The organism is Streptomyces sp. NPDC104226 (assembly GCF_055584085.1).
Genome location: NZ_JBVJMS010000003.1, coordinates 334571 through 563086 on the forward strand (window position 1 = coordinate 334571; position 228516 = coordinate 563086).

Below are 228516 nucleotides of genomic sequence, written 5' to 3' on the forward strand. Positions count from 1 at the left end.
GGGCACCGGGCAGGACGGCGAGGGCTCCGGTGACGGCGCAGGCGTCGAAGCGCGGGTCGGTCAGCGCGAGCCGCAGTGCGTGCACGTGTCCGACGAACTCGCCGTCCACGACGGCCACCCGCTGGTCGGCGGGTACGAGCGCCAGCGCGGCGGCGGCCTCCGACGGGGTGGCCGCGGCGTGCACGTCGAAGCCGAGGGAGCGCAGCTCGCCGGCGAGCGCTGATCCGGGCACCGGCAGGCCGGTAAGGATGACGGTCGGCAGACGAACTCACTCCTTGCACACACACGGGTTGACGGGCGCCGGGTGGGCCGGTCGCACGTCGGCAGAGGCTATCGGATGAACGGAAGCGGGGGTTCACCGCATGTTTACGCTCCGACAAGCCGAAAAACACGGGCCTGTCAGTCCTGTGCCGATCATCATTGACGATCTGCGGGAGCGATCACAAACCGTCGAGGGGGCCCTTGCTGTTAAGGTTGTCGCAGACGCGTACGAATTTCGCGAAAGCGTCCCAATCGCCCGAATGTCACACGACAAGTGACGAAAGAAAGAGAAAGAGGTGGGGTTGATGACCGTCGCAGGCGTCGCCGCCCAGCGCAGCGCACTCCGGTACATCCCCCTCTCCTTCCGGGCGTCCGGCCGGGCCTGATCACACCGATCGTCCCCGTCGGCCGGAGCCCCCTTTCCAAGGGTTCACGTTGACCGACCACACCGGTAACACCAGCAACACCCACACCACCGACTTCAGCACCCAGGGCGACCTCTTCTTCGAGGCGTTCATGGAGCTGCACCGCGGCCTGCCCCGGCAGTCCCCTGGTTCCGAGGCCACCACCCGCCACCTGCTGTCCCTGTGCGGACCGCTGCCCGAGCGGCCGCGCGCCCTGGACCTGGGCTGCGGTCCCGGCGCGAGCGCCCTGCTGCTCGCCGCGGAGGCGGGCGGCCACGGGGCCGACGTCACCGCCGTCGACCTCCAGGACGGCTTCCTCGACGAGCTCCGCACGACCGCCGCGGCCCGCGGGCTCGGCGACCGCGTCCGGACCCTCAAGGCGGACATCGGCGACCTCGCGGCACAGCCGGACGGTTCCTTCGACCTCCTGTGGGCCGAGGGCTCCGCCTACACCATCGGTTTCGCCACCGCGCTCGCCCGGTGGAAGCGCCTGCTCGCCCCCGGCGGCACCCTGGTGCTGAGCGAGTGCGAATGGACCGTCGACGAACCGTCCGCCGGGGTCCGCGCCTTCTGGGACCCGCACTACGCACTGCGCTCCACCGCCCGCAACCTGGCCTCGATCCAGGCGGCCGGCTACCGGGTGCTGGCGATCCACCGGCAGCCCGACTCCGACTGGGCCGCCTACTACGGGCCGCTCGGCGAGCGGGCCGCCGCGGCCGCGGAACCCTCGGGTCCCGAAGCCGCGGCCGCGCTGGGCTTCGTACGCGAGGAGATCGACGTACGGGAGCGGTACGGGCACGAGTACGGGTACACCGCCTACGTCCTGCAGCCGGTGACGGCCGGGGACGGCGGCCACTGGCCCGTCCGCCCGGAGGCGGCCGGGGACGCGGCCGCCGTGCACGCGGTGAACTCCACCGCGTTCGGGACCCCGGCCGAGGCCGACCTCGTGGACGCGCTGCGCGCCGACGGTTCCTGGCTGCCCGGCCTCTCCTACGTGGCCGAAGGCCCGGACGGGTCGGTCGCGGCGCACGCCCTGCTGACGCGGTGCACGGTCGACGGGGCGCCGGCGCTCGCGCTCGCCCCGGTGGCCGCCGCTCCCGCGCTCCAGCGCTCGGGCGCGGGCAGCGCGGTCGTACGGGCCCTGCTCGCGGCGGCCGCGGAGCGCGGGGAGAGCCTCGTCCTGGTCCTCGGACATCCCGAGTACTACGCGCGGTTCGGGTTCGTGCCGGCTTCGCGCTTCGGGATCAGGGCCCCGTTCAAGGTGCCCGACGAGGCCATGATGGCGCTGGTGCTCGACGATTCGGTGCCGGTGCCCACGGGCACGATCAAGTACCCGGTCCCCTTCGGGGTTTGATGCCGGGTCCGGCCCGCGGCCGGACGGACTGACCGATCCGCACGTTCCGCCCCCCGCCGCATATCACGTGGCGGGGGGCGGACATGCGCGGATCACCGAAGTGGGGGGAATCCCCATTTGTACGGCAGACTGAAAGCCGAAGTCCGAAGCGAAGGATGGGTATGCCGACCACACCAGCCACCGCCGCGAACAGCGCGACCACCGGCACCGGCGCTCAAGAACCGATCATGCTCGAACTGGTCGACGAGTCCGGCAACACCATCGGTACGGCGGAAAAGCTCTCCGCTCACCAGGCGCCCGGTCAGCTGCACCGGGCCTTCTCGGTGTTCCTCTTCGACGAGCAGGGCCGGATGCTGCTCCAGCAGCGCGCCCTCGGGAAGTACCACTCCCCCGGTGTCTGGTCGAACACGTGCTGCGGCCACCCCTACCCCGGGGAGTCGCCCTTCGCGGCCGCGGCCCGGCGGACCCACGAGGAGCTGGGGCTGTCGCCCTCGCTGCTCGCGGAGGCGGGCACGGTCCGCTACAACCATCCGGACCCGGCGTCGGGACTGGTGGAGCAGGAGTACAACCACCTGTTCGTGGGACTCGCGCAGCGGTCGGTGCGGCCCGATCCCGAGGAGATCGCGGACACCGCCTTCGTGACCGCGGAGGAACTCGCGAAGCGGCACGCAGAGGTACCGTTCTCGGCCTGGTTCATGACCGTACTGGACGCGGCCCGGCCGGCGATCCGCGAGCTGACGGGCGACACGGCGGGCTGGTAGCAGCGGGCCGCCGGCGGCCGGCCCCGGTCGGGCAGGCCGGTGGCGGCCCCGGTCGGGCAGGCCGGTGGCGGCCGGACCCGGCGCCGCGCGGGCGGTCAGACCGCCGAGGCCGGCGCGGCCGCGGGGGTGGCGGGGGCCGTGGTGAGCGGCAGCGCCGCCCAGATCACCTTGCCGCCCGTGGAGGTGTGCTCCACGTCGCAGACCCCGCCGGCCTCCAGTGTGATCTCCCGGACGAGCAGGAGGCCGCGGCCGCCGGTCTGGCCGAAATCGGCCTCCAGCGCCTTGGGGCGGTACGGGTGGTTGTCCTCGACGGCCACCCGCACCCACTCCCGGCCGATGGCGACCTCCACCGCGACCTCCGGCGAGAGCAGGGCCGCGTGCCGGACCGAGTTCGTCACCAGCTCGGAGACGATCAGCAGCAGGGAGTAGACCAGGTCCCGGTCGGCCGGCACCTCCTGTCGGCCGAGCAGGTCACGGACCGCCCGGCGGGCCTGCGGAACGGATTCTTCTACTGCGGGCGCCGTGAATCGCCACACTCCCTCGTACGCGAGGGGGGCGGCCGCGACCTCCGGCTCCTCCCCCTTGACTGGCGGGACGCTCCCGCTCACATCCATCTCCCGGCCCCCGTCTTCACGCTCGATCGTCTGCACACGTCAAGAGTGGGGACCGGACCGCTCCGCGCCGGACCGCTGACCAGAAGTCAGCATCAATCGGACACTTTCTGACCGCTGGCGTATGACAGAGTCAGTTGTTCGACCGTTCCTGATCTTCTGGGGGCCGCTTCTCGGCCGCCTCCTGCGCCTCGGGCGCCGCCACTCCCGCCCCTGCGGGCGTCACAGGAACCTCGTCGTCCCTGACCAAGCCCAGGATGCGGCGGGCTCCCATGCCCACGGCGATCAGGCTGAGACCGTCGAACAGCAGCGCGAGGGAGAAGAACGCTCCGATCACGTACAGGCTGCTGCCGGGCCAGTTAGCGAGGATCAGCAGGCCCAGCAGGATGCCGAAGGCACCCTGCACCAGCGTCAGCCCCAGGTGCGCCCCGCGCACCACCACGGCCCCGGCCAGCCGGAACACCCCGCCGGTGAGGAACAGCAGCGCGGCGAACATGGTGAGCGCCTCCGCGCTCGCCTCCGGGCGGCGCAGGATCACGAAGCCCGCCGCGATGTTGATCGCGGCGACGATGACGGCGAGCCAGAAGTAGTTGCTCTTGCGGGACTGGATCGCCTGGAACAGGCCCACCACGCCACCGAACAGCAGCAGCCAGCCGAAGAGGAACATCGTGGTCAGGGTGGCGAAACCGGTGTAGACGAGGCCCACCAGCCCGGCCACCACCAGGAGCGCCCCGAGCAGGGCCATCCACGCGAAACTGCGGCTGACCTTCTTCTTGTCGGCCTTCATGTCCTGTGGACCCGTACGGTTCGCACGGTCTGCGGCCATGGCGCCACCTCTCAGCTGCCCCCGACGGACCCTCGGACCCCGCGACTGCCTGCCGGTCCGCCGAGCTGCCGGTGACCGGTCTCTTGATCATAGGTTTGACCGCCCGGGATAGCATCCGGCGCATGGACGCCGCCCTGCTCTCCTCCGTCGCCGACGGGGTCGCCACCGTCGTGATCTCGCACCCCGCCAAGCGCAACGCCATGACCGCCGCGATGTGGCGCGGGCTGCCGGAGCTGCTGGCCGGGCTCGCGGCGGATCCCGCCGTACGGGTCCTGGTCCTGACGGGGGCCGGCGAGACCTTCTGCGCGGGAGCCGACATCTCCTCGCTGACCGGGGACGAGGACCCGCAGGCCCTGGCCGTGGCGGCGGAGGAGGCCCTCGCCGCCTTCCCCAAGCCCACGCTGGCCGCGATCCGCGGGTTCTGCGTGGGCGGCGGCAGCCAGCTGGCCGCCGCCTGCGATCTGCGCTTCGCCGAGGAGGGGGCGTCCTTCGGGGTGACGCCGGCGAGACTGGGCATCGTCTACCCGGCCTCCTCCACCCGGCGCCTCGCCTCCCTGGTGGGCCCGTCGGCCGCCAAGTACCTCCTCTTCTCCGCCGAGTTGATCGACGCGGAGCGGGCACTGCGCACCGGGCTGCTCGACGAACTGCTGCCGGCGGGCCATCTGGCCAAGAGGGTCGCGGAGTTCGCCCGGATCCTGGCCACGCGCTCGCGGCTCACGCAGACTTCGGCGAAGGAGTTCGTGGACGGCCGCACGGACCGGGACGGGTACTGGTCGGCGCAGGCCGCCGGAAGCGGCGACACCGCCGAGGGTGTCGCCGCCTTCCTGGAGCGGCGCGCCCCCGCCTTTACCTGGACTCCGCCGAAGGCCTGAACGCACGCAGCCGCGCGACGATGTCGGCGGGGGCCTTCTCCGGAGAACCGGCGTCGTAGGGCGGCTGCGGGTCGTACTCGGTCATCAGCTGGACCGTCTGCGCGTACTCGTCCCCCGCGATGCGGCCGAGCAGCGTGAGCCCCATGTCGATGCCCGAGGACACCCCGGCGGCCGTCACGTACTTCCCGTCGAAGACCACCCGCTCCCCGGTGGGCTCCGCCCCGAAGCGGGTCAGCTGGTCGGTGTACAGCCAGTGGCTGGTGGCCCGCCGTCCATCGAGCAGGCCTGCGGCGGCGAGCAGGATCGAGCCGGTGCAGACGGAGGTGGTCCAGGTCGTGGTGGCGTCGACGGCCCGCAGCCAGTCCAGGACCACGGGATTCTTCGCCTCCACCTCGGGGGCCGGCCCACCGGGCACGACGACGATGTCCGGCCGCGTCACCTCGCCGAGTGCCCTGTCGGCGACGAGTGCGAGCGATCCGTTGTCGGTGCGTACGGGCCCTGGCCGCTCCGAGACGAAGACGGTCTCGGCACCGTCGAGCCGGCCGAGGGTGTCGAAGGGCCCGATGGCGTCGAGGGCGGTGAACCGGTCGTAGAGCAGTACGGCGATCTGCATGGCTCCTCCGGAGCGGTGGTCGGGCTCGGTGTCTTCGGTATCTGGGGGTCAGGCGTCGAGGGCCGGTGGCGGCGGGGTGCCGAAGCGGCGGCGGTACTCGGCCGGTGGCTGGCCCAGGGTCCTCACGAAGGCGCGGCGCAGGGCCTCGGGATTGCCGTAGCCGCAGGCCCGGGAGATCTGGGCGACGCCCTCGCCGCCCTCCTCCAGCAGCCGCCGCGCGTGCTCGACCCGTACCCGCTCCACGTACCGCGCCGGTGTCACCCCCGTCTCCGCCCGGAAGGACCGCGCGAAGTGGCGGGGCGACAGCGCGGCCCGCGCGGCGAGGGCCTCCACGCTCAGGTCCTCGCCGGGGTGCTCCGTGATCCAGTGCTGCACCTCCCGCAGCGGCTCCCGCGACGCCGTCTGCGCCGCCAGCTGCGCGCTGAACTGCGCCTGGTTGCCGGGGCGCCGCAGGAAGACCACCAGGTGCCGCGCGACGGACAGCGCCAGTTCCCGCCCATGGTCCTCCTCCACCAGCGCCAGCGCGAGGTCGATGCCCGCCGTGACACCGGCCGAGGTGGACACCCGCCCGTCGCGGACGTAGATCGGGTCGGGTTCCACGGTGACGGCCGGGTAGTCCCGGGCCATCCGCTCGGACACGCACCAGTGGGTCGTCGCGCGCCGTCCGTCCAGCAGCCCGGCCTCCGCGAGCAGCAGGCCCCCGGTGCACACCGACACCAGCCGCTGCGCGGAGCCGCCGTACGCGCGGAGCCAGTCCGTGATCTCCGGCGCGAAGTCCCCCGTGTACCGGCCTCCCGGCACCAGCAGGGTGGTCCCGGCGCCCGGGCGCTCGCTCTCCAGCTCCCCGTCCGGGACCAGCAGCAGTCCGCTGCTCGTGCGGACCGGGGCCCCGCCCGGTGAGACGGTGCGCAGCGCGTACCGCGCCGGTCCGGGGTGGCGGTCGGCGCCGGAGAAGACCTCCATCGGCCCCGTGACGTCCAGGCTCTGCACGCCGTCGTAGAGGACGACGAGCACGGTGCGCGGCGCGATGGACGGCACGGGCTCCTCGGGCGGGACGGGCTCCTTGGACGGCATGGCTCCATCGTGTGACACCCCGATCGATGGCCGCAATGACGCGCATCCCACCTATCCGGCCATCCGGATCCGAGTGCCGGTCCCGGTCCCGGTCCCGGTGTGGTCCCGTCCCGGAGCCGCCGCATGACGTGCCCCGGCCCGGCGGCCCGCCGCCGCGGCCCCGTAGGCTCTCCCCTTCTCCTCCCCCTCGCTCCGGAGCCCGTCCTGTACCCCGTCGCCGCCGCATGTCTGTCCGCCGCCCTCCTCCTCGGGGTGCTGGCCTTCGCCGTCCTGCGTCCGCGCGGGCTGCCGGAGGCCGCGGCCGCCGTGCCCGCCGCCGGTCTGCTCGTCGTGCTGGGCGTCGTACCGCCGGCCGACGCGTGGGCGCAGACCCGTGAGCTGCTGCCGGTGGTCGGGTTCCTCGCGGTGATCCTGGCGCTGGCCCGGCTCTGCGCCGACGAGGGGCTGTTCAAGGCCGCCGGCGCCGCGGTGGCCCGGCGGGCGGCCGGGCGGGGGCCCGTGGCGCTGCTCGGCGGGGTGTTCGCCGTGGCCTCGGTCGTCACCGCCGCGCTGAGCCTGGACGCGACCGTGGTGCTGCTGACCCCGGTGGTGCTCGCGACCGCCTCCCGGCTGGGGGCCCGGCCGCGCCCGCACGTCTACGCGACCGCGCACCTGGCGAACTCCGCCTCGCTCCTCCTGCCGGTCTCCAACCTCACCAATCTGCTCGCCTTCGCCGCGAGCGGGCTCTCCTTCACCCGGTTCGCCGCCCTGATGACCCTGCCCTGGCTGGCGGCGATCGGCGTGGAGTACGCGGTGTTCCGGCGCTTCTTCCGCGCGGATCTGGCGGCGCCCCCGGAGCACGTGCCCGAGGCCGTGGAAGAGGCGCCGCTGCCCCGGTTCGCCGCCGGGGTGCTCGCGCTGACGCTGGCCGGCTTCGCGCTCACCTCGTTCGCGGGGGCCAGCCCCGCCTGGGCGGCGCTGGCGGGCACCCTCGTCCTGGCCGTACGGGCCCTGCGGCGCCGGGAGACCACCCCGGCGGCGATCCTGGGCTCCACGGCTCCGGCCTTCTGCCTGTTCGTCCTGGCCCTGGGGGTGGTGGTGCGGGCGGTCGTGGACCACGGGCTCGGGGACGGGCTCGCGTGGGTGACCCCGGCCGGGGATTCGCTGCCGGCGCTGCTCGCGGTGGCGGCGGTGGCCGCCGTACTGGCCAACCTGATCAACAACCTGCCCGCGGTACTGGCCCTGCTCCCGGTGGCCTCGGCCGGCGGTGCGGGGCCGGTGCTGGCCGTGCTGATCGGCGTCAACATCGGGCCGAACCTGACCTACGCGGGGTCCCTCGCCACGCTGCTGTGGCGGCGGATCCTGCACACGGACGGGTACGACGGCGTCCGGCTCGGGGACTTCACCCGGCTCGGTGTACTGACCACCGTGCCCGCCCTCGCCGCCTCGGTGACGGCCCTGTGGGCGGGCCTCCGGCTCATCGGTGCCTGACCGGCCGGACCGGCCGCCGCTCCGCCCCGGCCCCGGGACCGGGGTGCTCGGGGCGCGGATAGGATCGGGGCATCATGACTGCAACCCTCGTCGCCAAGAAGCTCACCGCCGCGCACGGTGAGCGCACGCTCTTCGCCGATCTCGACCTCGTCGTCGCCCCCGGCGACGTCATCGGCCTCGTCGGCGTCAACGGCGCCGGGAAGTCCACCCTGCTGCGGATGCTCGCCGGACTGGTCGCCCCCGAGACCGGTGAGCTGCGGCTCTCGCCGCCCAGCGCCGCCGTCGGGCACCTCCCGCAGGAGCCGGAGCGGCGCCCCGGCGAGTCGATCCGCGAGTTCCTGTCCCGCCGTACCGGTGTGGCAGCGGCCCAGGCCGAGCTCGACGCGGCGACGCAGGGTCTCGTCGACAGCACGCCCGGCGCGGACGACGCGTACGCGGACGCCCTCGACCGGTGGCTGAACCTCGGCGGGGCCGACCTCGACGAGCGGGCCCTGCAGGTGGCCGACGAACTGGGGCTGTCGGTCGGCCTCGACCTGCCGATGACCGCACTGTCCGGCGGCCAGGCCGCCCGCGCCGGTCTCGCCTCGCTGCTGCTGTCCCGCTACGACGTCTTCCTGCTCGACGAGCCCACCAACGACCTGGACCTGGACGGTCTGGAGCGCCTGGAGCAGTTCGTGAAGGGGCTGCGCGCCGGCACCGTCGTCATCAGCCACGACCGCGAGTTCCTCACGCGCACCGTCACCAAGGTCCTCGAACTGGACCTGGCCCAGCAGCAGATCAACCTCTACGGCGGCGGCTACGACGCCTACCTGGCGGAGCGCGAGCGGGCCCGCAACCATGCCCGCGAGGAGTACGAGGAGTACGCCGACAAGCGCTCGGCCCTGGAGGACCGGGCCGCGATGCAGCGCGGCTGGATGGACAAGGGCGTCAAGAACGCCAAGCGCAAGTCCACCGACAACGACAAGGTCGCCAGGAAGTTCAGCGCCGACGCGAGCGAGAAGCAGGCCTCCAAGGCCCGCCAGACGCAGCGCGCGATCGAGCGGCTCGAAGTGGTCGACGAGCCGCGCAAGGAGTGGGAGCTACGCATGGAGATCGCGGCGGCCCCGCGCTCCGGCTCGGTGGTGGCCACCGTGCGCGAAGCGGTCGTCCAGCGGGGGGAGTTCGCCTTCGGTCCGGTGAGCCTGCAGATCGACTGGGCGGACCGGGTCGCCATCACCGGCGCCAACGGAGCGGGCAAGTCGACCCTGTTGGCCGTCCTCCTGGGCCGCCTCGCCCCGGACTCCGGCTCCGCCACCCTCGGCTCGGGCGTCCGGGTCGGCGAAGTCGACCAGGCCCGTGGCCTGTTCCTCGGCGACGAGTCGCTCATCGAGGCCTTCTGCGCAGCCGTGCCCGATACCGAGGCCTCCGAAGTCCGCACCCTGCTGGCCAAGTTCGGCCTGAAGGCGGCGCACGTGACCCGTCCGGCCGCCACCCTCTCCCCCGGCGAGCGCACCCGGGCGGCCCTGGCGCTGCTCCAGGGCCGCGGGGTGAACCTGCTGGTGCTGGACGAGCCGACGAACCACCTCGACCTTCCGGCGATCGAGCAGCTGGAGTCCGCCCTCGAGTCCTACGAGGGCACCCTGCTGCTGGTCACCCACGACCGCCGGATGCTCGACGCGGTCCAGGTGACCCGCCGCATGCACGTGGCGGACGGCAAGGTCACCGAGCTCTGAGAGGGCGCTGAGGCTCCCCGCCCGAGATGCCGACCGGCGCAAGCGCGACTAGCCTTTGTGGGTGAGAGCCGCAACCGCGGAGCACGCCCCCAAGTCGGCCGTTCCACGTCGCCGGGGCGGGAGAGACCTGTGCTTCCGCATGTTGGGCGGCCCTGCATCCGATTCCGCGCGGCCCGTCGCGTACGCGGCCCGCGGTTCCGTCCTCCACACCTCGGAGAGGTTCGGGGAGGATGGGAGGAAAGGGAAATTTCTCATGTCTGCACTGAGAGCGAAGCGCCTCTTCGTGGTCTCCGCCGCCGGGCTCCTGATGGCCGGCGGGGCCGCGCTCGGCACGGCGGGCACCGCCTCCGCGGCGACCCCGGCCCAGCACGTCAGCTACGTCGCCGGAGGCTGGGACCACGACGACGACAACGGCTGGCACCACGGCGGCTGGTGGGACGACGATGACGACTACGGCTACGGCGGCTACGGAGGTTACAACCACGGCGACTGCTGACCCGTTCCCCAACCCGGACGTGCGCGACCCTGCCACAGGGCCGCGCACCGGGGTGCGCCGACGCGGAGGTCACCTGCCGTCCCGCCGTCAGATCCCGTCCGGCCGCTCCGCCGGTGCCCGCCGCTTGCGGGCCATCTTCCGGGCCACGAAGGCCCGCGGAAGGTGGCGGACCGCCACGGCGTACGCGCGGTAGTGCCGGCCCGTGATGCTCACCGGGCGGCGCAGGGCCAGGTCCTTCAGCGCCTTGGCCACCACGTCGCGCGGCTCCAGCCACACCGCGTCGCGCAGGGCGGTGACGTCCATCCCGGCGCGCTCCTGGAACTCGGTGCGGGTGAATCCGGGCACCACCGCCAGCACGCGGACCCCGTAGGGCTCCATGTCCACGCGCAGCGACTCGCTGAAGGCCGTGATCCAGGCCTTCGCGGCGCCGTAGGTCCCGGTGGGCAGCAGTCCGGCGACCGAGGAGACGTTGAGCACCGCGCCGCGGCGGCGCTCGCGCAGGCCCGGGAGCACCGCGTGGGTGAGCCGCAGCGGCACCTTGACCAGCAGGTCGAGCATCCGCTCCTCGTCCTCGACCGGGTTGTACGGGAACGGCGCGGGGAGTCCGAAGCCGGCGTTGTTGACCAGGATGTCGACGGGCCGGTCCCGGTCGGCGAGCCGCTCGGCGACGGCTCCGAGACCGTCCGCGTCGAGCAGGTCGGCGGGGAGCACCTCGCAGACGGCGCCGAACTCCCGGGCGAGGTCCGCGGCGACGTCTTCGAGGCGGCCCTTGTCGCGGGCGACGAGGACGAGGTCGCAGCCCTTGGCGGCGAAGCCGCGGGCGAAGGCCGCGCCCAGTCCGGCGCTGGCCCCTGTGATCAGTACGGTGGTGGTCAAGAGACGTTCACTTCCTGGCTGTCGGGCGTGGTGCGTGGTGCGTGCTGCGTGTGTCGCGGATGTCTTACGCGGTGAAGCCGGCCGTGGCCGGTGAGGCGTAGGCCTGGGCCACGTCCACGAGGAAGCGTGCCTCGCCTTCCAGGTCCCCTCCCTCGGCCGAGGTCTGGAGGGCTGCGGGCAGCTCCAAGGCGTTCTCGTCGGACCGCTGTTGCGGGATCCCGGCCAGCTTCGCCTGTCGCGCTTCCTTCAGTACGCAGGCCAGCGCGGCGGCACTGGCCCGCTGTTCGGGCACTCCGCTGCCGGCCACGTGGCTGCGCGCGAGCTCGGGCAGGCCGGGGGCGACGTACTCCCCCAGGATCAGGATGGCGTCGCGGGTCTCGATGACCTTGCGGTACACGAGCAGGTTGCGCGGAACCGGAGGCCACAGCAGTTCCAGCACCCGGCCGGTGCGCGGCTCGTTGAGGGCGACGTGCGGGACGGCGTGGACCAGATCGCGCCAGAGCGGCCACAGCCGCCAGGCGGTGGCGGTGTCGGCGGCCGTGCGGCGGAAGGTGAAGAGCGTCGGGACGAGGATCGCGGCGGCGCGGAGGAGTCCGTGCACGTTCATCAGCAGCGGGTTGGCGGGCATCGCCCAGGTGAAGCCGAACAGCGCCTTGAGCAGGTACACGAACCAGAACACCCCGGCGAGCGCGGTGCCGAGGCCGAACAGCAGCAGTCCGGCGGCGAGGCCCCGGCTCTCCGCGCGGCGGCTGTAGCGCCAGCAGACGGACACGCAGACGGTGTTGGCGATCAGGTGGGCGGAGATCAGCACCAGCCAGTACGCGAGGGAGGGCACCGGGTCGCCGACGGGCGGGATCGTGTGCGTGCCGTGGTCGGGCGCGGCCGCGTCGAGGACGACGAGGACGGTCAGCCACAGGACCGTGCCGACGCCGGAGGCGATCTGGAGCCGGCGGCCGCGGGTGGCGGAGGCCACGAAGTACAGCACCGCGCCGGCCGAGAGGACCCCGATGAGGTTGCGCACGAGTCCGATGGTGTGCGCGTAGTCGGGGTCGCGGCCCATGGCGTAGGCGACGACGTCGGGGAGGTTCAGGGTCATCGCGGCCGCGGCGGTGGCGACGGCGAGCCACAGTCCGCGCTGGTGCGGGGCTCGCAGGGCGCCGGGCGCGCGGAGCAGGACGGCGATCCAGAGGCACACGACGCCGGGGACGGCGAGCGCGTCGCCGAAGGCGATCAGATCAGAGGTCACGGTGGACGGGCCCCCGTCCGCGCCGCTCGTAGCCCATCGCCGACTCCAGCCGGGCGAGGGTGTCGCGGCCCGCGGCGCCGTGGCCTAGGTGGGGGCCGCGGGTTCCGGTGCGGATGCGGATCATGCTGGCGAGCATCTCCGCCTCCCGCTCCTGGCGGGTGGTGTAGTTGGTGCGCCCGAGCACGGTGGGGACCGGTCCGTCCACCCCGCCGGCGCCCGGGGGGTCCTCGACGGGGGCTTCCAGCGAGTGGTGCCCGAAGAGGATGTGGCCGATCTCGTGGAGCACGATGTGCTCGCGGTGCAGCCGGGTGGTCTGGGCCTCGTAGAAGACGTAGTCCACGTCGGCGGTGCCGACCCACAGTCCGCACACCCCGGACTCCGCCGCCTCCTTGGGCAGCGGGTGGAGCCGGATGGGACGGCCCCGCTGTTCGGCTATCCGCTCGCACAGGCCGTCGAGCGAGAAGGGGTGCCGCAGGTCAAGACGGCTGAGAATCGCCTCGCACCGTTTGCGCAGACTGGGCTGAGGGTGGCGCATGTGTTCCCTCTTCGGACCCTTTCTCGGGCAACGATGGTAGGTGTGCGTGGGCAGGGGCATGACGTCCTTTGCCTTCAAGGCGACCTCGGGAGTGCGGTCCTGAGGGGGAAACGCGGAAGCCCGCTCGCCTGAAGACGAACGGGCGTTCCGTCATCCCTACAGATCATCCGGATGAGTTGGCAAGGTATGTCCCCATGTCGGGGGCTTTTTCAGCCAATCCGGCATGCACTGCCACGAGCGGTCAGCGCTTGCGGCCACCCCGCTCGTCGGGGCCGCTGAGCCCCGCGCGGCGCAGGGCGTCGGCCATCGCGCTGTTGGCGGGGGCCGGAGCGCCGCCGCCCTGACGCTGGCCGCCGCCTCCGTGACCGCCCTGGCCGCCCTGACCGCCCTGGCGGCGGCCCTTGCCGCCGTCGCGGGAGCCGCCCTGGCCGCCCTGGCCGCGGTCGCCGCCGCCCTGACCGCCCGGGCCGCGCTGCTGCGGGGGCCGGCCGCCGCCGCGCCGCTCGCCCCGCTCCTCGCGCTGCCTCGGCGCACCGCCGTCGGCGCCGCCGCGCTCCGCCTCGTCCTCCAGCCGCAGCGTCAGCGAGATCCGCTTGCGCGGGATGTCCACGTCCATGACCTTGACCCGGACGATGTCGCCCGGCTTCACCACGTCGCGCGGGTCCTTGACGAAGGTCTTCGACAGCGCCGAGACGTGCGCCAGCCCGTCCTGGTGGACGCCGATGTCGATGAAGGCGCCGAAGGCGGCCACGTTGGTGACCACGCCCTCCAGGATCATCCCGGGGGCCAGGTCGCCGATCTTCTCGACGCCCTCCTTGAAGGTCGCCGTCTTGAAGGCGGGCCGCGGGTCGCGGCCCGGCTTCTCCAGCTCGCGCAGGATGTCCGTGACCGTCGGCAGGCCGAAGGCCTCGGTGACGAACTGCTCCGGGCGCAGCGAGCGCAGCACACCGGTGTTGCCGATCAGGGCCGCCACCTCGCTGCCCGCCGTCTTGCCCATCGTACGGACCACCGGGTAGGCCTCCGGGTGCACGCTGGAGGCGTCCAGCGGGTCGTCCCCGCCGCGGATGCGCAGGAAGCCCGCGCACTGCTCGTACGCCTTCGGGCCGAGGCGGGCCACGTCCTTGAGCCCCTTGCGGCTGCGGAACGGGCCGTTGGCGTCACGGTGCGCCACGATGTTCTCGGCGAGTCCGCCGCTGATGCCCGACACGCGCGAAAGCAGCGGCGCGGAGGCGGTGTTGACGTCGACGCCGACGCCGTTCACACAGTCCTCTACCACGGCGTCGAGCGAGCGCGAGAGCTTCACCTCGGACAGGTCGTGCTGGTACTGGCCGACGCCGATCGACTTCGGGTCGATCTTCACCAGCTCGGCGAGCGGGTCCTGCAGGCGCCGGGCGATGGAGACGGCGCCGCGCAACGACACGTCCATGTCCGGGAGTTCCTGCGAGGCGAAGGCGGAAGCCGAGTACACGGAGGCGCCGGCCTCCGAGACCATCACCTTGGTGAGGTTCAGCTCGGGATTGCGGGCGATGAGGTCCGCGGCGAGCTTGTCGGTCTCCCGGGAGGCCGTGCCGTTGCCGATGGCGACGAGCTCGACCGCGTGCTCCTTGGCCAGGCGGGCCAGTTTGGCGAGCGCGTCGTCCCACTTGTTGGCGGGCACGTGCGGGTAGATCACCTCGGTGGCGACCACCTTGCCGGTGGCGTCCACCACGGCCACCTTCACACCGGTGCGGAAACCCGGGTCCAGCCCGAGGGTGGCGCGGGTGCCGGCGGGTGCGGCGAGCAGCAGGTCGCGCAGGTTGGACGCGAAGACCCGTACCGCCTCGTCCTCGGCGGCGGCGCGCAGCCGGGAGCGCAGGTCGATCCCGAGGTGCACCTGGATCTTCGTGCGCCAGGCCCAGCGGACGGTGTCGGCGAGCCACTTGTCGCCGGGCCGGCCGCGATCGTTGATGCCGAAGCGCCGCGCGACCATGCCCTCGTACGTGGAGGGGCCGGGCGTGTCGCTCGGCTCCTCCGGTTCCAGGGTGAGGTCGAGCACGTCCTCCTTCTCCCCGCGGAGCATGGCGAGCACGCGGTGCGAGGGGAGGGCGGTGAACGGCTCGGTGAAGTCGAAGTAGTCGGCGAACTTGGCGCCCGCCTCCTCCTTGCCCTCGCGGACCTTCGCGGCGAGCCGGCCGCGGCCCCACATCCGCTCGCGCAGTTCGCCGATGAGGTCGGCGTCCTCGCCGAACTTCTCGGTGAGGATGGCGCGGGCGCCCTCCAGGGCGGCGGCCGCGTCGGCCACGCCCTTGTCGGCGTCCACGAACGCCGCGGCCGCCACGGCCGGTTCCGCCGACGGGTCGGCCAGCAGCCCCTCGGCGAGCGGCGCGAGGCCGGCTTCGCGGGCGATCTGCGCCTTGGTGCGGCGCTTGGTCTTGAAGGGGAGGTAGATGTCCTCCAGCCGGGCCTTGGTGTCGGCCGCGTTGATCCGGGCCTCCAGCTCGGCGTCGAGCTTGCCCTGCTCCCGTACGGAGTCGAGGATCGCGGCGCGCCGGTCCTCCAGCTCGCGCAGGTAGCGCAGCCGTTCCTCCAGGGTGCGCAGCTGGGCGTCGTCGAGCATCTCGGTCGCTTCCTTGCGGTAGCGCGCGATGAACGGCACGGTCGAGCCGCCGTCGAGCAGCTCGACGGCGGCCTTGACCTGCCGTTCCCGTACGCCGAGCTCCTCGGCGATCCTGCCTTCGATGGACATCGTCACTGTGCGGTCCCGCCTGCCTTCGTACGTGTTCGTGCTGCTGGTCCGTGCTGCGCCGTGTGCGCAGCCCGCAGCGTGCTGCGTCGGAAGGGTGCCAATTGTGGCAGGTGGCGGCGGCGGACGTCGGGAGCCGGGCCCGGTCCGGGTCTCAGGCCTTGCCCATGAGGTCCCCGGGGAAGGCTCCGGCGACGAAGGCCTGCACGGTGAAACCACCGCCGATCTCCGCGAGCCGGGCGACTCCGGCCGCGCCGAGGTGCTCGTACGGAGCCTCGTCGAGGCGGTCGGTCTCCGTCTCCAGCGCTTCGCGCAGCGCCGCGCCCTCGGGCGTGAGCTCGCCCGCGGAGTCGAGCAGTCCGCGCTCGCGGAGCCGGTCCGCGGCGGCGTCCAGGTCGGCCTGCTCCCAGCCGCGGATGTACTTGAGGTACTTCGGGGTCATGCCGTGGCCGCTGGCCGTGTGGCTGACCAGGGCCTCGACCGGGTCCAGGCCGACGGTGAGCAGGGCGACCAGGTGTCCGTCGCCGCGGTGCTCGCGCAGCAGGGTGGTGGCGTGCCACAGCTTGAGGTGCGGTTCCTCGGGTACGGGGAGGTCCGCGTGGGCCGAGTAGAGCGTACGGGCGTGCCGGGTGCAGGCTTCGGCCGCGCGCATCGCCAGCCCTGCCGCCTCGGCGACCTCGGGGGAGGCGATCGTCTCCTCGCCGAGGAGCCGGCGCAGCGTGGTGTCCACGGCCCGCAGCCGGGCGGCCAGGACCTGCGCGGGGGTGGCGGTCTCCCAGACGGCGGGCAGGTGCCGGGTGACGAGGTCGTGGCGGTAGTTGTAGAAGGTGGCCGTCACCGTGCCCGCGCCGACCGCACCCATGGCCGCGGAGCGGGAGGCCAGGTTGACGGCGTTGCGGTCGGTGATCCCGAGGGCGGCGAACTCCTTGCCGAGGTCGGGCGAGAAGTACACGGTCGAGTGCAACGGGTTGATGGCCCCGTGCCAGCAGCTACGCGCAGCGCGCTCCGGAAGAGTCATGGCGCGCAGGCTAACGACTGCTTGGTATGGAGAGAAGAGCGGGGTGCCGCGGGAACCGTGGCCGCCGGAAGCGGGAGGGGGGCCTTCCGGCCCGCGGGCCCGTCCGGGGACCGCCGACGTCCCGCCGGTAGGCCCGGTCTCCCCCGGGGACCGGGCCCCGGCGGGGCCGCCGCGGACGCGGCTACTTCAGTTCGGCGCCGGTGGGGACGACCACGCCGTAGAGGTCGGTGATCGTGGCGAGGGCGGCCTGGTGGATCTGTTGCGCCGTCAGGGCGCCCGCCGGGCTTTCCAGTGCGCGCGTCGCCGAGGCGTCGGCGACGACCGTGGGAGCGTAGCCGTGCAGGAAGGCGCCCTCGGTGGTGAACAGGGTGCACATGTGGGTCATGAACCCGGCGATGATCAGGTTCTTCCGGCCGGTGGCTTCGATGATCCCGTGGAGGTCGGTGCCGTGGAAGCCGTTCGGGACGGACTTGGTGACGACGGCCTCGCCCTCCCGGGGGGCCACGGAGGCGTGCAGGGTGCCCGGCTCGGTGTCGATGCCGTAGCCGCCGTCGCGGATGTGGACGACGGGAGTGCCGAGCTCGCGGGCCCTGGCGAGGAGCCGGGAGGCGGAGGCGAGCGCCGGTTCCCAGCCGTCGAGTTCCATGACGCCGCCGGTGTAGGTGTTCTGGTAGTCGACCAGGACCAGGACCGCGTTCTCGAAGGTCGCGGGGGTCTCGTCGAAGCCGTTGAGCTGACGCAGGGTGGTGGTGGGCATGAGGGTGCCGTTCCGTTCTCACGAGAGTGGGGTGGGGTGGTGGCCCTGCGCGGGGCCACGGCGTCAACGCTAGGAGGCCGCGCAGCCGCGGGCAATGACGGCCGAGCCGCAGATCCGGACATCGGTCCGCGCAGGCCGGGGCCGGTGCGCGGGCCGTCGCCGCCGCCCGGACGGACGTGTTCCGCACGGGCGCTTTTCAGACGCATGGCGATCGTGTGACAGGAGGGGCCATGGACATGACGTGGGGTCCCGGGCGTGAATACGGTCGAACGGAAGCCACTCCCCTACCACTTGGAGTTCAAGGTGCACCGCAAAGTCATCGCCCCGAGCGTGCTCGCCGCCTCCCTTCTGCTGGTGATCCCGGCGTCGGCGGCGAGTTCCGTTCCGGGCGCCCCGGGTATCGGTGATCCCTACTACCCGGCCAGCGGCAACGGCGGGTACGAGGTCTCCCATTACGACCTGCGCCTCCAGTACCAGCCGAAGACCGACCTGCTGGAGGGCACCGCCACCCTGCTCACCACCGCCAAGCAGGACCTGTCCCGCTTCAACCTCGACTTCGGTCTGGACGTCAGCGAGATCCGGGTCAACGGGGTGAAGGCGAAGTTCGCCAAGTCCGGCGTCTCCGAGCTCGAGGTCACCCCGGCCTCCCCGCTCCCGAGGGGCAAGCAGTCGAGCGTGGTCGTCAAGTACGCGGGCAAGCCTTCGGAGTTCAAGGTCGACGGCTGGTCGGCCTGGCAGCGCACCCCGGACGGCGGCGTCGCCGCGCAGGAGCCCGACTCGGCCGCCTGGTGGTTCCCGAGCAACGACCACCCGCTCGACAAGGCCACCTTCGACGTGTCGGTGAACGTGCCCGACGGCACCCAGGCCATCAGCAACGGCGTGCTGCAGTCGCAGAGTTCCCGCCTGGGCTGGACCCGGTACAACTGGCGCTCGAACAAGCCGCAGGCCACGTACCTCGCCACCCTGGCCGTCGGCAAGTTCGACATCACCACCGACAAGACCGCGAGCGGCCTGCCGATCCTGAACGCCTACAGCCAGGACCTCGGCGACAACGCGGGCGCGGCGCGCGCCAGCATCGAGCGGACCGGCGAGGTCGCGGAGTGGCTGGAGGGCGTCTTCGGGCCGTACCCCTTCAACGCGCTCGGCGGGTACGTCCCGAACGTGCCCAGCGGATTCGCGCTGGAGACGCAGACCCGGCCGTTCTACAGCCCGCGGCAGTTCGCCAACGGCGCGAACGTGTCCGTGGTCGTGCACGAGCTGGCCCACCAGTGGTACGGGGACAGCGTGTCCGTCGACGGCTGGAAGGACATCTGGGTCAACGAGGGCTTCGCCCGCTACAGCCAGTGGCTGTGGTCGGAGAAGGAGGGCGAGGGCACCGCGCAGGAGCTCGCCGACTGGGCGTACGGGCTGCGGCCGGCCGAGGACCCGTTCTGGCAGGTCAAGCCGGGTGACCCGGGTCCGGAGAACCAGTTCCACGGAGCGGTCTACGACCGTGGCGCGATCGCCCTCCAGGCGCTGCGCAACACGATCGGCGACGAGAAGTTCTTCCGGATCCTGAAGGGGTGGCCGACCGAGCGCGCCTACGGCAACGCCAAGGTCGGCGACTTCGTCCGCTACGCGGAGAAGGTCTCCAACCAGCCGCTCGCGCAGCTCTTCGAGACCTGGCTGTACACCCCGGGCAAGCCGGACGCCTCCGCGCTGAACGCACCGAAGAAGCTGCCGGCCCCGGCTCCGGGCACCGGCACCCTGCGCGCCCCGGCCCCGAAGCCGTCCGCGAAGCCGGCTGCGGAGCCGAAGTCCTGGAAGAAGATCGCCGCGACGAACGAGGTGCACGACCGCCACTGACCCGCACCGGTACGGAGCTGCGCGCCGTCGCCCCTCAGCGGGCGGCGGCGCGCGCCCGCGCCCGGGCCGCGCGGGCGATCGGGAGGTAGCGCAGGCGCTCCGGCAGGAGGGGGACCAGGAGGCGCACGGCCGTGCTGAAGCGGCGCAGGCGGCGCTCCTGGGCCGGGGTCCATTCCAGGCCGATGGCGGCGCGCGCCTCGGGCGGCATGTACCCGGCGGTGACGAAGGCCCGGAAGTGCAGGAAGGCGGCCCGCAGGACGGGCCAGGCCAGGCGCAGCAGGAGCCGGACGGGCAGCGGGCCTCCGGCGGGGCGGGGCAGGGGTGCGTCGGTGGCGAGGAGTTCGCGGGCGACCTTGGTGGGCTCGATCTCCTCGGCCAGCATCCGGTGGTAGTAGGGCCAGTACTCCTCGATGCTCTGCGGCATGTCCCGGTCGTGCAGGCCGAGGATGCGGCCGACCTGGAGCCACTCGCGGTAGAGCTGCCGTTCCTGGGCCGGGGTGAAGGGGCGCAGCAGGTAGCGGCCGGCGTGGAGGTAGACCGGGAAGCCGGTGGCGTGCACCCAGGCGTAGCAGGCCGGGTCGAGGGAGTGGTAGCGGCGCCCCCGGGTGTCGGTGCCCTGGATCTCCTTGTGCAGGCGGCGCACCCGGCGCCCCTCGGCGGCGGCGTCGGCCCCGCCGTACACCCACAGCTGGACGGAGCGCAGCGAGCGCTCGCCGCGGCCCCAGGGGTCGGTGCGGAAGACGGAGTGCTCGTCGACCCCGGCGCCGATGGCCGGGTGGGCGACCTGCATGGTGAAGGCGGCGGGCAGCATGAGGAGCGCGCGGACGTCTCCGGCGATGGTCCACAGCACTCCCCCGGGCGGCGGGGGCTCGGGGTCGGTCCGGTCTCGGTCGGTCCGGTCGCCTGCGCCCCGCACGGGCCGTTCCGTCGTGCTCATCCGCGTGCCCCCAGGGTGTCCATCTGCCGTTCTCCCAGTATGCAGGGGGTCCGGGGGCTTGCGCCGGAGCCTGTGGACGACCGGGGTCCGGCCGCGGAAGCACCGAAGAAGTAGGACTGCGTCCAGAAACCCGTGTCATAGGTGTTACCGCGAAGTAACCCTGGCTGCTTGGATGGCGGAGCCGATCTTCCCCCACAGGAACGAGGGAGACCTCCATGCCCCAGATCCAGCCCCGCAGGGCCCGTGCCGCCGCCGCGGCCGTCGCCGCCGTCGCCGTCGGATCGCTCGTCGCCACCGCGGCTCCCGCCGCCACCGCCGCGGAGAGCGCCGCCACGCCGCGGCTCAGCGTCCTGTCGTACAACACGTTCCTGATGAGCAAGAACCTGTACCCCAACTGGGGCCAGGACCACCGGGCGGCGGAGATCCCCAAGGCCTCCTGGTACCAGGGCCACGACGTGGTCGTCCTCCAGGAGGCCTTCGACAACGGCGCCTCCGACGCGCTGAAGGCGAACTCCGCCGCGCAGTACCCGTACCAGACCCCCGTCGTGGGCCGCAGCAAGAGCGGCTGGGACGCCACGGGCGGCGCCTACTCCTCGACCACCCCGGAGGACGGCGGCGTCACGGTCCTCAGCAAGTGGCCGATCGTGCGCAAGGAGCAGGTGGTCTACAAGGACGCCTGCGGCGCCGACTGGTGGTCGAACAAGGGCTTCGCCTACGTCGTGCTGAACGTGAACGGCACCAAGGTCCACGTGGTCGGCACGCACGCCCAGTCCACCGACCCGGGCTGCGACGCGGGCGAGGCGGCGGAGATGCGCGCCCGCCAGTTCCGGAACATCGACGCGTTCCTGGACGGCAAGAACATCCCGGCGAGCGAGCAGGTCATCGTGGCGGGCGACATGAACGTCGACTCGCGCACCCCGGAGCTCGCCACCATGCTGGCCAACGCCGACCTGGCGGGCTCCGACACCCGCACGGGGCACACGTACTCCTTCGACACCGCGCTGAACTCGATAGCGAAGTACCGCTACCCGACCGACCCGCGCGAGGACCTGGACTACGTGCTCTACCGCAAGGGCAACGCCCGCCCGGCGAACTGGGAGAACAACGTCGTCCTGGAGCAGTCGGCGCCCTGGACGGTCTCCAGCTGGGGCACTTCCTACACCTACACGAACCTCTCCGACCACTACCCGCTGATCGGCCGCTGACCCGCTGCTGATCCGTCACACGGGAAGGGGGTGCCCGCCGCGATCCGGCGGGCACCCCCTTCCTGTCGCTTCCGGCCGTCAGCCGCCCGCCTTCGCCCGCTCCCATTCGCTCGCGTAGTCCTGGAAGATCTCCCGCAGGTGGTGGCCGATCTTCAGGTAGTCCAGGTCGTCGAGGTTGGCCAGCGAGACGCGCACGGACCACTGGGGGCCGTCGAAGCCGCCGCCGTTGAGGAGGACCACCGAGGTCTGTTCGGCGAGCCGGAACAGCGGGTCGACCGGCTCGTAGTTCTTCTCCAGGAAGTCCGCGAAGTCCTTGCCGTGGACCCGCTCCGCCTCGGCCAGCAGGTCGAGCTCGATGTAGTACCCGGCCCGCTTGTCGTCGTCGGAGATCTTCATCTGGGCGCCCTCCAGCAGCAGGTCGAGCCTGCGGTGGACGATCTGCCGGATGCGCTCCTTGTACGCCTGGCCCTCGCCCAGCATGTCGAAGAGCGAGAAGAGCACCATCATCGTCTGCTGCGGCAGCGAGAGGCCGGCCGTGTGGTTGAGGGCCACCGACCGGGAGTCCGCGACGAGCCGGTCGACGAAGCGGATCTTCTCCGGCTCCAGGCTGAGGGTGCCGTACCGCTTGGCCAGCCGGTCCTTCTGGTCCTGCGGGAAGCCCGCGATCATCTCGTCGATGACGTTGTCGTCGTGCAGGCCGATGACGCCGAGCCGCCAGCCCGTGCAGCCGTAGTGCTTGGAGTACGAGTACACGAGCAGGGTGTTGCGGGGCAGGTCGGCGGCGATCGAGCGGAAGCCGGGCACGAAGGTGCCGTACACGTCGTCCGTGACGATCAGCAGGTTCGGGTTGCTGGTGGCGACGATGTCCTTGATCTGGTTCGCCACCCGCTCGCTCAGTGCGAGCGAGGGCGGGTTGGAGGGGTTGACCAGGCAGACGAGCTTCACGGAGGGGTCGGCCAGCTTGGCGACCTCCTCCTCCGGGTAGCGCCACTGGCGGACGCCGGTCTCGGCGAAGAGGCTCGCGGAGACGTTGACCACCTCGAACTCGAAGGTGTCGAGCTCGGGGATCTCGATGTACGGGGTGAACACCGGGGTCATCAGGGCGATCTTGTCGCCCTTCTTCAGGATCCCGTTCTTCATCAGCGAGTCGAAGATGTAGCACATGGCCGCGGTGCCGCCCTCGGTGGCGAACAGCGACAGGTTGTTGCCCTCCGGCGGCTTCTTGCCGAACATCTCGTCGGCGACGTAGCCGCGGACGATGTGCTCCGCGTGGATCAGCATCCGGTCCGGGACCGGGTAGTTGTCGCCCGTGATGGCGTCGGTCAGCTCGTGCACGAAGGCGTCCTTGTCGAACGGCCAGCGCGACAGGGCGTACTGGACGCACGCGGACAGCATCTCCACGCCCGGCAGGTCCGGGTGGCGCCGGGTCCAGGACTCGAACCGCTCCCCGATGCCCTTCTTCTCCGGCATCCCGCCGAGGTTGTCCGCGGTCCACACCCGGCGGGACTCCTCCAGGGCGAAGTACCCCAGTGCGTAGAAGGCCTCGCGCGGTCCGGTGGCGATCCAGTTGGGGTTGCCGCGGCCCGCGTTGAGCATGGCGCGGGCGGTGGTGTCCTTCTGGCCGGGTTTGTCGGCCTGGGCGGCCGTCGCGAGCTGGATGAACTTGTCCTTCAGCTCGAACGGGCTGAGCTGGGCGAAGGACTGGATCTCCTCGCGGCTGAAGGTGGTCTCCGGCACGGTGGCTTCCTTAGGTTGGAGGGTTCGTTCAGTGGTTGAGGATGACGATCACGGCGCCCCAGATGGTCAGCAGCACGTTGCCGATCGCGTAGGGGATCGTGTAACCGAGCGTCGGGACCTGGGATCTGGACGCCTCGTTGACCGCGCCGATGGCTGCCGTCGTGGTCTGGCCACCTGCCAGGACGCCCATCAGGATCGGGAAGCGGATCTTCTGGACGTGGTGGCCCACGAGGAAGCCCACGATCAGCGGGATCAGAGTGGCGACGGCTCCGAAGACCAGCAGTCCCCAGCCGGCGGTGGACAGCCCGCTGGTGAAGCTGGGGCCGGCGTTGATGCCGACGACCGCGATGAACAGGCAGAGCCCCAGGGTGTCCATGAACCACTGCGCGCCGGGCGGGACGTTGCCGTACGTCGGGTACCTGCCCCGGATCCAGCCGAAGACCAGGCCCATGATCAGCGCGCCGCCCGAGGTGGACAGCGAGATCGGGACCCCGCCGGCGGTGAGCGCCGGGATGCCCAGGCAGCCGCCGAGGAAGATGCCGAGGCCCACCCAGATCATGTCGGTGGCGAAGCTGGTGGGCACCGGCTTGCCGATGACCTTGCCGGCCGGGTCCACCAGCCGCTTCGGGCCGGACAGGATCAGGGTGTCGCCGCGCTCCAGCGGCGTGGTGAGCCGGTAGGGGAACTCCGCGCCGGAGCGGTAGAGCTTGTCGATGTAGACGCCGACCATGAACGGCTCGGCGCGCAGTTCCGCGACGGTCTTGCCGAGCTGCTCCTTCTCGGAGGCGACCACGTGCAGCGTCTCGGTCTGGTAGCCGAGGAGTTCGACGTCGTCGGTCTCGGGGCCGATGTGGGTGCGGGCGTCGAATGCGACCAGGGATCCGCGCAGGGCGCTGACGGCGACGACGTCGCCTTCGAGCAGGGTGGTCTGCTGGGTGTGGTCGAGGATCTGCCCGTCCCGGCGGACCCGGGTGAGGTAGATGCGGTGGCCCAGTTCCTTCTGCTGGTTCTCGAAGTCGTCGATGGTCCGGCCGACGAGGTCGGGCCGCTGGATGGTGTAGGCCCGCAGGACGATCTCGTAGTACCCCTCGTGCAGGTCGGGGTTGTCGCTGGGCGCGTCCATCTCCTTGGCGATCTGGGCGCTCTCGGCCGCCAGGTTGCGCCGGTAGAGCCGGGGCAGCACGTTGGCCAGGAGCATCGCGCAGAGGATGGTGCCGAGCGGGTAGGTGACCGCGTAGCCGACGGCGACGAAGTCCTGCTGCTCCTTGATCTGGTCGGCCGAGAGGCCGGGCAGGTTGCCGATGGCGTCCTGGGCCACGCCGATGACGGCGGACTGGGTGAGCGCGCCGCCCAGCAGACCGGCGCTGAGCCCCGGTCCGTAGCCGAGCATGACGGCGAACCCCCAGGAGACCAGCAGGCCGGTGACGCAGACGACGACCGCGTTGACGACCTGCGGGAGGCCGTCCTTCTTCAGGCCGCGGAAGAACTGCGGGCCGACCTTGTAGCCGAGGGCGAAGAGGAACATCGTGAAGAAGAGGTTCTTCACGGTCCCGTCGACGGTGATCTTGAACTGGGCGCCGAAGACGAGTCCGACGATGAGGCAGCCGGTGACGGCGCCCAGCCCGATGGCCTTCCAGCGCAGCTTCCCGACGAGGAAGCCGAGGGCGACGACGATGAAGACCAGGAGCTCGGGATGCGGCTGGAAGATGTTCCGGTTGAGGAAGTCGATCATATGGGCGCCGTCCGAAGGGAGTTGGGGGCGGGGCGAAGGGGGATCAGGCCCCGAGGATCCCGACGAGGATCGGGCCGGTGAGTGGGAGCAGGAAGTTGGACAGCGCGTAGGTGATCGTGTAGCCGAGCATCGGCACCGAGCTCTGCGCCACCTGCGTGACCGAGGTGATGGCCGGTGTGGAGCACTGCTGTCCGGCGATGGCGCCGATCAGCAGCGGCTTCTCGATCTTCAGGAACTTGCGCCCGACGACCAGCGAGATCGTGGCCGGTACGAGGACCATGGCGATCCCGGCGAACGGCAGCAGGGCCCCGTACTCCTTGAGCAGCGGCCAGGCCTGCGGGCCCGAGGTCAGGCCGGTGCAGGCGATGAAGACCGCGAGCCCCATGTCCTTGATCGTGGTGGCGGCTTGCGGCGGGAAGGCGCCGAAGGTCTGCCGGCGGGAGCGGAACCAGCCGAAGAGCAGACCCGAGATGAGGCAGCCGCCGCCGGTGCCGAGCGAGAGCGGGACCCCGCCGAGGCGGACCACGATCTGCCCGATGAGCGAGCCGAGCGCGATGCCGAGACCGAGGTAGATGAAGTCGGTGGAGTCGTTCTTGGCCACCGTGCCGATCTTGGCGACGATCCGGTTCAGGCCCGAGCGGGCGCCCACGAGGGTGACGACGTCACCGCGTTCGACGACGGTGTCCGGGTTGGCGGGCAGGTGCTGCTCACCGCGGAGCACGTCGGTCACGTAGACCCCGCTACGGGCGAAGTCCGGGTGGGTGGAGCGGAGTTCGCCCAGGGACTTCCCCGCGATGGCCTTGTCGGTCATGGCCACCTGACGGGTGGCCAGCGGGGTGTCCACCCCGGGGATGCCCGGGGTCTCCGGGCCGATGGCCCGGCCCGCGGCGATGGCGTCGGACCGCCGGCCGACGACGAGGACGAGGTCGGAGAGGGTGAGTTCGAGGTCCGGGGCGGGGGTGAGGTCCTTGGAGCCGCGCCGGACGGCCTCCACGGTGACTCCGCCGCCGAAGGCCGCTTCCAGGTTCCCGACGGTGCGGCCGTCGGCGAGGGTGACCAGGTGGGTGCGCCCGACCAGGCCGGGCATCGACTCGCGCTCGTCGGGCTCCAGGCCGGCGCCGGAGCCGCCGCCGCGCATCTTCTCCCACAGGGAGCGCGAGGCGTCCGCGAGGTTGATGCGGAGCAGCATCGGCATGATCTGGCTGGTGTAGATGACGATGGTGACCAGGCCGAAGAGGTAGCAGACCGTGTACGCGGTGGCCACGTGGCCCTGGTACGTGGAGATCTGGTCCGGGGTCAGGTCGGGCAGTTTTCCGATCGCTTCGGTGGCGGTGCCGACCACGGCGGATTCGGTGGCCGCGCCGGCGAGGATGCCGGAGGCGGTGCCGACGTCGAGGCCGAAGGCCTTGGCCAGGAAGTAGGCGAGGCCGAGCACGCTGACGAGCTCGATGAAGCAGAGCGCGAAGAAGCGCATGCTCTTGCGGTTGAGGTTGGCGAAGAACTGCGGTCCGGCCATGTAGCCGAGGGCGAAGATGAAGAGCGCGAAGAAGATCGTCTTCACGTCCGCGTCGATCTCGATCTTGGCCCAGGCCCCGAGCAGCAGCGACACGATCAGCGTGCCGCAGATGCCGCCGAGGGTGATGGGGCCGACGCGCACCTTGCCGAGGAGGTATCCGGCCGCGAGGCAGAGGAACAGGGCGAGTTCGGGGTGGTCCTGCAGCACACCCATGGCGATCAGCCGCCCTTTCCGGGCGGCGTGGCGAGTTCAGGGCATATGCACATTCCCCCACCCTTGCCCGGTGAGTGATCTTCCGCCCACCGGGCAGGGCCATTCGTGTGACGGCTCCTTCTACGGGGCTTCGTCCGGATCCTGCACGTACGGCTCGGCGTACAGCCCCTCGATCAGCTCCGCGTACTTCTCCCGGACCACCCGGCGGCGCAGTTTCAGCGACGGGGTCAGCTCTCCCGACTCCGGACCCCACTCCCCGGTCAGCAGCCGGTAGCGCTTGATCTGCTCGGTGCGGTTGAGCCGGGCGTTGGCGGCCGCGACGGCCCGGGCGACCTCCTCCCGTACGGCCGGGTGCGCGGCAAGCTCGGCGGGCGTGGCGGCCGCGGCGTCGATGCCGTGGGCCTGCGCCCAGGCCGGGCCGAGCTCGGGATCCAGGACGAGGAGGGCGACGAGGTAGGAGCGGCCGTCGCCGTGCACCAGGGCCTGCCCGATCAGCGGGTGTTCCTTGACGGTGTTCTCCACCAGGGCGGGCGAGACGTTCTTCCCGTTCGAGGTGATGATCAGTTCCTTCTTGCGGTCGGTCAGCCAGAGGAACCCCGCCTCGTCGAGCCGCCCGATGTCCCCCGTCGGGAACCAGCCCTCCGCGTCGGAGGCGCTCTCCACCGAACCGTCCGGCAGCAGGTACCCGCCGAAGACCGTCTCCCCGCGCGTGAAGATCTCCCCGTCCTCGGCGATCCGCAGCTCCAGCCCCTCGATCGGGCGGCCCACCGAGCCCAGCCGGAAGCCGTCCGGGCTGTTGACCGTGCACACGCCGGAGGTTTCGGTCAGCCCCCACGCGTCCATGATGGTGATCCCCCAGCCCGCCCAGAAGCGGACCACGTCGATCGGCATCGGCGCGGTGGCGCTGGCCGTCCAGACCAGCCGGTCCATCCCGGCCAGCGTCAGCAGCGGGTCGAGCACCCGCTCCTTGGCCGCGGCGTACGAGGCTTCGAGCCCGGCCGGGACCTCCTCGCCGCGCTCCCGGTGCCCGGCCCGCTCCCGCGCCAGGTCGTTGGCGGCTTCGATGGCGGCGCGCTGCTCCTCGGGCAGCCGCCCGAGCACCGCCCGTACGGAGGCGGCCAGCTTCTCCCACACCCGGGGCACGCCGAAGAACTGCACCGGGTGCAGCTCGCGCACCGCGACCGACACGGCGGCCGGGTCGGCGCACAGGCGGACGTGGGCGGCCCGCAGGAGCGGGAGGTAGATGCCGAGGATCCGCTCGGCGATGTGGGCGAAGGGCAGGTAGCAGAGGTGCTCGGCGTGCTCGGGCAGCTCGACCTGCCGGTCGAGGCGGACGGACTGGAGCACGATGTTGCGGTGGGTCAGGCGCACCCCCTTGGGGTCGCCGGTGGTGCCCGAGGTGTACACGACGGTCAGCGGGTCCTCGGAACGGGACTCCCGCCAGGCCTTCTCGAAGGCTTCGGACCGGTGCAGGTGGACCCCGCCGGCGTACACCGACGCGTAGGTCGGGTGCGGGCCGGCCTCGGGGGCCTCGGCCACGACGAGCTTCTCCAGCGGGGTGCCGGGATCGCTCAGCAGCGGCTCCCACCGGGCCAGCTCCCGGGCGCCCTCGACCACGGCGAGCCGGGCCCGGCTGTGGCGGGCTATGTGGGCGATCTGCTCGGGCGCGGAGGTCCCGTACACGGTGACGGGGACGGCGCCGAGGTGGATCAGGGCGAGGTCGGTGAGCCAGTGCTCGGGGCGGTTGCCCATCATCAGCAGGACGTGCTCGCCGCGTTCGACGCCCAGGGAGGCGTAGCCGGCGGCGAGGACGGCCACCTTGCGGCGGACGTCCGACCAGCTGAGGGTGGTCCAGGCCGTGCCGTCGGTGCCCTCGGCGCCCTCGCGCCACGAGAGGGCGGGCAGGTCGCCGTGCTCGGCGGCGTTGCGCGCCAGCAGGGCGGGCAGGGTGAGCTCTTCGGGAGGTGCGGGCAGTCGCAGTTTCGTGGGCATGGGCAGCTCCTGGCCGTTTCACATCGTTGGTGCGACAGCAATACTGTTGAACACGAGCCGTTGCGAAGAGAAGCGCTGATCAGAGAGCAAGGCGGAAAGCCCATGACCACCCAGGCACCGGAGCCGGCGTCGCTGACCGTCGACGAACTGGCGGCCAGGGCGGGTGTGACCGTCCGCACCGTACGGTTCTACAGCACCCGCGGGCTTTTGCCCCCTCCCGTGATCGGACCCCGTCGGGTGGGCCGGTACGGCCCGGAGCACCTGTCCCGCCTCGCCCTCATCGAGGAGTTGCAGCACCAGGGCATGACCCTGTCCGCCATCGAGCGGTATCTCGACGCCCTGCCCGACGACCTGAGCGCCCACGACCTGGCCATCCACCGCGCGCTGGTGGCGACCTGGGCCCCGGACGCGGCGCTGGACTCCTCCCGCGCGGAGCTGGAGAAGCGGGCGGGGCGGGCGCTGACGGAGGCCGACATCCGGCGGCTGACGGCCATGAACGTGCTGAAGCCGACCCCCGAGGGCTTCCGGGTGGACGTGGGGCTGCTGCGGCTCGGGGTGGCGCTGCTCGACGTACCGATCGCCCACGAGACGATCCTGGTCGCGCGCGAGGTGCTGCTCGGGCACGCGCGGACGGCGGCGCACCAGCTGACCGCGCTGTTCCGGGACGAAGTGTGGGGGCCGTTCACGGAGGGCGAGAGCGATCCGGAGCGGGTGGAGTCGATGAAGGCGCTCTCCGCGCACATGCAGCCGATGGTGGTGCAGGCCCTGGTGACCGCGTTCCAGCGCTCGTTGAAGGAGGAGTTGAAGGCTGCTTTCGTCTCGGAGCCGGTAGGTTCAGGCCATGGCGATGATCTACAAGACCACCATGAAGCCCGGTAAGACGGAGCTTCTGACTGCCTGGCTTCCGACCCGGCCGTGGTACGCGGCCACCGGCCACGCCCCCGAGCTCGACCGCTCGGGCGGGTTCCGCCTCGACGACCCGGAGGGGGAGGTCGGCATCGAGTTCATGGTGCTCACCGACCGCTCGGGCGGCCGGGAAACCCCCTACCTCGTGCCGCTGACCTACCGCGGCGCCCCGCTCGAAGGCGCCGGAGCCGCCCTCGTGGGCACCTCCGAGCACGGGGTGCTCGGCACCCGCTGGATCTACGACGGCGCCCACGACCCGGTGCTCGCGGGCCAGTTGCTCGCTCTGATCCAGGGCCGCGCCGTGGCACAGGACCAGTGCGACAGCGGTGCGAGCGACCCCTCGGTCACCGCGTGGTGCGACGGATCCGGGCTCCCGGCCGCCCTCCAGGGGTGGCCGGAAGTCACCGACACCGCGCGGGGCACGGACGTGCGCCTGCCGGGCGCCGCGACGATCGCCCTGACGCGCGTCCTGATCCCCGGGGACGACGCGCGGGCGGAGCCCCGGGAGGCGGCCGGCCGGCTCACCGCCGGCTGGACCACCCCCGGCGGCGCGGCCCGCCGGGGCCTCTTCGCGGAGCTCCGCACGCACGTCACGCCCTGACCGGCTCGGTCAGGTCACCCGGTCACCCGGGTCACCCGGTCACCCGGGTCAGGCAGCTCCGTCGGCGTACCTCTCTCCCCGCTCGGCCCTCTCCACCAGGGAGGCGGGCGGGGTGAAGCGCTCGCCGTACTTCTCGGCCAGCTCGCGGGCGCGGGCGACGAACCCGGCCGGTCCGCCCTCGTAGCCGTTGATGTACTGGATCACCCCGCCGGTCCAGGCCGGGAAGCCGATGCCCATGATGGAGCCGATGTTGGCGTCGGCGTACGAGGTCAGCACCCCCTCGTCGAAGCAGCGGACGGTGTCCAGCGCCTCGGAGAAGAGCATCCGCTCCTTCATGTCCTCGAAGGGGATCTGGTACCCCTCCTTGGTGAAGTGCTCGCGCAGCCCCGGCCAGATCCCGGCGCGCTTGCCCGCCTCGTCGTACGCGTAGAAGCCGCCGCCCCCGCTGCGCCCGGGGCGCCCGAACTCGTCGACCATCCGGTCGATGACGGTGTCGGCGGGGTGCTCGGCCCACGCCCGGCCCTCGGCCTCGAAGGCCTTGCGGGTCTCGTTGCGGATCTTGCGGGGCAGCGTGAGGGTCAGCTCGTCCATCAGGGAGAGCACCTTGGCCGGGTAACCGGCCTGGGCCGCGGCCTGCTCGACGGACGCCGGCTCGATGCCCTCGCCGACCATGGCGACGCCCTCGTTGATGAACTGGCCGATGACCCGCGAGGTGAAGAAACCGCGCGAGTCGTTGACCACGATCGGGGTCTTGTTGATCTGCCGTACGAGGTCGAAGGCGCGGGCAATGGCCTCGTCGCCGGTGCGCTCGCCCTTGATGATCTCGACCAGCGGCATCTTGTCCACGGGCGAGAAGAAGTGCAGCCCGATGAAGTCGGCCGACCGTGAAACCCCTTCCGCGAGGCCCGTGATGGGCAGCGTGGAGGTGTTGGAGCAGAGCAGCGCGTCCGGGGTCAGGAACTCCTGGATCTCCTGGAACACCTTGTGCTTGAGGGCGGTGTCCTCGAAGACGGCCTCGATGACGGCGTCGCAGCCCGCCACGTCGGCGGCCTCGGCGGTCGGGGTGATCCGGGCGAGCAGCTCGGCACGCTTGGCCTCGGTGGTACGGCCCCGGGACAGGGCCTTGTCGAGCAGCTTCTCGGAGTACGCCTTGCCCTTGGCGGCGGCCTCGGGGGTGACGTCCTTCAGCACCACCTCGATGCCCGCGCGGGCACAGGAGTAGGCGATGCCGGCGCCCATCATGCCGGCGCCGAGCACGGCCACCTTGGCGACCTTGCGGGGTGCCACGCCCTGCGGGCGGCTGCGGCCGGCGTTGACGGCCCCGAGGTCGAAGAAGAACGCCTGGATCATGTTCTTGGCGGTCTGCCCGGTGACCAGCTCGGTGAAGTAGCGGGCCTCGATGGTCAGCGCGGTGTCGAAGTCCACCTGGGCACCTTCGACGGCGCAGGCCAGGATGTTGCGCGGAGCCGGGTACGGGGCCCCGTTCAGCTGCTTCTTCAAGTTGGCCGGGAAGGCCGGGAGGTTGGCGGCGAACCGCGGGTTGGACGGCGTACCGCCGGGGATCTTGTAGCCGGGGACGTCCCAGGGCTGCTTCGACTCCGGGTTCGCGTCGATGAAGGCGTGCGCCTTGGCGAGCATCTCCTCCGGCGTGGCGGCCAGTTCGTGGACCAGACCGTTGTCCAGGGCGCGCTGGGGGTTGTACTGGGTCCCCTGCAGCAGCACCTTGAGGAGTGCGTCGGCGATGCCCATCAGGCGCACGGTGCGGGTGACGCCGCCGCCGGCCGGGAGCAGACCGAGGGTGACCTCGGGCAGGCCGATCTTGGAGCCGGGCGCATCGAGGGCGACCCGGTGGTGGGAGGCCAGGCAGATCTCGTAACCGCCGCCGAGAGCGGCGCCGTTGATGGCGGCCACGACGGGCTTGCCGAGGGTCTCGATGCGGCGCAGCGAGGCCTTGATGGCGGTGCCGGTGTCGAAGGCCAGCTGCGCGTGCTCGGGACCGAGCCGGATCATGTCCTTGAGGTCGCCGCCGGCGAAGAAGGTCTTCTTGGCGGAGGTGAAGATGATGCCGCGGATGGAGTCCTTCTCGGCCTCGGCGCGGTCGGCGATCGCGGCGATGGAGTCCTTGAAGGCCTGGTTCATCGTGTTGGCGGACTGGTTGGGGTCGTCGAGGACCAGGGTGACGACGCCGGTCTCGTCCTGTTCCCAGCGGATCGTGGTGGACTCGCTCATGTTCGCAACTTCCGTGTCAGGGGTGGGATCAGGGATCTGGGATCGTTGATCGGGGATCAAAGATCGGGGATCAGGACGAGTCAGAGGCGTTCGACGATGGTGGCGACGCCCATGCCGCCGCCGACGCAGAGGGTGACGAGGCCGTAGCGCTTGTCCTGGCGCTCCAGTTCGTCGACGACGGTGCCGAGGATCATCGCGCCGGTGGCGCCGAGCGGGTGGCCGAGCGCGATGGCGCCGCCGTTGACGTTGACCTTGTCCAGCGAGACGCCCATGTCCTTGACGAAGCGCAGTACGACGCCGGCGAAGGCCTCGTTGATCTCGATCAGGTCGATGTCGTCGATGGTCAGGCCAGCCTTGGCGAGGGCCTTGCGGGTGGCCGGGGCGGGGCCGGTGAGCATGATGGTGGGCTCGGAGCCGGAGACGGCGGCCGAGACGATCCGCGCACGCGGGGTGAGGCCGTTGCGCTCGCCCGCCTCGCGGGAGCCGATCGCGACGAGGGAGGCGCCGTCGACGATGCCGGAGGAGTTGCCCGCGTGGTGGACGTGGTCGATCTTCTCGACCCAGTGGTACTTCTGCAGGGCGACGGCGTCGAAGCCGCCGAGTTCGCCGATGTCCGCGAAGGAGGGCTTCAGCCGGGCGAGGGTGTCGGCCGTGGTGCCGGGGCGGACGAACTCGTCGTGGTCCAGGACCACCAGGCCGTTGCGGTCGGTGACCGGCACGACCGACTTGGCGAAGCGGCCGTCCTTGATGGCGGCGGCGGCCCGCTCCTGGGACAGGGACGCGTACTCGTCCACGTCGCGCCGGGAGAAGCCCTCGATGGTGGCGATCAGGTCGGCGCCGATGCCCTGCGGAACGAAGTCGGTGCCCCAGCCGGTCATCGGGTCGTTGAACCAGGCGCCGCCGTCCGAGGCCATCGGCACGCGGGACATCGACTCCACGCCACCCGCGAGGACCAGGTCCTCCCAGCCCGAACGGACCTTGGCGGCAGCCATGTTGACGGCTTCGAGGCCCGAGGCGCAGAAGCGGTTCTCCTGGACGCCGGCGACGGTGTCCGGCAGCCCTGCGGCGATCGCCGCGATCCGGGCGATGTCGGAGCCCTGGTCGCCGACCGGGCTGACGACGCCGAGCACGATGTCGTCGATGGTGCCGGGGTCCAGGCCGGGGTTGCGCTCGCGCAGGGCGTGGATGAGGCCGACGACCAGGTCGATCGGCTTGGTGCCGTGCAGGGAGCCGTTGGCCTTGCCTCGGCCGCGCGGCGTGCGGATCGCGTCGTATACGTACGCTTCGGTGCTCACTGGTCAAGCCTTTCGGGGGTGCGGAGGCGTGGGGAGGGTCAAGGGAGGCGGGAGGCGGGGAACAGGGAGGGGAGGGAAGGAGGAAGGTCAGCCCAGCAGGGAACGGCCGATGATCTCCTTCATGATCTCGGTCGTGCCGCCGTAGATGGTCTGGATGCGGCCGTCGGTGAAGGCCCGTGCGACCCGGTACTCGGTCATGTATCCGTATCCGCCGTGCAGTTGCAGACAGCGGTCGGCGACCCGCTTCTGGAGTTCGGTGGCCCACCACTTCGCCATGGAGGCGTGGACGTGGTCCAGCTCCCCGTTGGAGTGGTCGGTGATGCAGCGGTCGAGGAAGGTGCGGGTGACCGCGCACTCGGTGGCCATCTCCGCGATCTCGAAGCGGATGTGCTGGAGCTTGGAGAGCGGCCGTCCGAAGGCCTCGCGCTCCTTCACGTACTGGGTGGTGATCTCCAGCAGGTACTCGGCTGCGGCGATGCCGGCCATCGCGATGCCCATCCGCTCCTGCGCGAGGTTGGTCATCAAGTGGAGGAAGGCGCCGTTGAGTTCGCCGAGCAGGTTCTCCTTGGGGACGCGGACGTCGTTGAAGAACAGCTCGGCGGTGTCCTGCGCCTTCTGGCCGATCTTGTCGAGGTTGCGGCCGCGCTCGAAGCCCTCCGCGCCCCGCTCCACGACCAGCAGCGACATGCCGTGCGCCCCGCCCTCGGGGGTGGTCTTCGCGACGACGATCACCAGGTCGGCGAGGATGCCGTTGGAGATGAAGGTCTTGGAGCCGTTGAGCACCCAGTGGTCGCCTGCGTCCTCGGCGGTGGTCCGGATGCCCTGGAGGTCGGAGCCCGCGCCCGGCTCGGTCATCGCGATGGCGGTGATGGTCTCGCCGGAGCAGAAGCCGGGCAGCCAGCGGCGCTTCTGCTCCTCGGTGGCCAGCGAGGTCAGGTACGGCCCGATGATGTCGTTGTGCAGGCCGATGGCGAGCCCGGCGGCGCCCGCCCGGGTGAACTCCTCGGCGATCACCGCCGCGTACCGGAAGTCGGTGTTCCCGCCGCCCCCGTACTCCTCGGGGACGGCCAGGCCGAGCAGCCCCTGCCGGCCGGCGGCCCGCCAGGCCTCGCGGCTGACGATGCCGTCCTTCTCCCACTGTTCGTAGTGCGGCAGCACCTCCTTGGTGAGGAAGGTGCGGACGGTCTCGCGGAACGCCTCGTGGTCGGCGTCGAAGATCTGGCGCTTCATTTCGGGGGCCTCCTAGAGCCAGTTCTTGACGGTCTCGACGAGCCGGGCCGGGTCGGGCCCGACGGGAGTGACGTTGAGCACGGTCACCCCGGCCTCCCGGAAGGCCTCGACGCGCTCGCGCACGTACCCTTCGGGTCCGCACAGCGTGGTGAGCTCGCACAGTTCGTCCGGTACGGCGGCCGCGGCATCGCGCTTGCGGCCGGAGAGGTAGAGCTCCTGGATCTTCCGGGCCTCCTCCCCGTACCCGTAGGCGACGGCCAGGTCGTTGTAGAAGTTCTTGCCGACCGCGCCCATGCCGCCGACGTACAGGGCGATCTGCGGGCGGGCGAGGTCCCGCAGCTCCGCCGCGTCCTCGCCGATCGCGAGCAGTCCGCCCGCCACCGTCCGCAGCGGGCCCCGTTCCGGCGCGCGCAGGGCCGCGCCCTCGGCGAGCGCGCTCCCCCACACGGCGCCGGCCTTCTCCGGCACGAAGAGCGTGGGCAGCCAGCCGTCGGCGATCTCGGCCGTCATCCGCACGTTGGCGGGCCCGAGCGAGGCCACGTAGACGGGGATGTCCGCGCGGACCGGCCGGGTCAGCATCTTCAGCGGCTTGCCGTGCCGCCCGCCCTTCTCCGCGGGCAGCGGCATGTCGGTGATGCCGTGGTGGTCGATGGTCTCGCGGCGCCAGATGCGGCGGCACAGCTCGACCGTCTCGCGGGTCCGGCCGATCGGCTTGTCGTACGGCTTCCCGTGCCAGCCCTCGACCACCTGCGGGCCCGAAGCCCCGAGGCCGAGCATCGCCCGGCCCCCGGACATCGCGTCCAGGCCCGCCGCGGTCTGGGCGATGAGGGCGGGGGTGCGCGAGTAGACGTTGAGGATGGCCGAGCCGATCTTCATCCGCTCGGTGCGGGCGGCCAGGTACCCCATGATCGTCGGGGCGTCGAAGCCCCAGGCCTCGGCCACCCACACGGCGTCGAGCCCGGCGGCCTCCAGCTCCGCCGCGGCGTCGGCGGCGCGGCGCGGGTCGGCGGAGTAGTCGAGCATCATCGAGAGTTCCATCAGGCGTCGGGCTCCTTCCCCGACGGCTCCTTGTCCAGCAGCCCCGGCACGCCCCAGTCGGCGGCCACGGACTCCGTGTGCGCGCCCGGCAGCGCGGGGCCGCCCACGACGCCGGCCGGGGTCGCGGAGAAGCGGGGCGCGGGGGCCGGCTGAGTGATCCCGGCGGCCTCGACGAAGGTGCCGCGGGCGGCCAGGTGCGGGTGGTGCGGCGCCTCGCGCAGCGAGAGCACGGGCGCCACGCAGGCGTCGGTGCCCGCGAAGACGGCCGTCCACTCCTCGCGGGTGCGGGACTTGAAGCGCGCGGCGACCGCCTCGCGGAGCTCGCCCCAGCGGGCCAGGTCCTTGCGGGCGGGCGCCTGTTCCTTGATGCCGAGGAGCTCCACGAAGGTGTCGTAGAACTGCTGCTCCAGGGCGCCGACGGCCATGTGGCCGCCGTCGGAGGTCTCGTAGCTGCCGTAGAAGGGGCAGCCTCCGTCGAGGAGGTTGGCCCCGCGCCGGTCCTGCCAGCCGCCGGCCGCCATCATCCCGTGGATCATGGCGGTGAGGTGCGCGGTCCCGTCGACGATGGCCGCGTCGACGACCTGCCCGGTGCCGCCGGGGGTGCGGGCGTGCTGGAGGGCGGCGAGGACGCCGATGACGAGGTAGAGCGAGCCGCCCGCGTAGTCGCCCACCAGGTTGGCGGGGACGGCCGGGGGTTCGCCCGGGTTGCCGATCATGCCGAGGGCGCCGGTGACGGCGATGTACGCGATGTCGTGCCCGGCGGTGTGGGCGAGCGGGCCGTCCTGGCCCCAGCCGGTCATCCGGCCGTAGACGAGCCGGGGGTTGCGGGCGTGGCAGTCGGCCGGGCCCACGCCGAGCCGTTCGGCGACCCCGGGGCGGAAGCCCTCGATGAGCACGTCGGCGCGCTCGACCAGGTCCAGTACGCGGGCCGGGCCGTCGGCGGACTTCAGGTCGACGAGGACGGAACGCTTGTTGCGGTTGGTGATGTCGTAGGCCGGGTTCACGGCCAGCCCGCCACCGCCGGGGCGGTCCACCCGCACCACGTCGGCCCCCAGGTCGGCGAGGAGCATGGCGGCGAAGGGGCCCGGCCCGATGCCCGCCAGCTCGACGACGCGCACGCCCACGAGCGGGCCTCCGCCGCTCCCCGGCCCGTTCCCCGCCGCGTTCCCTGTCACTGCCATCGAGCCCCCAGCATCCGGTGGCACCACTGCCGCCACTGTGTGACACAACTGATGTAACACCAGTGATGCTAGGAAGCTGGCCCACCGAGCACAAGAGCAAGCGCTTAGCCGGTTGCCGCGTTTCCCTCGGAGTCGGGCCCGGCGGCCCGGGCGTCGAGCTCCTTGAGGTCCCGCTTGAGCGCGACGGTCCGGTAGCTCTCCTCCACCCACTCGCACAGCACCTCGGTGGAGGGCGCCCCCTTCTCCCCCAGCGGTACGGAGACCCAGCCGGCCTTCCCCAGCCCGTATCCGGTCGGCTCCGCGCCGGGGGCGGTCATGGCGTGACCGTGCAGCGCCTCGTCCTTGAGCTTCACGGAGATCCCGGGCGACGGGCCGTCCGCGTTCCCGAGGAAGAGGAAGATCTTCTTGTTGACCTTCACCACGCAGTCCTCACGTCCCCACGGGAACTCCTCCCGCGCGTGCGGCAACCCCAGGGCGAACTCCCGTACCGCTTCCCACTTGCGCACCCCGGGCTTCATACGGACCTCCACGCGCCGCGGGCCCCGACCGCTCGTACGGACCCTCCTTGACCCACGCTAGACCGGCCGACGGCGAGGAGGCCGGAGGAATCGGACCACAGGCCCCAATCAGTGCAAACGCAAACAGATAAACCCAGGTGATCAACCCGCCGGGGGGTCTGTAGGCTGAGCTGGCTTTCAGCCCTGTTCCAGGGCTCACAGACATTTGGGGGGGCTCGGTGTCTCATCGCCGACTCGTAGCATCCGCGACCATCCTCGCGGCAGGCATTTCGCTCATACCGGGGCTCGCGCACGCCGACGATTCCGCGCCGGGCAAGGTGCAGGGGGTGTCCAAGCCCGATCTGGACTCGGCCATCGAGGCCAAGAGCACCAAGTTCGACAGCCCGGCCGACCGCTCGGTCAAGGTCCCGGCCGCCGGCAAGGGCAAGGCGGCCGGCAAGCTGGCCGCCTCCGAAGGCAACCCGGACCTCGCGGTGGCCCTGCACGGCACCACGTTCAACGCCCACTCGCTCGAACTGAGCATGGGCGTCACCAGCGCGGACGTCGACGTCGAGCTCAGCATCGACTGGGGCGACGGTACGTCCGACACGGCGAACGCCCACGGCACCGAAGCGGCACACGTGGAGCACGTGTACCGCGAGGTCGGCACGTACACGGTCAAGGTCAAGGTGACCGACGCCCTCAACGGCGTCTCCGCCGAGAACTCCCTCGCCATCACCACCGAGGGCTCGGACTTCACCCCGTACACCCCGACCCGTCTGCTGGACACCCGTACCGCCGGGAACCCGGTCCTCGGGTACAAGTCCGCACGCGTCAAGGTCGGCGGCTTCGGCACCATCCCCGCCGGCGTGACCGCGGTGGCCCTCAACGTCACCGTCACCAACACCTTCAGCCCCGGCCACATCACCGCCTTCGCCTCGGGCACCGAGCGTCCGACCACCTCGAACCTCAACTTCGAGCCCCGCCAGACGGTCGCCAACCAGGTCATCGTGCCGGTCGGCGCCGACGGCTACGTCGAGCTCTACAACGGCACCTGGCTGGGAGTCGACCTGATCGCCGACATCACCGGCTACTTCACCCAGTCCGCCGCCAGCGGCTACACCGGGATCACCCCGGAGCGGCACGTCGACACCCGGGAAGGTCTCGGCGCCCGCAAGGGCCAGATCCCGGGCTACGGCACCATCACCACCAAGATCGCGGGCAACCGCGGCGTCCCCGCCGGGGCCAAGGCCGTGGCGCTCAACGTGACGGTCACCAACCCGCGCAGCGACGGCCACCTGACCGTCTTCCCCGCCGGGAAGGCCGCGCCGAACGCGTCCAACCTGAACTTCACCACCGGCCAGACCATCGCCAACGCGGTGATCGTCCCCATCGGCGCCGACGGCAAGATCAGCATCCGCAACGGCGGCTGGAACCCCACCGACGTGGTCGTCGACGTCGTCGGCTACTACAGCCCCGACAGCGTCAGCGCGTACCTCCCCTTCACGCCGGAGCGCGTGAAGGACACCCGCGAAGCCAAGAAGCCGCTGCCCGGCCGCTACTACAGCGCGCTCGGACTCGGCGACGGCTACCCGAACACCACCGGCTTCGTCCTGAACACCACGGTGACCAACACCAAGGGCACCGGCTTCCTCGCGGTCGCCCCGGACCCGAACACCATCGCGGACTACGAGAACGGGACCAACATCGAGGTGCCGATCCCCACCTCGTCGAACCTGAACTTCACCGCGGACAAGACCGTCCCGAACCTGGTTCAGGCGGGCCGCGGCAACACCGGCGTCCTCGACTTCTTCAACTGGAGCGACGCCAACATCGACCTCATCGTCGACATCTTCGGCATCTACATGGACAACTGATCCACCCCTGGGCACCGGAGGGCGGCCCGACACGGCCGCCCTCCGGTGCTGCAGTGGATCACGGTGCCCCGGGGCGCGGCCGTCCAGGCCGCTCCCCCGTGGCGCCACCCGCCGTACACCGGGCCAGGGAGGGCCCGCCGTACGGCATCCCCGCGGGCCCAGGGAGGCCCGGCGGGTCCTCCGGCCCCCGTTCGGGGCCGGCACACACACGACATTGGGGGGGGCTCGGTGTCTCATCGCCGACTCGTAGCATCCGCGACCATCCTCGCGGCAGGCATGTCGCTCATCCCGGGTCTGGCCCACGCGGCCGACCCGGCACCGGCACCGGCACCGAACAAGGGGCACGGGCTCGAAGCTCCCGACGTGGAGCAGGACCTGGCCGAGGCGAGGGACTCCAAGAAGTTCGCCAGCCCCGCCGACCGCACCGAACCGGCGGCCCCCAAGGCCAAGGCCGCCGGATCCGCGCAGGCTCAGGCCGCCGATCCGGGCTACAAGGTCGGGCTGAAGGCCGAGACCACCAGTGCGCATGGGATCGTCCTGGCCGCTGACGTCACGGCCGAGAGCAGCAGCCAGTCCCTCTTTGTCACCATCGACTGGGGCGACCAGGGCAGCACGGACGGCTACGACGCCACCGGTTCCGACGCGAGGTCGCTGCAGCACACCTACGACGAGGTGGGCACGTACGTCATCACCGTCGACGTCGCGGACACCGTCGCCGGCACCTCCGTCAAGAACACGGTCACGGTCACGACGGACGGGTCCGAGTTCACCCCGTACACCCCGACCCGCCTGCTGGACACCCGTACCGGCGCGAACAGGGTCGCCCCGTACACCTCCACGCGGGTCAAGGTCGGCGGCTACGAGAAGATCCCGGCCGGTGTGACCGCGGTGGCCCTCAACGTCACCGTCACCAACACCAAGAGCGGCGGCCACGTCACGGCCTTCGCCTCGGGCACCGAGCGTCCGACGACCTCGAACCTCAACTACGAGCCCGGCCAGACGGTCCCCAACCTGGTCATCGTCCCGGTCGGCGCAGACGGCTACGTCGAGCTCTACAACGGCGGCTGGGAGTCGGTCGACCTGATCGCCGACGTCACCGGCTACTTCACCCGGTCCGCCGCCAGCGGCTACACGGCGATCGACCCGACGCGCCACGTCGACACCCGCACGGGGCTCGGCGTCCGCAAGGGCCAGATCGGCGGCTACGGAACCTTCAGCGCCACGATGATCGGCGGCGGCTACGTCCCCACCGGGGCCACCGCGGTCGCGCTCAACGTGACGGTGACCAACCCGAAGGACGCCGGCCACCTGACCGTCTACCCGAGCGGCAAGGCCGCCCCCGTCTCGTCCAACCTGAACTTCAGCGGTGGCCAGACCATCGCCAACTCGGTGATCGTCCCCATCGGCGCCGACGGCAAGATCAAGATCCGCAACGGCAGCTGGAAGGGCACCGACGTCATCATCGACGTCGTCGGCTACTACAGCCCCGCCAGCCAGGCCGCGTACGTGCCGTTCAAGCCGTTCCGCCGGATCGACACCCGCGACCCCGAGCTCTGGAAGCACGGCCCGCTGCAGGGCCGCTGGTACATCTACATGAAGCTCAGCACGGCATACCCGAGCGTCAAGGCCTTCGTCATGAACACCACGGTGACCAATCCCAAGGACACCGGTTTCCTCGCGGTCGCGCCGGACCCCAACTCGAAGGAGGCGTACGAAGGCGGCTGGGCGAGCGCGCCCGGCGCTCCCAACTCCTCGACGCTGAACTTCACGCCCGGCAAGACCGTCCCGAACCTGGTCCAGGCGAGCACCGGCTACAACGGCATCGTCGACCTCTTCAACGAGAGCGACCGCAACATCGACGTCGTCGTCGACATGTTCGGCCTCTACGACGACTTCTGATCCCGTCAAGCGGTGAAGGCGGCCGGCACCGGCCGTACGACAGCGCCCCGGCACTGGCCCCCGCCGGTGCCGGGGCGCTGTCCGGCGTACCGCGGGCACGCGCTAGCCTCGGCCTCCACCGACACCGTCTGGGAGGCTCCCGATGAACGCAGCTGGCCGGCACGAACCGCGCACCGCGGAACGGGAGTACGACCTCGTGCTCTTCGGGGCGACCGGGTTCGTGGGGGCGCTGACCGCCGAGTACCTCGCGGCGCACGCCCCCGCGGACTGCCGCTGGGCCCTCGCGGGGCGCGACCTCGCGAAGCTGGAGCGGCTGCGCGAGCGGCTGACCGCCTTCGACCCGCGCTGCGCGGACCTGCCGCTGCTGCGCGCGGACGCCCAGGACGCCGCGGCGACCCGCGAACTGGCCGCCTCCACCCGGGTGCTGGCCACCACCGTGGGGCCGTACGTCCTGTACGGGGCCCCGCTGGTGGCGGCCTGCGCGGCGGCCGGCACCGACTACCTCGACCTGACCGGCGAGCCGGAGTTCGTGGACCGGATGTACGTCGAGCACGACGCGCGGGCCCGCGAGAGCGGTGCCCGGATCGTGCACGCCTGCGGCTTCGACTCCGTCCCGGCCGACCTCGGGGCGTACTTCACGGTCGGACAGCTGCCGGCCGGGGTCCCGCTGACCGTGGACGCGTTCGTCCGCTCCAACGCCCTCTTCTCGGGCGGCACCTTCACCACGGTGCTCACCGCGCTGGGCCGCGGACCGCAGAACCTGGCCGCCGCCCGCGCCCGCCGGATGCACGAGCCCCGCCGGCCGGGCCGCCGGGTGCGCGTGCCCGTGGGCGCACCGCGCTTCAGCCGGGAGACCGGCACCTGGGCCCTGCCGCTGCCCGTCCTGGACGTCCAGGTCGTGGCCCGGTCCGCGGCCGCGCTGGAGCGGTACGGCCCGGACTTCCGCTACCGGCACTACGCCTCCGTACGGCACCTGCCCGTCGCCGTGGGCGGTACGGCGGCGGTCGGCGGGGTGGCCGCCCTCGCGCAGATCCCGCCGGTGCGGCAGTGGCTGGCGAACCGCTGGGAGCCCGGCCAGGGCCCGGACGCGGAGCGGCGGGCGCGCAGCTGGTTCAGCGTGCGGTTCGTGGGCGAGGGCGGCGGCCGCCGGGTGTTCACCGAGGTCTCGGGCGGCGACCCGGGGTACGGGGAGACCGCGAAGATGTTCGCGGAGTCCGCGCTCTGCCTCGCCTACGACGCCCTGCCCGAGCTGTCCGGCCAGCTGACCACCGCCGTGGCGATGGGCGACGCCCTGCTGGACCGGCTCCAGAAGGCGGGCATCCGCTTCCGGGTGGCCGCCTCCGACTGAGCCGCCTCCGACCGTGCCGCCACGCCCTACGCGGTGGCTTCGCGCAGGGCCCGCCGGCACAGGGAGTCGGCGTGCCGGGTGGTCTCCGGGATCCGGAAGCGCGGGCTCAGCGCCAGGGCGTGCGCGCAGGCGTTGTCCAGGGAGACCCGGTGGCCCACCGAGACGTACACGGGCTTGATCCCGTCCTGCGTGCGCAGCGCCCGCCCGACGACCTCGCCGTCGGGCGCGCGGAGCGGGGAGAGGTCCCCGCGCCGGTCGCCCGGTTCCTCGTACGTGAAGGTGAACGGGTTCTTCGCGACGCCGATGGCGGGCAGCCCGGTGACCACGCCGAGGTGGCAGGCGAGCCCGAAGCGGCGCGGGTGGGCCAGCCCGTAGCCGTCGCAGACGACCAGACCGGGCGTGACGCTCAGCGACTCCAGCGCGGCGAGCACGGTCGGCAGCTCGCGGAAGGCGAGCAGCCCGGGTACGTAGGGGAAGCTGACGCGGCCGACGGAGGTGGCCTCCTCGACGACCCGCAGCGTGGCGGCGTCGAGGACGACGGCCGCGGCGGCCACCAGGTCCCGCTCGTCGTCGTAGGCCACGTCCACCCCCGCGACGAGCCCTTCGCCGGGCGGGGGTCCGGTCTCGGTCAGGACGACCCGGCCGCGCAGTTCGTCCTGTATCGCCTTGGCTCCGGCATCGTCGGCGGGGATCTTCGCACTCGTCATAGTGGGCGAGAGTAGCCTGGCGATCATGTTCGTCATGGAGCTCACCTACACCGCGCCCGTCGAAGCCGTCGAAGAGGAGATGGACGCGCACATCGCCTGGCTGGACGGCTACTACGCCGCGGGCATCTTCCTCGCCTCGGGCCGCAAGGTCCCGCGGGACGGGGGTGTGATCCTGGCCGGCGGGGTGTCCCGCGCGGAGATCGAGAGGATCGCGGCCGGGGATCCCTTCACGGTGGCGGGGGTCTGCTCGTACCGCATCACCGAGTTCCTCGCGACGAAGACCTCGTCGGACCTGGCGACGGTGCGGGAGAGCCCCGTCGTCTAGGCCGTCGCTGGTCCGCGGACGGGGTGCGGAGCCCACCTTGGGCCTGTGGAGTGAGCGGAAACCAGCCGTACTGCGGACACTCCGGGGCCTGCGGAGAGGCCCCGGAGGCCCGCGCCACCCGTCACCCTGTGCGATCGCACAGGCGCGTTCAGGCCATTCGGTGACACAGCTCACTCCAGGTCGTGTGCACGGATTCGCCGCCACGCGCGTCTATCCCGTTGCCGGGCCCCCACCCCGCGGTCCGGCACGAGATCCGCCGCAAGGGAGCGAGCCTTGATCACTGTCATCGAGCAGGCCGTGCAGGCCCGACTGGTCGCCACCGCACCGAAGGTCGACACCGTGCCCGTCACGCTCTGCTACGACCGGTCGGATCCCTTCGCCGTCCGCATGGCCTTCCCCGCGCCCGCGACCCTGGAGGGCGTCGAGGTCTCGTGGACGTTCTCTCGGGAGCTGCTGGAGTACGGGCTGGACCGCCCGGCCGGCTGCGGGGACGTGCGCGTGCGCCCGTACGACGCCGACCGGACCACCGTGGAGTTCCACGCCCCCGAGGGGGTGGCGATCGTGCTGATGGTGACGGCCGAGCTGCACCGCTTCCTGGAGCGGGCCTCGACGATCGTGCCGCCCGGCCTGGAGCACCTGTACCTCGACATGGACCAGAGCCTCGCCGAGCTGATGCGCGACTCCTGCTGAGCCGCCCCCCTCGCTCCGGTTCGTTTTAATTCGTTTGCCCCGGCTCCGGCCGCGCCGTAGCTTCGTAGACGCCCCATCGCCGTCGAAACGGAGCAGGACGTTGTTCCTCTGAGGTCCGAGACACCGACCACCGCCCCTACCCGCGGTCCCCTGTGTCTCCCCCGCGTTGCACTCACCACTCACGCAACCTGGAGGCCTCCATGAGCCCTGCTCCGACGTTCATCACCTGCTCCGACCTGTCCTTCGACTGGCCCGACGGAACCCCCGTCTTCGACGGGTTCCAGCTGGCCGTCGGCCCCGGCCGTACCGGCCTGATCGGGCGCAACGGCTGCGGCAAGTCCACGCTGCTCAAGCTCATCGCCGGGGAACTGACACCGAGCGAAGGCCAGTTGGCCGTCGCCGGCACCGTCGGCCAGCTTCCGCAGACCGTCACCTTCGACACCTCCCTGCGGGTGGACGAGGCGCTCGGCGTCCACACCACCCGGGCCGCCCTGCACGCCATCGAGGCGGGCGAGGCGACCGAGGCCAACTTCACGGCCGTCGGCGACGACTGGGACGTGGAGGAGCGGGCCCTGGCCACGCTCGACCAGCTCGGCCTCGGCCGGATCGGGCTGGACCGCACCACCGGCGAACTGTCGGGCGGGGAGTGCGTGCTGCTCCGGCTGGCCGCCCTGCTGCTGAGCCGTCCGGACGTGCTGCTGCTGGACGAGCCCACCAACAACCTCGACCTGCGGGCCCGGCGCCGGCTGTACGCGGCCGTCGAATCCTGGTCCGGGGTGCTGCTCCTGGTCAGCCACGACCGGGAACTGCTGGACCGGGTCGACCAGATCGCCGATCTGCGCGACGGCGAACTCCATTGGTACGGAGGCAACTTCACGGACTACGAGGAGATGCTTGCGGCCGAGCAGGAGGCGGCCGAGCGGATGGTCCGGGTCGCGGAGGGCGACGTACAGCGGCAGAAGCGCGAACTGGCGCAGGCGCACGCCAAACTGGCCCGGCGCAAGCGGTACGGCCAGAAGATGTACGACACCAAGCGCGAGCCGAAGATCGTCATGGGTGCCCGCAAGCGCGCGGCGCAGGAGTCGGCGGGCAAGCACCGCATCATGCACACCGAGAAGCTGGCGGAGGCGGAGGAACGCCTCGACCAGGCGGAGCTGGCGGTGCGCGACGACGCCGAGATCCGGATCAAACTGCCCGCCACCCAGGTCCCGCCGGGCCGCCGCGTGCTCACCCTGAGCGCGCTGCACCCGGTCCACGGCGCCCCGGTCGAGGGCGAGTGGGAGCTGCGCGGTCCGGAGCGGATCGCGCTGGTGGGGGCCAACGGCTCGGGCAAGACCTCGCTGCTGCGCACGATCGCGGGGGAACTGGCCCCGCTGTCGGGCGAGTCGGTGACCCACGTCCCGGCCCGGTTCCTGCCGCAGCGGCTCGACGTGCTGGACGACGATCGCTCGGTCGTGGAGAACGTGGCGCGGTTCGCCCCGCACGCGACGAACAACCTGATCCGGGCGCGGCTCGCACACTTCCTATTCCGGGGTGCGCGGGCGGACCGGCCGGCCGGCACCCTGTCGGGCGGCGAGCGGTTCAGGGCGACGCTGGCGGCGCTGCTGCTCGCGGAGCCGGCTCCGCAGCTGCTCATGCTGGACGAGCCGACGAACAACCTGGACCTGGCGAGCGTAGGACAGTTGACCGATGCCCTGGATTCCTACGAAGGGGCGCTCGTGGTCGCGAGCCATGACGTGCCGTTCCTGGAGTCGATCGGCATCACGCGGTGGCTGCTGCTCGACGACGGGCTGCGGCCGACGACGGCCGAGGAGGTCCACCGGTCGCTGTGGCAGGGGTGACCCGCGCTCGCGGGTGCCTGCACGTGCGGGTGCCTGCAGCTGCGGGTGCACGCGCTAGCGCGGCAGGGGCAGTAAGGCCCAGGACTTGGTGCCGCCCATCGGGGTGAGCACCGGGGTGAGTCCCCAGTCCCCGCCGCAGGCCTCGACCACCGCCGACAGCAGCCACATCCCGCGGCTGCGCCGGCGCCGGCACTCCTCGCTCGCCTCGGGCGAGGAGTGCGCCGGGTGCTGGTCGAAGACCACGATCCGCAGCGCGTCGAACTGCCAGCGGACCTTGAGCACCATCTCCTTGTCGGGCGTGAACCGGTGCGCGCAGGCCACGAGTTCGGAGGCGGCCAGGGCCGCGTTGTCGCACAGGTCGGGCAGTCCGTGCCGGTCGAGCAGGGACCGCAGGGCGCCCCGGGCACTGCCCGCGCTGTGGGCCCCGCCCGGCAGGCCTATGGAGTAGCTCAGTTTCTCCGCCCCCGGCGGGGCCTGCCGGAACTCGTGGACCGACCGCAGGCCACGGAGAGTGCCCGTCATCGTGCTGCTCCAAGGTTCTGAGGTGCTGATTTCGCTGGTGGCCGCGGGGTCGAACAAGAGCTGGACATCGCCCCGTGTGAAACTTGCGCTACTGACCGTAGCGCAACGTGGTGCACAGTGCTACTACTTGTACGACCACTTCATCTTTTCTCATGGCATTTCCGGACTCGCGCGCACGCTCCCGCCTGCCCCCGACCGGAGGAGAGGGGACCTGTGCCACCGAGGAGCACACCGACCGCACGCCAGCAGCGCCTGGGATCCGAGCTGCGCAAACTCCGCGAGCAGTCGGGCATGTCGGTGCAGCAGGCCGCGGCGCTCATGGGGGTGGACCGCACCAGGATCCCCAACATCGAATCCGGCCGGATCGCCATCGGCGCCGAGCGTGTCCGCACCCTCGCCTTCACCTACGACTGCCCCGACACGGGGCTGGTCGACCTGCTCGCCTCCATGGCCCAGGAGCGGGAGAAGGGGTGGTGGGAGCAGCACCGGGGGATGCTGCCGCCCGCACTCCTGGACATCTGCGAACTGGAGCACCACTCCGTCGCGTTGCACACCGCCGTCACCACGCACATCCCGGGGCTGCTGCAGACCGAGGCGCACGCGCGGGCCGTCTTCGACACCGCCGATCCCCCGCTGCCCGAGCCCGACCTGCACGCGCGGCTCGCCTTGCGGATGCACCGCCAGCAGGTGTTCGCCCGCGAGGCACCGCCGTTGTACGAGGCGGTGGTGCACGAGGCCGCGCTGCGGATGCAGTTCGGCGGTCCGAAGGTGGCCCGGGCGCAGCTCGAACACATACTGGAGCAGTCGGAGCGGGCGCGTACGACCGTGCGCGTGATTCCGTTCACCGCCGGCGGCTTCCCCGGCGCCGGCCAGTCCTTCACGTACGCGGCCGCCACGATCAGCGAACTCGACACCGTGCAGCTGGACAGTTCGCACGGCTCGATGTTGCTGGATTCGCAGATGAAGCTGCTCCGCTACCGGGGCCTGCTGGAGCGGCTGCGCTCCCTGGCGCTGCCGGCCCGCGCGTCCCGCGATTTCATCCGCGCCGTCGCGCAGACCCTCTGACCGGGCCCGACCAGGCGCCGACCGGCTGACTGACCACCTGACCGGATCCGACGAGGAGACGAGAGAACGACATGGGCACGACGAGCACGACCCCGAGCACCCGGCCCGCCCCGGCGACCCCGCCGGAGACGGCCGCCATCGCCTGGGACGAGGCGTTCTGCAGCGAGGGGGCGAACTGTTTCCGCTTCGGCCGGGACGCCGAGGGGAAGGCGTACATCGGAACCACCGGCTCCGCCGCCTACGTCACCGACTCGATCGATGCGCTCCGTGCGCTGATCTCGGCCGTCAAGGCGGGAGCGGCGGACCACCTCCTGGCGTGACTTTAGTCCCTTCAGGCCACCCCGCACCCCTCTCGAACTGCATGGATAACGGCACGTAGCCGGACAGAAGTCCCGCTGGGGCTTGGCTGGTCTTGATGTCGCGCTTAACCTACGACTCCGTAGGCTACGGAACCGTAGGTAAGTCTTCTTTGCACCCAGGAGTACCCGTGACGATCACCTCTCCCCACCTCGGCAGCTCGGAGGCGTGGACGGACGCCAAGCTGCTGTTCGCGCTGGAAGAGGTGGTCGAGAAGGAACTCAACCGCCACCTGAAGGTCACCAAGGACTGGATGCCCCACGAGTACGTCCCGTGGAGCGACGGCCGCAACTTCCCCGGCTTCTTCGAGGACGGCGAAGCCTGGGACCCGGAGCAGTCCAAGGTCACCGAGATCGGCAAGATCGCGCTCGTCGTGAACCTCCTGACCGAGGACAACCTCCCCAGCTACCACCACGAGATCGCCTCGCTTTTCGGCCGCAACGGCGCCTGGGGCACCTGGGTGCACCGCTGGACCGCCGAGGAGGGCCGTCACGGCATCGTCATGCGCGACTACCTGCTGGCCTCGCGCGCCGTGGACCCGGACAAGCTCGAAGCATTCCGGATGCAGCACATGTCGGAGGGATTCGAGTCCGACAACCGCCACTCGATGCTCCACTCCGTGGCGTACGTCGCCTTCCAGGAGCTCGCGACCCGCATCTCGCACCGCAACACCGGCCACCAGTCGGGCGACCCGGTCTGCGACCGCATGCTGGCCCGCATCGCGCAGGACGAGAACCTGCACATGATCTTCTACCGCAACCTGCTGGGCGCGGCCTTCGAGATCGCCCCGGACCTGACGATGCAGGCCGTACGGGACGTCGTGGTCGACTTCCGGATGCCCGGACACGGGATGCCCGGCTTCGAGCGGATGGCCGCGCAGATGGCGATCGGCGGGGTCTACAACCTGCGGATCCACCACGACGACGTGCTGAGCCCCGTGATCCGCTTCCTGAAGATCATGGAAATCGACGGCCTCGGCCCCGACGGGCAGAAGGCCCAGGAGGAGCTGGGTCTCTTCATGGCGGGCCTGGACTCCGAGGCCCGCAAGTTCGACGAGCGGCTGGCCGCCCGCGCGGCGCGCATCGCCGCCCGCAAGGGCTGACCGCCCCGCCCGATCGCGCCCGCCCGCCGACCTGACCGGTTTCCGCTCGCTCGGGCGGGTGACGGGGATTGCCCTGGCAGAGTCCCGCTCTGCCAGGGTTTCGCGTCATGACCGCCATGACGCCGCTCCAGGTCGAGATCGACCAGCTGGCCCGCCTCACCAACGCCCTGGACACCTCGCTGGCCGCGCTGCGCGAGGCCCGGCGGGAGCTGGACCACGTACGGGCCGACCAGCTGGGCACGGCGGACCTCGACGCGGCGTGCGACGGCTTCCAGGAAAGATGGGGCCACGGCACCAAGGAGCTCGCCGGGCGGATCAAGACCGTACGGGAGGGCGTGCGCCGCAGCGCCGCCGAGTACGCGGAGCTCGACGAGGCCATCCGCGCGGCCTTCCGGCAGGCGGCGTCCGCCCGTGACTGACGCTCCCGTGACCGGTTCCCCCGCGCCCGGCTCCCCCGCAGCCGATTTCTCCGCGCTCGGCTTCGACCCGGCCCCGGGGAGCCCGGACGCGGTGCGGACCCTGGCGAAGAAGCTCCGCTCCTCGGCGGACCGCCTCGCGGAGACCTCCCGCGTCGTCGACGCCCTGGTCGCCCACAGCTCGGCCTGGCAGGGCGAAGCCGCCACCGCCTTCCGCGCCTCGCTGTCGCGGGAGCTCCCCCGCCACCTCCACGCCGCCCACACCTCCCTGGCGGAGGCCGCGCGCGGGCTGACCGGCTGGCACGACACCCTGGCCGCGCACCGCACCCTGGCCTCCCGCTACGCCTCCCTGGCCGCCGCCGCCACCACCGAGGAGGCCCTCACCGACGCCCGCCGGGTGGCCCGTGAACTGGCCTCGGAGCACTCTGCGGCGGCCCGCAGGGTGGCGCGCACGCTGACCGCGACGGCGGAGCGGCTGGCTCCGAAGGAGCCCGGGGTGCTGGAGTCGGTCTGGAACAAGATCGTCGAGGATCCGGCCGACGCCCTCTCGAACGCCGCGGCCATCCTGGGAGCCGCCGGTGCGGGCATCGCCCTCTTCTTCCCGCCGGCCGGGATGGCGGTCATGCTGGTCGCGGGCGGGCTCTCGCTGGCCGCCCTGACCACGCACCTCGCGGACCCCGGCTTCCGCAAGCCGCTGACCGAGGGTTTCACCCGGGGCAAGTTCGACGCCGCGTTCTGGAAGAACGGCGTGACCCTGCTCGGCGACGGCCTCGGCGCCGTTCCGGGCGTGGCAGCGGTCGCCTCGGGTGCGCGGGCCGGTGCGGTCGCGGCCCGCGCGGCCATGGCGGTCCCGGAGGCCGGCGCCCTGGCGGGCGTGTCCCCGGGCGCGGGTGCCTTCGCCCGCACGACGTGGAACACGGCGGACGAGCTCCGGAAGGTGGAGAGCCCGCTCACGGCATGGGCGCTGCGGTCGTCGACGCCCGAGGTCAGGGAGCGGGTGGGGGTGGCCGTGGCCGGCACCGGAGCGGCCACGGCCGCCGCCGACTACACCGGTGACGACGCCGCCGTGGACCGCGGCTCCACGGCGGTGGACGGCACCCGCCTCGTGGTGGAGGACGGCCCGTCCACGGCCGCCAAGTCGGCCCGCCTCTGGACGCTGGTGCAGCCGTGACGCACCACGCCGTCCCGCCCGTCTGGTTCCGGCTGCCTCCCGGGTTCCACGACATCGGCCCCGGGGACCGGGACGCCCTGGAGGAGGTCGCCGCGGTCCTGGAGGGCCTGGCCGGCTTTGGCGACGGCACGGACGCGGCCGCCGGTTCGACTGCCGGTCCGGCCGCCGGAGCGGGTGCGGGGTCGCAACTCGGGCTGCTGATGGACCGCCTCGACGAGCTCGCCGGTCAACCCGGCCTGCACCTGGTCCACACCGCGGTCGGCCTCCACCCCGAGGGGCCCGAGTCCGTCTCCACCTCGCTGTTCTCCCTCTCCGTCCGGCCCGCCGAAGAGCCCGGGTCCGCAGCCGGCGCCGCGGCGGGTGTGGCGCGTACGGCACTGGCCCTCGCCCGGTCGACACCCGGAAGCGGCGCGACGCGCAGCATCGTCGACCTGGCATCGGGCCTGCCGTGCGCCCTGGTCTGCGGGATCGTGCCCGCCCCCGGCACCGGCCGTGGGCTGTTCCAGGCCAGGGCCGTCACGGCCCATCCGGAGGGACGCCACCTGTTCCTGCTCGACCTCACCAGCGCGGCCACCGAGCACGCCGGTGCGTACGCCGCCATCCTGGAGGCGGTCGCGCACACGATCGCCTTCGCCGATCCCGGGCCCCGGCCGCCCGGGCCGCAGTGCGGCGCCGGGACCTCCCGGATCCTGGAACTGCTGGGGTGACGCCGCCCGTCGGGGGCGGCGCGGCCGGGGACCGTACGCCGGGTCAGGGCCGGCGGCGCAGGGCCTGGCGCTCGGACTCGGACAGGCCGCCCCAGACTCCGAAGCGTTCGTCGTTGGTCAGGGCGTAGTCCAGGCAGGCCTTGCGGCCCTCGCAGGCCCCGCACAGCCGCTTCGCGTCGCGCAGCGAGGAGCCGGGCTCCGGGAAGAAGAAGCCCGGGCCCGTCTGGGCGCAGAGGGCGAGCTCGTACCAGGCCGGGGCGGCGCCGGCCGTGGTGGTGGCGGTATCGGTAGCGGTGGTGTTCATCGACATGCCGCAGAGCCTGTCCGCTCGTGATGGACGTCCGATCAACGCCTGATCAACAGCGCAGAGTGAACGACCGTGCGTGCGATGACTTCGGTACCATGACGGTATGGCAGACGGACGCGTGGAGCGCGGGAACCAGACCCGGCGGACCGTCCTGGAACGGACGATGAGCACCGCCTCGATGGACGGCCTGGAAGGGCTGTCCCTGGGGAAGATCGCCACGGAACTGGGGCTGAGCAAGAGCGGCGTGTTCGCCCTCTTCGGATCCAAGGAGGAGCTGCAGCTCGCCACCGTGCAGGCGGCCCGTGACGTCTTCGTCGAGGAGGTCGTGCGTCCCGTACGGGACGAGCCCGCCGGGATCGCCAAGGTGTGGCGGCTGTGCGAGAGCTGGATCGACTACTCCGGCCGCCGGGTCTTCCCGGGCGGCTGCTTCTTCTACTCCGCCGCCGCCGAGTTCGATTCGCGCCCCGGGCCCGTCCACGACGAGATCGCCAGGACCCGCGCCGCCTGGACGCGGTACGTCGAGCGGCTGCTCGACGAGGCCCGGCTTGCCGGCGGGTTCCGTGACGCGGCCGCGACCGATGCCGAATCCGATGCCGGTGCCGATGTCGTGGAACAGCTCGCCTTCGAGATCATGGCGATGATGGAGCTGGCCAACGCGCACTCCGTGCTGCACGAGGACACCACGGCCTACGACCGTGCCGCGCGGGGCATCCTGGCCCGGCTGCGCGCGGCGACGGCCGCCCCGGAGGAACTCCCGGAGCGGCCGCCCGTACTCGCTTTCCCGGTCGCCGGTTTCTCCGTCGGCGACGCACCGGCCGTCAGTCTCCCGGCCGCTTCGGCTTCGTCGGACCGCTGAGCCGCATCGTGGCTCCCGCGACCGCCGCGGCGAGCGCGGCGAGCGCGATCAGCAAGAAGATCCCGTGCCAGTCCTCGTGGGGGCCGCCCCCGGTCAGCAGGGCCGCCGCACCGGCGACTCCGAGCGCCCCGCCGAGCTGGCGGGCCGTCATCAGCAGGCCGGTACCGGCCGCGAAGCGCTGCGGCGGGAGTCCGGCGGAGGCCGTGGTCGAGAGCGCGGTCATCACGGCTCCGATGCCGAGACCTCCGAGGAGCGCGGCGGGCAGGAAGATCTGGACGTACGAGGTGGACTCCGCGACCCACCCCCACAGCAGCAGGGCGTTGGCGGCGAAGAGCAGCGATCCGACGGTGACGGCGGCCCCGTGGAGGCGGTGGGGAACCCGACGGCCCACGAAGAGCGAGGCCGCCATGGCGAGGAGGGCGCCCGGCGTGACGCCGACGCCGGCTTGCAGGGCCGAGTAGTCCCAGCGCTCGACGAGGTAGGACGGGCCCATCAGCAGCCACGCGTACATGGCGACGCCGAAGAGCAGGGCCCCGATGTTGGCACGGGCGAACAGCGGGTCGCGCCACAGGTCCCGGTCGACGGCCGGGGCGGGGTGACTGCGCGAACGGCGCAGTGCGAGGGTGCCCGCCAGGGCCCCGCCGATGACCAGCACGAGCACCTTGGGGTCGGTCCAGCCCCACTCCGTGCCCTGGGAGAGCCCGGCCACCACTCCCCCGATGCCGAGCGCGAGGGCCGTCGTACCGACGGGGTCGGGGAGCCGGCGGCCGGTGCGCGGCTCCTTGGGGAGGACGCGGGCGGCCACCCAGCCGACGGCGAGGCCGAGCGGGACGTTGATGAGGAAGATCGCGCGCCAGTCCCACCACTCGACGAGGAGTCCGCCGATGCTCGGGCCGACGGCGGCGGCCAGTCCGCCCGCCGCGGACCATGCTCCGAGGGCGGCGGCCCGGCGGGCGGGCGGCGTGTGGGCGAGTACGAGGCCCAGCGCGGCGGGGATCATCCCGGCGGCGGCCGCTCCCTGGAGGGCGCGGGCCAGGATGAGCAGCTCGGCGGTGGGGGCCGCGCTGGCGGCGAGCGAGGTCAGGGTGAAGGCGAGGGTCGAGCCGAGGAACAGGGCCCGGCGGCCCAGGGTGTCCGCGAGCCGGCCGGCCGCGGCGAGCAGGGCGGCGAACAGGACGGCGTAGGCGCTGACGACCCAGGTCAGGCGGGCCAGCGACACCTCGGGGAAGGCCCGGCGCAGGTCGGGGAAGGCGATGTTGACGACGGTGGAGTCGAGGAAGGCGAGGAAGGTGACGGCGCTGGCCAGCAGGAGCACCTGCCCGCCGCCGGGGCCGGATGCGGGGGCGGGGGCGGGTGCGGGGGCAGGCACGGTAGGGGAGCCGGGCGCGGCGGACGCTTGCGCGGAGGCCGAGGCGGCGACGGGCGCGGGTGCGCCGGGTTCGGGACGGGTGGAGGTCATCGGGTGGCTCCTGCGTTCTCGGCGGCCGGGCTCGGCGCGAGGGTCTGCGAGTGGGGCTGGGCAGGGGTCTGAGCAGAGGTCAGCGCAGGGGTCTGCGACGGGGGTGCGTTCAGGAACTCGACGGCGGCCGCGACGACTTCCGGGTCGAGGAGGATGCGGCGGTGGCCGAGTCCGCTCGTCTCGATCAGTCGGGCCCGCTCCCCGTAGGCCGCCGCGATGGCGCGGGACTGGGTGGGGGCCGCGGTGTCGTCGTCCGCGTCGTGCACGAGCAGGATCTCCGCGGGGATCTCCTCGGGGTGGTGGCACGCGTCGAAGCGGGGCCAGATGCCGGGCTCGCCCGGGAAGAGCCGGAGCTGGATGTGGCGCCGCATGGCGTCCTCGACGGCCTGGTTCACGCCCAGCAGCGCACGGAACCGCTCGGTGAGGAAGCCGAAGTCGGCGATGGATCCGATCCCGACGATCCGGTCGGCCGGGATCCCGTCCCGCAGCGCGAAGAAGGTGGACAGCACCCCGAAGGAGTGGGCCAGGACGCCCGAGAACTCCCCGTACTGCGCCCGCAGTCGGCGGATGATCTCGCGCTGCCGGAGGATGGTGGTGGCCCGGCCGCCGGACGCGCCGTGACCGGGTGCGTCGAAGGAGACCACGGTCCGGCCCTCGGCCAGCAGCGCCTCGACGAACGCAGCGAAGCGCGAGGCGCGCGAGGTCCAGCCGTGCACGATGAGCACCGGCCGCTCGCCGTCGCCCCATCGGTACGTGGTCACGGGTATCCCGTCCACGACGAGCCGCCCGGTCACGGCCCGTGCCATGACCCCGGCCTCGCCCGGCTTCACCTTCGGCCGGCCGAGCGGCCGCACGAACAGCGCGAAGGCCACCCGCCCGACCGGGCCCGGGGCGACCCGGGCGGTGATGTTGAGGGTGGTGCTCAGGAGTGAAGCCATGGGGTGCATGCCCGGTTCTCCGGATCTCCTCAGAGTGGCCAGACGGAGCTGGCGGGTCAGGATGATGGAAAAATATTAGCACGACCGTTCGTGTTGTTATGGAGAGATCACGTGGGCAGGCATCCGGGCGCGGCCGCCCCCATCGACGAAGGTAGACGATGTGGATTCACAAACCGGGACGAACTTCCTTCGCCATCAGGGACTTTGATGACCCGTCCGCGCCGGTCAGCCCCCGGAGGATCCGGGGGACAGCCCCACCAGGGGCGGGTGGGCCGCCGGATGTCCCCCTACCCCGGCCGCCCCGGATCCTGGTCCGAGTCGAGGAACTTCGACCAACACAGAACGGCGAACGGGGACGACACGATGACCACTCCGCACACACGGACACGGAGGCGGACGCAGACGCGCGCGGCCGCGGCGGCGCTGCTCCTCGCCCTCGTGGCGAGCACCGCCGGCCCCGCCGCGGCCGCCACCGCCTCACCCGGCGCCGCATCCGGCACCCCGGAGGGCCCGGCCGCCGGGGCGGTCGGAATCTGGCAGCTCGACGGCTACGGCACCGTGCTCCGCGTGGAGTCCGGGCGGCTCCAGGAGTACCAGGTCACCGGGATCAGCTGCCTGCCCGGCACGAGCGCGGTACGGGTCGCGGGCGGCGGGAGTGCCACCGCCCTCCGCTACGCCACCGAGGACGGGGACGTCCTCACCGTGCGGCCCGGCGCGGTGCGCTACGAGGGCTCGGTCGGCGACCGCGCGACCCGCCGGCTCGCCGCCCTGCCGGAGCGGTGCCGAGAGGCCCAGCAGCCCGGCCCGGCCGCCGACCCGGTCGCCACCTTCGACGTGTTCTGGCAGACCTTCGCGGAGAACTACCCCTTCTTCGCCGCCAAGGGCGTCGACTGGAACGCCGTGCGCGCGAGCCACCGACCCCGGGTGCACGCGGGCACCACCGAGGACGAACTCTTCGCCGTCTTCGAGGAGATGCTCGCCCCTCTGCACGACGCGCACGTCCACCTCTTCGGCGGTGACCGGTTCTTCGCCGAGGGCCGCCCGGGCACCGTGACACCCAGCCCCGGACTCGACGCCCGCATCAAGACGTACATCCAGGAGGTGGACCTCGGCGGACGCGCTCCGCAGGAGTTCGCCCAGGGCCGGATCTCCTACGCCGACCTGCCCGACGGCCGCGGCTACCTGCGCCTCTCCGGCTTCGGCAGCTACACCGAGAGCGGGGACTTCGCCTCCGACAGCGCCGAGCTCGACCGTGTACTGGAGAGCGTCTTCACCGCAGAGCGCACCGCCCGCCTGCGCGGACTGGTCATCGACCTCCGGATCAACGGCGGCGGCTCCGACGAGCTCGGCCTGCGCCTGGCCGCCCGGCTCACGGACCGCCCGTACCTCGCCTACGCCAAGCGCGTGCGCAACGACCCCGAGGACGCGACCCGGTTCACCCGTCCGCAGCCCCTGTACGTCCAGCCCGCGCGCGGCCCCCGCTACACCGGACCGGTCGCCGTACTCACAAGTGGCTCCACGGTGAGCGCGGGCGAGACCTTCACCCAGGCCCTCATGGAGCGCCCCGGCCGGACGGTGCGCATCGGTGAATCGACCCAGGGGGTCTTCTCCGACGTGCTCGGCCGCACCCTGCCCAACGGCTGGGAACTCGGGCTGCCCAACGAGCAGTTCCTGACCCGCACCGGGAAGACCTTCGACGGTCCGGGCATCCCGGTCCACGTCACCACACCGGTCTTCACCCAGGAGGAGTTCGACACACACCGCGACTCCGCCTTCGCCGCCGCCCTGCGCCTCCTCCCCCGGGCCCGGGCGCACTAGGAATCGCGGTCAGTCCTCGTGCTTCGCGCGGCTCGGCTGGACCCGCTTGGGCTCGCCCGGCATCTTCGGGTAGTCCGGCGGGTACGGCATGTCGCCCAGGCCGTGGTCGTGTTCGTGGCGGTCGGCCAGTTCCAGCGCGGCGTCCAGCGCGAAGGCGTGCTCGTCCATGTCGGCGTGCAGATCGCCCAGTTCCGCGAACCGGGCCGGCATCGTCACGATGTCGAAGTCGCGCGGCTCCGCCTCGTCCAGCTCGTCCCAGCGCAGCGGCGCGGAGACGGGCGCATGCGGACGCGGGCGGATGGAGTACGCGGAGGCGATGGTGCGGTCGCGCGCCGTCTGGTTGTAGTCGACGAAGATCCGCTCGCCGCGCTCCTCCTTCCACCAGGCGGTGGTGACCTTCCCTGGCATCCGGCGCTCCAGGTCCCGGCCGATCGCGATGGCGCACCTGCGGACCTCCGTGAAGGTCCAGCGCGGTGCGATCGGCACGAACACGTGCAGGCCGCGGCCGCCCGAGGTCTTGGGCCAGCCGCGCAGACCCAACTCCTCCAGGAGCCCGCGCAGCTCGTGCGCGACCGCGACCGCGTGGTGGTAGTCGGTGCCCGGCTGCGGGTCGAGGTCGATGCGCAGCTCGTCGGGACGGTCGGTGTCGTCCCGCCGGACCGGCCAGGGGTGGAAGGTGAGGCAGCCCAGGTTGGCGGCCCACAGGACGGCGGCCGGCTCGGTCGGGCAGATCTCGTCGGCGGTGCGTCCGCTCGGGAAGGCGATGTGCGCGGTGGGGATCCAGTCGGGCAGGTTCTTCGGAGCCCGCTTCTGGAAGAAGGACTCGCCCTCCACCCCGTCCGGGAACCGCTCCAGGGTCGTGGGCCGGTTGCGCAGGGCGCGGGTGATGCCGTCCGCGACCGCGAGGTAGTAGGCGGCCACGTCCCCCTTGGTGAGGCCGCGCTCGGGAAAGTACACCTTGTCCGGGCTGGACAGCCGGACGGCCCGGCCGCCCGCCTCCAGCTCGATCGCTTTGCCCGCTGCACCCATGTGCGCCACGGTAGGCGGACCCGCGCGGCCCCGCACACCGAGCGGGTCCGGGCGTACCGCCCCAGAATCGGAGACATGGATCTGCCGGTCATGCCACCCGTGAAGCCGATGCTCGCCAAATCCGTGTCGGCGATCCCGCCGGGCATGCAGTACGAGGCCAAGTGGGACGGCTTCCGCGCGATCGTCCACCGGGACGGGGACGAGATCGAGCTCGGCAGCCGCACCGGCAAAAGCCTGACCAGGTACTTTCCCGAACTGGTGGCGGCGCTGAAGGAGAATCTGCCCGACCGCTGCGTCGTCGACGGCGAGATCGTCGTCATCCAGGGCGCGCGCCTCGATTTCGACCGGCTCAGCGAGCGGATCCATCCCGCCGCCTCCCGGGTGAAACTGCTCGCCGAGACGACCCCGGCCTCGTTCGTGGCCTTCGATCTGCTCGCGCTGGGCGACGAGGCCCTCCTCGACACCCCGCTCGCCGACCGTCGCGCCGCCCTGACCCGCATCCTCTCCACCGCGCGGCCCCCCGTACACCTCGCGCCCGCGACCACCGACCCCGCGCTCGCACGGGAGTGGTTCGAACGGTTCGAGGGCGCCGGACTCGACGGGGTCGTCGCCAAACCCCTCGATCTCCCCTACCGGCCCGACGCCCGCCTCATGTTCAAGATCAAGCACGAGCGTACGGCCGACGTCGTCATCGCGGGTTTCCGTTTCCACAAGAGCGGTCCGATTGTCGGATCGCTGCTCCTGGGCCTGTACGACGCCCACGGCACGCTCCAGCACGTGGGCGTCTGCGCCGCCTTCCCGATGAAGCGGCGCGCCGAGCTGATCGACGAGCTCGAACCGCTCCGGATGCCCGATCCCGCGGGGCACCCCTGGGCCGCATGGGCCGAGGAGTCCGCCCACGAGACCGCCCGCCTGCCGGGGGCCCAGAGCCGCTGGACCGGAAAGAAGGACCTCTCCTGGGTGCCGCTGCGCCCCGAGTGGGTCTGCGAGGTGGCGTACGACCACATGGAGGGCGACCGGTTCCGGCACACCGCGCAGTTCCGCCGCATGCGGCCGGACCGGGAGCCGCAGGGCTGCACGTACGCCCAGCTGGAGGAGGTCGTCGGCTACGACCTCGCCGAGGTCCTGAGCACGAAGCAGACCTGAGACCCGCGGGGCCGGCGACGGCGCGCCGGCCGCTCCCGCCTCCGGGGCGGCGGCGCCCTCCGCCGACACCGCGGACTCGGCCGACAAGATCCGAAAGAGACGGCCTAGGCCGTCAGCTCCTCCCACTCCGCCCGGCTCGGGCCGGCGGAGTTCGGTGCGTAGTCGGGGCGGGCCGCCAGCCAGCGCGCCACCCGGGCGCGGATCTCCGGGTCCGCGTACGCCCGCTCCGGCGGATCGGCCAGGTGCCTGACCCTCGCGCGCGCCCGCATCACCTCCGGGTCCTCCAGCGCGCAGTCGAACAGCGCGGCCACCTCGCGGGCCGTTCCCGCGCGCCCGGCGCGGGTCGCGAACCGCTCCCCGATGGCCCCGTCCGCGACCACCTGGAAGTCGAACCACGGCTTGAGGGTGCGCACCGCCCACGCGTGGTACTCGGCGGCGAACCGCACCGATCCCGGGTCCTGGTGCGCCGTACGGGCCACCCTGCGCGCGGCCCACAGGGTGAGCGAAGTCCCCTGTCCGAGCGTCGGATTGGTATGGGTGGCGGAGTCTCCGACCGGCACGAACCCGCTCACCACCGGCCCCGTCTCGTCGACGAGGGCGCTCCAGCGGTTGTCCAGGCCGCCCGTGGCCAGTACCCCGGACAGCGGCTCGGCGCCCAGTCCCAGCCAGGCCTCGCCGGGCGGGAAGGACCGCGCGGCGGCCTCGAACACGGCCGGATCCCGCAGCGCGGACCGCGTGGGGTCCGCGGTGTGCACGAACAGCGTCACGGCGAACAGCCGGTTGTCGGCCGGGAAGACCGCGCACCCGGCGAAGCTGCCGCCCGTCACCGCCCAGGGGCGCCGCGGCCCCTCCTCGCGGCCCTCGGGCAGCCGGTACCAGCGGCAGAAGTAGGCGAGGCCCGTACGGTGCCGCTCCACGACGCCCGGCCGGCAGCCGATCGCCGCCAGCCACCGCTCGGAGCCGCCGCGCCGGCCGCCCGCGTCCACGACGAGGTCGCCCGCGTAGACCCCCGCCCCCGTGGTCACTCCCGTCACTCTGACTCCGGACGGAGGAGCCCCCTCCGCGATCAGCCCGGTCACCGGCTCCCCGTACCGCGCGATCACCCCCGGTTCGGCCCGTACCGCCGTGGCGAGCGCGCTCTCCAGCACGATCCGCCGGGCCTGGAGCATCACCAGGTCCTCGTCGCCGGGCCGCGCGGGAGGGCGTACCTCGAACCAGTCCAGCTCGTTCCGCTCCCGGGCTCCGAGCCGGAGCATCTCGGCGTGGACGTCGGGCAGTTCCTCGCGCAGCACCCCCCGCGCGGCCCCGAGCAGCACGTGCGGCTGGTTCGCCTGGGGCACCGTGGTCCGGTGCCAGCCGAAGAAGTCCCGGTCGAGCGCGGTGCCGGGGGCGCGCGGATCGCGTTCGAAGAGCTCGACCGTGTGCCCGCGGCGCGCCGCGAGCAGCGCGGTGGCCGGCCCTCCTATGCCCCCGCCGACAACCAGCACGTGCGCCATGGAGCCCCCTTGAGCCGGTCGGACCGGCGAACCGGCCGACCGGCGCGTCGACGAACCGATGCGCCGTACGACGATCGGACCGCCGGAAGCCTGCGCGAACGGCGCCCGGCCGAAACCCCGCACGGTCGGACGGGACGTAGGGTCACAGCCGGGCCGCCCCGCACGCAGCCCCGGCACACCGAACCACCGATTCATCGAAGGACACGCATGAGCACAGAATCCGGCGAAGCCACCGGACGCGCCGTCCCGCGCGCCCACGCCGTCATCGGAGTCGGCGTGATCGTGGTCGGCCGCGAGGGCCGGGTGCTGCTGGGCCAGGCCCACGACGGGCGCTGGGAACTGCCCGGCGGCAAGGTCGACCCCGGGGAGTCCTTCGAGCGGGCCGCAGCCCGCGAACTCGCCGAGGAGACCTCGCTGCGGGCCGCGCCCGAGGACATCCGGATCGTGTCGATCATGCTCGCCGGCGACACGGAAGCCGATGCCGATGCCGGAGCCGGTGCCGGTACCGGAGCCGGCCCGACCCGGCTGACGGCGGCGGCCGTCGCCTCGTCCGCCGAAGGCGCCGCCACGGTCACCGAGCCCCACAACATCGCCCGCTGGTCCTGGTTCGCCCCGGAGGAGATCCCGGCAGCCCTCTACGCCCCGTCCGCGGCGGCGCTGCGCGCGTGGCGGCCCGATCTCACCCGGACCCTCCCGCACGTGCCCTCGTACGACTACCCGACGCCCCCGACGCCCCCGCCGACACGGCCGCACGCCTAGCCGAACGTCGCCGCCGTCGTCGTGGCCACGGTGATCGCGGCCATCGCCATCTGCATGTCGCGCAGCGCGGTGCGGATGCTCGCGGTGGCCCACTGCCCGTCGGCGATCTCCGCCGTGCGCGCGGAGGCCTCCTTGCGCGGGATGTCGGGGAAGGCCAGGGCGTGCAGGCCGACCGCGTGGATCACCGCGATGAGCCCCGCGGTGCGTTCGTCCGGCTCCGCGCCCTTGAGGAGCGCCGCGGCGAGCCGCTCGCGCAGTTCGCGCTCGACGGCGCCGTCGGCCTCCGGATAACGGCGCACCGGGAACATGCCGAGGGCCTTGCGCCGCTCCTCCACGACCACTCCGCGCCCGCACAGCCGCTCCACGACCGGGCCGACGACCCTGGCCTGGTCCCGCGTCAGCCATTCGGTCACCCGGCGCTCGGTCCGGCCGCGCATCCAGGTCCGTATGGCCTCGATCCGGCCGTCGAGCAGTTCCTCCCCCGTGGGCGAGGTGTCCACCAGCGCCATGTGCTTGCCCGTGACCCGCACCCGCTCCGCGAGCACGAGTTCGAGCAGGAGGGCCCCCGCCACGGCCCAGCCCACGGCCTGCCGCTTCTTGACCGACCCGGACTCGTCGTCCAGCGACAGCAGCATGATCTCTTCAGCCAGCGTGATCCGCATCCCGGCACCCCCGCACCCCCGCACCCGTAGAACCCCTTTCCCCACCAGACGTCCACACCTGCCGGGGAGTTCCCCGATCCGCCCTACGGCCGCCCGGCCATCGCGCGCGGGGCGAAGTTCCCGTCCCCGAGGTCCTCCGCCAGCAGGCGCTTGGCGATCGCGTCCGCCGCGGCCCGCAGCTCCGCGCTGCGCGGCCGGCCGCGGTCCTTCTCCAGCTGGTCGCCGAGCCACTTCGCCCACGCGGCCGAGATGACGCCCGCCTCCCGCTCGCCCGCCGGGGTCTGGGTGTAGAAGCCGTTCTGCCCCGTCATGTAGCCCTCGTCCACCATCCGCTCGAAGACCGGCAGCAGCACCTCCGGGGGCAGGTGCCGGCGCGCGGCGATGAGGCCCAGGCTCGCGTAGCCGACGGTGCGGGTCATCAGGTCCACCTGCATCACCGCCCACGCGCCCGCCATGTCCAGCCGGGTGTCCGAGGAGTTCACGATCCCGCGCGCCGTCTCCGGCCCCATGTTCCGCACCAGCTTGCCGACCGCCAGTTCCAGCAGCTTCGCCGAGTCTCCGGAGGCCGTGGCGGGCGAGCCGAAGCCGTCGCCCATGTCCGTGGAACCGGCCCGTGCGCTGTCGCGCAGCTTGACCTGCTTGAGGAACAGTGCGACGACGAATCCGACCACCGCCACCGGCACGGTCCACAGGAACACGGTGTGCAGGGTGTCCGCGTACGCGTTGATGACCGGCCCGGCCGCCGCCGGATCCAGACCGTGCACGCCCTGCGGGCTCTGCGCCGCCACGCCCAGCTTCTGCGGGTCCTCGCCGGTGGCGCGCGCGGCCTCCGCCACGCCCTTCGCCAGCGCGGGCTTGAGGGTGTTGGCGTAGATCGTGCCGAAGACGGCGGTCCCGAAGGCGCTGCCGAGCGTACGGAAGAAGGTGACGCCCGAGGTCGCGGTGCCGAGGTCGGCGTAGTCCACGGTGTTCTGCACGGCGATGGTCAGCACCTGCATGCACAGGCCGATGCCGGTGCCGAGGACGAACATGTACAGCGATTCCAGCCAGGCGTTGGACTCCGGTCCCATCCGCGACAGCAGGTAGAGCCCGACGCCCATCACGGCGCAGCCCACGATCGGGAAGATCCGGTAGTGCCCGGTCTTGCTCGTGACGTTGCCGCTGAAGACCGATGCGATCAGCAGGCCGATGACCAGCGGCAGCGTCCGTACGCCCGAGACGGTGGCCGAGTCCCCGTCCACGTACTGCAGGTACGTGGGCAGGAAGGTCATCGCGCCGAGCATCGCGAAGCCGACGACGAAGCTGAGGACGGAGCAGACCGAGAAGACGGGGTTGCGGAACAGCCGCATCGGCAGCATCGGCTGCGCCGCGCGCATCTCCACGAGGCAGAACAGCGCCAGTGCCACGGCTCCGCCGGCGAAGAGCCCGACGATGAGCGGCGAGCCCCAGGCGTACTCGTTCCCGCCCAGGCTCGTGGCCAGGATCAGCGCGCTCGCGCCGATGGCGACCATGGCGATGCCCAGGTAGTCGATGACCGGCTTGCCCACGGCGCGCACGGAGGGGATCGTCCGCGCGGCGGCCACCACGACCAGGATCGCGATCGGCACGTTGACGTAGAACGCCCAGCGCCAGGTCAGGTGGTCGGTGAAGAGTCCGCCGAGCAGGGGTCCGATGACCGTGGCGACGCCGAAGACGGCGCCGATCGCGCCCTGGTACTTGCCGCGTTCGCGCAGGGGGACCACATCGGCGATGAGGGCCATCGCTGTGACCATCAGCCCGCCGGCGCCGATGCCCTGGATGCCGCGCCACACGATGAGCAGGGTCATGTTACTGGCGAGGCCGCACAGGAAGGACCCGGTGATGAAGACGATGGCGGAGACCTGGAAGACCAGTTTCCGGCCGAAGAGGTCGCCGAACTTGCCGACGAGCACGGTCGCGACCGTCTCGGTGAGCAGGTACGAGGTCACGACCCAGGACATGTGGTCGCCGCCGCCGAGGTCCGCCACGATCGTGGGCAGCGCCGTGCCCACGATCGTCTGGTCCAGGGCCGCCAGCAGCACGCCGAGCATGATCGTGCCGAACACGATGTTGCGCGAGCGCCGGTCCAGGACGGGCGGTGCCGCGGCGGACGGGGCGGGGGCTGCACCTTCGGCTGTGGTCACACCTCGCACTCTCACAGCGACCCCGCCCGGCCGCATGCGGCGTTAGCCCATCCGGGGAGGGGCCCGAGGGCCGTCGGTGCAGGTGAACGGGGGGTCAGCGCAGGTAGCCCAGCCCCGGATGCTCCGCCGCGTACCCGGTCACCAGCCGCCTGGCCACCCCGACCGAGTCCACCAGCGGATGCAGTGCGAAGGCCTTGACCGCGTCCGCGCGCGATCCGCTCGCCGCCGCGGCGAGGACCTCGCGCTCGGCGGCCTTGACCGAGGTCACCAGGCCCACCGCGTGCAGCGGCAGCGGATCGACGGCGACCGGGTGGGCCCCGTTGGCGTCGACCAGGCAGGGGACCTCGATGACGGCCTCGGCGTCGAGCACGGACAGGGTCCCGCGGTTGCGGACGTTCAGGATCAGGGTGGCGCGCTCGTCCCGGGCGATGGCGCGCATCAGGGCGAGGGCCACCTTCTCGTACCCGCCCGACTCCAGGTCGCTCTCCTCGCGCGCGCCGACGCCCGCGACCTCGCGGTTCTCGGACATGTACGTGGCTTCGCGCTCGGCCCTGGTCCGGTCCCAGGCGGCCAGCGCGGCTCCGGGCGCCGGATCCGGCCGCCCGGCCTCGGCGTAGAAGCCGCGCTGCTGGTCGCGCAGGAAGGCCCCGCGGGTCTGCTCGGCCTCCTGGTAGGCCCGTACGGTGTCACGGTTGAAGTAGTAGTAGTGCAGGTACTCGTTCGGGATCGCGCCCAGCGAGCGCAGCCACTCGGCCCCGAACAGCCGGCCCTCCTCGAAGGATTCCAGCGCCGCGGCGTCGGCCAGCAGTCGCGGGAGTTCGTCCCGGCCGCCGATCCGCAGCCCGCGCACCCAGCCGAGGTGGTTGAGGCCGACGTAGTCGATCCAGGCGTCCTCGGGCCGGGCGCCGAGCAGCCGGGCGATCCGCCGCCCGAGCCCGACGGGCGAATCGCAGATCCCGATGACCCGGTCCCCGAGCTCCTCGGCCATGGCTTCCGTGACCACCCCTGCGGGGTTGGTGAAGTTGATGACCCATGCGTCGGGGGCGGTACGGGCCACCCTGCGCGCGATCTCGCGGGCCACCGGCACCGTCCGCAGGCCGTAGGCGATACCGCCCGCGCCCACCGTCTCCTGGCCCAGCACTCCCTCGGCGAGGGCGATCCGCTCGTCGGCGGCCCGCCCCTCCAGCCCTCCGACGCGAATGGCCGAAAACACGAAGTCGGCGCCGCGCAGTGCCTCGTCGAGATCGGTGGTGGCCGTGACGGCCGGGGCGTCCGCGATCCCGGCGGCCTGGTCCGCGAGCACCCGTGCCATGGCGCGGAGCCGGCCGGAGTCCTCGTCGTAGAGGGTGACGTGCGAGACCCTGCCCTCGGCACGATCGCCGAGCAGGGCTCCGTAGACGAGCGGTACCCGGAATCCGCCTCCGCCGAGGATCGTCAGCCGCACGCCCTTACCGCCCTTCGCAGTGCTCCGGTGCCACGCTTCGTGGCACCAGTCTCCCCCGCCGGGTCAGTACACCGGCGACGGCACGGCCCTGAGCCGCGGCGGCCGGTGCTGCTGCGCGCCCGGACCGCCCGGCAGCGGACCCGTCGGCAGGCCCTGCGGCGCCGAGAGGATCAGCGTCATCCGGGTCAGTCCCATCCCGTCGAGCATCGGGCCGGATTCCGCCACCATCCGGCAGCGCACCAGGCCCCAGCCCGGGTCCGGGTGGCGCACGGTGCGCACGGCGCCGTCCTGTTCGGCGGCCTCCGCCCCGTGGGTCGTCAGCCAGTGCGGCACTCCGTACCGGTAGGCGGCCTCCATGAACGGGTCACGGGCCACCTCCTGACGGATGCTGCGCAGCCCCTCGTCCTCGGGGGCGGCGGCCAGCGCGGTCGCGAACCGGGCCAGCAGCGGTACGCACCAGGCCGGTTCGTGGTCCTCGAGCACGGCGGCGGCGTCCGGGTGGAACAGCACGAAGCGCAGGAAGTTGTCGTCCGGCAGGGCGGTCGGGTGCGGGCGCACCGACTGGAAGAGCCGATCGAAGGCCGAGTTGGTCAGGGCCACGTCCCAGCGGTGGTCCACGAGGAAACTCGGGTAGGGCACGGCCTCCATGAGGGCCGCGTAGTCGCACAGGTAGTCGCGCTGCGCCGGATCGTCCGGCAGCCGGCTGTCCTCGGCCGCGCGCCAGGTGGGCGGCGGGTCACGGTCGACCATGATCCGGAAGAGCCAGAAGCACTGGCGCTCGCTCATTTCCAGGGCTTCGGCCAGGGCGAGGAGCTTGCGGTCCGTCCACTCCTTGACCAGGCCGCGCTCCCAGTTGCCGTAGGCGCGCACGCTGATGCGCAATCGCGCCGCCAGGTCCTCCTGGCTCAGCCCTAGTTCCTCCCGGCGCTGGCGCAAAATCTCCTTGCGTCGCTCCGACCGCACGGCGCCGCGTGCGGACTCCTCGCCCGCGAGGCGCTCGCCACCGATGTGGGCGAGGCCATCGGACGGGCCCACCGCTGCGAGATGTGCCACCGAGAGCTCCCCCTCTTCCTTACGGTCTGGATCTTCATTTCCGTGTGGCGATCCTGCTACCGACTTCATTCGAGTGTCAACTATTGTGGCAATTCCAGCCTCCAGGCAGCTCGTTCCCGCCACAGATGTGGCACGTTCTAGCCGTACGGACCGAGAGCGGATAGATTCCAGAGGCCGACCACGTGCCCGCACCCCGACCTCGCGCGATCTAGGAGAACCACTGGTGACAGACGGCTTCCCGGCTCCCGTCGCGGTGGCCAACACGCTCCTGGCAGCCACCGTCACGCGAGTCGCAGAACTCGCGGGCAAGCTGGGCCGCGACCGGAACCAGGTCTTCGACCTGCGCCGCCTCTCCGAGGCTTCGGGCGTCCCGGCCGACGTGGTGCGGAGCCTGCTGGACGGCCGGCCCGCCGGCGAGCCCGATCTCCAGACCCGGTTCCTCCAGCGCCTCGACCTCCTGCGGCGCACCCGCGTCAAGCCCAACGGCCGCCGCTACACGCAGCAGGAGATCGCCGACGGCGCCGCCATGTCGCGCCAGCAGGCCGGCGCCCTGATCAACGGCGACCGGCGGCCCACCATGGAACACTGTGACGCGATCCAGCGCTTCTTCGGGGTGCACGCCGGATTCCTCACCGCCCACGACGCGGACGCGCTCACGGACGCCCTCCAGCGCACCGAACAACAGCTGCTCCAGGACTTCGCGGGGCGCGCCAGGGAAACCGCACCCGCTCCGGCCGCTTCGACGGGCGATCCGCTGGCAAGACTTCTCCAGAACCACGGCGTACGGGGCATCGCCTGGAGAGCCGCCCAACTGCCCAGCGACAAGCACCGGGACAAGGTGACCGAATGGCTGGACATGCTCCTCGAAAGCGTCAAACCGAACGAATCCTGACCCAGTCGAAAGTCTGGGTCTGATCCTTGAGTCCTGATCCGGATCCGCGCCGACGGGGAGAACGGTGAGCATAGGCAGAGAGCAGCGGCGGTTGTGCGGGGAGCTGGTGGCAGGCATCAGCCTGACCGCACCCGTGGAGCCCGTAGACCTCTACGCCGCCCTCTGCGAGGGCATGAGCAAGCACCGCGGCCGCCCGGTGGAATTCCGGATGGCCTCGTTCCCGCCGGGAACGGCCAGCGGCCTGTGGCTCGACATGGCGGACCGCGATCTGGTGGTCATCGAGGAACGCACCGCGCCGGACCACCAACTGGTGATCCTCGGGCACGAGCTGTGGCACATGAAGGCCGGCCACTGCAGCCACCACGTCGACGGCGCCGCCGTCGCCGCCCGGCTGCTGACGGACGAGGCCGACATCGGCGAGACCGTGCGGCGCGTCGCCGCGCGCACCCGCGCCGACGTCCAGGAGGAGACCGAGGCGGAAACCTTCGGTCTGCTGCTGGGCAGCAAGTGCCGCACCTGGCTGGCCGGATCGGCGAGCCACCGGGCGCCCGCACAGCGTGACCAACTGGCGGGCCGCATCGAGGCATCGCTCGGATACCGGGGGCACAGGAACGACCGTTGAACGGCAAGGACTACTACATTCCGGCCGCGGCCCTGGCGATCGCACTCGTCTTCAAGCTGCCGGCCCTACGGCACGACTGGCGTGAACCGCTGCTGCGATCGGTCTGTGCCCTGCTCATCCTGGCCGCGGCGGTCTTCACCTTCGCCGCTCCGCCCACCATCGTGGCGGTCAATCGCTGGACCGGCGTCACCAACTTCTCGGCCCCGCTCGTCTACTGCCTGATGAGCGCCTTCAGCGCGTCCTGCCTGGTGCTGATCGTGAACTGGCGCGGCGGACCGCCCGAGCAGACCCGGCGGATCTCACGACGGTGGATCCTCGGCTACGGCACGGTCACCGTGACCCTGATGGTGCTCTTCCTCCTCGGCGACGCCCCGGTCGAACGGCTCCGGGACTTCGACACGTACTACGCCAACTCCCCGTACATGGGGCAGATGATCGGCCTCTACCTGCTCGCCCACAACGTGGCCGCCTTCGTGATGGTCGCCATGTGCTGGCGCTGGTCCCTCCAAGTGCGCGGCTGGCTCAGGACCGGCCTGGTGATCATCGTCATCGGTTACGTCCTCAACCTCAGCTACGACGCCGCCAAGATGAGCGCCGTCATCGGGCGCTGGGTGGGGCTCGGCCCCCGGCTCGACGACCTGAGCACCTTCGTGGCCCCGCCGCTCGCCGCCGTGGGCGCGCTCGTCAGCGCGGTCGGCTTCGTCGTGCCCCTGCTCTGCCAGCGCCTTTCGGACAGCTGGGGACACTGGTCCACCTACTGGCGGCTCGGCCCGCTGTGGCACGAGCTCCGGGTCTCCGCGCCCGAGACCCCGGCCGGGGTCAAGATGTCCTGGTGGTCCGCCGCCGACATCCGCGTGATCCAGCGCGAGTCCGACATCCACGACGGCTTCCTGCACCTCGGCCCGTACTTCGACCCGTCCCACCGGGACGACGCCCTCGCGCGGGCCCTCGCCGCCGGCGCCGACGAGGAGACCGCGCGGGCCGTCGCCGACGCGGCCATGGTCGCGGCCGCCGTGCGCGCCCGGGCGGCCGACCCGGAGGGGCGGGTCATCGGGGCCAGCGACGAGGTCGCCCCGCCGCCCGGCGACGGTCCCCGCGACCTCGTGCGGATCTCGCACGCGCTGCGCAACTCCCGCGTGGTGGCCGAATGCCGACGGCAGTCGTCCCTGTCGGGGAGCTGAACCGGTCCGGGCCGGCCGCTCCGGCCGGCCCGGCGATCAGCTCCCGGCGGCCAGGCTCAGCGACGGGAACAGGTCCTGGAACGGCGCCGCCGAGTCGATCCCGTCCCGGCCGAAGGGCGCGTCGAAGCTCCACACCATGAACAGCAGGAACACGATCAGCGCGCTGAAGAGCCCCGCCAGCAGCAGCTCCCGCCCCGAACGCCGGATCTGCAGGGTGAAGATCAGCCCGACGGTGACCAGCCCGCCCGCGACCAGCCCCAGCCAGACCACCCCCGGCAGGGTGGACTCGTCGCTCTGCGTCCGCTCGTGGCGGGCGTCGTCGGCGGCCGCGATGTGGTCCAGCAGCGGCTGGTAGGCCTGGGCCTGCAGCTCGTTGCCCGGGCTCTGGTGGGTGACGTCGCTGCGCAGCTTGCCGAGCAGTTCGCCGCCCTCCGCGGACACCGGGGTCCCGGAGGTCAGCCGCGGCCAGTCCACGCTGACGGTGTGGGACACGTACGCGTTGACCTCGCCGCGGATCCGGTCGCGCACGGCGGCCGGGTAGACGTCGGCCCGCTGGGTGACCTCGTACAGGGACTGGGCCTCGCGGCGCACGCTGTCCTCGGCGGCGCCGCGCGCCTCCCAGACGCCCGCGATGGCCAGGCCGAGCACGATCGCGTAGACCACGCCGACCATCATCACCATGTACTCGAGGACGTCGGGGGTTTCGCTGGTGTCCTCGTCGGCGGCGACCCGGCGGTGCCGGATCGCGGTGAAGGCGAGGACGAGGGCGCAGACGAGCGCCATGGCGATGGCCAGGACCAGCCATTCGGACACGAGGGTTCTCCGTAGGTCGAGATGAGCGGACTGAACGTGGGGGCGGCGTGGCGCTAGCCGCGGCTCCGGGAACGGGGCCGCAGCGCGACGGCCGCGAGCACCGCCGGGGTCGTGACGACGACCATGAGCATCAGGGTCGACATGCCGTCCGGGCCGCGCCGCGCCAGGGCCGCGGAGTGGTACGGGCGCACGTGGAAGCGCCCCGCCGCCCCGGCCCCCGCTGCGCCCCGGTGCGGAGCCACCGCTCCGCCCGGAGCCGCCTGCGCGACCCCGGCCTGCTCCACCGCGGCCGCCCGCGGCTGCGCCGCCGAAGGCCTTGCCTGCGCCGTCGGCCCCGGCCCGGGCTCCGCCGCCACGCCGGCCGGCGCGGGGGCGAGCGGCCCCCGCCCGGGGTGGCGCACCGTCGGCGCGGCCGGGCCGGGCAGCAGCACACGGGCGGTCGGCCGGACGGCCGGGGCCGGAGCCGACGGCGGCAGGAGCAGCGGCGGCACGGACGGCCGCGGCCCCGACCCGGCGGGGACACACAGGTCGACCCGGGCGCCGCGCCCGTGGCCGTCTCCGGCGACCGCCACGTGACCGTGCAGCGGGCAGAGCGCCGCCACCAGGCCGGCCCCGGCGAAGTACTGCCAAGCGGTCACCGCGCGTTCTCCCGATTCCGCAGCAGGGATGAGGACTCCATCTGAAGAAACGATCACGGCGGTGCTTCGATACGCGGCAGACAGGGTCAAGATCGGCCCTCGGCAGCCCACTTCGGGCCACGGCGCCCCCGGCCCGTCCCGCTCACGCACCGACTGCGCACCGGTCCCGCACCGGCAGGCGTGCCCGCGCCCACCACCCCGGCGCGCCCCCGCGCGCCCCCGTGCCCGCGGCCGTGCTTCACCCGTCCGGCTCACTCCGTCACGGCGCGGCCCGCCCCCCGCGCCGATGATCGGAGAACCCGATCCCGCAGCTCGGCGGGGCGGCCCCGGGGAGCACAGGGACGGTGGCAGGTGGACGCGGACGGCTCGCAGACCCTCGAAGCACAGGTCGACGCCCTGATGGACGGCCTGCGGGCCGACTTGGAACGGCTCGCGTCGATCCCCTCGGTCGCCTTCCCCGGCTACCCGCCGGAACCCGTCGAGGAGGCGCACGACCTGCTCGTCTCCCTGCTGCGCGAGGCGGGCGTCCCCACCATCGAGCGGATCGACCTCCCGGACACCGCTCCGGTCGTCTACGGGGAGATCCCGCCCCCGCACCCGGACGCCCCGACCGTCCTGCTGTACGGGCACTACGACGTCCAGCCGGCCGGCAATCCGACCCTCTGGCTCTCCCCGCCCTTCGAACCCACGCCCGTCCCCGGCGTCCCCGGCGCCCTGCGGGCGCGCGGCATCGCCGACGACAAGTCGAACGTGATCGCGCACCTGGGCATGCTCCGGGTCTACGGCGGCCGGCCGCCCGTCGGGATCAAGCTGGTGATCGAGGGACAGGAGGAGTACGGCAGCCCCTTCGACGACTATCCGCCCACCGATCCGGAGCGGTTCGCCTGCGATGCGATGGTCATCGCCGACCTCGGCAACCTGCGGCCCGGCACCCCGACCCTGACCACCGGTCTGCGCGGGGCCTGCGAGGTGATGGTGGAGGTGCGCACCCTCGCGGAGGCCCGGCACAGCGGGGAGTTCGGCGGGGCCGCTCCCGACGCCCTGCTGGTCCTGCTGCGGGCGCTGGCCACCCTGCACGACGAGCACGGCGACGTGGCGGTGCCCGGGCTGCGCCGCGATCCCTGGGAGGGAGCGACGTACACCGAGGAGGAGTTCCGCCGGCTGGCCTCCGTGCGGGACGGGCTGCCGCTGATCGGCACCGGCTCGCTCGGCGAGCGGCTGTGGAGCGGGCCCGCCGTCACCGTCATCGGGCTGGACGCCCCGGACGTGGCGGGCGCCGCCTCCGCCGTGGTCCCGTACGCGCGGGCCAAGCTGAACCTGCGCTTCCATCCGCTCCAGGACGCGAAGGAGGCCCGGACCGCGCTCGTCGAGCACCTGCGCGCACAGCGCCCCTTCGGCATCCCGCTCACCGTCACGCCGGGCGACACCGGCCCCGGCTTCGAGGCGCGGACGGGCGGGCCGGCGTACCGGGCGGCGCTGACCGCGCTGAAGGAGGCCTGGGGCACGGAGGCCTCGTACGTGGCCACGGGCGGCTCCATCCCGCTGGTGAACGGCCTCGCGAGGGCGGCTCCGGGCGCGGAGGTGCTGCTGTTCGGCGCGCAGGACAGCATGTGCAACCTGCACGCGCCGAACGAGCGGGTGCTGCTGTCGGAGGTCCGCAACACGGTGGTGGCGATGGCCGCCTTCGTCCGGGAGTACGCCGCGGACTTCCGCGCGCCACAGGACCCCCGGTCCCCGGGAGGCGCACGGTGACCACGACTCCCCCGCCCCCGGCCCCGCCCCAGATCCCGGCCGTGCAGACTCCGCCGGAGGAACCGCCGCCTGCGCGGAAGTTCTCCTTCCCCAGCGCGCTGACCATCCTGGCCGGCGTCACCGTCGCGATCTGGCTGCTGGCCTTCCTCGTCCCGGCCGGCGAGTACGACCGCAACGACAGCGGCGCGCCCGTCTCCGGCACCTACCACCGGGTCGAGGGCACCCAGAGCTTCACCGACCGCCTGAACGACCTGTTCCTCTCCCCCGTCAACGGGCTCTACGGCCTCCAGGACCCCAAGACCGGCGAGGTCGGTCCCACCTTCAGCGGTGATCTGTACGGCAGCGCGGGCGTGTTCCTCTTCGTGCTCGCGATCGGCGCCTTCATCACCGTCGTGTTCGCCACCGGGGCCCTGGACCGCGGCATCGCCCGCCTCGCCCACCGGCTGCGCAACCGCGGGGCGCTGCTGATCGCCGCCGTGATGGTGGTCTTCTCGGTCCTGGGCACCGTGGAAGGCTTCGCCGAGGAGACCCTCGGCTTCTACGGTCTGCTGGTGCCGATGATGCTGGCCCTCGGCTACGACCGGCTGGTCGCCGTCGGCGCCGCCATCCTCGGGGCGGGCGTCGGCGTGCTCTGCTCTACGGTGAACCCGTTCGCGACCGGTGTGGCCTCCTCGGCGGCCGGCATCTCGCTCGGCGACGGGATCGGGCTGCGGTTCCTGATGTGGATCGTGCTGACCACCGTGACCGTGCTCTACGTGATCCGGTACGCGCGGCGGGTCCAGAAGGACCCCGCCAAGTCGATCTGCGGGTTCCTGCCCGGGGACCGGGAGCAGAAGGCCACCGGCGACGAGGAGGCGGAACCGGAGCTGACCGGGCTGCACAAGGTCGTCCTGGTCCTGCTGGTGCTCGTCTTCGCCTTCATGATCTTCTCGGTGGTGCCCTGGTCGAGCGCGCTCACCGGCGACGCGGACGCGACTCCGTACGCCTGGGAACTGGACTGGTCCTTCGCCCAGTTGGCGGCGCTGTTCATCTGCGCGGCCGTGCTGATCGGGCTGGTCGCCCGGATGGGCGAGGCCAAGCTCAGCTCCACGATCATCCAGGGCGCCGCGGACTTCATCTCGCCCGCCCTGGTGATCATGCTGGCGCGCGGGGTCACGGTCATCATGAACAACTCGAAGATCACCGACACCGTGCTGCACTCCATCGAGGGCGTGGTGAAGGGGACCTCGTCCGGGGTCTTCGCGATCATCGTCTTCCTCGTGAACCTCCCGCTCGCCTTCCTGATCCCCTCCACCTCCGGGCACGCGACGCTCACCATGCCGATCCTGGCCCCGCTCGCCGACTTCGCGGGCGTCTCCCGCGCGCTGATGGTGACGGCCTGGCAGTCGGCGAGCGGCTGGATGAACCTCTGGGTACCCACCACCGCCGTCACCATCGGCGGTGTCGCACTGGCCAAGGTCGGCTACGACAAGTACCTGCGCTTCGTCTGGCCGTTGCTCGGCATCCTCTTCGTGCTGATCTGCGGGTTCCTGGCCCTGGGCGCCGCGATGTGACGGCGCCCGCGCCGGCGCCGGCCGCGCGGAACGCGCGCAGGGGCGCGACCCCGACGGGTCGCGCCCCTGCGTCAGTTGATGCCCTGGCGCCCCGGTGTCCCGGGGGCCCCTGCGGCTCAGGCCTCGGGGTTGCCGCCGAAGCGCTCGCGGTAGGACTCCAGGTCGTCCTCGGTGACCCGCGGGAAGAGCACCGGCGGAACCGTGAACGGGGTACCCGCCGGCACCGCGTCGAGGGACGCGGCCTGCTCCGGGGTGATCCAGGTGGCCGTGTCGTCGGCGAGGTCGAAGGCGGAGCGCATGGCGCGCGCCGAGGCCGGGATGAACGGCTCGGAGACCACCGAGTAGAGGTGGATGAGGTTCATCGCGGTGCGCAGGCTGAGCGCCGCGCCCTCCAGGTCGGTCTTGACCTCCGTCCAGGGGGCCTTCTCGTCGAGGTAGGCGTTTCCGGCGGACCACAGGGCGCGCAGCGCGGCGGCGGCCTTGCGGTACTGGAGCGCGTCCATGTGGCCCTCGTACTCGGCCAGCAGTTCGGCGATCTGCGCGCCCAGCTTGGCCTCGGCCTCGCCCGCGGGGCTGCCGGCCGGGACCTCGTCGCCGAACTTCTTGCGGGAGAAGGTCAGGACGCGGTTGACGAAGTTGCCGAGGGTGCCGCCGAGGTCCTTGTTCACCGTGGTGGCGAAGTGCTCCCACGTGAAGGAGGAGTCGTCGGACTCGGGCGCGTTGGCGATGAGGAAGTAGCGCCAGAAGTCGGCCGGGAGGATCTCCAGCGCCTGGTCCGTGAAGACGCCGCGCTTCTGCGAGGTGGAGAACTTGCCGCCGTAGTACGTCAGCCAGTTGAAGGCCTTGACGTAGTCGACCTTCTTCCAGGGCTCGCGGGTGCCGAGCTCGGTGGCGGGGAACATCACCGTGTGGAACGGGACGTTGTCCTTGGCCATGAACTGGGTGTAGCGGACATCCTCGGCCTCGTACCACCAGGACTTGTAGTCGCGGTTCGCCGGGTCGGCGTCCGACCACTCCTTGGTGGAGGCGATGTACTCGATCGGGGCGTCGAACCAGACGTAGAACACCTTGCCGTCGGCGGCCAGCTCGGGCCACGTGTCGGCCGGGACCGGGACGCCCCAGTCGAGGTCACGCGTGATGGCGCGGTCGTGCAGGCCCTCGGTCAGCCACTTGCGGGCGATGGAGGACGCGAGCTGCGGCCACTCCTCCTCGTGCTCCGCGACCCAGGCCTCGACCTCGTGCTGGAGCTTGGACTGGAGGAGGAACAGGTGCTTGGTCTCGCGGACCTCCAGCTCGGTGGAGCCGGAGATCGCCGAGCGGGGCTCGATCAGGTCCGTGGGGTCCAGGACGCGGGTGCAGTTCTCGCACTGGTCGCCGCGGGCCTTGTCGTAACCGCAGTGCGGGCAGGTGCCCTCCACGTAGCGGTCCGGCAGGAAGCGGCCGTCGACCGGCGAGTAGACCTGCCGGATCGCGCGCTCCTCGATGAAGCCGTTCTTCTCCAGCTGGCGCGCGAAGTGCTGGGTGATCTCGCGGTTCTCCGCCGAGGAGCTGCGGCCGAAGTAGTCGAAGGACAGCTCGAAGCCGTCGTAGACCGCCTTCTGGGCGTCGTGGGCCTGCGCGCAGAACTCGGCGACCGAGAGACCGGCGGCCTTCGCGGCGAGCTCGGCGGGGGTGCCGTGCTCGTCGGTGGCGCAGATGTAGAGGACGTCGTGGCCGCGCTGGCGGAGGTACCGGGAGTACACATCCGCCGGAAGCATCGACCCGACCATGTTGCCCAGGTGCTTGATCCCGTTGATGTAGGGAAGCGCGCTGGTGATCAGGTGTCGAGCCATCCTCGGATGCTCCATTTCGTATATGCAGGTACGACGTGACGTGCGGTTCATCGTATCGAACCGCCGAAACGCCACGCGCCGCATTTCTTCGGGGTGGACTGGGGGTACAGCGCAGAACTGAGGGGTGCAACGCAAAAGCGAGGACTGTGACCTCTCCGTCACGGCCCTCGCGCTGCGGCCATGGTACAGCGGGCCGGGCAGCGGCCGAACCGCCGTCCACCGCGGTGGGACACCGCGGCGGACGGTCAGTCGCGGCCGCCCCGGGCGCCGTCGATCGCGGTGATCCGGACCCCGCTCGCGAGCCTGCCCGTCAGGGTGGCCGCGGGGCCCTGCGGCCCGGCGACGGGGACCGCCAGGGTCCGGCCGGCGACCTCCGCGCGGACGGCGCCGGCCGCCGTGATGCCCGCGACCTCGCGGCTGCCGGCCGCCAGCAGGTACCAGCGGCCGGCCGGCGACTTCCACCGGGTGCCGGCGAGCAGGTGCTGTCCGAACCGTCCGCACGCCGCGGTCTCGCGGGAGCGCGCCACGTCCTGCGGAGCCCCGGCGGGCAGGCGCAGCTGGACCAGGACGTCCCCCGGGCCGGCCCAGCCGGAGGCCCGGGTGCAGGTCCAGACGGCCCGGCCCGCGCCGTCGGGGAGTTCGGAGCCGGCGAAGTCCCAGATGTTGACGGCCCGTACCCCGCCGTCCCGGTACTCCCGCAGCCGGCAGGCGACCGGCGCCCACGCCGCCCGCGCGGCCGCGCCGGTGGCCTCGCGCGGCTGGCGTGCCGCCACCGCGCCCGGACCGTCGGGCAGCGGTGTGTAGGTCAGGTGTACGGGGGTCAGCGCGCCCAGGTCGGCGAGGAGGAAGGCGTGCTTCTCCACGATGCGGGCGGAGGAGGTCAGCTCCAGCACGGGCCACGCGCCGCAGGCGCCGGAGGCATCGGCGCCGCCCGTGCGGGGCACGGCCGTCTCCTCGGTGACCCCGTCGGGGGCGACGGCCAGGGGTGTGGTCCCCTCCCCCGTCCGGAGCAGGTCGCGGGTGCCGGCCCGGGCGATCCACGGCGCGAGCAGGTACCGGGCCCGGCCCCCGTCCGTGCTGTCGCTCCCGCTCCCGCTGCCGTTCCCGCTCGCCGGGGAGCGGCTCAGGGTCAGTGCGGCGGCGGTGGTCACGTTCGCCTCGTCGGTACGGGCGAAGGCGAGCTCCCTGCCGCGCGGCCCGGCGGTGGCGTCCGCCGATTCGCCGTAGCGGACCACCCGGTCCCCGTCGAGCAGCAGCACGACCGCCCGCCCGGCGACGTCCCCCGCGTACAGCAGGTGCGGTGCGCGCAGCGGGGCGTCGGTGGCCGTCCCCGGCGCAGCCGTCACCGCCACCTCCCGGGGCCGGGCAGCCCAGGCCCCCAGGGCGCGGGCGAGCAGACCCCGGTCGGCGGTACGGGCACCGCGCGCGGGCCAGGCGGTGAAGTCGACGCGGGCGGTGTCAGACCAGGCCTCGGCGGGCACCCGGACCAGCCGGGCGGGGTCCAGCGCCCCGGCGGCGGCCGGTCCGGCGAGCGGCGACGCCTCGGGGCGGGGCGGCGACCCGTCGGCGGCGAGGATCCCGGCGGCCAGGGCCAGCGCGACCGCGGCGGTCCAGCCCGCCCGGGTGCGGCGGCGGCGCCGCAGCAGGTCGGTGGGCCGGGCGCTGACCACGGCGGCATCGAACCTGGCGCCGCCCGCCCCTCGCAGGAGCGTTTCCCCGCCGCCCTCCCCCACCCGGGCCCCGGGCCCGGTCCGGGGGGCGGAGCCGGGGCCTGCGACAGGCGCCGGGCCCGGCCACGGTCCCGGTCCCGTACCCGCGCCCAGGGGTCCGGGGGCTCCGCCCGCCCACTCCCGCCAAGCGGCCAGCGCCTCCCGCACGGAGTCCGCCGGATCGCAGACCCCCGCCGCGCCGAGGAGCCGGGCCACCGCCTCCTCGGGCAGGCCGTCCATGCCGTGCAGGACGAACGCCGCCCGGACCGGCCCCGGCGCCGTACCCAGTACCCGGGCCGGCTCGTCGATCCCGCCCGCCGGGGGCCACAGCCGCAGCCCCCAGACGAAGGGCGGCACGGGCGGCCACCCGAGCCCGGCCGCGGCGAGGCGGGCCCGGCCGGTCGGAGCGAGGCTCGCGCGCAGGACCCGTACGCGCACCTGGGCCAGGGGCCCGCCCGGCCCGTCGGGACCGGCCGGGGCCGTCTGTGCACTGCCGAGACCGCCGCGCGGCAGGGCCCGTTGGACCGCCTTGTGCGCGAGGAGGACCCGGGTATGGCGGCCGAGCGTGACCGGGAGCGTCACGTAGGCGAGCCGCACCAGCTGGGGGTAGTGCTCGACGAGGACTGCCTCTGCCTGCTCCACGGCGGTGGAGCCGAATCGCTGTGTTGTGCCCACTCTCCGACAAACGAGTGAATCTTGGGATGGTCACACGCCGTGCTCTCCAGCGGGGCGCCAAACGAACGCACAGGAGAACGGCATATGCGTTTGCGCTGGTTGGGGGCATGTGCGATCGACATCGATCAACGCGCGATCATCACCGAACGTAATTCTTCCAGCTTTCGTCTCTGCGCCCTCCGAGTGCGCCCGCGCTGATTTCCTTGCCCCGCACACGGGATGGGGTGGAGCGGTGAGCGATGGCAGCGGTCTTCCGGAGGAGTCCGGCGGCGGAGCCGTGGGTCTGCCGAGCCGGCGACGGCGGCCGGCGCCCATGAGCCAGTGGAATGCGACGGCGCGCCTGTCGTACTGGGCCTTCCACGCCGATCGGCGCCCGGCCTACATGCGGTTCGCGTACCTGCAGCTGGGCTCGGACGCGGCGGCCGAGCAGGCGGTCGACGCCGCCTTCGACTCGATCATGTGCGAATGGCTGCGGATGCTGCACATGGACCGGCTCGACGCCTACGCGTGGACCGTCCTCAAACGGCGGCTGATAGACCGCCAGTTCCGCCGCAGCCCCTGGCCGGAGCCGATGGACACCAGTGCGTTCGAGGCAGCGCTCAAGGAGGCCCACGCGGAAGCCGACCAGTACGAGGTGCTCACCGACACCATCCGCTTCTACTCCGCCGTCTCCCGGCTCGCCGAACGGCAGCGCGACGCCGTGCTGCTGCGGTACGGGCTCCAGTGCACCCCCGGCGAAGCCGCCGCCATCATGGGCGTGGACGAGGCCACGGTCCGCTCGCAGCTCGGCCAGGCCCAGCGCCGGCTCGCCCGCCTGCTCGACACCTCGGCCGAGTCATGAACCGGGGCACGAGCCGCGGAACCCGTCGCGAGGACGGCGGACTCCCGCGCTCCCTGGAGCAGTTCCTGGCCCGCGCGAGCGTGCGCGACCGCTATCCGCACTACGACCTTGGCGCGGCGGAGGCCCGACTGCTGCTGCGCGGCGCCGACTCCACCACCGCCACCGGGTCGAAGCCGCTCCCCGCTCCGGCCCCCCGACGCGGCGGAACCCACGCCCGGCGCCGCACGCTCGGCTGGAGCGACCCCCTGCGCGATCTGCCGCTGGACTCCGAGCGGGCCGGGCGCGACCTCAAGGCCGCCTGTCTGGCCTCCGTGTGCGCCACGGGGGCCCGGGAGCGGCTCGACGCCTTCGAGAGCGGCGGCCACGCCGACCTGCCCGGAGCCGTGGTCTTCGGCTGCCTGCTGCACCTGGCCGGACTGCGCGAAGGGGCCCGGTTCTGGTGGCAGTTCGCCGCCGGGTCGGGACGCAGCCGGACCGCGCACGCCGCGTACTGCCTCTTCCTCGACCACTCCCGGCGCGGCGAGCACCACGACGCCCGCTTCTGGGCCCGGGAGTTGAGCCACCGTCGCTTCCGGCCCAGCGGGCGCCGGGAGCTGCGCGAGGTCCAACTGTGCGCGCAGGCCGCCGTCCTGCGCTACGTCGACCAGCTCGACGACCCCGACCTGGGCCCGGTGCCGCTGCCCAGGCCCGGGGTGTCCCGGGCGCTGGACACGTTCCGGCCGCCGGCCGCTCCGAAGCCACCGCCGGGGGCGGGCCGACTGGGTTCGGGCCCGCTGCGCCACCCCGCGCTGACGGCTGCGGCCCGCGGGACCGTGGTCCAGCCCGGCGGCGGCGAGGCCCTGGCGGCCGCCCGGCGCGCGCTGGCCGTCGTACGGGTCCTGCAGCGGCGGCCGCTCGGCGTCCGGGCCGGACGGCTCGGACGGGAGGCCGGCCTGGCCGAGGCGGAGCTCGGGCCGCTGCTGTCGATGCTGTGCGAGGAGGGGTACGCGTACCGCTCCGGCGTCGGGGTCTACGCCCCGGGGCCGGCCCTCGACCGGCTCGCCGCCCCGGGCGGCCGGGGACTGGCGGGCCAGTTGCAGCGCACGCTGGCCCTGGCGCGGGACAGCGCGGGTGCGGCCGTGTACCTGAGCCGGTACGCGGAGGGGGAGGTCCGGATCACCCAGATGGCGGACGGGCCCGGCGCCCCGCCGGTGCGGGAGTGGGTGGACTTCCGGGACGCCGCGCACGCCAGTGCGGTGGGCAAGTGCCTGCTGAGCCAGCTCGACCACGACGGCCGCGCCGACCACGTGGCCCGGCACCGGCCCGCCCGGCTCACCGAGCGGACCATCACCGACAGCCGGGCCCTGTTCAGCGCGCTCGACGCGGTGGCCCCGGGGGCCCCCGTCTTCGACCTGCGCGAGTACGCCCCCGGCGTGGTGTGCGCGGCGGTCCCCCTGGCGCTCGGCGACGCGGCGGGCAGCCTCGCGCTGTCGCTGCCCGGCGGGCACGCGCACCGGCTGGGCCGGGCCACGGAGGCGCTCCGGCTGAAGGCGGTCCCGGTGCTCCTGGCGCTGCTGCTGGCGGGGGCGATCCCGCCGGACGGGACGGACGGTGCGGGCGCTGCGGAGAAGGCGGCGGGGGACAGCCGCGCCGACGGCCCGCAGCCGCGGCCGGAGCCGGAGCCGCAGCAGCTGCCCGTGCCGGTCACGGCGGAGACCCTGCGCCAGTTGCGCAGCGTCTTCCGGACCCCGCTCACGCGGGCCACCGGCGGGGCGGAGGGGCCGCACCTGGTCAGCGACAGCGCCTCCGAGGCGGCGTACCTCTTCGAGGCCCCGCAGGGCGACGGAGCCCCCGGGCTGGCGCTCCCGCGCACCTACGCCCCGCTGCTCCCGGGCAGCCTGCGGACGGCCCACGGGCAGGACGGGCTGGTGGTACTGCGCACCTGACCGGGGAGGGGCCGAGGGGTCGGGGTCGGGGTCGGGGTCGGGGGCGACGGGATCAGGGGGTGACGGAGCCGGGTGCGCCGGGGACGAAGGTTGCCACGGCGGTGTCGAAGTGCCGTTTGGCCGCGGCGAGTTCGTCCACCGGTGCGGAGACCCAGATGTCGTACATCCGGCCGTTCTGGTCCCAGCAGAGGTCGTAGGTGTGCCGGGGGCCTTCGGCCGGGTCGAAGCCGTTCCAGGTGAACTCCCAGAGCGCCGCCGGGAGTTCGTGGTGCGTCGTGGGGACGACCGTGCCGTCTCGGTAACCGGCGTTGGTGTCCGGGCCCTTCGCGTGGGCCTGCCGCATCACGCCGAGGGGACCGCCGGGCACCGGCATCTTCACCCGGATCCCGACGCGGAAGGCCCCGTCCGGGGAGACGTAGAAGACCCGCTGGTCGTCGGTGGCCCGCTGGTACCCCTCGGGCACGGCGATGGCGAAGCCCTGCGGGTCGGCGAAGGTCCGGTATCCGGCGGGCGCCCCGCCGCCCGGGGCCACACCCACGGGACTCGGGGTGGAGCCGGCCGGGCTCCCCGCGACACCACCGCCGCCCGGAGTCACGGGCGGGCTCGCGGAGCCACCGGCCGCCGACGGCGCGCTCGGTGTCCCCCGCCCCTCCTCCACCACTCCGAACAGCGAGCCCAGCGGGCCGGCGCCCACCACCACCCCGCCCGCCACCAGGGCGACGACGGCCGCGGCCACCCCGAGGCCGAGGCCCCGCCGGGTGGCGACCCGCTGCCTGGCCGTCGGGCGCGGGGCCACGGCAGGGGCCGTCAGCCCCTCGGGCTCCGGCGCGGGCGTGGATCCGGCGGCGGGGGCGGAGCCGTCCGCGGGCACGGACGCGGGCGTACCACCGGCGTGCGGGGGCACCCGGTCCGCCGGTGCGGGCCCGCGCTCGACGGAATCAGACCCACGGCCCGCGTCCGCACGTCCCTCTACGGGTACGGCCGTCCGCCCGGCCGGACCGACCGAGCCGACCGGACCGCCGCCCGCCAGGTACGCCGACAACAGCCGGTCCGCCTCGGCCGCCGCCATCCTCCGCTCCGGGTCGCGTTCCAGCAGCCCCCGGATGACCGGCAGGAGCGGCCCGGCCTGGGCGGGCGGCCGGATCTCCCCGGATACGACGGCGTGCAGGACGCCGCCGAGCGAATCGCGGCGGAAGGGGGATTCCCCGGTCAGCGCGGTGCACATGAGCGTGCCGAGCGACCACAGGTCGGCGGCCGGCCCGGCTTCGGCGCCCCGCATCCGCTCGGGAGCGGTGTACTCGGGCGAGCCGACGAAGGCGCCCGTCTGGCTGATGGTGGTGGCGCCGGAGAACCGGGCGATGCCGAAGTCGGTGAGCACCACCCGGCCGGTCCCCGCCTCCATGAGGACGTTGGCCGGCTTCACGTCCCGGTGGAGCACCCCCCGGCCGTGCGCCGCGGTCAGGGCGCCGAGCAGGGCGAGTGCGGTCCGCGCGGTCTCGACCGGAGTGAGGGTCTTCCCGGCGGAGACCAGGTCGGCGAGGGAACCGCCGTCCACCAGTTCCATGACGATGCAGGGGCGGCCGTCGTGTTCGACGACGTCGTGGACGACGACGACATGGGGGTGGCGCACCTGCGCCACGGCCCGCGCCTCGCGCAGCGCCCCCGCGGCCACACCGTCCCCGTCACCCTCGCCCACGTGCAGTTCCTTGACGGCGACCGGACGCCCGAGCAGTTCGTCGGTGGCCCGCCACACGGTGCCCATCCCGCCCCGGCCCAGCCGGCCTTCCAGGCGGTACCGCCCGGCCACCACGACACTGCCGCGCGTCTCGTCCCGTGCCACCGCGAACCCCCCTCACCCGTCCCACGGGCCATGATGCCGTAGCCCGCTCCCCCGCCGGTCCGAGCCGGGCGCACTCTAGAATCGCGTCGGGCGGCACCGGCACAGCTCTACGGGGGGGGCACACGTGGAACCCACAGCCATGGGGCTCAAGTTGGCGACGGCCGTGATCGGTCCGCTCGTCAGGAAGTTCTTCGTCACCGACGCCCCCGGGGCGGGGCTGGTCGACAAGCCGGTCCGGCTCTCCGGGTACGTCTCGTTCAAGGGCGAGAAGCGCACCCTCACCGAATCCGACGTGCGCACCCTGGCCGCCACCCTCGTCCGGCAGGCCCTGGGCACGGGCGAACGCCGGATCCCGGCGGACGAGGAGAACGCCGTCACCGACGCCCTGGCCGCGACCCTGCACGCCCTCGGCGACCTCACGATCACGGACGTCGACGCCGTCCGCCTCGGCCCGGAGTCCTTCGCCCGCGAACTGCGCCGCGCGGCCGACCGCCCGGAGCGCCACCTCTCCGCCGACGCCACGCACTTCTACGAGGACCTGCTCGCGGTCGCCTCCCTGCACATCCTGGAGTTCTTCACCCAGCGCAAGACCTTCACGGCGCACGCCCTGGTCGGCCAGACGCGTGCCGTTGACGAACTCACGCGCAAGACGGACGAGTTGATCCGCAGGACCCCGCTCCCCGACGCAGCGGACGCCGCGTTCGAGGCGACGTACCTCCCGTACGTGGCGAAGAAGCACTCCAAGCTCACCATCTACGGCATCGACCTGAGCAACTCGCCGACGCGCTGGCCGCTGGACGTGGCGTACCTGAGCCTGGAGGCGGCCCCGCTGGGGCGGCCAGGGGTCTCCTGGGAGGCCTACGAGACCGCGGAGGACTTCCTCGCGGTGCAGCGGACCCTGGAACCCCAGCCCGCCGATCAGGCGCTGTCCCGCACCCCCCGCGTCCTCCTGCGGGGCGAGGCCGGTTCCGGGAAGACCACGCTCGTCCAGTGGCTGGCGGTCACCGCCGCGCAGCAGGACCGGACGGACCGGCCCGCGTACCTCCGCAACCGGATCCCCTTCGTGCTCCCCCTGCGCACCCTCACCCGCCACGGCGAACGGCTGCCGGCCCCCAAGGACTTCCTCGCCGCGATCGGCTGCCCCCTCGCCGGCTCCCAGCCCGCCGGCTGGGAGCACCGGGTGCTCACCGCCGGGCGGGGACTGGTCCTGGTGGACGGCATCGACGAGATTCCCGAGCCCGAGCGCGAGCGGACCCGCCGCTGGCTGCGGGACCTCATCGACACGTACGACGGCGGCAACCGCTGGCTGGTCACCTCGCGCCCGTCGGCCGTCGGACAGGACTGGCTCACGGAGGAGGGTTTCACCGAACTGGCGTTGTCCGCCATGAGACGCTCCGAGACCGCCACCTTCATCGAGCGCTGGCACGAGGCCGCCCGCGACGGGGCCGAATCCGCCGCCGAACTCGACGCGTACGAGGCACAGCTCCTCACCGCGGTCGCGACGCAGGCCGACCTGGGCCGGCTGGCCACCAACCCCCTGATGTGCGGCCTGATCTGCGCACTCCACCGCGACCGGCGGGGCTATCTCCCGCACGGCCGCAAGGACGTGTACGAGGCCGCCCTGTCCATGCTGATCAGCCGCCGGGACCGGGAGCGGGACATGAACGTCCCCGACCTCCGGGAAGAGCCGCAGCTCGAACTCCTCCAGCGGCTCGCCTACTGGCTGATCAAGAACGGCCGTACGGAGATGGACCGCTCCCAGGCCGAGGACATCATCGGCCGGGCCCTCCCTGCCGTCCCCGAGGCGGCGGCGCTGGGCGACGCCGCGACCGTCTTCGAGCACTTCCTCCAGCGCAGCGGCCTGCTCCGCGAACCGACCCCGGGAACGGTGGACTTCGTCCACCGCACCTTCCAGGACTTCCTGGGCGCGCGGGCGGCCGTGGAGGAGGGCGACTTCGGGCTGCTCGCCGCGCACGCGGCCGACGACCAGTGGGAGGACGTCATCCGCATGGCGGTCGCCCTGGGCCGGCCCCGCGAGCGGGTGGTCCTGTTCAGGGACATGCTCTCCGTCGGCGACCGCATCAAGGACCAGCGCGTCCGCTTCCGCGTCTACCTCCTCGCCGCGGCCTGCCTGGAGCACGCCACGACGCTGGAGCCGGCCGTCCGTGCGGCGGTGGAGGAACGCACCGCCACGCTGATCCCGCCGAAGGACGAGGACGAGGCCCGCGCACTGGCGCAGGTGGGTCCCCTGATCCTGGACCTGCTCCCCGGCCCGGACGCCGTCGATCCGGCGGACGCGCGCAACGTGGTCATCGCCGCCTCCCACGTCGGGTCCGACGCCGCGGTTCCCTTCCTGGCACGGTACGCCGCCCCGAGGGAATCGCCCCTCGAGATCCGCAGTCAGCTCGTGTGGGCCTGGTCGCGCTTCGAGACCGCTCGGTACGCGGAAGAAGTCATCGCGCGGCTGAACCCCGAGGGTCTGGACTTCACCGTCACCTCCGACGAGCAGGTGCACCTGCTGGAGCGGCTGGGGGTATCCGTTCAATCCCTGGACGTCCGGGACGAGCCCTCGGAGGAGGTGCTCGCCTCCTACCTCTCCCGGCACGCACTGACGAAATTGCAACTCCAGGACCGCGATCTGCCGGACCTGTCGTTCCTGGTCGGCCAGACCCGGCTCGAAACCTTCACCACGTACCTGTGCCAGCCGGTCTCCGACCTCTCGCCGCTCGTCGGGCTTCCCCTCCGGAACCTGTGCATCGACATCACCACGGACGTGGATCTCGGTCCGGTGTGGCAGTTGTCCGACCTCTGCAGCCTCGTGGTCTCCGGCGTGGAGCTCAGGAGCTGGACGCCGGCCGATTTCCCTCCGCACGCTCCCCTGCAGCGCCTCCAGATGTTCAGCCGCTTCCCCCACCAGTTCGACCTCAAGGGAATCAGCCGCTTCCCGCTGCTCGAAACCCTCGGAGTCTCCGGCTCGCCGACGGCCGAAGGCTGGCAGGAACTCTCCTCCCTCCAGGCGCTCTCCGTGCTCAATCTGGACGCGGCCTCGTTCGACGCCCTTCCGCCCGACACCGTCCTGGCGCAACTCACCCATCTCGACGTCGTCGACATCGACGACGCACTCACCGCAGAGAAGATCATCGACCTACTGCCACGCGCCTTCCCCCGCCTCACCACGTGCGGCTTCTGGGAAAGCGAGGTCTTTGTGGACACCGTCGACGTTTCCGCGCTGGCAGGTGCGCACGCCTTGGAGGAGTTCCGGACGAGCATGCACTTGAGCCAGATGGACGGCTTCGCCACGCTGCCGTCCCGGATCACCGTCCACAACGTCTTCTGACTGGACATTCGGTCACCGCCGGGCGAGCGACGGGGAACCTGCCGGTAAGGTGTCGGACCGTGGCTGATCGTCGAACGGCAATCATGGAAGGCGCCGCGCGGGTCATCGCCCGGCGCGGCGTCCGCGGTCTGCGCGTGGAAGAGCTCGCCGCCGAGGCGGGCGTGTCCACGGCCTTGATCTACTACCACTTCAAGGACCGCGCGGGGATCCTCCGCGCCACCCTGGAGTTCATCAACGACCGCGCCGGCCGGTACACCACGGAGCGGGACCCCGCCGATCCGCCGCTCGACGCCCGGGGCGAACTGGAGCAGACGCTCCTGCTGGAGTTCCAGGACGATCCGGCGGTACGGGAGAACAGCACGGCCTGGGGAGAGCTGCGCGCCAGCGCGGTGTTCGACCCCGACCTGCGGGAAGACCTCGCCGGCGCCACCCGCGTGTGGGTGCGGGAAGTGGGCGAGCTGCTCGGGCAGGCCCATCCCATGGCCCCGGCCGCCGCCCTCTCCGGTGCCGCCGAACGGCTGACCGCCCTGGTCGAGGGGCTGAGCTCGCGCTGGCTCAGCGGCAGCCTGCCCCTCGCGCACGCCCGCGAGCTGATGGTGTCGTCCATCGCCGCCGAGCTGGACCGCCTCTCCCGCACCGCCTGAGCCGCAGTCTTCGTACGGCGCTCCCCCCCATCTGCGGAGATCCCGTCGGCGGGGATCACGTACGTGCACACCCCGCGCCTTGACTGAATTTTCAGTCAGTGCCAGAGTGTGGTCATGGCCGCTCTCGGCACCCCCACCTCCGGAGGCTCACCCATGCACGACTCCACCGACGACAGCCGCTCGCTCCTCGGCCGGTTCTTCGGCTCCGCCCCCTCCCGCAGGCGCGTCCTCGGGGCCGCCGGACTCGGAGCCGCAGGGGTGGCACTCGGAACCGCGGCCGCCGCGACGCCGGGGGCGCTCCGGGCCCCGAGCTCGGCGGTGCAGCGCTGGCGGGTGGACCTCGACGACGTTCCCCACGCCCGCACCTGGATGTCCTGGCCCTCGCGCTCCTCCATCTGGGGCGGTCGCGCGCTGACCGGGGTCCAGGAGGACATCGCACTGATCGCGAAGACGATCGCGCAGTACGAGCCCGTCGTCATGTGCGCGCCGGACGCGTACACGGCCTCCACCGCACGGTCCTGGTGCGGGCCGGACGTGACCGTGACCACCTCCATCGGCACCGACGACCTCTGGATGCGCGACATCGCACCGGTCTTCCGCCGGGACGGCCGCGGCGGGCTCGACGCGATCGGCCTGAACTTCAACGGCTGGGGCAACAAGCAGGCCCACTCCTACGACCGGCACGTCGCGGAGAGCGTCGCGTACGAGGCCCACCTCCCCTTCAGCAAGACGGACTTCGTCGGCGAGGGCGGCTCGATCGAGACCGACGGCGACGGGACCGTGATGGCCACGGAGAGCAGCCTCGTCAACAAGAACCGCAACCGGGGCTGGAGCCGGGCCGAGGTCGAGGACGCCGTTCTGCACGCGTACGGCGCCGAGAAGATGATCTGGGTGCCGGGCATCAAGGGCAAGGACATCACCGACGACCACATCGACGTGACCTCGCGCTTCATCCGCCCCGGTGTCGTCATGGTCCAGGTGCCCCCGGCGGGCCGCGACGACGTCTGGGCGCGCGACGCCCGCGAGCAGTTCTCGATCCTCTCCGCGGCCACGGACGCCAGGGGGCGGCGGCTCACCGTCATCAAGGTCGACGGTCCCGACACCACGCGCTCGAAGAACCCCGAGTTCGTCGACTCGTACATGAACTTCCACGTGGTCAACGGGGCCGTCATCACCGCCCAGTTCGGGGACTCCGTGAAGGACGCGGCGGCGAAGCGGGCCCTGGCGGCCGCCTTCCCCGGCCGGACCGTGGTGCAGCTCGACGTCGACCGGCTGATGGCCGGTGGCGGCGGCATCCACTGCTCCACGATGGCCGAACCGCGCCCGTAGGGGCGCCGCCGGCGGTGCCGTCCGCGCGCGGGGCGCGGGCGGCACACCGTCTTCAAGCGGAGGTGTCCCCCGGGGCGGGCGGGCGGAGGTCCAGCATGCAGAACACCTTGTCGTAGCGGCGTTCGCCGACGGCGACGAAACGGGGCAGCCGCCCGTACTCGGTGAAGCCCAGGGAGGCGTAGAGCCGCAGGGCCCCGGTGTTGTCGCCCCGGGCGTCCAGCGTGAGGACCTCGATCCCGGCCCTGCGGGCGTCCTCGACGAGCGCGGCGGTCAGCGCCCGGCCGAGCCCCAGTCCGTGGGACCCGGCGGCGACGGCGAGCTTCTCCAGGTCCGCGTGCGGCCGGTGGGTGGGGCGGGCGTAGCGCTGCCAGTACCCGAGCCCGACGAGGCGGTCTGCGACGCAGGCGGCGCGCAGGGCCGCGTCCCCGCTCCGCACGGCGGCCACGACCCCGTCGAGGAGCTGCGCCACCTCGTCCGGCCCGGGCGGGTCGACCCAGCCCAGCGCGGCGCCCCCGGCGACGAGCTCGGCAAGGATCCGGTGCGCCGCAGCGGCGAACCGGGCCGCCCGTTCCGGGTCGGACACCAGCTCCAGGGCGTCGACGATCACCGCTCCGGCGGCCGCGCCGCCCGTCTCCCGATCGCTGAACGGCACTAGACGGCCAGTTCCCCGTCGATCGCGTCGGCGAGGAGCCGGCGGGCGTGCTCCAGCGGCAGCGAGCCGCTCAGCCAGCGGACGCTGAGTCCTTCGAGGAGGGCGGTGAGGCGTTCGGCGGCGGCCGCGTGTTCCGGGGCCGTGCCGGCGGGGCGGGCCTGGGCGAGCAGGTAGGAGATCTCGTGGACCCAGCTGTGCGTGGCCTTGGCCACGTCCTCGCGCAGGTCGGCGTCGAACACGGCGCTGGCCCTCAGCTCACCCCAGGCGGTGCTGTTCTCCCGCACTTCCGGGGTTTCCTGGAGTTCCAGGAGCAGGGACCGCTTGAGCTCGTCGCGCGGGCTCTCCGGTGCGTCCGGGTCGTCCTCCCGCTCGGCCGTGTAGCGCTCGGCACGGTCGCTGATGAACTCCAGGGTGCGGCGCAGGATCCCCGCGCGGTCCGTGAAGTGGTAGTAGATCAGCGAGGTGGACACGCCCGCTTCGGCGGCGAGCTCCCCCACCCGGAGCCCGCGCACGCCGCGGCGCGCGATCACTCGCGTGGCGGCTCTGAGTATTTCCGTTCGACGGTCTGACACGAAGGGTCACTCTACCCGTCGAGTCCGTCACCTGGGGCTTTTCCTGACCGTAACATCAGGGACCCTTTTCCGGCGGTAGCACCGTGATCATGCCGATACGGAGGCCCCCCTCCCCTTGCCCGATACGTCGCGTGTGGGATTTCGCGTCAACCTGGACAGAACTATTGACTGAATTTTCAGTTCGATGGAGGATGCGAACACCTCACAGCACTGACTGAATTTTCAAACAGGAGTGGATCATGGCACCTTTCCGCATGCCGGCCGAGTGGACGGAACACGAGGGCTGCCTGATGGCGTGGCCGACCAGGCAGGACCTGTGGGGCGAGGTCTTCGACGAGGTCAAGGTCGAGTACGCGCACGTCGCCGCTGCGATCGCCGAGTTCGAGCCGGTCACCATGGTCGCGCTGCCCGGCAGCGGTGACGAAGCCCGCGCGCTGTGCGGCGAGGACGTCGAGGTGATCGAGCTTCCGATCGACGACTCCTGGTTCCGGGACTCCGGGCCGATCTTCGTCCTCGGGGAGGACGGCAGCCGGGCGGGCGTGGACTTCCGCTTCAACGCCTGGGGCGGCAAGCACTTCCCCTACGACACCGACGACAAGATCGCCGCGGCGCTGCTGGCGCACCTGAACGTGGACCGCATCGACTCGCGGATGATCCTCGAAGGCGGTGCGATCACGGTCGACGGCGAGGGCACGCTGATCACCACCGAGCAGTGCCTGCTCCACCCGAACCGCAACCCGGACATGACCAAGGAGGAGATCGAGGCCGAGCTGGTCGCCCGCCTCGGTGTCACCAAGGTGATCTGGCTGCCGTACGGCGGTCTGCTCGACACCGAGACCGACGGCCACGTGGACGGCGTCTGCGCCTTCGTCGCCCCCGCCACCGTCGTCGTCCAGCTTCCGAGCGACCCCGCGCACCCCGATTACGAGCGCATGCGCGTGAACCGTGCCGTCCTGGAGGGCTCCACCGACGCCGCCGGCCGCCCGTTCACGATCATCGACCTGCCGCAGAGCAACCTCGTCGAGGTCGACGGCCGGGAGACCGAGGTCGGCTACCTGAACTTCTACGTCGCCAACGGCGGGGTCGTCGTCCCCGTCGCGGGCACCGCCGAGGACGAGGGCGCGCTCGCCGTCATCGCCTCCGCACTGCCCGGCCGCAAGGTCGTCGGAGTCCGCTCGCGCGTGATCGCGTACGGCGGTGGCGGCGTGCACTGCATCACCCAGCAGATCCCCGCAGCCGGCCGCACCGCCTGACCTGCTCCCTCCCCTCGCCGTGCCCGGGCCGGCGGCCCGCCCCCGAGCCTCCCCGCCTCGACCCGCCCGCCGCCTGCCCGTACCTCTCCGCCCCGCTTGGAAGAGAGAGCACCGATGCCCGGATCCCTTCTCCGGCCCCAGGCCGCCACCCGCCGGTACGCCACCCGCCGGTACGCCACAGGCCGCTCCGTCACCCGCCGGTACGTGCTGCCCGTCGCCGCACTGACCGCCCTCGGACTGGCCGCCGCTTGTTCCGGCCCGCCCGAGGGCGGCGGGAGCCGCACGGACACGGCCTTCAGACTGTCCGCCGGCACCCCCGCCGCCGCGGGCGAGATCGACTCCTTCACCTGGGCCGTGTACGCGGAACCGCCGACGCTGGACTACATCTCGGCCTTCGACTATCCGGCGAACACGATCCTGTCGAACGTCTGCGAGAGCCTGATGCGGTGGACCCCGCAGCTCACCACGGCTCCGGGACTGGCCGAGAAGGCCACCCACCCCAATGACTGGACCTGGGTCTACGACCTGCGCCCGGGCGTGCGCTTCCACGACGGCGGCACGATGGGCGCCGACGACGTGGTCCACAGCCTGCGCCGCCAACTGGACCCGGCGAACGGGGCCGCCTGGAACAGCGCCTTCTCCAACGTCGAGACCGTCACCAAGACCGGCCCGCTCCAGGTGACCGTCAAGCTCCGGCAGCCCGATTCCCAGTTCCCGCAGTACATGGCGACCGCCGCCGGCGTCGTGGCCTCCAAGGCCGGGGTGGAGAAGGCGGGCAAGGGCTACGGCACCACCGGCAGCCTGGACTGCACCGGCCCCTTCGAGCTCGGCGCCTGGAAGAAGGGCCAGTCGATCGAGCTCCGGCGCTTCGACGGCTACTGGGGCACCAGGGCCAAGTCCGCGAAGGCCGTCTTCACCTTCCTCACCGACGCCACCGCCCGGACGAACGCCCTGCTGAGCGGCGAGGCCGACGGTGGCTACCTGATCCCCACCGAGAGCTACGACCGGCTGCGCGCGAGCGGCGCCGGGACCCTGTACTTCGGCGAGGGCCTCAGCACCGTCAACGTCAACGTCACGAACATGAAGGGCGCGCTCGGCGACGTCCGGGTCCGCCGGGCCCTGTCCCTGGCCCTGGACCGCGGCGGCTTCGTCAAGGCCGGCCTGGGCGGCGCCGGCACCGTCACCAGCTCGCTCACCGCCAAGGCGATCTGGGCCGAAGCGCCCGACGCCGTCCGCGCGTCCGCCTTCGACAGGCTGCCGTCCCCCGGCCAGAACGTCGAGGCGGCCCGGCGGATGATCGAGGAGGCCGGCGCCACCGGAAAGACGCTGACCGTGGCCACCAGTCCGATCGGCCAGGACGTCTCGGTACTGGCCACCGCGGTCCAGGACGCCGGCACCAGGATCGGTCTGAAGATCCAGCTGAAGACCATCGCCCCGAACGCCTTCACCGCCCTCTTCACCGACCCGGCCGCCCGCGAGGGCATCGACATGTTCCCGGAGACGTACTACGCCTCCGTCACCGACCCGATGGCCATGCTGGGCAACTTCCAGACCGGGGCCTACCAGAACTACGCCGGCTACAGCGACGAGTCCTACGACGCGCTGACCGACAGGGCCCGGTCCGAGTACGACCCGGCCAAGCGCTTCTCGGCGGCCGCCGAACTCCAGCGCAAGGCCTCCGACCAGGTCCTGTGGATCCCGGTCGCCGAATGGCCCACCGCGGTCTTCCTGAACAAGCGGATCACCGGCGCCCCCACCACCATCTCCTACCTCTACTCCCCGTGGGCCGCCGGCGTCGGGGCGGCGGCCGCGCGATGAGTCTCCGGCCCGCCGCCGTACGCCGGGCTGCAACACCCCCCAGCACCCTTGCAGGCGCCGGCTCCGCCGCGCCCTGTGAGGGGGGCCGCGGGTGCGTCGGCACCCACGACCCGTCGATCCACCCGTTCGACCGTTCACCCGTTCCACGCAATGCGCGCATCCACGGCTGACTGATCGGAGATCAGAGATGAACGAGCACGTCGTAGGGAAGCTGGACAGACGAGGGTTCCTGACCGCGGCCGGCCTCACGGCCGCGGGAGCGGCACTGGCATCGGTGGGCGGCCAGGCCTTCGCGGCCGGTCGGCCGTCGGCCGCGGCGGCCGGGGCCTTCTCCGTCCCGTGCGAGACCGTCCGGCACACCCGGACCTGGATGGCCTGGCCCGACCGGACCTCCATCTGGGGCAACAAGCTCGCGGGGGTGCAGGCGAACATCGCGCTCATCGCGAAGACCATCGCGAAGTACGAACCGGTCGTCATGCTCGCCAACTCGGCGAGCGTCTCCAAGGCGAAGAGCGCCTGCGGGACCTCGGTCACCGTCATCAGCTCGATCCCCGTCGACGACTGCTGGATCCGCGACAGCGGCCCGGTGTTCCGCACCAACGGGGCGGGCGGGCTGGACGCGTTCGGCACCAACTTCAACGGCTGGGGCAACAAGCAGAGCCACGCCAAGGACGCCCTGGTGGCCGGCCGGATCGCCGCCTACGCCGGGGTGGGGTTCAGCACCGCCGCCTTCGTCGGCGAGGGCGGCTCGGTGGAGACGGACGGCGCCGGCACCCTCATGGCCACGCGCAGTTCCCTCATCAACTCCAACCGCAACCCCAACATGAGCCAGGCGCAGCTGGAGGCGGCCATGTGCGCCGCCTACGGCGCGTCCAAGGTGATCTGGTTCAAGGGCATCTACGGCCAGGACATCACCGACGACCACGTCGACGCCACGTCCCGGTTCCTCGAAGCGGGCAGGGCTCTGGTCCAGATGCCGCTGGCGAGCGACAACGACATCTGGGCCAAGGACGCCCGCGAGCAGTACCAGATCCTGTCCACCTCCACCAGCGCCCAGGGCAGCCCGATCGCGGTCACCAGGCTCCAGGGCCCCGACTACGACCGGATCCGCTCCACGAACCCCGACTTCGTGGCCTCGTACGCCAACTACTACGTGTGCAACGGCGCGGTGATCTCCTCGCAGTTCGGTGACACCCGGGCCGACGCGGCGGCCAAGGTCACCCTCCAGCAGCTCTTCCCTGGCCGGGTCGTCGTACAGCTCAACACCGACAGCCTCGGCGCGGGCGGCGGCGGCATCCACTGCGTGACCCAGCAGCAGCCGGTCGCGTAACCGCTCCCCCACCGACCCGTCCGGCCCCCCGCTGTCCGCGGGGGGCCGGTTCCGCTCCTGGGCGCTGCGGCCCAGTGGCCCTACGGGGCGACGTCGTCCCAGGCCATCGCGCTCATCCGCCAGCCGTCGGGCGTCCGCACGTACTGGGTGGTCTTGTGCCCGGAGCCCTCGAACCACGTGCCGTCGAGGTATCCGGACTTGCGGTACTCGCTGAACCGGTGCGCGATCGAGCCGAAGACCTCGGTCCGCTCGGCGACCTCCCATTCGCGGAACTCCGTCAGGGTCCCGTCGGTGAGGATCTTCTCCCGCGGTTCGATGAAGCCGTCGAGGTCGTAGATCACGGGGTCGCCCCCGATGTTCTTGATGATCATCCCCTGGGGGATGAACACCTCGCGGACGGCGTCCAGATCCGGCCGCGTGCCTCCCGCATTGGTGAACGCGCCGAGGAAGACACCCATCAACCGGTCCAGCTCGGCCTTGACTTCGGACACGCATACCCTCCCGAGGGCGAAGATTCCCGGCCGATCTTCGCCCACCCCCGGGCACGAGGGCAATGGTCTGGTAAGGCCACCACCCGGAGACGCCCACGCGGTCGCGCCACGCGTCCGGCACAAACAACAGAGCCGGTCAAACCGACGTTACGTCGGTTTGACCGGCTCCATTTGGTCGATTGACCTTGGTGTCCGAGGGGGGACTTGAACCCCCACGCCCGATAAAGGGCACTAGCACCTCAAGCTAGCGCGTCTGCCATTCCGCCACCCGGACCAGGTGGTCGGCCCCGGTTTCCCGCGGCGACATGGACAACAATAGCAAAGGTTCGGCGGGGTTCCGACCAGGTATTTCGCTCGGGTCCGGTCCGACGCGCCGCGCTGACCTGCGGGCATGCCCGGGGGCGGGTGCGCGGGCCGGGCGAGACGCGGAGTCTCGTCGGGTCAGGCCTCCTGGTTCGCCCGCTCTCCCGCCATCAGGTCTTCCCCGTGCTGCCAGGCGTAGAGGGTGCCTCCGTCCACGTAGCCGAAGTACGTGCCGCAGTGCAGGGCCGCCTTGCCCCGGGCGTCCTTCGGGAACCAGTCCGCCCGGAGCTGGATCTCCTTCGCCTCGGACGCGGGGACCGGGGTGCACCGGGCCGGGGGCTTTCCGTCCGGGAGGGCCGTCTTCAGCAGGCGCTCCCCGCCCGTGGTCTTCATCGCGTACCGGACCGACCGCGCGTCGTCCGGCAGCCAGCGCGGTACGGAAGGACGCTTCGACTTCGCCTCGGCGCCGGTCGCGTACGCACTCGACTCCTGGTGCCGGTTCTCCAGCCAGTCGTGCGCCGCCGGCACGGCGACCGCGGTGGCGACCCCGAGGGTGGCGAGGACTCCGGCGGTGATCACGGCGGCTTTCTTGCGGATCATGGTGGTTCTGCTCCCGTTGCTCTTCGACTGCCTGCTTTCATCCTCCGGCGCTGCGGCCGCCGATCCATCAGACCGCCGGGCGGGATCGGCGTACCTCTCAGGTCGCACGGCGGGGCGCCGGGGGCTCCCGGATGCTGATACCGGCTGGACACGGACGGGCCGAGGCGATCGGATGGGCGCCGCACGTTCGAGTCCAGGGGGGAATCACGTATGGAATCCGAGCATCGCGTCAGCACGCTGGAGCTCTTCTTCGACCTCGTCTTCGTCTTCACCATCACCCAGCTGACGGTGCTGCTCGCGGACGACCTCACCCTCCGCGGCGCCGGGCGGGTGCTGCTGATCTTCACGGTGCTGTTCTGGATGTACGGCGGCTACGCCTACCTGACCAATCAGGTACCGCCCGACCGGCCCGTGCGCCGCTTGCTGATCCTGCTCGCCATGGGGGCGTTCCTGGTGTGCGCCCTGGCCGTGCCCACTGCCTTCGGTGACGGCGGGGTGGCCTTCGGTCTGGGCTACCTGGTCGTCGTGATCATGCACAGTGCGCTGTACAGCCAGGCCCACGGGCGCGGGGTGCTGTGGTTCGCGCTGCCGAACGCGCTGTCCGCTCTGTCGGTGACGGCCGCCGGGCTGTTCGACGGGGTGGCTGCCCTGGGTCTGTGGGCCCTGGCGCTGGTGTTCCAGTTCGTCACGCCCCTCATCTCGCGGCGGGCGACGGCCTCCGGCGCCGACGCCGTCGAGGGGAAGACCATCGAGGAGCAGCTCGGCGGGATCGGTGCCGCCCACTTCGTGGAACGGCACGGGCTGCTGCTGATCATCGTGTTCGGCGAGTCGATCATCGCGGTCGGCATCGGTGTGGGCTCGCTGCCGCTGAGCTTCGGGATCGTCGTCGGTGCGTTCCTGACGCTGGCCGTCGGGGCCGCGCTGTGGTGGATGTACTTCGTGCGCGACGAGGGGCGTGCCGAGCACGTCTTCGCGGGCTGCCCGCCGGACCTGCGTTTCAAGCTGGCGCTGCGCGCGTACTACTACTACTTCATCCCGATGCTGCTGGGCATCGCCGCCTTCTCGGCGGGCGTCAAGAAGAGCATCGGGCACCTGGGCGAGCAGCTTCCGGCCGGACCCGCCCTCGCCCTCGCGGGCGGGGTCGCCTGCTATCTGGCCGGGGACGTCGCCTTCCGGCTGGTGCTGGGGATCCGGCCGGTACGGTTCCGGGCGCTCGCCGTGGTGCCCGTACTGGCCACCGCCGCGGCGGGCATGCGGATCGGTGCGGTCTGGCAGCTGACGGCGCTGGTCCTGGTGCTCGTGGCCGCTCTGGCGGTGGAGTCCCGCGCGCCCGGAGCCGAGCCCGCGGCCGAGCCCGGGCCGCAGCCCGCGACGGGCGGCGCCGCGGGCTCCGGGCCGGGTGTTGCCGCGGGTCTTACGGGCAGCTGATGACCTGGCCGGCGTAGGAGAGGTTGCCGCCGAAGCCGAAGAGGAGGACGGGCGCCCCGGAGGGGATCTCGCCGCGCTCGACCAGCTTGGACAGGGCCATCGGGATCGAGGCCGCCGAGGTGTTGCCGGAGTCGACGACATCGCGGGCGACGACGGCGTTGACGGCGCCGATCTTCGCGGCGAGGGGCTCGATGATGCGCAGGTTCGCCTGGTGGAGGACGACCGCGGCCAGGTCCTCCGGGGTGATCCCGGCCTTCTCGCAGACCTTGCGGGCGAGCGGGGGGAGCTGGCTGGTGGTCCAGCGGTAGACGGACTGGCCCTCCTGGGCGAAGACCGGCGGGGTGCCCTCGATGCGGACCGCGTTGCCCATCGAGGGCACCGAGCCCCACAGGACCGGGCCGATACCGGGCTCCTCGCAGGCCTCGACGACGGCCGCGCCGGCGCCGTCGCCGGTCAGGACGCAGGTGGTGCGGTCGCTCCAGTCGGTGATCTCGGTCATCTTGTCCGCCCCGATGACCAGCGCCCGGGTGGCGGCGCCGGCCCGGATCGCGTGGTCGGCGGTGGCCAGGGCATGGGTGAAGCCCGAGCAGACCACGTTGATGTCCATCACGGCGGGGCTGGAGCCCATCCCGAGCTTGGCCGCGACGCGGGCGGCCATGTTCGGGGAGCGGTCGATCGCGGTGGAGGTGGCGACGAGGACGAGGTCGATGTCGTCCGGGGTCAGGCCGGCGCTCGCGAGCGCCTTGCCCGCGGCCTGGTAGGCCAGCTCGTCCACCGGTTCGTCGGGTCCGGCCGTGTGCCGGGTCTTGATCCCGACACGGGACCGGATCCACTCGTCGTTGGTGTCCACCATGGCGGCGAGGTCCTCGTTGGTGATCACCTTCGAGGGTTGGTAGTGCCCTAGCGCCACCACGCGTGAACCGGTCATGGGCGGGGTCCCCCCTTGTAAGGCAGTCAGGATGTACCAGCTTTGCCTGCTACCGATGGGTACGAGGGCGCGTGACCCGACAGGATTCAGTGCCCGGAATTTGGAGCTTCCCGAGGGTGATCCAGCCCCGGAAGGTGCCCGAAGCGGATCCTGGAGAATGAATGCTCCAGGCGCAGGAGAAGCCCCTCGCCCCCAGAGACAGATGGACTGATCACATGGGACGGGTCACCGAACGCCGTCGCGTCATCCGGATCCGGAACGGCGCGGCGGGGGCCCGGGCGGACACTCTGGTGGCCGAAGAGCCCTTGGAGATCCGGCTCAACGGCAAGCCGCTGGCCATCACGATGCGCACCCCGGGTGACGACTTCGCGCTGGCCGTCGGCTTCCTCGCCAGCGAGGGCGTGCTCGCCTCGGCGTCGGACGTCCGGGCCGTGACCTACTGCGAGGGCGCCGCCGAGGACGGAACGAACACCTACAACGTGGTGAACGTCCAGCTCGCCGCGGGAGTTCCGGTGCCCGACATCACCCTGGAGCGCAACGTCTACACCACCTCCTCCTGCGGCCTGTGCGGGAAGGCCAGCCTGGACGCGGTGCGCACCGCGACCCGCTTCCCGGGGCTCGCGGACGATCCCGTACGGGTGGGCGCGCGGCTCCTCGGGGAGCTGCCGGACCGGCTGCGCGCGGAGCAGAAGGTCTTCGACCGCACCGGCGCCCTGCACGGCGCCGGGCTGTTCTCGGCGACGGGCGAGCTGATCGACGTACGGGAGGACGTGGGCCGGCACAACGCGGTGGACAAGATCGTCGGGCGGGCGCTGCAGGCCGGGCGGCTGCCGCTGGCGGGCTCGGTCCTGCTGGTGTCGGGGCGGGCCTCCTTCGAGCTGGCGCAGAAGGCCGTGATGGCGGGCATCCCCGTGCTGGCGGCGGTCTCGGCCCCGTCCTCGCTGGCGGTGGACCTGGCTCTGGAGTCGGGGCTGACGCTGGTCGGGTTCCTGCGGGGCGGGGACATGAACATCTACGCGGGTGAGGAGCGGATCGACCTGACGGCGTGAGCCGGAGCTCGGGGGCGGGCCCGTCGTGCGGCCCCGCCCCCGGCCTCGTACCGCGGCGGCTACTTGCCTGCGATGCGTCCCGCAGCGGTGTGCTCGGTGCCCGCCGGGGCCTTGACGGTCTGGCTGTGGCGGTTGTCCTTGGACGCGGGCTCGATCTTCGTCGCGGGAATGCTCGGGGTGCCCGCCGGGACCTCGATCGTGCGGCTGAGGGAGGAGCGGTCCTTGGCCTTGCCCGCGCCGTGGCCGTGGCCGTCGGCGTTCGCGTTGTCCGCGGCGTTGGCGGCGCCGCCGAGGGCGAGCGTGGCGAGCAGGGCGGTGGCGGAGACGGCGACGATGCGCTTGCTGAGCTTCATGAGGGGCTCCCTGTGGTTCGGGGGGTGTGTTCGGCTGACACCCAGAACCTAGAAGAACCGGACATTTCCTTGCTCTAACGCTTTCCGGCCCGCTCCCCCTCCGCCCTTACGCCGCCCCCATCAGCGCTTGCGGCGGCCGCGGCGGGAAGCGGGCTCGGCCGGCTTGGGGTCCGGGGGGTCGATGCGGTGGAGGTCGAGGGTCGCCGGGAGCGGGGTGGCCCCGGGGCCGCCCGCTTCGGCCCAGGCGATGATCTCGTCGGTGGCGGTGTCGTCCAGGGCCCAGCCGAACCAGACGGCACGGGCGCCCCGGCGGCGGGCCTCGGTGGTGGGCTGGACCACGATGACGTTGGCCTGCGCGCAGGGCCCGAGACAGTCGGTCGTACGGACGGCCAGGCGCCCTTCGGACGCAGCCGCGGCCTCGCGCAGCCGGTCCAGCTGTCCCGCGTGGTCGGTGCCGGGGTTCTTGCGGGGGTCGCCGCAGCAGCAGCCCCGGCAGACCACCAGGGTGCAGGGGCGCGGGGCGTGGGCGGAGAGCGGGCGTATCCAGGTCACTACCGCACGTTAGCGGGCCTGCGGGACCGGGTGTTGGGGGCTGTGCGAGACCTCCGCCACATGCCCGGCGGCGTGTTCGGGCTGCTCCGTGGCCTGTGGGGCCTGCGGGTCCCGTGCGCGGCGGCGGGCCAGTACGGCGCAGACCATCAGCTGCATCTGGTGGAAGAGCATCAGCGGGAGCACGGCGAGGCTCGCCTGGGCTCCGAACAGCACGCTGGCCATGGGGAGTCCGGCGGCCAGGCTCTTCTTCGACCCCGCGAACTGGATGGCGATCCGGTCCTCGCGGGTGAATCCGAGGCGCTTGGCCCCGTACCAGGTGGCCGCCAGCATCACGGCGAGGATGACCGCCTCCACCGCCATCAGCCCGCCCAGGCGCGGGAGGCTGACCTGGCGCCAGATCCCCGCGACCATGCCCGCACTGAAGGCGGTGTAGACGACGAGCAGGATCGAGCCGCGGTCGACGTAGCCGAGGACCTTCTTGTTGCGGACGAGGAAGCCGCCGACCCACGGGCGCAGCGCCTGGCCGAGGAGGAAGGGCAGGAGCAGCTGGAGGACGATCTTCAGCAGCGAGTCGAGGGAGAAGCCGCCCGCGCTGTTGCCGAGCAGGCCGGCGGCGAGAAGGGGGGTCAGGAAGATGCCGACGAGGCTGGAGAAGGAGCCCGCGCAGATCGCGGCGGGAACGTTGCCGCGGGCGATCGAGGTGAAGGCGATGGAGGACTGGACGGTGGAGGGGACCAGGCAGAGGAAGAGCAGGCCGCTGTAGAGGGGCGGTGTGAGCACGGCGGGGACCAGGGCGTGCGCGGCGAGGCCCAGGAGGGGGAAGAGGAGGAAGGTGGAGGCGAGCACGGTGAGGTGGAGCCGCCAGTGGCGCATGCCGTCGAGGGCCTCGCGGGTGGAGAGCCGGGCGCCGTACAGGAAGAAGAGCAGGGCCACCGCCGCGGTGGAGGCGGCCTCGGCCACGGGGGCGGCCGCGCCGCGGGCGGGCAGCAGGGCGGCGAGGCCGACGGTGGCGAGCAGACCCATGATGAACGGGTCCACGGGGAGCCTGGCGGGGAGGTGCGGGCGGCGCATGGGGAGGCTCACTTGCTGAGGTCGGAGGGACGGCGGGCGGGCGTGGCGGGGCGCGGCAAGGCGGGAGTCGACGGATTCACCTCCATTCTCGGCGGCGGGCTGTGATCGGGAAACCCGTACACCGCTCTCACTGTCATCACGGAACACGATGAGCGGGCGTAGGGTGGGCGGTGTGTACGACCCCGTTCAGCTGCGCACCTTCCTCACCGTCGCCCAGACCCTGAGCTTCACGCAGGCCGCCGCCCGGCTCGGCGTCCGCCAGTCCACGGTCAGCCAGCACGTGCGCCGGCTGGAGGAGGCCACGGGCCGGCCCCTCTTCCTGCGCGACACGCACAGCGTGGAACTCACCGAGGACGGCGAGGCGCTGCTCGGTTTCGCCCGCTCGATCCTGGAGGCGCACGAGCGCGCGGCGGCCTTCTTCGCGGGGACCCGGATCCGGGGCCGGCTGCGCTTCGGCGCCTCCGAGGACTTCGTGCTGACCCGGCTGCCGGAGATCCTGGAGGCCTTCCGCCACGAGCACCCTGAGGTGGAGCTGGAACTGTCCGTGGAGCTGTCGGGGACCCTGCACCAGCGGCTGGACGAGGGGCGGCTGGACCTCGTGCTCGCCAAGCGGCGCGGGGACGGCGACGAGCGGGGCCGGCTGGTGTGGCGGGACCGGATGGTGTGGATCGGCGCGGAGGGCTTGCGGGTGGACCCGGACCGGCCCGTTCCGCTGATCGTCTTCCCGCCGCCGGGGATCACGCGGGCGCGGGCGCTGGACGTGTTGCAGGCGGACGGGCGGCCGTGGCGGATCGCCTGTACGAGCGGCAGCCTGAGCGGTCTGATCGCGGCGGCCCGTGCGGGGCTGGGCGTGATGGCCCACACCCGGGGGCTGATCCCGCCGGGGCTGGTCCGGGTGGGAGGCCTGCCGGACCTCGGAGCGGTGGAGTTCGCCCTGCTCCGCGGCTCCCGGAGCTCCGCCGCCGCGGAGGCCCTGGCCGCAGCGATCCTGTCGGGCGCGGACCGCCTCACGCGGGCGGCGTAGCGGGGCGACGTACGACCCGTCGCGGCCCGCCGCGGCCGGGGGCGTACCCCGACTCCCCTGACCTGGGAACTCCGAGGCCCGCCGGGCCGAATGTGCTGCCGCTCGGGGCATCGGGCGTTTAGGGTCTCCGTACGCCAACCGGTCGCGGTACGGCGGGAATTCGCAGGCAAGTGAACCGTACGAACGGTACGAACGGAACGAGCAGGGGGACGCACGTGAAGATCGCGGTACTGGGGACCGGCGAGGTCGGGCAGCGGCTGGCGGGGAAGCTGGTCTCGGTCGGGCACGAGGTCACGATGGGGTCCCGTACGGCGGACAACGCCGATGCCGCCCGGTGGGCTGCCGGGACGGGAGGGGGCCACGGGACCTTCGCCGATGCCGCCGCCTCCGCCGAGCTCGTGGTCAACGCGACCGGCGGACTGGTCTCGCTCGCCGTGCTGGAGGCCGCCGGGGCCGGCAACCTCCGGGGCAAGACCGTCGTGGACGTCTCCAACGCGCTGGACTTCTCCGAGGGGTTCCCGCCCAGGGTGGTCACCCCGGACGGCCACAGCGTCGCCGAGCAGCTCCAGCGGGCGTTCCCCGAGGCGCGGATCGTCAAGACGCTGAACACCATGAACAACGCGGTGATGGTGGAGCCGAGCCGGGTGCCGGGCCACCACACCGTGTTCGTGAGCAGCGACGACGCCGACGCCAAGGCCGAGACCACCGCGCTGCTGCGCTCCTTCGGCTGGGCGCCCGAGCAGATCACCGATCTCGGCGACCTGTCGAGCGCCCGCGCCACCGAGGCCCTGATGGCGTTGTGGCTGCGCCTCTACGGGGTGCTCGGCCCGGTGGACTTCAACCTCTCCGTGGTCACGGCCCGGGAGCCGTCCTGAACGGACCACTGAGGAGGTCTTGTGCAGGTCTTCCTTCCGTGATCACTGGCGGGTAGGCGTGGGATAGCGTCGCCGCGCCGTACGGAGAGGAGCGGGCCTTGCAGGAGATCACCGTCCCACCCGTCGTCACGGGCTCGCCCGTCGGCGGCCTGGCCGATGCCGTCTTCCTGCACGCCCGCGAGGATCCCGGCCGGGTCGTGCTCGGCCGGAAGTCGGACGGGGTCTGGGGCGACGTGACCTCCGGCGAGCTGGCCTCCGAGGTGCTCGGGCTCGCCAAGGGGCTGCTGGCACAGGGCATCCGCTTCGGGGACCGGGTCGCGATCATGTCCCGTACCCGGTACGAGTGGACGCTCTTCGACTTCGCCCTGTGGGCGATCGGCGCCCAGCCGGTCCCCGTCTATCCCTCGTCCTCCGCCGAACAGGTGCACTGGATCCTCTACGACTCCGCGTGCACGGCCTGTGTGGTGGAGGACGAGGACCAGGCCATGACCGTCGGATCGGTGATCGAGCGGCTGCCGCGGCTGCTGCGGCTGTGGCAGCTGGACGCGGGCGCCGTGGACGGGCTCGTCCGGGACGGGCTCCAGGTCTCCGAGGACGTAGTGCACCGGCACCGCAGGGCGGTGACGCCCGACGCGACGGCCACCGTCATCTACACCTCGGGGACCACCGGCCGTCCCAAGGGCTGTGTGCTGACGCACGCCAATTTCATGTTCGAGGCCGACACGATGGTGACCCGCTGGGAGTCCGTCTTCCAGGCCGGTCCCGACGAGCAGCCGTCCACCCTGCTGTTCCTGCCGCTCGCCCACGTCTTCGGGCGGATGGTGGAGGTGGCGGCCGTCCGCGCCCGGGTGAAGCTCGGGCACCAGCCGGTGCTGGCGGCGGCCGAACTGCTGCCGGACCTGGCCGCGTTCCGGCCCACGTTCGTGCTCGGGGTGCCGTACGTCTTCGAGAAGGTCTTCGCCGCCGCCCGCCGCAAGGCCGAGACGGAGGGCCGGACGGGGCCCTTCGACCGGGCGGTGGACACGGCCGTACGGTACGCGCAGGCGCGGGAGCAGAAGGCGTTCGGCACCGGGCCCGGGCCCTCGGCGAAGCTGCGCGTGGAGCACCAGCTGTTCGAGAAGCTGGTGTACGGGAAGGTCCGCGAGGCACTGGGCGGCAGGGTGCGGTACGCCATGTCCGGCGGCTCCGCGATGTCGCGCCGGCTGGGGCTGTTCTTCGACGGAGCCGGGGTCACGGTCTTCGAGGGCTACGGGCTGACGGAGTCCTGCGCGGCGGCCACGGCGAACCCGCCCGGGGCCATCAAGTACGGCACCGTCGGGCGGCCGATCCCCGGCGGCACGGTGCACATCGCCGACGACGGGGAGGTCTGGCTGCACGGCGCGCACGTCTTCTCCGGGTACCTGAACGACCCGCAGGCCACGGAGGCCGTCCTGCGGGACGGCTGGCTGGCGACGGGGGACCTGGGGCGTCTGGACGCGGACGGGTACCTCACGATCACGGGGCGCAAGAAGGAGATCCTGGTGACCTCCAACGGCAAGAGCGTCGCGCCGGCCGCCCTGGAGGAGCGGGTCCGCTCGCATCCGCTCGTCTCCCAGTGCGTCCTGGTGGGCAACGACCGTCCGTACATCGCGGCCCTGCTCACTCTGGACATGGAGGGGGTCGCGCACTGGATGGCGATGCGGCGCCGCCCCCGGCTGTCGGAGGCGGAGCTGGTGCTGGACCCCGATCTGACGGCGGAGGTCCGCCGGTCGGTGGTGGCGGCCAACACCCTGGTCTCGCAGGCCGAGTCGATCCGTACGTTCCGCATCCTGGGCGAGCAGTTCAGCGAGGAACGGGGGCTGCTGACGCCTTCGCTGAAGCTGAAGCGGCGGGCCATAGAGAAGGCATACGCCAAGGAGGTGGAGGCCCTCTACCCGTCCTGAAACCGTTACCTGACGGATCGTCACTTTACTTGTCGTTGATATTGACGATGCGTCAGGTCACGCACAGAATGCGGGGATTCCGACCGGAGGGGATCCACACATGTTGCGCCCGATCCGCACCCTGGCCGCCGCAGCAGCGGCGCTCGCGCTCGTCTCCGCCTGCAACTCGGCCTCCAACAGCGCCTCCCCCGACAAGCCGGGATCCGCCGGCACCTCCCGCGGGGTGAGCGCCGACTCGATCAAGGTCGGCGGCATCGTGTCGATGACCAGCGCCAGCGGTTACAGCAAGAAGGACACCGACCTCGGAGCCAAGGCCCGCTACGCGAGAGCCAACGCCGAAGGCGGGATCAACGGCCGCAAGATCGACTACATCGGCGCCGAGGACGACGGGCAGGACCCCGCCAAGAACCTGGCGGCCGCCCGCAAACTGGTCCAGCAGGACAAGGTCTTCGCGGTCTCCCCCATGAGCTCGGTCACCTTCACCGGCGCCGACTTCCTGGAGCAGGAGAAGGTGCCCACCTTCGGCTGGGGCACGCTCCCCTCCTTCTGCGGACCCAAGCACATCTACGGGTTCAACGGCTGCCTCGTCCCCACCCCCGGCGGCACCATCAACCAGACCTGGCCCGAGGGGATCGGCAAGGTCCTCGGCGGCGCCCAGGGCAAGTCCGTCGCGATCATCGCCAACGACAGCGACGCCGGGAAATTCGGCGTGCGCACCTTCCAGCAGGGCTTCACCAGCGCCGGATTCACCGTCTCCTACGCCAAGGCCTCGGTGCCGGGCACCGCCGTGCCGAGCGACTGGTCGGCGTACGTCAAGGAGATCCTGGAGAGCAACGGCGGCAAGGCCCCGGACGCGGTGGTCTCCGTCATGCAGACCCCCAACAACATCGGGCTGTTCACCTCGCTCAAGCGCAGCGGATACAAGGGTCTGCTCTCCGACCCGACCGACTACGACCCGGGTCTGCTCGCCAAGGACGCCACCAAGCAGGCCCTCGACGGCGTGCACGTGCTGCTGCAGTTCGAGCCGTTCGAGTCGACGAACCCGAAGATGGCCCAGTTCAAGGCGGACATCAAGGCCGCCAACGGCGGGCAGGACATCCCGCTCAACATGCACATGATGACGGGCTACATGTCGGCCGACCTCTTCGTGTCCATCGCGCAGAAGGCCGGCAAGGACCTGACCGTCGAGTCCTTCCAGGCCGCCGCCCAGGGCTTCTCCGACACCGACACCCTCGTCGGCAACCGCGCGGAGCCCAAGGGCCAGAAGGACAGCTTCGGCTGCGGGGCGCTCGTCCAGCTGAAGAACGGCGCGTACGAGGTCTCCGTACCGTTCAAGTGCTACGAGCCCATCCCCTTCAAGTAGGGGCCGGGGAAAGCGAATGGGAGATCTGCTCGCCTTCGTACTGAGCGGTCTGGTGTCCGGCGCCCTGTACGCACTGCTCGCCACCGGGCTGGTGCTGTCGTACTCGGCGTCCGGGCTGTTCAACTTCGCGCACGGGGCCACCGCCTACCTGTGCGCGCTCACCTTCTACGAACTGCACTCCGGGCTCGGCTGGCCGGCCGTCCCGGCGGCGCTGCTGGTGGTCCTGGTGCTGGCGCCCGGGCTCGGGTGGGCGCTGGACCGGCTGATGTTCCGTCGGCTCGCGCAGGTCGGCGAGACCGCCCAGATCGTGGCCACCATCGGTCTGCTGGTGGCCCTGCCTGCGGCCGGGCTGTGGGCGGTCGAGCTCCTCACCGCCGCGGGAGCGCCGCTCAAGCCCGCGGAGAACCAGTTCGGGCTGCCGGGGGTGGGGCCGAGCCCCGCCACGTCCTGGCAGCTCACCGCGGACGTGGGCATCGACTCCGACCAGCTGATCACCTGGGTGGCCACGGCCCTGGTGGCGGTCGCCCTGTGGGTGCTGATGCGGCACACCCGGCTCGGGCTGCAGCTGCGGGCCGCCGTCGACAACCGCTCGCTCACCGAACTGCGCGGGATCGACGCCGACCGGCTGTCCTCGGTGGCGTGGATGATCGCCTCGGGGCTGGCCGGTCTGGCGGGGGTCCTCGCGACCCCGCTGCTGGGTCTGTCCGCCCACGACTTCACGCTGTTCCTCTTCGTGTCGGCCACGGCGGCCGTCATCGGACGGTTCGCCTCCGTCCCGCTCGCCTTCGCGGGCGGACTGGGGCTCGGCGTCCTGCAGAACCTGGTCGTCGGCTACGCGTCCTTCGCCGACTCCATCACCGGATTCAGGACGGCCGTTCCCTTCCTGATCCTGTTCGGCGGGCTGCTGGTGCTCACCCGGCGGGCCCGGGCGGCCGGGACCGCCGCCGTGGACACGGCCTCGCCCGACCATCTGGCCGGGGCCCCGTGGCGACGGCGGTGGGGGGTGTGGGCGGCGGGCGCGGTGCTGCTGTGCACGGCCTTCTACACCGTGACCACCCCGTTCTGGAGCGGGCTCCTGGCCCAAGGGCTCGCGCTGGCCCTGGTGTTCATGTCCTTCACCGTGGTCACCGGGCTCGGGGCGATGGTGTCCCTGGCCCAGGGCACCTTCGTGACCGGCGCCGCGCTGGTGGCCGGACTGCTCATGAGCCGCGGCTGGCCGTTCATCGCGGCGCTGGCGGTCGGCACCTGCGTGGCCGCGCTGCTGGGGGCCCTGGTCGCCCTGCCCGCGCTACGGCTCGGGGGGCGCTCCCTCGCCCTGGCGACGCTGGCCCTGGCCTTCCTCGCGGACCAGGTGCTCTTCCAGATGCGGTGGCTGCGCAACGGGGACTCCGGGTGGTCGGTGCCGCGGCCCGTCATCGGACCGGTGGACCTCTCCGACGACCGGGCCCTGGGGGTGGCGCTGGTGCTGCTGGTCGCCGCGGTCGCCGCCGGGCTGAGCGCGCTGCGGAGCTCCCCCTCGGGACGGGCGATGCTCGCCGTACGGTCGGCTCCCGCGGCCGCGATGGCCTCCGGGGTGTCCGTGCTGCGGACGAAGCTGCTGCTGTTCACGCTGTCGGCGGGGCTGGCCGGCTTCGGGGGCGTGATGTACGCCTCGTACAACACCCGGATCACCGCCACGGACTTCACGGCGATGACCGGGCTGGTGTGGCTGGCGGTGGTCGTCGCGGCGGGCGTGCGCAGGCCGCAGTACGCGGTGGTGGCGGGGCTGGTGTTCGCCGTCGCTCCGCGGGTGATGGCGGACTACGTGACGGAGTCGGCGCACCTGCCGGTGATCTTGTTCGGCCTCGCGGGGCTGGCGCTGGCCAACGACCCCGACGGGTACTGCGCGGCGATCCCGGTCCGGCGGGCCCGACGGCGGGCGGTTGCCCTGGCCGGAGCCCCGGGTGTCCCCCGAGGCGACCTCTCCGCCGAAGCCGAATCCGGGGTCGGGTCCGGGGTCGGATCCGCCGCCGTTCCCGCGGCCCGGGTCGGCGGTGGAGCCGGGGTCGGCCCTGCGGGGCTTTCCCCCACCCCGCCCCTTCCCGAAACCGGGCTCCGCCCGGACCCTTCGGGGGCTCCGCCCCCGGACCCCCGCTCCTCGAACGCCGGAGGGGCTGCATTCGCCGCCCTGGAGCTGCGCGGTGTCACCGCCGGGTACGACGGCGGGCTCGTGCTGCACGGGGTGGACCTCGTCGTGCGGCGCGGCGAGATCCTCGCGGTGCTCGGGCCCAACGGGGCCGGGAAGAGCACCGCCTGCCGGGTGGCGGCCGGGGCGCTGCCCGTCGCCGGCGGGACCGTCCGCGTGGCCGGCCGGGACGCCACCCGCGACGGCGCCGTGGGCCGGTCCCGGTCGGGGGTGCTGCTCGCGCCCGAGGGCCGGGGGATCTTCCCCGCGCTCAGCATCGAGGAGAACCTCTCCCTCTACCTGGGGGACCCGGGCGAACGCGACGCCGTCTACGACCGGTTCCCCCGGCTGCGCGAGCGACGCACCGTACCCGCCGGGTCGTTGTCCGGTGGCGAGCAGCAGATGCTCGCGCTGGCGCCGCTGTTGCAGCGGCCGCCCGGTGTGCTGATCGCGGACGAGCCCTCCCTCGGGCTCGCCCCGCGCGTGGTGGACGAGGTGTACGGGCTGCTCATGGAGCTCCGCGCCGCCGGCACCGCGCTGCTGCTGGTGGAGGAGAAGGCGGCCGAGATCCTCGGGATCGCCGACACCGTCGCCTACCTCTCGCAGGGCCGCGTCTCCTGGTGCGGCCCCCGCTCCGAGGTGGAGGAGGACCGGCTGACCGAGGCCTACCTGGGGATGGCGACATGAGCACGGGCGAAGCCCCGTACGGGGGGACGTACGTCCTGGAGGCCCGCGGCGTCAGTGTCCGGTTCGGCGGGGTCAAGGCCCTGACGGGGGTGGACCTCGGGATCCGGGCCGGCGAGGTGTGCGGGCTGATCGGGCCGAACGGGGCCGGGAAGACCACCCTGTTCGACGTGCTGTCCGGGATCCGGCGGCCCGACCAGGGCCGCATGCTGCTCGACGGGGTGGACGTCACCCGGCGCTCCCCCGTCTGGCGGGCCCGGCACGGGATGCGCCGGACCTTCCAGCGCCAGCAGTTGTTCGGGCAGCTCACTGTGGCCGACAACGTGGTCGTCGCGCAGGAGTGGCGGGGCGGGGGCGGCGGCCTCGCCGCCGACCTGGTCGCCTCGCCCACCCGCCGCCGCCGCGAGCGGGAGCGGCGGGAGCGGGCCGCCCGGGTGCTGGCCGACTGCGGCATCGGCACGCTCGGGGACGCGTACGCCGGCGGTCTGCCGGTGGGGCGGGCCCGGATGGTCGAGCTGGCCCGCGCCGTGGCCGATCCGCCCCGGGTGCTGCTCCTGGACGAGCCCGCGTCGGGCATGTCCGCGCCCGAACGCGAGCAGCTGGCGGCGGTCGTGCGCCGGCTGGCCGAGGAGGAGGGCTGTGCGGTGCTGCTGGTCGAGCACAACGTCGCCTTCGTGATGGACCTCTGCACCCGGGTGGTGGTCCTGGATCTGGGCGCCGTCCTCGCCGAGGGCACGGCCGCCGAGGTACGGGCCAACGCGCTGGTCCGGGAGGCGTACCTGGGGGCGTAGGAGCGCGTCGCTCCCCTTCCCGTTTCCGTTCCCGCCGTACGGATTCACCCGTACGGCGGGAATAGGCCACGCCGGAGGCCGGTTGTCGCCGGTCGTACGGGCCTGCGCGCCAGCGCCCGTACGACCGGCAGTCAGCACCCGCACCAGCGACGACCAGAGGGAACGACCGACGTGAACCAGGTCCCCGGCATCAAGCTCAACAACGGCACGCTCATGCCCCAGCTCGGCTACGGCGTCTGGCAGGTTCCGGACGACGAGGCGGAGCAGGCCGTCCGGACCGCGCTGGAGGCGGGCTACCGCAGCATCGACACGGCCGCCATCTACGGCAACGAGGAGGGCACCGGCAAGGCCATCGCCTCCGCCGGAGTGCCGCGCGAGGAGCTCTTCGTCACCACCAAGCTGTGGAACGGGAAGTCCGAGACCTGGGGCCGGGACAACGTGCTGCGCGAGTTCGACGCCTCGCTCGCCAAACTGGGCCTCGACGAGATCGACCTGTACCTGATCCACTGGCCGCGCCCGATGCGCGACGACTTCCTCGCCATCTGGAAGACCTTCGAGGAGATCGCGCGGAGCGGCCGCGCCAAGGCCGTCGGCGTGTCCAACTTCCGCCCCGCCGACCTGGAACGGCTCGGCGCCGAGAGCTCCCTGGTCCCGGCCGTGAACCAGATCGAGCTGCACCCGCTGCTCCCCCAGACCGAGCTGCGCGCCGTGCACGCGCGCCTGGGCATCGCCACCGAGGCCTGGTCCCCGCTCGGCCAGGGCAAGGAGCTGCTGACCCTGCCCGCCGTCACCGCGATCGCAGCCAAGCACGGCCGTTCGGCCGCGCAGGTGGTCCTGCGCTGGCACCTCCAGCTGGGCAACGTGGTGATCCCGAAGTCCGTGACCCCGGCGCGGATCCGGGAGAACCTCGACGTCTTCGGCTTCGAGCTGGACGCCGAGGACGTGGCCGCGCTGGACGCGATCGGCGCGGACGGGGCGGGCCGCCGGATCGGTCCCGACCCGGCCGAGTTCGACTACTGAGCCGCCGGTGAGCGAGCCGACGAGAGGGAGCCGGGCGCCCGACGGCGTGTACCGGATCCGCAATGCCGCGAGCGGGCTGCTGCTCCAGGTGGAGAGCGGCAACCGGGTCTGGGTCGGGCCGGACGGCGAGCCGGCCGCGGCCCGGCTGTGGGAGATCACCCCGGTGCACAGCGGCGGCGGGATCTTCCACCTGGTCAGCGTCCACAACGGCAAGCGGCTCGACGTGGCGAACGCCTCGACCGAGAGCGGCACCCGGGTCCAGGTGTGGAAGGCGAACGCCTTCGGGGCGCAGGAGTGGGTCGTGGAGGAGCACCTCGACGACCCCGGCGTGGTCTCCCTGATCGCCGCCATCAGCGGTCTGCCGCTGGAGGCGGACCCGGAGGGCCGGGCCCGGCAGTGCGAGGACTCCGACTCCCCGGCGCAGTGGTGGCGCCTGGAGCCCGCCTGAGGGCGGGGGCGGGGCAGGGTCGGCGGCTTCTCCGTCCCGCCCTGCTCCCGGCCCGCCCGTCGGGCCCGTCAGGCCCGTACGAAGGAGTGCAGCCGGTACGTCGGCTCCGCGCGCGGGGTGTCCGGTCCGGGCAGGAGTTCCAGCCGGTCCGCGAGTTCGCGCGGGGTGATCCCGCGCGGGTGGACCCGGGAGGCGTACCGCCCGGCGAGCAGCGCCTCCGCGGCCCCGCGCGGGGTGCGGCCCTGGCCGTGGCCGGTGAAGAGGGCTTCGCCCGCGGGGTGCAGGCCTACCGCGGCCGCGTGGCCGGTGACGGACTGGACGGAGTCGGCGGGGGTGGCGGTGAGGTGCTCGGCGAGCACCTCGTCGATGTCGCTGCCCACGTCGTGGGCGGCGTCCTTGTCGACGGTGGTGACGAACGTCCCGCCGGGCCGCAGCACCCGCCCGGCCTCGGCGATCACGGCGGCCACCAGCCCCGGCGAGCGCAGCAGGTGCAGCAGCCAGACCGCGGTGACGGCGTCGAGCGACCCGGTGCGGAAGGGGAGCCGGGTCCCGGAGGCGAGGAGGACCGGGATCCCCCGGGAGCGCGCCATGGCGGCCATCCCGTACGAGGTGTCCGCGCCGAGGACGCGCAGCCCCGGGCGGGCGGCGGCGATGCGGGTGGTGACGATGCCCGTGCCGCAGCCGAGGTCGAGCAGGGTGCCGGTGCCGGGCGGGAGCAGGCCGAGGACCGCCGCGGCGGCGGCCTCGGCGCGCGGGGCCCCGCCGCGGGTGGCGTCGTAGGCCTCGGCTTCGGCGTCGTAGTCGAGGAGCGGTCTCGGCGTGGGCACGGGCATCGGCGGAGCTTCCGGCATCAGGCGGCGCCGTGGGCGGGGGCCAGGGATTCGACGCGCTCGGCGAGGGTGAAGTCGGCGTCGGTGACGGCGTCTCCGGCGTCGTGCGTGTTCACCGAGAGGCGGACGGTGTTGTAGCCGAGCGTGAGGTCGGAGTGGTGGTTCAACTCCTCCTGCACCGCGGCGATGTGGCCGACCAGCGCGCTCGCGGCGAAGTGGCTGCCCAGCCGGTAGGTGCGGATGATGCGGTCGTCCTCGAAGGCCCAGCCGGGGAGTTCCCGCAGCCGGTCCTCGATCTCCTTCTGCGAAAGCGGCTCTCTCGACATCCGCAGGCTCCTTCCCCGTTCGCGACGGCCCGATTGACCTGACGTGGAGTCAAGGTTCCCACAGCTCAGGCTCCGGGGAAGGTTTCGCGCCATAGTGCGTGCGGGTACTTCCGCGCCTTCCGTGACAGGCGCGCCACCCCTATGCTCCTGCGCCGGACGTGACTGTTACCGCCGGTAATACCTTCGGGTGCCGACGATATCGAGGGAGCATCACCGTGACGCGCACAGGAAACTCCAGGCGCACGTTCATCGCGGGGGCCGCGGCCACCGCGGGCGGCTTATCGGCCGCCGGGAGCCTCGCGGCCCCGGCCGGGGCCGCCACCGGGCCCGCTCCGGCCACCCCGCGCGCCGCCGCGGCGGGCGGGCGCCGCGTGGCCGTCCTCGGCGGCGGGGTCGCCGGGCTCACCGCCGCCCACGAACTGGCCGAACGCGGCTACGCCGTCACCGTGTACGAGCGCCGGGCGCTCGGCGGCAAGGCCCGCAGCATGGACGTCCCCGGCAGCGCCCGGGGCGGGCGCCGACCGCTCCCCGCCGAGCACGGCTTCCGCTTCATCCCGGGGATCTACCACAACCTGCCGGACACGATGCGGCGCATCCCCTTCCCCGGCAACGCCAACGGGGTCTGGGACAACCTGGTGGCCCCGCGCGAGATGATGTTCGCCCGGGCGGCCGGCCGCGAGGACCTGCGCGCGCCGATCCCCTGGCCGGACCACTCCCCCGCCGAGCTGACCCCCGACGAGCTGCGCCGGGCCCTCACCGGCATCCTCCAGTCGCTGGTCCGCCTCCCGCTCCACGAGACGGCGTACTTCGTCGACCGCGCCCTGGTCTTCCTCACCAGCTGCGACGAGCGGCGCAACGAGCAGTGGGAGCGCACCCCTTGGTGGGAGTTCACCCGGGCCGCACGGATGTCGAGCGAGTACCAGCGGATCCTCGCCATCGGGGTCACCCGCAACATCGTGGCCACGAAGGCCGAGGAGGCCTCGACCCGTACGGTCGGCACGCTCGGCGAGGCCTTCGTCTTCAACCTGCTGGGCCGCGGCGCCGACGGCCCGCCGGACCGGATCCTGAACCTGCCCACCAACGAGGCGTGGATCGACCCGTGGGAGACCCATCTGCGGTCGCTGGGCGTGGAGTTCGCGATCGGCTGGACGGTGCGCGAGGTGCGGTACGGGGACGGCCGCGTGAGCGGGGTCCTCGTCGAGGATCCGGCCGGAGCCGTCCGGACCGTCACCGCCGACCACTACGTCAGCGCACTGCCCGTCGAGCACGCCCGCCGCACCTGGAGCCCGGCGCTGCGCGCGGCCGACCCGATGCTCGGACGGTGCGACCTGCTGCAGACGGACTGGATGACCGGCATCCAGTTCTACCTCACCGAGCGCGCACCCCTCGTCCACGGCCACCTCAACTGCATCGACTCGCCCTGGTCGTTGACGGCGATCCAGCAGGCCGAGCATTGGCCTTCGCGGGACTTCCCCGCCGACTACGGGGACGGCGCGGCCGTCGACTGCCTGTCGGTGGACATCTCCGAGTGGGACAAGCCGGGGATCCTCTACGGGAAGACGGCCAAGCAGTGCACCCGCGAGGAGGTCGCCCGCGAGGTGTGGGCGCAGCTGAAGGCCTCGCTCAACGACACCGGCAGGACGCTGCTGTCGGACGGAAAGCTGCACTCGTGGTTCCTGGACCCGGGGGTGGACGGAATCGGCACCCCGCATCCGACCAACCAGGACCAGCTGCTGATCCACCCGACCGGGACCTTCCACAACCGTCCGAGCGCGGGCACCCGGATCCCGAACTTCTTCCTCAGCGGGGACTACGTATCCGTCGACATCGACCTGGCGACGATGGAAGGGGCCAACGCCTCGGCCCGCGCGGCGGTCAACTCGCTTCTGGACCGGGACGGTTCGACGGCCGCGCGGTGCACGGTCCGGCCCCTGTACCGGGCGCCCGAGGTGGAGTCCGCGAAGCGGCACGACCGGTGGCGCTACCGTCTCGGGCTGCGGAACGTCTTCGACGTGGGGTGAACCGGCTGGGCTAACGTCATGGCATGACGAATGCCGAGCCATCGACGGTAGGCGCCCTGCTGCGCACCTGGCGGGAACGGCGCGGGCTCAGCCAGCTGGAGCTGGCGGGCCGCGCCGACTCCTCCTCCCGGCACATCAGCTTCGTGGAGACGGGGCGGTCCCGGCCGAGCGAGGAGATGGTGCTGCGGCTCGCGGACCACCTGGACGTGCCCGTCCGGGACCGCAACGCCCTTCTGGTGGCGGCGGGTTACGCACCCCGGTACGCGCACACCCCGCTGGACGCCCCCTCCATGGGGGTGCTGCGCGAGGGGTTGGAGCGGCTGCTGACCGGCTACGAGCCGTATCCGGCGCTGGTCGTGGACGCCACGTACGACGTGGTGGCCGCCAACCGCGGCATCCTGATGCTGCTGGAGGGGATGCCGGAGCACCTGCTGGCCGGCCCCCTCAACGCGATGCGGCTGACCCTGCACCCCGAGGGCCTCGCCCCCCGGATCCGCAATCTGCGCGAGTGGCGCGGACACCTGCTGGCACAGATGGAACGGCAGATCGCCCTGGCCCGTTCGGCGCCGCTGCGTGCGCTGTACGAGGAGGTGTCGGCCTATCCGGTGCCCGCGTCCGCGGACACCGGCGCGTACGGGCCGCAGGTGGACGCGGAGGCCGGGGCCGTCGCCTACCTCGCGCTCCCGCTCCTGATCGAACACGACGGGCACCTGCTCTCCTTCGTGTCCTCCATCTCCACCTTCAACACCCCCATGGACGTGACGGTCGCCGAGCTGGCCATCGAGACCCTCCTGCCTGCCGACCCGGCGACGGTGAAGTACCTGCGGTCACTGGCGCCCTGAGGGCACTGACCCCCTGAGGTCACCCGCGCCCCGAGCCCGCGCGCAGTGCGAGCTGCTGGAGGAGGGCGAAGGAGGCGACGGTGAGCGCCTGCGCCGGGATCCACACCGCCCCGGCGGTGGTGGGCTCGAACCAGACGACGAGGGCGACGAGGCTGAGCGCGGACCAGGCGTAGTTGCCTTCGATGACGAGCCTGACGGGGAAGACCGGGGGCTGCCGCCGCGCTGCCAGCAGGCCGACGCCGGCCCCGTAGAGGACCAGGAAGACCCCGAGCCCCAGCAGCAGCCCCTGGCCGACGCCGAGCAGCCGGCCAAGGGGCGCGGAGAAGGCGGCGTAGGCGAGCCCGTTGCCGGTGGTGACGACGGAGTCGAGGGCGAGGAACCGGCGCAGCGCGGTCTGCGGGACGGCGGTGCGGGCTACGGCGGTGAACAGGGTTGCGGACATGGCGGATCAGCCTCCGTCGAGGGTCGATTGCGCTGGTGGGGTACGGACGACCCGGGCCCCGGAGCCGAGTGCGCGGCCCCGGAACCCGATGCCCCCACTGTGCCGCCGGCCCCTCCGACGGGTCGATTACCTCCGACGTCATGGCCCCCCTCCGCCGGGCGGGGCCCCACCTTTTTTGAGCTGGACGGAAACAAAGGTGGGGGTACTCCTGTTCGGCCACGAAACGGGGGGATAGGCTTCACGCAGAGCAACCACATCCACCCTTCTCTCTGCTGACGGAGAAACGCCCGGTGAGAGCCGCCGACCGACCTGACCTCACCGCGGCCCGGGCCCGTGTCGTGGCGTCGGCGGAGCGACACGGCCAGGACCCGGCACGGGTGCTCGCCGTGGAGCGGCTCAGCCACCTGTCCGGGGTCGCCCCGGACCGCGTCCCCGCGGTGCTGGCGGGCACCGCCACCGAGCTGCCGCTCTGCGAGCGGGTGCACCAGCGCTTCCTGCGGCTGCGCGCCACCCGGCGCGACAAGCACGGCAGACAGTGGCCGCTCGCCGCGATCGCCGAGGACTTCGACGCCCCCGGCGCCTCCCTCGGCCCGCTCAACGCCGGCACCGGACTGCCCCGGCTCGGCCATGCGGCCGGCGTGCAGCGGTTCTTCGGGGTCTACCCCGGATTCCTGCTCGCCGACAGCAAGAGCGCGGTGGAGCGCGCCCTGGCCACCACCGCGCCCGCGGGCCGTGCGGAGGGCGCCGCGGACGACCTCGAACACCTGTCGTACCTCACCGGCATCACCCCGGAGGACATCCGGCTCACCCTCGACGGCACTCCGCCCCGGCTCCCGCTGAGGGAACAGGTGCGCCGCCGGTTCGAGCACCTGCGCCGCACCCGCCCCCGGGAGGACGGGCAGGCCCACTCCCTCTCCGCCATAGCCGAGTCCTTCTGCGCCTCGGGCCAGTCGCTGACCCGCCTCACCCAGGGCGAGGGGCTCCCCAATCTCGCGGCGGCCGCCGGGATCCAGCGCTTCTACGGGGTCGAGAGCGGCTTCCTGATGGCCGGGGACGCCGAGGCGCTGGCGACCTGCCTCGCCGGGATCGAGCGCGAACTGGAATCCGCGCAACGGCCCGCCGAGAACCCGATGCTCGCCGTGATGCGGGCGCACGACGTGCGCAGCATCGTGACCCGGGCGGGCCGGCTCTCACCGGACGGCTGGAAGTCGCTGGCGGACCACCTGGACGATCTGCTCGCACGAGAGGGCCAGTACGGCCATGCGGCCCACCCCGGCCGCACGACCGGCCCGGGACGGCCCGCCCCACCGGGCCCGCCGCACCGTACCGACGACATCGACGAGAGTGCCGAAGGGGAGGCTCCATGAGGACCACACGGGCCATGCGCGAGCTCGGCGCCGATCTGCTCGCGGCGGCGGGTCTGACTCCGTGCACGGACGCCCCCGGCATCATCGCCGGCCTGTGCGCCGCCTACGGGCGCGGCCGGGGCCGGCCGGTGCTCTTCCGGTTCGCCTCCTTTCCCCCTGATACGGCCAGCGGGCTGTGGCTGGCGATGGAGGACCGGGACCTGCTCGTCATCGAGGAGCGCACCCGGCCGGAGCACCAGCTCGTCATCGCCTGTCACGAGCTGTGGCACCTGGACGAGGGCACCTGCGACCAGCACGGCCAGGGCATGGCCGTGGCCGCCCGGCTGACCGGCCGGGGCAGCGGTCTGGCGGAACTGCTGCACTCCGAGGAGGGACTGAGCACGGTGCTGCGGCAGGCGGCCGCCCGGGCCGACGGCAGCGATCCCGCGGAGATCCGGGCCGAGACCTTCGGACTGCACCTCGGAAAGATCCTCAAGACCTTCCTGCCGCCACCGCGGGAGGAACAGGCACCCGAGGCGATCGAGCGCATCAAGACCTCGTTCGGCTGTGGACGTTGAGCGGGCCCCGGCCCACGCCTCCGGCGGCTGACCACCGCCCTCCCGCCGACGCACCTACTCCGCCGATGCGCACGCGCACGGCCCTGACAGAGAGCACCACACGATGACCCATTCCTCCCCGCCCCGCCACGCCGTCGTCATCGGGGGCAGCATGGCCGGCCTCCTGGCGGCCGCCGTCCTCGCCGAGCACGCGACGGTCACCATCATCGACGCGGACACCCTGCCCGAACTCCCGGAGCCCCGGCGCGGACTGCCGCAGGCCCGGCACGTCCACGTCATGTGGTCGGGCGGCGCCCGCGCCATCGCGGACATCCTGCCGGGCATCATGGAGGACTGGACGCGGGCGGGCGCGATCCGCCGCAGCCTGCCCACCGACCTGGTCACGAAGACCGCCCAGGGCTGGATCCCCCGGTACGGGGAGAAGCAGTTCAACGTCTCCTGCAGCCGTGACCTCCTCGACTCGGTGGTCCGCGCCCGGGTGATCGCCCTGGAAGGGGTCAGCACGCTCCAGCGCAGCCGGGTCCGCTCCCTGGAGGGCACCGCCGCGCGGGTCACGGGTGTCCGGGTCGACACCCCGGAGGAGGAGGGCCGGCTGGTCACCGCCGACCTCGTGGTGGACGCCAGCGGCCGCGGCTCCCGGGCCCGCGCCTGGCTCCAGACCCTCGGTGTGGGCGACATCCGGCAGGCGGAGGTCGACTCCGGCCTGGTCTACGCGACCAGGATCTTCGAGGCCCCCGCCGGGGCCCACGCGATGGGCTTCCCCATCGTCAACGTCCAGTCCGACCCGCGGGTCCCGGTGCCCGGTCAGACCGCGACCATCGTCCCCATCGAGAACGGCCAGTGGCAGGCGACCCTGTCGGGGACCCGGGGCGGCCAGCCCACCTCCGACCCCGACGCGTTCATCCCGTTCGCCAAGGGCATCCGCGACCCGATCGTCGGCGAGCTCCTGGAGGGCAGGAAGCCGTTGACCGACGTCTCCGTCACCCAGGGCACCGCCAACCGCCGGGTCCTCTTCGAGAAGGCCGACCTCCCCGACGGCTTCTTCGCCGTCGGCGACTCGGTCGCCACCTTCAACCCGCTCTACGGCCAGGGCATGACGGTCGCGGCCCGGGGGCTCCTCGCCGTCCGCGCCCTGCTGCGCTCCAAGGGGGGCCTGGCCCGGCCCGGCATCGGCATGGAGGCACAACGCGCCCTGGCCCCGCAGGTGGCCACCGCCTGGGAGCTCGCCACCTCGCAGGACATCCTGTACCCGGGCGCCACGGGCATGGATCCCCGTACCGGCGCCGGCCTGCTCAACTCCTACGTCTCCCGGCTGATGACCGGTGCCACCACCCGGGAGGAGCTGACGACCGCCTTCCTGGAGGTCATCACCATGAGCAGCCCGCCCACCCACTGGGTCAAGCCTTCCGTGGTGTGGCAGGTCCTGCGCGCCTCCGAGCGGGGTGCGCTCAAGGCCCCGCCCCTGACCGCCGCGGAGCGGAGCGTCGCGGGACTCGACCAAGAGGCCGACCCCGTCCAGGCCCGCTAGCCGCCCGATGACGGACGGGCTCATCCTCTACGTGCCGGGGTTCGTGATCGTCCTGGCCCTGGTCATCAAGGCTCCGACGCTGCGGAACGGCTGGGACCAGCCGTTGATGCGTGCCGTGTGCACGCTGCTGGTCGTCGCCTCCCTCGCCATGTTCCTGTCCGGGCCGCCGACGATCGCCGCGGTCAACCGTCTGACCGGTGTCGTCAACTTCTCCGCCCCGCTGGTCTACAGCATGCTCACCGCGTTCTCGGCGGCGTGCATCGTGCTGATCCTGCACTGGGGCGGCGGTCCGACCCCGGGCGTCCTGCGGGCCACCCGGATCACGGTGGTGGCGTACGGCGCCGTCGTGGTGGCGATCGTCTTCCTGTTCGTCATGGGGGACGCTCCGGTGGAGCGCCTGCGGGACCTGGACACGTACTACGCCAACACCCCGTGGATGCGCGAGATGATCGCGCTCTACCTGACCGCCCACGCCGTCGGCAGCACGGCGCTGTCGCTGCTGTGCTGGAAGTGGCTGCGGCGCGTGGACCCGGCGCTGCGGGCGCTGCGCACCGGGCTGGCGCTGCTGATGTCCGGCATGGTCATGGACCTGGGCTATCTCGTCGCGAAGTGGGCCGCGGTCGGAGCCCGCTGGTCGGGCCGGAACTGGGACGGGCTGTCCACCTCCCTCGCGCCGCCGCTGGCCTCCGCGGCGGCCCTGCTGCTCGGGATCGGGTTCATCGTGCCCCTGGTCGGCGAATCGGCCGCCTGGCGGGACTTCAGCCAGTACCGCCGGCTGAGGCCGCTCTGGAAGGCCCTGCACGGCTTCGCCGCGTCCAGTGTGACGACGGTGCCGCTGACCTGGTGGTCGCCGGTCGGGATCCGGCTGATCCACCGGGAATCGGTGATCGACGACGGGCTGCTGGCCCTCGCCCCCTGGTTCGACCCCGACGTCCGGGGCGAGGCCTACGAGGCCGCGCTCGCTCAGGGCCGGTGCGAGCAGGACGCCGCCCTGGTCGCGGACGCCGCCGTACTCGCCGCCGCCTGCCAGCGCCGGACCGCCTCCGGCCGGGTGGAGCCGGGCCCGGACGCCGGCCCCGCCGAGCCCTGCCGCCTCGGCGCCCGGCCGCTGACCGAGCTGGCCCGGGAGTTCCACACCTCGCCCGTCGTCGCGGAGGCTCGCCGCCGAGCCGCCCGGGCCTGAGGGGCGGGCCCCGGGCTGCGCCCCGGGCCCTCTTCGGTCAGGCCGCGGCCACCACCGCCTCGCGGGCCGCGGCGGCCTCGCCCGTCAGGGCCTTGAGCCGCTTGGTGAACAGGACCATCACCGCGCCGGCCGCGATGACCATGGCGCCCTGCCACAGGAAGTTCCAGCTCTGGCCGATGACCGCGTCGAGCCGGGGCAGCTGGGCGCCGATCGCGTCGCCGGTGGCGGCGGCGAGGAACCAGACGCCCATCATCTGGTTGGTGAAGGCCCGCGGGGCGAGCTTGGTGGTCACCGAGAGGCCCACCGGGCTCAGGCACATCTCGCCCATCACCTGGATCACGTACACGCCCACCAGCCACATCAGGGAGACCTTGACCCCGCTGGAGGCGATGGCCGCGGCGCCCGACATGACCACGAAGGAGGCGCCGGTCAGCAGCAGGGCCAGGCCGAACTTGAACGGGGTGCTCATGTGCTTGCCCCGGCGCACCCAGAAGGCGGCGAAGACGGGGGCCAGGATGATCACGAACAGCGAGGGCAGGGACTGGGTCCAGCTCGCCGGGATGTGCCAGCCGAGCAGGGACAGGTCGGTCTTCTGGGCGGCGAACATGTTCAGCTCGTTGCCCATCTGGTCGTAGACCAGCCAGAACAGCGTGGCTGCCAGGAAGAGCCAGACGTAGGCCCGCAGCCGGGTCTTCTCGACCCGGTCGATCTTGGGACTGCGGTACATCGAGAGCAGCACGCCCGCCGGGACCACCACGGCGACGACCGTCAGCACGAAGGTGATGTTGTCGATGCTCAGCGCGTGCGAGGCGGCCAGCAGGGTGACCAGCACGGCGGTGAAGACCAGGCCGTACGCGGAGGACTTGCCCACCTTGGCCCGCTCGGCCGGGGTGAGCCGGACCACGGGCTCCGCGCGCAGCTGCTCGGTCAGGCGCCGGCCGCCCAGGACGTACTGGACCAGGCCGAGGGCCATGCCGACGGCGGCGGCGCCGAAGCCGAGGTGCCAGTTGACCTCCTCGCCGAGGTAGCCGACGACGAGCGGGGCGATGACGGCGCCGAGGTTGATGCCCATGTAGAAGATCGAGTAGCCGGCGTCGCGCCGCTGGTCGTCGTCGGCGGCGTACAGCCGGCCGACCAGCGCGGAGATGTTCGGCTTGAGCAGGCCGGTGCCGATGACGATGAGGACCAGGCCGGGCCAGACGAAGACCGGGTTCGGGACGGCCATCAGGACGTGGCCGGCCATGATGACCACGCCGCCCCACAGGACGGCCCGGCGGGCGCCGAGGAACCGGTCGGCGATCCAGCCGCCGGGCAGCGCCAGCAGCGAGATCATGGCCATGTAGACGCCTTCCACGGCCTCGGCGGTGCCCTCGTGGAGGCCCATGCCGCCGTGGGCGCGGGAGGCGGCGAGGAAGTGCACGAGGATGGCGACCATGCCGTAGAGGCTGAAGCGCTCCCACAGCTCGGCGAGGACGAGGGTGGCGAGCCCGCGCGGGTGGCGCTTCCCGCCGGCCGCCGCCGCGTCCGGTGTCGCACCTGCTGCCGGGGGCTTCTGCATATCCATCGAAGGCTTCACATATTCAGTGGATCCCCGGAGCCCCGGACCCGGATCCGCCTTTCGGCCTGTTACCGCGGGAAACGCAGCGCCCCGGACCGAAGGGCCCGGGGCGTTCGTCGTACCGAGGGGGGCGCGGTGCGGGTCAGAGGTCCGCGAGGGTCAGCCCGGCCTGGGCGGCGGCGGCCTGGACGGTCTGCTCCAGCAGCACCGCGATGGTCATCGGGCCGACGCCGCCCGGGACCGGGGTGATCAGCGAGGCGCGGGCGGCGGCCGACTCGAAGTGGACGTCGCCGACGTTGCCCTCGTTGTAGCCGGCGTCCAGGACCACGGCGCCCGGCTTGATGTCCTCGCCGCGGATGAACTCGGCCTTGCCGACGGCCGCGACCAGCACGTCCGCCTGGCGGACGATGGAGGGCAGGTCCACGGTGCGGGAGTGGCAGTAGGTGACGGTGGCGTTCTGCTCCAGGAGCAGCATGCCGGCCGGCTTGCCCAGGATCGCGCTGCGGCCGACGACCACGGCGTGCTTCCCGGTCAGGTCCACGTCGTAGGCCTCCAGCAGCCGCATGATGCCGCCGGGGGTGCAGGAGACGAAGCCCGGCAGCCCGAAGCCCATGGCGGCGAAGGAGTGCATGGTGACCCCGTCGACGTCCTTGCCCGGGGCGATGGCCTCGAAGGCGGCGCGCTCGTCGATGTGGTGCGGGACCGGGTGCTGGAGCAGGATGCCGCTGATCTCCGGGTCCTCGGAGAGCGCGGTCAGGGTGGAGACGAGCTCCTCGGTGGTCGTCGCGGCCGGCAGCTCCACGTGGCGGGAGGTGATCCCGGCCTTGGCGCAACGGTTCTGCTTCATGCGGACGTAGGTGACGGACGCGGGGTCCTCGCCGACCAGCACGGTCGCCAGGCAGGGGGCCGTTCCGGTGCGCTCGGTGATCTTCGCGGCGTACTCGGCGGTCTGCTCGGAGATGCGGCGGGCGAGGGCGGTGCCGTCCATCAGCGTGGCGGTCCGTGCCTGCTGGGCGGTCGTCTGGGTGGTCATGGGGGCTCCTGGGCGTCGCTGCGGGATCGCGGTTCGCCCAGGCGCGCGGCAGTCGACGTACGGGATGCGGCACGCCGGGCCGCTCCCCGGTGGTGATCCACCCGAACGCCAGTCACGGCCCGCCGCAAGTGTAAGCGAACCCGTGCGGAGCCCGGTGTGCGCCCCGGTCCGGGGAATCCGGTGGATGACCGGCGCCGGACCTGGGACGATCGAGACATGACGCGCACTTTCGACCATCTCGTCGCCGAAGCGGAATCCGTCTCCGTCGACGGCTGGGACTTCTCCTGGCTCGACGGCCGCGCCACCGAACAGCGCCCCTCCTGGGGCTACCAGCGCCTCCTGGCACGGCACCTGGCACAGGTCGACTCCGCCCTGGACATCCAGACCGGCGGCGGAGAAGTGCTCGCCGGAGCCGGGCCCCTGCCCCGGCTGACAGTGGCCACCGAGTCATGGCCGCCGAACATCGACAAGGCGACAAAGCTTCTTCACCCACTGGGCGCGGCGGTGGTCGCGGACTCCGACGAGCCGCCGCTGCCGTTCGGCGACGGGGCCTTCGACCTCGTCTCCAGCCGGCATCCGGTGACGATCTGGTGGGAGGAGATCGCGCGGGTGCTGAAGCCCGGCGGCACGTACCTCTCCCAGCAGGTCGGCCCGGCGAGCGTTTTCGAGCTCGTGGAGTACTTCCTCGGCCCGCAGCCGGAGGAGGTCCGGCGGGGCCGGCACCCCGACGACGCGGTCGCCGCGGCCACGAAGGCGGGACTGGAGGTGGTGGATCTGCGGTCCGAGCGGCTGCGGACGGAGTTCCACGACATCGGAGCCGTGATCTACTTTCTGAGGAAGGTGATCTGGATGGTGCCGGGCTTCACGGTCGGGCAGCATCGGGACCGGTTGCGCGAGCTGCACGAACAGATCGAGCGCGAAGGCCCGTTCGTCGCACACACTGCCCGATTTCTCATCGAGGCCCGCAAAACGGGCTGACAAATCGGGCGGACGCGACCACCCGCGACCGGCCTCCCGGTCACGGCGTGGCGCAGGTCACTCAATTCAGCGCGTAACGAATCTACTCGGGCATGCGATGAACCGACAGGTGTCCTCGTGCGGCCCGGAATACAGACCCCCCTCGGGTCTGTTTCCCGAGTTCGCGCGATGATGTCCCGCCACCCTTATTTGTTCGCAACGAGAGGCTCCTTGTGTCGCTCAGCCCGTCCCGTACGTTCCCCACGGAGATCGCCGAATCCGAGGCCCTGGTCGCGCTTGTCGAGCGCGGCCGCGAGCAGGGTCACATCAACGGTGATGACGTGCGCCAGGCCTTCGAGGCCGGCCGCATCCCGGTGGACCAGTGGAAGCGGGTCCTGCGCAGCCTGAACCAGGTCCTGGACGAGGAGGGCGTGGCACTGCACGTCAGTGCCGCCCCCGCCACGAAGGCTCCCGCCAAGAAGGCGCGCAAGGCGGCCGCCGCCCCGGCGCGCACCGTCGCCAAGAAGGCTGCCGCCCCGCCGCGCCTCATCGGTGCGCGCAAGACGGCCGCCCCCACCCCCGCCGCGGCGATATCCGACCCGTCGGCCTCCGGGACCGAGGAGGAGGTGGCGGCCGAGGCCGCCGCCGCGCCGAAGAAGCGGACGGTCAAGAAGACCGCCGCGAAGAAGACCGCCGTGAAGAAGACGGCTGCCACCAAGAAGACCGCCAAGGACGGCGACGAGGCCGAGGCCGCCGTTGCCGAGGGCGAGGACTGGGCAGCCGAGGACCTGGACGAGGGCGACGAGAAGGAGGCGCCCAAGACGGGCGGCAGCGCCGGCTTCGTCCTGTCCGACGACGACGAGGACGACGCCCCGGCGCAGACCGTCATGGTCGCCGGTGCCACCGCCGACCCCGTCAAGGACTACCTCAAGCTCATCGGCAAGGTGCCGCTGCTCAACGCCGAGCAGGAGGTGGAGCTCGCCAAGCGGATCGAGGCCGGTCTCTTCTCCGAGTACAAGCTCGAAGAGGAGGAGGACCACAAGCCCACGTTCAAGCGCGAGCTGGAGATCCTCGTCGAGGACGGCCGCCGGGCCAAGAACCACCTGCTGGAGGCCAACCTCCGTCTCGTGGTCTCCCTGGCCAAGCGCTACACCGGCCGCGGCATGCTCTTCCTGGACCTGATCCAGGAGGGCAACGTCGGTCTGATCCGCGCCGTGGAGAAGTTCGACTACACCAAGGGCTTCAAGTTCTCCACGTACGCGACCTGGTGGATCCGGCAGGCGATCACGCGTGCCATGGCCGACCAGTCCCGCACGATCCGCATCCCCGTCCACATGGTCGAGATCATCAACAAGCTGGCCCGTGTCCAGCGCCAGATGCTCCAGGACCTCGGCCGGGAGCCCACTCCGGAGGAGCTGGGCAAGGAACTCGACATGACCCCCGAGAAGGTCATCGAGGTCCAGAAGTACGGCCGCGAGCCGATCTCCCTGCACACCCCCCTGGGTGAGGAGGGCGACAGCGAGTTCGGTGACCTCATCGAGGACTCCGAGGCGGTCGTGCCGGCCGACGCGGTCTCCTTCACCTTCCTCCAGGAGCAGCTCCAGTCCATCCTGGGCACGCTCTCGGAGCGCGAGGCGGGCGTGGTCTCCATGCGGTACGGCCTCAACGACGGCCAGCCGAAGACCCTCGACGAGATCGGCCGCGTGTACGGGGTCACCCGTGAGCGCATCCGCCAGATCGAGTCGAAGACCATGTCGAAGCTCCGTCACCCGTCGCGCTCGCAGGTGCTGCGCGACTACCTCGACTAAACCTTCAGGTCAGTCGGAAGACCGGCCCCTTGGGTGTGAACGGCAGGGAGGCACCCTGCGGAACCAGGAAGGCGTGCTCGCGCCGGATCCGCAGGGTGTCGCACTCCCCGTCCGTGATCACCAGCAGGGGGGCTCCGGGCGGGAAGTCCTCCGCCCGGAGCAGCATGTCGATGCCCGGTTGCAGGACGGTCCCGCCCCGGCCGCGCACCCTCACCCGGCCCGCGATCTCGGTCGGGGGCAGATAGCCCGCGTCGTACGGCGCCGCGTCGCAGAACACGACGCGTGCCGCCGGTACGTCGCGGGCTTCCGCGTACGAGGCGATGGCGCCCAGCGCCTTGCCGAGCAGGGCCGCGTTCATGGAGCCCGAGGTGTCGAGCACCACCCCGAAGGTGCAGCGGGCGATCTCCTCGGGCGGGAAGTAACGGCCCGCACGGGGGATGTCCGGGGTCGACGCCTGGCGGCGTGCCGGGCGGGCGTAGGACCGTACGGGCACGGGACGCGGCACGAACTCGTCGAACCAGCGGGCGAGCCGGGCGTCCCACGGCACCGGCGGGTGGGCCAGGGCCCGGATCTCCTGGATCAGCCCGGCGGGCAGCAGCCCGCGCTCCCCGTATTCGTGCAGGTCGAAGCCCTGGACCAGGCCGCGGCGGTAGAAATCGTCCAGGTCGGAGTACGGGCCGCTGCCGGGGTGGGGCAGCGGCTCGCCCAGGATGTCCCCGCGGCCCTTGCCGCGCAGGGTCGCGAGCCGGCGCATCCGGCGCAGGTCGGTCGTGATCCGGTCGTAGACCTCCTCGACGGACAGGTCCTGCAGCGCGGAGTCGTACAGCAGTCCCTCGGGCATCTCGCCGACGTCCATGGCGACGAGCCAGCCGTTGACCACGTAGTCGGCGGCCACGTTGTGCAGGTACGGGTCGCGGGCGCCGCGGCGCTCCCCGTGGCGCAGGGCGGCGTGCAGCATCTCGTGGGCCAGGACGAACCGCCATTCCCCGTCGGTGAGGCCGCGCAGCGGATTGACGTAGATCTCCCCGGCGCTCGCGCTGACGGCGGCGATGTCGATGCCCTGGGCCCGTGCCAGCTCGGCGTCGGCGACGATCTTCAGGCCGCTGGCGAGGCCGCCGAGCAGCGGGTACGAGGAGACGAACCAGTTCAGTGCCCGGTCCCAGGGATGCTGTCGCACCCGCTCCCCCGTGACCCGGTCGCGGCGGCCGCCGGCCACGTCCATGGCGGCCGAGACGCTGCGGGTCAGGGCGTGCGCGAAGGCGGTCTCCCAGTCGGGGGGCGGCGCGCTCCCCCAGCTGCGCCAGACCGTCAGGACCTGGTCGGGGTGGTCCCCGGCGGTGCCGCAGTGCTCGTACGCCGCCGGGATGCCGTCGCGGCGCCAGCGGGCGGCGAGGAGTTCCTCGTCGCCGCCGGGGTACTCGGCGGGGAGGTGGTCCGGGGCCCGGCCGACGGGGAAGGTCAGCAGGAAGCGGTTGACGACGGTGCAGCGGGCGGCGAGGTCGAAGCGGTCGGGCTGGGGCCGGTCCGCCTCCTTGGCGGCGGGGACGTGGCCGAAGCCGAGGTGGAGCAGGGCGTGGGCGATCGTCCACGCCCACTCCTTCGGGTCGGCGCGCCGGGTGGGGTGGACGTGGATCGTGCCGTTCGAGGTCACGGCGGCCAGGCCCCCGGCCGGGGTGGACTCGCACGTGGCCTGGCGGCAGACGTCCGCTTCGACGGCGGCGAGGGCCGGGTTCCGCTTGACCAGGGCGAGGCCCTCTCCGAAGGCCTGCGTCGCGGGGTCGGGCTTGGCCTCCTTGCCGCGTCCGCCGCGGCTCATCGGCGGGCCTCGACCAGGCGGGGCATGTCGCGGGCGGCCTCGATCAGGAACCAGCCGGGCAGCACGGGCAGTCCGTCGGCATCGTCGGCGATGACGGTCTGGGCGACCTCGACGGAGATCTCGGCGAGCTGCACGAGCAGGGACTTGGCGCGGTACGCGGTCTGCCGGACGGCGGGAGACACGTGTTCGCGCTGCGCGGGCAGCTCCTTGATCAGCCGGCCCCGGAAGGCCTCGGCGAGGTAGTACAGGAGGTCGCGGTCGGCGAGGCGGGTGGGCCAGGAGGCGTCGCCCTTGATGATCGCCTCGATGCCGAAGCTGTGGCGGACGATCTTCGCGTAGCCGCAGAAGGAGACGGCGTGCGCGGGGGTGAGGGTGCCGTGCGCGACGACCTTCAGGGTCTGCTCGTCCAGGCCCGGCCCGAAGGAGTGCAGGGCGTCGGACAGCATGTGCCAGGAGCGCGGGGTGGAGAACGGCTCCTCCGTCTTGGGCGGCTGCGACCACAGGTGGTCGGGCCGGTCGGTGAGGTAGTCGGTGACCCACGGGTGGATGCCGTGCTCGCCGGCCCAGACCAGCCAGTCCCCGGCCGAGGCGTTCAGGTGGACGTGCGTGAGCCGGTTGACCAGCGCGGAGGCGATGGGCCGGGCCAGGGCGTTGTCGGTGGCCCGGTTGCCCGCGCCGATGACGATGGAGCCCGCGGGCAGCTCGTAGGAGCCGATGCGCCGGTCGAGGATGAGGGAGTAGAAGGCCTTCTGCACGTCGGGTCCCGCGGCGTTGAGCTCGTCGAGGAACAGGCAGTACGGCTCCGCGCGGGCGATGGCCTCGGGCGGGCAGAACACCGAACGCCCGTCACGGATCTGCGGTACGCCGATCAGGTCCTCGGGGGCGAGCTGGGTACCGAGCAGGCTCACGCACTCCAGCCCCAGCGAGTCGGCGAACTTCCGCACGAGGGAGGACTTGCCGATGCCGGGTGCTCCCCAGAGGAACACGGGGCGCACGGTGGCGAGGCCGAGGAGCAGATCGGGGAGCTGGGCGGGGGTGACGGTGACGGCTGCCTGCACGGGCGGGGATGTCCTTAGGGGTACGGGTTACGAGGTACCGGCCCGGGTCCGGGTACGCGGTGCGCCCAGTGTGGGCGCACCGTGTGTCCCGGAGCATCCGGTTTTCCCCGGGCGTCCCTGCGGAGCTCAGGCCGCGGAGTGCTCCAGCAGGTGCTTGAGCTTCTCCTCGCTGCGGGGCATCTCCTTGCGCACCATGGGCTTGACCGCGAGCGGGACGAGCGCCCTGCCCATGCCACGGCCCTCGAAGTCGACGGCGATGGTCACCCGCGAGCGGGTGCCTCCGTCGAGGGGTTCGATGCGGCCCCGCACGTCCGGGCGGACCGGTCCGTCGACGCCGTGGAAGTGCCAGCTCCGCGGCGGATCCATGTCCATGACCTCCACGGTCGTGGGGATCGCGCGGCGGCCGATCTGCCGGGTGACGAGGATCTTCGAACCGACGTGGACGGGAAGACCGCCCATCGGCACCGCCGAGACGGCGCTGTCCTGCCACTCCGGCAGGTGCGTGGGGTCCGTGATGTACGCGTAGACGTCCTCGGGACTGCGGTCTATGTCGATGCTCTTGCTGATCGCGGACATGGCGACCCCTCGGAGCCCCCCTGATGGACTCTGCCTCCAACGTACGCCCGGAGGCCGGGGGCCGCGCGGGGTCCCGCGCTGTCGTCAGGACGCGGGCTTCGGGTCCGTGCCGGGGGTGACGGAGAGCTCCGGGGGGAGCGGGACCTGGGGGCCGTCCGATTCGGTGAGCCAGCGGCGCAGGACCTGGTGGACCGCCTCCGCGCCCACCAGCTCGCCGTCGGGCCGGTGCACCGGCTCGGACAGCTCCACCGGCCACATCAGGAACGGATGGCCCTGCTCCCCGCCCATGCCGCCGTGCGAGCCGATCTGCTCCTCGAAGGCGTGCACCGCACCCGTCTCCGGGTCGTAGGCCGAGTTCACCATCACGTCGGCCACGTGCGGGAAGCCGTCGGTACGCCGGACCGCCCGCGCCGCGCCCGGACCGAAGGGGGCGAGCAGCGCCTCCGCCGCGCCCGGCTCGTCCAGCCGGGCTTCGGCCCCGCCGGCCGCCATGACCGTCCCGTCGACGAGCAGGAACCCGACCCCGGGGTGGTTCGCCAGGGTGGAGAGCAGCGCCGGGTGGGCGCGGTCGATGCGTTCCCTGGAGGCCCGTCCGGGCAGGTCCGGGAAGGAGATCAGCCCGAGGTTGCCGGAGGCCAGCACCACCGGGTCCGGGCCCGTCCCGGGTCGCACCTCGTCGTCCGCCTCCTCCTCCACGGGCCGGTGCAGGGCGGCCCGTACGGCGGCCCGTGCCTCGGCCCCGCTGTGCGTACGGCCGGCCTTCCGGGACACCGGGAGCCCGCAGCCCGCGCGGACCAGGTCCTTCAGGGTGAGCCCGTACCGGGCCAGGAAGGTCTCCCCGGGGCTCTGGCCGTGGTCGGAGAGCAGCACGATCCGGTACTCCCGCGGTGCGTGCTCGGCGACCCGGGCGATGAGCGCGAGGCTGCGGTCGAGCCGTGCGAGCACCTGCTCGGTGTCCCGGGAGCGCGGGCCCGAGTGGTGGGCGACCTCGTCGTAGGCGACCAGGTCGGCGTAGACCGCGGCGCGCCCGGCCAGCATGTCGCCGATCACCGCGGCGACGACCACGTCGCGCTCCACCACCGTCGCGAAGGCGCGGATCAGCGGGTACAGCCCGCCGCGCGCGACCCGTGGGCGCTCCCCGCGCAGGCGGCCGCGTACCGACTGGGTGATCTCCCGGGCCACCTCGGCGACGAAGGAGAGCGCCGTGCGGACCGCGTTGGCCGGGTCGGAGAAGTACGCGAAGTAGCCCGCGCGGGACCGGTTGTGCGGGCCCCGGCGGGCGGAGACGGACAGGACGAGCGCCAGTTGGCCGGCGCCGCCGCTGAAGAGGTTGCCGCGGCTGGCCCCGTCGAGGGTGAGCAGGCCGCCGTCCCCGGTGCGTTCGACGGCCCGCCGCTGGAGCTCGGCGGCGCTGGTGGGCCGGTTGCAGACCATCACCTCGCCGGTGTCCTTCTCGTACCAGCGGAAGGCCGGAACGTCGAAGTTGGAGCCGTGCAGGATGCCGAGCTGGCTCGCGCCGGTCTGGCTCGACCAGTCGGTGTGCCAGGAGCCGAGGCGGTGGGTGCGGTCGAGCCAGTCGGCCACCGTCGGCATCAGCCCGCTGCCGGCCGCGCGGCGCAGCACCTCGTACCCGACCCCGTCGAGCTGCAGGAAGACGAGGGCGGGGGTGCGTTCGTCGGCCCCGGGCATGCCCTCCCGGTGCTGGCGGCGCCGACGGCGGTCGGCGAGCCGGTACAGCCGGCGCCGGTAGGCCTCGTCGTCCCGGACGGCGAGGGCGGTGGAGGTCGCGGAGGCGACGGCGGACATCACGGCGGCGACCACCACGGCCGTCTCGGGGGCCGCCTCGCCGCGGCCGGCCGGGATCAGGCTGAGCGCCAGGAGCAGCAGCGAGCCGTTGAGGAAGAAGACGAGCAGGCCGAGCACCAGGGCCGGCACGAGGAGCAGGGCGCGGACGAGAACCGGCCACACCAGGGCGCTCAGCAGACCGAACGCGCCGGCGCCGATGGCGGCCGTCAGACCTATCTGCGTGATGCTGTCGCGGTCGCCGCCCGCGCCCGCCTGGAGCCGGAAGTCGGGCAGGATCCCGGCGAGGGCGAGCATGGTGAGGGTGGACACCGCCCAGACGATGACCACTCGCACCAGGGCGCCGCCCGCACTCCGCCACCGGCCTCGCACCACGCCCGAACCACCTCACCACCGTGGCCCGCACCGCGCCGACGAGCCCCCGTCCCACGATGTCCAGGCTCGCACAACGGCGCCCGACCGGCCGGGTGACACGGGCGGCGGACGTGCGTACGGGGGCGGTGCCGGGCGTCGCGGGCCCGGCACGATCCGACAGAGACGGCCTAGGTGCCGTCGTATCCGGCGGTCGGCATGGAGAGCCTGCGGTGCACCTCGGCCTTCATCGCGGAGGTGTAGTGCGGTTCGTCGAGCCCGGCGGTTTCCAGCCGTACGCCACGCCGTGCGCACTCCGCGGTGAACTCCCCCACGGAGTGCAGCGCGCGCGCCAGCACCCGGTGGCTGGCGGCGACGAACAGGTCGACGCGGCCGGCGTCGACGTCGTTCCACAGGCCGCAGTGGTCGGCGCGCAGCCCGTAGACGAACAGTTGGCGGGTCACGACGAAGCCCCGGTCGGCCGCCCAGCGGGCGCAGACGGCCTGCTGGCTCCGGGTGTCGACGGCGAAGGGATCCGTGTCCAGATCCTCCAGCGGGGCCAGGCTGGCGATCGCGGCCACGCGCAGCTCATCCATGCCGCCCGACCCTACTCCGATCCGCCGCCCGGGAGGAGGGGGTGGGAAGGCCCGGTTCCGGGCGGTTGCGGCGGGCAGCCTTTAGGCTCGGACGGGACCCGGTGGCAAGCGGGACGAGGGGAGGGGAGCAGGGGTCGATGGAGATCACTTGGTGGGGCCACGCCACGTGCACGGTCGAGGACTCCGGTGTCCGGCTGCTCACGGACCCGCTCTTCGCACGCCGTCTGGCGCACCTGCGCCGCCGCCGCGGGGCGGTGCCCCCGCCGGAAGCCGCGGTCGCCGACGCGGTGCTCGTCTCGCACCTGCACTCCGACCACCTGCACCTGCCCTCCCTGGCGCGCCTCGCGCGCGGGACCCGGCTGCTCGTGCCGCGCGGGGCGCCCCGCGCGGTGCCGGGGCTGGCGCGGACGGCCGGGGTGCGGGGGCTGACGGTCACGGAGCTGGCGCCGGGCGACACGGTGACCGTCGGGGACGGCGTACGGGGCGGCGGCGTACGGGTCCGGGCGGTCAGCGCGCTGCACGACGGGCGGCGGCTGCCGTTCGGACCGCGGCTCGCGCCCGCGCTCGGGTACGTGATCGAGGGCTCCTCGCGGACCTACTTCGCCGGGGACACCGGCCTGTTCGACTCGATGGCCGACGAGGTCGGTCCCGTGGACGTGGCCCTGCTGCCGGTCGGCGGCTGGGGGCCCAACCTGGGCCCCGGGCACCTGGACGCGGCGGGTGCGGCCCGGGCACTGGCCCTGCTCGCGCCCGCGGCGGCGGTCCCGGTGCACTGGGGTACGTACTGGCCGATCGGGATGGACGCGGTGCGGCCGCACGAGTTCCACGCCCCGGGCGAGGAGTTCGCCCGGTGTGCACGCAGGGAGGCGCCGAAGGTGACGGTCCGGCTGCCCGCGCACGGTGAACGGGTGCGGCTGCCGTGAGGGGGCTGTGGCAGCTCGCGGAGTCGGCCGCGCAGGTCCCGCCGGACTCCACCCAGCAGGCGATCGGCCTGCCGACCCTCTTCGTCCTGGTGGCGCTGGGCGCGCTCGTACCGGTGATTCCGACGGGCGCGCTGGTCAGCTCGGCAGCGGTGGTGGCCTTCCACCAGGACTCCCTCCCCTTCGGGCTGCTGCTGGTCTTCGGGGTGTCCGCGCTGGCCGCGTTCGCGGGGGACATGGCGCTGTACTGGCTGGGCCGGCGCGGGGTGCGGTCGCGGAACGGATCGCGCTGGCTGGAGGCCCTGCGCCGGCGGGCGACCCCCGAACGCCTCGCGCAGGCGCAGCGCAAGCTCGACGAGAACGGCGTACTGGTCCTCGTGCTCTCCCGCCTCCTCCCGGGCGGCCGCATCCCCGTGATGCTGGCCTGCCTCCTCGCGGAGCTCCCCCTGCGCCGCTTCGCCCGCGGCGACGCCCCCGCCTGCCTGGCCTGGGCGGCGACCTACGGCCTGATCGGCATCGTGGGCGGCTCCCTCTTCGCGGAACCCTGGAAGGGCGTCGCCCTGGCGGTGACCCTCACGCTCCTCATCAGCACGGCCCCGTCCCTATGGCGCCGCCTCCGCCCCAACGGCTGACCCGAGCCCGCCGGAGCCCAGTCGAGCCGCGCCGGTGTTCGAGGCCCCGCCGCCGCTTGAGGCGCGGGTCCCGGGGCCGAGCCCGATCCAGCCCCGCCGGCGTTCGAGGCGCGGGGCCCGGGGCGGAGCCCCGGGGAACGGGCGAAGGGCGGGTAGGGGACTTCGCCCCGCGCGGCGCGGAGCGTCCGGGCAGCCCGCGGCGCGGCTACAGCGCCCGGGACGCCCCGACCGGGAGGTCCCAGAGGTGCTCCCGGGGCAGCCCGGTACGGGCCCACGCGGCCCGCACCCGCTGCAACGGCTCCATCACCGGCTCGGAGGACAGCACGAAGGTCCCCCAGTGCATGGGAGCCATCCTCCGCGCCCCCAGGTCCAGACAGGCCTGCACGGCCTCCTCCGGGTCCGCGTGGACGTCCCGCAGCCACCACCGCGGGGCGTACGCCCCGATCGGGAGCAGCGCGAGGTCGATGCCGGGGTGGCGCCGCCCGATCTCGCCGAACCAGTGCCCGTAGCCCGTGTCACCCGCGAAGTACACCTTCTTCACCGCCCCGGCCGCCCCTGCCGCCCCGGCGGCACTGAGCATCCAGCCGCCCCACAACGTCCGGCACGCGTCCATCAGCGACCGCTTCGACCAGTGGTGCGCCGGCACGAACTCGAACCGTACGCCGCCCAGTTCGGCCGACTCCCACCAGTCGAGTTCGGTGACCCGGGTGAACCCCCGCCGCCGGCACCACCGCGCGAGCCCCGCGGGGACGAAGAGCGGCGTCGTGCGCGGGAGGCGCTTGAGGGTGGCGGCGTCGAGGTGGTCGTAGTGGTTGTGGCTGATCACCACGGCGTCGACCGGCGGCAGTTCCTCCCAGCGCACTCCGACGGGGGTCATCCGGGCCGGGGTGCCGAGGATCCGCCGGGACCAGACGGGGTCGGTCAGGACGGTCAGTCCGCCGATCCGCAGGACCCAGCTGGCGTGCCCGGCCCAGGTCGCGGACACCGCCCCGGCGGCCACGGCGGGCAGCGGGGCGGGCGCGTACGGCAGGTCCGGGATGCCGCGCAGGCCCTCGGGGCCGGGGCGGAAGGCGCCCTCCCGGGCGAGCCGGGCGAACGCGCGCAGCCCCGGCAGCGGGGTGGTCAGCCGGTCCGCGAACGAGCGCGGCCACAGCCGGTGTTCGCCCAGCGGCCGCGGCGGCGCGTACCGGACGCCTGCACCCGCACCCTCTCCTCCGCCGGCCCGGGGCGCCGCCGGAGGGGCGTCCGGGCCCGCCCCGGCCAGGGGGGCCGAGGGGGCGTCCGTCTGATCCCTCATCGAGAAGTCTCCGTTCACCGGCGGCAGTCGGGGGTTTCAGGGCGGGGTTTCAGGGCGGGGTTCCTGGGCGGGGTTCCACGGCGGAGGTCAGTCGGACAGCCCGGCCAGGACCGACCGGAGCCGGGCCAGGGAGTCCCGTACGTGGGGCAGCGCGAGCGGGTCGGTCGCGGTGAGGGCCGCGAGCCGCTCCTCCGGGGTGGCGCCGAGCAGCGGTCCGGTCGACAGCCGGACCCGCGGGGCGACGGGCTCGTCCGCGAACCGCTGCCCGCCGGGCGCGGGCGCGCCGAGCCGTCCGCCCAGCCAGTCCTCCAGTTCCATCGCGTCGCCGACCCCTTGGCGGGTGAGCCCCGGGCGCAGCGGCGTCAGATCGGCGTAGAGGTGGCGGCCGGCCTGCGGGGGCCGGGCCAGCGCGCCCGCGGCGAGCAGTTCCCGGTGCGCGGCCCGGGCCACGGCGCCGTGCAGGGCGGCGGCCGCGGCGGCCCGGCCCGCGACGGCGGCGGGCTCGTCGAGGGCGTGCGCGGCCGCCCCGGCGACGGGGCCCGCGACGAACCCGCCGGTGGCGGTGAGCACGTCCAGGGTCCGGGCCCGCAGCCAGGTGCCGCGCGGGGTGCCGGGGAACCGCATGACGGCGGCGGGCCAGCCCGCGGGCAGCAGGGCGCCGGAGAGGTCCATGAGGACCGCGGTGTCGTCCGGCAGCATCTCGGCGGGGCTGAGCACGACGAGCCTGTCGTGGGTGTCCGGCCGTCCGCCGGTGCCGTCCGCGCCGTCCGGCCCGCCGTGGCGCCCGTCGTCCGGCCCGCCGAGGCGTCCGCGGGCCGGCCGGTGGACGGTGTCGCGCCAGGTCTCGTCGCTGACGACGAACAGCCCGGCGGACGCGGCGGCCTCGCAGGCCTCCAGGAGCAGCTCGGGCGGCGCGACGGTCGCGGTCGGGTCGTCGGCGACGGACAGCAGCAGCACCCGCGGGTCGCCGCCCTCGGCGCGCACCCGGCGCACGGTCTCCAGGAGGGCGTACGGGTCGGGTACGCCGCCGCACTCGGCCGGGGTCGGGACGTGGTAGGCCCGCCGTCCCAGCAGTCGGACCTGTGGCGTCCACCAGGCGGGACAGGGCCTGGGCAGCATGACGTCGCCCCCGTGCGCGCCGAGCAGCGCCAGCAGCAGGGCGGGCGCGCCGGGGCCGGCGGCCACGTGGTCGGGGTCGGTGGGGAGCCCGCGCCGTCCCCAGTGCCGGGCGGCGGCGGCCCGTACGGGCACTCCCCCGCCGGGCGGCTCGGGGGCCGAGCGCCAGGCGGCCGCCGCGAGGACGGCCGTGAGCTCGGGCAGCACGGGCAGGCCGGGCTGGGGTGCGGGCGGACCGTAGCGGACCTGGCCCCGGCCCTCGGCCGTCGTGCGCTGGATCCCCGACACCGCGCGCCACCTCTCCCTGCCGTCCCCGGGCTCCCGACCCTGCCTTTATACGGTTATTCGTCCGGTATCGCCCGTTGTGGAGGCCGGGTGCCGTGCACCGCCTCAGCCGCGCCTCCCCACCAGGGCGAGCAGCCGGGTCTGGGCGTCCGCCCCGGCCGGCACCTCCGGCGGAGCGTCGTACATGCCGCTCGCGGCCAGTCCGTCGGCGTAGGGCATGACCTCCTTGATGGAGAACTCGACGAGGCCGTCCGGCAGCCGGTCGTCGGCGCCGATGCCCCGGGCGAGGTCCCAGGCGTGGACCACGCAGTCGGCCGTCAGCTCCGAGCAGTACGCCGACCCGAGCGCCGGCCCGTACGAGAGCCGGACGGTGCGCTCCAGGGCTCCCGGGATCTCGAAGGCGGCGTGCGCGGCGGCCGAGGCCTCGTCCCAGGCGGCGGCCGGATCGGTGCCGAGGACGTCGCCGTTGAAGGTGCTGCCGATGTCCTCGACGGTGCGGCCGTCGGTGACCAGGGGCGGGATCCAGAGCTGTTCGGCGGTGACGTGGTTGACCAGGTCGCGCACGCTCCATTCGCTACAGGGGGTCGGCGCGTCCCACTGCGCGTCCGAGACCGCGTGGACGTACCGGCCGAAGAGCCGCAGCGCCTCGGCATGCCGCTCGAGCAGCGGGTCCGGCATGGATCTCACCGTCCTTCGTTCCCCCGGATTCACTGTCCTCGCACCCACTCGCACCCGCCACCCGTTCACCCAACGCCCTTGAACCACAAGGACGGTGTCCACATGTCAATACGCATATCTCAAACTGCGAACTGATCCCTTACGGTGAAACCAACGCCTCGACAGCACTTCGACGACGAAGGAGCAAGGTCCATGAACGCCACGGACGCCACGGATGCCACGGATGCCAAGGCCGCGGAGACCGCGCACGAGACCGCGGTCTACACCCACGGACACCACGAGTCGGTCCTGCGCTCGCACCGCTGGCGCACGGCCGAGAACTCCGCCGGCTACCTGATCGGCTCCCTGCGCCCGGGGATGGCCGTCCTGGACGTGGGCTGCGGCCCGGGCACGATCACGGCTGACCTGGCGGAACTGGTGGGGCCGCAGGGCCGGGTCACCGCGGTGGACGCGGCGCGGGACGTGGTCGACCAGGCCGCCGCGTACGCGAAGGAGCGGGGCCTGACCGGAATCGAGTTCGCCACGGCCGACGTCCACGCGCTGGACTTCCCCGACGACTCCTTCGACGTGGTCCACGCCCACCAGGTGCTGCAGCACGTGGGCGATCCGGTCCAGGCGCTGCGCGAGATGCGCCGGGTGTGCCGGCCGGGCGGGATCGTCGCGGTGCGGGACGCGGACTACGCGGCGATGACCTGGTACCCCGCGACTCCGGGGCTGGAGGAATGGCTGGACCTGTACCGGCGGGTGGCGCGCGCCAACGGCGGCGAGCCGGATGCCGGACGCCGCCTGGGAGCGTGGGCGCGGGCGGCGGGCTTCACGGACGTGACCTGCACGGCGACCGCGTGGTGCTACGCGACCGAGGAGGAGGCCGCGTGGTGGTCCTCGCTGTGGGCGGACCGTACGACGGCCTCGGCCTACGCCGGGATCGCGACCGGAGGCGGACACGCGACGCAGGCGCAGCTGTCGGCCGCCGCCGAGGCCTGGCACACCTGGGGTGCGGAACCGGACGCCTGGTTCTCGGTGCTGAACGGCGAGATCATCTGCCGCGCCTGACCCCGGCCGACCCCGGCGGGCGCGCCCGTCAGGCCGCCAGGCGTACGGGGAGCAGCTCGGGCCGCTTGGCCGTGCGGCCGTCTCCGGAGGAGCGTCCGCGCAGCCGCCGGCCGATCCAGGGCCCGGCGAAGCCCACGGCCCACCGCAGCTCCCCGGCGACGCCCCGCAGGCCCGCCGGGGAGAGGGGCGGCCGGCCGGGCAGCGGGCGGGTCCAGCCGTCGTCGCTGCCGGGGAGCCCCAGGGCGTGCGCGACACCGGCGGCGATCATGGCGTGGCCGGACGGCGCCGCGTGCAGCCGGTCCGCGCTCCACATCCGCGGGTCGGTGGAGGCCTCGTGGCGGGCGAAGTCCGCGACGGCCACCCCGTGCCGCTCCGCCGCCCGCCGTATCCGGTCGTTCAGCGCGGTGACGCGCGGGGCGGCCCCCTTGGCGAGCGGGACGAGCTTGGCGATGTCGGGGAAGGTGACGGTGGCGACGCGGGCGCCCTGCGCGGTGAGCGCGGCGAACATCGCCTCGAGGTGCCCGGCGACCTCGTCGGCGTCGAACCGGGGACGCAGCACGTCGTTGACCCCGGCGACCACGGTGGCCAGGTCGGGGCGGAGCGCGAGGGCCGGCCCGAGCTGCCCCTCGCGAACCCCTGCCGCCAGGCGGCCCCGGACGGCGAGGTTGGCGTAGAGGACGTCGGGCTCGTGCACCGCGATCAGCTCGGCGAGGCGGTCGGCGCACCCGCGCAGCCCGGTGCGGTCGTTCCCGTCGCCCACGCCCTCGCTCTGGCTGTCGCCGAGCGCCACGTACCGGGTCGGCCGTCGCTGTTCACTGCTCTCCACGGGATGCCCGCCTCTCGCTCAGAATGATCGTGGTGCGCTCGTACCAGGCCCGGTTGGCCCGCTCGAACTCCAGGCCGCGCAGGCAGGTGAGGTAGGGGCCGATCCGTGCGCCGTGGCGCAGGAACTCCTCCTCCGTGCGCTCGCCGCGCATCGAGCCCAGCAGCTTCTCGAACAGCTCCGCCTTGGCCGTCGCGAAGGCGGTGCGCTCGGCGAGCTGCGCGATGAGCGCCTCCGTGTCCACGTGCTCGGCCGCCTGGACCTTCACGAGCAGGTCGTCACGGATGACGCAGGGTTTGGTCTCGGCGGCGGTGAAGCGCTCCAGCTCGGCCAGTCCGGCGTCGGTGACCTGGAACAGCCGCTTGTTCGGCCGGGTGTCCTGGACCACCTCGCGGCCCTCGATGAAGCCTTCCCGCTCCAGCCTGGCCAGCTCGGCGTAGAGCTGCTGGGGCAGGGCGTGCCAGAAGTTGGCCACGCCGGTGCCGAAGGCCTTGGCCAGCTGGTAGCCGCTCAGCTCCTCGTCGAGCAGCGCCGCCAGTACGGCGTGACGCAAAGCCATCGGTCGGTCTCCTCGGGATCGTGCGCGGCAGCGTCTTCTCAGGGACGCCGGACCATGATAGTCAAGAAACTGACTAATCACATCCGTGACTATCACCGGTGACCATCGCCGGTGACCACCAAGGAGTCCTCATGAGCAGCGCCACCAGCACGGCCGACCGTTTCCGCGCCGCCGTCGCCGGGCATGACCTCGCCGCGCTGGACGCGCTGTTCACCGACGACGTCCGGCTCAACAGCCCGGTGAAGTCGAAGCCGTTCGAGGGCAAGCCGGCGGTACTGGCCCTCTTCCGCGTGCTCCTGCGCACCTTCGAGGGCTTCCACTACGTCGGCCACTTCGACGGCAGCGTCCAGTCCGCGGGCGTCCCGTTCGGGGCGGAGGGAACGGAGGGGCCGGCGACCGTGCTGCCGTTCCGGACCACCGTGGGCGAGCGACAGGTGCACGGCATCGACATGCTGCACCTCACCCCCGAGGGCCTGATCGACGAGATCACCGTGATGCTCCGCCCCCAGACGGCCGTCGTTGCGGTCGGCGAGGCGGTCCTGGCGGGACTGGTCGCCGACGGCCTGGTCACGGGCTGAGCGTCGCCCCCGGGACAGTAGACTCGGTGCCCGTGGCGGATACCCAGTACGAAGACCTGTTGAAGCTGGTGCTCACCTCCGGGACGGCCAAGGCCGACCGGACGGGCACCGGCACCCGGAGTGTCTTCGGGCACCAACTGCGTTACGACCTCTCGCAGGGGTTCCCCCTGGTCACCACCAAGAAGGTGCACCTCAAGTCGATCGTGTACGAGCTGCTGTGGTTCCTGCGCGGCGAGTCCAACGTCGGCTGGCTGCGGGAGCACGGCGTGACGATCTGGGACGAGTGGGCCGACGAGAACGGCGACCTCGGCCCGGTCTACGGCGCCCAGTGGCGCTCCTGGCCCACCCCGGACGGCCGGCACATCGACCAGATCACCGAGGTCCTGGACACGCTGCGCCGCGACCCTGACTCCCGCCGGATGATCGTCTCCGCCTGGAACGTCTCCGAGCTGTCCAAGATGGCGCTCGCGCCGTGCCACGCCTTCTTCCAGTTCTACGTGGCCGACGGCAAGCTCTCCTGCCAGCTGTACCAGCGCAGCGCGGACCTGTTCCTCGGCGTGCCGTTCAACATCGCCAGCTACGCCCTGCTCACCCACATGGTGGCCCAGCAGGCCGGACTGGAGCCGGGCGACTTCATCTGGACCGGCGGCGACTGCCACATCTACGACAACCACGTCGAGCAGGTCACCGAGCAGATCTCGCGCACCCCGTTCGAGTTCCCCGAGCTCAAGCTGCACCAGGCCGACTCGCTCTTCGACTACGCCTACGGCGACGTGAAGGTGGCCGGCTACCAGCACCACCCGGCCATCAAGGCTCCGGTCGCCGTATGAGCGTCGGACTGATCTGGGCGCAGAGCTCCGACGGCGTGATCGGCGCCGACAACGGGATTCCCTGGCGGCTGCCCGAGGACATGGCCCACTTCAAGGCCACCACCCTCGGGCACCCCGTGGTGATGGGCCGCAAGACCTGGGATTCGCTGCCGGCGCGGTTCCGTCCGCTGTCGGGGCGGCACAACATCGTGGTGACGCGGGATCCCGCGTGGGCCGCGGAGGGCGTGCAGCGTGCCGGGTCCGTCGACGAGGCCCTGGAGCTGGCCGCCGCGGTGCAGCCCGGCGCGGCAGCCCCCGCCGCCTGCTGGGTGATCGGCGGCGGAGAGGTCTACCGTGCCGCGCTGGCCCGCGCCGTCATGCTCTCGGTGACCGAGGTCGACACGCAGGTGGTCGGCGACACCCACGCCCCGGAGCTGGACCCGGCGTGGACCGTCACCGAGGACGGCGGCTGGCAGTCCTCGGTGACCGGCCTGCGCTACCGCATCCGCACCTACGCCCGCTGATCCTCACCTACGCCCGCCGATCCGTGTCGGCCTAGTCGCTGGCGACGGCGCGCAGGATGTCCAGGCGTGCCGCGCGCCGTGCCGGGCGCCAGCCCGCGAGGACGCCCGCCGCCACGCCGACCAGGGCCACGAAGGTGAGCTGCAGCGGTGGGACGGCGAACGCGAACGCGCTGTCGCTCGCCCCGTCGGGGGCCTTCACCAGGACCCATCCGAGGACGCCGCCCAGCGCCAGACCGCCGGCCGTGCCGAACGCGGCGACCAGGACCGACTCCCAGCGGACCATGGCCCGCAGCTGCCCCCGGGTCTGGCCGACGGCCCGGAGCAGCCCCAGTTCGCGGGTGCGCTCGTGGACGGCCAGGGTCAGCGTGTTGGCGATGCCCAGCAGGGCGATCAGCACGGCGAGGGCGAGCAGCGCGTAGACGAGCGTGAGCATCATGTCGATGCCGCCCGCCGACGACTGCGCGTACGCCTCGCGCGTCTGCACCTCGGGGCCGCCGTACTGCGCGGCCGTCCTCTCGACCGCCGCCGCGCCGGCCGCGGCCGACACCCCGTCCTTGAAGGTGACGCTGACCAGGGAGTCCGTGTCCTGCGCCCGGTGCGGCGCCCAGGCCGCCCGCGTGATGACGTAGTCGCCGGCCAGCTCGGACCGCTCGTACACCGCGCGGATCGTGAAGGGCTGCTTCTGCCCGTCGGTGAAGGCGAGTTCGGCCGTGCTGCCGGGCCGCCACCCGTGCCGCCCGGCCTCCTTCGCGGACACCGCGATGCCGTCTGTTCCCAGCGCGTCGAGCCCACCCGACACGGCGCCCAGGTCGAGGCCGGCCGCGAGCGCGACGGGGTCGGTGACGGTCAGTGCCCGCCCCGATCCGTCGACCTCCGCGACCCCCTTGCCCAGGCCCACCGCGCCGGCCACCTCGGGGAGCGCCGCGACGGCCGGTGCCAGCTTCGGGCTGAGGCCGCTGCCGCCCGCGCCGAAGGACGGGGCGCTGATGGCCACGTCACCGGCGAAGGAACGCGCCACGGTCCGGTCCATGGTCGCCTTCAGGGAGGCCCCGAAGACGGTGAACAGGGAGACGACGGCGACGCCGATCATCAGTGCGGTCGCCGTGGACGCCGTCCGCCGGGGACTGCGCCGCGCGTTGCGCACGGCGAGGGCGCCGGTCACCCCGCGCAGCCGCTGGAGCGGCCGGGCCGGCAGCCGGAGGGCGGACGAGGACGCCACCGGCCCCAGTACGACGAACGAGGCCGTCGCCAGCACGGCACCCGCCCCGGACAGCCACAGGGACGGTACGGCGAACACCCCGGTCAGGAGCAGGCCGATGGCGGCCGCGCCCAGCGCCAGGCCGGTGACCGTACGGGACCGGGAGGCCTCCGAGTGGTCCACGGCGCTGTCGAGTAGCGCGGCCAGCGGCGCCGTGCGTCCGGCCCGTACGGCGGGCAGCACGGCCGAGCCGAGGCAGACGAGGACCCCTGCGGCGAGGGGAACCGCCATAGACGGCCAGCTGATCACCAAGTCCCCCTCGGGGAAGGGGAATCCGATGGCCGGGAAGAGGGCTTGGAGTCCTGCGGCGAAGCCCACGCCGACGAGCAGCCCGGCGGCCGATGCGACGAACGCGACGACGGCGGCCTCGGCCAGGGTGCCGCCGAGGACCTGGCGCCGGGAGGCGCCGAGCGCCCGGAGCAGGGCGTTCTCGCGGGTGCGCTGGGCGACGACGATCGCGAAGGTGTTGTGGATGCTGAAGGTGGCGACGAGCAGGGCGATGCCCGAGAAGACGAGCAGCATGGCGGTGAAGAGGTCCAGGAACCGACCGGAGATCATGTCGGTGTTCTCCTGGGCGGACTCCTGTCCGGTGATCGCCTCGACGCCCTGCGGCAGCACCGCGGCGAGCGCCTCCACCAGCTCGCTCTGGCTGGTTCCCGGACCGGCCCGCACCTGGATGGACGCCGCCTGGCCGGGCGCCGGCATCAGGTACTTCTCCGCGTCCGCCAGGGTCATCCCCGTGTACGTGACCTGCGCCATGCCGTCCGCGCCGCCGAAGGTGGCGAGGCCGACGACCGTCACGGGGACCGGGTCGGGCGTCCGCAGCACCGTCGTGTCGCCGAGCTCCAGTCCGCCCTTGTCCGCGGTGGCCCGGTTGACGACGACCTCACCGGTCCGCTCCGGCGCCCGGCCTTCCGCGAGCCGGTACGGGTTGAGTTCCGGGTCGGCGATCCAGTTCCCGGCGAGCGTGGGCGGCCCCTGGCCGCCGATCGGTTCGCCGTCGGAGCCGACGAGCTGCCCCGCGCCCTGCACGGCGGGCGCGGCGGCGGCCACGCCCGGGGTGCGCCGGATCTGCTCCACGAGTGCGGTCGGTACGGGCTGCCGGGTGCCCTGGGCCTCGCCGGCAACGGTCACCACACGGGAACTGCGGACCACCGCGTCGGTACCGCTCGCCGCGCCGGCGAACATGCTGTCGAAGCTCGCGCGGAGGGTGTCGCCCATGACGAGCGTCGCGGCGAGGAAGGCGACGCCGAGCAGCACGGCCGTGAAGGTCCCGGCGAACCTCCGCTTGTGGGCGCGCAGCGAGGCCGTGCCGATCCGCAGCACGGCGCGGGCGCCGTTCGTGTTGTTCGTGATGTTCGTACTCATCACGCCTCCCCCGGGGCGGCCGCCGTCGCCGGGCGGGGGTCGAAGGACTTGAGCCGGTCCAGGACGCGGTCCGCGGTGGGAGCCGCCATCCGGTCGACCAGCCGCCCGTCGGCGAGGAAGACGACCTCGTCGGCGTGGGCGGCGGCCACCGGGTCGTGGGTGACCATGACGACCGTGCGGTGCATGTCGCGCACCGCCCGGCCCAGCAGCCCGAGCACCTCCTCCCCCGAGCGGGAGTCGAGGTTGCCGGTGGGCTCGTCGGCGAAGACGACGTCGGGGCTGCCGGCGAGGGCGCGGGCCACGGCGACGCGCTGCTGCTGGCCGCCGGAGAGCTCGGCGGGCCGGTGGTGCAGCCGGTCGCGGAGTCCGACGACGTCGATGAGGCCGTCGAGCCAGGCGGTGTCCGTGCGGGTGCCCGCGAGGTCCTGCGGGAGGGTGATGTTCTCGGCGACGGTGAGGGTGGGGATCAGGTTGAAGGCCTGGAAGACGAATCCGACGCGCTCGCGGCGCAGCAGGGTGAGCCTGCGGTCGTCGAGTGCGCCGAGCTGCGTACCGCCGATGGAGGCGGATCCGGAGGTGAGGGTGTCGAGGCCGGCGGCGCAGTGCATCAGGGTGGACTTGCCGGAACCGGACGGTCCCATGATCGCGGTGAAGCGGCCGGCCGGGAAGGCGACGCTCACCCCGTCCAGGGCCCGTACCTCGGTGTCGCCCCGGCCGTAGACCTTCACGGCGTCGACGACCCGGGCGGCGACGCCACCCTCGTCGCCGCCGCGGCCGTTGACGCCGCCGCCGGGCAGGGTGGCGGTCCTCATGCCGCACCGCCCTTGGAGATGCGGCCGAACTGCTCGTCCAGGACGGACAGCCGCCGCCAGTACTCGTCCTCGTCGATCTCGCCGGAGGCGAAGCGCCGGCCGAGGACCGCGATCGGGGAGTGCTCGCCGTACGCGGCGCCGCGGGCCTGCCACGGGGCCCGGCGGCCGCGCCACACGGTGCGGCGCAGCACGGTGACGGCGCCGGCCACGACGGCCGCCCAGATCAGCGGGAAGAACAGGATCCACGGGCCGGGCCCGTCGTACGCGAGGGTGGTGAGGGTGTTCATCTCGGTTCAGCTCCTCGGAGGGTGGACGTCTGCGTCACACTCCGAGACTGGCTCCGGGAGGGGGTCCGGGTCGTCGTACGGCCGGCTGCACCGCGCGTACCACCTGGGGAGTACGAGGCGGGTCAGCCGAGCCAGCCGGGCCGGACCAGCCCCGATTCGTAGGCCAGGACGACCAGTTGGGCGCGGTCCCGGGCGCCGAGTTTCACCATCGTCCGGCTGACGTGGGTCTTCGCGGTGAGCGGGCTGACCACCAGGCGGCGGGCGATCTCCTCGTTGGACAGGCCGAGGCCGACCAGTGCCATCACCTCGCGCTCCCGCTCGGTGAGCCGGTCCAGGCCCAGGCCCGCTCCGTCGGCGGCGGGCTGCTTGGAGCGGGCCGCGAACTCCTCGATCAGGCGGCGCGTGACGCCCGGGGAGAGCAGCGCGTCGCCGTCCACCACCGCCCGGACCGCCCGGAGCAGCTCCTCCGGTTCGGTGTCCTTGACCAGAAAGCCCGAGGCTCCGGACCGGAGTGCCTCGAAGACGTACTCGTCGAGCTCGAAGGTGGTGAGCATGACCACCCTGACGTCGGCCAGTGCCGTGTCCCCGGTGATCCGGCGGGTGGCGGCGAGCCCGTCGCACACCGGCATCCGGATGTCCATGAGGACGACGTCCGGGCGCAGCTCGCGCACGAGACGGACGGCCTCGTCGCCGTCGGCGGCCTCGCCCGCCACCTCGATGTCCGGCTGCGCGTCGAGCAGGGCGCGGAACCCCGCCCGGACGAGGAGCTGGTCGTCGGCGAGCAGTACACGGATCACGGATCCTCCTGGGATGCAGCGGGCTTCAGCGGGAGTCGGGCTGTCACGCGGAAGCCGCCGTCGGGGCGCGGGCCTGCCTCGACGGTGCCGCCGAGGGCCGCGGCCCGCTCGCGCATGCCCACGAGGCCGTTGCCGCTGCCGCCCGCCGGGCCGCCCGTGGCCGGTCCGTCGTCGTCCACCTGCAGTTCCAGGGCGCGGGGCTGCCAGGAGAGGTGGACGCGGGCGGTGCGCGAACCGGAGTGCCGCACCACGTTGGTCAGCGCCTCCTGCAGGATGCGGAAGGCGGCGAGATCCACCCCGGGCGCCAGGGTCCGCGCCTCCCCGTCCGTCGCGGTGTCGACGCTCAGCCCGGCCGCGGCGGCCTGCTCGGCGAGCTCGGGGAGCCGGTCGAGACCGGGGGCGGGCGCGCGTGGTGCGTCGCCGGGGGTGCGCAGGGTGTCGAGGACCTGGCGGACCTCGCCCAGGGCCTCCTTGCTGGCCGCCTTGATGGTGGTCAGCGCCGAACGGGCCTGCTCGGGATCGGAGTCGAGCAGGGCCAGCCCCACGCCGGCCTGGACGTTGATCACCGAGATGCTGTGGGCGAGGACGTCGTGCAGCTCGCGGGCGATGCGCAGCCGCTCCTCGTTCACCCGGCGCTTCTCGGCCGCCGCACGCTCGGCACGGGCGAGGGCCCACTGTTCCCGGCGTATGCGGACGAGCTCGGAGACCGCGAGGATGGCGAGCACCCACGCGGTGATGCCCAGTTCCTGCGCCCAGGGCGCCGGGCCGTCCCCGGCGGGTGGGAGCAGCCGGTAGAGCCAGTGGCCGATGACCAGATGGCTGGCCCAGAGCAGCCCGACGGCCCCCCAGGCGGCTGTGCGGTGTCCGGCGACGACGGCAGCGAAGCAGGCCAGCGCCAGGCTGATGAACACCGGTCCGTACGGGAAGCCTGCGCCGACGTACACCAGGGTGACGGCGCTGACCCCGTACGCCACGGCCACCGGGTACCGGTGCCGCCACACGAGCAGCAGCGGCCCGAGCAGCAGCAGGAGCCGCGCGAACCCGTCCAGCGCCACCCGCCCGCTCTGCTGGTGCGCGGCCCATCCCGAGCCGACCTGCGCGAAGACGGCCACGAGCAGCGAGGAGCGCCAGGCCGGGCCCCGCCCGGTCCGCTCCACCCATCGCTGCCACGGAGGAACCTCCGGGCGCTCGCGCTGATCTTCCATGCACCCACGCTAGGCCGTGCCGGGCCTGGCACGCGTCACACCGGCGTAGCGTTTCCGCCGTACTACCCAGGTAGTACACGGTGGTACGCCGCAGTACCCGGCGGCCTCCCCGACCTGGCCCGAACAGCCTCCCCTGGGCCGTCTCTTTCGGATCTTGTCGGCCGAGCCTGCGGCGTCTGGTGCCGTGCCTGGGCGTGCTCTCGGGGCGCTCGCGTACTGGGTGTACGTGGTCGTCTCGGCAGTGCGGCCGGGCGCGGTGCCGGGCGCCGCGGGCCCGGCAGGATCCGAAAGAGACGGCCTAGTCGCCCGGCGGGCGCATCCGGAAGTTGTACGCGGCCGGCAGCGGGCGGTCCGTGAGGGTGGACCAGACCTCCGAGAGGATCTCCTCGCCCTCGCGGAGGTCGGGCAGTTCGAAGCCCTCCTCGAAGACCCGGCGGCCCGCGGCCACATGGCCTTCCGCCGCGAGCAGCCGGGCCGCCGACAGCCGGAAGCGGCCCTCCTCCCGCAGTGCGGGGCGCAGCCGGTCCCATACCGCGCGGGCCTGCGGCAGCAGCCCGGCCGCCAGCAGGGAGGCCAGCGCCTCCCTGCCCAGCGCCGATTCGGCGGCCAGCCAGCTCGCGCCGCCCCGGCTCTCCTGGGCCAGGTCCTCGAAGGCCTCGGCGTACCAGCGGGCCGCCCGGGCCGGGTCGCCGGCCAGGTCGTCGGCGACCGCCAGGCACCGCAGCAGCGGCCACCGCGAGGGGGCCAGCGCCAGCCCGCGCTCCCAGCTCCGTACCGCCTGGGCGATGTCCCCGGCGTGCCACTGGGCGACCCCGAGGTGGTACTCGGTCAGCGGGTCCGCCTGGGCCGTCTCCAGCATGTCCCGCCAGTGCGGGGCGACCAGGCTCGGGCCGGGCGGAGTCACCCGGCGCGGGGCGGGGAAGACCCCGCTGCGCCACAGCTCCAGCCAGGGGGCCTGCTCCTCGCCGATGGTGTCCTCGGCGAAGGGGGTGCCGGGCAGTTTGTGGCCCCCGCACAGCACTTCGAGGGCGCCCCAGCCGGAGCCTGCCGCCAGCCGCTCCCCCGGTTCGGTGTCGGCGCACCCGCGCCACGCCTCGTACGCCGCGTCCACGGCCGGACCGGGCAGCGCGGACTCCAGCGCGGTGCCCGCCGCGGCGCGGGCCGCCGCCCAGTCGTCCCCGTGCACGGCGCCGGGGTCCGCGGACAGGGCCCCGTAGGCCTCCAGCCAGCTGAACTCCGCGCCGGCTTCCAGACGTACGTGCTCCAGCTGGGTCCGGGCGAGCCCGGCCTGGATCTCCGCGTAACCGCCCGTGCCGGGCTCGGTCAGCCACTCCTGCCAGCGCCGCCCGCCCTCGCCCGCACCCCAGACGAAGAGCTTGCGGCCGCGCAGCCGGGCCGTCGAGGTCTGGACGAGGCCCCGGCCGTCGGAGTCGAGGGAGGCGATCCAGGGCCGGGTCCCGGCTTCGACCTCGTAGAAGAAGTCGGCGGGGTACGTGCTGCGCAGCGGGTACGTACGGTCCGCGCCCTCCCATCCGGGTACGGGGATGCGGCGCAGGGAGCGTTCGTACCCGAAGTGCCAGGCCTCGTCGGCCGGGGCCAGGACGCGCGTGCCGGCCTCTTCGGGCACGGCGATGTTGGACCACCAGTAGACGGGGGCGGGCCGCTCGTGCGGGTTGCGCACGCGGACGCCGACGTAGAGGAACTCCGAGTCCTCGGGCAGCCACAGGTCCACTTGGAAGGGCAGGTCGCGCAGCCGCTCCCACTCCCAGAGCCGCACCATGGTTCCCCCGTCGGGCGCCGGGACGAGTGCGGCGTGCAGCGGGGCGCAGGAGAGGGTGGTGTGGCCGGTGGCCCCGAGGTTCCACTCGATGCCGCCGGAGAACCAGGCGCCGTTCAGGGCGAAGTTGGCGGGCTGGAACACCGGGTTGCGGTAGAGCAGTTCGCGTCCGGTGGGCAGGTGGACGAGCGAATGGATCCGGCCGCCGAGTCCGGGCAGGACGGTGGCGCGCAGGTGCGCGTTCTCGATGACGATCGTCTCGAAGTCCTGCTCGGTGCGCTGCCGTTGGTAGCCGTCCCGGATCCGTACGGGGAGCAGCGAGCGCAGTGGTTCGTACCCGACCTGGCGTGCCATGTCGCGCGGCAGGCCCTCGCGCGAACGCTCGTCCAGCGCGTGCACGCCGCCGGACTCGCGGAGGGCGGGCAGTGGGTTCTCGGGGCCCAACGGGGCTGCGGGGAGGGTCAGTACGGAGCGGCGGACGGTGGTGGCCATGAGGGAAATGGAACACGCCACGGCCGCCGGTGCACAGGGATTCGGCGCATCACCACCGGTCAGGATTACGCAAAGCCTTCTCCGGTGCGGCCCGGTGTCCGATCATGGAGGGCATGAGCGACGTGATCAGAAGAGGTCAGCTGTTCGACGGGGAAGAGTCCGAGAGCCGGTTCACGGGGCCGACGACGGGCGACGAGCGACGGATGCTCGTCGACATGCTGGGGGCCCAGCGGGCGACGCTCCGGCTCAAGTGTGCGGATTTGGGGCCGGAGTTGGCGGAGCGGTCGGTGGAGCCGTCCACGCTGTCCCTGCTGGGGCTGGTCCGCCACCTCGCGGACGTGGAGCGCCGCTGGTTCCGCAACGTGCTGGACGGGCAGGAGGTGCCGCTCCTGTTCTGGTCCGCGGAAGCCCCCGACGGGGACTTCGACGGCGCGACGGGGACGCCCGAGGTGATCGGGGAGGCCTGGGAGGCGTGGCGGGCGGAGGTGGAGTTCGCGGAGACGTTCACGGAGCGGGCACCGGATCTGGACGTGTCCGGGAAGGACGTGTGGCGGGGCGAGGTGTCGCTGCGCTGGGTGCTGATCCACATGATCGAGGAGTACGCGCGGCACAACGGCCACGCGGACCTGCTGCGCGAGCGGATCGACGGCGTGATCGGGGTCTGACCGCGCCGCCCCGCCCCGACGGCGGGCAGGCCCGGCGGCAGACCGGGCGGGGCGGGCCTGGTCCGGCCTAGGCGAACGCCCCCGCCACCAGGTCCGCGAGCAGGGCTCCGGCGCGCCCGTCCGGGTCCAGGTCGGGGTCGTAGATGGTGACGTTGAGGCCGACGCAGCGCGGAGAGCTGATCAGCACTCCGAGCAGTTCGGCAAGTTCGTCGGGAATCAGCCCTCCGGGGTCCGGGCTGTCGACGGCCGGCATCACGGACGGGTCCAGTACGTCGGCGTCCAGGTGGACCCAGAACCCGGCGGTGGCCGGGGGTTGCAGCCCCGTCAGCGCGGTACGGGCCACCGGCCCGGCACCCGCGTCGCGGATCGCCCCCACCGTGGCGGCGAAGATCCCGGCGGCGCGCAGCTCGGGGAGGTCCGGGTCCCCGTCGCGCAGCCCGAAGAGCCGGACGTCCTCGTCGCGCACGTAGGGCCCGAGGCCCTCCAGGTCGGCGAGGTCCGCCTGGCCGCGGCCGGTGGCGAGCGCCAGTTCCTCGCCGCCGGCCGCTCCGACGGGCCCGTTGAGGGCCTCGTTGCCGGGGTGGCGGAAGTCGGCGGAGCCGTCGATCGCGGCGATGCCGTACCGCCCGAGGCGCCGCATGGCCAGGGAGGCGCCGAGCTGGATGGAGCAGTCGCCGCCGAGCACGACAGGGAACTCCCCGGAGCGCAGGTGTTCCTCGATCCGGTCGGCGAGGGCCACGGTGTACGCGGCGAGGGGCCCGGCATGGAAGACCCCGTCCCCCTCCTTCCAGTCGCCCCGGTCGTAGCGCGGCGGGACGACCACCCCGCCCTCGCGCGCGCCGAGACGGGCCAGCAGGCCCTGTTCCCGCAGGGCCCCGGCCAGTTTGTAGACGCCGGGAACGGCGCCCGGGGCCGGGGGGCGGAGCCCGAGGTTGGACGGTGCGTCGAGGAGCACGAGGGTTCGCATGCACTCATCCTGTGCGATGCGGGACTCCGGGACATGGCATTTCGGCCGTGATCACCCGCCGTTCGCGGTCCCGTCAGGCGCCCTTGACGTGGCGGGAAGCCCGGTGACAGCCCCACCGGCCGGGAGCCGCGTCCTCGGACGAGGGCGGTCGAGGCGGCGTTTCGCGGCTGGATGTATTCCATCGCCGCAGGTTGGAGCCTGTGGCAGGATCCCGATGTGATCATCACCCCGAACACCGAAGAGCTGCTCCTCGCGGCCGCGTACAACAACGCCGCCTGGTGCGCCGCGGTCTGCCGCGACGGCGACTTCACCGCCCAGGCGTGGAGCAGCCCCCGCCGGACCCCGCTCTACTACCCGGACGCCGTGACCCTCACCCGGGACACCGACACGGCCGCCCTGGTCTCCGGGATCGACACCGCCGCTCCGCACGCCTCGGTCAAGGACAGCTTCGCCGCGCTCGACCTGGCTCCGCACGGCTTCGAGATCCTCTTCGGCGCCGAGTGGATCCACCGCCCGGCGGCCGCTGCCGCAGCCGCCCCGACCCCCGCCCTGGCGTGGAGCCGGATCTCCAACCCCGCGGAGCTGGAGGCGTGGGAGACGGCCTGGGACGGCGAGGAGAGCACCGGCCTGTTCCACCCGGGGCTGCTCACGGGGGAGATCGCGTTCCTGGCGGGGCGGGACGCCGAGGGCCGGATCCTCGCCGGGGCCGCCGCCAACCGCACCGGCGAGGTGGTCGGCATCTCCAACGTGTTCACCGCCGACGGCACCCCGGACGACGAGGCCTGGGCGGGCGCACTGGCCCTGACGGCCTCGCTCTGGCCCGGCCTGGCGCTCGTTGGCTACGAGTCGGGCGACGACCTCGGCACCGCGTTGCGCCACGGCTTCACGGCCGTCGGCCCGCTGCGGGTCTGGGTCCACCCGGGCTGACCGCCGGCGGGGCCCGCTACTTGCGCCGCCGGGCGAAGTAGGCCCCGCACAGGGCGCCCAGCACCGCCGCGATCAGCAGGGCGACGTACAGCGGCATCGTCACCTGCGGGATCAGCAGCCGGATCTTGGTGGGGCGGGTGTTCTCGAAGATGAACACGAGGGTGAGCACCGCGAGCGCCGCGACGCCCGCGCGCCCCGGGGTGATCTGTGCGCGGCCCTTGCCGTGGCCCTTGGACGTGTGGGAGCTCATGGCCCCATCGTCCGGCCGCGGCGTCCCGGGGGCTCAGTCGGACAGGGCCAAACGGGGGACGTCCGCCCGCTCGAACCCGAACACCTGCGCGTACAGCGACAGCTCCGCCTCCAGTGCCCGGACCATCGTGTCCGCACGCCGGAATCCGTGCCCCTCGCCCTCGAAGGCCACGTACGCGTGGGGCACCGAGCGCCCGCGCATCGCGGCCAGCAGCCGCTCCGCCTGCGCGGGCGGGCAGACCGGGTCGTCCAGGCCCTGGAGCAGGACGAACGGTGCGGTGATCCGGTCGGCGCGGGCCACCGGGGAGCGCTCGCGGCTGCGCAGGGCCAGGGTCTGGGGCGGTCCGGCGAGGCCGTCGAGGTAGCGGGATTCGAGGTCGTGGGTCTCGGCGGCGAAGCCGGTCAGGTCCAGGACCGGGTAGATGATCGCCGCGCAGGCGTACAGGTCGGTGGAGGCCAGCGAGGCCGCGGCCGTCCAGCCGCCCGCGCTGCCGCCCCGGATCGCGAGCCGGTCCGGATCGGCCGTGCCCTCGGCGGCGAGCGCCCGCGCCACGGCGGCGCAGTCCTCGACGTCGACGACGCCCCACTGTTCGCGCAGCCGTTCCCGGTAGGCGCGGCCGTAGCCCGTGGAGCCCCCGTAGTTGACCTCGACCACGCCGATCCCGCGCGAGGTGAAGTAGGCGATGTTCAGGTCGAGTACGGGCGGCACGTGGTCGGTGGGGCCGCCGTGCGCCCACACCACGTAGGGGGGCAGTTCGTCGGCGCGGGCGCGCAGCACGGGGTGGTGCGGCGGGTAGACGTGGGCGTGGATCTCCCGGCCGCCCCGGCCGAAGAAGGTCCTGCTCTGCGGCTCCGGAAAGTACGCGGGGTCCGCCCGGTCGTCCGCTCCCGTCCCCGGGGACCCGCTGCCTCCCACCACCCGGGCGTGCCCGGTGGCCGTGTCGAGCTCCACCACCTCGTACGCGCTGCGCGGGCTGGCCGCGACCCCGTAGACCCGGCTGCCGCTGACGGCGAGCGTGGGCTGCCAGGCCGTCCACGGTCCGGCCGCGTCGACCAGGTCCCCGCTCTCGGGGTCGAGCACGCCGAGCACCGAGGAGCCCCGGCCGTGCAGGACGGCGACGAGTCCGTCGGGGAGCGCCGCGATCCAGCGCAGCCCGGTCTTCCACAGCGGCCCGCCGAACTCCTCTTCCCTGGGGCAGAGGTTGACGGCCTCGCCCGTCTCCGGGTCCACCCGGTACGGGTTCCACCAGCCGCCCCGGTCGCTCACCGCGAGGAGGCTTCCGCTGGTGGTCCACTCGACCTGGGCGACGGCCTCCTCCGGTCCGCCGAGCACGGTACGGGGCTCCGCGAGCCGGCCGTCCGGGGTGACGTCGGCGAGCCTGAGCTCGGTGCCGTCCCACGGCATCCGGGGGTGGTCCCACACCAGCCAGGCCGCCTGCCGTCCGTCCGGGGAGATCCGGGGCCCGGTGCTGAAGCGGTACCGGTCGTCGGTCAACTCCCGTACGAGCGAACGGTCTTCCGCAGCCGACCCGTCGAGCGGTACGGCGGCCGGTACGCGGCGCACGTCGGTCGGCGCGTCCCCGGTGAACTCCTCCAGCACGCACCAGACTTCGTCGCCCCGCAGCACCGGATCGGCCCAGCGCAGCCCGCCGCCGACCGCCGAGAGAGGGGTCAGGGGCCGCGGTGCGGGGCTGCCGGGCGCGTCGGGCTCGTACGCGTACAGCCGCTGGTCGGCGAAGTGGACGAAGACCACCAGCGGCCCGCCCAGGGGCCGTTCGGCGCCCGCCCAGGGCAGGCCGCCGTACTCGGTGACCCGGCTGCGCACGTTCCACGGCGCGGGCAGGGCGCAGACCGCGGGTCCGCCGTCCGCGGGCCGGCGGACCAGGGCGCGACGGCCGCCTTCGGTCGGCCGGGGCGCCGTCCACCACACCTCGGCGCCGATCGCGCCGACGTACTCCGGCCTCCCGTCGAGGGAGGCGGCGAGCGCGGCGCCGATCGGCGAGGGCCAGCTGCCGTAGGGGGCGGTACCGTCGCCGCGCGGGGTCGTCGGCGGGGCCATCACAGGGCGCGCAGGGCTCGGTCGAGGACGCGGACCCCGAAGTGCAGGGCGTCCACGGGGACCCGCTCGTCCACTCCGTGGAAGAGGGACCAGTAGTCGAAGCCGGGCGGCAGTTTCAGCGGGGAGAAGCCGTAGCCGGTGATGCCGAGCCGGGAGAACTGCTTGGCGTCGGTGCCGCCCGCCATGCAGAAGGGCACCACGTGCCCCTCGGGGTCGAAGGCCTCCACGGACTCGCGCAGGATCCCGTACGTCCGCCCGTCCACGGGGGCTTCGAGGGCCACTTCCCGGTGGTGGAAATCCCAGTGCACGTCGGGGCCGGTGAGTTCGTCGAGGGTGGCGATGAACTCGGCCTCGCCGCCGGGCAGCATCCGCCCGTCCACGTACGCGGTGGCGGTGCCCGGGATGACGTTGAGCTTGTAACCGGCGCTGAGCATCGTCGGGTTGGCGCTGTTGCGGACGGTCGCCTCGACGAGGGCGCCGGCCGGGCCGAGCTTCCCGAGGACCTGGTCGAGCTGGAATCCGGGGGACCGCGGGTCCACCGACATCCCCTGGAGGGCGGCGAGTTCGGTGATGCAGGCGATGACGGTGTCGGTGAGGCGGACCGGCCACTCGTGCTCGCCGATGCGGGCGACCGCGGCGGCGAGCCGGCTGACCGCGTTGGCCCGGTTCGGCTTGGAGCCGTGTCCGGCGGTGCCGGTCGCGGTGAGCTTCAGCCATGCGGTGCCGCGTTCGCCGGCGGCGATCGGGTAGAGGGCCTGACCGGGGGCGGCGTGCACGGTGAAGGCCCCGGATTCGCTGATGCCCTCGGTACAGCCTTCGAAGAGGCCGGGGTGGTGGTCGGCGAGGAAGCCCGAGCCGTCGATCGCGCTGTCCTCCTCGTCGGCGGTGTAGGCGATCACGATGTCCCGCCGGGGGCTGACGCCGGCCCGCGCCCAGGCCCGTACGACGGCCAGCACCATCGCGTCCATGTTCTTCATGTCGACGGCGCCGCGGCCCCAGACCACCCCGTCCCGGACCTCTCCCGAGAAGGGGTCGACGCTCCAGTCGGCGGCCTCGGCCGGGACCACGTCGAGGTGGCCGTGGACCAGGAGGGCGGGGGCGGTGGGGTCGGTGCCCGCGATCCGGGCCACCACGTTGGTGCGGCCCGGGGTGCGCTCCAGCAGCACCGGATCCAGGCCGATGTCCGCCAGCCGCTCGGCGACGTACTCGGCGGCCGGGCGTTCCCGGCAGTCGCCGCCGCCGCGGTTCGTGGTGTCGATGCGGATCAGGCCGGAGGTGAACTCGACGGCCTCGTCGAGCGCCACCCGGTCGACGGGCGTACCCGTGACGCCGGCACCGGCGACGTCGACACCGGAGCCCGGCTCGGACATGTCAGCCATACTGTTCCTCCACCGCTGCCGAGACGATCGTGGTGACCGCCTTGAAGGTCCGGATCCCCTCGTACATCGTCCCGCTGGTGTAGCCGACCCTACGCTCGCCCGACCGCTCGACCCCGGGCACCACCGTGGCGGCCATCGCCAGGTGCTCGGCGTCGAACTCGACCTCCACCGCGAACGGCCCGCCCCGCACCGGTTCGTACCGGACGGCGAGGGCGGCGGCCTCCTTGGCGGCGGCCCGGATGTCGGCGGCCGTACGGGCCGGGGTGCGGCAGACGGCGGCGTAGCGCGAGACGTGGTCCTTGACGGCGACCGTCAGCGCGTCCGGGGCGTAGCCGGCGGCGTCGGCGCAGGTCAGGTCGTCTCCGGTGACCAGGACGACCGGGACCCCGTACTCGGCGACCACGTGGGCGTTGAGCAGGCCCTCGCTGGCGCGGGTGCCGTTGACCCAGACCCCGGTGATGGAGTTGGCGAGGTAGGTGTGGGCGAGCACGCCCTCGGCGCCGGCGCCCGTGTGGTAGCCGACGAAGGCGATGCCGTCGACGTCCCCGTGCTGGACGCCCTCGACCATGGAGAGGGACTTGTGGCGGCCGGTCAGCATCTCGACGCGGGCGTCGAGCTTCTCCAGCAGCAGGTTGCGCATGGTCCAGTGGGCCTCGTTGACGAGGACCTGCTCCGCCCCCGCGTCGTAGAACCCGAGGACGGCGGCGTTCACGTCGGAGGTGAACAGGGTCCGGCAGCGTTCCCACTGCGGTGTCCCGGGCAGCACGTCGGCGGGCCAGGTGACGCCGGTCGCGCCTTCCATGTCGGCTGAGATGAGGATCTTCATCGGGCCCCCCGGCGGTCGGTAGCGCTGGGGCCCCACCCTAGGCGCTCCGGGCAGGCGAGGCACGGGGCCACGCCCGGCGGGGGCCGCGCCCCGCCCCGGGTGCACGCACCGCGCGAGGTCCCCGAGCAGCAGCCGCCCGGGGTTCAGCCCGTCCTCGACGGACAGCGGGTACGCCGCGGCCGGGTCCACGTCGTGGACGAAGCGCGGCAGGTCGCCCAGTTCACCCGATCCGGTGAGGCCGGTCCCCCGGCCTCGCCGGCAACGTCCTTGCTCAGCCCTCGACTTCGGTGGCCAGGTTGGCCAGAACCGCGTCGTAGATGCGGCCGAGACCCTTGGGTGCGAAGGTGCGCTCGAAGAAGCCGCCGATGCCGCCGGCGCCGTTCCACACGGTGGTGACGACGGCCTTGGACTTGCCCTCGCCCGCCGGGGTGACGGTCCAGGTGGTGACCATGGTGGAGTTGCGGTCCTTCTCCACGAGCTGGCCGTCGGTGGGCTCGGTGACCTCCAGCAGGCAGTCGCGGACCCGCTTGCTGGTGGCCTGGAGCTTCCAGTGGACGAGGGTGCCCTCGCCGTCGCCGCCCTCGCGCACCTCGTACTCGCTGAAGTGCTCGGGCAGCAGCTTGCCCCGGGTCCCGGTGTAGTCGGCCAGCGCGTCGAACACGGTCTCCGCGTCCGCCCCGATGATGCGTTCCGTGGTGGCCTCGACCTGCGCCATGGCTTTCCTCCAGCAGTTGTGTTCGCTCGTCACCGCGAAGCCAACCACCTCCGGGGCGGGCGCCCAAATCCGGGTCAGACGTGGCAGCGGACGCGGACGAGGAGCGTGTCCGCGGGCAGTCCTTCCATGTACCGCTCGCTGCCGTGGTACCAGGGGGTGCCCGTCCATTCGATCGGCGGCGTGTGGGGGCAGACGGCCGGGCTCTCGCAAGCGCCGTGGACCGGCGGGTCGCCCGTCTCGCACCACCAGCCGTCGGGAGTCAGGACGCTCCCGCCCGGTACCGCCGATTCGGCGTGGAGCCGGACGAACTCCTCGCGGCCGACGGCCCCGACGCCCTCGACGGGCCACGCGTGCTCGATGCTGTAGCCGAGGTGGTACCCGCGATGGGCGGCCAGGAGGGCTGTGCGGCGCTCCGTGTAGGCGATGACCAGCGGCTGCGCCTCGTACGCCCTGCGCGCCGCGGCCTGCGCCCGCATGCCCGCCTCGTACTCGGACGGGTTCGACCAGGCGGGAGTGGGGGCCAGCGGCTCGGCCGCCGGGTGTCTGCGGGCGAGTTCCCGCCACAGGTCCCAGGCCGCGCCGGCCACCTCCGCCGCCTCGGCCCGTACCTCCGCGAAGGCCAGCAGCTCCCGAGGACCGCCCGCGCATTCCTCCGACGGGTCCGCGTGGACGTCGAGCACGAGGCGCGGATCGCCCTCGCGACCGCGCAGCGGCTGGAAGTGGGACCGGGTGCCCGAGACCGCCCAGTGGTCCCAGATGTCGAGTTCCTCGCCGCGGCTGTAGTCGACCTCGAACGGCGCCATCGCCTCGCCGATCGCCTCTTCCAGTCGACCGCGGGCGCTACCCGCGAGACACACCGTGATCCCCATCCTCGCCATGAGGCGCAGCCTCTCACCCACCGCACCAGCGTGACCAGCGGATATACCGGCCCGCACGATCATGGGAACGTTTGTTCTATTCTCGGAATCGACAGCCGAACCCGAGAGCCGAGAACCGCGAGCCGCGAGCCGCGAGCCGCACCACCGAGGGAGCCGCACCATGCGCTGGGACAACCTGACCGCGGGCCCCCCGGGCCCCGCCGCGCTCTTCGGCGCCGACTCCGTCGTGACCCGCACCTTCGACACCCCCGAGTTCCGCGGGATCACCTTCCACGAGGTCCGGGCCCGCTCGATCGTCAACCGGGTCCCCGGCGCCTCGCGGATGCCGTTCGAGTGGACCGTGAACCCGTACCGGGGATGCAGTCACGCCTGCGTGTACTGCTTCGCGCGCAAGACCCACGGCTACCTCGACCTCGACACCGGCATCGGTTTCGACTCCCAGATCGTCGTCAAGACCAACGCCCCCGAGCTCCTGCGCCGCGAGCTCGCCTCGCCCCGCTGGACCGGCGCGCACATCGCGATGGGCACCAACGTGGACTGCTACCAGCGCGCCGAGGGCCGGTACCGCCTGATGCCCGGGATCATCGAGGCGCTCCGCGAGCGGGCCAACCCCTTCTCGATCCTCACCAAGGGCACGCTGATCCTGCGCGACCTCCCCCTCATCCAGGAGGCCGCGGCCGTCGCCGACGTCGGGATCTCCGTGTCCGTCGGCTTCACCGACACCGCCCTGTGGCGCACGGTCGAGCCCGGCACCCCCTCCCCCGCCGCCCGGCTGCAGGCCGTCCGCACCCTCACCGACGCCGGCATCGAGTGCGGGGTGCTGATGGCCCCGGTGATCCCCTTCCTCGGCGACTCCCCCGAGCAGCTGCGGGCCACCGTCCGGGCCGTCGCCGAGTCGGGCGCGACCTCCGTGACACCCCTGGTACTCCATCTGCGCCCCGGCGCCCGCGAGTGGTTCACGGCCTGGCTGGGCGAGCACCACCCCCACCTGGTGGAGCGGTACGCGCGGATGTACGCGGGCGGCTCGTACGCGCCCACCTGGTACCAGCGGATGATCACCCGCCAAGTCCACGAGCTCGCCGCCGAATTCGGCATCGGCCCCGGCGGCCGCGGACCGACCCGGCGGATCGTCGTACCGGAGCGGCCGGACGGGCCCGCGCCCGCGCCCGGGTCGACCCAGCTCAGCCTGCTCTGAGCACCCGTACGACCGTACGACCGACTGAAGGGTCATCACATCGGGCCAATCGGGGCCCCAATCCCACCTTCCGACCGCAGGTTCCGGGACGATTCGGCCCAGAACCCTCGGCTGGGAGGCCCCATGCTCCACCCGCTGCTGCACCCGACGAAGAAGAGCAAGTCCGGTCCCGGTCTGCGGCGCGCCGCAGTCCTGCTCGCGGTGTCCACCGTCGCCGCCGCCCTGGCGAGCCCGGTCACGGCCGCCGCCCCGGCCGCCGAGACCCTCAAGTGGTCCAGCTGCGCGACCTCCCGCTACCCGACGCTCCAGTGCGCCTCCCTCAAGGTCCCCCTCGACCACGACAACCCGGCCGGCCGGCAGATCTCCCTCGCCCTGACCCGGGTCCCCCACACGGCCGCCCGCTCCCAGGGCCCGCTGCTGGTCAACCCCGGCGGGCCCGGCGGCAGCGGCCGCGCCCTGGCCGGGCACATCGCCGCCGCGCTGCCCAAGGACGTGGCCGCCCAGTACGACGTGATCGGCTTCGACCCCCGGGGCGTCGGCAAGAGCGAGCCCGCCCTGGACTGCGGCGCCGGCCACTTCACGCCCGTACGGCCCGACTCCGTGCCGCTGGACGAGGAGACCGAGCGGGCCAACCTGGAGCGGGTGAAGTCCTTCGCCGAGTCCTGCCAGACCAAGCACGCCGACGTCCTCCCGTACATCGGCACCGTGTCGGCGGCCCGCGACCTCGAAGTGCTGCGCACCGCCCTGCGCGCGGACAAGCTGAGCTACTTCGGCTACTCGTACGGCACCTACCTGGGCGCGGTGTACGCCAAGCTCCACCCCGACCGCGTGCACCGCCTGGTCCTGGACTCCGTCGTGGACCCGGCCGGGGTCTGGTACGAGGACAACCTCGCCCAGGACCAGGCCTTCGACTCCCGCCACAAGGCCTTCCTGGCCTGGGTCGCCCGGTACGACGCCACGTACCACCTCGGCACCGACCCCGCCGAGGTCGAGGCCCGCTGGTACGAGATGCGCAGCGCGCTGCGCGCGGCCCCGGCGGGCGCCAAGGTGGGCCCGGCGGAGCTGGAGGACACCTTCATGCCGGGCGGCTACTTCAACGGCTACTGGCCCCACCTCGCGGCGGCCTTCGCCGCGTACGCGGTGGAGGGCGACCCGAAGCCGCTGGTCTCCGCGTACGAGAAGTTCGGCGCGGTGGAGCCCTCGGCGGGCAACAGCTACAGCGTCTACACGGCCGTGCAGTGCCGGGACTCGGCCTGGCCCAGGAACTGGAACCAGTGGCGGGCCGACATGTGGCGCATGCACGCCAAGGCACCCTTCATGACCTGGAACAACGCCTGGTACAACGCCCCCTGCGCGTTCTGGCCGACCGAGCCGCTCCAGGCCCCGGACGTCACCAACTCGGGGCTCCCGCAGGCGCTCCTCTTCCAGGCGACCGAGGACGCGGCGACCCCGTACGAGGGCGCGGTGAGCATGCGGCGCAAGCTCGCGGGCTCGGCGCTGGTGGTCGAGGAGGGCGGCGGCAACCACGGCATCGCCCTGAGCGGCAACAAGTGCCTCGACGAGAAGCTGGCGGCGTACCTGCTGACGGGCAGGGCCGCGGACGCCGTCTGCCCCGCCCAGGCGGCCCCCACCCCGACCCCGGCGACCCGCGCGGTCCCGCCCTCGTCGGGCGGGGCGGCCCTCCACGGTCTGCTGGGCTTCCGGGGCTGACGTTCGGCGGGCAAGATCGTGCCCATGAGCACCTCACAGGACCACCACCTCACCCGCATCGCCGCACCCGAGGGCGTCGCCCCCGGCACCGGCTACAACCACGTCGTCTGGGGCACAGGCCGGTTCGTCGCCGTGTCCGGGCAGTGCGCCTTCGACGAGAAGGGTGAGGTGGTCGGCGAGGGCGACGCCTCGGCCCAGGCCCGGCAGGTGTTCGCGAACCTGGAACGCTGCCTCGACGCGGCCGGGGCGACCTTCGACGACGTGGTGAAGCTGACGTACTTCGTCACGGACGTGGCCCACCTGCCCGCCGTGCGCGCCGCCCGTGACGAGGTGTTCGCCCCGGACCGCCTGCCCGCTTCCTCCGCGGTCCAGGTGTCGGCACTCTTCCGGCCCGAACTCCTGCTGGAGATCGAGGCCTTCGCGATCGTCCCGGAGCGGGCCCGCCCCGGCTCGGCGGCCGAGTCCGGCGTCGAGTCCGACTCCGAGTTCGGGTCCGGTTTCAGGACCGGCCCCCGGGCCGGCTTCGGCACCGGCTTCAAGACCGGCTTCGCCGGCTGAGCGACCGACCGGCTGAGCGGTTGACCCGCTGACCGGCTCAGCCGCTACGGCCTAGGACTCCCCCGCCGTCCCGCCCAGCCCCCGCAGGGCCGCCGTCGCCGCCACGGCCAGCCGGGGGTGCGACTGGGCCCGGGTCAGGACCTCCCGGGCCCGCTGGTCGGCCAGCACCCCCAGCCCCTCCACGCAGGCCAGGGCCACCCGCCAGTACGGGTCGTGCGGCGCGAGCAGCCGCGACAGGGTGCGGATCAGCGCCGGGGCGGACTCCGGGGCGCGCAGCGCCGCCAGCAGCCGGACCGGGTGCAGGGCGTAGGCCGTGCGCAGTTCGTTCGTGGCCAGTGCCGCCGCCGCGCGGGCGGTGCGCGGGTCCCCGAGGACGGCCAGCGCCTGGGCGGCGGCCTCGCAGCGCGGCGGGTCCCGGTGGTTGAGCAGCAGGACCAGGGGTTCGAAGGCGCGCCGGTCGCCGGCCAGCCCCAGCCGGTACGCGGCCAGTTCGCGGGCCCACAGGTGCTGCCCGGCGGAGGCCAGGGAGGCCGCCAGTCCGTCCGCGTCCGCCGCGAGCAGCGCCGCGTACTGATCCTCGCCGCCGGGAGCATGCCCGGCTTCGGCCCGCAGGCGCTCCAACACGTCGTTCACCCGGCCACCCTAGGGGGCCGGGGCGGCCGCCGTGCCGGGTTCCCGAGAGCCGGTTGATCGATGATCGATGATCGGTACATTTGGGCGGTACAGGTCACATCTCCGCGCTCTGGCGGACCAGTTACCGACGGGTTACTGTCGCTGCAACACGTACGAGGGCGGCCTGGTGACGCAGCCACCTCGTGCCAGTCGGTTCTGCACGACCACATCGTTCACGGCGTGACCCCGGGACAGGGCTCCGCCGTCTCCGCCCTCAGGGCTGCCCCCTCCGGGTTTCCCCGGATATCCGGAATCCCGGATTCCCGGGGCACCCCCGGGTTTCTCCGCACGGCTTCCCCGTACGGCATCCGCGCGCGCCGTGTGCTCCGCGCGCCCCCTCAGTCGTCACCCTCTTCCACTGGAGTCCCGCGATGGACCTTCCGTCCACGTCCAGTCAGTCGTCCCCCTCCCTCCCCGCCCTGCAGACGATCGCCGTCGTCGGCCTCGGCACGATGGGCTCCGGCATCGCCGAGGTCCTCGCCCGGGCCGGCCGCGAGGTCATCGGCATCGACGTGAGCGAGGCCGCCGCCCGCCGGGCCACCGCGGCCCTCGCGTCGGCCACGGCCCGCTCCGTCGCCAAGGAGCAGCTCACCGAGCAGGAGCGCGAGGCGGTGCTCGCCCGCTTCCGGACCTTCTCCGAGCTCGGCGCCGCCGCCGACGCCGACCTCGTCATCGAGGTGGTTCCGGAGTCCTACGAGCTCAAGCAGCGGATCTTCCGCGAGCTCGACGCGATCGTCCGGCCCACCGCGATCCTCGCCACCGGCACCAACGCCCTGTCGGTGACGCGGATGGCCGCCGAGTCGCAGCGCCCGGAGCGCGTGGTCGGCCTGCACTTCTTCAACCCGGTCCCGGCGATGAAGCTGGTCGAGGTCGTCTCCAGCGTGCTGACGGCCCCGCCGGCAGTCGATGCGGTCACCACCCTGGCCCGCGAGCTCGGCAAGGAGCCCGTCGCGGTCGGCGACCGCCCCGGCTTCGTCGCCGACGGCCTGCTGTTCGGCTACCTGAACCAGGCCGCCGCCATGTACGAGGCCAAGTACGCCTCCCGCGAGGACATCGACGCGGCGATGAAGCTGGGCTGCGGCCTGCCGATGGGCCCGCTCGCGCTGCTCGACCTGATCGGCGTGGACACCGCCCGCACCGTCCTGGAGGCCATGTACGCCTCCTCGGGCGACCGGCTGCACGCCCCGGCCCCGATCCTCGGCCACCTCGCCGAGGCGGGCCTGACCGGGCAGAAGGCCGGGCGCGGGTTCTACACGTACGAGGCCCCGGGCAGCCAGGTCGTCGTCCGCGACCTGCAGACCCCGCCGGACGGGGAGCTGGTCCGGGCGAGCCGTCCGGTGAACTCGGTGGGCGTGGCCGGTTCGGGCACGATGGCGAGCGGGATCGCGCAGGTCTTCGCGCAGGCCGGCTTCCCCGTGGTGCTGGCGGCCCGCAGCCAGGAGAAGGCGGACGCGGCGAAGGCCGCGATCGGCAAGTCGCTGGCCCGAGCGGTGGACCGGGGCCGGCTGACCGCCGAGGCCGCCGCCGCGACCGTGGGCCGGATCACGGCGGCGGGCTCGCTGGACGCCTTCGCCGACGTGGACCTGGCCGTGGAGGCCGTCGCCGAGGACCTGGAGGTGAAGCAGGAGCTGTTCCGGGCGCTGGACAAGGCGTGCAAGCCCGGCGCGGTGCTCGCCACCACGACCTCCTCGCTCCCGGTGATCGCGATCGCCCGTGCGACCGCGCGTCCCGAGGACGTGATCGGCATGCACTTCTTCAACCCGGCTCCGGCGATGAAGCTGGTCGAGGTGGTCCGGACCGTCCTGACCGCCGACGACGTGCACGCGACGGTCCGCGGGGTCTGCGGCCAGGTGCGCAAGCACGCGGTGGACTGCGGGGACCGGGCCGGCTTCATCGTGAACGCGCTGCTGTTCCCGTACCTCAACAACGCGATCAAGATGGTCGAGCAGCACTACGCCGGCATCGACGACATCGACGCGGCCATGAAGCTGGGCGGCGGCTACCCGATGGGGCCCTTCGAGCTCCTCGACGTGGTCGGCCTGGACGTGTCGCTGGCCATCGAGAAGGTCCTGCACAAGGAGTTCCGCGACCCGGGCCTGGCCCCGTCCCCGCTGCTGGAGCACCTCGTCGCCGCGGGCTGCCTGGGCCGGAAGACCGGCCGCGGATTCCGTGAGTACGCCCCCCGCCGGTAACCCGCGGCAGGCGCAAGAGCCGGATGCGTGGGGAGGGCTGCTCGGGTCCGCCGGACCCTCACGGCGGACGCACCCTCCCGAGGAGCACTGTGTGCCCAGTGCGAGTCCTCCCCCGCATCCCATCCCCTCCCACCCCCCTCGGGAGCGCTCTCCCGCACAAATGAAGTACTTTCGCTCTATGTCCCAGCCCGCCAAGACCTCACCCCGCGCCTCCGCGGTCTCCGACGCCGCGGAGACCCCGGCCGGCACCAAGGCGGCCGCGCAGCGGCTCAAGATGCGCCGCGAGCTCGCGGCGGCGGCCATGGAGCTCTTCGCGAACAAGGGGTACGAGGCCACCACGGTCGACGAGATCGCCTCGGTGGCCGGGGTCGCGCGCAGGACCTTCTTCCGGCACTTCCGGTCCAAGGAAGAGGCGATCTTCCCGGACCACGACGACACCCTGACCCGCGCAGAGGCCGTCCTCGACGTGGCTCCGGCGCACGAGCACCCGCTCGACACGGTGTGCCGGGGGATCAAGGAAGTCATGAAGATGTACGCCGCCTCGCCCGCGGTGTCGGTGGAGCGCTACCGGCTCACCCGCGAGGTGCCGGCGCTGCGGGAGCGGGAGATCGCCTCGGTAGCCCGCTACGAGCGGCTGTTCACCCGCTACCTGCTGGCCCATTTCGACGAGACCGACCACCACGACGGCAACGACGACCCGCTGCTGGCGGAGGTCGCCGCCTCGGCGGTGGTCACGGCCCACAACCACGTACTGCGGCGCTGGCTGCGGGCGGGCGGGCAGGGTGACGTGGAGGCGCAGCTCGACCACGCCTTCTCGATCGTGCGCAAGACCTTCGGTTCCGGGATCGGCGCGGGGCGCACGCTGAGCACGGCTCCGGCGCCGGAGCCCGCCGCCGAGCCGCCGGCCTCGGTGCGCACGCAGGGCGAGGTACTGGTCGCGGTGGCCCGCACGGACGCCCCGCTGGACGAGGTCATGCGGACCATCGAAGAGGCACTCAGAAACAAGTAGGCGACACACGTCACAGCGGCCGCTCCCGTTCCGGGGGCGGCCGCTTTCGTTTGTCCGAGTTGCCCCTACTCGCGGGTAACTCTGATCGATCATCGCTCATCGGTGCAGGTCAATCGGCAAATGAGAGAAAGTTTTGGCACCCGGTGCCTTGCTGAGTGACACGGGGTGCCATACGTTGAATCTCGTCCGGATGTCCCCGCGATCCAGCCCACTCGGCAGGGAACGCGCCCCGGATGCCTGCGTCACCAGGCCTCCCGCACCGCCCCACCACAGGCACCGCGCAGCTCCACCCCAGCCGAATCGACGGCGCCCCAACACCTCGCTCCACGCTCATCGCCACACCCCAGTGCTTCGCCGCACAGCAGCTCACCGCACCCCGTTCCCCTCAGCGCACCCTCATCAGCGCACGGCCGGAGGCAACACCGTGAAGGACATCCTGGACGCGATCCAGTCGCAGGCCGCGACGGCCGCCGACTTCGCCGCTCTGCCGCTCCCCGACTCGTACCGCGCGATCACCGTGCACAAGGACGAGGCGGAGATGTTCGCCGGGCTCACCACCCGCGAGAAGGACCCCCGCAAGTCCCTGCACCTCGACGAGGTCCCGCTCCCCGAACTGGGCCCGGGCGAGGCCCTGGTCGCGGTCATGGCCTCCTCGGTCAACTACAACTCGGTGTGGACCTCGATCTTCGAGCCGGTCTCCACCTTCAGCTTCCTGGAGCGCTACGGGCGCCTCTCGGAGCTCACCAAGCGCCACGACCTGCCGTACCACGTCATCGGCTCGGACCTCGCGGGCGTCGTCCTGCGCACCGGCCCCGGCGTGAACGCCTGGAAGCCGGGCGACGAGGTCGTCGCGCACTGCCTCTCGGTCGAGCTGGAGTCCTCCGACGGCCACAACGACACGATGCTCGACCCCGAGCAGCGCATCTGGGGCTTCGAGACCAACTTCGGCGGCCTGGCGGAGATCGCCCTGGTCAAGTCGAACCAGCTGATGCCCAAGCCCGACCACCTCAGCTGGGAGGAGGCCGCCTCCCCCGGCCTGGTCAACTCCACCGCCTACCGCCAGCTGGTCTCCCGCAACGGCGCCGGCATGAAGCAGGGCGACAACGTCCTGATCTGGGGCGCCAGCGGCGGGCTCGGCTCGTACGCCACCCAGTTCGCGCTGGCCGGCGGCGCCAACCCGATCTGCGTGGTCTCCTCCCCGGAGAAGGCCGACATCTGCCGGGCGATGGGCGCGACGGCGGTCATCGACCGCAACGCCGAGGGCTACAAGTTCTGGAAGGACGAGCACACCCAGGACCCGAAGGAGTGGAAGCGCTTCGGCAAGCGCATCCGAGAGCTGACCGGCGGCGAGGACATCGACATCGTCTTCGAGCACCCGGGCCGCGAGACCTTCGGCGCCTCGGTCTACGTGACCCGCAAGGGCGGCACCATCACCACCTGCGCCTCGACCTCGGGCTACATGCACGAGTACGACAACCGCTACCTGTGGATGTCCCTGAAGAAGATCATCGGCTCGCACTTCGCGAACTACCGCGAGGCCTGGGAGGCCAACCGCCTGATCGCCAAGGGCAAGATCCACCCCACCCTGTCGAAGGTCTACTCCCTGGAGGAGACCGGCCAGGCCGCCTACGACGTCCACCGCAACCTCCACCAGGGCAAGGTCGGCGTCCTCGCGCTGGCACCCCAGGAGGGCCTCGGCGTCCGTGACCACGAGCTGCGCGCCACGCACCTCGACGCCATCAACCGCTTCCGCAACGTCTGAGACAGCCTCAAAGGCCAAAGGGACAGCCTGAGATGACAGAGCGCCAGAAGGACCGTCCGTGGCTCATGCGGACGTACGCCGGCCACTCCACGGCCGAGGCGTCCAACGAGCTGTACCGCCGCAACCTCGCCAAGGGCCAGACCGGCCTGTCGGTCGCGTTCGACCTGCCGACGCAGACCGGCTACGACCCCGACCACATCCTCGCCCGCGGCGAGGTCGGCCGGGTCGGGGTCCCGGTCTCCCACCTGGGCGACATGCGGCGGCTGTTCCAGGACATCCCCCTGGAACAGATGAACACCTCGATGACGATCAACGCCACCGCCATGTGGCTGCTGGCGCTCTACCAGGTGGCCGCCGAGGAGCAGGGCGCGGACATCGCCCAGCTCCAGGGCACCACGCAGAACGACATCGTCAAGGAGTACCTCTCGCGCGGGACGCACGTCTTCCCGCCCGGGCCCTCGCTCCGCCTGACGACGGACATGATCGCGTACACGGTCAACCACATCCCGAAGTGGAACCCGATCAACATCTGCAGCTACCACCTGCAGGAGGCCGGGGCCACTCCGGTCCAGGAGATCTCGTACGCGATGTCCACGGCCATCGCGGTCCTGGACTCGGTGCGCGATTCGGGCCAGGTCCCGCCGGAGCGGTTCGGCGAGGTCGTCGCCCGGATCTCCTTCTTCGTGAACGCGGGCGTCCGCTTCATCGAGGAGATGTGCAAGATGCGCGCCTTCGGCCGCATCTGGGACAAGGTCACCCGGGAGCGCTACGGCATCGAGAACGACAAGCAGCGCCGCTTCCGCTACGGCGTCCAGGTCAACTCCCTGGGCCTGACCGAGGCGCAGCCGGAGAACAACGTCCAGCGCATCGTGCTGGAGATGCTCGCGGTCACCCTCTCCAAGGACGCCCGCGCCCGCGCCGTGCAGCTGCCCGCCTGGAACGAGGCGCTGGGCCTGCCCCGGCCCTGGGACCAGCAGTGGTCGCTGCGCATCCAGCAGGTCCTGGCCCACGAGAGCGACCTGCTGGAGTACGAGGACATCTTCGCCGGCTCGCACGTGATCGAGGCCAAGGTCGAGTCCCTGGTGACCGAGTGCCTGGCCGAGATCGACCGGATCCAGGAGATGGGCGGCGCGATGGCGGCCGTCGAGTCCGGGTACCTCAAGGGCGAGCTGGTCTCCTCGCACGCCGCACGGCGGGCCCGGATCGAGGCCGGCGAGGACAAGATCGTCGGCGTCAACTGCTTCGAGCAGACCGAGGAGAACCCGCTCACCTCCGACCTGGACGGCGCCATCATGACGGTGGACGGGGCCCTGGAGGCGCAGACCGTCGAGCGCATCGGCCGCTGGAAGGCCGAGCGCCAGGAGTCCTCGGACCGGCAGGGCGGCGGCGACCCGTTCGTCTTCCCCACGGTCATGCAGGCCCTGGACCGGCTCAAGGAGGCCGCCGCCGGGGACGAGAACCTGATGGAGGCCACCCTGGAGTGCGCCCGCGCCGGTGTCACCACCGGCGAGTGGGCGAGCGCCCTGCGCGAGGTGTTCGGCGAGTTCCGGGCTCCGACCGGGGTCTCCTCGGCCCCGGTGGCCGTGACCGCCGAGGAGGGGACCCCCATGGCCCTCGTCCGCGCGAAGGTCTCCCGTACCGCCGACGAGCTGGGCTCCGGCCGGCTGCGCCTGCTGGTCGGCAAGCCCGGCCTGGACGGGCACTCCAACGGTGCCGAGCAGATCGCCGTACGGGCTCGCGACGCCGGCTTCGAGGTGGTCTACCAGGGCATCCGGCTGACCCCCGAGGAGATCTCCTCGGCGGCCCTGGCCGAGGACGTGCACTGCGTGGGACTGTCCATCCTGTCCGGCTCGCACAGCGCGCTCGTCCCGGACGTGCTGGAACGCCTGCGCGCGGCGGGGGCGGGTGACATCCCCGTCGTGCTCGGCGGCATCATTCCGAATGCCGACGCCGTGGCGCTCAAGGAGGCCGGGGTGGCGGCGGTCTTCACCCCGAAGGACTTCGGCATCACGGAGATCATCGGCCGTATCGTCGACGAGATCCGCAAGGCCAACAAGCTCCACCCGCTCGGCGACGCCGACGACACCGTTTTCACCGACATCACCGCAAGCACGGAGGTCCCCGCATGACCACGCCCTCTTCCCCGGTCAACCGGCTGCGTCCGCGCCGCTCCTGCCTCGCGGTGCCGGGTTCCAACCCCCGGTTCCTGGAGAAGGCCCAGGGCCTGCCGGCCGACCAGGTCTTCCTCGACCTGGAGGACGCCTGCGCCCCGCTCGCCAAGGAGGGCGCCCGCCACACGATCGTGGACGCGCTGAACCAGGGCGACTGGACCGGCAAGACCCGCGTGGTGCGCGTCAACGACTGGACCACGCACTGGACGTACCGCGACGTGATCACGGTCGTCGAGGGCGCCGGCCAGAACCTCGACTGCATCATGCTGCCGAAGGTCCAGGACGCCCAGCAGGTCGTGGCCCTCGACCTGCTGCTGACGCAGATCGAGAAGACGATGGGCTTCGAGGTCGGCAAGATCGGCATCGAGGCGCAGATCGAGAACGCCAAGGGCCTGGTGAACGTCGACGCGATCGCCGGCGCCTCGCCGCGGCTGGAGACCATCATCTTCGGGCCGGCCGACTTCATGGCCTCCATCAACATGAAGTCCCTGGTCGTGGGCATGCAGCCGCCCGGCTACGGCGCGGACGCCTACCACTACATCCTGATGCGGATCCTGATGGCGGCCCGCATGCACGACCTCCAGGCGATCGACGGCCCCTTCCTCCAGATCAAGAACGTCGACGGCTACCGCGAGGTCGCCGGGCGCGCGGCGGCCCTGGGCTTCGACGGCAAGTGGGTGCTGCACCCCGGCCAGGTCGACGCGGCCAACGAGGTCTTCTCCCCCTCCCAGGAGGACTACGACCACGCCGAGCTGATCCTCGACGCGTACGACTGGTGCACCTCCGAGGCCGGCGGCAAGAAGGGCTCGGCGATGCTCGGCGACGAGATGATCGACGAGGCCAGCCGCAAGATGGCACTGGTCATCTCGGGCAAGGGCCGCGCGGCGGGCATGCAGCGCACCTCGAAGTTCGAGGCCCCCACCGCCTGAGGCGATCCCGCACCGTCGGGCGCACCCATCCCCCGCCCCGGGCCCACAGGGCCCGGGCCAGCACCCCGGAGGGGTCACCTTGCAGTTTGGCCGCACCTACGAAGAGTTCACCATCGGCGACGTCTACCGGCACTGGCCCGGGAAGACGGTCACCGAGTACGACGACCACCTCTTCTGCCTGCTGACCATGAACCACCACCCGCTCCACATGGACAGCAACTACGCGGAGAACACGACCGACTTCGGCAAGAACGTCGTCGTGGGCAACTACATCTACTCGCTGCTGCTGGGCATGTCGGTGCCGGACGTCTCCGGCAAGGCCATCGCCAACCTGGAGATCGAGTCGCTGCGCCACGTGGCGCCGACCTTCCACGGCGACACGATCTACGGCGAGACCACGGTCCTCGACAAGACCCCGTCGAAGTCGAAGAACGACCGCGGCATCGTCTACGTGGAGACCAAGGGCTACAAGCAGGACGGCACCCTCGTCTGCGTCTTCCGGCGCAAGGTGATGGTCCCGACCGAGACGTACATCAAGGAGCGCGGCGGCGAGCAGCCCGGCCGCCCCACGCTGAAGGAACAGGGGAAGTAGAACCATGAGCCGACTTGCCCAGACCGCCGGCCTGACGGACGACCAGAGGGACATCCTCAAGACCGTCCGGGAGTTCGTCGACAAGGAGATCATCCCGGTCGCGACCGAGCTGGAGCACCGGGACGAGTACCCGCAGCAGATCGTCGACGGCCTCAAGGAACTCGGCCTCTTCGGCCTGATGATCCCCGAGGAGTACGGCGGCCTGGGTGAGTCCCTGCTCACCTACGCGCTGTGCGTCGAGGAGATCGCGCGCGGCTGGATGTCCGTCTCGGGCATCATCAACACGCACTTCATCGTCGCGTACATGCTCAAGCAGCACGGCACCCAGGAGCAGAAGGAGTACTTCCTTCCGCGGATGGCGCTGGGCGAGGTGCGCGGCGCGTTCTCGATGTCCGAGCCGGGCCTCGGCTCCGATGTGTCGGCCATCACCTCCAAGGCGGTGCAGGACGGCGACGAGTACGTCCTGAACGGCCAGAAGATGTGGCTGACGAACGGCGGCACGTCCACGCTCGTGGCCGTCCTCGTCCGCAGTGACGAAGGACACCCGGAGGGCACCGCGCCCCACAAGTCGATGACGACCTTCCTGATCGAGAAGGAGGCCGGCTTCGGCGAGGTGCGTCCCGGCCTGACCATCCCCGGCAAGATCGACAAGATGGGCTACAAGGGGGTCGACACCACCGAGCTCATCATGGACGGACTGCGCATTCCGGCCAATCGGGTGCTGGGCGGCCGGACCGGCCGAGGGTTTTACCAAATGATGGACGGGGTCGAGGTCGGCCGCGTCAACGTGGCGGCCCGTGGCTGCGGCGTCGCACAGCGTGCATTCGAGCTGGGTGTCTCATATGCCCAGCAACGTCACACTTTCGGCAAGGCCATCGCCGAGCACCAGGCGATCCAGTTCAAGCTGGCCGAGATGGCTACCAAGGTCGAAGCCGCCCATGCGATGATGGTCAATGCAGCACGCAAAAAGGACTCCGGGGAACGAAACGACCTCGAAGCGGGGATGGCGAAGTACCTCGCCTCCGAGTACTGCAAGGAGGTGGTGGAGGACGCGTTCCGTATCCACGGCGGCTACGGCTTCTCGAAGGAGTACGAGATCGAGCGTCTCTACCGAGAGGCACCCATGCTGCTCATCGGTGAAGGTACCGCCGAGATCCAGAAAATGATCATCGGGCGACGCCTGCTCGAGGAGTACCGACTCCAGGGCTGAATGTCCCTTTTGCGGTAAGTCATCCAGTGGTTTTCCGCAAAAGAGTCACTAGCAGTCACTGGCTTACGGCCATCGACTCGGCTTCTGGCTTGCCCAGTTGTTGCGCGCAACCGATAGCATTCCAGTAAAGCCGCCGTCCCGTCCCCCCGTTTGCGGCGCGGCATCACCCGCTACGAAGGTCATCCATGCCCCACAGCCAAACCTCTGCACCTCGCGTCGGCCTCCTCGGTGGACGCCTCGCGCGCGGAGCATCGCCGTGGCTTCTGCCGACCGTCGCCACCGCCGCCGTCAGCCTCGTCCGGGCCCGCAAGTCCGGACGCTGGGCGGCAGTGGCCGTGCCCACCACCGCGCTCGCGGCGGGCATGCTGTGGTTCTTCCGCGACCCCGAGCGCGAGATCACGCAGGGCCGGGTCATCTCCCCCGCCGACGGTGTGGTGCAGAGCATCATGCCGTGGAAGGACGGACGGACCCGCGTCGCGATCTTCATGAGCCCGCTGAACGTCCACGTCAACCGTGCGCCCCTCGCGGGCACGGTGACGTCCGTGGAGCACGTCCCCGGTGGATTCGTTCCGGCGTTCAACAAGGAGAGCGAGAACAACGAGCGCGTCGTCTGGCACTTCGACACCGAACTCGGCGACATCGAGATGGTGCAGATCGCCGGCGCCGTCGCCCGTCGCATCGTCCCGTACCTGCCGGCCGGCACCAAGGTGGAGCAGGGCGAACGCATCGGTCTGATCCGCTTCGGCTCCCGCGTCGACATCTACCTCCCCGAGGGCGTCGAGGTCGCGGTCGAGGTCGGACAGGCCACCACCGCGGGGGTGACCCGAATTGACCGTGACTGAACCTGAAACCCCGGCCGCCGGCTGGGTGCCCGAAGCGTCGTCCGAGGAGGAGTCCGCCGAGGACGACATGCCGCTCTCACTGCGGCTGTCGATAGCGGACACCCTCACCCTCGGCAACGCGACGTGCGGATTCATGGCGGTGTACTTCACCACCACCGGGATCCTCATCCCGCACCTCACCGGCAGCGGTGAGTCGGGCATGGCCCGCAGCAGCGCGGCCACGGCCGTGATACTGATGCTGCTCGCCGCGGTCTTCGACCTCTTCGACGGCATCGTGGCCCGCAAGCTGCGCAGCTCGCCGATGGGCGCGGAGCTGGACAACCTGTCCGACCTGATCAGCTTCGGGCTCGCGCCGGCGTACTTCGTCCTCGTCTACGGCATGGTCGCCGACGACGCGGTGCAGAAGATGTCGGCGCTGGCGGCGATCGTCGTCCTGCTGGCCGTCGTCCTGCGCCTCGCGAGATTCAGCTGCGTGACGATGAAGGACGGCATGTTCCAGGGCATGCCGAGCCCCTTCGGCGCGCTGACGGTCGTCTCGATCGTGCTGCTGGAGCTGCCGTTCATCCCGACCCTGCTGGCGATCGTCGGCGTGGCCTGGCTGATGGTGAGCCGGGTCGAGTACCCCAAGCCGCGGGGTGTCCTCGCGGTGGCGATGCTCAGCTGGATCGTCGCGGCGATGGGCCTGCTGGCCGCGTGGGCGTTCGACGCGCCGGGCGGCGGGCTGCTGCTCCAGACCGGCTGCGCGCTGCAGATCGCTCTGGCGGCGACCATCCCGCTGTTCGCGACGACCCGTCGCGCGAACACGTTCCGCCACAACCGCCGCGAGGCGCGGGCCACGCAGGCCCCGTAACCTCCGGCCGTACGCACGCAAGGGCCCCCGCCGCCGCAAGGCAGCGGGGGCCCTTCCGCGTCCCCGGGGCGCAGCCGCAGGGGGGGCAGGGGCGCAGCCCCGGGGCAGAGCCGCAAGGGGTCCGGAGCGCAGCCCCGGGGCAGAGCCGCAAGGGGGTCCGGGGCGCAGCCCCGGGGAGCGGGCGAAGGGCGGGCAGGGGGCTTCGCCCCGCGCAGCGGGGACCGCCGCGGGGTGGCCGGGCGTAGGCTTGGTGTCGGAAAACCGCCAGCCCGGCGGGCGGCCTCCCGGGAGGATGGGAGCCATGTACACCGACACGGAGCGTTGCGTACGGGCCGTCCAGTCCAAGGACGCACGGTTCGACGGCTGGTTCTTCACCGCCGTCAGGACCACCGGCATCTACTGCCGCCCCAGCTGCCCGGCCGTACCGCCCAAGGTCGAGAACATGACCTTCCTGCCCAGCGCGGCCGCCTGCCAGCAGAGCGGGTACCGGGCCTGCAAGCGCTGCCGGCCCGACACCTCCCCCGGCTCCCCCGAGTGGAACGCCCGCGCCGACGCCGTCGCCCGTGCCATGCGCCTCATCCAGGACGGGGTGGTCGACCGGGAGGGGGTCCCGGGTCTGGCCTCCCGGCTCGGGTACTCCGCCCGCCAGGTGGAGCGCCAGCTCGGTGCCGAGCTCGGCGCCGGGCCGCTCGCCCTCGCCAGGGCCCAGCGCGCGCAGACCGCCCGGCTGCTGATCGAGACCTCCGAGCTCCCGATGGGCGACATCGCCTTCGCCGCCGGGTTCTCCTCGATCCGGACCTTCAACGACACCGTCCGCGAGGTCTTCGCCCTGGCCCCGAGCGAGCTCCGGGCCAGGGCCGCCGGCCGGGGGGCCGCCCCGGGCGCCGGACCCGGCCAGGTGCCGGGCACCATCAGCCTGCGGCTGCCCTTCCGGGCCCCGCTCACCCCCGACAACCTCTTCGGCCACCTCGCCGCGACCGCCGTCCCCGGGGTCGAGGAGTGGCGGGCGGGCGCCTACCGCCGCACGCTCCGGCTGCCCTACGGCACCGGCGTCGTCGCCCTCACCCCGCAGCCCGACCACATCGGCTGCCGGCTCGCCCTCACCGACCTGCGCGACCTGACCATCGCCATCAGCCGCTGCCGCCGGCTCCTGGACCTCGACGCGGACCCCGAGGCCGTGGACGAGCAGCTGAGCGCCGACCCGCTGCTGGCCCCGCTCGTGGCCAAGGCTCCCGGCCGCCGGGTGCCGCGCACCGTCGACGCGGAGGAGTTCGCCGTACGGGCGGTGCTCGGCCAGCAGGTGTCCACCGCGGCGGCCCGTACGCACGCGGCCCGCCTGGTCCGCGCCCTCGGCGAGCCGGTGACCGATCCCGACCCCGGGGGCGGGCTGACCCACCTGTTCCCCACGCCGCAGGCCCTGGCCGGGCTGGACCCGGAGTCCCTGGCCCTGCCGCGCAGCCGCCGGACCACCTTCACCACGCTCGTCTCGGCCCTCGCCGACGGCTCGCTCCCGCTCGGCATCGACAGCGACTGGGAGGCGGCCCGCGCCCGTCTGGGCGCGCTGCCCGGTTTCGGGCCGTGGACCACCGAGATCATCGCGATGCGGGCCCTGGGCGACCCGGACGCCTTCATCCCGGGCGACCTGGGGATCCGCCGGGCGGCGAAGGGGCTCGGGCTGCCCTCCACGCCCGCGGCGCTGACGGCGCGCGCCGCGCACTGGCGGCCCTGGCGTGCGTACGCCGTGCAGTACCTGTGGGCCACCGAGGACCACGCGATCAACGTCCTGCCCTCCTGACCCCGTTCCCGCCCCACCCACCGACTTCCGACTTCCGACTTCCGAGGAGTACGACCCGTCATGAGCAGCACTGGCACCACCAAGCAGCACACCGTCGTGGACAGCCCCTACGGGCCGCTCACCCTCGTCGCCGCCGACGGGGTGCTCTGCGGCCTCTACATGACCGGACAGCGCCACCGCCCGGCCGAGGAGGCCTTCGGGGAGCGCGTCGCGGCCGGTGAGGCCCCCTTCCCGGAGGTGGTGCGGCAGCTGACCGCGTACTTCGCCGGGGAGCTCACCGAGTTCGACCTGCCGGTCCGGCTGGAGGGCACCGAGTTCCAGCGCAGCGTGTGGGAGCAACTCGTACGGATCCCCTACGGGCAGACCTGGTCCTACGGGGAGCTGGCCGCCAGGCTCGGCAAGCCCAACGCCTCGCGCGCGGTGGGGCTGGCCAACGGGAAGAACCCGGTCAGCATCGTCGTGCCGTGCCACCGCGTGATCGGCGCGTCCGGCTCCATGACCGGCTACGGCGGCGGCATCGACCGCAAGGTCCGCCTGCTGGCCTTCGAGTCCGGGACGGAGCAGCTCTAGGCCGTCCCTTTCGGATCTTGCCGGGGCTACGGAGCCACGGTCAGCCGCTTGAGCAGGTGCACGTCCTCGTGCGCGCCGTGGATCCCCGGGATCCGGGCCGTCTCCGCGACGTTGACCGAGAACGTTCCGTTCCCGCCGTACGTCCCTGCCGGCGGTCCGGCTCAGCCCGCGGGCGGTGCCACCGCTTCGAGGTCGGCGACGGTGCCGGACATGACGGTGCGGATGTGTCGGGTGAGGTGTTCCACGGGCCAGTCCCACCAGGCGACGGCCAGCAGGCGGGCGATCTCCTCGTCGGTGTGGCGGGTGCGGATGAGGGTGGCCGGGTTGCCGCCGACGATCCCGTAGTCGGGGACGTCGTCCACGACCACGGCGCCGGCGGCGATGATCGCGCCGTGCCCGATGCGCACCCCGGGCATGACCGTCGCGCCGTGGCCGAACCAGACGTCGTTGCCGACGACGGTGTCGCCCCGGCCGGGCAGGCCGGCGAGCAGGTCGAAGTGGCCGGCCCAGGACCCGCCCATGATGGGGAACGGGAAGGTGGACGGGCCGTCCATGCGGTGGTTGGCCCCGTTCATGAGGAACCGGACCCCGGTGGCCAGCGCGCAGAACTTCCCGATGACCAGCTTCTCCGGCCCGTAGTGGTAGAGCACGTTGCGGGTCTCGAACGCGGTGGGATCGTCCGGGTCGTCGTAGTAGGAGTACTCCCCCACCTCGATCAGCGGCGAGGTGACCAGCGGCTTCAGCAGGACCACGCGCGGCTGGCCGGGGATCGGGTGGAGCACCGTCGGGTCCGCGGGCAGGGCGCTCTCCACTAGATGACCACCAAGGGGACCAGCAGCGCGAAGGCGGCGCCCGCCTCGACCGCGTAGGCGTACAGGGACGGGTGCTGGACGGGGGCCGCCAGCAGGACCACGCTCTGCTGGGCGGCGGCCGCTCCGACCCAGTCGGAGTCGGCGCCGAGGCCGCCCTGGTACCAGCCCTCGCAGGAGCCGGGGCCGGTGACGGCGAGGACGTCGTCCTCGCGGCGGTAGAAGGCCTGCCAGCCCTCGGCCGGCGCGGACCAGGCCTCGAAGTCGGTGAACTGGGCCCAACCGCCGTCGCGGATCGCGGTGTCGAACATCCAGACCGGCACCCCGTCGGGGGTGACCTCGCCGCTCTCCTGCTGGTCGGTGGTGAAGTGGACCATGGGCAGGGCGTCGGGCCCGTCGGCGGTGCTGGGCCAGGCGTACATCGTGATCATTTGCTGAATTCTGTCCTGCTCGGTGTAGGCACGGAATAACGAGCGGACGGGGCTACGAAGCCTGCGGCCTGCGGCCGTTCTCCAGCTCCACGGTGCCCTCGCCGGTCTGCAGGACCCGGCACGCCTCCACGGTGCGCCGGCCCAGGGAACCGAGCAGATGGTTCGTCAGTTCGGCCTGCTCCACCAGACGCCACGAGATCAGCTCCTCTTCCTGGAGCTTGATGGAGGCCAGCTGCGCGGCGTCGAGCACGCCGCCGTCGTAGAGGTACGCGACGAGCGGGGGCCGGCCTTCGCCGAGCGACCAGTCGACGGCGAGCAGCCGGCCGAGCGGCACGTCGATGCCGATCTCCTCGGCGCTCTCCCGGCGGGCGGCCGTCCGCGGGGACTCCCCGGTGTCCGACTCGATGGTGCCGCCCGGCAGCGCCCAGCCCTCCCGGTAGTTGGGCTCGACGAGGAGCACCCGGCCCTCGGCGTCCCGGAAGAGGGCGGCCGCTCCGGCCAGCACCCGGGGCAGGCTCGCGATGTAGGTGGCGAAGTCATCGGTGGTGGTCACGCCGCCACCCTACCCAGCGGCCCCGGGTGGCCGGGGATCACTCTTCCCCGGTGCCGCCGCCCGGCGGCGGGTCCTCCCGGTCGCGGTTCCTCGACTCCGCCACGCGGCGCAGGCGGGGGTGGCGGGCCGGGCCCCGCTCGGTGATGGCGTCGCCGACCATGGCCGTGACGGCGTCCCGGAGCCCGTGGAGGGGGTGGTGGCGGACCGGGCCCGCGCCCGGGTCCTCGCGCAGCTCCTTCACCAGGGCCCAGCACAGGATCAGCATCACGACCACGAACGGCAGCGCGACCAGGATGGTGGCCGTCTGCAGGGACTTCAGGCCGCCCGCGACGAGCAGTACGGCGGCCACGGCGGCCATCAGCACGCCCCAGGTGACCACGAGCCAGGTCGGCGGGTTCAGGGAGCCGCGGCTGGTGAGGGAGCCCATGACCAGGGAGGCGGAGTCGGCGCTGGTGACGAAGTACGTCATCACCAGGAGCATCGCGATCCACGAGGTGACCGTGCCGAGCGGGAGCGCGTCGAGCATCGCGAAGAGGGTGGCCTCGGTGCCCTCCTTGGCCTTGGCGGCCATGTCGGCGGCGCCGGTGGAATCGAGGCGGATCGCGGTGCCGCCCATGACGCAGAACCAGACGACGGTGGCGCCGCTGGGCACCAGGAGCACCCCGATGAGGAACTCGCGGATGGTGCGGCCGCGCGAGATGCGGGCGATGAAGGTGCCGACGAAGGGCGCCCAGGAGAGCCACCACGCCCAGTAGAAGATCGTCCACGCGCCGAGCCAGGCGCTGTCGGTGAAGGCGCCGGTGCGGGTGGCCATGGGGAGCAGTTCGTGCAGGTAGCTGCCGATGCTCGCCGGGATCACGTCGAGGATGTAGACGGTCGGGCCGAGGACGAAGACGAAGGCCATCAGGGCCGCGGCGAGCACGATGTTGATCGTGCTGAGCCATTTGACGCCCTTGTGCAGCCCGGAGAAGGCGGAGAGCACGAAGGCGGCGGAGAGGGAGACGATGATGATCAGCTCGACGGTGGTCGAGTCCTCGATCCCGGTGGTGATGTTGAGGCCCTTGGACACCTGGAGGGCGCCGAGGCCGAGGCTGGTGGCGGTCCCGAAGACGGTCGCGAAGACGGCGAGCAGGTCGATGGCCTTGCCGGGCCATCCGTTGGCCCGCTCCTCGCCCATGAGGGGGACGAAGGCGGAGCTGAGCCGGTTGCCGCGACCCTTGCGGAAGGTCGCGTAGGCGAGCGCGAGGCCGGCGATGCCGTAGATCGCCCACGGGGTGAGGGTCCAGTGGAAGAAGGAGTAGTCGAGCGCGGCACGGGCGGCGTCGCCGGTGCCGGGAGCCGCGCCGGAGGCCGGGGGCGGATTCAGGTAGTGGGTGAGCGGCTCGCCCACCCCGTAGAACATGAGCCCGATCCCCATGCCGGCGCTGAACATCATCGCGATCCAGGCGACGTTCGTGAACTCCGGCTCCGAATCGTCCTTGCCGAGGCGGATCCGGCCGAAGCGGCTGATCGCGAGCACGACGCACATGACGAGGAACACATCGGCGGCGATCACGAAGAGCCACGCGAAGTTGTTCAGCACCCAGGCCAGGGCGGTGCTCGACGCCGAGTCGAAGGAACTCTTGCCCAGGGCCGCCCAGGCGACCGCGGCCAGGACCGCGATCACGCCGATGGTGACGACGGCGTGATCGGGGGTGCCGTCGGGTCCGTCCGTGCCCCGGGGGGCGTCCGAGGACCCGCCGCCTGGGGAATCCGGACGTGGCTGTTCCAGTGAATCCGCGCTCATGCGGCCACACTATGCAGGCGTATATCCACATTTAGGGGTATGCCGCGCCGGATGTGGCCCAGGCCACGCATGGGCATAGGAGGATCCTCCGGATAGGCTCAGGGGTGGCGCGACTGCACTGTTCGATAGCAAGGGATTAGCAAGGTGACGGACGGAGCAGTAACTGAGACCGCGCGCGTGCTCATCGCCGCGGACAAATTCAAGGGCTCGCTCACGGCCGTTCAGGTCGCGGAGCGGGTGACGGCCGGCCTTCGCAAGGCCGTACCGGGCGTGGAGATCGAGACCCTCCCCGTCGCGGACGGCGGCGACGGTACGGTCGCGGCCGCTGTGGCGGCCGGTTTCGAACGCCGGGAGGTACGGGTCACCGGACCGCTCGGTGACCAGGTCACGGCCGCTTTCGCCCTGCGCGAGGGCACCGCGGTGGTCGAGATGGCGGAAGCCTCCGGGCTCCAGCTGCTGCCGGCGGGCACCTTCGCCCCGCTGACCGCGACCACGTACGGCTCCGGCGAACTGCTGAAGGCCGCACTCGACGCGGGAGCGCGCTCGATCGTCTTCGGCGTGGGCGGCAGCGCCACCACCGACGGCGGCGCGGGCATGCTGGCCGCGCTGGGCGCGGTGTTCCTGGATGCGAACGGTGAACCGGTCGGTCCGGGCGGCGGCGCCCTGGCCGGGCTGGCCTCGGCCGACCTGTCGGGCGTCGACCCCCGCATCAAGGAGATCGACTTCGTCCTGGCGAGCGACGTGGACAACCCTCTGACGGGTCCGAAGGGCGCTCCGGCGGTCTACGGTCCGCAGAAGGGGGCGTCGCCCGAGGACGTGGCGACGCTGGACGCGGCGCTGGCGCACTTCGCGGTGGTCCTGGAGAAGTCGATCGGCTCCCTGGCCGCCGAGGCGGCGGTTTCGCCCGGCGCGGGCGGAGCGGGCGGCATCGGCTACGGGGCGCTGCTGCTCGGCGCGTCGTTCCGTCCCGGCATCGAGCTGATGCTCGAGGTGCTCGGCTTCGCGCCGGCGCTGGAGCGGGCCACGCTGGTCATCACCGGTGAGGGTTCGCTGGACGAGCAGACCCTCCACGGCAAGGCCCCGGCCGGTGTCGCGGCGGCTGCTCGCGCGGCGGGCAAGCCGGTCGTCGCGGTCTGCGGCCGCCTGCTGCTGACGCAGGAGGCCCTCCAGGCCGCCGGCATCCAGCGGGCCTACCCGCTCACGGACCTCGAGCCGGACCCGGCGGTGAGCATCCCGAACGCGGGGCCGCTGCTGGAACGGGTGGCGGAGAGCATCGCGGCCGACGTCCTCTGACGGCGCCCGCCCTCCACGCCGACGGCCCGGATCCCCTGACGGGGATCCGGGCCGTCGGCGTTTCCCGGCGGAGCCGGACAATCCAGCCCGTCCGGCGTTTGAGGACCGGGTCCGGGCAGAGCCCGGGGAACGGGCGAAGGGCGGGTAGGGGAACTCCGTCCCGCAGGGCGGCCCCGCGGCCCGGTCAGGGCCGGGGGGAGCGGGCCGCGGTCACGAGTTCGTCCGTGGTGACGATCCGGGCGAAGCCGCCGCCCTGGAGGTTGACCGCGGTGGCGGTCGCGAGCTGGTCGGCCGTCAGCCGGGGCGCGTCCGGGCCGGGTTCGGCCGCCAGGTCGAAGGTGTGCGTGGCGTCGAGCGGCACGAGGACCTCGTAGCCCAGGTTCCCGGCCATCCGGGCCGTGGTCTCGACGCACATGTTCGTCTGGATCCCGGTGATGACGAGCTGCCCGACTCCCTGTGCGGTGAGCCAGTCGGCGAGGTCCGGGGTTCCGTAGAAGGAGGAGTTCACGGACTTGGTGACGTGCAGGGCGGCCCCGGCGGCCCGCTCGGCCACGAAGTCCTTGAGGGCGTACCCGGGCCGGGCCGGCGCGAGGACGGAGCCGGGGGTGCGGGAGGCGTGCTGCACGAGAACGAGCGGGCGGCCGGTCTCCTGCCAGGCGTCCATCAGCGCGGCGATGTTCTCCTCGGCGGCCGGATTGTTGCGCGGCCCCCAGAAGTCGGAGTCGTCGAAGCCCTGTTGGACGTCGATGACCAGCAGGGCACTGTTGTCCGCGATCTCCATCGCGGAGGAGGAGGAAGAAGAAGAGGAGGAGGTCGTGGGGGCGGTCTCGTTCGTCATGCCCTCATCCTGGGCCGCTCCTGCCCCGCGGAACAGCGCCCCCCGGTCCGCGAACCGATGGGATCCTGCCAGTCTGGCAGCCCTGCCTCCGGTGGCACCTTACGCCGGCTCCGCCCCAGGTCGGGGGCCTGGCAGCGGCATCGGGCGGAGGCCCGGCCCTCCCCTTCGGCGGGGCCTCCGTGGCAGACTCACGGCCATGCACCGCGTTGCGATCGTCGTTCAGCCCGGCATCCGCGCTTTCGACCTGGCCGTCATCACCGAGGTCTGGGGGCACGACCGCGGCCACAGCGGGGTACCGCCCTTCGAGCTCCGCCGGTGCGCTCTCGACGCCGGCCCGATCCCGCTCCCCGGGGGGCTGACCCTGACCCCGGACCGCGGGCTCGACTGGCTCGCCGACGCCGACCTCGTCGTGGTCCCCGCGCTGGACCGGCCCGCCGACCCGACGCCGGAGCCGGTCCTCGCCGTCCTCCGGGACACCCACGCCCGGGGCATCCCGGTGGCCGCCCTGTGCGCGGGCGCCTTCATCCTCGCCGAGGCCGGGCTGCTGGCGGGCCGCCGGGCCGTGACCCACTGGTCTCTGGCCCCGGCACTGGCCGGGCGCTACCCCGCCGTGCGCGTCGAGGAGGCTCCGCTGTACGTCGGGGACGACGGGCTGTGGACCTCCGCCGGGGTCGCCTCCGGGATCGACCTCTGCCTGCACCTGGTCCGCGAGGCCCACGGCTCCGAGGCGGCCGCGGCCATCGCCCGCTCGATGGTGACCGGCCCCTTCCGCACCGGCGAGCACGCCCAGTACCTGGACCGCCCGACCCCGGTCGCCGACCGGACCGCCGAGGCGCTGGCCCTCGTACGGGAGCGGGCGCTGGGGCGGCTGCACGAGGCGCTGGACGTGGCCACCCTGGCCCGGTGGGCCGGGATGTCCCCGCGGTCCTTCGCCCGGCACTTCGCCGCCTCGACCGGCACCACCCCGCACAAATGGCTCCTGGGCCACCGTCTGGACGAAGCACGCAAGCTGCTGGAGCGCACGGATCATCCGGTCACCGAGGTGGCGCGGCGGGCCGGATTCGCCAGCGAGGTCACCTTCCGCCAGCACTTCACCGCGTACGTCGGCACGAGCCCCCGCGCGTACCGTGCGGCCGCCACCGCACCAGGGCCCCCGGGGCCTCCCCCAAACCACGCCGACAGTGTTAGAAATGGCTCATGACCGGACGTTTTGGCCTACCCACGGGCTCCGGAGGAGCGCCCGGGGACGGGCCCCCGCCGGAGGACGGGTCGCCACCCGGAACCGGGCCCGGACATGCCCCCGGAACCGGCCCCGCGCCCGGTGCCACCCCCGGATCCGGCGGCAGTCGCCTGCGCCGCCTCGCCCGCCCGTTCTCCCGGCTGTTCGCCCGCCTCTCGCTCGGCGCCCGCAGCGTCGCCGGCCAGGTCTTCGCCCTCCAGGCCGTCCTCGTCCTGGTGCTGATCACGGCCGCCGCCTCGGCCCTGTTCTTCCAGGCCCGGTACGACAGCCAGCGCGACGCCCGCAACCGCTCCCTCGCCGCCGCCGAGGCCTTCGCGCACGCCCCCGGCCTCCCCGCGGCCCTGGAGTCCCCAGACCCCACCGCCGTGCTCCAGCCGCTGGCCGAGGGCGCCCGCCGGGCCTCGGGCGTCGATTTCATCGCCGTCATGACCACCGACGGGGTCCGGTACACCGACTCCCGCCCCGAGCTCATCGGCCGGCGCGCCACCGGCGACCTCTCCCGTGCCGCGGCCGGACACGCCTTCACCGAGACGTTCCAGGGGAAGCCGAGCGACGCGGTCCGCGCCGTGGTCCCCGTACGGGACTCCGCGGGCGCGGTGGTCGGCCTGGTCTCCACCGGGATCGAGGTCGAGAACGTCGGCGACGTGGTGGAGGGCCAGCTGCCCCTGCTCCTCGGTGCGGCCACCGGCGCCCTGATCCTCGGCACCGGTGGCGCCGCCCTCGTCAGCCGCCGGCTGCGGCGCCAGACCCGGGGCCTCGGCGAGGCCGAGATGACCCGGATGAACGAACACCACGAAGCGGTTCTGCACGCCGTCCGCGAGGGCGTCCTGATCATCGACACCGAAGGCCGGCTGCAGCTCGCCAACGACGAGGCCCGCCGGCTCCTCGACCTGCCCGCCGACGCCGAGCTGCGGCACGTGCGCGACCTCGGCCTCGATCCGACCACGGCCGCGCTACTGGCCTCCGGGCGGGCCGCCACCGACGAGGTCCACCGTGCGGGCGACCGGCTCCTCGCCGTGAACGTGCGCCCGACCAAGCCCTACGGGGGCCGCCCGTCCGGCACCGTGACCACCCTGCGCGACTCCACCGAGCTCGCCGCACTCTCCGGCCGGGCCGCGGTCGCCCGCGACCGGCTCCAGCTGCTCTACGACGCCGGCGTACGCATCGGGAGCACCCTGGACGTGGTCCGCACCGCCGAGGAGCTCTCCGAGGTCGCGGTCCCGCGGTTCGCGGACTTCGTCACCGTCGAGCTGCTGGAGCCGGTGCTGCGCGGCGAGGAGCCCGGCGGCGGCGCGCACACCGAGATGCACCGGGCCGCCATCAGCGGGATCCGCGTGGATTCCCCGCTCCAGCCGGTGGGCGACGTCATCCGCTTCGTGGTGCCGACCGCGCCGATGTCGGCGGCCCTGGACGCCGGCCGGGGCGTCCTCGCGGCCGATCTGACCGCCGCCTCCGGCTGGCGGGCCCAGGACCACGACGGCACCCGGCTGGCCCTGGACTACGGACTGCACTCGCTGATCTCCGTACCGCTCCAGGCCCGCGGAGTGGTCCTCGGGATGGCGAACTTCTGGCGGGCCGACACCCCCGAGCCCTTCGACGGGGAGGACCTGTCCTTCGCCGAGGAGCTGGCCGCGCGGGCCGCGGTCTCCATCGACAACGCCCGCCGCTTCACGCGCGAGCACGCGGTGGCGGTGACCCTCCAGCGCAGCCTGCTGCCGCGGGTGCTGCCCGATCTGAGCGCCGTGGACGTCGCGTTCCGGTACCTGCCCGCGAAGGCGGGGGTGGGCGGGGACTGGTTCGACGTGATCCCGCTCGCCGGGGCCCGGGTCGCGCTGGTCGTCGGCGACGTGGTCGGGCACGGGGTGCACGCCGCCGCCACCATGGGCCGGCTGCGGACCGCCGTGCACAACTTCTCCACGCTCGACATGCCGCCCGACGAGCTGCTGGGCCACCTCGACGAGCTGATCGACCGGATCGACCAGGACGAGTCCTCGGCCGACGGGGATTCCGGGGAGGGCGAGTCCTCGGGTGTCACCGGCGCCACCTGCCTGTACGCGGTGTACGACCCGGTGTCCGGCCACTGCGCCATGGCCAGCGCCGGCCACCCCGGCCCGGCCCTGGTCGGGGCCGACGGGCGGGTCGAGTACCCCGAGCTGCCGATCGGTCTGCCCCTGGGCGTCGGCGGGATGCCCTTCGAGGCCGTGGAACTGCGGCTGCCCGAGGCGAGCCGGCTCGTGCTGTTCACCGACGGGCTGCTGGAGGACCGCGACCGGGACTTCGACACCGGCCTCGACCTGCTGACCGAGGCCCTGTCCCGGCCGGACCGCAGCCCCGACCAGGCCTGTTCCGACGTACTGTCCGCGCTGCTGTTCCCGGCGCCGAGCGATGACATCGCGCTGCTCATCGCCGACACCCGGCGGCTCCCGGCCGAGCAGATCGCGGAGTGGGAGGTGCTCCCGGACCCCTCGGACGTGTCCCGGGTCCGCCGCGCGGGCTCCGCGCAGCTCACCGCGTGGGGCCTGGAGGGCATCACCTTCACCGCCGAGCTCATCCTCAGCGAGCTGATCACCAACGCCATCCGCTACGGGACCCCGCCGATCCGGGTCCGGCTGCTCCGCGACCGCACCCTGATCTGCGAGATCTCCGACGGCAGCAGCACCTCGCCGCACCTGCGGTACGCGGCGACGACCGACGAGGGCGGGCGCGGCCTGTTCCTGGTCGCCCAGTACGCGGAGCGCTGGGGCACCCGCTACACGGACCGCGGCAAGGTGATCTGGGCGGAACTCCCCCTGACGGGCGCGGCCGAGCCGGCGCCGCCGGCCGTGGTGGACCTGGAGGCCCTGGAGGACCTGGCCTGGTAGCGGGAGGGGCGCTCCGTGACATCGCCCCGTCCCGGTCCCGGGCGGGTCCTACAGACCGGCGGCGGTGCGCAGGGCGTCGACGCGGTCGGTGCGCTCCCAGGTGAAGTCCGGCAGCTCGCGGCCGAAGTGGCCGTAGGCGGCGGTCTGGGCGTAGATCGGGCGGAGCAGGTCGAGGTCGCGGATGATCGCGGCCGGACGCAGGTCGAAGACCTGGCCGATGGCGTTCTCGATCTTGTCGACGGCGACCTTGTGCGTGCCGAAGGTCTCCACGAACAGACCGACGGGCTCGGCCTTGCCGATCGCGTACGCGACCTGGACCTCGCAGCGCGCGGCCAGACCGGCGGCGACCACGTTCTTGGCGACCCAGCGCATGGCGTACGCGGCGGAGCGGTCGACCTTGGACGGGTCCTTGCCCGAGAAGGCGCCGCCGCCGTGACGGGCCATGCCGCCGTAGGTGTCGATGATGATCTTGCGGCCGGTGAGGCCGGCGTCGCCCATCGGGCCGCCGATCTCGAAGCGGCCGGTCGGGTTGACCAGCAGACGGTAGCCCTCGGTCTCCAGCTTGATGCCGTCCTCGACCAGCTGGTTCAGGACGTACTCCACGACGAACTCGCGGATGTCCGGAGCGAGCAGCGAGTCCAGGTCGATGTCCGCGGCGTGCTGCGAGGACACGACGACCGTGTCGAGACGGACGGCCTTGTCGCCGTCGTACTCGATGGTGACCTGGGTCTTGCCGTCGGGACGCAGGTACGGGATGGTCCCGTTCTTGCGGACCTCGGACAGCCGCTTCGAGAGGCGGTGCGCGATGTGGATCGGGAGCGGCATCAGCTCGGGGGTCTCGCCGCAGGCGTACCCGAACATCAGGCCCTGGTCGCCGGCACCCTGCTTGTCGAGCTCGTCCTCGTCGCCCTCGACGCGCTTCTCGTAGGCGGTGTCGACACCCTGCGCGATGTCCGGGGACTGCGCACCGATGGACACCGACACGCCGCAGGAGGCGCCGTCGAAGCCCTTCTTCGAGGAGTCGTAGCCGATCTCGAGGATCTTGTCGCGGACGAGCTGCGCGATCGGCGCGTACGCCTTCGTCGTCACCTCTCCCGCGATGTGGACGAGACCGGTGGTGATGAGGGTCTCCACGGCGACGCGCGAGGTCGGGTCCTCGGTGAGGAGCGCGTCGAGAATGGTGTCGCTGATCTGGTCAGCGATCTTGTCGGGGTGACCCTCGGTCACGGACTCCGAGGTGAACAGGCGGTTGTTGGTCATCGTGGCACTCATCTCTTGGTGGTGTGATCGTGAACGAGTGCGGCGAGTCGGGCCAGCCCCAGATCGATCCCTTCGGGGTCCAGGACACTGAAGGACAGCCGGATCTGGTGCGCGCCGCCGCCCCCGGTGTAGAAGTGCCGCATCGGCGTCCACAAAACCCCGAAGCGGGACGCCGAGTATTCGAGCACCGTGTCGTCGGCCTCGAAGGGCAGGGTGAGCACCGCGAACATTCCGCCGCCCGGGATGTTCCAGGTGACCTGCGCCCCGGGCGCGGGAAAGTGCCGGTGCAGGCCGTCGAGCACGGTCCGCAGATTGCGTGCGTACACGTCGGCTTCGCGCTGGGTGGCGGCGGCCATGCTTCCCGCGTTCGCCAGGAGTTTGCCGCCGATGACGGCTTGCGAGATGGTCGAGGTGTTCAGCGTCAGCATGCTCTTCAGCTTGGCCAGCTGATCGGCGAGGAGGGGGCCCTCCCCGCCTGTCACCCCGTCGACGCGCTGGTCGGCGACGACGTAGCCGACGCGGGCTCCCGGAAAGGCGGTCTTGGCGAACGAGCCCACGTAGACCACGCTCCGGCGCCTGTCCAGGGACTTGAGCGTGGGCAGCCGCTGCCCGTCGGCGTTGAAGAGGGAGTACGGATTGTCCTCGATGAGGAGGACGGCTTCCGCGGCGGCGACCTCCAGCAGCCGCTCCCGGTCGGCCAGGCTCATGCTCAGCCCACTGGGGTTGGCGAAGTCCGGCACCACGTAGCAGGCGCGCGGCCGTAGCCCCTCCGCGCGGGCTCGCCGGATCTGGGTGACGAGGTCGTCGACATCGATCCCTCCCGCACCCTCCCGCACTGGACGTACCGGCATGTCCATCAGCCGGGCCGCCCCGAGGAACCCCACATAGGTGGGGGCAGGGGCGAGGATGACGTCGCGGTCGTCCGTGCGCAGGACGCGCAGCAGGAGGATCATCGCCTCCTGGCAGCCGGTGGTAACCACGATCGACTCGGGGTCGACCGTGATGCCCTCGTCCACGGCGAGGTTCTTGATCAGCAGGTCGGTCAGCAAGCCCTTGGTGTGCCCGTACTGGAAGAGGGCCGTGCGGACCTGTTCCGGTGTCCGGCCGAGGTCCTCCTCCAGGTGGCGGGTGAACAGGTCGAGGTACTCGTGCAGTTGGGCGGGGTCGTAGAACTTCTCGTACGGACGTCCCGCCGCGAACGAGACCGCTTGGGGGTAGCGGCCGGTGATCTCGTTGAGCAGGGTCATCGAGCCCAGTACCGGGTCGGACAGGGAGCCGTGCAGGTCGTCGAGACGCAAGGGCTCCGAGGGGCCGTACCTGGTCGGTTCCCGCACTCCGGGCGGCGCCTGGGGAGTACGAAGGATGCTGGTCGTCATGGGGCGGTCCCTTCTGAACGCTGCGTTGGAGTCGGCGTCGGCTCCGGAGAGGGTGGGGGCGTCGGCGGCGGGCCCTACTCGACGGTGTACCGCAGAGCCGCCCGTACCCGCCGTTCGGCTTCCTGGAGCTCCGGAAGGTCCCCTCCGCCGAGCAGGAAGCCGGCGAAGAAGTTCTCTTCGTGGGCCGAGGTGAAATCGTCCTCGTCGAGGTAGCAGTCGAGGACCCCGGGGAGCGCCTTGAGTTCCTCCTCCGGCGTCTCCACCCTGACACGGCCCGTGCGGGGCGCCTCCACGTCCAGCAGCCCTACGGTCTCCGCGCTCCTGCGGGCCGCTCCCAGCACGCCGGGATCGAAGCCCGGCAGGGCCATCAGGACCGCCGTTTCGACCGGGTCGATCCCGCAGGTGCGAATGGTCGCGGACTGGTACATGCCTCCGCCCGGACGCGGATTGATTTCGATCAGGCCGACCGTCCCGTCCCGGAGGACCCTGCCCTCGATGTGCAGCCAGCACCGGTCCAGGCCCAGGTCGGTGCAGAGGGTGTCCAGGACCGGTCCGAAGGCCCGTACGGCTTCGGCGACCCGCACGTTCTCCGGTGGCGACACGCGAATGCCCGAGTCGTGGTGGCGCTGTTCGTCGTGGAAGGGCTTCTCCACCACGAACAGCGGAGTGAAGCCGCCCTGGAGTACGGGACCGTCCACCGAGAACTCGGTCCCCTCCATGTATTCCTCCACCACGATCTCCATCGCACCGAATCCGGCCTCCGTCAGCTCGCTCCGGTAGGCGGCCAGTTCCTGTGACGAATCAACCCGTCGGACCCATCGGGACCCCCCGGAATCCTGGGAGGGTTTGGCGATTGCCGGAAAGAGCGCGGCACCGCCTTCCGTGAGCTCGTCCTCCGTGCATCCCGTCTCCGTGAGCCGCGCCGCCGGCCCGCCGGTGAAGAGCATCTGCGAAAGCCCGGACTCGCGCATCTGCCGGCGCACCAGCAGCTTGCTCCGCAAGACGGCCAGACCGGGGCTCGCCCCCGGCAGCCCGAACTGCTCGGCGAGCGCTATCTGCCAGGGGATGAGCGGTTCCACGAGGTTGACCACGGCCACCGGCTCGATCCCGGACTCCTTGAGCCGCAGGAGCAGGTCGTCCAGGGATTCGGTGTCCCAGTCGAGGAGGACATGCTCGTCGCAGTACGTGCGGTATCGGTCGTCAGGCAGCGCGGACACCAGGACGGGACGCAGCCCCAGCCCCCTGAGCTGGGGACCGATCAGTCCGACTCCGCCCGCCTCCCGCTTGGACAGCACCAGGACGTCTCCGGCGGAACTCATCGGATGCCCCCTTCCGCCGTAACCACCCGGGCCCGGGTGGGAAACCAGGCGGCGAGCTCTCTGAGCCGCGCGGACGCCCGTTCGGCGTCCTCCCCGTGGGCGGCGAGCCGGGCCACTCGGATGTGCGAGCCCGAAGTGAGGTCCGGTACCAGTTCACCGGCCTTTCCCGAGACCTGGGCCAGCACCACGCCCGGCTGCTCCATGAGCTCGTCCACACTGGGCAGGTACTCGATCCGCCCGGCCGGGACGGGGAGGTTGACCCAGCCGTACGAGGCGTTCGAGAACGGGTGCCGCGACCGGACACCGCTGGGCACCCCGAGTACGGCGCGCGCCCACTCGTCGTAGAGGTCGAGCCCTGAGCTGAATTCGTGCATCTCGCGGATGAGTCCGCCTCCGATCCGGCCCGCGCACTCGCTGAACACCAGAGACTCGTCCTGCTGGAAGAACTCCAGGTGGAAGACACCTTCGTGGTGTGCGAGGGCCGCCAATGCGGAGGTGGCCAGCCGTTCGACCGCGTCGTAGAGCGGTGCGTGCTCGGCGGGCGGCAGGACGACGGAGCCGACCAGGCCGCCGTCCCGGATGCCGATGAGGTTCTGCAGGTAGCGGCAGACGCTCAGGAAGAGCACCTCGCCCTCTCGGACCACGCCGTCCACGTGCAGCTCGACGCCGGCCATGAACTCCTCGACCAGCCAAGGGCCGTTCTGCTCGGCGGCGGGCATCTCCTTCGTCAGCCGGTCCACCTCTTCCTGCGACGTGAGCGCATAGGTGGACCGGGCGCCTCCGCCGGCGATCGGTTTGACCACCAGGGGAAAGCCGATGCCCGTCGCGGAGCAGAGCGCCAGGGTCTCGGCAACGGCGCACTGCGCCGCGCGCAGGCCGGCCTCCCGGAGCAGGCGCTTCTGTACGAACTTGTCGCGCAGTGCCAGCGCGGTCGGCACGGACATGCTCCGTGACCCGAGGGTCGCGGCGATGGCGCCGACCGTGACCAGCGCGAACTCCTCCTCGCTTGCCACGCGGGACAGGCCGGCCGTATCGACGCCGGCACGGAACAGGCCGGCCAGCACCTCCTCCGCGGAGGTCGGATCCTTGACGACGACCAGCCCTCCGGCGAAGCCGTGCGCGCGGGCGGCGCCGGCGTCCTCGACCGTGACCACACAGGTGACCTCGGCCCCGTGGGCCGTCAGGGCATCCGCCGCCTCGGCCTGCCACCCGAGGTACAGCACGTGCTCGGCGACTCCTTGCCCGGGCGTTACGGGTGTTGCCATCACTGTCATGTTCCCCCACACACTCCTTGCTGTTTCGGTCACGTACCCGGAGGATCCGCGGAACGGATCAGGCTGTTGCCGTGGACGACCGGATGAGACCGGCTTCGAGGCGCCGCTGCACCGCGGGGCTGGTCGCCTTGAGATAGACGTACTGGTCCAGGGCCGTGGAGCCCCGGTTGAGCTTGGCGCGGTCGGAATCCACGCCGTATTCGAGGACTCCTACGGATCCGGCCGAGGCGCAGGCGTAGTCCATGGGCATCCGGTAGGCCGTCTCGAAGTACGTGGGCAGGCCGTCGGACAGTTCGTAGTCCGCCCCGCTGTGGAAGCCGTAGAGGTGCCGGCCCCGGCGCAGCCAGAGGGTGGTCGCGCAGCGGGCACCCTTGCGGTCCGCGGTGAACAGCACGTTGGGGATGGGAGCGGCGGCGATCGCCCGGAACCATTCCTCCAGCTGGTCGCTCGTGGCGTCCATCTCGTACTTGCCCTCGACGGCCCGAGCGAGCCTCGCGACGTCCGCCACGTTGGACTCGTCCATCCGCTCCACGCGCGTGGAGACGTCGGAGTCCAGGATCCGCTGGTGCTCCTTGCGGACCCTGAGCCGCTGGCGGGAGCGCAGGGATCCCAGATAGCCCGCGTACGCGTCCCAGCCGACCGACATCACGTGCCGGGGCCCGGTGGGAAGCTCGAGGTAGCCGGCGTCGGTGAGGACGCTCCGGAGCTCGTGCTGCTGGGCGCCCACGCAGCTGAAGGCGATCGAGCCCGCCGAGGAGTCCGCGGCGAAGTCCTCAGCGGCGGTGACGAGCGACTCCACGGCCTGCCGCCGGGCGCCGCCGGACAGGCCCGGAGCGAGCAGGACCCTCGAGTTGAACCAGCCTCCCGCCATGACGCAGGGCAGCAGGTTCCGTGTCAGTGCGTCCTGGTCGAGGGCCGGGTCCAGGCCGGCCACGTACAGGTCCGTCCGGCACAGCGGTTCCGTCACCGACTCGTCGAAGAGCAGGGCGACCAGTCCCGCCTCGGCTCCTCGCGGGCCGACGGCGGCAAGGTACGCCCGGTCCCTGCTGTGCCAGGGACCGACCGGTTCTTCCTCGATCCGCAGCCATTCCGGGGAGGTGAAGAGGTCCTCGTCGGTGACGAGCCCGGACCAGCCCAGGGGGTTCAGCTCGTGCCAGTTCTTGATCGTTTCAACAGTCATGGAGATGCCTCACGGATGGCTTCTCAGCCAGTCGGAACGGCCCGTTGGGCCCTAGTGGTGATGGCGTCCAGTGCCTTGGCCGCGAGTCCCGGGGACAGTCGGACGCCGGATCCGGAACCTCCGACGACCGCCGCCAGGCCGGGTGCCCCCTGTGACACACGGACCAGGGGAAGTCGCTCCGGGGTGTACAGGTCGCAGAAGGCCCGCCCCCCGACGACGGATGCCGCGGCGACCGCGCTCCGGGCCGCCAGCGCCGCCGTACCCTCGCGCAGGTCGTCTTCGTCCGCCGAACCGTCGACCTGCCCGGGAGACAGGTCCCAGGTCTCGCTGCGGAAGCTGACGAGCGCGGCGTCGTCCGCCAGGGGGAGCACGAAGAGGTCGTCGTCCAGGAAGTAGACGAGTGGATCGCCCAGCCGGACGGGAAGGGTGCTGTGCAGCGCCGCGACGCGCTTGCGCCGTGCGCCCTCCCCGCCGAGGAGACCCCATTCGGGTGCGGCGTCGACGGGAGGGAGATCCCAGGGACCGACGGCCAGGATCGCCTTGCGGGCGCGCCACCCGGCGTGGTCGGTGGTCACCTGGTAGCCGTCGGTCAGCCGGGAGACGGCGGTGACCCGCTGACAGGTCTGCACGCGGACGGAGCCCCTGGCCATGGCCGCCGTCAGCACGGCCTCGGCCATCGGACGGGCCTGCACGACGGAGCCCTCGCCGTCGTGCGTCACGAACCTCTCGTCGGCCCCGACCCGGAGGTCCGGAAACAGCTCGTCCACCCGCTCGCGTTCGGCCTGGTCGAGCCCGCGCAACGGCACGGCCAGCCGCGCCTGGAAGGAGGCGATTCGGTCACGGTGGGTGAGGTAGATCATCGGCACCGGGCGCTGGAACGCCCCGGCAGCGGTGTCCTCGAGGGCAGCGAAGCGCTCCCTGCTCTGCCGGACCAGCTCCCGGTGAGCCAGGGTCGGAACGATCGGGAAGCTCGCGCCGGCGGACCATGCGGTCGTACCGCCTCCGACGGCACCGCGTTCGAGTACCACGATGTCCCAGTCCGGGTGCCGAAGGCTCGCCTCGTGGGCGATGAACGCTCCGATGATCCCGCCGCCCACGACGACCAGATCCGCACTCACGACAGGGCCTCCGGCCACCACAGGCTGAAGACCTCCAGCGGTCCGGCACCCGTGCTGACCACCTGGTGGTGGGTCCACGGCGGGAAGAACACCGAGTCCCCCGGACCGATGTCGGTCTTCGTGTCCTCCGAGAGGACGAGGCCGGTGCCCGCGCGTACCATCCACAGCTCGGCCACCTCGTGGTGGTCCGGCTCGCTGGTGGCGCCCGGCGGTACCAGGAAGCGGGAACCCTTGAAGGGCCAGTCCGGCCGGCCGAGTCCGGGCGGCGCAGCCACCTCCTCGACGACCATCCCCGAGGGCATGACCTCCGGCACTTCGAATATCACTTTTCTGGGTACTGACATGGGTGTCCCCCGAAGTTTGGTGAGAGGTGCTGGGAAATCTCTTGCGGACGGACGAAGAGGTCAGGGCGCGATCAGATCGCCGTCACGGTCCCGGTCGGGCACCGACTCCCAGGTGACCGTCGAGGTGACCCTGTCCAGGCGGTAGAGGTCTTCGCCCAGGACGGAGTTCAGGATCCTCGCGCTCCGCCACGAAGCGAGACTGAGATTGGGGTCCGCGATGCCGTGCGTCGCCTCGGCCGCGTTCTGGACGTACACGCGGAGTCCGGGCGGACCGTCCCACGACAGCGAGTAGTCCGCGCGGACCTCGAACTCGCCCTGCCTGTTGAGAAGCCGCTCGCGCAGGGGTTCCAGGTAGGCGGGGGCCGCGCTGCTGTATCCCGTGCAGAAGATGACCACGTCGGCGTCGCAGCGTTCCAGCCGGTTGCCGTCCTCGTCGTGCAGCGTGCTCGTGAACCGGTCGCCGTCCGCGGCGAGGTCGACCATGCGCCGCGAGGTGAGCAGTTGGTGGCGCAGCCCCGAGCGGGCCAGGTCCAGATCGTAGAGCCGGCGGTAGATGCTCCGCAGCAGTGATTCGGAGACCCCGTCGCTGGCGAGCCGCTGGTGTGACAGCAGCTCCGCGCGCCGGTCCGGGGCCAGGCCCTGGAAGTAGTCGACGTACGGCGGCGCGAACCACTCGTTCGTGAAGGGCGAGTCGTCGATGGGAAGGAACCCGACGCGACTCGATATCCAGGTCAGCGACGAGGGGAGCCCGCCATCGGTCAGAAGGTAGTTGACGATCTCGGCGCCGCTCTGGCCCGCGCCGACCACCAGGACCTTCTTGTCCTTGGTCTCCGGATCGACCCGCAGGATGTCGCTTCCGTGCAGGATGCGGCGCCCGACCAGTGGCTGGGCGAAGGTCGGGAGCGACGGCCTGCGTCCGGAGCCGAGGACCAGGTTGCGGGTCCTCGTCACCGTTCCGTCGGTGGTCGCGACCTCGAAGCTGTCCCCGTGGACGGATACCTCGCGGACCTCGGAGTTCCAGCGCACGCTCGACAGCTGGCCCGCGGCCCATCGGTAGTAGTCCTCGAACTCCTGCCGTGAGCAGCCGGTGCCGTTGGCCATCAGGGAGCGGAAGATGCGGCCGTTCTGCGCGAGGTAGTTCAGGAAGGAGAACTTGTTGGTGGGGTCGACCAGGGTGACCAGGTCCTTGAGGTAGGAGACCTGGAGTTGAGCGCTCGGCAGCATGATGCCGCTGTGCCAGCGGAATTCCGGCTTCGACTCCACGAAGCCGGTCCGCAGCGAGCCGGCCGACTCTGCGAGCGCCGCCAGGCTCAGGTTGGCCGGACCCAGTCCGATACCTAGCAAATCGACCTGGTTCATCGGTGTGCCTCTCATCGTTCGCGTCGGTGGTCGGAGCCCTGAACTGTCCGCGGACACGGGGCGCGGTCTCTTCTGGTGGTCGCCTGGCACAGGCGGCCGGCCGTGACGTGACGGGCAGGGCGGTGTGCGGCTCTAAGTCAGTTCCCACCGGCGATTCCCCGGAAGACGAACAGGGAGCACGCGTCGACCAGGTTGCCGACCTTGACCGGCCCCGACGGGTGGCCGGGCAGCGCGTCCCAGTCGGCGCTCTCCACCGTCCCCGCCAGCCCCAGAGCGGACCAGAGCTGCTGGGCCATCGCGGGAGCGACCGGGTAGAGGGCGGCGGCGAACGCCGCCGCGACCGCCAGCTGCGCTTCGACCCCGCGCAGGAAGCGTCCGTGCAGCTCCGGTACGTCGCGCAGGTGTGCGTTGCCGTGTCCGAACTCGACCGCCGCGTCGACCAGCAGGTCCAGCGACCACACCGCGTCGCGCGGCGCGAAGGTGTCCGCCGAGTAGGCCCGGTCGACCCGCCGGAGGGTCTCGCCCGCCAGTTCCAGCAGCCGGTCCGCGGCCGCGTACCGGGCTTCCGGAGCGGTCTGGTCGATCGCGGCGGCCGCCTCGGAGCCGTCCGTGAGCTGGCGGAGCCAGTCGGACCAGCGGGGAAGAAGGTCGCCGCCCAGCCGGTCGGCGAAGCCGCGCCAGGTGAAGCTGGTCTGGTGGGTGGCGGGTCGGTCGCAGGACAGGTGGAGCCTGAGATGGTCGGCGGGCACGTCCGGCAGCGCATCGAGCATCCAGACCGCGTGCTGTCGGCTCGTCGAGAACTTCAGGCCGTCCAGCCGGTAGAACTCGTTGGATATCAGCGCCTCGGGCAGCTTCGCGTCAGCGCGGAACGACCGCATGATCGCGGGGAAGAGCACCGCGTGGAAGTAGCCGTTGTCGAAGCCGAAGAACTGCACCACCCTGTTCTCCGTGGTCCACACGTCCGGGCGCGGCGCTCCGAGGAACTCCGATGTGGCCGCGAGGTAGCCGGCCGCCATCTCGAACCAGACGTAGATCCGATGACCCTCGAAGCCTTCGGTGGGGACCTCGATCCCCCAGTCCGCCGGGTGCGAGACGGCGATCTCCGGCAAACCGTCCGAAGCCATCTGGTGGCAGAGCGCGGTGAGATGTCCGTCCATCAGAACGGTTTCCCAGTAGGCCTCGAGCTCGCCCCGGAGCGGCTCCAGCGGCAGGTAGAGCCTTTCGCAGGGCCGCAGTTCGCAGGATGCGCCGCAGATGGTGCACTCCGGGTCGGCGAGGTCCGCGCAGTCGTTCGGCTTCCCGCAGACCTCGCAGGCGTTGCCGCAGGCCCGGGTACCGCAGTGCGGGCAGGTTCCGACCACGTAGGCCTCGTACGCCCAGCGGTCACACGGTACGCAGTACGGCAGAGGCCGGGTGCGCCGGACGATCGTGCCGTTCTCGTACAGGGCCGAGAAGACGGTGCGCGTGAAGTCCACGTGGTGCGGAGAGCGGCGCGGCCGGGCGACGAAGTCGTAGGCCACTCCGGCGTCCGCCCAGGCCTGCTCGATGCGGTCGCCGAAGTGTTCGGCGATGTATTCGGCCGTCCTGCCCTCGCGGACGGCACGGGTTTCGGTATAGCTCTGGTGGTCGTCGATTCCCGTGAGGTGCGCGACCTGTGCGCCACGGCGGGCCTGGTGCCGAGCGAACACGTCCGCCGCCAGGTAGGGACCGGAGAAGTGCCCCAGGTGCAGGTCGCCGTTGGGAGTGGGCGGGGTCGCGGTGACGATCAGGTTCTGCATGGCTAAGTCCTTCAGGGGGAGAGCGGTGGTCGAGCGGCGTCCCGGTCCGGCCGGGCGGTCGGGCGCACGCTCAGCGGGCCACGGGCAGGATGGGGATCCCGGTGTGCGTCTCGGGAAGATGCGACCTCCACCACTTCTGTCCCTCGGGGGGCAGCGTGTGGATCGGGTCGTAGTACTCGTGCGTGCGGTCCAGAGCCGATCGGTCGTCGCCGTCGAGCGCGGTCAGGTAGTTCTTCGACCAGTACGAGATGCCGCGGGTCCGGTCGTACTCCGCGAGCTGGTGAACCCACCTCTTGCCCACGAAGGGCACGTCACAGACGATCCTGGGAGTGGCGAAACCGGGCAGGTAGCCCATGATCGCGTGCTGCAGCTCCTGCGCCGCGGCGACCGAGGTCCGCCAGTGCTCACTGAAGGGGATCATGTCGCACATGTAGAAGTAGTAGGGCATGATTCCGGCACCGTCGAGCAGGCCGAAGCAGAGGTCCAGGAGGCCCTTTGGAGTGTCGTTGACCCCGTGGAGCAGGACCGCCTGATTGCGTACGTCGCGCAGCCCGGCGTCCAGCAGGGCCGCCGTGGCACGGCTCACCGCCGGCGTGATCTGCTGCGCCGCGTTGGCATGCGTGTGCAGGGCGAGTTGGACGCCCCGGCCGCGGGCCGTGGCGCTCAGCCGCGATATCCCCGCGACGACTTCTTCCGAAGCCCAGTACTGGGGAAGGCCGATCAGGGCCTTGCTCGCCAGACGCACGTCCCGGATCGACTCGATCTCCAGGAGCGACGCGACGAAGGCTTCCAGGCGCGGCCACGGCACGTTGGCCACGTCGCCGCCCGAGACGACCACGTCGCGGACCGTGGGGTGTGTGCGCAGGTACGCGAGCATCGCCTCGAGCCGGTCGGCCGGCCTGGCTTCGAAACGCAGCTTCTGCACCTGCGGCGTTGATGTTCCCACCAGGTCCATGCGGGTGCAGTGACCGCAGTACTGGGGACAGGTGGAGACGAGCTCCGCCAGCACCTTGGTCGGGTAGCGGTGCGTCAGGCCCTCGGTGGCCCACATGTCGCGTTCGTGGAGCGAGTCGCGCTCGGCGTAGGGGTGGGACGGGAAGTCGAGGCGCCGATCGGAATGGACGGGCAGCATGTAGCGCCGCACCGGATCCTCGTAGAAGGCGTCCGTGAGATCGGCGCCGGTGCCGGCGTGCGGCGCCATGGTGTTCAACATCTGCGGAGTGAGCAGGAGCGACATCGTGGCGAAGTCGCGCTGATCACGTTCGACGTCCTCGTAGAAGCTGTCGGAGAGGAGACCGCCCAGGAGGTTCCGCAGCTGGCGGACGTTCTTCACGCAGTGCGCGCGCTGCCACTGGGCCGAGGCCCACTGCTCGTCGGTGACGTCGCGCCAGCCCGGGAAGCGGCGCCAATCCGGTTCAACGGGTTCACGGTACTCATAGGTGTAGGGCTGCTTCTGGTTCGTCAGCATGGGTTCCTCTTGGTACGGAGTTCCGGGCACCCCGGCGCCGGCCGTGTGCGGGGGAGCCGACACAGCGGTCGGCGCCGGGGTGGTTGGAGGACGTCCGGCGGGTCAGAGGGCGCGGAAGGACGGCGCACAGACGCTCGCACCGGTGGCCACCTCGTCGAGCACGCTCGCCCCGCGCAGGATGCGCGCGTAGGGAGTGCTGACGTCTTCGAGCACGTCGTGCAGCGGCTGGGGCACAGAGGCCATCAGGGGCAGGACGGGCTCGATCCGGGTCCGCCAGGTGTCCCGCACGCCCGGGTCGTGTCCCTGCTCGGTGGTGATCTCTCCCCGGCACACGGTGCTCGGGCAGTGGCACTGCATGCGCCAGCCCGGGTCCTCGGTGAAGGTGGCGTAGTCGCAGGTCACTTCTTCGCCCACTGCGATGTCCCGAACGGCGACACCGAAGTCGAGTCCGAGGTCCAGGACGTTCGCCTCACACGAGTGGTTCATCAGGTACGCCCCCAGACACGGCAGGAGCATCGCACCGTCCACCAGCATGTGGCCGTACTTGTCGAGCGGTTCGTACCGCTCGGACGGGATCGCGGCGAGCTCCGCACCCGACCAGGTGGAGCACTTGGGACACGGCAGCCAGACGGCGGTGCCGGCTGGTATGGGCGCGGTGGCGAAAAGGCCCACGTTGTGTGTGGAGCTCGCGCGGATGTCGATACCGCTGGTCAGCACGGGGTCACCGGAGCTGGAGCGTGGCGGCGAGCCGGGACTCGATGTCCTCCGCCTGCTCGTACGTCTGGGCGATGACCAGGTACCGCCACTTCCCGTCGTACGCGAGGGTGTCCGCGGTGAGTACGACACCGCTGTCACCACCGCGTTCGAAGGCAAGTCCTGCCTCCCGGACCAGCTCGAGGCCGGTCTTGAAGTCCAGCTCGATGCCTCCCGGGCGCGAGTCGGCCATCCATACGGCCTTCGTAGCCCGCTCGGTTCCCAGCAGACGCTGGACCAGGAGGTCCAGGTAGGTGGAACCGGTGCGCCGGACGTTGCTCTCCGTCGTGTACAGCACACCCTCGGCGGTGATTCCACCGTCGATGTCGAAGGCGCCGCGGTATCCGGCCGCGTACAGGTGGCTCCCGAGCGTCAGCCCGTTGGCCACGAGCTCGTCCACCGCGGGCGACTCCTCCTGCAACGGTGTGATCTGCCCGCTGAAACTTCCGTTGGGCGTGCGCATCTCACCAACGTGCAGTACGCGCGGCCCGGCCTCGTCGGTGGTCATCTCGACGGTCACCACACGTGCGAAGGAGAGTTTCTCCTCGACGATCCAGCCGGCCGGCTGCTCACTGACGGTGGGCATGTACTCGGCGAGCCGCTGCTCGAGCACGGGGAGGTCCTCGGAGCCGAGGAACAGAACCCCGTACCCGTTGGAGCCACGCGCGGGCTTGACCACCGCTCCGCCCTTGCGGGTGAGGATGCTCCTGACCGATTCGATGAGCTCCTCGGGGGTGGCGCACGAAAGGCCCTCGGCCGTACGGATGCCGAGTTCTGCCGCCAGCTCCCTGAACCCCGGCTTGGTGTTGATCCGGTAGGCGGCGGCCAGCGCCTCCTCGGGCTGCACACCGCCCTCGTAACCGTCGACCGGGAGACCCAGCTCGGCGGCGAGTTCGGCCGTCGGCCGGTCCTGGGCGAAGGGCAGCAGCCGGATGCCCGGGCGCTCCGCGGCGAGCGTCTTCAGCTGCTGGACGAGGCCGTTGCGACGGACGGCCTGAGCCAGCGGCACCAGGTCATCGGTGAGAGCCACCACCGAGGTGATCTCGGAGCGCTCGAAGCCGAGCAGCCCACAGGCGTACTCCCACAGGGGCTCGGGAGGGGTCTCCGGCGTGACGACGACGTCGCCCGGCCGGCTCAGCCACACCTTGCGGGGTGACACGGCCACCAGCGCGCCGGAGTGGCGGACGACGGGAACCGTCACCATCAGCTCGTTGACGAGGTTGGCGAAGATCACAAGGGGATAGTCACGACTCATCGGTTGCTCCTCAGCGCTCGCTCTTGATGCCGCCGAAGATCGCGTGACCGGCCTTCAGCCAGTACGCGTCGACCTGGGCGAATCCCGCCGCACGCATCCAGTCCAGCTGATCGATTAGGGAAGACGGCTGGTCGAGCGGGTCGGGGAACTCATAGCCGTTCCATTCCAGTTCGCGGAACTTGCGGTGGATCTCGGTGTCGCCGGTGGCCCGAACCACCTGCTCCTCGACGGCCTCGTCCCACATCCGGCGGGCCAGTTCCAGACCGAGCTCACCCGTCGGCTCGATCAGGTCGATCACGACGAAGGCACCGCCCGGACGGAGCATCGCGTACACGTCGTTGAAGAGCTCCTGCTTGCCCGGCCCGTCCAGGTGGTGGATGGCCAGCGAGGACACCACCGCGTACGGAGCCGTCTCCCGCTTGCGCCAGTCGGCCGCGGGCAGGTCGAACTGCTCGGTGCGGAAGCGCTCGCCGTACTGGGACAGCTCCCCCGCGGCCGTGGAGAGCATCGCCGGGCTGATGTCGAGACCGGTCACCGTGACCGAGGGGAAGGACTTCAACAGCGTGCCGCTCAGGCGTCCCTGGCCACAGCAGAGATCGAGGATCTCGGCGGGCTCCTTCGGCGCGGGGATGACCGAGGCGACCACGTCCATCTGGGTCTGCCGCTCGGGCACGAAGTACTCGCCGTAGGTGATGAAGTCGCCGGAGTCCTGCTCCTGCCACTCAGCCTCTGTGCTCACGACTGGGTCCTTTCGGGTGTGTCATCAAGGTTGTCGAGGAAGTTCAGTACGGCCCGTGCAACCGGCCGGGGTGCGTCCACCTGGGACATGTGACCCACCCCGGGGAGCACCTGCGTCCGGACGTGCGGGATGAGCGCCGCGAATGCGTCCGCGTGCGCGGGCCCTGCGTACGGGTCGAGGTCTCCCGTGAGGACGAGCGTCGGGCACGCGATCGACCCGGCGATCCGGGTGAGGTCCAGGGAGGGGAAGACCTGCTCGTTGAAGAAGAAGAGGGAGGCGGGATCGACGGTCAGCGAGTCGGTGAGCGCCGACCAGTCGGGGCCGGCCGCCATGGGCCGGGCCAGCCAGAGCGGGAGGATCTCGGCGATCCGGCGCCCCAGCTCCCGGGGGGAGGAGAACGCGTCGTCATCCGGCTCGTGGAGCGCGGCCAGAGCCTCGGCGACGCTCGGATCGCCTGCACGGGACGCGAAGAACTCCGCGGCTTCCTTCTCGGCACGGGGGCCGCCGTAGGCCGGGGTGTTGAGCAGGATCAGCGCGTCCACGCGTTCGGGATGGGCAGCCGCGTAGTGCGCGGCGACCACACCCCCGTGGGAGTGTCCGAGCAAGTCCATCCGCTCGACGCCGAGTCTACGGCGCGTCAGCTCGATGTCTGCGACGTAGTCGTCCATCTGGTAGGCCTCGGCGTCCGCCGGAGCCGGTGAGCGCCCGGTGCCCCGTGGGTGCAGCAGGGTGAGCGTTCGGCTGCCCGAAATCTGGCGCAGGCCGTTCATGTAGGCGGGAGGGAAGCCGGGGCCACCGGGCATGCAGACCAGCCGCCGCCCGAGCCCCTCTTCCTCGAACGCCATGACGGAGCCGGTCATTTCTTCGATCCCTCGGGTATCAGGAAGCGCGCAGTCACCGCGGCGAGCAGCGCAGCCACGCCGCCGACGAGGAACGCGGAGTTGACGGACGACCCTACGAGCATGCCGGCGAGGGCCGAACCCACGGGAAGTCCCGACATGTTGAGGCTGATCGAGACCGCGAGAACCCGTCCGAGCTGCTCGGGATCGGTACGGCGGTGGCGCAGCGAGAGCACACCGACATTGACACCACCCTCCAGCAGACCGACCAGGGCCATGCCGACCCCCAGGCCGATGAGTCCGCCGGAAACGCTGATCGGGAAGATCGCGACGGCCGTCGCCAGCGTCCCGAGGATGATGAAGCGCCGCTCCCGGTCGTCCGTACGCAGGTGGCCTATCAGCAGCGCGCCGCACGCTCCGGCCACTCCCGCAACGGACCAGAGCAGCCCGTTCATCGAGTCGGCATGGGCGACGTCCGCCGTCCGCTCCCGGACGAAGACGGGTACCGCCACGGCGAGGACTCCCCAGCTCACCTGGTAGAGCGAGTACGACATGGCGAGTCCGCGCAGAGTGCGGTGCCTGACCACGTACAGCAGACCCGCGAGAGAGGCCTGGAGCAGTCCGGTCCGTGCCGAGCCGGCTGGTTCGGACTCGCCCGCGGTCCGGCGCACGATCGGGATCATCGACACGACGGATCCCGCGTACAGCACGGCCACCACCAGCAGGGTGTTCTCGCCGCCGACGGCCGCGTAGAGCAAACCGCCCATGAGCGGTCCCAGCACATCGATGCAGGAGTAGCTGCTCATGTCGATGGCATTGATCCGGTCGAGCGCGTGCTCCGGGGCCAGCCGGGGCAGGAGCACGCGAATGCCCGCGGCGCTGAGCGGGTTCGTGGACGAGAAGACGACCATGAGGACGAGGAGCAGCGGAACGCTCAGCACATCGAGCAAGGAGGCCGCCACCAAGAGGCCGAGTGTGGCGGCGCTGAGCGAGATGTCCAGGGCGATGGAGCGAGCCGCTCCCACCCGGTCGAGCAGCGCGCCGGCGATCGGGCTGATCAGCAGACCGGGTGCCACCGAGGCGAATGCCGCCCAGCCCGCGATTTCAGCGGACTGGAACCGGTCGAGCGTGAAGAGGATGATGGCGAAAACGAAGATCCGTCCTGCGAGACGCGCAAGACTGGCCGACGCCAGCATGTGGAGAATTCCAGGAAGTTTCACCACTTCCCGATATCCCAGTGTCTGTGCTGACATTGAGAGATTTGCCTTTCAAATAACCAGCGGAGCGTCCACCTGCCCTACGGGCCAGGACTGCTCACCCCCACCCTTGGTCCGCCGCCGGTCCGGCGGCAACGTAAGCGACTGGAGTCGCACCGTCGAATTCAGCCGCCGCCGCATTACCGACGGACAGAACCGACGCAAAAATTACCAACAGAAAACCGAAAGAAAAAGCAAACGCAGATTTCTGCATATCTATATCTCCCCCTCGACAGCGGGCGCCCTGGCCTTATGTCGCCGTTTAGCGAGACCTTGCATGCCGCTCGATTCATCATGCAGCACCGCCGGACGATCATGCAGGTCAGGATGGGATCATGTTCCTGCCTGACGTAACCATGAGGGGTGTGAAACATGATGGATTGGGATATAGGTGGCGCTTCTCGGAGTGTTGCCATACGGATCTACGAACACGCCCTGCAGCACCTTCGGATGAACCCCGACCGCCTGGCGTCCGAGCTGGGCATCAGCGAGGCGCAGGCTGCTGAGGGGGTCGGCGCACTCCTGGCACTCAACCTGCTCCAGGCCGATCCGAACGGCGGCCCGGACCTGATGCCGATAAATCCGGACTCCGCGGCAACGCAGCTGACCGGGGCAATGGAACAGATCCTCATGGATCAACAGCGCCAAGTCGACCGCATCCGCGCCGAGTTGCAGGCCTTCACCCCGCTGTACCTACGCAGCATGGAAGGCCACACCCAGCGCCTCGAACCTGTTGAAATCCTGTCCGATCTCAGCGCTGTACGCAGGGCACTTCAGAAATTCGCGGCCGAGTGCACCGAGGAACTGGTCACCTCGCAGCCCGGTGGACGAAGGCGCCCGGCCGAGCTCACCGCCGCCCGGACACTGGATACCGACGTTCTGTCACGAGGCGTCCGCATGCGCACGATCTACCACCATGCGGCCCGCTACGACCAGGAAACCTACGCATACGCGGAGCAGAACATCGCAGCCGGTGCGGAGATCCGCACCAGCTCCGTCGCATTCCCCCGAGCCATCGTCTATGACCGCCGTATCGCGGTCATCTCCCTGGGCGCCGGCTTGCCCAGCGGCGCACTGGTGGTCCGCGAAGCTCACGTGGTGGCCTTCATTCTGGACAGCTTCGAACGGGTCTGGGCGGTTGCCGAACCCCTCTACGCGGGCCGCTCCCGAGAGCAGCTGCAACTCCTGTCGGACAGCCTCAACCGCAGCCTCCTTCGGATGCTGGCCAACGGAATGGCGGACGAGGCCATAGCCCGGAAGCTGGGCATCTCGATACGTACGTGCCAGCGGCGCATCTCGGACGTCATGCGTGCCCTCAACGCGAAGACAAGGCTCCAGGCGGGCTTCCTGATCAACCAGTCGGGCCTACTCGACGACAACGGCCCGGACTAGACGAAGGCCCGGATCGGCCGTCGTTGTGCTGAAGCGCGGGGAGCGTCCGGGCCAGCAGCACCGCCACGTCGTCCTGCGGGGCCTCCGGCAGGAGACGCGCCAGGATCGTGTCGCACAGGTCCTCCAGGGGCTCTCCCCCGCCCCTCAGTGCGTCCGCGAGCCCCGCCATCCCCTCGTCCAGGTCCCGGTCCCGGGACTCGATGAGGCCGTCCGTGTAGAGCACGAGCAGGCTGCCCGGCCCGAGCCGGACCTCCTCCGTGCGGAACTCCCGTCCGCCCGTGCCGAGCGGGGTTCCCGGCGGGCCCTCCAGGAAGGTCACGGCCCCGTCGGCCGTGACCACGGCCGGCGGCGGGTGGCCGGCGCGGGCGATGACGCACGCGCCCGTCACCGGGTCGTGGACGGCGTAGACGCACGTGGCCATCTCGTCCTCGCCGAGATCGGCCACCACGGCGTCCAGCGAGCGGAGCATCTGCTCCGGGGTCACCTGATGCCGCGCCAGGGTCCGTACGGCGGTGCGCAGTTGTCCCATGACCGCGGCCGCGTGGATGCCGTGGCCCATCACGTCGCCGATCACCAGGCCGGTCCGGCCGTCCGGCAGCTCGATCACGTCGTACCAGTCCCCGCCGACGTCGTGGTCGCTGGCCGGCAGGTAGCGGCCGGTCAGCTGCAGGCCGGCGACCTCGGGCAACGCGTTGTTGGTGAGGCTGCGCTGCAGCGTCAGGGCCGCCGCGCGCTGGGTGGTGTACATCCGGGCGTTGTCGATGTTCAGCGCCGCCCGGGCCACCACCTCGTCGATGAGCACGCAGTCCTCGTGGTCGAAGGGATCGCGCCCGCGCACCCGGGTCACCACCACCACCCCGAGCACCCGGCCGCGGGCGACCAGCGGGACCATCCGGGCGCAGCCCAGGGTGGCCAGGTAGGCCCGCAGTGCGGCCGCGCGCGGATCCTTGATCAGGGCCGGGATGTCGGCGGTGAAGAGGTTCATGGGCTGGCCGTCGGTGATGACCTGCTCGTAGGCGGTGTGCGCCGGGATCTGGAAGGTCTGGCCCGCGACCAGCTTGGAGGTCGGGGCGCCCGGGTCCGGGAAGAGCGCGGCGAGGCGGCGCAGCAGGCCCCGGGTGGACGCGCCGGCCTCGTCCGGGTCCAGTACGGCTTCCAGGAGCTGTACGTCGGCCGAGTCCGCGAGCTGCGGTACCAGCACGTCCACGATCTCCTGGGCGGTCTGCTCCAGGTCCAGCGTGGTGCCGATGCGGGTGCCGGCCTCGGCGAGCAGCGCGAACCGGCTGCGCGCCCGCTCCGCCTCCGCCTGGGCGCGCTGCCCGTCGGTGATGTCGATGAGGGAGGCGATCAGGCCGAGCGGCCGCCCGGACCCGTCCAGCAGCGGGGCGTAGGAGCAGGACCAGGTGCGGTCGTGGTCGGGGTCGGCGGGGGTGCGGCCGGTGCGGCGGACGTCCACGACGGCGGAGCCGCACTCCAGGACCTTGCGCATGAGCCGTTCGAGCGCGGCGGCATTGACCCCGGGCACGACCTCGGTGAGCCGTTTGCCGATGTGCTCGGCGGCGGAGACCCCGTTCATCCGGGCGAGGGCGTCGTTGACGCGCAGGAAGCGCAGGTCCGGGCCGAGGGTGCCGAGGCCGATCGGGGACTGGGTGAACAGGCTCTGCAGCGCGGCGAGCGAATCGCGCATCAGCAGGACCTCGGAGGTCTCCACGGCGATCAGCATGGAGCCGGTGCGCCCCTGCGGATCGGGGGCGGGCAGGATCCACATCTCCATCGGGACCTGGTGTCCGTCGCGGTGGCGCACGGGCAGGGTGCCGACGACCGTCTCCCCGGCCTGGACCCGGCGGGTCAGCTGGTCGGCGAGCTCGTGGTTGGCGTCGGGGACGAGCACGTCGGCGCCGGGCCGGCCGAGGATGTCCTCGGGGCGGTGGCCCAGCAGGTCCTGGGCGGCCAGCGACCATTCGACGACGAGCCCGTCGGCGTCCTCCCGCCACAGGGCGATCGGCAGCAGCTCGCTCAGTACGCCCGCGTACCCGACAGCAGCCACCGGCTGGTCCGGCACCTCGCCCGTCTCCTGGTACGTGTCCAATGCACCGACCTCACCCCGGGGGGCCCTGTTCCTACCGATTCACCCTATCCGAGGCTTCGCCGCCCGGCGCAGTGTCGAGCCGGACGGCACGGATTCCGGCCCGCGGCCGGGCTGCTACTCCCAGTCGTCCCACGGCGGGTCGATGTCCTCGTCCTCCGGGCCGAAGAGCGACTCCTCCGCCCGCGGGGCCGGCGGGGACTGGGCGGGCACGACGGCGGGGGTGACCGCCGCGGCCCGGGCGGCCGGGGCGGCCGCCGCGCGGGCGGCCGGCGGGGCGGCCGCGGGTGCCGGGGCGGCTGCGGTCTCCGTCTCCCCCGCGCCCGGCCCGGGCTGCGCGCCGCCCAGGGTCTGCAGGATGCCCTCGGCGTACTTGGCGAGCTTCGCCTCGCCGACTCCGCTGATCGTGCCCAGTTCCGCGACCGTTCCGGGCAGCCGGGTCGCGATCTCCCGCAGCGTCGCGTCGTGGAAGACGACGTACGCCGGCACGCCCTGCTCCTTCGCGGTCTCGGCGCGCCACGCACGGAGGGACTCGAACACCGGTACGGCGGCCGCCGGCAGGTCGACCGGCACCCGGAAGCCCTTCCCGGAGCGCGATCCGCCGGACTCCCTGCGGGAGGAACCGGCCGGCGGCGCCGTCTCCTTGCGCATCGGAACGCTCCGGCGCCCGCCCAGCACCTCTCCGCTGGCCTCGGTCAGCACCAGCGTGCCGTAGTCGCCCTCGACCGCCAGCAGTCCGAGCGCCAGCAGCTGCCGGACGACCCCGCGCCATTCGGTGGTGCCCAGGTCCGCCCCGATGCCGAACACCGAGAGCCCGTCGTGGTCGAACTGGATGACCTTGGCGGTCTTCTTGCCCTGCAGGATGTCGATGATCTGGCCGGCGCCGAACTTCTGGCGCCGTTCCTTGGCCAGCCGCCACACCGTGGACAGCAGTTTCTGCGCCGGGACCGTCCCGTCCCAGGACTCGGCGGGCGTCAGGCAGGTGTCGCAGTTCCCGCAGTCCGGCGCGCCGGTCTGCCCGAAGTACGCCAGCAGCCGCGCCCGGCGGCAGTCGACGGTCTCGCACAGCGCGAGCATCGCCTCCAGGTGGGCGGCCAGCGAGCGGCGGTGCGCCTCGTCCCCCTCGGAGCCCTCGATCATCTTGCGCTGCTGCACCACGTCCTGGAGCCCGTACGCCAGCCAGGCCGTCGCCGGCTCGCCGTCGCGGCCGGCACGGCCGGTCTCCTGGTAGTAGCCCTCGACCGATTTGGGCAGGTCCAGGTGGGCCACGAAGCGCACGTCCGGCTTGTCGATGCCCATGCCGAACGCGATCGTGGCCACCACCACGACCCCGTCCTCGCGCAGGAACTTCGACTGGTTCGCCGCGCGTGCCCGGGCGTCCATGCCCGCGTGGTACGGCACGGCGTCGATGCCCTGCTCGACCAGGGCGGCCGCCGTCTTCTCCACCGACGCCCGCGAGAGGCAGTACACGACCCCGGCGTCCCCGGGGTGCTCGGTGCGGATCAGTTCCAGCAGCTGCTTGACCGGGTTGTTCTTCGCCACGATCCGGTACTGGATGTTCGGCCGGTCGAAGCCGGCCACGAAGTGGCGGGCCTCCCCCAGACCGAGGCGCGCCGCGATCTCGGCGTGCGTGGCCTCGGTGGCCGTCGCGGTCAGCGCGATCCGGGGCACCTTCGGCCAGCGCTCGTGCAGCATGGACAGCGCGAGGTAGTCGGGCCGGAAGTCGTGGCCCCACTGGGCGACGCAGTGTGCTTCGTCGATGGCGAAGAGCGAGACCGTGCCCCGGTCGAGCAGCCGCTGCGTCCCTTCGGTGCGCAGCCGCTCGGGTGCCAGGTAGAGCAGGTCGAGCCGGCCGTCGAGGAAGTCCTGCTCGACCGCGCGCCGGTCGTCGGACAGCTGCGTCGAATTGAGGAACCCTGCCCGCACTCCGAGCGCGTTGAGGGCGTCCACCTGGTCCTGCATGAGGGCGATCAGCGGGGAGATCACCACTCCGGTGCCCGCTCTGACCAGCGCCGGGATCTGGTAGCAGAGCGATTTGCCGCCGCCGGTGGGCATCAGCACCAGCGCGTCGCCGCCACCGGCCACGTGCTCGATGATCTGCTGCTGCTCGCCGCGGAACGAGTCGTACCCGAAGACGCGGTGGAGCACCTGCTGGGCGTCGGGGATCTCGACGGCTGCATCGGAAGTGGTCATCCCAGAAGCCTAGCGACCTCCTCGGACACATCCGCCCGGATCCTCCGGCCCTGTGGATATCCCGGGAGGACGCCGGGCGCCCCGCACGCCGCGGCGCGGCCGGGCACCCCGACGGCCCGACCGGTGACAGAGTGGAGGATCTCCCGCGTCTCGCGGTATCCCGGTCTCCCGCTCTTCGAGAGGAACACGCGATGTGGCAGCCCGACGGGTGGGACGTGCGCGTCCGCCTCGGCGTCCTCACCCCGCACGCCGATGTCGGCCCCGAGTCGGAGCTGCGTGCCATGGCTCCGGCCGACGTGGGCGTGCACGCCGCGCGGGTGCCGTTCCGCGCGATGGGGCGCGGAGGCGCGATGGACCCCACCATCCCGCTCGCCCCCGTACGGGCCTTCGCCGAGCCCCCGCACGTGGACGATGCCGCCGAGCTGCTGGCGGCCGCCCCGGTGTCGGTGATCGCCTACGCCTTCACCAGCTCCGCCTACGTCATCGGCCCGCGCGGGGAGGGGTACATGCTGGAGCGGCTGCGCGAGCGCACCCACGGGCTTCCCGTGGTGGCGACCTGCGCCGCCACCGCCGAGGCGCTGCGGGCGCTGGACGCCGGCCGGCCTGCCCTCGTGGACCCGCCGTGGTTCGACGAGACGCTGAGCGATCTGGGCCGGGGCTACTACGAGGACGCCGGGTTCGAGGTCCCGTACGCCGCCCCCTGCGGGCTTCCCAGCGGGCAGACCCTCATCGGGCCGCGGGCGCTGCACGACTGGGTGGCCTCGCACGTCCCCGACACCGCGGACGCGGTCGTGATCGGCGGCAACGGCTTCCGCGCGGTCGGGGCGATCGCGGCCCTGGAGGCCACCTTGGGCCGGCCGGTCCTGACCGCGAACCAGACGCTCCTGTGGGCGGCCCTGCGTGCGGCGGCCACCCCGACCACCCCCGTCACGGCCTACGGGCGGCTGTTCTCGGCGCCCTGAGGGCCCGGGGCCCGCCCCGGCCGCCTGCGCGCGGTGCGCCGAGCCGAAATATGATGGGCCCGGCTCTTTCGCTCAGCGGAAGCAGAGGCACATGGACGTATCCCGGAGCGGTCCGTGACCCCGCGCCGGCCGCCCCGGCCCGCCAGCGCGGATCTGCTGAGCATGCTGGGCCGGCTCACCGCCCAGGCGCGGGAGGGCGCCGAGCTGCAGCGGGCCCGGGTGGAGCTGGCCGAGGCCCTGCAGCGCGAGCTGCTGCCCGCTTCCCTGCCCGGGGCACCGGGGCTGCGGACCGCGGCCCGGTACGCGCCCGCGCGGCGCGGCCTGGACATCGGCGGTGACTGGTACGACGGCTTCCGGGTGGCGGGCGGGGCCCTGGCCTTCTCCATCGGCGACGTACAGGGGCACGATGTGGCCGCCACCGCCTTCATGGGACAGGTCCGGGTGTGTCTGCGCGCGGTCGCCTCCGTCGTCATCGATCCCGGTGAGGTGCTGAGCCAGGCCAACGACGTGCTGCTCTCGATGGACAGCGAACTGTTCGCGACCTGCAGTCTGCTCCGCTTCGACCCGCGCACGCGGGAGCTCCATTCGGCCCGGGCCGGCCACGTCCCGACCGTCTGGGCAACCGTCGACGGCCGGTACGGCATAGCCGAGGACTCCGGTGGTCCGCCGCTGGGCACGGTCCCCGGGGCCCGGTACCCGGTGACCCGGCGGAGGCTGACGGAGGCGGGGTCCATCGTCCTGGTCACGGACGGGGTGGTCGAAGGGCCGTCGTTCCCGATCGAGGCGGGGCTGGAGCACGTGGCCCGGATCGTCGGGAAGGCACCGGGGAGCGATCCCGACGAGCTGGCCGCCGAGGTGATGAAGGTGACCGATTTCACCGGCCACGCCGACGACGCCGCGGTGCTCGTCCTCAGCCACGACGCGGCCGGACCCGGCTGACCCTCCCCCGGCGCGCGGGCACCGGACGCCGGGCACGCGGGCAACCGGCCGCCCGTCCACGCGTGTCACGCCCTGCCGGGAGGCACGGACCGTTGTCTGATGCAGGGGTGCGCACCGTGGAATGGCGACGTCCGGCGGGAACCCTCCTGCGGATCCTCGGGGTCGCCGTCGCCTACTACGCGACCGGTCGGCTCGGCCTGCGGCTGCACGTGAGCGTCGAGGGAGCGGTCGTCACGCCCCTGTGGCTGCCGACCGGGATCGCCCTCGCCTGTCTGCTGTGGTTCGGGCCCCGGATCTGGCCCGGCCTGGCGCTCGGGACCTACCTCTCCATCGAGCGGATCAGTGCGTTCGATCTCGTCGATCTCGGCATCCTCGCGGGCAACACCCTCGCTCCGCTGTGCGCCTACGCGATGCTGCGCCGGGTGGGCTTCCGACCCGAACTGGACCGGCTGCGGGACGGGCTGGCCCTGGTCTTCCTCGGCGGCCTGCTGCCGATGCTGATCAGCTCCACCACCGGGACCTGGACGCTGGTGCTCACCGGCGACCTGCCGTCGGCGAGCTTCTGGCCGGTGTGGTCGGCCTGGTGGGCCGGGGACACGATGGGCGTCCTCCTGGTGACCCCCCTGCTGCTGGTCCTGCGCCGGGCCAGGCTGCCCCGGGACCCGTACCGGGTGGCCGAGGCGGCGGCCCTGGCGGTCACGATCGGCGCCGTCACCCTCGCGGCCACCCGCAGCTCCCTGTCCCTGCTCTTCCTCGTCTTCCCGCTGCTCATCTGGGCCGCGGTGCGCTTCCGGCTCCCCGGCGCCGCACCGAGTGCCCTGCTCGTGTCCGTCCTGGCGATCACTGCGGCGACCGACCGTAGCGGGCCCTTCGCCGGCCGGACCCTCCTGGAGATCATGGTCAACCTCCAGGCGCTCAACGGAGCGGCCGCCCTGACCGGGCTGCTGCTGGCGGCCCTCGTCACGGAGCAGGACCACATCCGCCTGAAGATCGAAGAGGTCTGCGAGGACCTGGCCGAGGTGGTGGCCCGCCTGGCCCCGCCGAAGGACTGACCGGCGCGGCCGGCCGCATCATCTAGGCCGTCTCTTTCGGATCTTGTCGGCCGAGCCTGCGGCGTCTGGTGCCGTGCCTGGGCGTGCTGTCGGGGCGCTCGCGTACTGGGCGTACGTGGTCGTCTCGGCAGTGCGGCCAGGCGCGGTGCCGGGCGCCGCGGGCCCGGCAAGATCCGAAAGAGACGGCCTAGGCCTGCAGGGTCATCCGCGGTGCGTCGGCCGGGTCGAGCACCGCCGCGATCCCCTGCGCGAGGCGGGGGACGGAGTTCGCCGGGATTCCCGCGATGTTGATCCGCCCCGAGGTGGTGCCGTAGACGGCGTACTGCCGGCGGAGCCGGAGCATCTGCTGCGGGGTGAGGGGCAGCATGGAGAACATCCCCTTCTGGCGCGCCAGCGAACGCGCCTGTTCCTCCCGGCCCAGCGCACTCAGGTGGGCGACCAGATCTGCCCGGTTGGCCATGATCCGGCCCCGCATCACGTCCAGTTCCGCCCGCCAGGCGGCCCGTAGGCCCTCGTCCTCCAGGATCGTGGTCACGACGGCCGCGCCGTGCTCGGGCGGCATCGAGTACAGGGTCCGGGCCGCGTTCTGCAGGGCCGTCTCGGCGTGCCGCACGGACCGGGCCGAGGCACCGAGAACGATCGCGCAGCCGACGCGGTCGCTGTAGAGGCCGAAGTTCTTGGAGCAGCTGACCGCGATCAGCATCTCCGGCACGCGCTCCGCCAGCATCCGCGTGGCCGCCAGGTCGGCGTCCAGGCCGTCGCCGAGCCCGTGGTAGGCGAGGTCGACGAAGGGCACCCAGCCGCCGCGGGCGGCCGACTCGGCCAGGGCCTCCCAGTCGCCCGGAAGGGGGTCCACGCCCGTGGGGTTGTGGCAGCACCCCTGGAGCAGGACGACGTCGTCCCGCCGGGCCCCGCTCAGTTCCCGCAGCACGCCCGCCGTGTCGAAGCCGCCGTCGGCGTCGCGCCAGCCGTACGGACGGACCTTCAGCCCGGCGGCCTCCAGGATGGGCCGGTGGTTGACGTACGCCGGATCGCTGACCCACACCGTGGTGCCCGGGCGGGTGCGCCAGATGAGATCGGCCAGCAGCCGCAGCGCGCCGGAGCCCGCGACGGTCTGGACGGCGGCGGCCCGGTCGGCCGGTCCGCCCGGGCCGGGGCCGAGGACCAGGTCCAGCAGGGAGCGGTTGAAGGCGGCGTTGCCGGAGAGCCCGCGGTACTCCTTGGACTCCGAGCGCTCCGCCAGGCGTATCTCGGCCTCGCGCACGGCGGCCATGACGGGCGTGGTTCCCGTCTGGTCCCGGTAGACCCCGAGGACGAGGTTCAGGCGTTCGGGCCGGTCGTCGGTGCCGAACTCGTAGGTCAGGTCCCACAGCGGGTCGGTGGGCGGCGGCGGGAGGAGCTCAAGCATCTGCGGGCACCTTGGGTCGTGGGCGGCGGTTGGCGAGGACTACGCCGGCGGTGATGAGGGGGACGCCGACGAGCACGGCGGCGGTCGGCGTCTCACCGAGCAGCGGGACGGCGAGCAGGACGACGGCGACGGGGCTGAGGCTGCCGACGACGGAGCTGCGCTCGGCGCCCAGCCTGCGGATGGCGAAGGCGTACAGCAGGCCCGCGCACAGCCCGACCCCGAGCCCCTGCACCACCAGGAACAGTGCGATGTCGCCGCCGGCGGCGTGCGCGATGCCCGTCGGGAGCACCCCGGTCAGGACCAGGACTCCGATCACCGCGAAGGAGGGCAGGCACAGCAGCCCGATCGATCCGACGGGATCGAGGTCCACCTCGCGCAGGCCCACCGTGTAGAGGGCCCACAGTCCGCTGGCGACCAGGAGGATGCCGGAGCCGGCGAGCACGTCGGTGTCCACCGGGACCACGTAGCGCCAGACGAGGGCGATCACGCCGACCGCGATCAGCGCGAGCCCGGCGGTCTGCGTCCCCCGGGGCATGCCGTGGCCGCGGCGGACCATGATCGCGGAGACGAAGAGCGGGACCATCCCGGGGACGATGGAGCCGACGAAGGCGGCGGAGGTCAGCGCGCCGCCGTGCATCGCCGCCAGGAAGAAGGGCACCCCCGCGCCGCAGACGATCTTGAGTGCGGTGCCCGGCCGCACCGCGGCGATGTGGCGGCGCCGCCGCCACAGGGCCGGGAGCAGGACCAGGAGGGGGACGCCGAACCGCAGCAGGGCCGCGTCGGCCGGCAGGAGGGAGGAGGCGCTCAGGGCGCGGGCGTTGAGCGCGAAGGCCGCCCAGATCGCCACGGTCAGCAGGAGGGCCAGCATGCCCTCGGCCTGTGGGGAGAGCCCGAACCTGCCGGGGTGTCCGGCCTTCGGGCCCGCCGCGTCGGGAGGCGCGGTCGCCGGGGTGGTGTTCGTCGCGACCAAGGAAAGTGCTCCAGCCTCTGAGAGCGGACCGGTCCGGACCGTTCGAGGGCAACGCTAGGGCTTCGGCCGGGGCAGTCGATTGCCAGTTCTGCCTCTCAGACATACGTTTGGGGCAGAATCTGCCAAGGAGTGGCCATGGACGCAGTCGATCTGCAGATCATCAGGGAATTGCAGGCCGACGGACGCCTGTCCAACCAGGACCTGGCCGACCGCGTCCGGCTCTCCCCCTCGCCCTGTCTGCGCCGGGTCCGGCGGCTGGAGGAAGCGGGCCTCATCCGCGGCTACACCGCCATGGTCGACCAGGTCGCCTTCGGACTTCCGGTCACCGTGTTCGTCCGGATCCGCCTCGAACGCCACACGGCGGAAGCGGTGCGGCTGTTCGAGGAACACGTCGCGGTCATCGAGCACATCCAGGACTGCTACCTGATGGCGGGGAGCAGCGACTTCCTGCTCCGGGTCGTCATCGAGGACCTCGAGGCCTACGAAGCCCTGGTGCGCCACCGGATCCATGCCATTCCCGGCATCGCCTCGATCGAGTCGAGCTTCGCGTACGGCAGCGTCAAGCAGTCCCGGACGTACCCGCGGCCCCAGCCGCGCGCGTCGAGGCGGTCACCCTCCCCCTGAGCCGGTCATCCGCCGATCGGAGCGGGGGCGGCGGCGAGGTGGCGGGCCACCTGCGCGGGGTGGGTGAGCTGGGGGTAGTGCCCGGCCCCGTCGATCTCCACCACCGGGTGGGCGACGGCCTCGACCAGCGGGTCGGCCGAGCCGACGAGGATCCGGACCGGGACGGTCACCCGGTCCAGCAGCGCCCGCGACCGCCGGCGGTCGGCAAGGTCCGTACGCAGGGCCGCGGCCACGCGGCGCGCCACGCCGCGGCGGCGCAGGTCCGCCGCGGCGCTCTCCACCTCCGCACCCTCGGGGACACCGAGCGTCCGGGCCAGCCGGGCGGCGGACATCCGGCGCAGCATCGGCGCGGCCAGGCCCGAGCGGGCGAGCCGGGAGCCGGGGGCCTGCAGGAACGCGGGAGAAATGAGCACGAGGCCGCTGATGCGGTCCGGGTGGTCGACGGCGAAGCGCAGCGCGGGCCCGCAGGCCAGGGAGTGCGCGACCAGCGTGGGGCGGCTCCGCACCGGTTCCAGCAGGTCGGCCAGCCAGGCGTCCACCGGCCGGGCCGTGGCGGCCGAGCGGCCCAGGCCGGGCAGGTCGGGGGCCAGGACCGGACCGGGGAGGTGGGCGGCGAGGGGCGCCCAGAGGTCCGCGTTCATCGGCAGCCCGTGCAGCAGGACGTGGTCGGGGCTGCGCCGTTCTCCGCTCACCCAGGTACGGCCGCCGGCCACCTCGGAGAAGCCGTACGGCTTCAGCCAGGGCGAGGCGGCACCGAACCGGGCGCCCACCAGTTCGTCGGCCCACCCGCGCAGGGCCTCGGCGGCCGGGGGCATCTCCAGGCCGGCGCCCGCCGCGAAGGCGCGGGCCGAGGCGGTCGGGTAGCGGTCGGCGGACAGGAACGGCAGCGTCTCGGGATCGACGCCGGTCAGCTTGCGCGGCAGCCGCCGCAGCAACTCGGTGGACACGCTCCGCCGGGGTGCCCGTACGCCGGTGTGGTCGGCGATCGTGGCGATCAGCTCGGGCAGGTGCGGGGTGTCGTCGTCGAGCACCCAGTAGTGCTCGCCCGCGGGCGCCGCGGGCACCTCCGCGAGGAACCGTGCGAAGTAGTCGATCGTGACGATCGGCAGGAAGGTGTCCGGGCCGCCGGGCAGGGCGGGAAGCCTGCCGTTCCACAGGTCCTCGACGAAGGCGGCCAGACCGATGTACTGGCCGGGCCCGATCACGGTGCTGGGGTTCGCGATGGTCAGCGGGACCCCCAGGGCGCGGGCCCGGGCGCGCACCGCGAGATCGCCTTCGTTCTTCGACGCCTCGTACGCGCCCTGTCCGGCGTAGTCGGGTCGGCCCTCCGACGTGCTCACCCGGTACCCGCTGATGTGCACCAGCCGCCGCAGCGCGGGCAGTTCGGCGGCCCATTCGAGCACGTTGAGCGCCCCGGTGACGTTGGTCGCCCGCGCCTCCTGCACGCCGAGGCCGAAGGCGAAGCGGGCGGCGGCGTTGTAGACGTCGCGCACCTCGGGCAGCCCCGAGAGCGGTCGCGTGATGTCGGCGACGACGACCTCCAGCCCGCCGGTGTCGACGCCCTGGGAGATCAGCCAGGGCGTGAGGGTGTCGTTGCGCACGGCTGCCGCCACCCGCTGCCCCCGGGTGAGCAGTTGGGCGACGAGGGAGCGGCCGATGAATCCGGTCGCGCCGAAGACGATCGCGTCCATGAGAACCCCTTGAAATAGATCGGTCTACATATTCTGAGGCCAAAAAGAAGCCCGCCGATCGCGGCGGGCCAGGCCAGGTCAGGTCGGGCCAAGTCAGGCCAGCAGGGCGCCGATCTGGCGGGAGACGCTGTCCAGCGGCCCTCTGCTGCGGTGCGCCCGGGCCAGCAGGAGCGCTCCCTCCACCAGGGCCAGGACGGTGACGGCGAGGTCGTCGGCGTCCGGGCGGCCCGCCAGCCGTGCGCGCAGGGCGTCCTGCCACGAGGCGTAGACCTCCGAGCACGCCTCGTGCAGCGGGTCGCTGGTGGCGGCCATCTCCAGCGCCACGGCGGCCACCGGACACCCCTTGCGCCAGCCCGACTCCTCCAGCCGGTCGCCCAGGTGCCGCAGCACCCCGTCGACGAACTCCGCCGCGGACGCAGTGGAGTCGGCCAGGCCCCCCAGGACCTCGCCGATCATCCCGCCGGCCCGCCGCACGGACTCGCCGACGAGCTGGTCCTTGCCGCCGGGAAAGTGGAAGTAGAGCGAGCCGCGGGGCGCGCCGCTGGTCGCGATCACCTGGTTGAGCCCGGCGCCGAAGTACCCCCCGGCCTCGATCAGCTCCTGCGTCGCGTCCAGCAGCCGGTCGCGCGTCTCGGCACCCTTCTGTCCCATGACCGCAGACTAGACCGATCTACATATTCTTGCAATCACCCTCGCGATCCGGCCGAGCCGCTCAGGCACCCACCGCTGCCGCGAAGGCCTCGTAGGCGCGCTCGTCGAACAGCACGAACCGCACCTCCTCCACCCCGGTCGGCGCGGACCGTACGGTCTCCACCGCGATCCGCGCCCCGTCGTCCATCGGCCATCCGTAGATGCCGGTGGAGATCGCCGGGAAGGCGACGCTACGGGCTCCCAGCTCGTCGGCGACCCGGAGCGACTCCCGGTAGCAGGAGGCCAGCAGCTCGGAGCGGTCCTCGTCACGCGACCAGACCGGGCCGACCGTGTGGATCACGTGGTCCGCCGGGAGTCGGCCGGCCGTGGTGGCGACGGCGCGGCCCGTCGGGAGGCCCTTGCCGTAGTGGGAGCGGCGCAGGTCCTCGCAGGCGGCCAGGATCTCCGGGCCGCCGCGCCGGTGGATGGCTCCGTCGACCCCGCCGCCGCCGAGGAGCGAGGAGTTCGCGGCGTTGACCACCGCGTCGGCCTCCTCGGCCGTGATGTCACCCAGAACGAGCGTGATGCGGGGCATCGGATTCCCTTCCTTCGCAGGTGGTGCAGGGTACTGACATCCCGACGCCGCTGCCGGGGAATTGCGTCCGCCCCGGGGTCAGCGCGATGCCGTCTCGGCGGCGTCGGCCTTCTGCGCGGGGACGGTGCGCGGCTCCGGCCGGGTCGGGGGGCCGGCGGAGACGGTCCCGGCCGTCGGGGTGCGCAGGATGCGGCTCAGCAGCGGACCGGTGAGCGCGGTGGTGGTCACCGCCATCACCACCATCAAGGAGTACAGCTCGGCGTCCAGGAGGCCGAGCTCCAGCCCCACGCCGAGAACGACCAGTTCGGTGAGTCCGCGCGTGTTCAGCAGCGCGCCGAGCGCGGCCGCGTGGCGGCCGTCCAGCCCTCCGATGCGTGCGCCGACGTAAGCGCCGGCGAACTTCCCGGTCACGGCCACGACCAGGATCGCGGCCAGCTGCCCGAGGTCCGATGCGTCGAGGCGGGAGAGGTCGACCTTCAGGCCGGACAGGACGAAGTACACGGGGAGCAGGAGCAGACCGCAGAGCGGTTCGACGCGCTGCAGCACTCCGTCGCGGAGCGTGCCGTCCGTTCCCCGTGGCAGTACGGCACCGAACAGGAACGCCCCGAAGATGTAGTGCAGCCCCAGCCATTCGGTGAAGGCGGCCGACACCAGGAGGCCGCCGAGGACGAGGGCGAGGAAGTTCCTGTTGCCCGCCCGGCCGCCCTGCTCGTCCTCCGAGGCCGTGCGGGCCGCCCGGCGGAGCAGCGGGCGGACGACGGTGACCATCAGTGCCACGTACGGCACCAGCAGCGTCAGCCGCCAGTCGAAGCGCCCGCCCGTGGCGATGGCCACCACCACGGCGAGCAGCGTCCAGGCGAGCAGGTCGGTGATGGCGGCGCAGGCCAACGCGGTCGCGCCGATCCGGGTGTGGGCCAGTTTGCGGTCGGCGATGATCCGCGCCAGTACGGGAAACGCCGTCACGGACATCGAGACCGAGAAGAACAGCACGAAGCCGACGGACGAGCCCTCGTGGTGCGAGGAGACCAGGGTCAGGGCCAGTGCGGCGCCCAGCACCAGCGGCAGCAGGGTCGAGCAGAGGGACGTCCACAGGGTGGCCCGTCCCCCGCCGCGCAGGATGCCGAGGTCGAGTTCGCTGCCGACGACGAACATGAAGAGCGCGACGCCCACGCCGGCGAGCGCGTTGAGCAGGGGCCGTACTTCGGCGGGGAAGACGGCTCCGGAGAGCTGGCTGCCGAACAGGGTGGGGCCCAGCAGCACCCCGGTGAGGATCTCGCCGATCACCGCGGGCTGGCCGAATCTGCGCGCCAGGGCCCCCATGGCCCGCGCCAGGCCCAGGATCACGGCCAGACCCAGGAAGAGGTGGACGGCCTGGGACTCGGTCACCGCCGCCCCCCGGGCGCGTTCGGCTCGTCACGCCTCGCCATCGCCATCACAGGGGCAGGGGCAGGGGCAGGGGCAGGGGCAGGGCAACTCGTCATGAAGGGAACTCCTCGAAACTCGTCGTGGGTACGACACGTCGAAGCTCCGGTGGTCCGGGGTGACTGGGGAAGCCCACCCCGGACCACCGGAGCTTCGGCGGAGTCCGGGTCATCGCCCGGTCGGTTCGGACTCAGCCGGTCGCGGCGCTCGGCTCCGAAGCCCGGATGGTTCCCAGGAAGGGATGCCACACGTGCTTCGGGTCGCTCTCCACCTGATCGATGACCGCACGCATGGCGGTCAGGGCCCGGGGGTGCTCCTCGTACATGTCTCCCTGGAGGAGCTGCAGTACGTCCAAGCGGAACTTCGGGTGCTGCACGAAGACGCCGAAGAGGAGGTTCAGCCGGTAGTAGATCGAGATGAACTCGTACCAGTTCCGCGTTCCGATCTTCTGGAGGCGAGCGTATTCGGTGAACTGGTCGGCGTCGTAGCGGTCGGCCTTGAACGCCGCGACGATGTCCTCGCACGCCAGGCGGGCCGTGTTCATGGCGATGCCGACGCCGCTGGAGAAGATGGGATCGACGAACCGGGCCGCGTCGCCGACCATGACGAACCGGTCTCCGCTGACCTGGTTCATCGAGTAGCTGTAGTCGCCCTCCGCCTTGAAGGGCCGCACCCGCTCACACTTCTTCAGCTCTTCCTCGAGATCCGGCCGCGAACCGACGAACTCCCAGAAGAACTCCTCCCGGTCCGCATTGAGCTTCCCGAAGTTCTTCTTCTGCGTCACCACACCGATGCTCGTGATGGTGTCCGTGATCGGAATCTGCCAGACCCAGGTGTCGCTGATCGGAAGGAAATGGACATGGATGTTGTCGATCTCCTTCGGCGATTTGGCGAGCGCCTTCCGGTCGAGGCCTTCGAACCAGGTGTGGATGGCGTACTGGTTGAAGTGCGGGTCCGCCACCTTGAGCTTCTGCTGCCGGCCGAGGAACGTACTGCGACCCGACGCGTCGACCACGACGCGCGCAGTGAAGTCCAGCGTCCGGGGGCCCATGCCAACGGTCACGGTCACCTTGTCCGGGTCGTCGAAATCGACCTTCTGCACGCGGACGTTCTGGAATATCCGTGCGCCCAGGGACTCGGCGTTCTTGAGCAGGATGAGGTCGAACTTCCCGCGGTCCACGTGGTACGTGAAGACCCGGTCGACCCCCTCCTGCGCACGCTCGCCGAAGGCGACCTCGGCATGGCCGTCGAAGTCCAGGCCGTCGAAATCAAGCGCCGGCGGGGCCGCGTGGACCTTCCTGTACGTGTCCGGGGTCGTCCACGAGGCGCCGTACTTCCTGGGGAATCCGGCCGCCTCGACCTCCGCCATCGCGCCGGTCTCCAGCAGGACGCGCGTGGTGGCCGGGACCAGCGACTCTCCGACGTGCGGGCGGGGGAAGATCTCGCTCTCGAACACCGCGACCGAAAGCCCCGCCTTGGCGAGATACGAAGCGGTGGTGGAGCCGCCCGGGCCGCCCCCCACCACGATCACATCAAAGTCCACGGTCATTCCTAACCCCTCTTCGGCTGGTTCGACTGGTCCGTCTGAACAACGCCGAATCGCGATCGTGAGCAGGAGAAGCGAATCCGCCTCATATCCCTCCCCGTTTCGGCTCGAAACGCGGCGTCGCTCGACAGTCAATCCACGGATCGGTCGGCAGCGCAAGCATGTTCGTCGAAGGTGGTAGTGACGGCCACCCGAAGTGCCATTCACGTTCCACGGAGCGGAAGTTCCATCGGGAATTGATGCCGCTTCGATTCCCCGTATTTACAGTTCGATTCAGGAGATTCGCCCCGCAGGGGAGGACGTGGTGCGGGGCCGGCCGGCCTCTACCGGCCCTCGCCGTCCGCGTCCTCCAGGCGGGCGGCGAGCCGGGCGAGCGCCGGCAGGGCCGTGCGGAGTGCCGTGCGGTCGGCGTCGGGCAGGGCCGCCAGCGCCTGCTCCAGGCGGCGTTCGTGGGCCCGGGTCCAGGCGGCCAGCCTCAGCCGGCCGGCATCGGTGGCGCTGACGGCGGCGGCACGCCGGTCCTCGCTGTCCACCGCGCGGGTCACCAGCCCGTTCAGCACCATCGTGGCGACGAGTCCGCTCACCGTGGACTGTGCGAGGCGCTGGCGGGCCGCGAGTTCGCTGACGCGGACCGGGGAGTGCTCGACGCAGACCTGGAGCAGTTCCACCTGGGCCATGGGGAGCTGCTCCCAGGGGTACTCCGTACGGATCGAGGCGCGCAGGGCGCGGCGCAGCCGGGTGACGGCGGCGGTCAGCTCCCGGGCTTCGGGCGAGCCCGCGCCGGGCTGCGCGTCCGGGGCGCCGGGCGGGCCCGGCATGGGTGCCATACCGACCACGCTACTCGCGCTCCGCCGCGGAGGCGGCGCGGCCCGCGCCGCTCCCGGACCCCGTGACGGCCATGGCGACGGCCGCGGCCAGCAGGATCAGCACCGCGAGACGGCCGCCGGCGCCGCCCGTGTGCAGGGCCAGGGTGACGAGGGCGACGCCGATCGCGGTACCGAGTCCGCGGGCCATGTTGATCAGGCCGCCGCCGGTGCCCGGGGCGTCCTTCGGCACGGCCCGCATCACGAGGGCGTTGTTGGCGGGGGCGAACAGCCCCAGGCCGAGGCCGAGTACGCCGAGCGCGCAGGCGAGCGGCAGGGGTGCGGGCGGCAGGAAGAGCAGGGCGGCCAGGGCGCAGCCGGTCAGGGCCGCTCCGTACAGGCAGCGCGCCCGGTCGGTGACGGCGGCGGGCAGGGTCCGGTCCCCGCCGACCGCACCGAGGGCGAACCCGGCGGGCAGGGCGGTGAGGGCCGTGCCGGCGACGAGCACGCCGTGCCCGGACCCGAGGAGGAGTACGGGTACCAGCACCAGGGGGCCGAACAGGACGAGGTACCCGCACAGCGCCGCCACCAGCCCGCCCCGGATCCCGGGTGTCCTGAGCAGTGCGGGGTCGATCAGGGGTGCGGGAGCCCTGCGCTCCCGCCGGACGAGCGCGGCGGTGGCCCCGAGGGCGACCGCGCAGGCCGCCGGACCGGTCCAGGCCGGCACGTGCAGCCCCGACAGGGAGCTGAGCGCCACCAGCAGGGCGGCGGTGGCGGTGGCGAGCCACAGGACTCCGGCCCGGTCGAAGCGGCGTGCGGGGGCCCGGTCACGGGTGCGCGGGAGCAGGTAGTGCCCGGCGGCCAGGGCGATCAGTCCGACGGGCACGTTGATCCAGTACGTCCAGCGCCAGCCGAGCCCGGCCACGAGGGCGGCCCCCGCGGTGGGGCCGAGCGCCAGCCCGACGGCCTGGGCGGCGGCCTGCACGCCGAGCGCGGTCCGCAGCCGTGCGGCGGGCGCACTGGTCTTCACCAGGGCGACGCTGTTGGCCTGGAGCATGGCCGCGCCCACCGCCTGCACGACCCGGAATCCGATGAGGGCGACGAGGCTCGGGGCGAGGCCGCAGGCCGCGGAGGCGGCGGTGAAGAGCGCGAAGCCGTAGAGGTAGGAGAGCTTGCGGCCGTGGGTGTCGGAGAGCCGGCCCACGGGCACCAACAGGGCCACGAGGGTGAGCAGATAGGCCAGCGAGACCCATTCGACGCCCGCGAGGGGTACCCGGAACTCGGCCCGTACCCCGGGATAGGTCATCGTCACGATGCTGGCGTCGAGCTGGCCCATGAAGGCGCCGAAGCACACGGTGGCCACCGCCAGCCGCCAGGCGCCGGTGCGCGAGCGGACCCAGGCGGGCCGGGGCCGTTCCCGTACGAGCAGGGCGGGCAGGGCAGGCGCGGACGGGAAGGACATGCGGGGCTCCTTTCATGCCCGGCCCCCCGCCTTCCGAGATTACATCGGGCACCGATTCATTCGCTTTCGTTCACCCCGGAAGAAAAAGGCAGAAAGACCCGGTCCGGACGGGGCGAAAGGCCGGATCCCTTCTCCCGTCAGGGCGGACAGGGGAATCCCGGACGGAATTCTTTACGGATTTTCCCGGTATTTTTGGCTCCCTATACTTAGCGTCGCCTTATTCGTTTTCCGTTCACCCTGGAGGCCGATCCGGCGCGTCCCGCGAGCCTATGGTTCTGACGTCCCCACTCCCCTCGCAGAGACGCGCAGAGGCACGCACCATGGACTCCTCCACGACCCTCATCGCGGTCACCGTCGCCGTGGCCCTGCTCTTCGACTTCACCAACGGGTTCCACGACACGGCGAACGCCGTGGCCACCGCCATCGCCACCGGCGCGCTGCGCCCCCGGGTCGCCGTGGCCATGTCCGCGGTGTGCAACCTCGCGGGTGCGTTCCTTTCGGTGGCGGTCGCCAAGACGATCTCCGGGGGCATCATCGACGAGCACGCCGGAATACGTCCGCCGGTCATCCTCGCCGCCCTGGCGGGGGCCGTTCTGTGGAATCTGGCGACCTGGCTGCTCGGAATTCCCAGCAGTTCCTCACACGCCCTCGTGGGCGGACTGATCGGCGCCACCGTCGCCTCCGTGGGGCTCCAGGGCGTCAACGGGATGGCGGTGGTCGGCAAGATCCTCGTCCCCGCCGCCCTGTCTCCGCTGATCGGTGGCGTGGTGGCGTACGTGGCGACGCGGGCGGCGGGCCGGCTGAGCGGGCCGGAACACGGCACGGGGCGGGCGGGGTGTGAGGCAGGGCATGCGGGGCGTGCGGAACGCGAGGCCGAGCGGGCAGGGCGCGAAGGGCGTGCGACGGAGCGGGCCGGGGGCCGCGGGGCCCGCGCCGGGCAGGTGCTCGCCGCCGCTCTCGTGTCCCTGGCGCACGGCACCGGCGACGGCCAGAAGACCATGGGCGTGATCACGCTGACGCTGGTCACCGCGGGCTCCCTGCCCGCGGGGTCCGCGCCCCCGCTGTGGGTCATCGCCGCCGCGGGGCTGACCATGGCCCTGGGCACCTACACGGGCGGCTGGCGCATCATCCGCACGCTCGGCACGGGCCTGACCCGGCTCGGCCCGCGGCAGGGCTGCGTGGCCCAGACGAGCGCGGCGGCCGTGCTGCTGACCACCTCCCACCTGGGCTTCGCGGTGTCGACCACGCACGCCGTCACCGGCAGCGTCGCCGGGGCCGGGCTCGCCACCCCCGGCGGGGTCCTGAGCCGGACGACCGTGCGGGCCATGCTCGTCTCCTGGGTCCTCACGCTCCCCGCGGCAGGGCTCGTCGCCGCCCTGGCCGTGCTGCTCACGGAGCAGGGCGCCTGGGGCCAGGACACCACGGCCGCCCTGCTGCTGTGCGCGACCCTCGCCTTCTGGGCCCGGTCCCGCCGTACGGCGGTCACCGCGCGGAGCGTCGCCCCGGAGGCGGCACCCTCCGGGGACACCACCCCTGCCGCCTCCGCCGCCGCGACCGCTTGAGCCGCGGTCCGCAGATCATCACGTAAGGTCACAAAAGTGAAGGCATCGGGCAGAACGGCGGCAGTAGAGGGGCTGCGGTCCCGGATGACCGCCGGCTTCGGCGACGGAAGCATGGTCCTGCGCGCGGCGATCTCGGCGGGACTCTCCTGGTGGATCGCCTCCGTGCTGCTGCATTCCGACGCGGCCTCCCTCGCCCCCGCCGGCGCCGTCCTCGCCACGCAGACCACGCCCTTCGCCACCGCCCGCAAGAGCCTGCAGCGGGCGGCCGGCATCCTGTTCGGCTTCCTGCTCGGCGTGGTGGCCACCGCGTCGATCGGTACGAACACGGTGAGCGTCGCCCTCGTGGTGCTGGTCGGCATGTTCGCGGGACGCGCGACGAACCTCGGTTCGCAGATGCACCAGATCGCGCTCACCGCCGTGCTCGTGATGGGCGCCGCCACCACCTTCGGGTACGGGGCCTCCCGGCTGGAGGACAACGTGGTCGGCGTGCTCGTCGGCACGTGCGTCGGCCTGGCGCTGCCCGCCCCCGGTTTCACCCGCCGTGCGGGTGAGGAACTGGCCCGCCTGAACCGGCAGATGGCCGCCCTGCTGGCCGAGATCGCCGACGGCCTGGCCGAGGACGAGTGGGCCGCGCGCACCGGGGACTGGGTGCGGCGGGCCCGCTCCCTGTCCAAGGAGCTCGACGCGGTGCGCCGGTCCGTCCGCGAGGCCGAGGACGCGATCCGGTGGAACCCGCGCGGCCGGTCCGCGCGGCCCCGCCTGGACCGGCTCGCCGAAGCCACCCAGTGCCTCGACCACGTCGGGCACCAGGTCCGGGGGATCACCCGCGGCCTGTACAACCTGACCTTCCGCGAAGGCCGCCCGCCCGCCCTGCACTGGGCGCAGCAGGAGGGACCCCTGGTGCCCCGGCGGGCCGACGCCCCGGCCGGGCTGGACGGGGTGCTGGCCGCGCTCGCCGCGATGCTGGGCGACCTGGCCGACGTACACGTGCGGCAGGACGCGCCTTCGCCCGAGGTGCGGGCCCGTCTGGCGGGGCTGCTCGGCGAGGCCGAGACCGGCTTCCTGCGGACCGCGCTGGCCCAGTCCCCCGCCTACGCGGACTGGCGGGTCCTGTGCACCGCCGGGATCCTGGAGGACGCCCGGAAGATGCTCCACGAGCTGGACCCCTCGATCGGCCCCCACAAGGCCGCTTTCGGGTGACCGCGGCAGGGCCGGGCCCCGGGGACCTGCCCGCGGGGCCGGGAACGGGCCGGTCAGCGCAGGTCGAGCCGCATCAGGACCCGGGGATGACCGGCCAGCACCGAGGTGGTGTCGGCGGCGTGGGCGAATCCGGCGCGCTCGAAGTTCTTCCGGATTCCGGCGTACGCCATCGTCAGGTCGACCCGGTCCCCGCCGCTGTCCACGGGATACGCCTCGATCACCGGTGCGCCCTGGGAGCGGGCGAACTCGACCGCCCCGGCGATCAGAGCGTGCGAGACCCCCTGCCCCCGGTGACCGGGGCGGACGCGGATGCACCACAGGGACCACACCGGCACGTCGTCGAGGTGCGGGATGGTGCGGCTGCGGGCGAAGGACGTGTCCGAACGCGGTGCCACCGCGGCCCAGCCGACCGGCTCGTCGCCGTCGTAGGCGAGCACCCCCGGCGGGGGCTCTTTGCGGCACAGCTCGCCCACGTACTCGCCGCGGGCCGGCCCGCGGAGCTGGGTGTTGAGCTTCGACGGGAGGCGGTAGCTCAAGCACCAGCAGACGTTGGCACCGGGCGACTTCGGACCGACCAGGGCCCGTACGTCCTCGAACACCGATGCCGGGCGAACGTCGAAGGTCATGCCCTCACGATGCCATGGCTCCGGGAACCCGTCCCGCGCAGGTGGCGCCAGACGGCCTTGGCCGCGTTGTGGCCCGACATGCCGTGCACTCCGGGGCCGGGCGGGGTGGCCGAGGAGCACAGGAACACCGCCGGGTGGGGCGTGTTGTACGGGGACAGGGTGAGCTTGGGGCGCAGCAGGAGCTGGAGCCCGGAAGCCGCTCCGCAGGCGATGTCGCCGCCGACGTAGTTCGGGTTGCGGGCGGCGAGCTGCGGCGGGCCCGCCGTGGCGCGGGCGAGCACCATGTCGCGGAACCCGGGTGCGAAGCGCTCCAGTTGGCGTTCGACGGCTTCGGTGAGGTCGCCGTCCCAGCCCGCCGGGACGTGCCCGTACACCCAGAAGGTGTGCTTGCCCTCGGGTGCCCGGCCGGGGTCGACCAGGCTGGGCTGTGCGGCGATGAGGAACGGGGTGCGCGGGGCCCGCCCGCCGGAGGCCAGTTGCAGGGCCGCGTCGATGTCGCGGGTGCGCGGACCGACCTGTACGGTGCCGGCCCGGCGCGCCTCCTCTGCGGTCCAGGGGACGGGGCCGTCCAGGGCGTAGTCCAGCTTGAACACGGAGGCGCCGTAGCGGTAGCCGTCGTAGACCCGGCCCAGGCGCGCGATGCGGGCCAGTGCGGTCGGGGAGGTGTCGAAGACGTACGCCCGGGCCGGCGGCAGGTCGTCGAGCCGCTTGACCTCGAACCCGGTGTGGACGGTCCCGCCGAGGTCGCGCAGGTACCCGGCGAGGGCGTCGGAGATCGACTGCGAGCCGCCGCGCGGCATCGGCCAGCCGTTCGCGTGCGCGGCGAGGGCGAAGACCAGGCCGACGGCGCTGGTCCCGATCCCGCCGAGCGGGGCGATGACGTGCGCGACGAGCCCCGCGAACAGGGCCCGGGCGCGGTCGTCGCGGAAGCGGCTCAGCAGCCAGGTGGAGGGCGGCAGCCCGGCCAGCCCGAAGCGGGCGAGGGTGAGCGGGTCACGGGGCAGTGCGGTGTCCGGCAGCGACATGAAGTCCCGGGCCAGGGTGTCCCACCTGCCGAGGAAGGGGTCCACCAGCCGCCGGTACGTGCCCGCGTCGCGGGGCCCGAAGGACGCGGCCGTCTCCGCGACGGAGCGGGAGAGCACGGCCGCCGTGCCGTCGTCGAAGGGGTGCGCCATGGGCAGCGGGGCGTGCAGCCACTCCAGCCCGTACCGCCCCAGGGGCATCGTGGAGAAGACCGGGGAGCCGGCGCCGAGGGGGTGCACCGCCGAGCAGGGGTCGTGCCGGAAGCCGGGGAGGGTGAGCTCCTCGGTGCGGGCCCCGCCGCCGACGGTGTCCGCGGCTTCGAAGACGGCCACCGAGAAGCCGCGCCGGGCCAGTTCGACGGCGGCCGTCAGCCCGTTGGGCCCGGCCCCCACCACGACCGCATCGAGGATCGACGGCACTTGCGACTCCTTCGTCCGGCGGCGCCACCGCCCCCAGGGTATTGCGCCTGTCCACAGGCGGCTCCGAGATCCGCGCCAACCGCGTTCGCTCTGGGCTCAGCCGCGCAGCAGCTCCCGGATCCGTACGGCCGTGGCCTCGTCCCGGCCGACCGCGAACGGCAGCGCGTTGTCCCGGTCCACGCGGAAGGGGACCCCGTCGACGGTGCTCTGGGAGCCGCCCGCCTCGGCGACCAGCAGCAGCCCGGCCGCGTGGTCCCAGGCCGAGGGCCAGTTGAAGGCCAGGCCGTCCATCTCGCCCCGGGCCACCTTCAGGTACTCCAGGCCCGCCGAACCGCAGGCCCGGGAGGCCACCCCGGGTACGTCGAGGCGCGCCAGGACGCGCCGCTCGGCCTCGGTGGTGTACAGCGGGTGGGCGGTCGCGACCCGCAGCTCGGCGCCGGGCTCCGGCGAACCGCTCAGGATCCGCTCGCCGTTGACGTACGCACCCTGCCCGCGCACGGCAGTGGACATCTCGTCCAGCGCCGGGGCGAAGGTCCAGGAGGCGAGGAGCTCCCCGCGGTGCGCGAGCGCGACCAGGGTGCAGAACTCCGGCTCGCCGTGCACGAACTGCCGGGTCCCGTCGACCGGGTCCACGATCCACACCGGGGCGTCGGCGCGCAGCGCGCCGTAGACCCCGGGATCGGCGTGCACCGCTTCCTCGCCGACCACGGCCGAGCCGGGCAGCAGCCGGGTCAGGGCCGCCGTGAGGTACTCCTCCGCCTTGCGGTCGGCGTCGGTCACCAGGTCGTGCGGGCCGCTCTTCTCGTCCACCTCGTGGTCCGCGAGCCGCCGGAACCTCGGCATGATCTCGACCGCCGCCGCTTTGCGGACGGCTTCGTCGACGTCGGACAGGTTCCGGGCGAGGAATTCATCGATCATGCCTCCAGCAAAGCACGCCCGGCTGACA

Annotated in this window: 197 protein-coding genes, 1 tRNA gene, 1 pseudogene and 1 riboswitch (1 of these 200 running past the window's edge); of the genes and pseudogenes, 89 read left to right on the forward strand and 110 right to left on the reverse strand. The window is 72.4% G+C overall.

Annotated elements, in window-relative coordinates; all coding sequences use genetic code 11:
- Positions 1–262: the beginning of a DUF5941 domain-containing protein gene (locus tag ACZ60J_RS11465; RefSeq protein WP_469681511.1), read on the reverse strand. 1529 nt of this gene lie to the left of the window's left edge; 262 of the gene's 1791 nt are visible here — the first part of the coding sequence; its start codon is at positions 260–262; its stop codon lies off the left edge, out of view.
- Positions 263–696: 434 nt separating this feature from the next.
- Here ACZ60J_RS11465 and ACZ60J_RS11470 point away from each other — a divergent pair, with 434 nt between their 5' ends.
- Together ACZ60J_RS11470 and idi are read left to right on the forward strand one after the other, a co-directional pair.
- On the forward strand, positions 697–2019 hold the full coding sequence (locus ACZ60J_RS11470; protein WP_469680829.1) for a GNAT family N-acetyltransferase: 1323 nt from the start codon (positions 697–699) through the stop codon (positions 2017–2019).
- A gap of 161 nt (positions 2020–2180) precedes the next feature.
- A complete protein-coding gene (gene idi, locus ACZ60J_RS11475; protein WP_254380903.1) occupies positions 2181–2780 on the forward strand; it encodes an isopentenyl-diphosphate Delta-isomerase in 600 nt (199 codons plus the stop codon).
- Between the two features lie 95 nt (positions 2781–2875).
- Here idi and ACZ60J_RS11480 read toward each other — a convergent pair whose 3' ends face one another.
- Both ACZ60J_RS11480 and ACZ60J_RS11485 read right to left on the reverse strand, forming a co-directional pair.
- Positions 2876–3394 (reverse strand): ATP-binding protein, encoded by a 519-nt coding sequence (locus tag ACZ60J_RS11480; RefSeq protein ID WP_469681513.1) that lies wholly within the window; start codon positions 3392–3394, stop codon positions 2876–2878.
- 130 nt (positions 3395–3524) lie between these two features.
- On the reverse strand, positions 3525–4217 hold the full coding sequence (locus ACZ60J_RS11485; RefSeq protein WP_469680831.1) for an HdeD family acid-resistance protein: 693 nt from the start codon (positions 4215–4217) through the stop codon (positions 3525–3527).
- Between the two features lie 122 nt (positions 4218–4339).
- Here ACZ60J_RS11485 and ACZ60J_RS11490 point away from each other — a divergent pair, with 122 nt between their 5' ends.
- Positions 4340–5089 (forward strand): enoyl-CoA hydratase/isomerase family protein, encoded by a 750-nt coding sequence (locus ACZ60J_RS11490; RefSeq protein ID WP_469680833.1) that lies wholly within the window; start codon positions 4340–4342, stop codon positions 5087–5089.
- On the opposite strand, the gene ACZ60J_RS11495 is transcribed toward ACZ60J_RS11490, so the two are convergent.
- The gene (locus ACZ60J_RS11495) at positions 5064–5702 is read right to left on the reverse strand and encodes a DJ-1/PfpI family protein (RefSeq protein WP_469680835.1); all 639 of its coding nucleotides are present in this window, start codon (positions 5700–5702) and stop codon (positions 5064–5066) included. The genes ACZ60J_RS11490 and ACZ60J_RS11495 overlap by 26 nt on opposite strands.
- A gap of 48 nt (positions 5703–5750) precedes the next feature.
- Positions 5751–6731, reverse strand: a complete 981-nt coding sequence (locus ACZ60J_RS11500; protein WP_469681515.1) for a GlxA family transcriptional regulator — start codon at positions 6729–6731, stop codon at positions 5751–5753.
- Positions 6732–6899: 168 nt separating this feature from the next.
- Here ACZ60J_RS11500 and ACZ60J_RS11505 point away from each other — a divergent pair, with 168 nt between their 5' ends.
- The 3 genes from ACZ60J_RS11505 (at position 6900) to ACZ60J_RS11515 (ending at position 10454) form a co-directional block, all read left to right on the forward strand.
- Entirely contained in the window at positions 6900–8246 is a 1347-nt protein-coding gene (locus ACZ60J_RS11505) for an SLC13 family permease (RefSeq protein WP_469680837.1), read from the forward strand.
- A gap of 74 nt (positions 8247–8320) precedes the next feature.
- A complete protein-coding gene (abc-f, locus tag ACZ60J_RS11510; protein WP_469680839.1) occupies positions 8321–9958 on the forward strand; it encodes a ribosomal protection-like ABC-F family protein in 1638 nt (545 codons plus the stop codon).
- Between the two features lie 253 nt (positions 9959–10211).
- Entirely contained in the window at positions 10212–10454 is a 243-nt protein-coding gene (locus ACZ60J_RS11515; RefSeq protein WP_469680841.1) for a hypothetical protein, read from the forward strand.
- A gap of 87 nt (positions 10455–10541) precedes the next feature.
- Here ACZ60J_RS11515 and ACZ60J_RS11520 read toward each other — a convergent pair whose 3' ends face one another.
- The 6 genes from ACZ60J_RS11520 to ACZ60J_RS11545 form a co-directional block, all read right to left on the reverse strand.
- Positions 10542–11330: an SDR family NAD(P)-dependent oxidoreductase gene (locus tag ACZ60J_RS11520; RefSeq protein ID WP_469680843.1), complete on the reverse strand. Its 789-nt coding sequence runs from the start codon at positions 11328–11330 to the stop codon at positions 10542–10544.
- 64 nt (positions 11331–11394) lie between these two features.
- Positions 11395–12576: an MAB_1171c family putative transporter gene (locus ACZ60J_RS11525; RefSeq protein WP_469680845.1), complete on the reverse strand. Its 1182-nt coding sequence runs from the start codon at positions 12574–12576 to the stop codon at positions 11395–11397.
- A complete protein-coding gene (locus ACZ60J_RS11530) occupies positions 12566–13111 on the reverse strand; it encodes a hypothetical protein (protein WP_469680847.1) in 546 nt (181 codons plus the stop codon). The genes ACZ60J_RS11525 and ACZ60J_RS11530 overlap by 11 nt, the downstream gene beginning before the upstream one ends.
- Positions 13112–13352: 241 nt before the next feature.
- Entirely contained in the window at positions 13353–15842 is a 2490-nt protein-coding gene (locus tag ACZ60J_RS11535) for a Tex family protein (protein WP_469680849.1), read from the reverse strand.
- A 145-nt stretch (positions 15843–15987) separates the two neighbouring features.
- Complete coding sequence (locus ACZ60J_RS11540; RefSeq protein ID WP_469680851.1) at positions 15988–16851, reverse strand: SCO6745 family protein; 864 nt, start codon at positions 16849–16851, stop codon at positions 15988–15990.
- A gap of 181 nt (positions 16852–17032) precedes the next feature.
- Positions 17033–17608, reverse strand: a complete 576-nt coding sequence (locus ACZ60J_RS11545; RefSeq protein ID WP_469680853.1) for a cysteine hydrolase family protein — start codon at positions 17606–17608, stop codon at positions 17033–17035.
- A gap of 303 nt (positions 17609–17911) precedes the next feature.
- On the opposite strand from ACZ60J_RS11545, the gene ACZ60J_RS11550 reads away from it, so the two are divergent.
- Positions 17912–19453, forward strand: coding sequence for a M1 family metallopeptidase (locus ACZ60J_RS11550; protein WP_469680855.1), 1542 nt, complete (start codon positions 17912–17914; stop codon positions 19451–19453).
- Between the two features lie 34 nt (positions 19454–19487).
- Here the strand turns inward: ACZ60J_RS11550 and ACZ60J_RS11555 are convergent, their stop codons facing one another.
- On the reverse strand, positions 19488–20390 hold the full coding sequence (locus ACZ60J_RS11555) for an oxygenase MpaB family protein (protein WP_469680857.1): 903 nt from the start codon (positions 20388–20390) through the stop codon (positions 19488–19490).
- A gap of 215 nt (positions 20391–20605) precedes the next feature.
- Between ACZ60J_RS11555 and sph the strand changes: the two genes are divergently transcribed.
- Entirely contained in the window at positions 20606–21595 is a 990-nt protein-coding gene (sph, locus tag ACZ60J_RS11560) for a sphingomyelin phosphodiesterase (protein WP_469680859.1), read from the forward strand.
- 78 nt (positions 21596–21673) lie between these two features.
- Here the strand turns inward: sph and ACZ60J_RS11565 are convergent, their stop codons facing one another.
- The 4 genes from ACZ60J_RS11565 to ACZ60J_RS11580 all read right to left on the reverse strand — a co-directional run bounded on the left by ACZ60J_RS11565 (position 21674) and on the right by ACZ60J_RS11580 (position 28785).
- Positions 21674–23332 (reverse strand): bifunctional aspartate transaminase/aspartate 4-decarboxylase, encoded by a 1659-nt coding sequence (locus tag ACZ60J_RS11565; protein WP_469680861.1) that lies wholly within the window; start codon positions 23330–23332, stop codon positions 21674–21676.
- A 28-nt stretch (positions 23333–23360) separates the two neighbouring features.
- Positions 23361–25064, reverse strand: a complete 1704-nt coding sequence (gene aspT / locus ACZ60J_RS11570) for an aspartate-alanine antiporter (protein ID WP_469680863.1) — start codon at positions 25062–25064, stop codon at positions 23361–23363.
- Between the two features lie 43 nt (positions 25065–25107).
- Positions 25108–26793, reverse strand: a complete 1686-nt coding sequence (gene aspT, locus ACZ60J_RS11575) for an aspartate-alanine antiporter (RefSeq protein WP_469680865.1) — start codon at positions 26791–26793, stop codon at positions 25108–25110.
- Positions 26794–26913: 120 nt separating this feature from the next.
- Positions 26914–28785, reverse strand: coding sequence for an AMP-dependent synthetase/ligase (locus ACZ60J_RS11580; protein WP_469680867.1), 1872 nt, complete (start codon positions 28783–28785; stop codon positions 26914–26916).
- Positions 28786–28887: 102 nt separating this feature from the next.
- Here ACZ60J_RS11580 and ACZ60J_RS11585 point away from each other — a divergent pair, with 102 nt between their 5' ends.
- A complete protein-coding gene (locus ACZ60J_RS11585) occupies positions 28888–29664 on the forward strand; it encodes a MerR family transcriptional regulator (protein ID WP_469680869.1) in 777 nt (258 codons plus the stop codon).
- Positions 29627–30292, forward strand: a complete 666-nt coding sequence (locus ACZ60J_RS11590) for a maltokinase N-terminal cap-like domain-containing protein (RefSeq protein WP_469680871.1) — start codon at positions 29627–29629, stop codon at positions 30290–30292. The genes ACZ60J_RS11585 and ACZ60J_RS11590 overlap by 38 nt, the downstream gene beginning before the upstream one ends.
- A gap of 48 nt (positions 30293–30340) precedes the next feature.
- Here ACZ60J_RS11590 and ACZ60J_RS11595 read toward each other — a convergent pair whose 3' ends face one another.
- The 6 genes from ACZ60J_RS11595 to ACZ60J_RS11620 all read right to left on the reverse strand — a co-directional run bounded on the left by ACZ60J_RS11595 (position 30341) and on the right by ACZ60J_RS11620 (position 37783).
- A complete protein-coding gene (locus ACZ60J_RS11595; RefSeq protein WP_469680873.1) occupies positions 30341–32521 on the reverse strand; it encodes a 3-hydroxyacyl-CoA dehydrogenase NAD-binding domain-containing protein in 2181 nt (726 codons plus the stop codon).
- Between the two features lie 80 nt (positions 32522–32601).
- Positions 32602–33816, reverse strand: a complete 1215-nt coding sequence (locus tag ACZ60J_RS11600; RefSeq protein ID WP_469680875.1) for an acetyl-CoA C-acetyltransferase — start codon at positions 33814–33816, stop codon at positions 32602–32604.
- Between the two features lie 87 nt (positions 33817–33903).
- Positions 33904–35046: an acyl-CoA dehydrogenase family protein gene (locus ACZ60J_RS11605; protein WP_469680877.1), complete on the reverse strand. Its 1143-nt coding sequence runs from the start codon at positions 35044–35046 to the stop codon at positions 33904–33906.
- A gap of 12 nt (positions 35047–35058) precedes the next feature.
- Complete coding sequence (locus ACZ60J_RS11610) at positions 35059–36084, reverse strand: LLM class F420-dependent oxidoreductase (protein ID WP_469680879.1); 1026 nt, start codon at positions 36082–36084, stop codon at positions 35059–35061.
- Positions 36084–37265, reverse strand: coding sequence for a CaiB/BaiF CoA transferase family protein (locus ACZ60J_RS11615; protein WP_469680881.1), 1182 nt, complete (start codon positions 37263–37265; stop codon positions 36084–36086). Before ACZ60J_RS11615 ends, ACZ60J_RS11610 begins: the two co-directional genes overlap by 1 nt.
- 104 nt (positions 37266–37369) lie before the next feature.
- Positions 37370–37783 (reverse strand): MmcQ/YjbR family DNA-binding protein, encoded by a 414-nt coding sequence (locus ACZ60J_RS11620; protein WP_469680883.1) that lies wholly within the window; start codon positions 37781–37783, stop codon positions 37370–37372.
- 326 nt (positions 37784–38109) lie between these two features.
- Here ACZ60J_RS11620 and ACZ60J_RS11625 point away from each other — a divergent pair, with 326 nt between their 5' ends.
- From ACZ60J_RS11625 to ACZ60J_RS11635, 3 genes are all read left to right on the forward strand, one after another.
- Complete coding sequence (locus tag ACZ60J_RS11625; protein ID WP_469680885.1) at positions 38110–39639, forward strand: PKD domain-containing protein; 1530 nt, start codon at positions 38110–38112, stop codon at positions 39637–39639.
- A 276-nt stretch (positions 39640–39915) separates the two neighbouring features.
- The gene (locus tag ACZ60J_RS11630; RefSeq protein ID WP_469680887.1) at positions 39916–41538 is read left to right on the forward strand and encodes a hypothetical protein; all 1623 of its coding nucleotides are present in this window, start codon (positions 39916–39918) and stop codon (positions 41536–41538) included.
- Positions 41539–41680: 142 nt separating this feature from the next.
- Positions 41681–42886, forward strand: a complete 1206-nt coding sequence (locus ACZ60J_RS11635; protein ID WP_469680889.1) for a saccharopine dehydrogenase family protein — start codon at positions 41681–41683, stop codon at positions 42884–42886.
- A gap of 26 nt (positions 42887–42912) precedes the next feature.
- Here the strand turns inward: ACZ60J_RS11635 and ACZ60J_RS11640 are convergent, their stop codons facing one another.
- The gene (locus ACZ60J_RS11640; protein WP_469680891.1) at positions 42913–43593 is read right to left on the reverse strand and encodes an endonuclease V; all 681 of its coding nucleotides are present in this window, start codon (positions 43591–43593) and stop codon (positions 42913–42915) included.
- 25 nt (positions 43594–43618) lie between these two features.
- On the opposite strand from ACZ60J_RS11640, the gene ACZ60J_RS11645 reads away from it, so the two are divergent.
- The 3 genes from ACZ60J_RS11645 to ACZ60J_RS11655 all read left to right on the forward strand — a co-directional run bounded on the left by ACZ60J_RS11645 (position 43619) and on the right by ACZ60J_RS11655 (position 46449).
- A complete protein-coding gene (locus tag ACZ60J_RS11645) occupies positions 43619–43918 on the forward strand; it encodes a YciI family protein (RefSeq protein WP_469680893.1) in 300 nt (99 codons plus the stop codon).
- A 273-nt stretch (positions 43919–44191) separates the two neighbouring features.
- A complete protein-coding gene (gene ssgD, locus ACZ60J_RS11650; protein ID WP_383952908.1) occupies positions 44192–44608 on the forward strand; it encodes a spore wall synthesis regulator SsgD in 417 nt (138 codons plus the stop codon).
- A 200-nt stretch (positions 44609–44808) separates the two neighbouring features.
- The gene (locus tag ACZ60J_RS11655; RefSeq protein ID WP_469680895.1) at positions 44809–46449 is read left to right on the forward strand and encodes an ABC-F family ATP-binding cassette domain-containing protein; all 1641 of its coding nucleotides are present in this window, start codon (positions 44809–44811) and stop codon (positions 46447–46449) included.
- A 54-nt stretch (positions 46450–46503) separates the two neighbouring features.
- Here the strand turns inward: ACZ60J_RS11655 and ACZ60J_RS11660 are convergent, their stop codons facing one another.
- A complete protein-coding gene (locus ACZ60J_RS11660; RefSeq protein WP_469680897.1) occupies positions 46504–46971 on the reverse strand; it encodes an ATP-binding protein in 468 nt (155 codons plus the stop codon).
- Positions 46972–47184: 213 nt separating this feature from the next.
- On the opposite strand from ACZ60J_RS11660, the gene ACZ60J_RS11665 reads away from it, so the two are divergent.
- The 6 genes from ACZ60J_RS11665 to ACZ60J_RS11690 all read left to right on the forward strand — a co-directional run bounded on the left by ACZ60J_RS11665 (position 47185) and on the right by ACZ60J_RS11690 (position 51789).
- On the forward strand, positions 47185–48036 hold the full coding sequence (locus tag ACZ60J_RS11665) for a helix-turn-helix domain-containing protein (RefSeq protein ID WP_469680899.1): 852 nt from the start codon (positions 47185–47187) through the stop codon (positions 48034–48036).
- 71 nt (positions 48037–48107) lie between these two features.
- Positions 48108–48356 carry a hypothetical protein gene (locus tag ACZ60J_RS11670; RefSeq protein WP_469680901.1) on the forward strand — a complete coding sequence of 83 codons (249 nt, stop codon included), beginning with the start codon at positions 48108–48110 and terminating at the stop codon, positions 48354–48356.
- Between the two features lie 167 nt (positions 48357–48523).
- Positions 48524–49495, forward strand: coding sequence for an acyl-ACP desaturase (locus tag ACZ60J_RS11675; protein WP_469680903.1), 972 nt, complete (start codon positions 48524–48526; stop codon positions 49493–49495).
- Between the two features lie 107 nt (positions 49496–49602).
- On the forward strand, positions 49603–49914 hold the full coding sequence (locus tag ACZ60J_RS11680; RefSeq protein WP_274550396.1) for a hypothetical protein: 312 nt from the start codon (positions 49603–49605) through the stop codon (positions 49912–49914).
- A complete protein-coding gene (locus ACZ60J_RS11685; RefSeq protein WP_469680905.1) occupies positions 49907–51082 on the forward strand; it encodes a WXG100 family type VII secretion target in 1176 nt (391 codons plus the stop codon). Before ACZ60J_RS11680 ends, ACZ60J_RS11685 begins: the two co-directional genes overlap by 8 nt.
- Positions 51079–51789 carry a hypothetical protein gene (locus tag ACZ60J_RS11690; protein ID WP_469680907.1) on the forward strand — a complete coding sequence of 237 codons (711 nt, stop codon included), beginning with the start codon at positions 51079–51081 and terminating at the stop codon, positions 51787–51789. The genes ACZ60J_RS11685 and ACZ60J_RS11690 overlap by 4 nt, the downstream gene beginning before the upstream one ends.
- 43 nt (positions 51790–51832) lie before the next feature.
- Here ACZ60J_RS11690 and ACZ60J_RS11695 read toward each other — a convergent pair whose 3' ends face one another.
- Positions 51833–52099, reverse strand: a complete 267-nt coding sequence (locus ACZ60J_RS11695; protein ID WP_469680909.1) for a WhiB family transcriptional regulator — start codon at positions 52097–52099, stop codon at positions 51833–51835.
- A gap of 100 nt (positions 52100–52199) precedes the next feature.
- Between ACZ60J_RS11695 and ACZ60J_RS11700 the strand changes: the two genes are divergently transcribed.
- Complete coding sequence (locus tag ACZ60J_RS11700; protein WP_469680911.1) at positions 52200–52952, forward strand: TetR/AcrR family transcriptional regulator; 753 nt, start codon at positions 52200–52202, stop codon at positions 52950–52952.
- Here ACZ60J_RS11700 and ACZ60J_RS11705 read toward each other — a convergent pair.
- Positions 52915–54411 carry a DHA2 family efflux MFS transporter permease subunit gene (locus ACZ60J_RS11705; protein WP_469680913.1) on the reverse strand — a complete coding sequence of 499 codons (1497 nt, stop codon included), beginning with the start codon at positions 54409–54411 and terminating at the stop codon, positions 52915–52917. The two genes, ACZ60J_RS11700 and ACZ60J_RS11705, sit on opposite strands and share 38 nt — an antisense overlap.
- Positions 54408–55349, reverse strand: coding sequence for an alpha/beta hydrolase (locus tag ACZ60J_RS11710; RefSeq protein ID WP_469680915.1), 942 nt, complete (start codon positions 55347–55349; stop codon positions 54408–54410). Before ACZ60J_RS11710 ends, ACZ60J_RS11705 begins: the two co-directional genes overlap by 4 nt.
- Positions 55350–55712: 363 nt before the next feature.
- On the opposite strand from ACZ60J_RS11710, the gene ACZ60J_RS11715 reads away from it, so the two are divergent.
- Positions 55713–57167, forward strand: coding sequence for a S41 family peptidase (locus ACZ60J_RS11715; RefSeq protein ID WP_469680917.1), 1455 nt, complete (start codon positions 55713–55715; stop codon positions 57165–57167).
- Positions 57168–57176: 9 nt separating this feature from the next.
- Here ACZ60J_RS11715 and ligD read toward each other — a convergent pair whose 3' ends face one another.
- Positions 57177–58196: a non-homologous end-joining DNA ligase gene (ligD, locus tag ACZ60J_RS11720; RefSeq protein ID WP_469680919.1), complete on the reverse strand. Its 1020-nt coding sequence runs from the start codon at positions 58194–58196 to the stop codon at positions 57177–57179.
- 75 nt (positions 58197–58271) lie between these two features.
- Here ligD and ACZ60J_RS11725 point away from each other — a divergent pair, with 75 nt between their 5' ends.
- Positions 58272–59342, forward strand: a complete 1071-nt coding sequence (locus tag ACZ60J_RS11725) for an ATP-dependent DNA ligase (RefSeq protein WP_469680921.1) — start codon at positions 58272–58274, stop codon at positions 59340–59342.
- 104 nt (positions 59343–59446) lie between these two features.
- Here the strand turns inward: ACZ60J_RS11725 and ACZ60J_RS11730 are convergent, their stop codons facing one another.
- Complete coding sequence (locus ACZ60J_RS11730; protein ID WP_469680923.1) at positions 59447–60838, reverse strand: NAD(P)/FAD-dependent oxidoreductase; 1392 nt, start codon at positions 60836–60838, stop codon at positions 59447–59449.
- Positions 60839–61045: 207 nt separating this feature from the next.
- On the opposite strand from ACZ60J_RS11730, the gene ACZ60J_RS11735 reads away from it, so the two are divergent.
- Positions 61046–61597 (forward strand): NUDIX domain-containing protein, encoded by a 552-nt coding sequence (locus tag ACZ60J_RS11735; protein WP_469680925.1) that lies wholly within the window; start codon positions 61046–61048, stop codon positions 61595–61597.
- On the opposite strand, the gene ACZ60J_RS11740 is transcribed toward ACZ60J_RS11735, so the two are convergent.
- The 4 genes from ACZ60J_RS11740 to ACZ60J_RS11755 form a co-directional block, all read right to left on the reverse strand.
- Positions 61594–62259 carry a GOLPH3/VPS74 family protein gene (locus tag ACZ60J_RS11740; protein WP_469680927.1) on the reverse strand — a complete coding sequence of 222 codons (666 nt, stop codon included), beginning with the start codon at positions 62257–62259 and terminating at the stop codon, positions 61594–61596. The two genes, ACZ60J_RS11735 and ACZ60J_RS11740, sit on opposite strands and share 4 nt — an antisense overlap.
- 83 nt (positions 62260–62342) lie before the next feature.
- Positions 62343–64421, reverse strand: coding sequence for an MDR family MFS transporter (locus ACZ60J_RS11745; protein ID WP_469680929.1), 2079 nt, complete (start codon positions 64419–64421; stop codon positions 62343–62345).
- Between the two features lie 94 nt (positions 64422–64515).
- On the reverse strand, positions 64516–65865 hold the full coding sequence (locus tag ACZ60J_RS11750) for a 6-phospho-beta-glucosidase (protein WP_469680931.1): 1350 nt from the start codon (positions 65863–65865) through the stop codon (positions 64516–64518).
- A 63-nt stretch (positions 65866–65928) separates the two neighbouring features.
- The gene (locus ACZ60J_RS11755) at positions 65929–66918 is read right to left on the reverse strand and encodes a helix-turn-helix domain-containing protein (RefSeq protein WP_469680933.1); all 990 of its coding nucleotides are present in this window, start codon (positions 66916–66918) and stop codon (positions 65929–65931) included.
- A 223-nt stretch (positions 66919–67141) separates the two neighbouring features.
- On the opposite strand from ACZ60J_RS11755, the gene ACZ60J_RS11760 reads away from it, so the two are divergent.
- From ACZ60J_RS11760 to ACZ60J_RS11770, 3 genes are all read left to right on the forward strand, one after another.
- On the forward strand, positions 67142–67810 hold the full coding sequence (locus tag ACZ60J_RS11760) for a helix-turn-helix domain-containing protein (RefSeq protein WP_469680935.1): 669 nt from the start codon (positions 67142–67144) through the stop codon (positions 67808–67810).
- 64 nt (positions 67811–67874) lie between these two features.
- Positions 67875–68432: a toxin-antitoxin system, toxin component gene (locus tag ACZ60J_RS11765; RefSeq protein ID WP_469680937.1), complete on the forward strand. Its 558-nt coding sequence runs from the start codon at positions 67875–67877 to the stop codon at positions 68430–68432.
- Positions 68429–69613, forward strand: coding sequence for an MAB_1171c family putative transporter (locus ACZ60J_RS11770; RefSeq protein WP_469680939.1), 1185 nt, complete (start codon positions 68429–68431; stop codon positions 69611–69613). Before ACZ60J_RS11765 ends, ACZ60J_RS11770 begins: the two co-directional genes overlap by 4 nt.
- Before the next feature lie 36 nt (positions 69614–69649).
- Here the strand turns inward: ACZ60J_RS11770 and ACZ60J_RS11775 are convergent, their stop codons facing one another.
- Together ACZ60J_RS11775 and ACZ60J_RS11780 are read right to left on the reverse strand one after the other, a co-directional pair.
- Positions 69650–70426 carry a bestrophin-like domain gene (locus ACZ60J_RS11775; RefSeq protein WP_469680941.1) on the reverse strand — a complete coding sequence of 259 codons (777 nt, stop codon included), beginning with the start codon at positions 70424–70426 and terminating at the stop codon, positions 69650–69652.
- 53 nt (positions 70427–70479) lie between these two features.
- On the reverse strand, positions 70480–71064 hold the full coding sequence (locus tag ACZ60J_RS11780) for a hypothetical protein (RefSeq protein WP_469680943.1): 585 nt from the start codon (positions 71062–71064) through the stop codon (positions 70480–70482).
- 351 nt (positions 71065–71415) lie between these two features.
- Between ACZ60J_RS11780 and ACZ60J_RS11785 the strand changes: the two genes are divergently transcribed.
- Positions 71416–72816 (forward strand): M20/M25/M40 family metallo-hydrolase, encoded by a 1401-nt coding sequence (locus tag ACZ60J_RS11785; RefSeq protein WP_469680945.1) that lies wholly within the window; start codon positions 71416–71418, stop codon positions 72814–72816.
- A 41-nt stretch (positions 72817–72857) separates the two neighbouring features.
- Positions 72858–74369, forward strand: coding sequence for a YfcC family protein (locus ACZ60J_RS11790; protein WP_469681517.1), 1512 nt, complete (start codon positions 72858–72860; stop codon positions 74367–74369).
- Between the two features lie 116 nt (positions 74370–74485).
- On the opposite strand, the gene metG is transcribed toward ACZ60J_RS11790, so the two are convergent.
- Positions 74486–76201 (reverse strand): methionine--tRNA ligase, encoded by a 1716-nt coding sequence (metG, locus tag ACZ60J_RS11795; protein WP_469680947.1) that lies wholly within the window; start codon positions 76199–76201, stop codon positions 74486–74488.
- 245 nt (positions 76202–76446) lie between these two features.
- Positions 76447–78552 (reverse strand): hypothetical protein, encoded by a 2106-nt coding sequence (locus tag ACZ60J_RS11800; RefSeq protein ID WP_469680949.1) that lies wholly within the window; start codon positions 78550–78552, stop codon positions 76447–76449.
- Between the two features lie 346 nt (positions 78553–78898).
- Between ACZ60J_RS11800 and ACZ60J_RS11805 the strand changes: the two genes are divergently transcribed.
- Both ACZ60J_RS11805 and ACZ60J_RS11810 read left to right on the forward strand, forming a co-directional pair.
- On the forward strand, positions 78899–79426 hold the full coding sequence (locus ACZ60J_RS11805) for an RNA polymerase sigma factor (RefSeq protein ID WP_469680951.1): 528 nt from the start codon (positions 78899–78901) through the stop codon (positions 79424–79426).
- 812 nt (positions 79427–80238) lie between these two features.
- Positions 80239–80985, forward strand: a pseudogene (locus tag ACZ60J_RS11810) (IclR family transcriptional regulator domain-containing protein); the annotation flags it as partial.
- A 418-nt stretch (positions 80986–81403) separates the two neighbouring features.
- On the opposite strand, the gene ACZ60J_RS11815 reads toward ACZ60J_RS11810, so the two are convergent.
- Positions 81404–83113 carry a serine/threonine-protein kinase gene (locus ACZ60J_RS11815; protein WP_469681519.1) on the reverse strand — a complete coding sequence of 570 codons (1710 nt, stop codon included), beginning with the start codon at positions 83111–83113 and terminating at the stop codon, positions 81404–81406.
- 217 nt (positions 83114–83330) lie between these two features.
- Here ACZ60J_RS11815 and ACZ60J_RS11820 point away from each other — a divergent pair, with 217 nt between their 5' ends.
- From ACZ60J_RS11820 to ACZ60J_RS11830, 3 genes are all read left to right on the forward strand, one after another.
- Entirely contained in the window at positions 83331–86528 is a 3198-nt protein-coding gene (locus ACZ60J_RS11820) for an NACHT domain-containing protein (RefSeq protein WP_469680953.1), read from the forward strand.
- 59 nt (positions 86529–86587) lie between these two features.
- A complete protein-coding gene (locus ACZ60J_RS11825; RefSeq protein WP_469680955.1) occupies positions 86588–87172 on the forward strand; it encodes a TetR/AcrR family transcriptional regulator in 585 nt (194 codons plus the stop codon).
- Positions 87173–87286: 114 nt separating this feature from the next.
- Positions 87287–88501, forward strand: a complete 1215-nt coding sequence (locus tag ACZ60J_RS11830) for an agmatine deiminase family protein (RefSeq protein ID WP_469680957.1) — start codon at positions 87287–87289, stop codon at positions 88499–88501.
- A gap of 52 nt (positions 88502–88553) precedes the next feature.
- Here the strand turns inward: ACZ60J_RS11830 and ACZ60J_RS11835 are convergent, their stop codons facing one another.
- Together ACZ60J_RS11835 and ACZ60J_RS11840 are read right to left on the reverse strand one after the other, a co-directional pair.
- The gene (locus ACZ60J_RS11835) at positions 88554–89108 is read right to left on the reverse strand and encodes a GNAT family N-acetyltransferase (protein ID WP_469681521.1); all 555 of its coding nucleotides are present in this window, start codon (positions 89106–89108) and stop codon (positions 88554–88556) included.
- 44 nt (positions 89109–89152) lie between these two features.
- On the reverse strand, positions 89153–89725 hold the full coding sequence (locus ACZ60J_RS11840; RefSeq protein WP_469680959.1) for a TetR/AcrR family transcriptional regulator: 573 nt from the start codon (positions 89723–89725) through the stop codon (positions 89153–89155).
- 239 nt (positions 89726–89964) lie between these two features.
- Between ACZ60J_RS11840 and ACZ60J_RS11845 the strand changes: the two genes are divergently transcribed.
- The 3 genes from ACZ60J_RS11845 to ACZ60J_RS11855 all read left to right on the forward strand — a co-directional run bounded on the left by ACZ60J_RS11845 (position 89965) and on the right by ACZ60J_RS11855 (position 94126).
- The gene (locus tag ACZ60J_RS11845; RefSeq protein ID WP_469680961.1) at positions 89965–90978 is read left to right on the forward strand and encodes an agmatine deiminase family protein; all 1014 of its coding nucleotides are present in this window, start codon (positions 89965–89967) and stop codon (positions 90976–90978) included.
- Positions 90979–91092: 114 nt separating this feature from the next.
- Positions 91093–92796 (forward strand): ABC transporter substrate-binding protein, encoded by a 1704-nt coding sequence (locus ACZ60J_RS11850; protein WP_469680963.1) that lies wholly within the window; start codon positions 91093–91095, stop codon positions 92794–92796.
- Between the two features lie 187 nt (positions 92797–92983).
- Positions 92984–94126: an agmatine deiminase family protein gene (locus tag ACZ60J_RS11855; protein WP_469680965.1), complete on the forward strand. Its 1143-nt coding sequence runs from the start codon at positions 92984–92986 to the stop codon at positions 94124–94126.
- 80 nt (positions 94127–94206) lie between these two features.
- On the opposite strand, the gene ACZ60J_RS11860 is transcribed toward ACZ60J_RS11855, so the two are convergent.
- From ACZ60J_RS11860 to ACZ60J_RS11870, 3 genes are all read right to left on the reverse strand, one after another.
- Entirely contained in the window at positions 94207–94617 is a 411-nt protein-coding gene (locus ACZ60J_RS11860; protein ID WP_469680967.1) for a DUF4440 domain-containing protein, read from the reverse strand.
- A gap of 186 nt (positions 94618–94803) precedes the next feature.
- A tRNA-Leu gene (locus tag ACZ60J_RS11865) sits at positions 94804–94891 on the reverse strand.
- 167 nt (positions 94892–95058) lie between these two features.
- Entirely contained in the window at positions 95059–95520 is a 462-nt protein-coding gene (locus ACZ60J_RS11870; protein ID WP_469680969.1) for a hypothetical protein, read from the reverse strand.
- 210 nt (positions 95521–95730) lie between these two features.
- Between ACZ60J_RS11870 and ACZ60J_RS11875 the strand changes: the two genes are divergently transcribed.
- Positions 95731–96948, forward strand: coding sequence for a low temperature requirement protein A (locus ACZ60J_RS11875; RefSeq protein WP_469680971.1), 1218 nt, complete (start codon positions 95731–95733; stop codon positions 96946–96948).
- Here ACZ60J_RS11875 and ACZ60J_RS11880 read toward each other — a convergent pair.
- Positions 96935–97876, reverse strand: coding sequence for a beta-ketoacyl-ACP synthase III (locus ACZ60J_RS11880; RefSeq protein ID WP_469680973.1), 942 nt, complete (start codon positions 97874–97876; stop codon positions 96935–96937). The genes ACZ60J_RS11875 and ACZ60J_RS11880 overlap by 14 nt on opposite strands.
- Before the next feature lie 215 nt (positions 97877–98091).
- On the opposite strand from ACZ60J_RS11880, the gene fdhD reads away from it, so the two are divergent.
- On the forward strand, positions 98092–98925 hold the full coding sequence (gene fdhD, locus ACZ60J_RS11885; RefSeq protein ID WP_469680975.1) for a formate dehydrogenase accessory sulfurtransferase FdhD: 834 nt from the start codon (positions 98092–98094) through the stop codon (positions 98923–98925).
- Positions 98926–98984: 59 nt separating this feature from the next.
- Here fdhD and ACZ60J_RS11890 read toward each other — a convergent pair whose 3' ends face one another.
- From ACZ60J_RS11890 to ACZ60J_RS11900, 3 genes are all read right to left on the reverse strand, one after another.
- Positions 98985–99278, reverse strand: coding sequence for a hypothetical protein (locus ACZ60J_RS11890; protein ID WP_469680977.1), 294 nt, complete (start codon positions 99276–99278; stop codon positions 98985–98987).
- 120 nt (positions 99279–99398) lie between these two features.
- Positions 99399–99830 carry a (2Fe-2S) ferredoxin domain-containing protein gene (locus ACZ60J_RS11895; RefSeq protein ID WP_469680978.1) on the reverse strand — a complete coding sequence of 144 codons (432 nt, stop codon included), beginning with the start codon at positions 99828–99830 and terminating at the stop codon, positions 99399–99401.
- A gap of 9 nt (positions 99831–99839) precedes the next feature.
- A complete protein-coding gene (locus tag ACZ60J_RS11900; protein ID WP_469680980.1) occupies positions 99840–100901 on the reverse strand; it encodes a bile acid:sodium symporter family protein in 1062 nt (353 codons plus the stop codon).
- A 172-nt stretch (positions 100902–101073) separates the two neighbouring features.
- Between ACZ60J_RS11900 and ACZ60J_RS11905 the strand changes: the two genes are divergently transcribed.
- The 8 genes from ACZ60J_RS11905 to ACZ60J_RS11940 all read left to right on the forward strand — a co-directional run bounded on the left by ACZ60J_RS11905 (position 101074) and on the right by ACZ60J_RS11940 (position 111192).
- On the forward strand, positions 101074–101925 hold the full coding sequence (locus tag ACZ60J_RS11905) for a LysR substrate-binding domain-containing protein (RefSeq protein WP_469680982.1): 852 nt from the start codon (positions 101074–101076) through the stop codon (positions 101923–101925).
- Positions 101926–102140: 215 nt separating this feature from the next.
- Positions 102141–102800: an NADPH-dependent F420 reductase gene (locus tag ACZ60J_RS11910; protein WP_469680984.1), complete on the forward strand. Its 660-nt coding sequence runs from the start codon at positions 102141–102143 to the stop codon at positions 102798–102800.
- Between the two features lie 98 nt (positions 102801–102898).
- Positions 102899–104722 (forward strand): AMP-dependent synthetase/ligase, encoded by a 1824-nt coding sequence (locus ACZ60J_RS11915; protein ID WP_469680986.1) that lies wholly within the window; start codon positions 102899–102901, stop codon positions 104720–104722.
- Between the two features lie 100 nt (positions 104723–104822).
- Entirely contained in the window at positions 104823–106085 is a 1263-nt protein-coding gene (locus tag ACZ60J_RS11920) for an ABC transporter substrate-binding protein (RefSeq protein ID WP_469680988.1), read from the forward strand.
- A gap of 16 nt (positions 106086–106101) precedes the next feature.
- On the forward strand, positions 106102–108936 hold the full coding sequence (locus ACZ60J_RS11925) for an ABC transporter permease subunit (RefSeq protein ID WP_469680990.1): 2835 nt from the start codon (positions 106102–106104) through the stop codon (positions 108934–108936).
- A complete protein-coding gene (locus ACZ60J_RS11930) occupies positions 108933–109724 on the forward strand; it encodes an ABC transporter ATP-binding protein (protein ID WP_469680992.1) in 792 nt (263 codons plus the stop codon). The genes ACZ60J_RS11925 and ACZ60J_RS11930 overlap by 4 nt, the downstream gene beginning before the upstream one ends.
- A 171-nt stretch (positions 109725–109895) precedes the next feature.
- Entirely contained in the window at positions 109896–110744 is an 849-nt protein-coding gene (locus ACZ60J_RS11935) for an aldo/keto reductase (protein WP_469680994.1), read from the forward strand.
- 7 nt (positions 110745–110751) lie between these two features.
- Positions 110752–111192: an RICIN domain-containing protein gene (locus ACZ60J_RS11940; RefSeq protein ID WP_469680996.1), complete on the forward strand. Its 441-nt coding sequence runs from the start codon at positions 110752–110754 to the stop codon at positions 111190–111192.
- A gap of 68 nt (positions 111193–111260) precedes the next feature.
- Here the strand turns inward: ACZ60J_RS11940 and ACZ60J_RS11945 are convergent, their stop codons facing one another.
- Positions 111261–112025: a class I SAM-dependent methyltransferase gene (locus tag ACZ60J_RS11945; RefSeq protein WP_469680998.1), complete on the reverse strand. Its 765-nt coding sequence runs from the start codon at positions 112023–112025 to the stop codon at positions 111261–111263.
- A 17-nt stretch (positions 112026–112042) separates the two neighbouring features.
- Entirely contained in the window at positions 112043–112348 is a 306-nt protein-coding gene (locus tag ACZ60J_RS11950; protein ID WP_382973195.1) for a 4a-hydroxytetrahydrobiopterin dehydratase, read from the reverse strand.
- A gap of 215 nt (positions 112349–112563) precedes the next feature.
- Between ACZ60J_RS11950 and ACZ60J_RS11955 the strand changes: the two genes are divergently transcribed.
- On the forward strand, positions 112564–114369 hold the full coding sequence (locus tag ACZ60J_RS11955; RefSeq protein ID WP_469681000.1) for a hydroxysqualene dehydroxylase: 1806 nt from the start codon (positions 112564–112566) through the stop codon (positions 114367–114369).
- A gap of 23 nt (positions 114370–114392) precedes the next feature.
- Positions 114393–115211: a helix-turn-helix domain-containing protein gene (locus tag ACZ60J_RS11960; RefSeq protein ID WP_469681002.1), complete on the forward strand. Its 819-nt coding sequence runs from the start codon at positions 114393–114395 to the stop codon at positions 115209–115211.
- Positions 115212–115230: 19 nt separating this feature from the next.
- Here ACZ60J_RS11960 and ACZ60J_RS11965 read toward each other — a convergent pair whose 3' ends face one another.
- Entirely contained in the window at positions 115231–115653 is a 423-nt protein-coding gene (locus ACZ60J_RS11965) for a hypothetical protein (RefSeq protein WP_469681004.1), read from the reverse strand.
- A gap of 290 nt (positions 115654–115943) precedes the next feature.
- Here ACZ60J_RS11965 and ACZ60J_RS11970 point away from each other — a divergent pair, with 290 nt between their 5' ends.
- The 4 genes from ACZ60J_RS11970 to ACZ60J_RS11985 all read left to right on the forward strand — a co-directional run bounded on the left by ACZ60J_RS11970 (position 115944) and on the right by ACZ60J_RS11985 (position 120288).
- The gene (locus ACZ60J_RS11970; protein ID WP_469681006.1) at positions 115944–117020 is read left to right on the forward strand and encodes a hypothetical protein; all 1077 of its coding nucleotides are present in this window, start codon (positions 115944–115946) and stop codon (positions 117018–117020) included.
- Positions 117017–117577 (forward strand): toxin-antitoxin system, toxin component, encoded by a 561-nt coding sequence (locus ACZ60J_RS11975; protein ID WP_469681008.1) that lies wholly within the window; start codon positions 117017–117019, stop codon positions 117575–117577. The genes ACZ60J_RS11970 and ACZ60J_RS11975 overlap by 4 nt, the downstream gene beginning before the upstream one ends.
- Before the next feature lie 103 nt (positions 117578–117680).
- Complete coding sequence (locus ACZ60J_RS11980; protein ID WP_469681010.1) at positions 117681–119105, forward strand: NAD(P)/FAD-dependent oxidoreductase; 1425 nt, start codon at positions 117681–117683, stop codon at positions 119103–119105.
- A gap of 7 nt (positions 119106–119112) precedes the next feature.
- Entirely contained in the window at positions 119113–120288 is a 1176-nt protein-coding gene (locus ACZ60J_RS11985; RefSeq protein WP_469681011.1) for an MAB_1171c family putative transporter, read from the forward strand.
- Positions 120289–120325: 37 nt separating this feature from the next.
- Here ACZ60J_RS11985 and ACZ60J_RS11990 read toward each other — a convergent pair whose 3' ends face one another.
- Both ACZ60J_RS11990 and ACZ60J_RS11995 read right to left on the reverse strand, forming a co-directional pair.
- Positions 120326–121852: a peptide MFS transporter gene (locus tag ACZ60J_RS11990; protein WP_469681013.1), complete on the reverse strand. Its 1527-nt coding sequence runs from the start codon at positions 121850–121852 to the stop codon at positions 120326–120328.
- Positions 121853–121988: 136 nt separating this feature from the next.
- On the reverse strand, positions 121989–122879 hold the full coding sequence (locus ACZ60J_RS11995) for a bifunctional 5,10-methylenetetrahydrofolate dehydrogenase/5,10-methenyltetrahydrofolate cyclohydrolase (RefSeq protein ID WP_469681015.1): 891 nt from the start codon (positions 122877–122879) through the stop codon (positions 121989–121991).
- A gap of 28 nt (positions 122880–122907) precedes the next feature.
- A riboswitch (ZMP/ZTP riboswitch) is annotated at positions 122908–123005 on the reverse strand.
- A gap of 90 nt (positions 123006–123095) precedes the next feature.
- On the opposite strand from ACZ60J_RS11995, the gene ACZ60J_RS12000 reads away from it, so the two are divergent.
- Positions 123096–123857 (forward strand): class I SAM-dependent methyltransferase, encoded by a 762-nt coding sequence (locus ACZ60J_RS12000; protein WP_469681017.1) that lies wholly within the window; start codon positions 123096–123098, stop codon positions 123855–123857.
- 212 nt (positions 123858–124069) lie between these two features.
- Positions 124070–125644, forward strand: a complete 1575-nt coding sequence (locus ACZ60J_RS12005; RefSeq protein WP_469681019.1) for an RNA polymerase sigma factor — start codon at positions 124070–124072, stop codon at positions 125642–125644.
- A 4-nt stretch (positions 125645–125648) separates the two neighbouring features.
- On the opposite strand, the gene ACZ60J_RS12010 is transcribed toward ACZ60J_RS12005, so the two are convergent.
- The 5 genes from ACZ60J_RS12010 to ACZ60J_RS12030 all read right to left on the reverse strand — a co-directional run bounded on the left by ACZ60J_RS12010 (position 125649) and on the right by ACZ60J_RS12030 (position 131844).
- Positions 125649–127460 carry a vWA domain-containing protein gene (locus ACZ60J_RS12010; protein ID WP_469681021.1) on the reverse strand — a complete coding sequence of 604 codons (1812 nt, stop codon included), beginning with the start codon at positions 127458–127460 and terminating at the stop codon, positions 125649–125651.
- The gene (locus ACZ60J_RS12015; RefSeq protein ID WP_469681022.1) at positions 127457–128518 is read right to left on the reverse strand and encodes an ATP-binding protein; all 1062 of its coding nucleotides are present in this window, start codon (positions 128516–128518) and stop codon (positions 127457–127459) included. The genes ACZ60J_RS12010 and ACZ60J_RS12015 overlap by 4 nt, the downstream gene beginning before the upstream one ends.
- Positions 128519–128644: 126 nt before the next feature.
- The gene (locus ACZ60J_RS12020) at positions 128645–129094 is read right to left on the reverse strand and encodes an SRPBCC family protein (protein ID WP_469681023.1); all 450 of its coding nucleotides are present in this window, start codon (positions 129092–129094) and stop codon (positions 128645–128647) included.
- A gap of 84 nt (positions 129095–129178) precedes the next feature.
- On the reverse strand, positions 129179–131272 hold the full coding sequence (locus ACZ60J_RS12025) for a phage holin family protein (RefSeq protein ID WP_469681025.1): 2094 nt from the start codon (positions 131270–131272) through the stop codon (positions 129179–129181).
- 167 nt (positions 131273–131439) lie between these two features.
- Positions 131440–131844 (reverse strand): hypothetical protein, encoded by a 405-nt coding sequence (locus tag ACZ60J_RS12030; protein WP_469681027.1) that lies wholly within the window; start codon positions 131842–131844, stop codon positions 131440–131442.
- Between the two features lie 137 nt (positions 131845–131981).
- Between ACZ60J_RS12030 and ACZ60J_RS12035 the strand changes: the two genes are divergently transcribed.
- Together ACZ60J_RS12035 and ACZ60J_RS12040 are read left to right on the forward strand one after the other, a co-directional pair.
- Positions 131982–132767: an MBL fold metallo-hydrolase gene (locus ACZ60J_RS12035; protein WP_469681029.1), complete on the forward strand. Its 786-nt coding sequence runs from the start codon at positions 131982–131984 to the stop codon at positions 132765–132767.
- 5 nt (positions 132768–132772) lie between these two features.
- A complete protein-coding gene (locus tag ACZ60J_RS12040) occupies positions 132773–133396 on the forward strand; it encodes a DedA family protein (protein WP_469681523.1) in 624 nt (207 codons plus the stop codon).
- A gap of 205 nt (positions 133397–133601) precedes the next feature.
- On the opposite strand, the gene ACZ60J_RS12045 is transcribed toward ACZ60J_RS12040, so the two are convergent.
- From ACZ60J_RS12045 to ACZ60J_RS12055, 3 genes are all read right to left on the reverse strand, one after another.
- Positions 133602–134693, reverse strand: coding sequence for an MBL fold metallo-hydrolase (locus ACZ60J_RS12045; RefSeq protein ID WP_469681031.1), 1092 nt, complete (start codon positions 134691–134693; stop codon positions 133602–133604).
- 87 nt (positions 134694–134780) lie between these two features.
- Positions 134781–136088 carry an aminotransferase class I/II-fold pyridoxal phosphate-dependent enzyme gene (locus ACZ60J_RS12050; protein ID WP_469681525.1) on the reverse strand — a complete coding sequence of 436 codons (1308 nt, stop codon included), beginning with the start codon at positions 136086–136088 and terminating at the stop codon, positions 134781–134783.
- A 111-nt stretch (positions 136089–136199) separates the two neighbouring features.
- Positions 136200–136772, reverse strand: coding sequence for a TIGR03086 family metal-binding protein (locus tag ACZ60J_RS12055; RefSeq protein ID WP_469681033.1), 573 nt, complete (start codon positions 136770–136772; stop codon positions 136200–136202).
- A gap of 192 nt (positions 136773–136964) precedes the next feature.
- On the opposite strand from ACZ60J_RS12055, the gene ACZ60J_RS12060 reads away from it, so the two are divergent.
- The gene (locus ACZ60J_RS12060; protein WP_469681035.1) at positions 136965–137825 is read left to right on the forward strand and encodes a methyltransferase domain-containing protein; all 861 of its coding nucleotides are present in this window, start codon (positions 136965–136967) and stop codon (positions 137823–137825) included.
- 28 nt (positions 137826–137853) lie between these two features.
- Here ACZ60J_RS12060 and ACZ60J_RS12065 read toward each other — a convergent pair whose 3' ends face one another.
- Positions 137854–138651: an SGNH/GDSL hydrolase family protein gene (locus tag ACZ60J_RS12065; RefSeq protein ID WP_469681037.1), complete on the reverse strand. Its 798-nt coding sequence runs from the start codon at positions 138649–138651 to the stop codon at positions 137854–137856.
- On the reverse strand, positions 138638–139207 hold the full coding sequence (locus tag ACZ60J_RS12070) for a PadR family transcriptional regulator (RefSeq protein ID WP_469681039.1): 570 nt from the start codon (positions 139205–139207) through the stop codon (positions 138638–138640). Before ACZ60J_RS12070 ends, ACZ60J_RS12065 begins: the two co-directional genes overlap by 14 nt.
- Positions 139208–139338: 131 nt before the next feature.
- Here ACZ60J_RS12070 and ACZ60J_RS12075 point away from each other — a divergent pair, with 131 nt between their 5' ends.
- Genes ACZ60J_RS12075 through ACZ60J_RS12085 form a run of 3 tightly spaced genes read left to right on the forward strand, consistent with a single transcriptional unit; the run spans position 139339 to position 141118 of the window.
- Complete coding sequence (locus tag ACZ60J_RS12075) at positions 139339–139785, forward strand: nuclear transport factor 2 family protein (protein WP_469681041.1); 447 nt, start codon at positions 139339–139341, stop codon at positions 139783–139785.
- A 32-nt stretch (positions 139786–139817) separates the two neighbouring features.
- Positions 139818–140615: a thymidylate synthase gene (locus ACZ60J_RS12080; protein WP_469681042.1), complete on the forward strand. Its 798-nt coding sequence runs from the start codon at positions 139818–139820 to the stop codon at positions 140613–140615.
- Positions 140612–141118: a dihydrofolate reductase gene (locus ACZ60J_RS12085; protein WP_469681044.1), complete on the forward strand. Its 507-nt coding sequence runs from the start codon at positions 140612–140614 to the stop codon at positions 141116–141118. The genes ACZ60J_RS12080 and ACZ60J_RS12085 overlap by 4 nt, the downstream gene beginning before the upstream one ends.
- A gap of 31 nt (positions 141119–141149) precedes the next feature.
- Here ACZ60J_RS12085 and ACZ60J_RS12090 read toward each other — a convergent pair whose 3' ends face one another.
- The 6 genes from ACZ60J_RS12090 to ACZ60J_RS12115 all read right to left on the reverse strand — a co-directional run bounded on the left by ACZ60J_RS12090 (position 141150) and on the right by ACZ60J_RS12115 (position 149114).
- A complete protein-coding gene (locus ACZ60J_RS12090; protein WP_469681046.1) occupies positions 141150–143744 on the reverse strand; it encodes an ABC transporter permease in 2595 nt (864 codons plus the stop codon).
- The gene (locus tag ACZ60J_RS12095; RefSeq protein WP_469681048.1) at positions 143744–144556 is read right to left on the reverse strand and encodes an ABC transporter ATP-binding protein; all 813 of its coding nucleotides are present in this window, start codon (positions 144554–144556) and stop codon (positions 143744–143746) included. The genes ACZ60J_RS12090 and ACZ60J_RS12095 overlap by 1 nt, the downstream gene beginning before the upstream one ends.
- Positions 144553–144843: an SHOCT domain-containing protein gene (locus ACZ60J_RS12100; RefSeq protein ID WP_469681049.1), complete on the reverse strand. Its 291-nt coding sequence runs from the start codon at positions 144841–144843 to the stop codon at positions 144553–144555. Before ACZ60J_RS12100 ends, ACZ60J_RS12095 begins: the two co-directional genes overlap by 4 nt.
- 122 nt (positions 144844–144965) lie before the next feature.
- Positions 144966–145640 (reverse strand): response regulator transcription factor, encoded by a 675-nt coding sequence (locus ACZ60J_RS12105; RefSeq protein WP_469681051.1) that lies wholly within the window; start codon positions 145638–145640, stop codon positions 144966–144968.
- A complete protein-coding gene (locus tag ACZ60J_RS12110; RefSeq protein WP_469681053.1) occupies positions 145637–146845 on the reverse strand; it encodes a sensor histidine kinase in 1209 nt (402 codons plus the stop codon). The genes ACZ60J_RS12105 and ACZ60J_RS12110 overlap by 4 nt, the downstream gene beginning before the upstream one ends.
- A 298-nt stretch (positions 146846–147143) precedes the next feature.
- Positions 147144–149114 carry a DUF5107 domain-containing protein gene (locus tag ACZ60J_RS12115; protein WP_469681055.1) on the reverse strand — a complete coding sequence of 657 codons (1971 nt, stop codon included), beginning with the start codon at positions 149112–149114 and terminating at the stop codon, positions 147144–147146.
- A 113-nt stretch (positions 149115–149227) separates the two neighbouring features.
- Between ACZ60J_RS12115 and ACZ60J_RS12120 the strand changes: the two genes are divergently transcribed.
- Positions 149228–149779, forward strand: a complete 552-nt coding sequence (locus ACZ60J_RS12120; RefSeq protein WP_469681057.1) for a DinB family protein — start codon at positions 149228–149230, stop codon at positions 149777–149779.
- A gap of 67 nt (positions 149780–149846) precedes the next feature.
- Here ACZ60J_RS12120 and ACZ60J_RS12125 read toward each other — a convergent pair whose 3' ends face one another.
- Positions 149847–150746 carry an arginase family protein gene (locus tag ACZ60J_RS12125; protein WP_469681059.1) on the reverse strand — a complete coding sequence of 300 codons (900 nt, stop codon included), beginning with the start codon at positions 150744–150746 and terminating at the stop codon, positions 149847–149849.
- Positions 150747–150962: 216 nt separating this feature from the next.
- Here ACZ60J_RS12125 and ACZ60J_RS12130 point away from each other — a divergent pair, with 216 nt between their 5' ends.
- Positions 150963–151673: a hypothetical protein gene (locus ACZ60J_RS12130; RefSeq protein WP_469681061.1), complete on the forward strand. Its 711-nt coding sequence runs from the start codon at positions 150963–150965 to the stop codon at positions 151671–151673.
- 16 nt (positions 151674–151689) lie between these two features.
- Here the strand turns inward: ACZ60J_RS12130 and ACZ60J_RS12135 are convergent, their stop codons facing one another.
- From ACZ60J_RS12135 to ACZ60J_RS12160, 6 genes are all read right to left on the reverse strand, one after another.
- Positions 151690–151923, reverse strand: a complete 234-nt coding sequence (locus tag ACZ60J_RS12135) for a lipopolysaccharide assembly protein LapA domain-containing protein (RefSeq protein ID WP_469681063.1) — start codon at positions 151921–151923, stop codon at positions 151690–151692.
- Positions 151924–151956: 33 nt separating this feature from the next.
- Positions 151957–153981 carry a S9 family peptidase gene (locus tag ACZ60J_RS12140; protein WP_469681065.1) on the reverse strand — a complete coding sequence of 675 codons (2025 nt, stop codon included), beginning with the start codon at positions 153979–153981 and terminating at the stop codon, positions 151957–151959.
- Positions 153981–155351: a M20/M25/M40 family metallo-hydrolase gene (locus tag ACZ60J_RS12145; RefSeq protein WP_469681527.1), complete on the reverse strand. Its 1371-nt coding sequence runs from the start codon at positions 155349–155351 to the stop codon at positions 153981–153983. Before ACZ60J_RS12145 ends, ACZ60J_RS12140 begins: the two co-directional genes overlap by 1 nt.
- A gap of 1 nt (position 155352) precedes the next feature.
- On the reverse strand, positions 155353–156186 hold the full coding sequence (locus ACZ60J_RS12150) for a M55 family metallopeptidase (protein ID WP_469681067.1): 834 nt from the start codon (positions 156184–156186) through the stop codon (positions 155353–155355).
- 271 nt (positions 156187–156457) lie between these two features.
- Positions 156458–156901, reverse strand: a complete 444-nt coding sequence (locus ACZ60J_RS12155) for an SRPBCC family protein (protein WP_274550291.1) — start codon at positions 156899–156901, stop codon at positions 156458–156460.
- Between the two features lie 74 nt (positions 156902–156975).
- Complete coding sequence (locus ACZ60J_RS12160; protein WP_469681069.1) at positions 156976–157779, reverse strand: hypothetical protein; 804 nt, start codon at positions 157777–157779, stop codon at positions 156976–156978.
- A 160-nt stretch (positions 157780–157939) separates the two neighbouring features.
- Between ACZ60J_RS12160 and ACZ60J_RS12165 the strand changes: the two genes are divergently transcribed.
- From ACZ60J_RS12165 to ACZ60J_RS12175, 3 genes are all read left to right on the forward strand, one after another.
- A complete protein-coding gene (locus ACZ60J_RS12165) occupies positions 157940–158974 on the forward strand; it encodes an Rv2578c family radical SAM protein (protein ID WP_469681070.1) in 1035 nt (344 codons plus the stop codon).
- A gap of 123 nt (positions 158975–159097) precedes the next feature.
- Positions 159098–160684 carry an alpha/beta hydrolase gene (locus ACZ60J_RS12170; protein WP_469681072.1) on the forward strand — a complete coding sequence of 529 codons (1587 nt, stop codon included), beginning with the start codon at positions 159098–159100 and terminating at the stop codon, positions 160682–160684.
- Between the two features lie 24 nt (positions 160685–160708).
- Positions 160709–161242, forward strand: a complete 534-nt coding sequence (locus ACZ60J_RS12175) for a RidA family protein (RefSeq protein WP_469681074.1) — start codon at positions 160709–160711, stop codon at positions 161240–161242.
- A 51-nt stretch (positions 161243–161293) separates the two neighbouring features.
- On the opposite strand, the gene ACZ60J_RS12180 is transcribed toward ACZ60J_RS12175, so the two are convergent.
- A complete protein-coding gene (locus ACZ60J_RS12180; protein WP_469681076.1) occupies positions 161294–161875 on the reverse strand; it encodes a HEAT repeat domain-containing protein in 582 nt (193 codons plus the stop codon).
- A 410-nt stretch (positions 161876–162285) separates the two neighbouring features.
- Here ACZ60J_RS12180 and ACZ60J_RS12185 point away from each other — a divergent pair, with 410 nt between their 5' ends.
- The 11 genes from ACZ60J_RS12185 (at position 162286) to ACZ60J_RS12235 (ending at position 175836) form a co-directional block, all read left to right on the forward strand.
- Positions 162286–164106, forward strand: a complete 1821-nt coding sequence (locus ACZ60J_RS12185; RefSeq protein ID WP_469681078.1) for a 3-hydroxyacyl-CoA dehydrogenase family protein — start codon at positions 162286–162288, stop codon at positions 164104–164106.
- A 178-nt stretch (positions 164107–164284) separates the two neighbouring features.
- Positions 164285–165115, forward strand: a complete 831-nt coding sequence (locus tag ACZ60J_RS12190) for a TetR family transcriptional regulator (RefSeq protein ID WP_469681080.1) — start codon at positions 164285–164287, stop codon at positions 165113–165115.
- Positions 165116–165539: 424 nt separating this feature from the next.
- Positions 165540–166877, forward strand: a complete 1338-nt coding sequence (gene ccrA, locus ACZ60J_RS12195) for a crotonyl-CoA carboxylase/reductase (RefSeq protein WP_469681082.1) — start codon at positions 165540–165542, stop codon at positions 166875–166877.
- Between the two features lie 32 nt (positions 166878–166909).
- Positions 166910–169006 (forward strand): protein meaA, encoded by a 2097-nt coding sequence (locus ACZ60J_RS12200; protein WP_469681084.1) that lies wholly within the window; start codon positions 166910–166912, stop codon positions 169004–169006.
- Positions 169003–169977, forward strand: coding sequence for an HpcH/HpaI aldolase/citrate lyase family protein (locus tag ACZ60J_RS12205; RefSeq protein ID WP_469681086.1), 975 nt, complete (start codon positions 169003–169005; stop codon positions 169975–169977). Before ACZ60J_RS12200 ends, ACZ60J_RS12205 begins: the two co-directional genes overlap by 4 nt.
- 79 nt (positions 169978–170056) lie before the next feature.
- Positions 170057–170569 carry a MaoC family dehydratase gene (locus ACZ60J_RS12210; protein WP_365925060.1) on the forward strand — a complete coding sequence of 171 codons (513 nt, stop codon included), beginning with the start codon at positions 170057–170059 and terminating at the stop codon, positions 170567–170569.
- A gap of 4 nt (positions 170570–170573) precedes the next feature.
- On the forward strand, positions 170574–171779 hold the full coding sequence (locus ACZ60J_RS12215) for an acyl-CoA dehydrogenase family protein (protein ID WP_469681088.1): 1206 nt from the start codon (positions 170574–170576) through the stop codon (positions 171777–171779).
- Between the two features lie 185 nt (positions 171780–171964).
- On the forward strand, positions 171965–172621 hold the full coding sequence (locus tag ACZ60J_RS12220; RefSeq protein WP_266885018.1) for a phosphatidylserine decarboxylase: 657 nt from the start codon (positions 171965–171967) through the stop codon (positions 172619–172621).
- Positions 172622–172688: 67 nt separating this feature from the next.
- The gene (pssA, locus tag ACZ60J_RS12225) at positions 172689–173471 is read left to right on the forward strand and encodes a CDP-diacylglycerol--serine O-phosphatidyltransferase (protein ID WP_267756791.1); all 783 of its coding nucleotides are present in this window, start codon (positions 172689–172691) and stop codon (positions 173469–173471) included.
- A gap of 301 nt (positions 173472–173772) precedes the next feature.
- Entirely contained in the window at positions 173773–175266 is a 1494-nt protein-coding gene (locus ACZ60J_RS12230; RefSeq protein ID WP_469681090.1) for an AlkA N-terminal domain-containing protein, read from the forward strand.
- A gap of 60 nt (positions 175267–175326) precedes the next feature.
- On the forward strand, positions 175327–175836 hold the full coding sequence (locus ACZ60J_RS12235) for a methylated-DNA--[protein]-cysteine S-methyltransferase (protein ID WP_469681092.1): 510 nt from the start codon (positions 175327–175329) through the stop codon (positions 175834–175836).
- A gap of 161 nt (positions 175837–175997) precedes the next feature.
- On the opposite strand, the gene ACZ60J_RS12240 is transcribed toward ACZ60J_RS12235, so the two are convergent.
- Genes ACZ60J_RS12240 through ACZ60J_RS12255 form a run of 4 tightly spaced genes read right to left on the reverse strand, consistent with a single transcriptional unit; the run spans position 175998 to position 179415 of the window.
- A complete protein-coding gene (locus tag ACZ60J_RS12240; RefSeq protein WP_469681094.1) occupies positions 175998–176648 on the reverse strand; it encodes a CatB-related O-acetyltransferase in 651 nt (216 codons plus the stop codon).
- Positions 176648–177076 (reverse strand): hypothetical protein, encoded by a 429-nt coding sequence (locus ACZ60J_RS12245; RefSeq protein ID WP_250740421.1) that lies wholly within the window; start codon positions 177074–177076, stop codon positions 176648–176650. Before ACZ60J_RS12245 ends, ACZ60J_RS12240 begins: the two co-directional genes overlap by 1 nt.
- Before the next feature lie 52 nt (positions 177077–177128).
- On the reverse strand, positions 177129–177629 hold the full coding sequence (locus ACZ60J_RS12250; RefSeq protein WP_469681096.1) for an NUDIX domain-containing protein: 501 nt from the start codon (positions 177627–177629) through the stop codon (positions 177129–177131).
- Positions 177630–177666: 37 nt separating this feature from the next.
- Positions 177667–179415 carry a BCCT family transporter gene (locus ACZ60J_RS12255; RefSeq protein ID WP_469681098.1) on the reverse strand — a complete coding sequence of 583 codons (1749 nt, stop codon included), beginning with the start codon at positions 179413–179415 and terminating at the stop codon, positions 177667–177669.
- Positions 179416–179559: 144 nt separating this feature from the next.
- On the opposite strand from ACZ60J_RS12255, the gene ACZ60J_RS12260 reads away from it, so the two are divergent.
- A complete protein-coding gene (locus ACZ60J_RS12260; protein WP_469681100.1) occupies positions 179560–180708 on the forward strand; it encodes a glycerate kinase in 1149 nt (382 codons plus the stop codon).
- A 184-nt stretch (positions 180709–180892) separates the two neighbouring features.
- Here ACZ60J_RS12260 and ACZ60J_RS12265 read toward each other — a convergent pair whose 3' ends face one another.
- Positions 180893–181489 (reverse strand): cysteine hydrolase family protein, encoded by a 597-nt coding sequence (locus tag ACZ60J_RS12265; protein ID WP_469681529.1) that lies wholly within the window; start codon positions 181487–181489, stop codon positions 180893–180895.
- Positions 181490–181742: 253 nt separating this feature from the next.
- On the opposite strand from ACZ60J_RS12265, the gene ACZ60J_RS12270 reads away from it, so the two are divergent.
- Together ACZ60J_RS12270 and ACZ60J_RS12275 are read left to right on the forward strand one after the other, a co-directional pair.
- Positions 181743–182747, forward strand: a complete 1005-nt coding sequence (locus ACZ60J_RS12270) for a GlxA family transcriptional regulator (RefSeq protein ID WP_469681102.1) — start codon at positions 181743–181745, stop codon at positions 182745–182747.
- On the forward strand, positions 182744–185647 hold the full coding sequence (locus tag ACZ60J_RS12275) for a SpoIIE family protein phosphatase (RefSeq protein ID WP_469681104.1): 2904 nt from the start codon (positions 182744–182746) through the stop codon (positions 185645–185647). Before ACZ60J_RS12270 ends, ACZ60J_RS12275 begins: the two co-directional genes overlap by 4 nt.
- Positions 185648–185695: 48 nt before the next feature.
- Here the strand turns inward: ACZ60J_RS12275 and metK are convergent, their stop codons facing one another.
- From metK to ACZ60J_RS12350, 15 genes are all read right to left on the reverse strand, one after another.
- Positions 185696–186907: a methionine adenosyltransferase gene (metK, locus tag ACZ60J_RS12280; protein ID WP_469681531.1), complete on the reverse strand. Its 1212-nt coding sequence runs from the start codon at positions 186905–186907 to the stop codon at positions 185696–185698.
- A gap of 8 nt (positions 186908–186915) precedes the next feature.
- Positions 186916–188283 (reverse strand): aminotransferase-like domain-containing protein, encoded by a 1368-nt coding sequence (locus ACZ60J_RS12285; RefSeq protein ID WP_469681106.1) that lies wholly within the window; start codon positions 188281–188283, stop codon positions 186916–186918.
- Positions 188284–188357: 74 nt separating this feature from the next.
- Positions 188358–189602 carry an ATP-grasp domain-containing protein gene (locus ACZ60J_RS12290; protein ID WP_469681108.1) on the reverse strand — a complete coding sequence of 415 codons (1245 nt, stop codon included), beginning with the start codon at positions 189600–189602 and terminating at the stop codon, positions 188358–188360.
- Positions 189599–190867 (reverse strand): ATP-grasp domain-containing protein, encoded by a 1269-nt coding sequence (locus tag ACZ60J_RS12295; protein ID WP_469681110.1) that lies wholly within the window; start codon positions 190865–190867, stop codon positions 189599–189601. The genes ACZ60J_RS12290 and ACZ60J_RS12295 overlap by 4 nt, the downstream gene beginning before the upstream one ends.
- A gap of 67 nt (positions 190868–190934) precedes the next feature.
- On the reverse strand, positions 190935–192056 hold the full coding sequence (locus ACZ60J_RS12300; protein WP_469681112.1) for a peptidogalycan biosysnthesis protein: 1122 nt from the start codon (positions 192054–192056) through the stop codon (positions 190935–190937).
- A 23-nt stretch (positions 192057–192079) separates the two neighbouring features.
- A complete protein-coding gene (locus tag ACZ60J_RS12305) occupies positions 192080–193174 on the reverse strand; it encodes an NAD(P)/FAD-dependent oxidoreductase (protein WP_469681114.1) in 1095 nt (364 codons plus the stop codon).
- Positions 193171–193500, reverse strand: a complete 330-nt coding sequence (locus ACZ60J_RS12310) for a cupin domain-containing protein (protein ID WP_469681115.1) — start codon at positions 193498–193500, stop codon at positions 193171–193173. Before ACZ60J_RS12310 ends, ACZ60J_RS12305 begins: the two co-directional genes overlap by 4 nt.
- A 78-nt stretch (positions 193501–193578) precedes the next feature.
- Positions 193579–194877, reverse strand: coding sequence for a lysine N(6)-hydroxylase/L-ornithine N(5)-oxygenase family protein (locus ACZ60J_RS12315; RefSeq protein ID WP_469681117.1), 1299 nt, complete (start codon positions 194875–194877; stop codon positions 193579–193581).
- A 137-nt stretch (positions 194878–195014) separates the two neighbouring features.
- Entirely contained in the window at positions 195015–196655 is a 1641-nt protein-coding gene (locus ACZ60J_RS12320) for a class I tRNA ligase family protein (RefSeq protein ID WP_469681119.1), read from the reverse strand.
- Positions 196656–196725: 70 nt separating this feature from the next.
- Positions 196726–198123, reverse strand: coding sequence for a KamA family radical SAM protein (locus ACZ60J_RS12325; protein ID WP_469681121.1), 1398 nt, complete (start codon positions 198121–198123; stop codon positions 196726–196728).
- A 102-nt stretch (positions 198124–198225) separates the two neighbouring features.
- Complete coding sequence (locus ACZ60J_RS12330) at positions 198226–198840, reverse strand: SET domain-containing protein (protein WP_469681123.1); 615 nt, start codon at positions 198838–198840, stop codon at positions 198226–198228.
- 4 nt (positions 198841–198844) lie between these two features.
- Positions 198845–200131, reverse strand: coding sequence for a preATP grasp domain-containing protein (locus tag ACZ60J_RS12335; protein ID WP_469681125.1), 1287 nt, complete (start codon positions 200129–200131; stop codon positions 198845–198847).
- Positions 200132–200141: 10 nt separating this feature from the next.
- Positions 200142–200870, reverse strand: a complete 729-nt coding sequence (locus ACZ60J_RS12340) for a class I SAM-dependent methyltransferase (protein ID WP_469681127.1) — start codon at positions 200868–200870, stop codon at positions 200142–200144.
- Positions 200867–201730: an alpha/beta fold hydrolase gene (locus tag ACZ60J_RS12345; protein ID WP_469681129.1), complete on the reverse strand. Its 864-nt coding sequence runs from the start codon at positions 201728–201730 to the stop codon at positions 200867–200869. The genes ACZ60J_RS12340 and ACZ60J_RS12345 overlap by 4 nt, the downstream gene beginning before the upstream one ends.
- Positions 201727–202905, reverse strand: a complete 1179-nt coding sequence (locus ACZ60J_RS12350) for an MFS transporter (RefSeq protein ID WP_469681131.1) — start codon at positions 202903–202905, stop codon at positions 201727–201729. Before ACZ60J_RS12350 ends, ACZ60J_RS12345 begins: the two co-directional genes overlap by 4 nt.
- Positions 202906–203415: 510 nt before the next feature.
- Here ACZ60J_RS12350 and ACZ60J_RS12355 point away from each other — a divergent pair.
- Positions 203416–204357 (forward strand): helix-turn-helix transcriptional regulator, encoded by a 942-nt coding sequence (locus ACZ60J_RS12355; RefSeq protein ID WP_469681133.1) that lies wholly within the window; start codon positions 203416–203418, stop codon positions 204355–204357.
- Here ACZ60J_RS12355 and ACZ60J_RS12360 read toward each other — a convergent pair.
- Together ACZ60J_RS12360 and recQ are read right to left on the reverse strand one after the other, a co-directional pair.
- Positions 204317–206446, reverse strand: coding sequence for a SpoIIE family protein phosphatase (locus ACZ60J_RS12360; RefSeq protein ID WP_469681135.1), 2130 nt, complete (start codon positions 206444–206446; stop codon positions 204317–204319). The two genes, ACZ60J_RS12355 and ACZ60J_RS12360, sit on opposite strands and share 41 nt — an antisense overlap.
- Before the next feature lie 114 nt (positions 206447–206560).
- Positions 206561–208636, reverse strand: a complete 2076-nt coding sequence (recQ, locus tag ACZ60J_RS12365) for a DNA helicase RecQ (RefSeq protein WP_469681137.1) — start codon at positions 208634–208636, stop codon at positions 206561–206563.
- Between the two features lie 191 nt (positions 208637–208827).
- On the opposite strand from recQ, the gene ACZ60J_RS12370 reads away from it, so the two are divergent.
- The 3 genes from ACZ60J_RS12370 to ACZ60J_RS12380 all read left to right on the forward strand — a co-directional run bounded on the left by ACZ60J_RS12370 (position 208828) and on the right by ACZ60J_RS12380 (position 211589).
- Positions 208828–209598 carry a maleate cis-trans isomerase family protein gene (locus ACZ60J_RS12370; protein ID WP_469681139.1) on the forward strand — a complete coding sequence of 257 codons (771 nt, stop codon included), beginning with the start codon at positions 208828–208830 and terminating at the stop codon, positions 209596–209598.
- A 114-nt stretch (positions 209599–209712) separates the two neighbouring features.
- The gene (locus ACZ60J_RS12375; RefSeq protein ID WP_469681141.1) at positions 209713–210537 is read left to right on the forward strand and encodes a PP2C family protein-serine/threonine phosphatase; all 825 of its coding nucleotides are present in this window, start codon (positions 209713–209715) and stop codon (positions 210535–210537) included.
- Between the two features lie 107 nt (positions 210538–210644).
- Positions 210645–211589 carry an MASE1 domain-containing protein gene (locus ACZ60J_RS12380; RefSeq protein ID WP_469681143.1) on the forward strand — a complete coding sequence of 315 codons (945 nt, stop codon included), beginning with the start codon at positions 210645–210647 and terminating at the stop codon, positions 211587–211589.
- 187 nt (positions 211590–211776) lie between these two features.
- Here the strand turns inward: ACZ60J_RS12380 and ACZ60J_RS12385 are convergent, their stop codons facing one another.
- Positions 211777–212997: an amino acid aminotransferase gene (locus ACZ60J_RS12385; protein WP_469681144.1), complete on the reverse strand. Its 1221-nt coding sequence runs from the start codon at positions 212995–212997 to the stop codon at positions 211777–211779.
- The gene (locus ACZ60J_RS12390; RefSeq protein WP_469681145.1) at positions 212990–213967 is read right to left on the reverse strand and encodes a DMT family transporter; all 978 of its coding nucleotides are present in this window, start codon (positions 213965–213967) and stop codon (positions 212990–212992) included. The genes ACZ60J_RS12385 and ACZ60J_RS12390 overlap by 8 nt, the downstream gene beginning before the upstream one ends.
- Positions 213968–214102: 135 nt before the next feature.
- Here ACZ60J_RS12390 and ACZ60J_RS12395 point away from each other — a divergent pair, with 135 nt between their 5' ends.
- A complete protein-coding gene (locus ACZ60J_RS12395) occupies positions 214103–214591 on the forward strand; it encodes an Lrp/AsnC family transcriptional regulator (protein WP_469681147.1) in 489 nt (162 codons plus the stop codon).
- A 5-nt stretch (positions 214592–214596) separates the two neighbouring features.
- Here the strand turns inward: ACZ60J_RS12395 and ACZ60J_RS12400 are convergent, their stop codons facing one another.
- The 7 genes from ACZ60J_RS12400 to ACZ60J_RS12430 all read right to left on the reverse strand — a co-directional run bounded on the left by ACZ60J_RS12400 (position 214597) and on the right by ACZ60J_RS12430 (position 222740).
- The gene (locus ACZ60J_RS12400; protein WP_469681149.1) at positions 214597–216282 is read right to left on the reverse strand and encodes an alpha/beta fold hydrolase; all 1686 of its coding nucleotides are present in this window, start codon (positions 216280–216282) and stop codon (positions 214597–214599) included.
- A gap of 93 nt (positions 216283–216375) precedes the next feature.
- Positions 216376–216933, reverse strand: coding sequence for a TetR/AcrR family transcriptional regulator (locus tag ACZ60J_RS12405; RefSeq protein ID WP_469681151.1), 558 nt, complete (start codon positions 216931–216933; stop codon positions 216376–216378).
- A gap of 61 nt (positions 216934–216994) precedes the next feature.
- On the reverse strand, positions 216995–217507 hold the full coding sequence (locus ACZ60J_RS12410; RefSeq protein WP_469681153.1) for an O-acetyl-ADP-ribose deacetylase: 513 nt from the start codon (positions 217505–217507) through the stop codon (positions 216995–216997).
- Positions 217508–217585: 78 nt separating this feature from the next.
- Positions 217586–218893, reverse strand: a complete 1308-nt coding sequence (locus ACZ60J_RS12415) for a cation:proton antiporter (protein WP_469681154.1) — start codon at positions 218891–218893, stop codon at positions 217586–217588.
- Positions 218894–219119: 226 nt separating this feature from the next.
- Positions 219120–220478: an NAD(P)/FAD-dependent oxidoreductase gene (locus tag ACZ60J_RS12420; protein ID WP_469681156.1), complete on the reverse strand. Its 1359-nt coding sequence runs from the start codon at positions 220476–220478 to the stop codon at positions 219120–219122.
- 320 nt (positions 220479–220798) lie between these two features.
- The gene (locus ACZ60J_RS12425) at positions 220799–221302 is read right to left on the reverse strand and encodes a MarR family winged helix-turn-helix transcriptional regulator (protein ID WP_469681158.1); all 504 of its coding nucleotides are present in this window, start codon (positions 221300–221302) and stop codon (positions 220799–220801) included.
- A gap of 10 nt (positions 221303–221312) precedes the next feature.
- Positions 221313–222740 (reverse strand): MFS transporter, encoded by a 1428-nt coding sequence (locus ACZ60J_RS12430; RefSeq protein WP_469681160.1) that lies wholly within the window; start codon positions 222738–222740, stop codon positions 221313–221315.
- A 320-nt stretch (positions 222741–223060) separates the two neighbouring features.
- Between ACZ60J_RS12430 and ACZ60J_RS12435 the strand changes: the two genes are divergently transcribed.
- A complete protein-coding gene (locus tag ACZ60J_RS12435) occupies positions 223061–224302 on the forward strand; it encodes an inorganic phosphate transporter (protein WP_469681162.1) in 1242 nt (413 codons plus the stop codon).
- 84 nt (positions 224303–224386) lie between these two features.
- Positions 224387–225502 carry an FUSC family protein gene (locus ACZ60J_RS12440; RefSeq protein ID WP_469681164.1) on the forward strand — a complete coding sequence of 372 codons (1116 nt, stop codon included), beginning with the start codon at positions 224387–224389 and terminating at the stop codon, positions 225500–225502.
- 53 nt (positions 225503–225555) lie between these two features.
- Here the strand turns inward: ACZ60J_RS12440 and ACZ60J_RS12445 are convergent, their stop codons facing one another.
- From ACZ60J_RS12445 to ACZ60J_RS12455, 3 genes are all read right to left on the reverse strand, one after another.
- Entirely contained in the window at positions 225556–226128 is a 573-nt protein-coding gene (locus tag ACZ60J_RS12445; RefSeq protein ID WP_469681165.1) for a GNAT family N-acetyltransferase, read from the reverse strand.
- Positions 226125–227570, reverse strand: coding sequence for a phytoene desaturase family protein (locus tag ACZ60J_RS12450; RefSeq protein ID WP_469681167.1), 1446 nt, complete (start codon positions 227568–227570; stop codon positions 226125–226127). Before ACZ60J_RS12450 ends, ACZ60J_RS12445 begins: the two co-directional genes overlap by 4 nt.
- 96 nt (positions 227571–227666) lie before the next feature.
- A complete protein-coding gene (locus ACZ60J_RS12455; protein ID WP_469681169.1) occupies positions 227667–228488 on the reverse strand; it encodes an inositol monophosphatase family protein in 822 nt (273 codons plus the stop codon).
- Between the last annotated feature and the right edge of the window lie 28 nt (positions 228489–228516).

Bases quoted from the DNA above. Each gene is read 5' to 3' on its own strand.
- idi (WP_254380903.1), top strand. From the start codon at position 2,181: ATGCCGACCACACCAGCCACCGCCGCGAACAGCGCGACCACCGGCACC.
- ACZ60J_RS11480 (WP_469681513.1), bottom strand. From the start codon at position 3,394: ATGGATGTGAGCGGGAGCGTCCCGCCAGTCAAGGGGGAGGAGCCGGAG.
- ACZ60J_RS11485 (WP_469680831.1), bottom strand. From the start codon at position 4,217: ATGGCCGCAGACCGTGCGAACCGTACGGGTCCACAGGACATGAAGGCC.
- ACZ60J_RS11490 (WP_469680833.1), top strand. From the start codon at position 4,340: ATGGACGCCGCCCTGCTCTCCTCCGTCGCCGACGGGGTCGCCACCGTC.
- ACZ60J_RS11495 (WP_469680835.1), bottom strand. From the start codon at position 5,702: ATGCAGATCGCCGTACTGCTCTACGACCGGTTCACCGCCCTCGACGCC.
- ACZ60J_RS11505 (WP_469680837.1), top strand. From the start codon at position 6,900: ATGACGTGCCCCGGCCCGGCGGCCCGCCGCCGCGGCCCCGTAGGCTCT.
- abc-f (WP_469680839.1), top strand. From the start codon at position 8,321: ATGACTGCAACCCTCGTCGCCAAGAAGCTCACCGCCGCGCACGGTGAG.
- ACZ60J_RS11515 (WP_469680841.1), top strand. From the start codon at position 10,212: ATGTCTGCACTGAGAGCGAAGCGCCTCTTCGTGGTCTCCGCCGCCGGG.
- ACZ60J_RS11530 (WP_469680847.1), bottom strand. From the start codon at position 13,111: ATGCGCCACCCTCAGCCCAGTCTGCGCAAACGGTGCGAGGCGATTCTC.
- ACZ60J_RS11540 (WP_469680851.1), bottom strand. From the start codon at position 16,851: ATGACTCTTCCGGAGCGCGCTGCGCGTAGCTGCTGGCACGGGGCCATC.
- ACZ60J_RS11545 (WP_469680853.1), bottom strand. From the start codon at position 17,608: ATGCCCACCACCACCCTGCGTCAGCTCAACGGCTTCGACGAGACCCCC.
- ACZ60J_RS11555 (WP_469680857.1), bottom strand. From the start codon at position 20,390: ATGAGCACGACGGAACGGCCCGTGCGGGGCGCAGGCGACCGGACCGAC.
- sph (WP_469680859.1), top strand. From the start codon at position 20,606: ATGCCCCAGATCCAGCCCCGCAGGGCCCGTGCCGCCGCCGCGGCCGTC.
- aspT (WP_469680863.1), bottom strand. From the start codon at position 25,064: ATGATCGACTTCCTCAACCGGAACATCTTCCAGCCGCATCCCGAGCTC.
- aspT (WP_469680865.1), bottom strand. From the start codon at position 26,793: ATGGGTGTGCTGCAGGACCACCCCGAACTCGCCCTGTTCCTCTGCCTC.
- ACZ60J_RS11580 (WP_469680867.1), bottom strand. From the start codon at position 28,785: ATGCCCACGAAACTGCGACTGCCCGCACCTCCCGAAGAGCTCACCCTG.
- ACZ60J_RS11585 (WP_469680869.1), top strand. From the start codon at position 28,888: ATGACCACCCAGGCACCGGAGCCGGCGTCGCTGACCGTCGACGAACTG.
- ACZ60J_RS11590 (WP_469680871.1), top strand. From the start codon at position 29,627: ATGGCGATGATCTACAAGACCACCATGAAGCCCGGTAAGACGGAGCTT.
- ACZ60J_RS11595 (WP_469680873.1), bottom strand. From the start codon at position 32,521: ATGAGCGAGTCCACCACGATCCGCTGGGAACAGGACGAGACCGGCGTC.
- ACZ60J_RS11605 (WP_469680877.1), bottom strand. From the start codon at position 35,046: ATGAAGCGCCAGATCTTCGACGCCGACCACGAGGCGTTCCGCGAGACC.
- ACZ60J_RS11610 (WP_469680879.1), bottom strand. From the start codon at position 36,084: ATGGAACTCTCGATGATGCTCGACTACTCCGCCGACCCGCGCCGCGCC.
- ACZ60J_RS11615 (WP_469680881.1), bottom strand. From the start codon at position 37,265: ATGGCAGTGACAGGGAACGCGGCGGGGAACGGGCCGGGGAGCGGCGGA.
- ACZ60J_RS11620 (WP_469680883.1), bottom strand. From the start codon at position 37,783: ATGAAGCCCGGGGTGCGCAAGTGGGAAGCGGTACGGGAGTTCGCCCTG.
- ACZ60J_RS11630 (WP_469680887.1), top strand. From the start codon at position 39,916: ATGTCGCTCATCCCGGGTCTGGCCCACGCGGCCGACCCGGCACCGGCA.
- ACZ60J_RS11635 (WP_469680889.1), top strand. From the start codon at position 41,681: ATGAACGCAGCTGGCCGGCACGAACCGCGCACCGCGGAACGGGAGTAC.
- ACZ60J_RS11640 (WP_469680891.1), bottom strand. From the start codon at position 43,593: ATGACGAGTGCGAAGATCCCCGCCGACGATGCCGGAGCCAAGGCGATA.
- ACZ60J_RS11645 (WP_469680893.1), top strand. From the start codon at position 43,619: ATGTTCGTCATGGAGCTCACCTACACCGCGCCCGTCGAAGCCGTCGAA.
- ACZ60J_RS11655 (WP_469680895.1), top strand. From the start codon at position 44,809: ATGAGCCCTGCTCCGACGTTCATCACCTGCTCCGACCTGTCCTTCGAC.
- ACZ60J_RS11660 (WP_469680897.1), bottom strand. From the start codon at position 46,971: ATGACGGGCACTCTCCGTGGCCTGCGGTCGGTCCACGAGTTCCGGCAG.
- ACZ60J_RS11670 (WP_469680901.1), top strand. From the start codon at position 48,108: ATGGGCACGACGAGCACGACCCCGAGCACCCGGCCCGCCCCGGCGACC.
- ACZ60J_RS11680 (WP_274550396.1), top strand. From the start codon at position 49,603: ATGACCGCCATGACGCCGCTCCAGGTCGAGATCGACCAGCTGGCCCGC.
- ACZ60J_RS11695 (WP_469680909.1), bottom strand. From the start codon at position 52,099: ATGTCGATGAACACCACCGCTACCGATACCGCCACCACCACGGCCGGC.
- ACZ60J_RS11700 (WP_469680911.1), top strand. From the start codon at position 52,200: ATGGCAGACGGACGCGTGGAGCGCGGGAACCAGACCCGGCGGACCGTC.
- ACZ60J_RS11705 (WP_469680913.1), bottom strand. From the start codon at position 54,411: ATGACCTCCACCCGTCCCGAACCCGGCGCACCCGCGCCCGTCGCCGCC.
- ACZ60J_RS11710 (WP_469680915.1), bottom strand. From the start codon at position 55,349: ATGGCTTCACTCCTGAGCACCACCCTCAACATCACCGCCCGGGTCGCC.
- ACZ60J_RS11715 (WP_469680917.1), top strand. From the start codon at position 55,713: ATGACCACTCCGCACACACGGACACGGAGGCGGACGCAGACGCGCGCG.
- ligD (WP_469680919.1), bottom strand. From the start codon at position 58,196: ATGGGTGCAGCGGGCAAAGCGATCGAGCTGGAGGCGGGCGGCCGGGCC.
- ACZ60J_RS11725 (WP_469680921.1), top strand. From the start codon at position 58,272: ATGGATCTGCCGGTCATGCCACCCGTGAAGCCGATGCTCGCCAAATCC.
- ACZ60J_RS11730 (WP_469680923.1), bottom strand. From the start codon at position 60,838: ATGGCGCACGTGCTGGTTGTCGGCGGGGGCATAGGAGGGCCGGCCACC.
- ACZ60J_RS11735 (WP_469680925.1), top strand. From the start codon at position 61,046: ATGAGCACAGAATCCGGCGAAGCCACCGGACGCGCCGTCCCGCGCGCC.
- ACZ60J_RS11740 (WP_469680927.1), bottom strand. From the start codon at position 62,259: ATGCGGATCACGCTGGCTGAAGAGATCATGCTGCTGTCGCTGGACGAC.
- metG (WP_469680947.1), bottom strand. From the start codon at position 76,201: ATGGCTCGACACCTGATCACCAGCGCGCTTCCCTACATCAACGGGATC.
- ACZ60J_RS11805 (WP_469680951.1), top strand. From the start codon at position 78,899: ATGAGCCAGTGGAATGCGACGGCGCGCCTGTCGTACTGGGCCTTCCAC.
- ACZ60J_RS11815 (WP_469681519.1), bottom strand. From the start codon at position 83,113: ATGGGCACCGTGTGGCGGGCCACCGACGAACTGCTCGGGCGTCCGGTC.
- ACZ60J_RS11820 (WP_469680953.1), top strand. From the start codon at position 83,331: ATGGGGCTCAAGTTGGCGACGGCCGTGATCGGTCCGCTCGTCAGGAAG.
- ACZ60J_RS11830 (WP_469680957.1), top strand. From the start codon at position 87,287: ATGGCCGCTCTCGGCACCCCCACCTCCGGAGGCTCACCCATGCACGAC.
- ACZ60J_RS11845 (WP_469680961.1), top strand. From the start codon at position 89,965: ATGGCACCTTTCCGCATGCCGGCCGAGTGGACGGAACACGAGGGCTGC.
- ACZ60J_RS11850 (WP_469680963.1), top strand. From the start codon at position 91,093: ATGCCCGGATCCCTTCTCCGGCCCCAGGCCGCCACCCGCCGGTACGCC.
- ACZ60J_RS11855 (WP_469680965.1), top strand. From the start codon at position 92,984: ATGAACGAGCACGTCGTAGGGAAGCTGGACAGACGAGGGTTCCTGACC.
- ACZ60J_RS11870 (WP_469680969.1), bottom strand. From the start codon at position 95,520: ATGATCCGCAAGAAAGCCGCCGTGATCACCGCCGGAGTCCTCGCCACC.
- ACZ60J_RS11875 (WP_469680971.1), top strand. From the start codon at position 95,731: ATGGAATCCGAGCATCGCGTCAGCACGCTGGAGCTCTTCTTCGACCTC.
- ACZ60J_RS11880 (WP_469680973.1), bottom strand. From the start codon at position 97,876: ATGACCGGTTCACGCGTGGTGGCGCTAGGGCACTACCAACCCTCGAAG.
- fdhD (WP_469680975.1), top strand. From the start codon at position 98,092: ATGGGACGGGTCACCGAACGCCGTCGCGTCATCCGGATCCGGAACGGC.
- ACZ60J_RS11890 (WP_469680977.1), bottom strand. From the start codon at position 99,278: ATGAAGCTCAGCAAGCGCATCGTCGCCGTCTCCGCCACCGCCCTGCTC.
- ACZ60J_RS11900 (WP_469680980.1), bottom strand. From the start codon at position 100,901: ATGCGCCGCCCGCACCTCCCCGCCAGGCTCCCCGTGGACCCGTTCATC.
- ACZ60J_RS11920 (WP_469680988.1), top strand. From the start codon at position 104,823: ATGTTGCGCCCGATCCGCACCCTGGCCGCCGCAGCAGCGGCGCTCGCG.
- ACZ60J_RS11925 (WP_469680990.1), top strand. From the start codon at position 106,102: ATGGGAGATCTGCTCGCCTTCGTACTGAGCGGTCTGGTGTCCGGCGCC.
- ACZ60J_RS11930 (WP_469680992.1), top strand. From the start codon at position 108,933: ATGAGCACGGGCGAAGCCCCGTACGGGGGGACGTACGTCCTGGAGGCC.
- ACZ60J_RS11945 (WP_469680998.1), bottom strand. From the start codon at position 112,025: ATGCCCGTGCCCACGCCGAGACCGCTCCTCGACTACGACGCCGAAGCC.
- ACZ60J_RS11950 (WP_382973195.1), bottom strand. From the start codon at position 112,348: ATGTCGAGAGAGCCGCTTTCGCAGAAGGAGATCGAGGACCGGCTGCGG.
- ACZ60J_RS11960 (WP_469681002.1), top strand. From the start codon at position 114,393: ATGACGAATGCCGAGCCATCGACGGTAGGCGCCCTGCTGCGCACCTGG.
- ACZ60J_RS11965 (WP_469681004.1), bottom strand. From the start codon at position 115,653: ATGTCCGCAACCCTGTTCACCGCCGTAGCCCGCACCGCCGTCCCGCAG.
- ACZ60J_RS11975 (WP_469681008.1), top strand. From the start codon at position 117,017: ATGAGGACCACACGGGCCATGCGCGAGCTCGGCGCCGATCTGCTCGCG.
- ACZ60J_RS11980 (WP_469681010.1), top strand. From the start codon at position 117,681: ATGACCCATTCCTCCCCGCCCCGCCACGCCGTCGTCATCGGGGGCAGC.
- ACZ60J_RS11985 (WP_469681011.1), top strand. From the start codon at position 119,113: ATGACGGACGGGCTCATCCTCTACGTGCCGGGGTTCGTGATCGTCCTG.
- ACZ60J_RS11990 (WP_469681013.1), bottom strand. From the start codon at position 121,852: ATGGATATGCAGAAGCCCCCGGCAGCAGGTGCGACACCGGACGCGGCG.
- ACZ60J_RS11995 (WP_469681015.1), bottom strand. From the start codon at position 122,879: ATGACCACCCAGACGACCGCCCAGCAGGCACGGACCGCCACGCTGATG.
- ACZ60J_RS12000 (WP_469681017.1), top strand. From the start codon at position 123,096: ATGACGCGCACTTTCGACCATCTCGTCGCCGAAGCGGAATCCGTCTCC.
- ACZ60J_RS12010 (WP_469681021.1), bottom strand. From the start codon at position 127,460: ATGAGCCGCGGCGGACGCGGCAAGGAGGCCAAGCCCGACCCCGCGACG.
- ACZ60J_RS12020 (WP_469681023.1), bottom strand. From the start codon at position 129,094: ATGTCCGCGATCAGCAAGAGCATCGACATAGACCGCAGTCCCGAGGAC.
- ACZ60J_RS12030 (WP_469681027.1), bottom strand. From the start codon at position 131,844: ATGGATGAGCTGCGCGTGGCCGCGATCGCCAGCCTGGCCCCGCTGGAG.
- ACZ60J_RS12035 (WP_469681029.1), top strand. From the start codon at position 131,982: ATGGAGATCACTTGGTGGGGCCACGCCACGTGCACGGTCGAGGACTCC.
- ACZ60J_RS12045 (WP_469681031.1), bottom strand. From the start codon at position 134,693: ATGAGGGATCAGACGGACGCCCCCTCGGCCCCCCTGGCCGGGGCGGGC.
- ACZ60J_RS12055 (WP_469681033.1), bottom strand. From the start codon at position 136,772: ATGCCGGACCCGCTGCTCGAGCGGCATGCCGAGGCGCTGCGGCTCTTC.
- ACZ60J_RS12060 (WP_469681035.1), top strand. From the start codon at position 136,965: ATGAACGCCACGGACGCCACGGATGCCACGGATGCCAAGGCCGCGGAG.
- ACZ60J_RS12070 (WP_469681039.1), bottom strand. From the start codon at position 139,207: ATGGCTTTGCGTCACGCCGTACTGGCGGCGCTGCTCGACGAGGAGCTG.
- ACZ60J_RS12075 (WP_469681041.1), top strand. From the start codon at position 139,339: ATGAGCAGCGCCACCAGCACGGCCGACCGTTTCCGCGCCGCCGTCGCC.
- ACZ60J_RS12085 (WP_469681044.1), top strand. From the start codon at position 140,612: ATGAGCGTCGGACTGATCTGGGCGCAGAGCTCCGACGGCGTGATCGGC.
- ACZ60J_RS12090 (WP_469681046.1), bottom strand. From the start codon at position 143,744: ATGAGTACGAACATCACGAACAACACGAACGGCGCCCGCGCCGTGCTG.
- ACZ60J_RS12095 (WP_469681048.1), bottom strand. From the start codon at position 144,556: ATGAGGACCGCCACCCTGCCCGGCGGCGGCGTCAACGGCCGCGGCGGC.
- ACZ60J_RS12100 (WP_469681049.1), bottom strand. From the start codon at position 144,843: ATGAACACCCTCACCACCCTCGCGTACGACGGGCCCGGCCCGTGGATC.
- ACZ60J_RS12110 (WP_469681053.1), bottom strand. From the start codon at position 146,845: ATGGAAGATCAGCGCGAGCGCCCGGAGGTTCCTCCGTGGCAGCGATGG.
- ACZ60J_RS12115 (WP_469681055.1), bottom strand. From the start codon at position 149,114: ATGGCCACCACCGTCCGCCGCTCCGTACTGACCCTCCCCGCAGCCCCG.
- ACZ60J_RS12120 (WP_469681057.1), top strand. From the start codon at position 149,228: ATGAGCGACGTGATCAGAAGAGGTCAGCTGTTCGACGGGGAAGAGTCC.
- ACZ60J_RS12125 (WP_469681059.1), bottom strand. From the start codon at position 150,746: ATGCGAACCCTCGTGCTCCTCGACGCACCGTCCAACCTCGGGCTCCGC.
- ACZ60J_RS12135 (WP_469681063.1), bottom strand. From the start codon at position 151,923: ATGAGCTCCCACACGTCCAAGGGCCACGGCAAGGGCCGCGCACAGATC.
- ACZ60J_RS12140 (WP_469681065.1), bottom strand. From the start codon at position 153,981: ATGGCCCCGCCGACGACCCCGCGCGGCGACGGTACCGCCCCCTACGGC.
- ACZ60J_RS12145 (WP_469681527.1), bottom strand. From the start codon at position 155,351: ATGTCCGAGCCGGGCTCCGGTGTCGACGTCGCCGGTGCCGGCGTCACG.
- ACZ60J_RS12150 (WP_469681067.1), bottom strand. From the start codon at position 156,186: ATGAAGATCCTCATCTCAGCCGACATGGAAGGCGCGACCGGCGTCACC.
- ACZ60J_RS12155 (WP_274550291.1), bottom strand. From the start codon at position 156,901: ATGGCGCAGGTCGAGGCCACCACGGAACGCATCATCGGGGCGGACGCG.
- ACZ60J_RS12160 (WP_469681069.1), bottom strand. From the start codon at position 157,779: ATGGCGAGGATGGGGATCACGGTGTGTCTCGCGGGTAGCGCCCGCGGT.
- ACZ60J_RS12165 (WP_469681070.1), top strand. From the start codon at position 157,940: ATGCGCTGGGACAACCTGACCGCGGGCCCCCCGGGCCCCGCCGCGCTC.
- ACZ60J_RS12170 (WP_469681072.1), top strand. From the start codon at position 159,098: ATGCTCCACCCGCTGCTGCACCCGACGAAGAAGAGCAAGTCCGGTCCC.
- ACZ60J_RS12175 (WP_469681074.1), top strand. From the start codon at position 160,709: ATGAGCACCTCACAGGACCACCACCTCACCCGCATCGCCGCACCCGAG.
- ACZ60J_RS12185 (WP_469681078.1), top strand. From the start codon at position 162,286: ATGGACCTTCCGTCCACGTCCAGTCAGTCGTCCCCCTCCCTCCCCGCC.
- ACZ60J_RS12190 (WP_469681080.1), top strand. From the start codon at position 164,285: ATGTCCCAGCCCGCCAAGACCTCACCCCGCGCCTCCGCGGTCTCCGAC.
- ACZ60J_RS12200 (WP_469681084.1), top strand. From the start codon at position 166,910: ATGACAGAGCGCCAGAAGGACCGTCCGTGGCTCATGCGGACGTACGCC.
- ACZ60J_RS12205 (WP_469681086.1), top strand. From the start codon at position 169,003: ATGACCACGCCCTCTTCCCCGGTCAACCGGCTGCGTCCGCGCCGCTCC.
- ACZ60J_RS12215 (WP_469681088.1), top strand. From the start codon at position 170,574: ATGAGCCGACTTGCCCAGACCGCCGGCCTGACGGACGACCAGAGGGAC.
- ACZ60J_RS12220 (WP_266885018.1), top strand. From the start codon at position 171,965: ATGCCCCACAGCCAAACCTCTGCACCTCGCGTCGGCCTCCTCGGTGGA.
- pssA (WP_267756791.1), top strand. From the start codon at position 172,689: ATGCCGCTCTCACTGCGGCTGTCGATAGCGGACACCCTCACCCTCGGC.
- ACZ60J_RS12230 (WP_469681090.1), top strand. From the start codon at position 173,773: ATGTACACCGACACGGAGCGTTGCGTACGGGCCGTCCAGTCCAAGGAC.
- ACZ60J_RS12235 (WP_469681092.1), top strand. From the start codon at position 175,327: ATGAGCAGCACTGGCACCACCAAGCAGCACACCGTCGTGGACAGCCCC.
- ACZ60J_RS12245 (WP_250740421.1), bottom strand. From the start codon at position 177,076: ATGATCACGATGTACGCCTGGCCCAGCACCGCCGACGGGCCCGACGCC.
- ACZ60J_RS12255 (WP_469681098.1), bottom strand. From the start codon at position 179,415: ATGAGCGCGGATTCACTGGAACAGCCACGTCCGGATTCCCCAGGCGGC.
- ACZ60J_RS12265 (WP_469681529.1), bottom strand. From the start codon at position 181,489: ATGGAGATCGCGGACAACAGTGCCCTGCTGGTCATCGACGTCCAACAG.
- ACZ60J_RS12270 (WP_469681102.1), top strand. From the start codon at position 181,743: ATGCACCGCGTTGCGATCGTCGTTCAGCCCGGCATCCGCGCTTTCGAC.
- ACZ60J_RS12275 (WP_469681104.1), top strand. From the start codon at position 182,744: ATGACCGGACGTTTTGGCCTACCCACGGGCTCCGGAGGAGCGCCCGGG.
- metK (WP_469681531.1), bottom strand. From the start codon at position 186,907: ATGACCAACAACCGCCTGTTCACCTCGGAGTCCGTGACCGAGGGTCAC.
- ACZ60J_RS12285 (WP_469681106.1), bottom strand. From the start codon at position 188,283: ATGACGACCAGCATCCTTCGTACTCCCCAGGCGCCGCCCGGAGTGCGG.
- ACZ60J_RS12290 (WP_469681108.1), bottom strand. From the start codon at position 189,602: ATGAGTTCCGCCGGAGACGTCCTGGTGCTGTCCAAGCGGGAGGCGGGC.
- ACZ60J_RS12295 (WP_469681110.1), bottom strand. From the start codon at position 190,867: ATGGCAACACCCGTAACGCCCGGGCAAGGAGTCGCCGAGCACGTGCTG.
- ACZ60J_RS12300 (WP_469681112.1), bottom strand. From the start codon at position 192,056: ATGACTGTTGAAACGATCAAGAACTGGCACGAGCTGAACCCCCTGGGC.
- ACZ60J_RS12315 (WP_469681117.1), bottom strand. From the start codon at position 194,877: ATGAACCAGGTCGATTTGCTAGGTATCGGACTGGGTCCGGCCAACCTG.
- ACZ60J_RS12320 (WP_469681119.1), bottom strand. From the start codon at position 196,655: ATGCAGAACCTGATCGTCACCGCGACCCCGCCCACTCCCAACGGCGAC.
- ACZ60J_RS12325 (WP_469681121.1), bottom strand. From the start codon at position 198,123: ATGCTGACGAACCAGAAGCAGCCCTACACCTATGAGTACCGTGAACCC.
- ACZ60J_RS12335 (WP_469681125.1), bottom strand. From the start codon at position 200,131: ATGAGTCGTGACTATCCCCTTGTGATCTTCGCCAACCTCGTCAACGAG.
- ACZ60J_RS12345 (WP_469681129.1), bottom strand. From the start codon at position 201,730: ATGACCGGCTCCGTCATGGCGTTCGAGGAAGAGGGGCTCGGGCGGCGG.
- ACZ60J_RS12350 (WP_469681131.1), bottom strand. From the start codon at position 202,905: ATGCTGGCGTCGGCCAGTCTTGCGCGTCTCGCAGGACGGATCTTCGTT.
- ACZ60J_RS12355 (WP_469681133.1), top strand. From the start codon at position 203,416: ATGAACCCCGACCGCCTGGCGTCCGAGCTGGGCATCAGCGAGGCGCAG.
- recQ (WP_469681137.1), bottom strand. From the start codon at position 208,636: ATGACCACTTCCGATGCAGCCGTCGAGATCCCCGACGCCCAGCAGGTG.
- ACZ60J_RS12370 (WP_469681139.1), top strand. From the start codon at position 208,828: ATGTGGCAGCCCGACGGGTGGGACGTGCGCGTCCGCCTCGGCGTCCTC.
- ACZ60J_RS12385 (WP_469681144.1), bottom strand. From the start codon at position 212,997: ATGCTTGAGCTCCTCCCGCCGCCGCCCACCGACCCGCTGTGGGACCTG.
- ACZ60J_RS12395 (WP_469681147.1), top strand. From the start codon at position 214,103: ATGGACGCAGTCGATCTGCAGATCATCAGGGAATTGCAGGCCGACGGA.
- ACZ60J_RS12400 (WP_469681149.1), bottom strand. From the start codon at position 216,282: ATGGACGCGATCGTCTTCGGCGCGACCGGATTCATCGGCCGCTCCCTC.
- ACZ60J_RS12405 (WP_469681151.1), bottom strand. From the start codon at position 216,933: ATGGGACAGAAGGGTGCCGAGACGCGCGACCGGCTGCTGGACGCGACG.
- ACZ60J_RS12410 (WP_469681153.1), bottom strand. From the start codon at position 217,507: ATGCCCCGCATCACGCTCGTTCTGGGTGACATCACGGCCGAGGAGGCC.
- ACZ60J_RS12420 (WP_469681156.1), bottom strand. From the start codon at position 220,478: ATGACCGTGGACTTTGATGTGATCGTGGTGGGGGGCGGCCCGGGCGGC.
- ACZ60J_RS12425 (WP_469681158.1), bottom strand. From the start codon at position 221,302: ATGGCACCCATGCCGGGCCCGCCCGGCGCCCCGGACGCGCAGCCCGGC.
- ACZ60J_RS12430 (WP_469681160.1), bottom strand. From the start codon at position 222,740: ATGTCCTTCCCGTCCGCGCCTGCCCTGCCCGCCCTGCTCGTACGGGAA.
- ACZ60J_RS12435 (WP_469681162.1), top strand. From the start codon at position 223,061: ATGGACTCCTCCACGACCCTCATCGCGGTCACCGTCGCCGTGGCCCTG.
- ACZ60J_RS12440 (WP_469681164.1), top strand. From the start codon at position 224,387: ATGACCGCCGGCTTCGGCGACGGAAGCATGGTCCTGCGCGCGGCGATC.
- ACZ60J_RS12445 (WP_469681165.1), bottom strand. From the start codon at position 226,128: ATGACCTTCGACGTTCGCCCGGCATCGGTGTTCGAGGACGTACGGGCC.
- ACZ60J_RS12455 (WP_469681169.1), bottom strand. From the start codon at position 228,488: ATGATCGATGAATTCCTCGCCCGGAACCTGTCCGACGTCGACGAAGCC.